This is a genomic window from Flagellimonas nanhaiensis (assembly GCF_003382275.1).
In the GTDB taxonomy this organism is placed as follows: domain Bacteria; phylum Bacteroidota; class Bacteroidia; order Flavobacteriales; family Flavobacteriaceae; genus Flagellimonas; species Flagellimonas nanhaiensis.
Genome location: NZ_QTJX01000001.1, coordinates 1210617 through 1441302, shown reverse-complemented (window position 1 = coordinate 1441302; position 230686 = coordinate 1210617). Strand labels below are relative to the sequence as shown.

Sequence of the window (230686 nt, the reverse complement as noted above, 5' to 3'; positions counted from 1 at the left end):
GAGCGATTACGGTATTCGGAGCCATCCGATTTCCGGAAAGACAAAAAAACATTTTGGAATCGATTTGGCCGCATCCAACGGCAAACCCGTCTACGCATCGGCCTCCGGTATCATTACCGATATTTTCTATTCCGATAAGGGCTATGGAACCCATATCATAATCAAGCACCGATTCGGTTTTCAGACCCTTTATGGGCATCTGGATAAAGTTTTGGCCCATAAGGGCCAAAAGGTCGAACAGCATGAACTCATCGCTACCGTGGGAAGTTCGGGAAGTTCCACTGGCTACCACTTACATTACGAGACCATCAAAAATCAAGTAAAGATCGATCCGAGACCCTCACTTGCCTTAAAGAAGAAGATATATGAACATGTAATCCAAATAAATCCAAATAAAGATGGAGAAGAATAGCATAAAACGTTGGCAGAAGGTACTGCGTTCGGCAAGAAGGCTGTACCATTCCGTAAATAACTATAGGATGAGCGCTAAAGACCCCGATTTCAGGGATTTCAGCCTTCTGGAATACGACAAAGTAACACCTGAAGAGGTAAACGATGCGAAACGATTGGGTTTCATGAAACAACTCCAGCTTGCAAAAAGGGGATATGTAGATAAGAACCTTAAATTACAATTGGTAGCCGCAAAACGGAAAGAACGTTTTATAGAACAAGACCACAAGATTGTTCCCTTCGGAAATCTTCGGGTCATGGAAGGGGAAAAGCTAGTGGCCATGATGCAATTGGGCTTTGACACCCTTAACGAAACTTTCTGCGTAGCCTATCGCAATCATGAAAATATTCCCCTATGGAAACCTTATGACACGGTAAGATTGGAACGGTACTTTGGTGCACTGCATCCGGAAATGGGCAATAAACTTAAATTAAGCCATATTTTTTTCGATATAGGTGCTCTGAAAGTCGGCCAAGATTACAAATTGGCGATTTGTCGGGTCTATAATGATGCCGTTCGGCAAACATTTCATAGCAACACCTATTTTCAAAATAGTATTTCCTCCCCAAAGGAAGACCTATTAGTGAACCCCAAAAACTATTTTGGCCAGCAATTTTATCTGTCCTTGTCGCAAGGGAAGGAAACCATAATGACATTGACCGAGGCGACCGACCTTTATTTTGTTTTTCAGTCATTTATGGAAACGGCACCGAAACAGGAATCCATTTATTTTGAAAAGCAAGAGTTTAAGAAGCGATTTCTCGATAGCGGAATTATAGTATTGGCCCATCTTAAACATGGACTCCGCCTAGGGGTTCAAAATGGAACGTTACAGATAGGGAAACATGACGGGGCAAATGGAAAGGGGCGTTTACGCTGGGAAAATTTTGAAAGCCGGATGCAATCGGGTTCGCTCTCGGCCATTGAAAAGTACTATATATCGAAAGAGGTCATTTCAAAAAAGAACTTTTTGGTCGAAACGGATGCCATTTCCTTGAAATCCGACACCAATGAGGCCAGTCTAAAAAAGCACTATGGCACAGGAAAATGGCATTTTTTGGAAGGGAAACATCATCGGTCAGCAATGAATTCCAGACCGGTTGACGACTCGGTATTGGAACACATCAACCGAACCTATTCCCGAAGTACTAATTTCCAAACTGCGTTGGCAAAACTTCAAAAAAATCAAACCATACAAACTGCACAAATAAAACAACAATAGCATGGATCGGAATATGCTTATACATCAGGGCAACACCTTTGAGAAGGTAATGGAAACCATCGATTTTACCTACTACATGGATTTTAGCGAAGGGGACGATAACGGCAGTGTTATTCTATTCGATAGGGAAACACAAAAGTTGGTTTCGGATAACTATATGGCGAACCGTGATTTGTACGAAAACCTTTTGTACTACAATTACGAATGGATTTGTAAAAGGCTCAGATATGCCAGAAAATGTATGGTCGAAGAACACGGAATCGACCTTGCCAAGGAATATTTTCTCAAACATGAAAAAGAGTTCCAGGGAATTCTTTGCAGGTCTGAAAATATAACGGACAAATGCAATATGGCTTTACAAAAGGACTTGGGTTTTACGCTCTCAAGAAATGATCTGCAAGAAGTTCGCAAGCTTCTGAACAGTAACCAAAACAAAGGATTAATTATGTAACATAACCATCCGATCAAGTTCCTTAACTCACTCACTCAAAATGAAATACTCAAAAAAGAAGTACCTGGATTATTTGGTCAGGACGATTGAAGCACTCCACAGTCCTGAAAATCAATCCCATTTTTTCATCAACAATCCAGGATTCGGAAATATCTTCGACATTCTAAAAAATGATGCCTACCGGGCACAGCTCATTAGGATATTGGAGAAATATTATGGCGAAGAATACACAAACACCATTATCGGTAGCCTAAAAAAAGGATCGCTTAATTCTTTTTACACCCCCGAGCCGATTATCGATGCAATATCCCACTATTTAAAAACCCAAGGGTCCTTTACTCCTAAAACCATTCTTGAGCCAAGCGCCGGTAACGGGCTGTTCATTCGGGAATTGTTGAGGCGCTATCCCTCCGCGAAGTTTACCGCTTTTGAAAAGGAGATACTAACCGTACGAATATTGGAGCACAACTTCAGGTTCCGGCAGCGGGTCAAAATCTTCGGCGTTCCCTTTGAAAACCTTTCCCGGACCGATGCTGCGAAAAGCTATGACCTGGTCATCAGCAATGTGCCCTTTGGGGACAATAAAATATTCGACAGCGGTCTAATGGGCCATCCGTTACAAACCAAGATTTCCAGAAATATCCATTCCTATTTTGTCTACAGAAGTCTTGAATGTCTAAAACCTTCAGGTGTTTCCATTTTGATATGCACCAAGAATTTTATGGACAGGACCAAATACGTTCCAATTCGGGAGCATATCATCAAGCGAAACAATTTTATGGGTGGGGTGCGTCTGCCCGATACTACGTTTTCCAAAGAGAACACGGCTATTGTAACGGATATTCTGGTTTTCCAAAATAACCGGCGTATTGAAACTTCGAACGAACAGAAGAAAATAAACAGCTTGTTTGCCAACAGTTCAGAGCAAACCGTAGGGAAAAATAATGTTCAGATAAACGACTACTATACCGAATATACCTCCCAAATTATTGGAACTATCGAAGAAGGCGGTCTCTACAACAATGCGGACTACACCGTAAAAAGCGATAAAGGCTTGGCGCATATCGCTCTTGAAATCAAAGCGTTGATGGCAGGATTTACCGTGCAACCAAAGGCGCAAAAAAAGGCCACAATTCCGGCCATTGCCCCAAAACCTAAAGAAACCTCGCAGGCGGAAGAAACGGCCATCGGTATTTCCGGTGCTGACGATCCCGAACTTAAACCTGGAAATCTGACCATCAAGCAACAAAAACTCTATAAAGTAGAAGAGGAAAACGGTTTACGGTTATTGAAAGTAAAGCCCCGGGAGTTCGATAGGCTGTCAAAAATAATAGCGCTGCGGGATACCTATTTCAAATTTTTACGGGCACCCGAAGAACAGATCGACAAGGTAAGGGACGAGCTAGACTATCAATACGATGCCTTCAATTTCCAGTACGGGCGGCTCCATGACAAAGCCAACTATCCCTTTGTGACCTTGGATATTCAGGGGCCTTTGATTTTGGGGCTGGAAACACCGAAAGACGGAAACTTTATCAAATCGGAGGTTTTCAATAAATCATTCCGGTCGATTTCAAAAGAAAAGCCGCAAGAGCCGAAGAAAGTGCTCAGCTTGGAAGATGCCATTTATTATTCCCTGAACAAATTCAATCGAATAAAATTGGATTCCCTGGTTTCGAACACGGGCATGGAACAGGACGAAATCATAAAAAAGGCTTTGGATCTGCAACTATTGTTTTTGGACCCGAAGGAGCAGGGATGGGAACTGGCCCCCAAGTTCCTGTTTTTATCGGGAACCATTTACGAAAAACTGAATGCCTATCGCAAAAACGATTTTGGGGAATATCAGTCCTATGTGGACAAATCCTATATCGAACGTACTGTTGTTGCCTTGGAAAAGGTAAAGCCACCGATGACCCCTTACGAGGATCTGGATATCAAACTCCATGAACCGTGGTTTCCCATTGAATATACCCAAGCCTTCATTTTCGACACCTACCGCTCCTTGGTACATATCGCCTATAACGAGAGTACCTCCAAGTACATGGTCAAAATCGAAAAGACGGATTATGAGTATATCAAAAAATTCAGCGTGCGTACGGAACATCGCTATTACAATTTCAAAGAGATATTGGAAGGCGCATTGAACTCCACCATACCCTACGTCACAAAAGGCTCGAAACAATATAAGCGCACGGACAAGGCGAAAATGCAGGAAATACGCATCAAGTTCGACCTTATTTACAAGGAGTTTACCGCATACATCTTGGGCAAGCCTGAAATCAAGGCGCAATTGGAGCGTATTTTTTACAATACCTACGATGCCCAGGTCCATCCGAAATACGACGGTGACTACCTTCATTTTGAAGGGCTGCAATATTTTACCCCGTACAAAAGCCAAATGGATACGGTTGCGGGAATCATCGTAAACCAAGGCCTTTTGGTCAACAAGGAAGTCGGTTTTGGAAAAACCTTGGATATTGCCCTTACGACCCAGAAACTAAAGGAGCTGAACCTCTCGGAAAAGACATTGGTCATCGGTCTTCGCTCCACCGTGGTGCAATTGGAACGGGAGTTGTTAAATGCATTTCCCACGATGAAACTATTGGTGGCCCATGATAAGGTAGTAAACGGGAAGACAAAGCGAGACACCTTTTTTAAGAAAATAAAAAATGGCCGGCATGACGTCGTGCTGATGAGTCATGACACGTTTAAGTTCATACCCCAATCCCCCGAGATCATCCATGAAATCATAAGCGAGGAGCTGGCAAACCTTGAACGCGACCTTAGCGTAATCAACGAAAATAAATACGATGTAGGCAAAAGGGTGCTCAAAGGTCTGGAGAAACGAAAGGAAAACCTGAACGTAACCTTGGAGCAGGTCTATTACCAGATCAAAAGCAAACAGAACGATGCCATCGATTTTGAGCAGATGGGGTTTGAACATATTATGGTAGATGAATCCCACAAGTTCAAGAACCTGATGTACACAACAAGGCACCACAGGGTTGCGGGGCTGAATACCAACAAAGGCTCCGAACGCAGTAAAAACCTTTTGGTGGCCATCCGAACACTGCAGAGGGCAAAGACAAGGGATTTTCAGACCACTTTTCTATCGGGTACGCCCATTTCCAATTCCATTACGGAGGTCTATGTGCTGTTCAAATATCTAATCCCGCATAGAATGGAACAGATGAACATTACATCATTCGACCAATGGGCACAGGTCTTCGCCAACAAATCCTATGAATTTGAACCTACCGTCTCGGGGGATTATAAAGTTCGCGAACGCTTTCGTTCGTTCAAGAAAATGAAACTGTTGTCCTCACTGTACAATGAGATTTCCATAATTGTCAACGGAACCACGCACCAAATCGATAGGCCCAAAATGCAGCTCGATGTGCACACGCTAAAACCCACGGCGGCCCAATTGGAATATTTTGAACAGATCAAGGAATTTCTAAGAACGGGGGACAGCAGCCTATTATATGGGGATAAGGACTATACGGAAGACCAAAAAAGCGCCCTCTCACTGATTGCCTTGCACCACATGAGAAACGCCTCCATAGACCCAAGGATGTTGAACCAGAACCTAGAAGATCCGGGCGATGCCAAACTGCAGAAAATAGCCTCCGAGGTATATGACACCTATAGGAAAACGGACGCTTTTAAAGGTACACAGGCCATTTTTTCGGACCTGGGCGTACCGAAAGACACATTTAATATTTACGATGAACTCAAACGCATTCTGACCGAAGAATTCGATATTCCCAAAGAAGAAGTGGTATTTATCCATGATTTCAAGACCGACAACAAGCGGCTGGAATGCTTTAAGCAAGTGAACGAAGGCACTTATAGGGTCATCATCGGTTCTACTGAAAAGTTGGGGACCGGTACCAATATCCAAGAAAGATTGGTACGCATCCATCACGTGGACATTCCCTATCGTCCGACGGACATCGACCAACGAAACGGTAGGGGAGTCCGTAAAGGCAATATTGGCGCAAAGCAGCATTTTGGGGACAAGGTCGTTGTTTCCTTTTACATTGTCGAAAACTGTACCGATGCCCTCATGCTCAACAACGTCAACATCAAGAAAAATTTTATCGAGCAATTGACCAATGGCACCATACAGTTCAATCGGCTGGATATGGGCGCGGTAAACGATGAGGGCACCATAGATTACAAAACGCTCTTGGCGGTCGCAAAGAACGACCCGTTGTATCTGGAAAAAGAGGAATTGGGCAAAGAATTGGACGAACTGGAACTGGAACGATCCATTTTCAAGAAGAACCGTTTGGAGGCCAAGAACAATATCGCCTTTTATGAAACCGAACTGACAAGAACGACAAAGAATATTGACAAACTTGAAAAAGACCTGTCCTTGTGGACCACGCTGCAAGAAAAGGACGTTTACTATAGTGCATTGGGAAAGGCACTTGATAGCCCCGATACCATGGATGCCAATATGTTGGGCCAAATACTTAATTCGAGGTTACAGGCCAAACGGGAAGAAGTTGGCCAGCATACCATTATGACTATATCCAATGCAAGACTGGTTCTTGACGTAGAAGACAAATTGCACCACCGCTTATTGGTACTTACCCCGAATGCCTCCTATGGTTATGGTTCCAAGAGAATCGTGGCCAACTGGCAAAGCCTGACCGACTATGTTTACAATGCCCTATCCAAAATCCCGAAATCCCTCTTGGCACAAAAGGAACATCTGGCCGAGTACAAAAAATCCATAAAGGCCAACCGGAAAGTATTGGAACTTGAATTCGACAAGACCGAAAAACTGGCATTGGTTCAGAAAAGGCTCGTAGAAATCAATACCGACCTTGATGAAAAGTACGATGCCGAACCGGAGGAAAAAGAAGAGAAATGTAACTCACAAAGTGCACGGTCACAGAATATAAACATGAACCAAGAAATTTCAATGTAAGGTTTAGGGCGTTGCCCGGGCTATCCGCTATATCGCCCTTGCGGGCCCCAAGGTTTCGTAAGCCCAAAAAGAGCTCCGTTGTCGCTTTCTTGGGCAACGAACCCTAACGGCCCGCCGCGTTCGATGCCGCTGCTATCCCTAACGCTTGCTTTTTACTCCTTGACCATTCTCTCCGTAAAACGCCTTATAGGCGATTGATTTTCATTTCGTTCTAACCAATCATTAAATAAATTCAGCTCAGAAGCTCCACAGTTAATTACATATTCAACACCCATAATTACAAGAACGAAATAATATATGCCCGGTTCGATGATTAAGAAATCCAATTCGTGAAGTACTTCGTAGGGTTTAGGATTGAATATAGGGTCTACAAACCGCGCCTCTTCGGAATAAATTCTACGCTGACTATAAATCCATTGTTCTCCTTTTCCAAACCGGGCATATTCACGTAATGGGTCTAATTCGGACATATCAATAACTTCATTCAGATTTGACTGGTTATGACCTGCTTTTAAAGCAAATAACTCCAGAGCGGTCTTTGCAAGAAAACGGGACATTTGGTAGTTTTTGTTTTCAGGCATATCCACCACTTCAAACATTAATTTATTGACCTTCTTGTTGCGTATTAAGTTTATTACTTTAGTATCATCGCCTCTAAAACCCAAACTATCCCCATCCATATACATATCAAACCAGCCACCATCTTTATGCGGAAATAGGGTTTTGTATGGGATGTTACGCTCTTTTTTAGATTTGATATTGTTTCTAAATCTTACATTTTGGAAATACTTCATCTCCAATAATGGTTTCTCAATTTTCACGGCAAAATATTGGTTACATTCATCACATACCACACCAGGTCGAAGAATCAATTCTTTATTGCCTAACGATTCTGGAATGATATGCTGAATACTTGAAGACCTGCCGGACGATTTCTTGCAGAAAATACAACGCATAATTCAAAAAATTAAAATAAGCTAGTTTGTATTTCAATACCCGGTGTGAAAGTTCCAATTATCATAAATGGATTTTTAGAACGATAATGAAATGCCTTGGTTGTGCCCAAATACAAATGCAAATCTTTTTTCAAAGCAAAATAGTCGAAGTATTTCTGCCTGACTTTCTCAACGGCAACCGCTTCATTTCCTTCTGCTGCCGCAAGTGTGTTTCTAAATAGTGCTCCAATTTCCCAATCTTCAATCATCATTGTACTTGACACCCCGTTTTCATCTTCAATTACATAAGAGAATTTATATGGAAGTTTTGCCACAACCTCGAAGGGTTCTTCTTCCATTTCGAATAAATTCCCTTGTTCTTGTAGCGCTTTTTGTTCATCTAATTTTTTCTTATCCCATTCGGCCGAAACTTTCTCGACTTTGAAATCGGTTACCTTAGCAGGTTTAAAGACGGCTAGGGATGTGCAGATGTCCTTATCGTGTGCTTCGGCTATAAGTGCCTTGATATCCGTATAAACTTTTCCAAGAACAATTTGTTTGCGTTTATACCAATTGCCTTTGGTATCAATTGTATTCAGAAGTGTAATCGGTGTGTCAATAGTGGCCGGTCGAAAACTTTCAGGTCTAAAGTCCTTGTCGTTATTTACAATATCTAATTCAATCCATTGGTATTTTGTATACTTCTCGTCCTTTTTTAGCTTCCTAAATGGTATAGGATATAGTCTTATCCAAGAACCGTCTTCTAGAAAACCTGCCGTACACACAAGTTCTCCGTATTTCGCCGAAAGGGAAGGGTAGGTTTTTACAGTGATAAGTACTTTTGTAAGCGCCATTTTTTTAAATATGCTTCAAATCGTATTTAAAATTAGGAGACTTCTTCAAATTTTCAGCTAGGTGGGTTCTATGGCATTGACAGGTATCGGCCTCAAAACAAGTAAGGGCAATACGCCTGTGTTTTTCCAACAAACTGAGTATAAAATTTTGACTTTCAATGGCCTCTTTTAGTACGGTCGCCTTATATTCATCGAAAAGCAAATCATAGTCTTCTTGCGTATTTAATTCTCGCCTTTTACTAGAATCAATGCCTACATCCGGAATATGGATGTACTCAATTCCCAATCGACTACAAAAACTACTTAAAGACTTTTTGCTAAAACCGTATTTCTGGCTCAAGGGGTTTCTTCTGACGTCTACAAGAAGATGGACATTGTTTTTTAGTAACCTGTTTAAGTATTCCTCTAGCGAAATACCTTCATACCCAATAGTAAATAAAACTGTAGATTCATCATTATGACGTGCAGTTACAACTCTTTCAAAAAACTTTTCTGGAAGAATTCTCTCTGCTATAATGCTATTGGTGGCATAATACGGAAAATTGATATATGTATGTTTTGTAATGACATCCGTTTTCATGCTTCCGTAAAGCTCGAAAGTTTCGTTGACAAGTTGCTTATCTACTGGGGTAAGTTCTTTATAATATTTCTTCTTTACATTAAGACTATAGGTTTTCTCTGATTCAACTAACCAATCATGTTTTACCATAGCCGCCAAATCCGCCTTCAGAGAATACGAATAGCACCCATATCGATAAGGAACGAAATCATAGTTGGGTTCTTTCTGCATTTGGGTCAACAAAAACATAAGTTTTTGAAGACGAGTGCTTTCCAATCCATCTTCAAACTTTTCCAGTAAAGCAAAAACCAACTTTCTTCGATAAAACATGATGTAAAATTACTTATTAATAAACAAACAGAAATATCAAGGTAATTCCTTAATGAAAAAGAACTACATGAATGCAAACGTAGAATAAGCGTTTTGATTGTTATTTCGGATGTAGAATCCAGCGCCCTATCGGGCGCTTTTTTGTGGACAGGGAGAAGGAAGAAAAGGGTGGATTTTAGCCTGTTTTTACGAGGATTCCCACGGGTATGGGCGTATCTTGAAAGAGAGTTAAGGAAGGAGCGGGGCAAATTAATACGGTGCAAACCAAGCCCCGCTTTTAACTAAATTTTTTTAAGAACTATAAATACCGTTACTATGACAGACTTCTTTTCAACATTACGGCAAACGGGTATAGAACAATATGGCATAAGTGTCTCTTTTGATGGGGATTCGGTCAGCGTGTCCGTTTTGCCCAAATCGAGTGCCAAGGACAAGGCCCTCCAATCCATAAAACCGCTTACCCTACGGGGAAACGTAACGGAAGTGGACGAGAAATTCTTTCAAGTTCTTCAAAAACCATTGGAGCAGACCAAGGCACTTTTCAGAAACACCGTTGCTTTTGAAAAAGCCTTGGCGGAAACCGAACAAAAGACCCAACAGGCCAAGAAGAAAAAAGAATCGACTACCAAAAAGGTCACCGAGTTAAAGCAACTTCTAAAAGAGAAGGACTTTAACCCCATGAGCGACCATAAGAAGGCAACGGACATTGCCAACGAAATCTTGAAGATAGACCCGAACCACAAGGAAGCGCAAAAGGTCATCAAGGATATGAAAGCATACGAATCCCCAAAACTTTTTCAATGATGGAAATCGCAACGATAGAACGCAAGTACATCTACCAAGACGGCAACAACAATGCCATTGAGTTGGATGATTTGGATAGCCAATTGACCCATCAGCAAGTGATGGAACACTATTCGCAGATCTATGCCGAACTGACCAACGCCAATATCATGGACAAGGGCATAGTCAATGGCCATCATGAAATCCATTTCAAGACCTTGGCAGGAACAAAGGGATAGACCGATGAACGTAGACGAATTTCTAAATCACGAAAGATGCACCCACAAACCGACACCCCTTTTATCGAAAGAACTCAAAGAGTTCCACGCCCGATTGTTCAAGGCGGTTCAACAATCCCATTACAGGTACGGAACGCAAAGACCGAAAGTCTTGCAACCAAAGGTTTTTCCCTTTCTGACCTGAGCGTTCTGCCTATTCTTTCCAAGCCGATAATCGAGGACGGATCATCGGTTGATATAAAGGCACTTGCCAGTTTAATGGTGGATGCCACCCGTAACTTTTCGGGAAATATTGACGACTGGCGGTTTTCGGCATCCGATAGCTTGGATGATTTGATATTGCGATGTGCCAATCGGCTGAAAGAAAGGGCAAGAATTGACCATATCGAAGTTTTACGGGAAGATGCCGACCTGCGCTTGGTCTTGAAACGCCATATCGGGAATCGTAGCACGGTCTATTGCATTCCGTTGCGACCCGTTATGCCCCTTCGATGGAAAAACCCTATGCTTTTTGATATACTAATGTCCTTTATCAAAAGCCTACCCTATATCAATCTTTTCCATACGGGAGAGGATAGGGTGGACTGGCTTTGGGAATATCTATTTGAGGAAGAAGCCTACCATAGGAAAAACGGGAGTGTTTTTGGTAATTGTAACTCGGTCAGGTTCTTTGGTCGCTACCAAAAGCTGTTCGACGAATACGAACCACAGGATTGGAAATTCCTTTTACTAAAATACCGTCCTCGAAAACCCCTGCACAAGGGAATCAAGGAACTGTTATCAAAAGCCGATACCATTGATTTTCGGGTGCCGTTCCGTATCGGAACAAGGGATGCCTATGAAAGTATGTTCGAGCATTGGGAATCTTTCCTGATAGTTGACGATGCGGACAGTGAATTTACCCGTTCCTATATCGAAATGCTCAACGAATGTTCCAACGAATATGACATTATTTCTGCCTATGAACTAACTACGGTCGAAAAAGGTAACCTACAGCCCTTTGAGGAAGGGTCGACCTACAAACTTAATCGATTGGAAGAATTTCTTACCGATCTCAACGAACTTTTAAGACTGCTTTGAACATGGAACAGATTGCCAATTTACGGCCCGATGAACACTTTCTTCCAAAATTTGCCATTATCGGTTATTCCCAAGAAGAAGATTATTACAACAGGGGGCACTACTTTTCATATCACAACATCGTAGGGGCAAAGCTTACGGCAGGGATGCCGCTGACCAAGGATACCGCCCGAAACCTCTTTAGGTGTTTGGAAGGGGATTTGATAAAGTTCAGGTTTAAGGGAATGTTGCCCAAGAACCTTATTCATTTTGATTTCAAAGGAAATCTCCAACTGGTATGGTACGTCCATCCAAAACAGCACACCCTGTATTTCGATACACGAACGGGTATCGCTTCGGGAAATTATCCCTTGCCAAAACTGATCTTCAAGCTTGAAGGGAACACCCTTAAAGTCTTTGCCCTCCATCGAAAGGATACATTGACCGACACCGTTTCATTGTACCACGCACCGTTATTGAACGTAGGGAGGCAAGGAAATGTATGTATGGGCAATGCCTCGATGGATTATGACGGCTTTGACTATTACGAGGACATCATGGGGTTTGTCGAGCAGCAATTCTTTCGTTCCGTTTTTACGGCTACCCATCACAACAACATTGCGAAAGGGAACATTGTGGATGTAATGAAACGGAATTTCAGGAAAACATTCTTTGATGACGCTCTACTGAAAAAAAACAAATTGACCTTAAAGGATTTATATGAAAACTAGAATTCATTTCGCTCCCAACTACTTTTACAATCCAACACATCCCATAACCATTGCATTGATCGGGGTAGGGGGTACAGGTTCCCTGATGCTGGCACGGTTGGCACGGATGGATTTTGCCCTGCGCCAAATCGGACACCCAGGTTTGCACATAATCGCCTATGATTCGGATATGGTTGAAAACAACAATGTTGGCAGACAACTCTATGCCCTTAGTGATGTAGGGGAGTATAAAGTGGTCAATGCCGTCAATAAGGTAAATATTGCCTTTGGTCTGCAATGGGAAGGAATTCCCATGGATGCACTTCCCGATGGCGAGGATATTCGGGCGAACATCATCATCACTTGTGTCGATAATGCCCGATTTAGAACGCTGTTATCAAAATCGCTTGCATTTCCCTTCAAGGGGTCTGAATATCAAAGCATGTTCTATTGGCTGGACATTGGCAACTGTAGGGATAGTGGGCAATTCGTGTTAGGAACTTTGTTCGAGGAAGAACGAAATATGGAACGGGAAGATTTTGAAATGGTGGACAAACTCAAAAACATCATCGATTTTTTTCCCGATTTGGATGCCCATGACATTCCCCGTCTTCAAGGTGCGGGATGTGCCTATTCCGATAAGCTGAACGAGCAATCACTTTTCATCAACGATGTACTGGTCGCCCATGCTTCCGATTGCCTATTTCGGTTATTGTACCACAAGCAGATTCAAAAGCATGGGGCATTTGTGAATTTGGAGAGTGGGAAGGTCAATTCGATTTTGGTCTAATTGAGAATTAAAATATTGACGCTAAAAAATATCAGACATGGAAACGTTGCATTATAAAGGATATGAAATCAAAATCGAGCGGGATGATTTTCCCCAAAATCCACTTAGGGATTGGGATGGGCATGTACTTTTTTGTCTAAACCACAAACGATATGATTTGCATAATAACACCGATTTTGATACCAATGAATTTGAGAGTTGGGAAGCTATAAGAGAAGCTATTGAAGATGAATATTGCCCCTTGGCCATATTGTCAGTTTTCATGTACGACCACGGTGGCATTACTATTAAGACTAGCCCTTTTATTTGCTGTTGGGATAGCAGCCAAATCGGTTTTGCCTTTATAGATATTCCTACGTTGAAGCAATGGGGTTTACGGGCAGGGGATAAAACTGCCAAGGAATTGGAAGAAATGATTAGGGACAATGTTCGGTTGTACGATGATTATTTGACGGGTAATGTATTCGGTTACTCCATTGCCGATTCCAGTGGAAATACTTTGGACAGTTGTTATGGCTATTATGGGGATTTGGGAAAGGAAGATATGATCGGGGAAGCAAAATCAAATGATGAGCATTACTTAAGGCAAAAGATCGTTAAACACGCTATTAAAGTGAAAAGATGGATCAGGTCACAAGTTCCATTAATATATAGGCAATCAATTGGCCAAATTCATTTTTACTCTAAATAACAAAAATGAAAACAAATAAAAAGAACAGATCTAACATCAAAGAACAGCATTACGGGACAATTCACAATTTCGTCTACCACAACGAAAGGACAGGATTATATGGTAAAAAGTTGGAAGCCTTGTACCGATTGGTGCAATGGAAGGGAAAACCTCTTGATTTTCCGACTGACCATAAATTCTATAATGTCAAGGTTATAGAATATGCCGATAGGGATTTCATAGGTTTTATCAGAACGGGGTTTTCAAAAAAAGCTTTCTTTCCGTGTAAATTGCAGACCGTTGCGCTTCGGCTTTTGGGTAATACTGGCAAATCAAAAGCACCATTGCAATGACCATGTATGCACATTTAATCACGATTTTTAGAAAAATCGACCCAGAAAAACTGTATTGGGAGTTTACCTATTTTGAGGAAAGGTCTTTTCAATCCGCAGCATTTGGGGCAAGAAAAAAAGAATTATTCAAAATTGATGGCAAATTCTACCGTGTGGATATAGTCGAAAAAATTAGCCCTTTGAAACAGCTTCCGAATTTGGTGGTCAAGCACGGTAGGCACACTATTTTTAGAGACTATGTGGAATGATAAGGAAAAACCAAAAATGTTGTACATATGTTGTACAGAACAAAAAAACCCAAGATTTTCGTCTTGGGTTTTTTATCATCAAAAAGTAGCGAGAGGGGGACTTGAACCCCCGACCTCTGGGTTATGAATCCAACGCTCTAACCACCTGAGCTACCTCGCCATTTACTACAATATTTCAATTTTGTCTCCGGGTTATGAATCCTGCGCTCTAACCACCTGAGCTACCTCGCCGTGGTTTGTTTAAGCGGGTGCAAATATAAAGTTTAATTTTTCCCGAATCAAAATTCAGTATTAATTTATTATTTGATATTTATTTTTTTATCTTCCCGAATTATATCAAATTAGAAAAGGATAAACACGGCGCATATGAGCGATAAGATAAAATTTGAAATAGAATTCGTAATACAAGCATCTCCACAGTTGCTTTACCAATATATTTCCACGCCTTCTGGACTATCAGAATGGTACGCAGATAATGTTAACTCGCGAAGTGAGATTTTCAGTTTCATTTGGGATGGGGCAGAGGAGAAGGCCAAGATGCTAAAACGGAAAAGCGATGAGTTTGTAAAATTTGCATGGGAAGAGAATGATGATGATACCTATTTTGAAATGAAGATCATTGTGGACGAAATCACAAAAGATGTTTCTCTCTTCATAACAGATTTTGCGGAAGAGGATGAATTGGATGAGGCAAAAATGCTATGGGAAAACCAGGTCGCTGACCTGAAACATGTTCTTGGTTCCAAGTAGATCAGTTCTTAAGTAAAACGTATATTTGGCCTTGATTTTTCAAGGCTTTTTTTATGGTCAATCTAAATGGGAAGCTAACTTCTTCCGATACCGCCCTTTTCAACAACAAGAACAGAGGTTTAAAATATGGAGATGCCCTTTTTGAAACGGTACGTTGTGTAAATGGTGTACTTTTCTTTTGGGAAGACCACTATTTCAGACTGATGTCATCCATGCGCATTCTTAGAATGGAAATTCCAATGGAATTCACCTTGGAATACCTGGAAGAAGAGATAAAAAAAACAGTGCAGCAAAATGGCTTTGAGAACCATGCGGCCAGGGTAAGACTGACTGTTTTTAGAAATGATGGAGGGCTATATGGCCCGGAAACCAACAATGTATCTTTTATTATTGAGGTCAGTGCACTGGAATCGCCTTTTTACGTTATTGATGATAATCCCTATGAAGTAGAACTGTTTAAGGACTACTATGTAAACAAGGACATGCTTTCCAACTTAAAGACCAATAACAAGATTCTAAATGTGGTGGCCAGTGTTTACGCCAAAGAAAATGGCTATGCTAATTGCCTTCTAATCAATACCGATAAGCAGGTAGTGGAAACTATAAACGGGAACTTGTTTCTAGTTGTGGGAAATCAAGTAAAGACCCCTCCCTTGAGCGATGGCTGTTTGGATGGTATTGTTAGAAAAAAACTTGTAGAGATTATTTCCGCAACGGAGGATTTTCAACTTTTGGAAGAATCCATTTCACCATTTGAACTACAAAAGGCGGATGAACTTTTCTTTACCAATAGCATTGTAGGAATTCAACCTATACGGAAATACAGGAAAAAAGAATTTACAGATAAGGTCAGTAGGGAACTGGTGGGTAAACTTAATGCAAAAGCCAGAATAGGCTAATTTAGTTCAGGGAAGGGTTCTCTGGAGAATTGGACCACAATACATAATTGCCACCTAGCTCCATCATTTTTTCCTTCCAGAAAGCCGTAGAAGCTTTTTTTAGGATATTACTTTCATATTCATTTTGAACCACCACCCAGGATTTGGAAGAAAGCTCTTGGTCCAATTGCTGAGACCCCCAGCCAGAATACCCCAGGAAAAAACGGATATCCTGCTCGGTAATGGTTCCATCATTGATGAGGTTAACCGTTTTCTCAAAGTTACCTCCCCAGAAGATACCGTCAGAAATTTCCACGCTATCATCAATAAGGTGAGGAACTTTGTGGATGAAGTAAAGATTATCCTGTTCCACCGGTCCCCCATTGAATACTTTGAAAGGAATTGTTATTTCTGAAATAAGATCACAAATGGTGTAGTCCAATGGCTTATTGAGTATAAAACCCACGGATCCCTCTTGGTTATGTTCGGCAAGGAGCACTACGGACCTGTTGAAAGAGACATCTCCGGACAGGGTAGGTTCCGCAACCAATAGCTTTCCTTTTTTGGGTTCGTAGCTCACCATTTATACTGGAATCTTATTATTAAATGTAATATAATATACGAAAATTACAAAAAGCCGGAATTTGCTGTAAACAAAAAAGCACCTTTAAAAGGTGCTTTCATATATTATAAAAACCTTGAATTAGTTTACTGCACCACTCAATTCTGCTCCAGCTTTGAACTTTACTACATTCTTAGCTGCTATCTTGATGGTTTGACCAGTCTGTGGATTTCTACCTTCTCTGGCATTTCTCCTGGATACGGACCAAGAACCAAAACCAACTAAAGAAACCCTGTTTCCTTTTTTAAGAGATCCTTCTACATTTCCCAAGAAAGATTCCAATGCCTTTTTGGCTGCTGCCTTAGTGATGCCTGCATCAGCTGCCATTGCATCGATTAACTCTGTTTTGTTCATAATGGAATTAAATTAATTGTTGTTAATATAATTTTAATGCTGAACAAATTTATACGGATTTGCCTTTAACGCAAGTAAAACCAAGGGAAATCAAGGTTTTTGTTGATAACTTGAAACGTTTGTTGATAAAGTCGCAACAAAATGGCCGATTTTTGCCAGCCTAGGCGCAGCAAGGGTTTAGCGAAGATGTGCTTTTTCTTCAAGATCTAGACCATTTAAAACTTCCGAGATTTTCATTTTTCGCTTGCCGGGCAATTGAATTTCCAGCAGATGAAGATACCCTCCTTCAACAGCAACTTTTAACGTCTTTTTATCCATAAATAATGTTCCGTAAGAATGGTTGTGCTGATCGGCTTCCATTTTGGTTTCATAGATCTTGACATTGATTTCTTTTCCCTTGTTTACCAAAAATGTCCACGCCGTAGGATAGGGGCTGAGTCCTCTAATATGGTCGTGAATTTTTTCCAGCGGTCTTGTCCAATCCACTTTACAGGTCTCTTTATGGAGTTTATGTGCCGGTTTAAGTTTTTCTTCTGTTGTTTGCACTGAGCTTTCAGCCTTTCCACTTTCAATTAGCCTACAGGTTTCAACAACCAATTCTGCACCCAAGTCCATCAATCGATCATGTAATGTGCCTACATTGTCATCCGGAAGGATTTTTTCTGGTCGTTGTAGTATAATATTACCGGTATCAATCTTGTCATCAATAAAAAAAGTGGTGACCCCGGTCAAGGTCTCCCCGTTCATGATGGCCCAATTGATTGGGGCTGCTCCTCTATATTGGGGCAATAGGGAGGCATGAAGATTAAAGGTGCCGAATTTGGGCATGTCCCAAACTTGTTTGGGAAGCATCCTGAATGCAACTACAACTTGTAGATTGGCCTTGAGACCTTTTAATTCGTCCAAAAATTCTTCATCCTTTAAGTTGGTGGGCTGAAGTACTTTTAGATCTTGTTGCTTTGCATACTGTTTTACGGCAGACTCCTGGATTTTTCTTCCTCTGCCCGCAGGTCTGTCCGGAGCGGTTATAGCACCGACCACTCTTAGTCCCGCATCAATAATACCTTTAAGGCTTGCCACGGCAAATTCCGGAGTGCCCATAAATACAATTCGTAAAGATTCAGTTTCCAAGGGTGTATTCATTTTTATAGTTTAACACGACCACTTCATCTTCAAGCAGTTGGCGTAATATTTTTAAAAGAGTTTTTTCGCTTGCCCCAGTGGCCTGTTCCAATTTTCTGGAAGAACAGGGGCCTATTTTTAAAAGGGCCATGACTTTTTCCTCCAATTTGGGGGTGGGAGCTTCTTTGTCTTTCTTGGTGCAAATATCGCAAGTACCACAATTTGTGGTAGTTTTTTCACCAAAATACTTAAGTAAATAAGTGCTACGACAAAGCTTGGTATTTTCAACGTAACCGAGCATGGACTTTAGGTTGCTTAGCTTAATCGTATTGAAATCCTTAATTTTTTTTGCAAACCGATTAATGGTGCGATCATCTTCCCGGGGAACCAGAAAAGTGATTTCAAGATCACTGGATGTATTTTTATATTCGGCTATGCCATCTTTATGAAGTTGCTTTAATATCTTTTTGAGTCGCTTTTCGGTCTTCCCTGTTTTTTTTGAAAGTAGAAACAGGTCAATTTTGGTCTCAAATTCTGTGATACCGCCATAAGTCCTAAGTATGGTTTGAACAACTGAAGCGGTTTTACGGTTCCTTTCAAAGTAATTGAAGATTCCCGCCCTTGAGGCAATAAATTTAAGAACATTCTTTTCCCTGAAATTTTCAGATAGCGCTAGTACCGAATTCTGGTCCAATATCCTGAACGCATTGTACGCCATGTTGGCTTTAAAGTTATATCGCTTACAAAATGCATTGAACTTAAAGGCCAGGGGCTCCGTGACTGATTCTCCAAAGGAAATTTGAAAATAATTGTTCAATTGAACATAAAGTTCCTTCACGAAGGATACCTTGGGAAGTGAAGAAAGAAATTGTTGTTGGGCAATATCAAAATCCTCTTTGGTTGTAACAAGTACCGCATGGGAAGTATTTCCATCCCTTCCAGCTCTTCCGGCTTCTTGAAAATAACTTTCCAAACTATCAGGAATTTGGTAATGTACCACTAAACGTACATCAGGCTTGTCCACACCCATGCCAAAAGCATTTGTGGCAACCATCACACGGGTTCGATTTTCTAGCCAGAGGTCCAGTTTTTCCCTTTTCTCTTCTTTTGACATTCCGCCGTGAAAGAAATCCGAAGGAAAACCACTCTGGTTCAAAAATTCAGCTAGGGTCACGGACATTTTTCGGGAACGGACATACACAATGGAACTCCCTGGAATTTTGTTTAAATACTTTTTTAGCTGATATAGCTTATCCTGCGTATGCTTTACCTTAAATACTATGTTGGACCTGGAAAAAGAATCTTTGAAAACTCTGGGCTGCTCCAATTGAAGATTACCTAGGATATCTTCTACTACCCGTGGCGTTGCGGTCGCAGTCAATGCAATAATCGGAGCTTTAGGAGCTAGTTCCCTTAAAACGGCACAATCCAGGTATGCCGGTCTAAAATCGTTTCCCCATTGTGAGATACAATGGGCTTCATCAATAGCGATAAGATTTACATCCATCTCGCGAATACGTTCTTGCACTACGGATTGTTGCAGCCTCTCTGGGGACAGGTATAAAAACTTGTAATTTCCATAGAGGCAGTTGTCCAGGGTATTCATCAGGTCCTCAAAAGAGAGCCCACCTGTAAGCATGGCAGCTTTTATTCCTTTATTTTTTAGCTGTCCTACTTGATCTTGGATAAGGGCCACCAAAGGTGAGACCACAATGCAAATACCTTCCATGGCCAGTGCGGGTACTTGATAGCATATAGATTTGCCGCCTCCAGTAGGCATAAGGGCCAGAACATCCTTCTTGGACAGAACGGCATCAATTATTTTTTCCTGGGACCCTCTAAAATCAGAATGGCCCCAGAATTCTTTTAAAATGGCTTTAGTTTCGTTTTGCACTAAACTTGGTTAAGGGTTTCCAAAATGAACGCTACGCGCTCAGGAACCACATCTTTTGGCACTATAATGGGGTTATAGCCAAATTGTGTATAGGTGTTCATAAGGGCATCATGGATTTTTTCGGCCTCATTGAAGGTTTCCAAGCGCTCATTGTCCGAAACGTAGATTTCCTTCCAAGGGGGAACAATGAAGACCGCATCATATCTATGGTTTTCACAAGCCTCAACAAACTCTTTTCCATAGGTCTGATCAAAAAAGTCCATATACGCCAGCACATCGGGAACACCTCTATCAAAAAAGCAAAGGGGCGCATCAATGTCCTTGGATTGCCTGTGATGTTGAGCCCTTCCATGCAATAAATCCTTATTGAACTGCATGGCATCATCAACAAAGACCAGCGGGTTGGAAATATGTTCTTTGTCACCTTCTTCCATTCTTGCCTTGAAGGTCATGTCCCTGATAATCTCATGGAAACAATGAAACCCTTTACTCTCCAAACCGTTTACAATAGATGTCTTTCCCGTCCCCGGAGCACCGGTGATTACAACTTTACTTTTGCCCAAATACAATTGTTTATTAGCACAAAGTAATGAAATCGGCAGAAGGAAAAAAAATTGGGGGTTAAGCTATATATTTGTAAAAAAATAACAGAATGGAGAAGGAAAATACGGATGAATTCTATGCAAGGCTCAAAGAGCAATTGTTGGAAACTACATCATGGCCATCCAACTACCTTTATAAATTCATTGTTCCTACGGATGAGGAACGTATTGCGCAGATCACCCAAATTTTTGATAATGCTGGAGCGGTGATAGAATCCAAGAAATCCAAAAAAGGAACCTACACCAGTATTTCCATTACTGTAAAGCTCCAAAATCCGGATGAGGTCATAGCCAAGTACAAGGAGGTGTCTCAAGTGGAGGGAGTAATTTCCCTTTAGCGCAGTAGATTGCCATAATTTTATTAATTTGCAGGCATTATTCGTAGGACTTCCGGATAATTTAATTTCAATAAATCTTTTAGTTTGAACGTAGTAGAGAATTTAGAATACAATACAGAGCGTCCAAAGCTCTATATCCCTGAGTATGGACGTCATTTTCAGAAGATGGTGGATCATGCCGTATCTATAGAGGATAGGGAAGAGCGAAATAAGGTGGCTAAAGCCATTATTAGTGTAATGGGTAACCTTCAGCCACACCTAAGGGACGTACCTGATTTTCAACATAAACTTTGGGACCAATTGTTCATCATGTCTGATTTTAAGTTGGATGTTGACTCCCCATTTCCTATTACTTCACAGGAAGTTTTGCAGCAACGTCCAGAACCGTTGGAATATCCGCAGAACCACCCAAAGTACCGATTCTATGGCAACAATATCAAGAGAATGATCGATGTGGCCGTAAAATGGGAAAAAGGAGATATGCGTTCCGGGTTGGAATATGCCATCGCCAACCATATGAAAAAGTGCTACCTAAATTGGAACAAGGATACCGTTGAGGACATGGTGATCTTTGAGCACCTGAAGGAATTGAGCAGCGGTGAGATTGATCTGTCCGATAGCGGAGAGAATTTGACCGAAAGCGGCCAGTTCCTGAAAAACAGACAAGGTAAGTCCAACAGGAGCAACAACGGTAAAAAGGGACAGCGAAACAGAAAGAAAAGGTATTAAATTCTAAAGGAGTCCATGGGTACATTTCGAATAGAGGGCGGTCATCAACTACATGGTGAGATCACGCCCCAGGGAGCAAAGAATGAAGCACTACAAATTCTATGCGCCGTATTGCTCTCGGAAGAAAAGATTACCATTAATAATATTCCCGATATCATTGATGTCAATAAACTGATTTTCCTTTTGGAAGACCTAGGTGTCAAAATTCAAAAAAAGGGAAAAGGGTCCTATACATTTAAGGCAGATGACATCAATTTAGAGTATCTACAATCATCAAAATTTAAGGAAGACGGACGGGGCCTACGTGGGTCCATTATGTTGGTTGGCCCTTTATTGGCTCGATTTGGAAAAGGATATATCCCTAAACCTGGAGGAGATAAGATAGGCCGGAGACGTTTGGATACCCATTTTGAAGGATTTATCAAATTGGGAGCAAAGTTTAGGTATAATCGCGAAGAATATTTTTATGGTGTTGAAGCTGAAAAGCTCAAAGGCACCTATATTCTTTTAGATGAGGCCTCGGTAACAGGAACGGCTAACATTGTGATGGCTGCCGTCTTGGCCGAAGGTACCACCACCATTTACAACGCCGCTTGCGAACCCTACCTGCAACAACTCTGCAAAATGTTGAACAGAATGGGAGCAAAGATTACTGGAATTGGCTCCAATCTTTTGACCATTGAAGGAGTTGAAGCCCTTGGAGGCACGGAGCATACCATGCTTCCGGATATGATTGAGATTGGAAGCTGGATAGGCTTGGCTGCAATGACCAGGAGCGAACTTACGATTAAAGATGTAAGTTGGGACGATTTAGGGCAAATACCATCAGTTTTTGAAAAACTGGGCATTAAGGTTGAGCGTAGGGGAGATGATATTTTTATTCCTAAGCATGAAAAGGGCTACCAAATCCAGAATTTCATAGATGGCTCAATACTTACCATAGCAGATGCCCCATGGCCTGGATTAACACCAGACCTTTTGAGTATTATTTTGGTAGTTGCCACCCAGGCTCGAGGTGAGGTTCTTGTCCATCAAAAAATGTTTGAAAGTCGACTTTTCTTCGTAGATAAATTGATTGATATGGGCGCAAAGATTATTTTATGCGATCCCCACCGAGCTACGGTCATAGGTCATGATTTTAAATCCACTTTGAAGGCGACAACCATGGTCTCCCCAGATATTAGGGCAGGGGTGAGTCTGTTGATTGCCGCTCTTTCAGCTAAAGGCACCTCAACAATCCATAATATTGAGCAGATTGACCGCGGCTACGAAAACATTGATGATCGTTTACGTGCAATAGGGGCCAATATTGTACGGGTGTAACTTTTTAAAGGTATTTTCTAAAAGTTCTTTTTCCTGGATGTGAAGTTGGACATTGCTCAATGTGCTATGTTTATTTTTCCTTTGGAATCAAAATAACAACCCTTGTACCAGTTTCGGGGCCGCCGTTCAATTGCTCAATTTTCAACAGCTTTTCTTTTGAAAATTTTTTCAAAGCATCAATCCGCTTAGCGGTAATAGACATCCCCCTAGATGGACCCAAAGATTTTTTGGGTTTTGTCTCCTTGTTAAACCCTATGCCATTATCCTCAATGATGCACTCAATGTAACCTTTAAGGTCGTTGAAAGAAATGGATAATTGTTTTGGGCCTTCTTTGGGAATCAGTCCATGAATAATAGCATTTTCAATATAGGGTTGTACTAAAAGCATCGGAACCTCATGTTCGTAAACCTCTAGGTTTTTATCAATGTGAAAGTCATATTCAAAAGAATCGTCAAATCGGAGTGATTCCAATTCCACATATATTTTGAGCAATTCGATTTCTTCGTGCAAGACCAGATTGACATCCATGGAACTTTCAAGCACCTGTCGAAGTAATTTTGAAAATTTGTTGAGATAACTAAGTGCCGCCAGTTTATCACCTGAATTTATAAGGTGTTGAATAGAGTTCAAGGAATTGAAAATAAAATGAGGGTTCATTTGAGCCCTTAACATCCGCTTTTCCAACTCCTCGTTCATAGCTTCAATGGACAATTTTTGCTGAGATATGATTTCATTTTTCTCGGAGAGCATTTTGTTGGATTTGTTCTTATTTCTATAGCGGAAATAGAGCAAAACCGAAGAAAGCAATAGCAGGGCAATAATAATGGCTTGATAAGCCAAACGCCTATTGTTTTGTACCATACGGGTATTGAGGAGTTCCAATTGTAGGTCGTTCTGCTCGATTTCTTTATCCTTAATAAATACATCATGTTGAATTTGAAGGTTTTGGATTTCCTTGATCTTGGTTTCGTTGAGTAGACTGTCCTTATAGGCCATTGTCTGATTGAGATGGTGGATGGCCTTTGGAAGCTGGTTCATGGCCTCATAAATCTCATAGGCCATTTTGTGGGCTTCACGTTTTTGATCGTACCCTCCAATAACGTCCAAGACCTCAAGGTTTTTTGTGGAATACTCAATTGCTTCCTTATATCTTTTTTGTTGAAACATAAGATCAGCCAGGCCATAGTATCCTGCGACGATCTGTTGTTGAAGGGAGAGTTGGTCGGCCAGCTCCAAGGATTTCATCAAATAATCATAAGCCAGATTCCATTGTCCTAAATTGAGATAGCAATTGCCAATGTTTGAATAACTGGTACATAAGGCAACATTGTCTTTTTGTTTTTCCAAATAGGCATGCCTTTTACGAAACTTTTCAAGTGCAGCCTCATAGTTTCCATTATTGAAATCTATCACTGCCAAATTGGCCATGACCATGCTTTCCTTGGATTCAAGGTCCGGTCCGGTATATACCTCAAGTGCTTTCTTATAACTTTCTATGGCCTTCTCCTGCTGGTCCATCAAATCATAAAGTATACCTAGGTTGATATATTCGTACGAGGCATCCCGATTCAGCTGTAATGAATCAATCAGTTTAATGTTTTTGAGATAATAGGCTTGACTGGTAGGGTAGTCCCCAATACGTTTGTAGACAATTCCAAAAGAACTATAGACATCTACCATAACGTCAAGGTCATTGTGTTTTATGGCCAAATCAAGACATCTGTTAAAAAAGTCAAGAGACTCGGCATAGCTGGCTGTCATACCATGGGTAAGCCCCATGTCGTATAGTGCTTTTATTTCACCTTTTACAAATCCAATTTGTTTGGACAGTTCCATACTTTGGGAGCTATATTCAAGGGCTTCTTCCTTGTCATGACCCCTTAATTGCATTCCTAGGGACCTCAATATTTTAACCTTTGTGGTATCGCTGGTCTTTTTCAGTAAATTTTGGAGGCTATCGATTTTTTGGGTTTGGGAAAAGCTCAAGTGAAGGCACATTACGCTAATGAACAGTACTTGAATCAATAGTCGAATCCGTTTCATTTTCTTTCTGTTATCTTATGATAAGATAAGACAATTTATCGCAAGTTCATCTTCTATGGTAATTAAACTGCTCGCCTAAACTTCTTGGATGAAACCCGAATAACCACTTTTAAAAACGTTCGGGATGCTCAGTTTTTTTCTACCAAAGTCCCATCAGGATACTTTGCAAAGCGGCCCTTGTCTGCTCCATGTACGTTATCGGCATGTGGCCAGGGCCAACCCCCAAATTGTGTGAGCCGATATTCTTCCATGGCTTGTTGGATTTCTTGTTCGGTGTTCATCACAAAGGGACCATATTTTGCAACAGGCTCATCAATAGGTTTACCCTGAAGCATCAAAAGATGTGCTTTTTCTCCTCCAACCTTTAGGACTGTATCTTGGGAAGGGTCAAGCGCTATTCCAAAATTTGGGTTTACTTTTCTTTCTCCAAAAAAGATTTCGGAACCTTCATAAAAATATAGGGTTCTCGCAACTTCGGCAGTTGCTTTTGGTAGGGTAAATTCAGTATTTGGGTCAACCTGAATGTTCCAAATGGCTACCTCATTTTCCTCAGATGCGGCCCAAGAATCGGGAGTAGGCTTGTTTGCCTGGGTACCCTTGTAATTTCCTGCTATTACTTTGATACTTGCATTCTCTTCCTTGATTACGGGAATGTCCTCGTACCACAGCATTTTAAAATGTGGTTCAACAAACTTACTGGCTTTAGGAAGGTTCAACCAAATTTGGAACAGTTCCAAAGGGTTGTCCTTATCCGTATGAAGCAAAGGGAACATTTCTGAATGTTGCACCCCTCTACCAGCTGTCATCCATTGCACATCTCCTTCACCAAAACGTCCAGCGGCCCCAAGAGAATCAGAATGATCGCAAAAGCCCTTGTTCACAATGGTTATGGTCTCAAATCCACGATGAGGGTGGTAAGGGAACCCAGGAATGGTCTGACCGTGGTACATGCGCCATTTTTGTGTGGGGTCAAAATCATTTCCCAAGTTTCTGCCTTCCAATAAGGCAGGGTCTGGCCCAAAATTCCCATCACCTTTAGGATAGTGGTCCCAGTGGTATACACAGAACAAAAATGGATCTTGTGTCTGCCATGGAACACCCAGCGGAAAAGTCTGAAGAATTGGATTGCCCATATTTAATGTTTTGCAGTATTGATTTCAACCCAGTATCCTTCGGGATCTTGGATGTATATTTGTTTTACTCCGTCTGAACGATCAGTAATCGAATTTTTGTTTCCTGGCCAATCATAAAAATCGATGTTGTTCGACTTCAAATGTTCAATAAAGCTTTGAAGGTTCTGTGTGGACACACACAAATGAACACTCTTGTTTCGTGTAAAATCAGCTACTTCCTTTTGGATTAGATGCAGTTGTGAATTACCTCGTATTTGAAACCATCTAAAACCAGGAGCTCTGTCCGGGTGCGGAATCTCTGTCAATCCAAATATTTTCTGATAGAAGTCTCCGGTTTCCCCAAGTTTGGTAACCGTTAAGGAATAGTGGTCAAAATGGAAATCGAAATTGTTTTTCTCGGCTTTGAACTGTGTGGTAATATAGGTTTGCTTCCACTCTCCATCTTCGTAGCTTCCTACAGTAAAATCATAGGTATGATCATCAACATAGGCCCAATAATCGGTAACTACAGATTCGCCATAAGAGTAGGTGTAAATAATATCCTTGCCCTTGCTTTTAACCGTTCCTTCGGTAGTTCCTCCAAAAATGTCGAATTCCCAAAATTTGATACTGTTGGTCCTGGAATCATACTTTCGTATGCCATGGTTTCTAGGGCCGTAGATAGTTTGCTCTCTGTCCGTAAATCCTTTCGATTTGGCTGTGACCAACATGCTGTCAAGCCCAAATTGAAAAGTGATTTCTTGCTTAAACTGAGAGCCATCTCCCCATTTTCCCTCAGCCTTCCATGTTTTTCCGACGAGGTTATCAAAAATGGCAAGTTTATCTCGTTGAGCCTGTATACTTCCAGCAATAATCAAGGCCAACAGTATCAAATATACCTTCATAACTAGTAATGTTCTTAGGTGTTTTTAAGATGGTTGTTTGGTCGTAGAAACCCGCTACTAATTACCTCCAATTGGTGGCGGGCCATCAATCATGGCCTCATACTTTTCATCACCTTTACGGGTCTTGAACTCTTCTTTTACTTTTTCTACAACCTTGGGACTTTCAAATAAATCCAACATAGTCATTCCCATGGCTTTTGCAGCATAGACCATTCCTTTGTGTCCAATGCTCATACCACCACAGGCCACAACTGCCCAGGAATGCCAAGGCGTATCTTTTGGTGCCACGGTAACACTTAGGTTAATGTTGGGTACGTTCCAGCTGACATCACCTACGTCCGTAGATCCTCCACCGGGAAGCTCTTCGGTTTCTCGTAATGGCTCAATCTTACTATCCATTCCAACTTCCGGCTTTCCGGTAGCTTTTTGAATTCCCTTACCAAAGGCAACTTCTTCATCGGTATAGGTGATTGGCCCTAAAAGCTCTAGGTTTTTTTGCATGATTTCTCCTCCCGAGCGATTGACAAGAGTTTCATAGATTCCAGAAACCAATGATATTTTATAGTCAACATTGGCCATGATTGCTGCTCCTTCTGCCATTTTTTTCACTTGCTCGTATGTGGGAAGCATTACTTTTCTTTTGGGATCGCGAACCCTGACCCAAATTTTGGAATAGTCCGGTACTACATTGACCACCTGACCTCCATCTTGAATATGATAGTGGATACGGGAAGATGGCTTAATGTGTTCACGGTAATAGTTGATTCCAGTGGTATACAATTCAAGAGCATCGGAAGCACTACGCCCGTTCCAAGGGTCTGCGGAAGCATGTGCCGCTTGCCCATAAAATTCTACGATGAAATCGATAAGAGAAAGTCCACTTTGCACATCAGCTTCAATATTTGCTCCAGGATGCCAGCTAACGTTTACATCAACATCATCCCAAAGACCAGCTTGAACCATCCATACTTTTGCAAAGTACTTTTCTTCAGCTGGAGTTCCCAAAAACTTAACGGTACCTTTAATTTTACCGGCTTCAATTTGTTCTTTTATGGCTATTGCTGCACCTAAACTGGCTGCTCCGAACATGTTGTGTCCACATCCATGGCCTGGAGCTCCATCTATCCTTGGGTCTTTTGTCGGGACTGTATTTTGGGACAGTCCTGGGAGTGCATCAAACTCACCAAGAACACTGATTACTGGTTTCCCAGAACCGTAAGTAGCTGTAAAGGCGGTAGGGATATCGGCTACACCGCGAGTCACTGTTAAACCATTTTTTTCGGCATATGCCGCCAAGACTTCAGCAGATTTGGACTCATTGAAGGCGGTTTCCGCGTAAGCCCAAATGGAATCACTGATCTTGATCAGATTTTCCTTGTGGTTTTCAACAGATGCGATTACCGCTTTTTTGTTAGAACTTAATTTTTGTGCTGCCAGATTCATGGAAACAAGGCAGAGTAGGAGTAAGAGGAAAGGTTTTCTCATTATTAGGATATTTGAATTAGTCGTTTGCGAATCAAATGCCTATTTAAAATCTTCTGGACAATTTCCCATGTAAAAATTTCAAACGGATTCTAAAAATACTGAAAAAGCGTTAACCCACAGCTTCTCTGTACACTTTTAAACAACGCTCTCTGGCGAATTTATGGTCTACCATTTTGGTAGGGTAGGAGAGTTCTTGGAGCTCAGGGACCCATTTGCTGATATATTCATGCTGTTTATCAAATTTGTCAACTTGTGTTAATGGGTTAAAAATCCTAAAATATGGAGCTGCGTCCACGCCACTGCCCGCAGCCCATTGCCAATTACCAACATTACTGGCCAGTTCGTAGTCCAACAACTTTTGGGCGAAATAGGCTTCGCCCCAACGCCAATCTATGAGAAGATGTTTACAGAGAAAACTGGCCACCAGCATTCGGACCCTATTGTGCATGTATCCAGTCGAATTTAATTCCCGCATTCCAGCATCTACAAGGGCGTATCCTGTAGTTCCTTTTTTCCAACGTTCAAATTCCTCTTTGTTATTGCGCCATGCAATACGGTCATATTTAGGTTTAAAAGCCGTATGGACGGTATGCGGATAGTGCCAAAGTATCTGCATGAAGAACTCCCTCCATATCAGTTCGTTCCAGAAAACCTTATTTTGCTCTGCCACCGCCTTTTTTATCATCTTTCGAACGGATACTGTTCCAAACCTTAAATGCGGTCCCAACCTGGAGGTACCATATTCAATTGCTGGGTAATCCCTAGTGTCCCCATAGCTTTGGATTAAGCTTGAAGTGACTTTATATTCTGGAATTTTGATGGTTGAGGTTTCAAAACCTAAATCTTCCAATTTGAGGTTGGGGAGACTTTTATTTTGATACAGGTTGCCAAAACTCTCCGAAGCATCATAGTCCAATAGATTTATGGAGGGATTGAATTTCTCTTTCCACCGCTTCATGTATGGAGTATAGACCACATAAGGAGAACCATCGGCTTTTACAATGTCATCTTTTTCAAAAATGACCTGATCTTTGAAGGTCTTGAAGCTGATACCCTTTTCTATCAAGAAGTTTTTTATGCTCGAATCTCTTTGAATGGCATAGGGTTCGTAATCATGATTGGTGTATACTGTTTTTAGACTATAATCCTTGGCAAGTTTCTCGAAAATGGATAAAGGAGAGCCATGAAAAAGGGCTATGTTACTGTTGAATTCTGAGCTTAGTTGCTTACGTAATCTTTGGAGTTGTTCGTATATAAAAGATACCCTGGCATCATTTCTTGGCAGTTTTTCTAGAATTTCGGAATCAAAGATGAATATGGGCAATATTGGATAATCTCCCTTTAGGGAGTGATACAGCCCAACGTTATCTTCCAAGCGCAGATCACGTCGGAACCAAAAAATGGAAATTGGGTCTGGCATTTTATATTGACTCTATTACTAGGTAGTTTTTGGTGTTTGGTATTGTTCCAAATAGCTCCATTAGTTTTTGCTCTCGGTACTTGAATATCTTTTTCAATTGTTTTTTAACCAAAATGGGGTGCATCCACTGCCCAATAATCCCAAAGGGAATTTTGTAGTCGATAATGTCTTGCATTTCCACACCTTGCTCAGTTTCTTTGAGAAAGTGTTTATGATGCCATAGGGCATAGGGACCAAACCGTTGTTCATCCACAAAATATTCACCTTCCTTCACATGGGTGATTTCGGTCACCCATCTTGTTGTTACAAGAGGAAAAGGACTCACCTTATACTGGATTATTTGTCCTGGAAACATTGATTTTTCAGAACCCGAAAGAATATGGAACCCCATGTGCTCCGGGGTTATTGTTTTAAGGTTTCTAGGATCGGATAGAAAACCCCAGGCTTCCTCCTTGGAGATGGGCAGAATTTGTTTTGAACGTAGTTGATAAAGTTTCATTCATAGAATTTTGATAAAGATACGATTATTTTGTTTAATTATATTTATAAAATATTAAACAAAATATATTGAGCTCTTGTTCTTTTAAGGCTTTGTTAACAATACCTCGATACCTTAATAAGTAGATTTGTTCCACTAACAAAACTAAAACACTGTTCCAATGAAGAAATTAGTATTATTTGTATTTGTCGCATTACTTTCCATTTCTATGGAAGCTCAATTGCAGACACCGCAACCGAGCCCACCATCCAAAATAAAGCAGACGGTAGGTCTAACCGAGGTTGTTGTTGAATATGCCAGACCTTCCATGAGAGGTAGGACCATTTTTGGCAACTTGGTTCCCTACGATGCCTTGTGGAGAACGGGTGCCAATAAGAACACCACCGTCACTTTTAGTGATGATGTTGTGGTTCAGGGAAAAGAATTGAAAGCAGGTTCCTACGCTATTTTCACCAAGCCAGGTGAAGCAGTTTGGGAGGTTATCTTTTATTCTGACACCAACAATTGGGGTACACCAAGAAATTGGGACGCCTCCAAAGTGGCGGCTACAGTAAAGACGGAAGTTTACCCAATTCCAATGCCTATTGAGACATTTACCATAACCATTGATGATATGCATAATAATGGTGCTACATTAGGGATTATGTGGGAAAAAGTTTATGTGGGTGTGAAATTTGATGTTCCTACTTCGGCTAAAGCTACCAAGAGTATTGAATCTGTAATGGCCGGACCAAGTGCCAACGATTATTATGCCGCAGCTTCTTATTTTATGGATGAAGGTAAGGACTTGAACAAAGCAAAAGAATGGATTGACAAAGCAGTTTCCATGAATGAAAAGGGATTCTGGATGATGAGAAAGCAATCTCTTATCTATGCTAAACTTGGTGACAAAAAAGGAGCTATTGAGGCTGCTAAAAGATCTATGGCAGTAGCTGAAGAAGCAGGTAACGCTGATTACGTGAAGCTCAATAAAGATTCTTTGAAAGAGTGGGGAGCACTATAAAATTTCTCCATTCAAAATAACATAAAAGCCCACTTTAAAGTGGGCTTTTTTTATGTTTCAATTGGCGGCTTGTCCAGGAAATTATCAAAAGCCTGAACGAGAAGAGCGAGTAAGATTACCAAGCCACACCCAAAGGCATTCAACCATAAATAAGACATCCAGTCCAGATACCAACCAATAATTACAATTACCTGCGTTACTATGGCCGAGACAAAAACTGCATTTCCGCGAATAAATTTAAAGAAGAAGGCCAAAAGGAAAATACCCAGTACGTTCCCATAAAAAATGGAACCGATAATATTCACCAGTTGTATGAGGTTATCAAAAAGATTTGCCACACAAGCAATCACAATGGCTAAAATACCCCATAGCAATGTAAACCCTTTTGCTGCAAACACATAGTGTTTTTCATCCCGTTCTTCTTTTTGGTTTCTTTTATACAGATCTAGAGCGGTAATGGTTCCCAAGGCGTTCAATTCTGAAGCAGTGGAAGACATGGCAGCCGAAAGAATTACAGCAAGCAATAGCCCAATGAGCCCTACCGGAAGGTTTTCCAAGATAAAGTGAATAAAGACATAGTCTTTGTCATTGGTCTCCACCGAATCGTCAGCTTGAGCGATCAATGTTCTAGCAGCATCCCTATTGGCTCGCTCTCTTTGATTGATTTTAAGGATATCCTGCTTGGCTTGTTCAATAGCATTATATTCTTTTAGTTCCAGTGCCGCCGAAAAAGCTTCTTGGGCCATTCGTTTTTCTTTTTCAAGCTCCAAATGCCCTTCCTGCAATGACTCGTAATTTTCTGCGTATGATGATTGGGTTACCGCTTCGGTTGCAGCTGGATTGAAATTCAGCGGAGAGGAATTATACTGATAAAAGACAAAGACCATAGCACCCACCAGAAGAATGAAAAACTGCATTGGAATCTTTAAGATTCCATTGAAAATGAGTCCTAATTGACTTTCCCGCACGGATTTTCCAGAAAGATACCGCTGCACCTGACTTTGATCGGTCCCAAAATAGGCCAGAGCCAAAAAGAAACCTCCCGTAATCCCGCTCCAGAATGTATAGCGATTGTTGGTGTCCAATGTAAAATCAAGAATTTCAAGCTTATTGTTGGCACCAGCAATTTTTAGAGCTTCAGCAAAAGATACTCCGGTAGGAAGTGAACCAAGAATAAAAAAGAATGCAAAGAACATTCCCACCATTATAATGAACATCTGTTGTTTTTGGGTTACGCTAACCGCCTTGGTCCCACCAGAAACCGTATAGACTATTACCAATATACCTATGATGATGTTCAAGGTCCTAAGGTCCCAACCCAATACTGCAGAAAGTATAATTGAAGGTGCAAAAATGGTAATACCGGCTGCCAATCCACGCTGTATCAAGAATAGTATGGCAGTAAGTGTCCTTGTCTTTAGGTCGAACCTACCTTCCAACATTTCATATGCGGTAAAAACCTTCAGTTTTTTATATATGGGAATGAATACCAAACAGATTACGATCATGGCCAAAGGAAGTCCAAAGTAGAACTGCACAAATCCCATTCCATCGTGAAATGCTTGTCCAGGCGTGGATAGAAACGTAATGGCGCTGGCCTGCGTAGCCATTACTGATAGTCCAATGGTCCACCATTTGGCATCATTGCCTCCCCTCACATAGTCATCAACGTTTTTACTGCCTCGGGTTTTCCAAACCCCAAATCCCACAATAAATAATAGCGTACCGCCAAGAACTATCCAATCTAATACGTTCATTAAGGTTTAGTTATTTGATGTCATGATAAAGTAAAAAACCAAAATATAGATGATGTTCAGAAGGATAACAATGGAATATTCTTTTTTCCACTGCGAATCCCTTGTTTCACTATCCTTTGACATTGCTCTCAGTTTTTACCTCGTTTTTTCCTATGGAAAGCATATTTGCGAAAAGTTTATAAGCTCCAGACACTCCTGCAGGAAGTTCCCTGAAAAAGCTTAGACCAGTATAAATATAATACCCTTTTCCATGAGGTGCCACAAGAAGACTACCTTCTGTTGGGGCTTCATCTTCGTCGCTCATTGAAAGAACCGGGGTGAACTCTGGAGCCCATTCTTTCGGAAAATACAGGCCTCTTTCCTGTACCCACCCATCAAAATCACTTTCCTTCACCGCATTTGGAAAGTTCACCAGTGAGTGTGAATTCGCGATGATACTTACTTTTGCGGTTTCATCGGTTACCCGATCTCTGGACAAGGTTAGGTCGTATGGTGCTATATTTTCAAATTGCTTTGCCCATCTTCCGGCCGTATTGTACTGTACAATCATGTTACCTCCGTTTTTAACATAGTCGAATAAAACGGGCTGCTTAAATTTTAGGGACTCCACAACATTGTAAGCTCTGATTCCTACCACAACGGCGTCGTACTTGTCAAGGGAGCCTTTTTCAATGTCGTTGGGATCGATCGTGTGGACTTGATAACCAATTTGCTCCAAGCTTTCAGGAACCTTATCACCAGCTCCCATAATATAGCCTATGTGCTCTCCTGATCTTTGGATATCCATTCGTACTACCTTGGCTTCGGAAGGCAAAAGGATGGATTGTTTGGGAACATGGTCGTAGTTGATTTCTACCAACTCCTTATCAAAAGTTTTCCCTCCACTAGTGACTACTGGAGAAATCTTCCCCTCACTTTCATAATTGGGTGGGGTTACGTTAAAGGTTACCGATTGTTCCTGTCCTTTTTGAGGCACAAAAAATGTAATTTGTCTTGGCGAGACTTCCCACCCTTCGGGATGGTTGAGCACTACCGTTCCGGACAAGCTGTCTTTTTCAGCACGAATCTTTACATGGATATCTTTGCTGTCTCCATTAGAAAAGATAAGAACCTTCTCATCTATTTTTGAAGTAGCTTCGGGTAATACTGCAAAGGGTTCATATAACTCACCCTTATCTGGCTTGGAAAACCTGTGTACAATAGGTTTTTCGAATTCAATTTCGGTTCCCTCAAAATCCAGCGTGAACATGGCATTGAAGACACTTGGAGTTTCTGGTTTTCCAATCATTTGCTGGTCATCAACGGTGTACATACCCAGTGTCCCAGGACTATTCAACCAATATGGACTTGAGAAGCTAGTGTTGATAGGAACGGTAAAATCCAGCTCATAATTTTTCTTGAGATTGTTGCCCAAAGGGTCATTTGGATGAATTTTGGCTGTAGTTCCAGGTAGTTGAATGTCTTTTAAAGTAATGTTCTGCGAACTTCTGTTCAACACTTCCACATTGATTTTTGAAGTACTCTCAGGGGTTGTTGAGCCAGATTGGGCACTCGCTTCGAGATAGAGTCCAGAACAGGCCAAAATCAATGACTTAAGCTCTTCGGACTTTAAAGTTTTCCAATGCTCATCCTCTACTTTTTGTAACAACCCATAGGCCTTGACCAATTGTGGCACGTGTTTGGAGGGGTCCCTGAAATCAAAATTAGCCTCAATGTCATACAATATATCACCTACTACTTTACCACCGGTTACACGGGTCCAGGTTGTGTTGATACCTTCAAATAGGTTGTTGGAAGTAGGTAAATCTCCCTTCAACAACTCTACATATTCGTCTTGTGTTCCTCTTGTGGTAAGTCTTCCAAATCCTTGACAAAGGTGTTGACTACTGGCAATGGAGGCAATTTCGTTATTGGAAAGTCCAAGTTCTGGATAGTAGGTTCCTATATCTAGTTTCACCAAATTGGATTTATCTGCTTTTTCAAAGTTTTCACGACTACCATAGAACCACCAGCTAGTGTTAAAAAATGCTCTTTTGGGTTGCCATGTGGAAGTAAATTCCAACTGTTCTGGATAAGCATCCGACTTATTTGACAAATCAAAAGCTTCCACGCTCAGCATAGCTGAGGAGGTATGGTGTCCATGTGTTGTACCAGGAGTGCGATGGTCAAATCGGTTTATGATGATATCTGGTTTCAAGTTTCGAATGGCCCACACCACATCTCCCAAAACCTTTTCTTTGTCCCAGATTTTAAGTGTTTCCTTTGGATGTTTGGAGTAACCAAAATCATTGGCCCTTGTAAATCGTTGTTCACCTCCATCAGTTCTTCGGGCAGCCAAAAGTTCTTGTGTTCGAAGCACTCCAAGAAGTTCCCGCAATTCAGAACCTATTAAATTTTGTCCGCCATCTCCGCGTGTTAGGGATAGATAAATCGTTCTTGCTTTATCGTGGTTGGACAAATAGGAAATCAATCTCGTGTTTTCATCGTCAGGATGCGCGGCAATGTACAAAGCCGTACCCAAGAAATTTAATTTTTGAAGGCTGTGATAGATTTCCGCCGAAGAAGGTTTTTGGGGTTTTTGCCCCCATGAATATGGAGAGAACATTACGGCGGCCAAGATGCTGGCCCATAAATATCGCATAGATGGTTCTTTAGTGGTTGCACCAAATATAGAAAGATTCAATACAGACCAAATGGAATTTAGAACATCTTTAACAGGGTATATTTTTGCCAAAAATGGTTTTTATTACAGTCCCAGGCTATCCCTTAAAACAACATCATTTACGCTGTTTTGCCCCCAATAGGGTGTTTTTAGGGATTTCAACTTTGTTGCTGTGGTTGTCAATATTTTTGCCTTGGGCCCGAATCCGCTTTTAAAATCTTCGGTCCAACTTTCAATACTATGTGGGAATTGAGAAGTAAAGTTTATGCTCAAAGTTCTCTCTAGTTCCGGATAGTGGATTGAGTAACTACTGATTCCTTCGGAGGTTGTCAGAGTAGCTATGGCATTATAGGCCTTTAATTCTTTGTGTCTTAATCGGACAAACTCAAGTGAGGGTATCATTTTCAGATTGCCTTTAGGCAAGTCTGCTGGATTGATTCGGATTTTGGTCCAGATTTCATTTTCCAAAAGGTCTTTATCCAAAGAAATATTTTGGTCGGCTTCACTTTCAAAATACGAATGCGAAGTAAACTCAAAGTTGTCCCTGTTATTGATTTGCGAATAAACATGCCCGCACCATTCTTGTACAGATAAACTGGTCTTAATGGCATGTTGGTTATCATGAACAGGATAAAAAGTGCTGCTCATAACGGAATAAGGATATATTCCGGTCAGATAATTTTTGGTGGCATTCAATTTCAAAACAGAAACATTATCTTTTCCTCCGCGGTCGGCTTTCACCTGTTTTTCTGGTAAAAAGGGTTCAGTTACAAAAATGAGTACGGAATTACCATCTCTTAACTCTCCATATCGAGCCTGTTGTAATTTATATGAGGTAATTTCTGCGGAACCTGCATACCAGTATTCCTTGAAATCTGTAGATAAGGACTTCTTTGGACTTTCTTTGATAGGAGCAGCCATATCATTTAAGGCCAAATCCATATTTTTTGAATCAGCCGTTTGCTCTTTGCATCCCAAAATAATAACGCCAAACAAGAGGAAAAATAGGGGTAAGCCCTTGGAAACCTGATTTTTCATAATACACTTTTTGCTAAAGGTAGTACGGTTATTAGGAATTACAATACACCTTAACATTTTGTAAAGCAAGCTAAAAGCGTAGTTTTGCAAAAAATAACCTTGAAGCTAAAAGTTAGGTATGCAGCGAATAGAGTTAATGGCCCCTGCGGGAAATTTTGAATCCCTGCAGGCAGCTTTGGACAATGGAGCAGATTCCATCTACTTTGGAGTGGAACAATTAAACATGAGGGCAAGGGCTTCCATGAACTTTACTTTGGAGGACCTTCCGGAAATTGCACAAAGGTGCAATGCCAAGGGAGTAAGAACTTATCTCACCCTAAATACGATAATTTATGACCACGATCTTTCTGTGGTCAAAACGTTATTGAAGAAAGCCAAAGAGGTTGAGCTTTCCGCAATCATTGCCATGGATCAGGCCGTAATTGCGGCTGCCCGGGAATTGGGATTAGAGGTTCACATCTCAACCCAAATCAACGTTACCAATATTGAGACGGTGAAATTCTATGCCATGTTTGCCGATACCATGGTGTTAAGTCGTGAACTTAGCTTAAGGCAGGTAAAGAAGATCACTGAACAGATTGAAAAAGAACAGGTCAAGGGGCCTTCAGGACGCTTGGTGGAAATTGAAGTGTTTGGGCATGGGGCTTTGTGCATGGCCGTATCTGGAAAGTGCTATATGAGTCTACATTCGTACAATTCTTCGGCCAACAGGGGAGCGTGCAAACAAAACTGTAGAAAAAAGTATACCGTTATTGATCAGGAGACTGGTTTTGAAATGGAACTGGATAATGAGTACATCATGTCCCCAAAGGATTTATGTACTATTGACTTTTTGGACCAAGTAGCCGATGCAGGAATTAAAGTGCTCAAAATTGAAGGTAGGGGACGAGCACCTGAATATGTAGCCAAGGTCATCAAATGTTACAGACAAGCATTGGACAGTCTTTATGAAGGCAATTATGACAAGGAAAAGGTGATTACTTGGATGCAGGAATTGGAAAAGGTCTATAATCGTGGTTTTTGGAGCGGATACTATTTGGGGCAGAAATTGGGAGAATGGAGTGCTGTTTCAGGATCTGCAGCAACACAAAAGAAGGTTTACATTGGTAAAGGAGTGCATTATTTCCCGAAATCCAACATAGGAGAGTTCAAAATTGAGGCATACGACCTTTCCATAGGCGATACCATACTAATTACTGGGCCAACCACTGGGGCTCAGGAAATGAAGGTTACTGAAATGTTGGTAAACGATGATAAACTGTCCAAGGGGCAAAAAGGTGACTCGGTGACGATTCCAGTCGAATTTAGAATCAGACCTTCGGACAAACTCTACAAAATCGTTGAAAACAAGGTAGAGGCTTAATGGTAGTGATTACCTTACAGCGCGAAAAGTGCATTGGGTGCAATTATTGTGTGGAAATGGCGCCAGAACAATTTGCCATGTCCAAAAAAGATGGTAAGTCCGTTCTGTTGCGTTCACAGAATAAAAAGGGTTTCCACACCATTAAATCCCATGATGATATCATTTTTGATAGTTGCGATAAGGCAGCCAAAGCTTGCCCTGTCAAGATTATCGATGTAAAACAGATTTAATCCTCAGAATTAAAATTCCATCAAGGTTTTGTACACCAAATGAGTAGGAAGGCCAACTACATTGGTGTAAGGCCCCTTGATTTCAGAAATCCCGATCATTCCGATCCATTCTTGGATTCCATAGGCTCCTGCCTTGTCAAAAGGCTGATACTGCTCAATGTAGTAATTGATTTCATCATCGGAAAAATCCTTGAATTTTACCCAGGTAGTGGCGCTGACCGTTTTTTGAAGGTCGGTAGAGGTAAAACAAACTGAAGTAATGACTTCATGCCAATCGCCGGACATGGTGCGAAGCATCTCATAGGCTTCTTTTTTGTCTCCCGCTTTGGCCAAAGAAGCATTGTTGTACCATACCACCGTATCCGAAGTAATTACAATTTCATTGGCATTGAGCTCTTCCTGAAACGGTTCAGCTTTTAGCTGGGCAAGATATTCCGATATTTCCTTTCCTTTTAAATGTTCTGGATATACTTCTTCAACCGATTTTGGACGGACTTCAAAATCCAATCCCATTTCTTCCAAGAACATTTTTCTACGTGGCGAACCTGAACCTAGAATGATTTTATGGCCCTTAAGTTTCTTTTGGATGGGATTTTCAGTCATTTTTTGCGTTGAAATTATCGTTCCAATCACCTCTGACTTTCAACACCTGTTCAATGATATCTCGGACACATCCGTCTCCACCATTTTTATGTGAGACATAGTCCGAAATAGCCTTTACTTCCTGAACGGCATTCTGCGGGGAAGTTGCTAGGGCCACCATTCTCATAGGAGGGATATCCGGAAGGTCATCTCCCATATACACTACTGTTTTGGGGTCAATGTTATAGATGTCAAGGTATTCTTCAAGGGGTTCTACTTTATGGTGGGCACCCAGATAAATATCCGTTACCCCAAGACCTTTTAACCGCTCTTTTACCCCTTCATTGGTGCCTCCGGAAATAATACAGACGTTATATCCTTTTTGTATGGCGGTTTTAAGTGCATAACCATCTTTAACACTCATTTTTCGTAGCATTTCTCCCTGAGTTGTAATTAATACTGATCCATCGGTAAAAACACCATCCACATCAAATACAAAAGTGGTAATGTCGCTTAAGAGTTCTTTATAATTTTTTTTCATAAACTTCTTTTATGGCTTTGCTGCACAGTGTATAAAGTTCTATTTGTTTTTGATCTTTTAAAAGCGTCAAGTGCTTTTCCATGCTGATTGTATCGTTTCTTCGGGCCGGGCCGGTCTGCGCCTTGGCAGGGCTCATGGACTGGACTTTTTCGGCAGTTTCACGAATTAAGGGCTTTAACAGGTCAAAAGACAGGCCAGCTGAAGCACAGATTTCTTCTCCAATAAGATAAAAATGGTTGGTAAAATTATTTACAAAAACCGCTGCAAGATGCAACTTTTTTCTTTGCTCGGAGTCAATTTTATGAACCTTGTCGGAAATTGAATCTGCTAATTCCTGAAGGATGGAAAGGGATTCTTTTTTTCTGGCTTCAATACAAATCGGAATACTTCTAAAATTGGCAGATCTTTCTTCGCTGAATGTTTGCAAGGGATAAAAAACTCCTCGGTTCTCAGTTTGGATTGCGTCCATTTCAGTAGCCCCAGAAGTATGGACCACTAGGCCCTTTTTGTTTTTAAGAAACCTGGAAACATCCCCAATGGCCCGATCACTAACAGCTATAATGTAAACATCTGCATCTTTGACCGTGTCAAAATCAGTGGAAATATGCGTGCTGTCAAAATATTGGACTAATCGCCTTTCATTTCTGCCCACAACTTGGACCACATCCACATTTTCGGTTTTGGAGAATACCCCGAACAAGTGCCTGGCAAGATTTCCTGTGCCCAAAATAACAGCTGAGAGCATGTACAAAACTACAAATTTGAAGACAGATTTAAGTCAAAGCAATTAACATTTAGATCGGACTTTTCTTTGACCGGCAAACACTGAAATGGTAAAAACGCCGTATTTTTGCAAGCTGAAAAGTACATCTCGTTTTAATGATCGATATTCTCAAAAAGACTCTGTTTTCCACCAGGCTCATGGCAGTTCTACTTTTGGTTTTTGCAGCAGCAATGGCCATCGGTACCCTTGTGGAAACTAAATACAGTACTGAAACAGCCCGAATATACATTTACAATGCAACTTGGTTTGAGGCTATCATGGCCCTCTTGATGATCAATTTTATCGGAAATGTTTCCAGATATAAGTTGTTGAGATGGAAGAAATGGCCAGTACTATTGCTTCACCTTTCTTGGGTTTTGATCATTTTAGGAGCTTTTGTTACCCGTTACATAAGCTTTGAGGGTGTAATGCCCATTCGTGAAGGAGCTTCTGAAAATCGATTTTATTCCGATAAAACCTATTTGACTGCATTTGTTGATGGCGATATCAACGGCGAGACCAAAAGAAAGGTATTGGAAGATGATTTGATTGTGACCCCAGAGGGAATGCGCTCAAGCCTTCCATGGAAATCCGACTTCAATGGTGTGCCCTTTACCATTTCTTATGTTGATTTTATAGACGGAGCTGAAGAAGGACTTATTCCAGATGAAAACGGAAAAGAGTACCTGAAAATAGTAGAGGCAGGGGATGGCCAACGGCATGAACACTATCTTGAAAACGGACAGATTGCCAGCATTCACAACGTGTTGTTTGCACTGAACAAAGAGACGGAAGGAGCTATTAATATCTATACCAAGGAAGGCAGTTATGAAGTGAAATCCCCATTTGCTGGAAGTTTTATGCGGATGGCGGATCAGTTCCAAGGTGAGGTAATCAACGACAGTATTCAATCGTTACAGCTGCGGTCCCTTTATAACATGGCGGGTATGCAATTTGTTATTCCCGAACCTATGGTAAAGGGAAGTTATGGAGTGGTCAAGGTACCGGAGGAAGAAGTGACCGAGAGCACACAAGATGCTTTGGTGGTTTCTGTAACCGCCAATGGAGCCAGTCAAGAAATAAAATTACTGGGAGGACAGGGTACTTCAAATTTTTCAGATAAGATCAATGTTGGAGGATTAGATTTTTCACTTAGCTATGGCTCCAAGGTCCATGAGCTTCCTTTTTCCATTCAATTGAATGATTTTATCGCCGAAAAATATCCAGGAACCGAAATGGGGTATTCTTCTTTCATGAGTAGAATCACCGTTCATGATGACCGCCCTTTTGATTATGATATTTTCATGAACCATGTGCTAGATCATCGAGGTTATCGATTTTTCCAGTCCAGCTTCCACCCAGATGAAAAGGGCACTGTTTTGTCCGTAAACCACGATATGTGGGGTACATGGATTACCTATATTGGGTATTTTCTATTATATATTGGTCTAATGGGAATCATGTTTTTTGGTAAGACCAGATTTAGGGATTTGCAGAAAGCCTTAGAAAAAGTCAAAGCTAAAAAAGCTGCTCTGACCATTGGGTTACTTTTGATGGGAATTCCTTTGGCCGTAGCCCAGGAAGATAGCACGGACCATCAACATAATATGTTGCCCACAAAAGCCCAGGTAGATTCTGTGATCAAATCAACCGTAGTAACAGAGGAACATGCCGAAAAATTTGGTGCTTTGGTGATTCAGGATGAAGGCGGTAGAATGAAGCCCATTCATACTTTTGCATCAGAAGTACTTAGAAAATTAAGCGGTAAGAATACCTATGAAGGTTTGTCCGCGAATCAAGTTTTCCTTTCTATGATGATGAACCCTGGTGTGTGGTACAATGTTGAGTTCATTGCACTGGCGAAAAAGGAGAATGATAGCACTAGAAAAATCATTGGAGTTCCTAAAGGAACAAAATTGGTAAAGGCCACCGACTTTTTTGATGAAAAGGGTAGATACAAACTGCAACCTTATCTGGAAAAAGCGACTTCCACCAACAACCCTTCAAGCTTTGAAATGGACTTTAAGAAAGTAGGGGAGCGGCTCAGCCTGTTGAACATAGCATTGAGTGGGCAGATAGTGAAGATATTTCCATTGCTGAATAACGAGAACAACAAATGGATCTCCGCAGTAGAGTACCGTTCTGGGCAATATCAAATTCAAGATTCCCTGTATTCAAATTTTGTTCGTAATTCGGTGCCCTTTTACTTAGGAACACTTAAAAATGCCATTTCAACAGGGGACTATTCGCAATCGGACAAACTTCTGGAAGCCTTCAAGCAGAATCAAGTTAACCACGGAAAAGAAGTACTGCCCAGTGACAAAAAAATCCAAACGGAAATCATCTATAATAAGCTGGACATATTTAACAGGTTGTACAGGTACTATGCTTTGGTTGGATTGTTATTGTTCATTACGTTGGTGGTGAGGATATTCAAGGATAGGGAAATTCTTAAAGCAGTAGCTTACCTTCTAAAAGGAACAATCATTCTGTTTTTTATATGGCATACGGTTGGATTGGTTTTACGGTGGTATATTTCGGGACATGCACCCTGGAGTGATGCTTACGAAAGTATCCTTTATGTAGCTTGGGCCACAATGGGTATTGGTTTGGCACTGGGAAGAAAAAGTGAATTGACCATTGCGGCCAGTGCCTTTGTAACATCAATGTTATTATGGATTGCCCACCAAAGCTGGGTGGACCCGGCCATAGCCAATTTACAACCCGTACTGGACAGTTATTGGCTCATGATTCATGTTGCCGTAATTGTGGGTAGTTATGGTCCGCTCACCATTGGAATGATCTTGGGTGTAGTATGTCTTTTGCTCATGGTTTTGACTACCAAGGAGAATAAAAAGAAAATGGAACTCAGCATTAAGGAGTTGACCATAATTAATGAGTTGGCTTTGACAGCCGGTTTGGTTATGCTTACCATAGGTAATTTTCTGGGAGGACAATGGGCCAATGAAAGTTGGGGAAGATATTGGGGCTGGGATCCAAAAGAAACCTGGGCTTTAATATCAATTATGATCTATGCTTTTGTAGTGCACATGCGTTTGGTTCCGGGATTACGGGGGACATGGTCTTTTAACTTTGCGAGCATTTTGGCCTTTTCCAGTATTATGATGACCTATTTTGGGGTAAACTTTTACCTAGTGGGCCTTCATAGCTATGCCAGTGGTGACCAAGTAATTACCCCAAGTTTTGTTTGGTATACCGTGATAGGTGTTCTAATACTTGGCGCGGTAAGTATTTGGAGATACAGGGTGCACTATGCCAAATAACTACTCTTCTTGAGATAAAAGAAGTTTCATGATTTCTTCCGCGGCTACCTGCCCTTTCAATTTTAGGAAATCACGTGAGGTATTGTCCCCAAGTTCAAAAACAATGGAGGGCATATCATGATTTACATAAAAATAGGTCCTGGACACCATTGTGGGATCAATATTGGTAGAAGCGGCAACATTGGTCTTTTTCTGAGGTAGCCTTTGGCTGATATTGTCTATCCAATCAAAGATAATCTTACCTTTTTTTCCGGTTACGGTGGTGTCTATTGGATAATAAATATCGTCCCAAGTGGAATGAAAATCGGCTCCAAAGACAAAATCATAATCCTTGTCCTTTTCTCTTAGAAAATCGCGTACATTTTTGGTTTCAGGTTGATTGAAATTCTGCCAATCCCTATTTAGATCAATTCCTCCCATGTTATGGCGCCAATGACCGTTGTCCACACCATCAGGATTCATTAATGGAACCACAAAAACAGTATGTTCCTTTCTAAAATTGACAGCTAGCTCCGAATCCCCTGATATAGTTTCAATAAAGGATTTCATGGCCAGAAAACCGGTAACCTCTGGGGGGTGTTGCCTGGAAATGATCATCAGGGCCTTTTTGGACTCCTCATTTTCATTGATTTCCATGAGGTGCATGGTTCTTCCCTCCTTGGAGAGTCCAACCGGATAATTTTTCACAAAAGGTTTTACGCTTAAGGAATCTATCCAAGTTTTCACCACAGTTGAGGTATAGAGTTCCTGGGCAGATACCCATGTTGGATTTTCACTTACGGAAATAGTAATTTCAGCAGATTCCGGAGCAGCTTTTATTCCAAAATCACCTTCACCTGGGTTAATGGGTTTAAAGGATATACTGTCCAAAGATTTAAAAATCTTACCATCAGTACTGATTTTTGGATAGTACCTGTTTCTGGAATCTTGGTAAGTGAGCTGAATGGTAATATCCCGCTCGGTAGTGGACCAAACTTTGAACGCATACCAAGGACTAACGTTGATCGGCGTATTTTCTGCAGTGATCCAAATAGTATAGTGATCGTTCCCATCATAGGCGACACCGTTCAATCTTGCACCATCAAAATCGTTGGAAAAGAAAGTAGTACTATCCGTTAACGCCCAAGTGCCTTTCCATTGTTTTTGTATGGGTTTGTCCACTGTTGGCACTACAGAACTGGGAGCTTGACCAGTATAACCTGTTTTTTCTTTGTCCGATGAATCATTATTTTTTTTACATGAAGTAGTGCATGAAATAAGAAGTATCATGCAGAAAAACAAACACTTGTGGTACATAAAGTTTTCTGTTAGTTGTGGATGGAGTTCCAAATATAAGAACATCGGATTCATCAAAAAACAAAAAAAATCAGCAACTTTTAATTTTTTTTTCTAAACTTTGTGCCATCATGAAGTTATAAGAATTATGTCCACTATAGATGTCAATATGGCCAAAGGGCCAAAAAAGTAACCGAAAGACTTTTCGGACTGATTGACATTGCACTTCTTTTTTTACACATAATTCTTTTTAAATGACAAATTCAAATACATATTCTTTCAAAAAATTGATTAACTATTTCTGGATTGCAGTATCTGGCAAAGAGACTGAATTTACATCTGGAAGTATACGAAAGGCCATTTTCATGCTTTCCATTCCAATGATTTTGGAAATGCTTATGGAATCCATTTTTGCACTTGTGGACATTGCCTATGTTTCTCAGGTAAGTGTAAATGCCGTGGCCACAATTGGACTCACTGAGTCTGTAATTACGTTGATCTATGCCCTTGCCATAGGTTTAAGTATGGCAGCTACGGCAGTTGTTGCACGGCGGATAGGCGAAAAAAATGTTCAAGCGGCAAGAATAGCAGCGGTACAGGCTATTGGTCTGGGGATAGTAATATCCATTGTTCTGGGAATCGTAGGTATTCTTTATGCCAAAGAGATTCTTGCATTAATGGGAGGAGAACCTGACTTGATCGAAGAGGGTTATGGGTATACAAAATTTCTGATAGGTGGAAATATTACCATAATGTTGCTGTTCCTGATCAATGCTATTTTCAGGGGCGCTGGTGATGCTTCCATAGCCATGTGGACCTTGGTCCTGTCCAACGGTCTCAATATTATATTGGATCCAATTTTTATATTCGGTCTGGGACCAATTCCAGAGTATGGGGTAATGGGAGCCGGCATTGCTACAAATATTGGACGAGGGTCTGCTGTTCTTTTTCAGTTGGGTATTTTGTTCTTTGGATGGGGTAAGATCAAACTGGCAGTGAGCGATTTGGTGTTGAACCTTACCGTAATGGTCAATTTGATCAAAGTTTCCTTGGGAGGCATTGCACAATTCTTGATCGGGACTTCAAGCTGGGTGTTCCTTATGCGTATCATGTCAGAATTTGGAAGCGAAGTACTGGCGGGTTACACCATAGCCATTAGGGTAATGATGTTCACTTTAATGCCTTCATGGGGTATGAGCAATGCTGCGGCCACTTTGGTAGGCCAGAACCTTGGAGCAAAAAAACCAGATAGGGCAGAGGTGTCCGTTTGGAAAACCGGAAAGTACAATGCCTATTTCATGGGGTTGGTCTCAGTGATTTACCTTGTTTTTGCCAAATCCATTATTTCTTGGTTCAATGCAACCCCACAGGTAGTGGAAAATGGAGCACTTTGCCTTCAGATTATTGCGTTGGGTTATGTGTTTTACGCTTACGGAATGGTAGTTACACAAGCATTCAATGGAGCAGGGGATACCAAGACGCCTACCAAGATAAATTTCTTCTCCTTTTGGCTGTTCCAACTTCCGTTGGCCTATTTGGCCGCGTTGGTGTTTGGAATGGGAGCAAAAGGTGTTTTTATAGCCATAACTGCCGCTGAGGTATTGCTTGCGGTAATGGCAATGGTATGGTTTAAAAAAGGAAATTGGAAGCGGGTTGAAGTATAAGCGGTTTCCGTATCTTTAGGTTAAATTTTTTCCACATGGATAATGTAAAAAAAGGTGTAAATACCATTTGCACGCATACTGGGGAATTGGAGGATAAGACGTTTAAGGGAGCGGTATCCCCTTTGTACATGAGTACCTCGTATGCCTTTGAAGATGTAGATGTAAAAAGATACCCTAGATATTTCAATACCCCAAATCAAGAAGCACTCTGCAAAAAACTGGCGGCCTTGGAGCATACCGAGGCTGCTTTGATTTTTGGAAGTGGAATGGCAGCTATCAGTACAGCTTTGATGTCCTTTTTGCAAGCAGGGGACCATATCGTGCTTCAGCAAACACTTTATGGAGGCACATATAATTTTGTGGTGACCCAACTCGAGAAATATGGGATTCAATATTCATTCACTGAAGGATGGACCGTTGCTGATTTTCAAAGGGAGATTCGACCCAACACAAAGGTGGTTTATCTTGAGACACCTTCCAATCCATTGTTGACGATTACTGATATGACAGGAGTTGTAGAATTGAGCAGAAAGAATAAAATTCTCTCAATAATTGACAACACTTTTGCCAGTCCAATAAATCAGAATCCACATGATTTTGGTGTTGATGTAGTTCTTCATAGTGCCACAAAATATATGGGAGGTCACTCGGATATTTGTGCAGGTGTAGTTACAGGTTCCCAGGAGATTATGGACCAGGTCTTTCAGACCGCAATTTGTTTTGGAGGAAGTTTAAGCGACTATACCGTATGGCTTTTGGAAAGAAGCATCAAAACAATGGGAATCAGGGTAAGGGCACAAAACGAAAATGCCATGAAAATGGCCACCTATTTGGATAATAAAAGTGAGGTTGAGAAAGTCTACTATCCAGGACTTGAGACCCATCCAGATCATGAATTGGCCAAATCACAAATGAATGGTTTTGGAGGGATGCTTTCTTTTGAACTCAATCCAGATATTGATGTGTCTCTATTCTTTCAGCATTTAAAATTGATAAAACCTTCAATGAGTTTGGCAGGAATTGAGAGTACGATGCTCTCCCCAACAAAGACCTCTCACGCACTGATGAGCCCAGAGGACAGAAAGAAACAAGGAATAAAGGATTCTTTGATCAGATTTTCATTGGGCATTGAGGAAATGGATGATTTGACCAAAGACATTGAGCAAGCTTTAGAGCAGGTAAAAAACCTTACCGTACACGCCTAACCTTAACAAATGAAATTAGATATTTTAGTTTTCGGAGCCCATCCGGATGATGCAGAACTTGGAGCTGGAGCAACAATTGCAAAGGAAGTTTCCAAAGGAAAAAAAGTGGGAATCATTGATTTGACCCGTGGTGAATTGGGAACTCGAGGGTCAGCCGAGATAAGAGATCAGGAATCGGCAGCAGCGGCAAAAGTTTTGGGAATCTCGGTTCGGGAAAATATGGAATTTGCCGACGGATTCTTTACCAATGATAAGGCACATCAACTGGAAATTATTAAGGTCATAAGAAAGTACCGCCCGGAAACCGTGCTATGTAATGCAATCGATGATAGACATATTGACCATGCGAAGGGTAGCAAATTGGTAAGCGATGCTTGCTTTTTAAGTGGACTGATCAAAATAGATACCAAAATGGAAGGGGATGATGAATGGCAAGAACCATGGCGCCCAAAAGCAGTCTATCATTATATTCAATGGAAAAACCTTGAACCTGATTTTGTAGTGGACGTATCTGGTTTTATGGAAAAGAAAAAGGAAGCAATCTTGGCTTATGGCTCCCAATTTTACGATCCCAAAACAAATGCTCCTGAAACTCCGATCAGCAGTAAAAATTTTCTGGATAGTGTCACCTATAGGGCAAGGGACTTAGGTAGACTGGTAGGAGTGGAATACGCCGAAGGGTTTACAGCAGAACGTTTTGTAGCTGTGGATAATTTAGGCGATTTAATTTAGTGCTTAACTGGCCCACTGGTATTTTTTCTCGGACTTAGGAACGGTAAAGTAGAAAGTTGTGCCTTTCCTTAGAATACTTTCCACCCAAATTTCACCCTTGTTTTTCAGCACCATTTCTTTACAAAGGGATAACCCCAGACCAGTACCTCTTTCATTGTTGGTTCCGTAGGTGGTTACGTTGGTATCCTCAAAGATTTTTTTCTGCATTTCTTCGTCCATTCCAACCCCGGTATCCCGGACCATAATCTGCCACATATCCGATTTCTCTTTGGCCTCAATGGAGATTAGACCGTTTTCTTGGGTAAATTTGATAGCATTGCTGAGCAAATTTCTAATTACAATGTCAATTTGGTTTTGATCGGCCCAGATCATAGTGTTTTCTGGAAGCTGATTAATAATCTTAATCGATTTCCCTGCAGCTATCTCTGACAAGAGATTGACGTTGTTGGATACAATTTTCTCAAGAGAAATACTTTTTGCCTTGGTAACTACTCCATTAAGTTGTGACTGTCCCCAGGACAGGAGATTGTTCAATGTAAACGAAATGTTTTCAACATCCGATTTAAGTTTTGGAATAAAGGAAAGGAATTCATCTTTGCTTACTTCCCCTTCGGTGAAAAGTTTGAGCATACCCTGAAGAGCCCCGATGGGTCCTCTAAGATCATGGCCAATAATGGAGAACAGCTTGGTCTTGGTCTTGTTGATTTCATGCAATTGGGATTCCCGCTCAATTACCGCCTCAGATTTTTCATGAAGTTCCTTGTTCAGTTTCTTTTGAATGCTCTCGCTTCGCCTTACTACAAAAATGATAATACTGAGTATGATCAGTATAATAACGGAGAAGTAGATATAGTTCCGTTGTTTGGCCAAGGCCAATTTATTTGCTTTGATAAGTTCATGCTTTTCCTGCTCATGCTCCAGTTTGGTCTCTAAAAGAGAAAGACTTTGTTTGTTCTTGTCCCTGAACAACGAATCCGATAGCGTTTTAAAAGTTTCCATGTAGGCCAAGGAAGTAACGTGATCTTCATTGCTTTTGTAGAGTTTGTATAAAGTTTCCGAACAATCTATCTGTCCTTGAAGGGATTTTATCTTTTTGGATAACTCTAATCCTTCCAGGGCATATTTCATGGACAGTTCGTTCTTGCCAAGCCCCAAGTAGACTTTGGACAAGCCATTGAGCAGTTGAATTTTTTCGCGATCGTCATCAACATGCTGGTCATGGATCATGTTACTTTGATCGTACCAGTATAGTGCCCATTGATATTTTTCTTGTTCAAGGTAGATACTTCCTTTTACTTCATAAGCGTAGGCAAGCCAATCATAAATCTTGTTTTTTTCAAATGTATTTATGCTCTTGTTGATGTTGAACATGGCATACTTGAAATTTTTAGCATCCATATAGAGCGAAGCCATATTACTCTGAGTCTCAGCATGTACAATGTCATCGTTCAACTCTCGATTAATTTTTTGAACGGTATCATAAAATATCAGAGCATTTTTAAAGTCCCTTTGGTTTGCATAAAGACTCGCAATGTTCTCGTTAAGAATAGAGAGCATTTTTTTACTGCCTATTTGTTTGGCGACGTCTATACCCTTCAAATACAGATTTAGTGATTCTGCGTAATTTCCCTCATAACTATAGTTCTGTCCTAAAGCGTTTATAATATCCAGTTGGCTCTTTTTGCTATCTGCTTCATTGGCCAATTGTAGTGCCTTGTTGAGCGCAGCCATGGATTTTTTCCGATTTCCATTCTCAGAATAAAAACCACCAAGAGCGTACAATGCTTCTATCTCGCCTTGTTTGTAGTTAACGGCCTTACTATATTTTAAAGCCCGGTCAGAGATAGAGTATATACTATCATTATCAATAAACCTGTATGCAGAGGCCAGGTCAATCAACAATTTAATATGAATAGTATCCTTGGGATTGAAACGTTTAGTGGTTTCCAACCTTTTGAGTCGGTAGGACAAACTATCTTTTCTAGAGATTTGACCAGATAGGGGTACTGCTATGAGATACACACAAAAAGACAGCACTACTTTAAGGAGTAGTCCATTGGAGAACTTGGAAGCGGTCTTTAGGGGCATAGGATTACACAATCTACAGTAACCAAAATTAGTTTCAGACTACTTTTTTAGGAATTAAATGTTGTGAAACGCAAAAAAATGTGTGTTTTATCTGACAAAACGGGTATTTCGTCGATTTTTTGACTGATTTGAATGAATTCCAGAAAGGTAAAATCTATTGATTTTCAGTAGGGATAAAACTGTCCTTTTCCTTTTTAAAAAATGTAAAGACGTAAATTTCGATTTCTTTTGGTTGAGTCAATACAATGAAGTATTTTTGCCTCCGCTTTATGGTGGTTGTAGCTCAGCTGGTTAGAGCGCTGGATTGTGGTTCCAGAGGTCGCCGGTTCGAACCCGGTCTTCCACCCAAAAAAAGCCCACCTTTAGGTGGGCTTTTTTGTTTTATGAATTCTTCTTACTTGGCCGGTTTATCAACAATTACTTTGTCATCGCGGTTGGCCACTTCCCAAGCCGTGTGGAAAATGAGCCGCGTGCGGTTTTCCAAGAGATCATAGTTTATTTTGTCTGGGGTATCTCCAGGTCTATGGTAATCATCATGCGTACCATTAAAGTAAAAGATTATAGGAATATTGTTCTTGGCAAAGTTGTAATGATCGCTTCGGTAATAAAATCTATTGGGATCATTTTCATCATTGTATTTGTAATCAAGCTCCAGATTTGCATATTTCTGGTTGATTTCTTCGGAAAGATTATGCAGCTCCGTACTCAATTTGTCAGAACCAATGAGGTATACATAATTTCTGTCCCCATCTCGTTTGGGGTCAATTCTTCCAATCATATCAATATTAAGATTGGCCACTGTTTGAGACAGCGGAAAAATGGGGTCAACATCCGTATAATATCTTGAGCCCAGAAGTCCTTTTTCCTCTCCGGTCACATGAAGGAAAACTAGAGAACGTTTAGGGCCATGTCCATTCTCGGCAGCCTTTTTAAAGGCTTCGGCAATCTCCAAAAGAGCTACCGTACCAGAGCCGTCATCATCTGCGCCATTATTTATTTCTCCGCTTGCAGTTACTCCAATATGATCTAGGTGAGAGGAGACCACAACGTATTCATCAGGTTTTTCGGAACCTAGAAGAACGGCCACAACATTTTCGGAATCTATTTTATCATTTCCGCTTACTACATTGAGGTTGACCTTAGCACTCCAAGCTTTGGAAACATGGTCTTGTTGAATGTCCTCTTTTAGTGCCGTTGCAGACTTTTCATTTAACAATACAATGAAATTGTCACTGCTGTCTTCGGCCAGCTCCATTTTGCCACTGTTGTTGGTCTTCATATAGTCGAAGTACCTCTTGTATCTTGGGAAATTGGTTGAGTCAAAATAGAGAATACCCTTAGCTCCTTTTTCCGTAGCGACCTGCATTTTTTTCTCCATGGCCTCGGACATATTGCTCCAAACCGATTTTTTCTTAGTTCCCGAAACTATATAATTCCCATTGTTGTCCTTGGGTTCACCGGCTTTTATAAGCACCAACTTACCGTTTACATCTAAACTTCCGTAATCAGAATAACCGCCTTCTTCGACACCATAACCGGCATAAACAACTTCATTGAAATCACCAGTTGCTGTACTGAAGGTCAGGATATCTTCGCCAACCTCAAATGCAGAGCTATTTAGGCTGATGGTTCCGCTGGGTACTTTGGCCACTTCTAAAGGTACCTTTTGAAAGTAATTGCCGTCTTTTTTTGCTGCTTTTATACCCATAGCTTCATACTGGGCCTTAAGGTAATCTGCAGCTTTCTTTTGCCCAGGAGCTCCAGTTTCCCTTCCTTCAAACTCGTCTGAAGCATAGATGTAAAGGTGTTCCTTAAGCTCATCTTCAGTAATTGTCTGTGCATAAGTCACGGGATCTATGGGTTCTTGGGATTTGGAAGTTTCCGAGACCGTTTTTTGAGAAGAGTTACAGGAAAGTACCAATCCGAAGGCAACTAAAAAGAGATTTTTCATATATCCTTGTTTATCTGATAATTGCTCAAAAATAGGCAAACAAAATGGACTGAATACTGGTTTTGTAGATTGTTTTAGGAGATTTGGGAGAGGTATTTTAAAGGATTTACTCCTTTTATTTCCTTGAATTTTTTATTGAAGTTTGAGATAGACTGAAAACCGGACAAATGCGCTGCCTCTGCTATAGATAAATCCCTATTGTTAATCAACAACTGGCAAGCATGTTCAATTCTTACCTCAATCAAGAATTTAAAAAAAGTCTTGTTGGTCCGTTGTTTAAAAAACCTGCAGAATGAGTTTGGAGTCATATGCACCAGTCTGGCCACCGTTTCCAAATCAACCTTATGTTGAAAATTTTCAATCACATAATCAAAAACAACTCTTAGTCGCTCTCCTTGATCTTTTGAAATTTCCTTTTTGGGAACAAACTCTGATAGGATGGTCTTCTCTGCATCGTTCAATTTTTTTAGAAGATTCAAGAAGGCAATAAACCTGGAAAGGTGCCCCATGCCAAAAAAATTCTCAAATTCCTCGGACAACTCATCTGGATTTAACAGCACTTTGAACCCAAGCTCAGAATTTTGGAAGAAAAATTTTAATTCTTCAAATTCCATTTGATCAAAAAAAGAGGGACCAAAGGAATTCTTGGCAAAAAATAGGGAGATCATATGGGATTCGATATCGCTTTTTGAGCTTTTGAAAAGGTGAGGAATCTCACTACCTATTACAAAGCAATCTCCATCTTCATAAGAGTGAACACTATCACCAACAATCAGTTTACCATGTCCGGTAATAATTTGGGTAATCTGTATTTCACTATGCTGATGAAGTTTGTCAAAAAAGGCAATACCTCTATCTCGTTGCAAGACAATGTGCTGCCCCGGCTTTTTTGGTATCTTAAAATCGTAAACCTTCAATTGCTTAAAAATTACCTTAAACTTGTCGCTTATAGAAGTTATTTGGATAAAATAAAGGAATTTTCAGCTAATTTTCAGGAATTCAGGAAAAGGAAATCAAATTACTTTTGTTGGAAAGCAAGTTATCATGACAAAATTTGAATGGAAAGGAGTGATGCCAGCAGTAACTACCAAGTTTACCGCGGATGACCAACTGGATTTGGAAATGTTTTCGGTGAACATTAATGCCCAAAAAGAAGCAGGAGTACATGCCATTATTTTGGGAGGAACCCTGGGGGAGGCAAGTACACTTTCTGTTGATGAAAAACGAGAATTGGTAGAGCATACTGTAGCATTGATTAATGGAGAGATTCCTGTTATAATCAATATTGCAGAACAAACTACAAGAGATGCGGTGAAGGCAGCAGAAAATGCTGAGAAACAAGGGGCTTCAGGCCTTATGATGTTACCACCAATGCGGTACAATGCCACAGATTATGAAACGGTGGCCTATTTTGAAGCAGTTGCAAAGTCTACTTCCTTACCAATTATGATCTATAACAATCCTGTGGATTACAAAATAGAGGTTACCTTGGATATGTTTGAAAAATTGTTGCGGTATAACAATATTCAAGCGGTAAAAGAATCTACTCGGGATATTACTAACATTACCAGAATAAAGAACAGGTTTGGAGACAGGCTTAACATTCTTTGCGGGGTGGATACTTTGGCCATGGAGAGCCTCATCATGGGAGCTGATGGATGGGTGGCCGGACTGGTATGTGCCTTTCCTCGTGAGACCGTAGCCATTTATGAGTTGGTAAAAGCAGGAAGAATTAAGGAGGCCACGGATATTTATAGATGGTTTATGCCATTGTTGGAGCTGGATATCAATCCGCAACTGGTGCAGAACATTAAATTAGCCGAAGTTGCAACCGGTATTGGCACTGAAAATGTTAGATTGCCCAGAATGCCCTTGCAAGGGGAAGAACGGGACCGTGTCTTGTCAATTATTGCGGAAGGTGTAAAAACCAGGCCAGAAATACCAGAGTTTTAATGAGCGCGCACAGTTTTACATGTATTGATGCCCATACCTGTGGAAACCCAGTTCGACTTGTTGTGGAAGGAGGCCCCAATTTACAGGGCGGTTCCATGGAAGAGAAAAGACAGCATTTCCTAAAGGAATTTGATTGGATAAGAAAAGGGTTGATGTTTGAACCAAGGGGGCATGACATGATGAGCGGAAGTATTCTGTACCCTCCGCATGACCCTCAAAACGACATTGCCATACTCTTTATTGAAACAAGTGGATGCCTGCCCATGTGCGGACATGGAACTATAGGAATGATTACCATTGCTTTAGAAGAGGGTCTCATTGAACCTAAAGTACCGGGAAAAATCAAAATGGAAGCCCCAGCGGGTTTGGTCGAAATCGAATACCATAAGCCAAATAAGAAAGTGGAGTGGGTACGCTTTACCAATGTGAAAAGTTACTTGGCGGCAGAAAACTATACCGTCCACTCTTCATTTTTAGGAGAATTGACCTTTGATGTTGCCTATGGTGGAAATTTTTATGCCATTGTCGATGCACAGGAAAATTTCTCGGGAATTCAAGATTACTCTGCATCAGACTTGATAAATTTTTCGCAAGAAATCAGAAAGGCCATAAACGAGAAATATCCGAAGCACTTTATTCATCCAGAAAATTCCAACATCAACCATGTTTCCCACATTTTGTGGACCGGAACTCCTTTGGATGAGAATTCATCGGGAAGAAATGCCGTGTTCTATGGCGATAAGGCCATAGATCGTTCTCCCTGTGGCACAGGGACTTCGGCACGTATGGCGCAACTATATGCCAAAGGTGCTTTAAAAAAGGGAGAGCCCTATGTTCATGAAAGCTATATAGGGTCCAAGTTTGTTGGTAAGGTGGAGGCAGAAACCTCAATAGGGGGTAAGAAGGCCATAATCCCAAGTATTCAGGGATGGGCAAAAGTATATGGTAGGAATACAATAACTATTGATGAGACGGACGATCCATATGCGCATGGATTTCAAGTAATCTGATATGGAAAAGAACAAAAAAGTACTGGTAATCGGGGGAGGAATTATTGGATTGTCCTGCGCTTATTTCCTTCAAAAAGAAGGTTATGAGGTTACAGTACTGGATAAGTCCAATATTGACTCTGGGGCATCTTTTGTAAATGCGGGCTATCTAACACCCAGTCATATAGTTCCCCTAGCTTCTCCGGGTATGATATCCAAAGGAATTCGGTATATGTTCAATTCCTCAAGTCCATTTTACATGAAACCCAGATTGGACCTTGAGTTTCTAAAATGGTCATGGTATTTCAAAAAATCCTCTACAAAGGCTAAAGTAGAAAAGGCCATGCCCATCATCAGGGATATCAACCTATTTAGTAAGGAGCTCTACGAAGGAATAAAATCATCCGGTGACCTTGGAGAGTTTCAACTTGAGAACAAAGGCTTGTTGATGGTTTATCAGACTGAAAAGGAAAGAGATCATGAAATGGAGGTTGCCAAAAAAGCTAGTGAACTTGGGTTGGAAGTGTATCATTTGGACAAAGAAGGTTTACGAAAGGCCGAACCTCAGATAGAGTTCAATGCCAAAGGCGCCATCCATTATTTCTGCGATTGGCATACAACCCCTGGTCAATTTATGGAGTTTATGATGGGCCATCTCTTGAAAAAAGGTGTAAAAATCAATAGAAATGAAGCGGTTGTGGATATTGAAACAAATGGAGACAGACTTTTGAGAGTGGTCACGGACCAATCCAGTTATCAAGCTGATGAGGTAATCTTGGCCGCTGGATCATGGACCTCACAACTTGCCAAAAGCCTTGGGCTGAAGTTACCGATGCAGGCCGGAAAAGGTTATCGAATCAATGTAGAAGCTCCTACCAATATTTCTACACCAGCTATTTTACTGGAAGCCAAAATGGCCGTAACTCCAATGCACGGATTCACCCGTTTTGCGGGTACCATGGAATTTTCAGGAATCAACAATACGATCAGAAAAGAACGGGTGGCAGCCATTGCTGCTGGAGCGGAACGTTTTTACCAAGGCCTAAAAATTTCTGAAGAAGATAAATCCAAAGCCCAATGTGGACTTCGGCCTGTAACTCCGGACGGACTTCCTTATATAGGCAAGACAAGCAAATTTGACAACCTGACCATCGCAACTGGCCATGCCATGATGGGGTGGAGCCTGGGCCCAGCAACAGGAAAGTTGGTAACCGAAATAATCTCCGGGAAGAATCCTTCGATGGATTTAGAAGCATTTCATCCGCAGCGTAGTTTTTAAACCATGTTTTCTTTTGGTTAATTTAGGCACGGTGTGTGCAATAGATTTTCCAGTTGATCTATTTAGAAGTAATTTTACACTATGACAAAAAACTACACTGCATTATTATTCTTGGCTCTTTTCCTTGTTTCTACGTTACGGTCGCAAGAGGTGCAGATATTCAAGGTGGAGGATTTTGATCTCAAGGGAAAAGTCAAATCATGTTTGGTGATTACAGACTATGGCAAGGAGTTGTTCGAATTCAATACCGAAGGTATATTGACCAAAACTGTGACCCAGTATAATGATTCCGACCAGGATATTACCTATTACAAATACAATCAAGGAGAGCTGGTGGAAAAAAGAATGGAGAGCTACAAAAACAAGATTTTGGATGAAACCACCTCCATGGCTAACTTTTATACCATTGACACGGTTCCCAGCAGAAGGGTGTTGGAAAAGATCATTTCGTACGACAAGGAATTTTTGGAGCAGCAGGAATATATTTATGATGAAGAGGAAAAGTTGGTTAAAATAATAACTTCCAATGCTGAGGGTGTAGATGAGATGACTTGCGAATACGTACCTTATAAAAATGAGCTTACAAAGAGTATTTTCTCCAATGGAATTTTGGAAAAATCAACGAGAACTTCGGAGCAAAAAAGCTCAAAAGGACCAAGACAGGTAATCTTGACCAAGGAGTATGTTGATGGTGAGGCCAATACTGCCGTTGAGAAAATAATTGATGTTGACGGCAAGCTGGTTTCTGAAGAAGTCTTCGCCTTTGATCCAAGCACAAAGAAGTTTGTTTCAGATAAAAAAATGATGTACTCTTATGCCGATGGGGTATTGGAAAGGGTGATTACAAGAACTGCAAACACAGAATCTGTTCAGGATTTTATTTTTCAATTCGATAACAATCCCGCAAAGAATTGGGTAAGAAAGATAATTACTCCGGGTAACACCTACACTTCAAGAGTCATTACATACTATCCTGAAGAAAAAGCTGAGGAGCCCCAATAGTTATTTCAATTGCAATAAATCCCAAAGATTTCCGTACAGATCTTTGAAAACCACTACAGTGCCGTATGCTTCCTCTCTAGGTTCCTCGGTAAAAACAACACCTTTTTGCTTCATGGCATTGTAGTCTGACCAAAAATCGCTGGTATGCAAAAAAAGAAATACCCGCCCTCCGGTTTGGTTTCCGATAGCACTTTGCTGTTTCTCGCTATCAGCCTTCCCCAGCACCAACTTGCAATCTGAATCTTTAGGTGAGACCAAGACCCATCTTTTTCCATCGCCCAGGTCAATATCCTGTATTAGTTCAAATCCCAGTTTTTGGGTGTAATATTCAATGGCTTCATTATATTCCCGGACAACCAAGGTTACATGGGCAATGGATCTTTTACTGTTCTTCATTAAGTAAGGATTGTATTATTTCAGGTTTTACTTCGTGACCACCTTCAAAAGTAATGATCTCTGCACGCCCGCTGAATAACTTTTCAGTTTTGGTCTGCTCAATTTTCAAGCGCTCAGGGGTCAAATAGATATCAGTATCTCCATAGATCATTGTTATGGATGTTTGACCCCAATCCACAAAATCAAAATCTTCCTTTTTCAGCTCATTTGGTATTCCGCCCGCATAAAGGACCAATGCTTTGCATTTCACTTTTCTATGGGCCATCCATCGGGTGGCAATGGATACTCCTTGGGAGAATCCAAAAATCACTAGATTCAAATGGGAAGGAATCTGCTCCGCCTCAAAAACAGCGTCAATATAATGCATTACATTTTGGATTTCCATAGCAGTATTCTCCTTTGTCAACCAACTGGCACCCACATGTTTGAATTCATCTTTTAGATAATATTTTGATGGAGCCTGAGGAACAATGATGTAGTTTTCATCTGCATTCAAAGTATTAAAATACTTTATGAAGTATCTGCTTAAATAACCCATGCCGTGAAGCACCAACCATACATTTTTGGTCTTTTCCGTAATTGAATTTTGGGTGAGATATGTGTTCTCTGCAGTATATGTTACTGTCTTTTCTTTTTGGGACATAAAATCATGGGTACTTAAAAGGTTTGCAATAGCTTTGTGTAATTTTACGAAAAATAGAACTATGGAAGCCCATAAAGAGAAAATTCTGTCCGTATGCAATGAAATTTGCAAAGGGACATTGATGGAGACTTTGGATATAACCTACATTGATGTAGGGGAGAATTTTTTACTGGCCCGTATGCCCGTAACTCCTAGAGTACATCAGCCGGATGGGGTCCTCCATGGAGGTGCTTCTGTGGCCTTGGCCGAAAGCGTGGGCAGTGCGGCCTCCTATGTTTTTTTGGACGGAAAGGAATTCTATGTACGTGGCATTGAGATAGCTGCCAACCATGTAAAGTCCATAAAAGAAGGTTATGTATATGCACGGGCCTCTATTTTGCACAAAGGGCGTACCACCCAGCTTTGGGAAATAAAGATTACTGATGAAGAGGGAAATTTAATTTCAAACTGTAAACTGACCACTATTGCCTTACCCAGAAAATAAGGAATTCCAAGAGCTTCTTACCAAAATTGATACGCACTTAAAGCGGAAACTCCCTATTGCCGTATTCAGAAAACCGAAGGAAAGTCAGCTTACCGCTGTTTTTCAATTTGGTGAGGACCTTTTCAGAACCGCAGATTTTCAAGAAAAAGGGTTTGTATTTGCTCCTTTTCATTCAGAAGAAAACGCAGTCCTAATCAAACCGGATGAGTTACACAAGGTGCAAGTGCCCTCAATTTTACCCACGCAAAAAGGAGAGTTGAAAATCAATGATATTGACAAGGAGGTCCATATCAACTTGGTCAAAAAGGGTATTGAAGAAATTAGTACTGGAAATTTAAAAAAAGTAATCCTCTCTAGAAGGGTGGACTATAGTTCCTCAAAAAAACCTGTTGAGGTTTTACAAAAATTACTTGCCAATTATCCCAATGCTTATTGTTACCTGTTCTATCATCCAAAAGTGGGGATGTGGTGCGGAGCTACACCTGAGACACTGGTTCATATAAAAAACGGAAATTTGAGTACCATGTCCTTGGCAGCTACATTGCCCTATACTGCTAATACAAAACCAGAATGGGGACCAAAGGAAATAGAGGAGCAGAAAATGGTGTCCGACTATATCAGAGAGAAATTGGAGCATACCGTAGCTAATTTTGAAATAGGAAAGACAGAATCGGTAAGGGCAGGAAATCTATGGCATTTGAAATCTGAGGTAAAGGGAAATCTTCCTGCCAATGCGGATATCAAGAAAATAATAATGGCCTTGCATCCCACTCCTGCTGTATGCGGCATTCCAACACAAAAAGCCAAGGAGTTCATCAAAAAAAATGAAGGCTATGACCGAAGTTTTTATACTGGATTTTTAGGCGAAATTAACCTGAATTCTCCTGGTGAGATTTCCCTGTTTGTTAACCTTAGGTGTATGGAACTTTCTGAAGGAACCGCTTCCATTTATGTTGGGGGAGGAATTACCGCTGAGTCCAATCCTGAAAGTGAATGGATTGAGATTCAGAACAAAAGCTTGACCATGCTCAATATTCTGTAATTTGAAGCTTTCCAATTTGGGCGAATATGTTAAAGGGACGTATTTTTGTAGGTGATGACGTATTCAGATATTCCTTCGGCACAAACACTTGTGCTATACTTCAAATCCAAAGGAGTTAAAAACATAGTGATCTCGCCAGGTTCTAGGAATGCCCCTTTGACCATAAGCTTCACCAAAAACCCTTTTTTCAATTGTTATAGCATTGTTGATGAACGTTGCGCGGCATTTTTTGCCCTGGGGATGAGCCAACAGCTCAAGGAACCCGTAGCGGTGGTTTGTACATCAGGGAGTGCGCTCTTGAATTATTATCCCGCTGTGGCCGAAGCGTTTTACAGCAACATCCCATTACTGGTAATCTCTGCGGATAGACCACATTACAGAATTGATATAGGAGATGGGCAAACCATCAGACAAAAGAATGTTCTTAAAGAACATATTGGATATTCGGCTAACCTAAGACAAGATGTGGTACATGCCGCTGGGGAAGTAAAAAAATATGGTAAGGACCTACTTGAATTTTCTCAAGAAGAGATTCAAACATTCAATGAAGCAGAGTTAAAAAAGGCCATTCATGTAGCTGTCAATGAGAGTTTTCCGGTACACATTAACATTCCTTTTGAAGAACCTTTGTACGGAACCACGGACGCTCCAATTATCAATACTCCCAATGAATCAGAAGAAGTTGGAATTACCTCCAATATCGAAACTTGGGAAGATTTGAGCAAAATTTGGACTAATAGCGAAAGGAAAATGGTTTTGGTAGGGGTGAACCCCCCGGATTCAATTAGCGATGAAACTTTAAAAGTTCTAGCACATGATGCCAATACTTTGGTGTTTACGGAAACAACATCCAATGTGCACCATCCAGATTTTTTCCCCAGCATTGATAGCATTATTGCGCCGATTGAGAAGTCAGGTAACAAGGAAGAACTTTTCCGAGCATTGCAACCAGAGGTTCTTGTGACCTTTGGCGGAATGATAGTTTCAAAAAAAATCAAAGCTTTTTTAAGGGAATTCAAACCAAAATATCATTGGCACATTGACCCTAAAAAGGCATACGATACTTTTTTCTGTCTTTCGAGACATCTTAAAGCTGACCCAAATGATTTTTTTCTGTCGATGGATTCTTTGGAAAAACCCCAAAGCGATTATAAATCTAAATGGAGCAAGGTCAAGAGCGACTATGAAACTAAAAGGGAAACCTATTTAAAGCAAATCCCATTTTCAGATTTTATGGTCTACGACCAAATAATCCGATCTATACCTTCGGATTACCAAGTACATCTGTCCAATAGTTCCACGGTAAGATACACACAACTATTCCCAATGCAAGAATCGCTAAAGGTGTTTTGTAATAGGGGCACAAGTGGTATAGATGGTAGTGTTTCCACAGCGGTGGGAGCATCGGTACACCATCAATCGCCAACACTTTTGATTACGGGAGACCTGAGCTTTTTTTATGATAGCAATGGACTTTGGAGCTCGCACATCCGAAAAGATTTTAGAATTATTTTAGTGAACAATTCAGGCGGTGGAATTTTCAGGATTTTACCAGGCAATGAGGATACCAAAGAATTTGCCACCTTTTTTGAGACCAAGCACAATTTCGCTGCAGAGCATTTGGCAAAAATGTATGGGTTTGAATATCATCAAGCGAATAATTTAGAAGGGCTCAAGGGATGTTTAAAGGATTTCTATCAAGAATCCCAACAACCAAAAATCTTGGAAATAACAACACCAAGAGAGCAGAACGATACGATTTTGCTTGACTACTTCAATTTTATATCTTAGGCAATAAGTATAAAACCTAAAAGACCAGCATCCATTATGAACAAAAGAGAAGAACAGATTGAAAAGTACGTGGCCGATATCAAGGAAAAATTTGGAGAAGCTCCGGATATGAACCTCTTGACCAAGGTAACCGTAGGATTGGGACCTGCTATTTACAATTTGGACTCTTCGCGAGTTTCCGGTTCTGACGAAAAGGAACTGGAAACTGTAAAAAACAACTTTTTAATCAAAAAGTTGGGTCTCTCGGACAGTCCGGACCTATTGGATGCCATAAATGGTGTAATAGACAAATACGGCAGATCGGACAAGAACAAATATCGAGCTGTGATTTACTATATGCTGACAAAGCATTTTGGAAAAGAATCGATCTACAATTAAAAACTCCAAAGGAAAGCTGCTCTTTTAAGCAGCTTTTTTTGTACCCCATTATTTCGTCTACCTTTACCGCATGATAGAATTGGGAAATTACAATACTTTAAAAGTATTGCGAAGTACAAGCATAGGGCTTTTCTTGGGTGATGATGAAGGAACTGAGGTTCTATTGCCAAACAAATATGTTCCCGAGAACTGCGAGATCGATATGGAGCTGCAGGTCTTTTGTTATTTGGACAACAGCGAGCGCCCAATTGCTACAACGATAAACCCAAAGATTGTCCGAAATGGTTTTGCATTTTTGGAAGTAGTTGAGGTAGGGGAGTATGGAGCCTTTTTAGATTGGGGATTAGAAAAGCATTTGTTGGTGCCCTTTAGGGAACAAGCAATTAGAATGCAGGAAGGGAACAAGTATGTGGTTCATTGCTTTATGGATGAAAAAACCTTTAGATTGACCGGCTCCAGCAGAATTGATAGGTTTTTGTCCAATAAGGAAGCCATGTATGAAGTGAACGAAGAGGTTGAGCTACTCGTATCCAGAAAAACTCCTCTAGGTTGGGAAGTAATAATTGACAACAAACACAAAGGGTTGGTTTTTGAGAGTGATGTTTTCAAACCAATTGAGATTGGAAATCAGTTGAAGGGTTACATCAAAAACATGAGACTGGATTCTAAAATAGATGTTTCATTACAACCGATTGGAGCTAAAATGCTCGAGCCAACAGCTCAATTGATATTTGAACAGCTGGAGCGGAACAACGGGTTCTTGCCATTGCATGATAAATCTTCTCCCGAGGAGATAAAGAATAAACTTCAGATCAGTAAAAAAGCTTTCAAAAAAGGAGTAGGTGCCTTGTACAAACAAAGAAAAATTGAAATCAGGGAAGATGGTATCCACTTATTGTAATCTTCACTTGAAGCATTGAGGTCCAAATTGTTGATATTCCTTGGGCAAATTGCCATTTACTGGTTTTTTTCTTTCAACAAATAGTTTACATTTGTGTAACCTTACATTAACTATTTGAAAGCTACGACCTTAGATGTAGTTTTGAACATAATACCACTTTAATATGCCTTTTATTGAAGAAAGTGATCTACTGGACCTTCACAAGGATATTGACAAGGCCCAGATAATCAACGAAAGACTGTTAGACCAGATTAAATTTAAAAATAAGGACCTCCGCAAAATAAGACTACAACGCAATATACTTTTAGGGATTACTGGCTTATTTTTGGTAGGTACGTTGGCAATAACATCTTTTACGGCCGGTCTCAGCAGTAAAAACTCGTTTGAAAAACAGAGCAATCTCTTGGTCTCCATTGATAGCTTGGATGCCATTAAATCTCGAATTGATAATTTAAAGTCTCAAAACGAAGAACTCAGTTTGGTAAGGGAATTTTATCTGGCAAAAGAATTTTTGGACAAGGAGAAAATATACTCGGTCCAAGTCAAGTCCTTTGTGGACAATAACGTAACTCTCGCCTCTGAAGCTTTGACCAACACACTTTTTGTAAAAACCAATCCATTTTATGCCTATTCCCTGGGTAATTTTGAAACCCTTACGGAAGCCCAGACCTTTAGACAGCAGTTGGTGCAAATGGGATTTGACGATGCATTCGTTGCTTCATATAAAGACGGAAAAAGGATTAAAATAGAAGACCCGTATTAGTTTGGGAAACGTTAAGGCCTGGATTCAGGCAGCTCGATTAAGAACATTACCACTTTCATTATCAGGTATCATTGTTGGTACAGCTCTTGCCCAGAAAGAGGGAGCATTTGAGCTGGGAGTTTTTGTTTTGGCATTATTGACAACCGTGGGCTTTCAAGTCACCTCCAACTTCGCCAATGACTATGGAGATGGAGTAAAGGGAACGGACAATGAAGATAGAGTTGGCCCTGCTAGGGCATTGCAAAGCGGATTGTTGAGTCAGTCTGCACTCAAAAAAGGTATTTGGGTCTCTATAATCATTTCGTTGATTCTTGCTGTGTGGTTGTTGCTTAAGGCTTTTGGAAGTGAAAACATCTTGTATTTACTCATCTTTTTTGTTCTGGGAATACTCAGCATATGGGCAGCAGTAAAATATACTATGGGCTCCAATCCATATGGATACAAGGGATTGGGAGATGTTTTTGTCTTTTTGTTTTTTGGATTGTTGGGTGTATTGGGCAGCATGTTCCTGTATACCAAAAGTTGGAGTTGGAGCGCGATGCTTCCGGCAATTACAATTGGGCTTTTGTGTGTTGGAGTTCTGAACTTGAACAATTTAAGGGATATCATTTCCGACGAAAAACACGGCAAACATACGTTGGTGGTAAAAATGGGATTCCAGAATGGAAAGCGATATCATTTTTCACTTTTGATAATTGCTTTTGGCTGTCTTTTAGGTTTTACATGGATTGAAAAAATACCCCTTAGAAATTCTTATTACTTTTTGGCATTTTTACCCATTGCCATTCATTTTAGAAAAGTAATGGTTACACAAGTTCCCAAAGAGCTTGATGGGGAGTTGAAAAAATTGGCCCTTAGTACCTTTTTGCTGGCCGTTCTCTTCTATATCGCTGTTAATAATTTTTTGTAATTTTGATTAACAACCCATTAACATAAATTAATTTGGAACATCCCATTAAAATATTAATTGTCGAGGACAATGTGATCATAGCAGATGATATGCAATCCATGTTGGAGGAGATTGGCTATGAAATTGTCGACAATGTAATTGTGTATGAACAAGCCGTTGACGTATTGAAAAACAATCACGTTGACTTGGTGTTGATAGATATAATACTGGCATCGGATAAGACGGGGATAGATCTCGGCAAGCACATCAGGGACGCCTACAATATTCCTTTCATCTTTGTAACCTCCAACTCTGATAGGGCTACAGTTGAAAATGCAAAAACGGTAAAACCTGATGGTTATCTGGTTAAACCATTTGAACAGCAGGACCTTTACACTTCAATAGAGATTGCACTCTCTAATTTTAATTACAGCAAGAAACAGAAAGGCCAGGAAGTTTTAGGAAATGACGAAGACACGATTACTTCCAATTCTGTACTGAAGGACTCAATCTTTGTAAAGAAGCAACACCTCTATTACAGAATTCAGTTTAGTGATATCCAGTTTATAAAAGCGGACAATGTTTACCTTGAGGTAAATACTGCGGATAAGAAGTTCTTGGTTCGCTCTCCACTAAAGGACTATCTGGAAAAACTGCCAAAGAATAAATTTTACAGGGCGCACAAATCTTACATTGTAAATGTGGATCATATTGATGCAATCAATTCAAAGGATATTATGATCAACAATAACCTCATTCCCATTTCAAAAGATTTCAAGGAATTCATTATTTCTTCAATGAATAGTTAAGGTTTATTCTGAAAAAGATTTTGAAAGGAGCCCAATTGGGCTCCTTTTTTATTGTTACTCATCATTAAATGGCAATGACCACATTTTTGGACACCTTCACAACAATATTTTTCAATTGGCCAGTGCTCGCTATACTTTAGCAGTGTAATTAATTAAGAAAGTAATTTTTTTCATTTTCATATAGTGTTCTCGTAAAAGGGTCTTGTTGGTAAAACAAGGCCTTTTTTGTTTTTGTCATTTTGTCCGCTGTAGGAAGATTCCATGAAATGCACAAAACATCGACAAAATGTATTTTGGCATACGTGGGTGCTCTTTTCACAACAGAAATTCATGGTTTCACAACAATAGCCAACAAGTCTTCCTTATTGGATTTAATTTTGATGCTAATCTAACGTTCTTTATAAACCCCATACATTGACTTAAAGACCTAAAAGTTCAGGATATAAATTATCCGAACTCAAATTAAATTCAATAGTAGGGGCTTTTGATATATAAAGGGCACATTACATATAGCATTTCAATTTTTTGTTGAAAGTACTATTGAATAAATTAATGGAACGTTACGTCAGACTACTTTTTATTATACTCTATCTTGGGATTTTCCCCGTTGCTTCTGCTCAATCAACGGAAGATGAGGAACAAAACCCTCTAAGAGAATTTCAGGACACCCAATTGGCCTCCGATAGGTTCGATATGTTTTTTGGTTCCATCAATAGATATACGATCAATTCCGCTTATGATTGGTTGGACACGGTGAAAGTATACCTTTCCAATGCGCAAAAGACAAACGACTCTACGGCTTCAAGACTTTACAGGGTAATGCAGGCCCAATTGTACAATGATCTTGGAGAGTTTGACAAGAGTACGGCCTTGGCCAAGGAACTTCATGTAATATTGGATTCACTGGACATCAATTCTAGAAAAATTGTACTTGAAGTTCTGGACGATAACTACGCAAACCTTCAATTGTTCGATAAACAAATTGAGGTAAGAAAACAGAAACGAGAGTTGGGTTTCACCCAAAATGTTGCATTCTATGATATCTATAGCAATCTGGGATTGTATAGAAAAGCGCGTAATCAGTACATCATGGAGGTCAAGCCTACTATCGCTGACAACGATTCATACGGATTGGCCAGGTACCATAGCAAAGTGGGTAACTATCTAAGATTGGACAATTCTGCACCCACTGCTCTAAGTGAGTTAAAAAAGGCAAAGGCCTATCTAGATGTTTTCATCAATGACATATCTACAGAAAAAACAGAAGCACAGCTTTTTGAAAGCGACTTGTTAAAGGCTGAGATAGAAGGAAATATTGCCAAGTGCCATGTAATGCTAGGTGAGTACGAAACTGCCATTCCCTTACTTGAAAATAGTATTGAAGTGTTGGATACCTCCTCCAAAAATGGACACAAAAGCGAAGTAGTGGAGAACACACTTTATTTGGCAGATGCCAATTTGCAACTTGAAAGATTCACTACGGCCAAAACCAATCTTGATATTGAATTTGAGAACATCAGCATTCTACAGAACATTAAGCGTAATAGCCTATTGGCGGCCTATTATGATAGGGTAGAAAACTTTAGGAATGCGGCAACCTATTACAAACGTAACGAACGCATAAAGGATTCGTTGGCCCAAAAACAATCAGCAATCATAAAGCAACAGTTGGTCACTATCGTTGCCAATGAGGATTTGGAAAATTCTCAGCGTCTTATCGATGAGCAGAAAAGAATCAATGAGTTGGCTCGTAGCGAGATGAAGGCCAAGGATGAGCGAATAAATCTTGTTTTCATTTCACTCATATTTACCTTACTGGGATTTGCCGGTTTGGTCTACGCTTACCTAAAAAGTATAAAGAACCAGCGTCTTATTGCGGAGCAAAAACATATTATTGAAAATGCGTTGGTAGAAAAGGATTCTTTATTGAAAGAAATTCACCATAGGGTGAAGAACAATCTCCAGATGGTATCCAGCCTTTTGAGTCTACAAACCAAGAACACTCGAAGTAAGGCAGCAATTGTGGCTCTGGAAGAGGGAAAGAGTAGGGTAAAGGCCATGGCTCTTATCCACCAAAAACTCTATCAAAATGATGACTTATCCGTTATCGAAATGCAGGGTTATATAGAAAGTTTGATCAATAGTGTACAATCCGTTTATAAAAAAGGCGGGCATAACATAAGTATCACCATTGACGCCGAAGGAACAGAACTGGATATTGATCGTGCTATTCCTTTTGGTTTGATTTTGAATGAATTGGTGTCCAACTCTTTCAAATATGCCTTTCCAGAAAATGACGAAAACGGAAAAATCTATATTCACTTGAGCAAAAATGGTGACCAAGGATTTTTTGAATACACAGATAATGGTGTAGGCCTTCCTGAAGATGCAGATGAAAGAGCGCACTCATCTATGGGAATCCGATTGATGAACAGATTGGTGAATCAACTTCAGTCCAAACTCAACATAGATAAACAGCAAGAGGGAGTTCGGTTTTGGTTCAACTTTAATTGATTACCTAACCTGACTTTTTAAGACCACTTTGTGCAATAGCTTAGGGAAAAACCGCTTCAAATAGATTCCCTTAATTTCACCTCTACCAACATAAGCCTCAAACTTCTCCTTTTCAATGGCCTTGATTATTTTTTTGGCCGCGACTTCGGGTAGAAGACCATTTTGGGTGGCAATATCGTCTTCCATTTGTGGCGCTCCGTCAGCAGTCAGGGCATTTCTGGCAACGTTGGTCTGAACAAAACCTGGGCACACCATGGTCACTTTTACACCATCTTTTTCATGTTCCATTCGCATCACATCAAAAAAACCGTGCAGGGCGTGTTTAGCTGCGCAGTACCCTGACCGATAAGGAGAACCAAACTTGCCCATTAAACTGGTTACCGTTACAAAATGTCCACTTTTATTTTCAATAAAATAAGGAAGTATGGCCTTGGACAATGCCACTGTACCTAGGTAATTGATGTCCATCAAATCTTTATAGACAGAAAAGTCAGTCTGGTTGATTAAGGACCGCTGACTAACTCCCGCGTTGTTGATTAAAATATCTATAGGGCCAAAGGCCTCATGTGCTTGTTGAACCAGTTCCTTCATGCCATCATGATTTTTAAGGTCCAAAGGCAAAACAAAAATACTTTGCGGATTGCTACATCCCTTTTTGACTGCATGAAGTTCTTCCTCCTTCCTGGATGAGATAATGAGATTACAGGAATGCCTGCTAAGTTCTTCGGCTAGTTTACGGCCAATTCCGGAGGAAGCTCCCGTGACCCAGACCGTTTTTCTGCTTATACTGCCCATGGTAACACTTTTAGATGCAAAATATAATTAAATTTGGAAGCACTGAATGAAAGCTACCTATAAAAAGTACATTCTCAATTTTAAAATCCCGAGTGGAACCTCACGCGGGGTTCTGACCACAAAAGAGACCTGGTTTATAATCCTACGGGAGAACAACAATTATGGCATTGGTGAATGCGGCATTTTAAGAGGACTTAGTGCAGATGATGTTCCCGAATATGAAGAAAAGCTGGCTTGGGCCTGCGATAACATCCATTTAGGCAAAACCCGAATTTTAGCAGAGTTGAGCAGGTTCCCTTCAATTCAATTCGGGGTGGAACAGGCGTTTTTGTCGCTTAAATCAAGCAATCCTTTTGAGCTTTTCCCTTCTGAGTTTACCAAAGACGAATCTCCAATACCGATTAATGGATTAATATGGATGGGAGACGAAGCATTCATGCTTTCACAATTGGAGCAAAAACTAAAAGATGGTTTCCAATGCATCAAAATGAAGATTGGGGCTATTGATTTTAAAAAGGAATTAACCATCCTCGAAGCTATCCGAAAAAAATTTTCGGTAGATGAAATTGAATTACGGGTCGATGCCAACGGAGCCTTTTCAGCAGAAGAAGCAATGGCAAAGCTCCAGGAACTATCAGAATATGATATTCATTCCATTGAGCAGCCCATAAAGCCCAAACAATGGGAAGAAATGGCAGAACTCTGTAGGAGCGCCCCGTTGCCCATTGCTCTGGATGAAGAGCTGATTGGCGTCCTTGATGTAACAGAAAAGAAAAACATGTTACAAACAATACAACCGCAATACATCATACTAAAACCAAGTTTGATTGGCGGATTTCAAGGTAGCACAGAATGGATTAATTTGGCAGAGGAACTGGGAATTGGTTGGTGGGTCACAAGCGCATTGGAAAGCAATGTTGGACTGAACGCCATAGCGCAATGGACGTATACACTAAAGAATAAAATGCCCCAGGGTTTAGGTACAGGTAGTTTGTTTACCAATAATTTTGAAAGTCCCTTGGAAGTTAACTTGGGAAAGTTATACTATAGCCCAAATAAAAACTGGAAAACAGATTTAATAGAAGAATTATGTACATAGAACAAGGATACAAGGGAGATATAGGAATTTGGAAATACTTTGTAATTCCCTTGCTGTTTATAGCTTTTATGGGGTTAAATTATATTGCCACCGTAACCTCACCGGTAAGTGTAGAGGACGCTATGCAACAGGTAATAGAACAATGGGGCTCCAATTTGGTGTTAATTTTTCTTTTGGCTCCTTTGGCAGCAGGGTTAATATTTGTTTTGGGCTGGACCTTTTTGGTACACCGCCAATCCATTGCGTCCTTGACCACTTCTAGAAAAAAAATAGACTGGAAACGGGTCTTTTTTGCCTTTGGTTTCTGGGGTTTGATCACCATTTTGCTGACCGGCATAGACATTTACCTTTCTCCAGATAACTATGTTTTTAATTTGGAATGGTCCAAGTTTATTCCATTGGCAATAATTGCCATTATATTAATCCCCATGCAGACCAGTTTTGAAGAATACCTTTTTAGAGGGCATATGATGCAGGGACTGGGGATTTTGGCAAAAAACAGATGGGTTCCGTTAGTGGTTACATCCGTCCTGTTTGGCATTATGCACATAGCGAATCCTGAAGTTGAAAAATTGGGTTACGGAATTTTGGTGTATTACATCGGCACAGGTTTTTTCCTTGGAATTTTAACTTTAATGGACGAAGGTCTGGAACTGGCCCTTGGCTTTCATGCTGCCAATAACCTGATTACGGCCTTATTGGTTACCGCTGACTGGACAGCTTTTCAAACGCATTCTATCTACAAGGACATTTCAGAACCAGCAATGGGGTGGGATGTATTGATTCCGGTATTTGTGGTCTATCCTATTTTACTACTTATTTTCTCTAGAAAATATGGATGGAAAAATTGGAAGGACAGATTGTTTGGCAAGGTCTTGACTCGAGAGGAATTTACAGCATTAGGTAATGACGAAACCACCGTGGCATAATATCCATCCTGACTTTAAGCTCAATAACCACCATTACTCTGTTGAGGATTTATTGGAAGTAGGTTATAGTTTGATTAAGGAAGGTGCTTCTTACGAAGTGCCAATGGGTGATTTTTTGTTGGACTGGTTATCCGAAAAGCCCAGTTTAGAGGTCTATACCTCCGGTTCCACAGGTAAGCCAAAGAAAATTGAACTAAAAAAGGTTCACATGATGAGTTCCGCTGGGGCCACAGGGACTTACTTTGATTTAAGACCGAAAAATAAGGCACTACTATGCCTACCTGGCACAACCATCGCTGGGAAAATGATGTTGGTTAGGAGTATGATGCTAGGTCTACATTTAGATTACATAGAACCTTCCTCTTCACCATTGAATGCAAATAGTAATGAGTATGATTTTGCTGCGATGGTACCCCTACAGGCTCAAAACTCACTGGCTCATCTTGAAAAAATTAAAACTTTGATCATCGGTGGAGCCCAAGTGGACAATATGCTCCGGACCAAATTATCTGAGCTTTCGGTTAATGCCTTTGAAACTTATGGTATGACGGAGACCATAACCCACATAGCAGTGCGTAGTATTAACAAAGAAAATACTCTTGAAACCACCTTTGAAGTATTACCGAACATCTCAATATTTCAGGATGAAAGAAATTGTCTGGTCATAGAGGCTCCCAAAATTTCTGATACGAAGATTGTGACCAATGATATTGTTGAGCTGATTGACAAAAAACACTTCAAGTGGTTGGGTAGGTATGATACCATTATCAATTCAGGTGGAATAAAGCTAGTTCCGGAACAGATTGAGCATAAACTTTCACATATCATTCCGACCCGTTTTTTTGTGGCCGGACTCCCAGATGATGCCTTGGGGGAACGTTTAGTTTTGGTTGTGGAAGATTCAAAATGCGACCATGATAAATTACTTCAGGAAATCAAAACACTAAAGTCTCTTTCCAAGTTTGAGGTTCCCAAAGAGATTTTTTGCGTAAAATCTTTCGTTGAGACAGAAACTAAAAAAATCCAAAGGATAAAAACACTAAAGTTACAGGTTGACAGACTTGGTGATTCTAACTAAAATAAGACCCAGTTACAAACTTGCAGCAAGTTTTGGTTTATAGAGATTTTAATGCAAAAGGGCCTCATAAGATAAGACCCTTTCACTGTTGCTAATCAGTTTATGGTTATTTTTTGAAAATATACGCCGAACCACTGTTCTGCCCTTGGTCATCATCGTTCATCGCTCCGATTATTGCATAATCACCATCCAAGGCTACAGCTGTTCCAAATGCGTCACCTTCTTGGCTATCATTTGGAGAAACCTTACTGATTTGATTCCATGATCCTTCATTCACCTTGAAGGCATAAAAAACTCCACTGTTGTTTCCTAGCTCGTCCTTTTTCGGAGCGCCGACGATAATATAACTCCCTGAAATTGCTACCGCTGATCCAAACTCGTCATTGGAAACCCCATCTTGTGCGGTCAACTTATTGATTTGAAACCAATTACCTCCTTGGTTCTCGAAAACATAAGCGGCACCATCATTAACTAGCATATCACCATGATCATGCCCTGGTGCACCAACAATAACGTAAGTCCCATCAATGGCAACAGCGGTTCCGAAAAAGTCTGTATTTGTTCCATCATTGGCGGCTAACTTTTTGATTTCAGCCCAATTTTGATTTCGATCAAATATAAAAGCGACTCCACTATTGAATCCGTTTTCATCGTCAAGTTGAGCACCGACCACGGCATAATCTCCATCAATGGCTACGGAATACCCAAATAGATCGGTTTCATTGAGATTACCATAGAGCTTTTTAATTTGACTCCAGTTTCCGCCATTTTCTTCAAAGATATAGGCCGAGCCCTCGTTTGAACCAAAAACATCATCCCTCATGGCTCCTGTGATGATATAGTTCCCTGAAATGTCCACGGAATAACCAAAAAAATCATCGATTTCTTTGTCATTGGCAGTCAGCTTTTGTACTTGACTCCAATTTTGGGTTCCATCAAAGACATAAATCGCACCGGTGTTTGCGTCGACTCCTGGCGCACCCACCACGGCATAATCTCCATCAATTGCCACAGAAGAACCAAACCCGTCATCTGGAATAACTTCATCTACAGTAAGTTTCTTATGGACAGACCAAGACTCACCATTTCTTTTAAAAATAAGCACTGTTCCAATATTGCTGCCTTCTTCGCTTGGCCCACCTACTATAGCATAGTCTCCATCTATATCCACGGAATGCCCAAATATATCCCCGGCAATTCCACCTTCAGCCAGTAATTTGTCCAATTCAGTCTTAAAAGGATAGGTCACGGTAAAATCAACATCGCTTTCGGCAATTTGACCGTTCACTTCAACGGTAACCTTCCCGGTGGTTGCTCCCTCAGGAACTGCGGTTGTGATCACATTGCCATCGACTGCATCCACTTTGGCCAAAACACCATTGAAACGAACCTCATTGTCCTCTGGGTTGATTCCGGCATTTTCCATTGTGATATTGACGACATCTCCTACTATACCTTGATTTGGACTCACTTGGATAATGTTTGGAGAACCGATTACCGTAAAGTTGTCGGTACTTTCTGCGGTAAGTTCGTTCACAGTAACACTGATTTTTCCAGTAACGGCCATTTCAGGAACTTTTACTACCAGTTTTGTGGTACTGGTAGTAATAAATTCTGTTACAAGAATGTTTCCAAACCGAACCTTATTATCTCCTGTTACTTCAGAGAAATTTTGTCCCTGAATAGTAACTTCTGTTCCCGTTAACCCTGAATCAGGGCTAAAAGAGGAAATAATTGGAGGATGTATAACCATAAAATCTGTGTCACTGGTAACCAATGGGAATTGACCTACTTTTAGTGTTATGGGGCCAGTAGTGGCTCCTTCGGGTACATTGACTTTGAGTTGGGTAGCGCTGGCACTGGTTAATGTTGCGGTGGTACCATTGAATTTTACGGTATTTTCAATAACTGTTGTTGCAAAGTTTTTTCCATTTATGGTCACTTCCGTATCCTTTGTCCCTTTTTGGGGAGTAAATCCTGTTATTTCTACTATGGTATTGGAGTCTGGATTGTTGACAGGGTCATCCTTATCCTTGCTGCAGGAATATAGAAATAGCAAAAACAAGGACACTAAAATGAAATTGATTTTTTCTGAAGAAGACATAATTGACATTGTTTTTAAGAGTTAGTACTCTAAAAAACAATATTACATTTTGAAAGAAGGGTACGAATTGATGTATAGGTCTTTTGAGTTGATGGATGAAAAAAAATGTTTACGGTCTTATATATTGAGCTTTCAAAAAGACGAGATTCCTTTATTGGAGATTCTTTTAAAGAAACGGAAAAATCCAACGAAAGAAAACCATAGGGCAATTAGGCTAAGTTTCGTAAATTCCGAGGAAAATAAATTATATGAGACTTTTTTCCTTTCTTTTCTTTACTATTCTGACTTTTTCTACACATGCCCAGCAAATTTTACCAGAGCATCAACGGGCCCGAGTGGTAGATGAAATTTTGGAAGAACGTTTCAACACGCTTCTTCCCAAGATGATGGATGATACGGATATTGACATGTGGATTCTAATTTCTAGGGAATACAATGAAGACCCTGTTCTTAAAACAATGTTGCCGGCCACTTGGTTAAATGCCAGACGCCGTACCATTTTGCTTTTCTATCGGAACAAGGAAAAAAACACCATTGACAAGTTGGCCGTAGCTCGTTACAATGTTGGAAAAAGTATTATTTCTGCTTGGGACAAGGACAAAGAACCCAATCAGTGGAATAGGCTTATGCAGTTGATCAACGAAAGAAACCCGAAGAGAATTGGACTTAATTTTTCCAAGGACCACAATATTGCTGATGGACTTGACAAAACGGACTATGATGGGTTCATGGAAAACTTGCCTAAAAAATATCACTCAAGAGTGGTTTCCGCGGAACAACTTGCAGTAAGGTGGATAGAAACGCGCACAGATCGCGAGATGACCATCTTTAATCAATTGGTGGACATTACCCATGATATCATCTCCGAAGCTTTTTCAGAAAAGGTAATCACTCCAGGAATCACAACGACCACTGAAGTGGAATGGTGGATGAGACAAAAAGTAACAGATCTTGGATTGGAGACCTGGTTCCATCCAACGGTAGATATCCAGAGAACCAGTGAGGAGCTGGTGAGTCATCTCTATTCTTTTTCTGGTAGGCCAGATGATATGGTAATCCAACAGGGCGATCTTTTGCACTGCGATTTTGGAATTACGTACCTACGACTCAATACCGATTGCCAGGAATTGGCCTATGTTCTAAAACCTAATGAAACCCAGGCACCAGATTTTTTGGTTGAGGCCTTGAAGGATGGCAACCGGGTACAGGACTTTCTGACCACCAACATGATAAAAGGAAGGACAGGAAACGAGATTTTAGCAAAATCCTTACAGGAAGCCCGGGATGCTGGTCTAAAGCCGGCTATTTATACTCATCCTCTGGGAACTTATGGACATTCTGCGGGCACCACCATCGGTATGTGGGATGCACAAGGAGGGGTAATGAAGGACGATGGTGAAAACTATCCACTAAATCCGAATACGGTCTATGCCATAGAATTGAACACCACGGTCAACATACCAGAATGGAAGCGTGATATTAGAATTATGCTGGAAGAAGCAGGGTTTTATGGAGAGGATGGTTTCAGGTATGTAAATGGCAGACAAACCCAATTAATGTTGATTCCCAGGCCCAAGCTTCACCTTGGTGAATAGATAGTGAGAGAGAAAAAGACCACATTATTCTGGGATTAGTTCAAAAAAAAAGTCCTAAATTTAAGAGGAACGATATTTACTCCTTAAAATTCAGGAGGTTACGACACCTTTTTTGATTTAATTTGAATAACATGGACTACAAGTTTTTTCTCGTATTGTTTATGGCACTTTCCTCCATACAAGTGTCGTTTTCCCAAGCCCAAATAAAAAAGGTCAAGGGTACTGTTACCGATGGGGTGGCTCCACTTCAGAATGTGAATGTCAGAATCAAGGAAAATGGAACAGGGGTAAGGACCAATTCCGATGGCCAATATGAAATTAGAGTTGAAGAAGGCCAAACACTGGTCTACAGTCATGTTGGGAAAATTTCTATTGAAATCAAGGTGGAAGATGTAACTAGGTTTCTGAACGTTGAAATGTTCGATAAAATTGAGCAATTGGATGGGGTGACCGTAACTAAAAGAAAAAGAAAATCGCAGAAGGAATTATTGGAAGAGTTTCCTACCAACAAAAATCTCGTGAAAACTTCTTTTGGAGTTTTGGACAAGGAACGCTCTGGACATAGAATGAGAATTATCGAGGGGAAAGATTTGAGCAACACCGGACAGGATTTTGTAGATGGTTTGCAATCATGGATTCCGGGTATGCAGGTCTTTAGACCTAGTAGTCTGCGGCCAGGTGGGGGGGCATTGCAAAAGAAACTTAGAAGACCTACGGATTTGACCATGCCGGTAGTCTATTTGCCTAGAGCCCTACAGTCCATAAATGTAGTACCTGCCGTCTTTGATGTGGATGGTATTATCTATACCGAAGCTCCGGTATTTATCAGTTCTACCAACATAGAAAGAATAGCTGTCATTGAATCTTTGGCCGGGGTGGCCAAATATGGTTCTTTGGGCGCTGGCGGAGTAATTGTCATCAATACAAAGTCTGTGGGCACGTTTAATAAAGAGCCGGGAACCCAAAAACCTTTTGACCAAGCCAAATTAAGGAACAATTTTATTCAGGACGGAGATGTTTCCCCTTCATCTTTGGTGCCGGAATATCTTTTGAAATTGAATAAGTCCCAGGAAAAGAGTACAGCTAAGGAAACTTTCTACGAACTCGAGAAGCGTTACTCAAGTTCACCCTATTTTTATTTGGATGCCTTTTCTTTCTTTAGCAATACCATAGAGGATAATGACATGTCCGGGAAAATCAGGGATAAGATTGTCCAGAGGTATTCCACCGATCCAACTGTGCTCAAGGCGCTTTCTTTTATGCTGGAAGAATCTGGGGATTATGAGAGGGCCATTGATATTTATAAAGAAGTATTTGTTTTACGCCCGCATTATGCGCAATCCTATTTTAATTTGGCCAAAAGCTACCAATATGCCGGCAAGATAGAGAATGCAGCAACGCTATTTGCCCGTTACAACTATTTGATCCAAGAATCTTTTTTCGAGGAATCGGATACGTTTACACCTATTTTGGCCAAAGAATTTGACAACCTCTTAGCACTGAATGGGGCAATAATTGGAAAAAACAGTACTACGGTTAAATTGAATCAAGATGATTTTAAAGGAACCCGTTTGGTTTTTGAATGGAATGATGGAGAGGCAGAATTTGAGCTTCAATTTGTAAATCCTGAAAAGCAATACTATACTTGGAAACATACCCTACGGGACAACCCAGAACGGATAAAAGAGGAGAAGGAGCATGGTTTTTCATGTGAGGAATATCTACTCTATGAACCACAGGATGGGACATGGAGTATCAATGTGAAATATATGGGAAACAAAAGCCTGACACCGGCTTATTTAAAAGTTACCGCTTATCATAATTTCAATACCAAAAATCAAAAAAAGACTATTAAAGTGTTCAGATTGGGGAATAAAAACCAAAACCGACCTTTATTGTCAATCAATAGTTCAAACCTTCTTTCCATTAATTAAAATGAAACGTTACACACTATCGATTTTTTTACTTCTAGCCGGGATAGTTTTTTCCCAAGAAAAGAAAGAAATAACAATTTGTTGGGATGTTTCCCTTTCCATGATGGATAGGGATTTGGATAAGGAATTCTATTTTTTGGATGCCTATTTCAAGACTGTTCAGAATGCAGATGTTGCGTTGTTGACCTTTAGCGATCAGGTACTGTCCAAAGATGATTTTTTGGTTGATGATGGAAATTGGTCTTCAATCAAACAAAAACTTGAGGGATTGTCCCATGACGGAGCTACCTCATTTGATGCATTGGGGAATTACGTAGGAGAAGGAGAAGTACTAATGTTTACTGATGGATTGCAAAACATGGGCACAGGTGTTCCAAATTTCAGCGGAGAACTTTATGTTGTTAATAGTAAAAAAGACTTTGATCGGGCCACGCTCAATTTACTGACCATAATGAACAACGGAAATTTGGTGAACCTCTTGGAAGAAAAAGACAGAAACTTTTCCAACACTGTGGTGAATGAGTATTCTGGCAGAATCTATAGTGGTACGGAAGGTCTTGCCAATGCACAGATTTACTTAAAGGGAATGGACGAGAATGCCACCAAATCAAGTTCTGATGGTAATTTCTCGATACAAGGAGCTACTGGTGATACGTTGGTGGTTCTTTTTGGCTCCAGAAAAAAAGAAGTTGCGCTTGGTGAGAATTTATCCCTGAACTTATCTTTTGCGGATAGTGGAATTGCGCTGGACGAAGTTGTGTTGGAAGGAGAAAAGGGTATTGAAAAGGTTGAGACGGTTACCACTGCTTATGGTGAAGAGAACAAGGATAAAATTGGCTATGCCGTACAGTCCATAACTGAAGAGGACATTGCAGATGTGTCAACAACTGCTAACAATGCTGTCCAGGGAAAATTTTCAGGTATGCGCTTGGGGCAAAATGATGACTTGAGTCAAGTAACGATGCGGCCCAGTAATTCAATTCTTGGCAATAATTATGGTTTAATTGTCATAGATGGTGTCCCTATGAGTAGAACCAAATCAGCAAGTTCTGTCAGCGATCAAATACCTGATGGCCAAATTGGTATGCCAATAACAGTGGTGAATAATGCACAATTTATTGACCCGAAGAACATAGCAAAGATTACAGTGCTCAAAGGATTGGCGGCTACCAATAGATTTGGTAGTTTGGGAGCTAATGGAGTACTGTTGATTACCACTAAGACGGCAACAGTAGATGGCCCAAAAGGGGAGAAGCCAGACTTGGCCCGCCTCAAGAACAATATTTACGACGGTAAGGTAAAGGTCAATGCAAAGACTCTGGTAACACCTTATCTACGAGAATTAAAAAACGGTAAGAACTTACAAGAGACTTACGGTATATATCTTGATCAAAGAAAGTCGTACAATGATACTCCGGAATATCTTTTGGATCTTTTCGAGTTTTTCTACAATTCAAGCCCAGAAATAGCAAATCGAATTATATCCAATATATTGGAAAAAGAAGATGCTAGCTATGAGGAACTTCGTGGAATGTATTTAAAATGCTCGGAAAAAGGAAACCATGAACTGGCATTTTTGGCCGCCAATAGGATTGCGGAAAAGTTTCCGGATAAAATACAGTCCTATCTGGATTTGGCCATGGCGCATAAGAACAAGGGAAATTACCAGCAAGCTTTGGATATCCTAAATTCAATGCTTGAGGGCACGGCCAATCCTTCATTAAATTTGAACGGATTGGAAAAAATTGTGGGTACCGAGATTAGGAATTTGATTAATTCGCACAAGGCCCAGCTGAATATATCCAAAGTTGCTCCAAAATATCATAACAATTTAACCTATGATGCAAGATTGGTATTGGAATGGAACAATCCTGATGCTGATTTCACCGTACAATTTGTGAATCCCCAGAAACGGTTCTTTAACTGGGAGCACACAGATTTTGGTGACAGAAAAAGGATTTTGGATGAATTGAAACAAGGATATTCCAGTGAACAGTTCGAGATTTTTGGAGCTGAGACCAAAGGAAATTGGTTGTTAAATGTTTCATACAAAGGCAATCGCACTTCAGGTAACCAAATGCCAACATTTTTGAAATGTACTGTACAGCGGAATTTTGGCCGACTCAATCAGACCGAAGAAGAGTTTATTATACGCTTACATGATGTAAATGAAGACCAACAACTGGCAAAGTTTACCGTACAGTAACTAGACCTGTAACACTCCCATGTTGAATTTCTTTTCCGTTGGAGCGTGGTTGGCGGCCTCAATCCCCATTGAAATCCATTTTCGGGTCTCCAAAGGATTTATGATGGCATCTGTCCATAAGTGGGCAGCAGCATAATAGGGCGAAATTTGATGATCGTAGCGTTGCTTGATTTTATCAAACAGCGCTTTTTCTTTTTCTGGATTTAAGGGCTTGCCATTTTTTTCCAGAGAGGCTTTTTCAATCTGTAAAAGTACTTTAGCGGCAGAATTTCCGCTCATTACGGCCAGTTCTGCACTGGGCCAGGCCACAATCAATCTTGGGTCATAAGCTTTTCCACACATGGCATAATTGCCTGCTCCATAACTGTTTCCTATTATAACAGTGAACTTGGGAACCACCGAATTGCTCACTGCGTTCACCATTTTGGCTCCATCTTTAATGATACCGCCATGCTCACTTTTACTCCCTACCATAAAACCGGTAACATCCTGAAGAAACACCAGAGGAATTTTCTTTTGGTTGCAGTTGGCAATAAATCTTGTGGCTTTATCTGCGGAGTCGGAATAAATAACCCCGCCAAACTGCATTTCTCCTTTTTTGGTCTTGACCACTTTTCTTTGATTGGCCACAATGCCCACTGCCCAGCCATCAATACGGGCATAACCTGTTAGAATGGTTTTTCCGTAGCCCTCCTTGTATTGTTCAAATTCGGAGTTATCCACCAATCTTTTGATGATTTCAAGCATATCGTATTGATCCCCTCTTGAAACAGGTAGAATCCCATAAATATCCTCAGGGTTTTCCGTAGGACTTTTAGCTTCAACACGACTGAATCCTGCCTTATCAAAATCTCCAATTTTATGGACAATGTTCCTGATTTTATCCAGAGCGTCCTTGTCATCTTTAGCTTTATAATCTGTGACACCACTGATTTCAGAATGGGTTGTGGCCCCACCAAGGGTTTCATTATCAATGGTTTCACCAATGGCGGCTTTCACCAAGTAACTTCCAGCCAAAAAGATGCTACCGGTTTTGTCCACAATAAGTGCCTCATCACTCATAATGGGCAAATAGGCCCCGCCAGCAACGCAGCTGCCCATTACGGCTGAAATTTGGGTGATGCCCTTACTGCTCATTATGGCGTTGTTTCTAAAAATCCTTCCAAAGTGTTCCTTATCCGGAAATATTTCATCCTGCATGGGAAGGTACACCCCGGCACTATCCACTAAATAAATAATGGGAAGATTGTTTTCAATGGAGATTTCTTGTGCCCTTAAGTTTTTCTTGCCAGTAATGGGAAACCAGGCACCAGCCTTTACTGTGGCGTCATTGGCCACAACAACACATTGCTTTCCATGGATATATCCAATTTTTACCACAACACCACCTGAAGGGCATCCTCCATGCTCTTCGTACATCCCTTCTCCGGCAAAAGCACCAATTTCAATGGTTTCAGAGTCGTTGTCCAAAAGGTAGTCAATACGCTCACGAGCAGTCATCTTGCCTTTGGCATGGTGTTTTTCAATACGTTTTTTTCCACCCCCTAGTTTTACCAAGGTCAGTTTCTTTCTTAATTCAGAGAGTTTCAGTTTATTGTGGTCTTCGTTTTTATTGAAGTTCAAATCCATGTGCAATCAATCAATTTCTTAGGGTTCGCTAAAGATAAGGAGTTATAATCATTACTTTTGATTTGGTATGGAACGAAAAATAAAATGGGGAATTATCGGGCCTGGAAGAATAGCCCATAAGTTTGTTTCCGACTTAATACGTGTTGAGGATGCTGAAGTCACTGGAGTAGCTTCTAGATCCTTACGGAAGGCCAAACAATTTGCTGATGAATTCAATATTGAGCATGCGTTTGGGAATTATGAGGAGCTATTTGCCTTTGATGAGGTGGATATTCTGTATGTCGCTACACCCCATAATTTCCATAAAGATTTGGCCATAAAAGCTATGGAGGCCAGGAAGCATGTCCTCTGCGAAAAACCTCTTGGAATCAATCGGAAGGAAGTACTTGAACTTACCGAATCTGCCAAAGAAAATAAGGTGTTTTTAATGGAAGGACTCTGGTCCAGGTTCAATCCTTCCATCGAGAAAGCAAAGGCTTTAATAGACAATGGGGAGATTGGAGATGTGTCATACCTCCAAGCTGATTTTGCATTTTATGCGCTTGACCGTGATGAGGAATCGCGATTACTGAACCCACACCTAGCCTCTGGCTCTCTTTTAGATATCGGAATCTATCCTATTTTTCTTGCTTATTTACTGTTGGGAATGCCTCAGAAAATACAGGCGACATCAAAATTTCATCCAAACGGAACCGAAATACAGACCTCGATGATTTTTGAGTATGATACTGCCCAGGCTATGTTATATAGCGGATTTATGGGAAATTCCAGAATGGAAGCTGAAATTTCCGGAACCGTGGGTGAGGTATTCATTCAACCGAGGTGGCATGCAGCCAATAGTTGTTCCGTAGTAAAAAATGGCACTACAGAAGTCTTTGAACTTCCTATTGAAGGAAATGGTTTTGTATATGAGATTTTGGAAGTACATAATTGTCTTAAAAACAATAAACTACAAAGTAGTTTGTGGTCTCATCAGAACAGTTTGGATTTAGCGGAGCTACTGGATAGTGTCCGGGATAGGTGTGGTATTCACTTTCCCTTTGAAACATAAATTGAAGACCATTATTAAGATTAGTTCATTTTTTACGATATTTGAATTTCTACACATTTATCTATGGGAATGAACAAAAACACAGTACTTGCATGGGCCACCTGGATTATGATCTTTGTGGGATTGGGGATGATTGCATTAGGAGCTTTCAAATATGATGAGGTCGCTGGATATGGCTTTGGTGCAGTAGGTATTGGTTTTTTTGCAATAGCTTGGGTTTTTAACGCTCTGAAAGGTAGAGTGTAGTTTAGCTTTCCTCTTTTAACCAAAAAACAATTCAATGTCAGACGATAAAAAAGTCATTTTTTCAATGTCTGGGGTTACCAAGACCTTTAAAACGGCCAATACCCCGGTTCTTAAGAATATTTATCTCAGCTTTTTTTATGGAGCAAAGATTGGAATTTTGGGTCTCAATGGCTCAGGAAAATCCACATTATTAAAAATAATTGCTGGGGTTGACAAGAATTATCAGGGGGATGTAGTTTTCTCTCCAGGATATACTGTGGGCTATCTTGAACAAGAACCACAACTAGATGAAGAAAAAACCGTGCTCGAAGTGGTCAAGGAAGGTGTGGCCGAGACCGTTGCCGTTTTGGACGAATACAATAAGATCAACGATATGTTTGGTCTTCCCGAGGTCTATGAAGATGCGGATAAGATGCAGAAGCTTATGGACAAGCAAGCCGCACTACAGGATAAGATTGATGCTTCAAACGCATGGGAACTGGATACCAAGTTGGAGATTGCCATGGATGCGCTTCGCACACCTGAATCTGATAAGAAAATCGGGGTGCTTTCAGGAGGAGAGCGCAGAAGAGTTGCTCTGTGCAGATTATTGTTACAAGAACCCGATGTGTTGCTGTTGGATGAGCCAACAAACCACTTGGATGCCGAATCTGTGCATTGGTTGGAACATCATTTAGCTCAATATAAAGGAACAGTTATTGCTGTTACGCACGACCGTTATTTTCTGGATAATGTAGCTGGATGGATTCTGGAATTGGATAGAGGAGAGGGAATTCCGTGGAAAGGCAATTACTCAGGATGGCTGGATCAAAAGGCCAAGCGTTTGGCCCAAGAAAGCAAACAGGCCTCCAAAAGACAAAAAACCTTGGAACGCGAGCTGGATTGGGTTCGACAAGGAGCCAAGGGAAGACAGGCCAAACAAAAAGCCCGTTTAAAGAACTACGATAAGCTTCTTAGCCAAGATCAAAAGCAGTTGGAGGAAAAATTGGAGATCTATATTCCCAATGGCCCGCGTTTGGGCACCAATGTGATTGAAGCCAAAGGAATAAGCAAAGCTTATGGGGACAAATTGTTGTACGAAGATTTGAACTTCAATTTGCCTCAAGCTGGAATCGTAGGCATTATTGGACCTAACGGTGCTGGGAAAACTACAATTTTCAGAATGATCATGGAAGAGGAAACCCCAGACAAAGGTGAATTTGTAGTGGGGGACACGGCAAAAATTGCATACGTTGACCAAAGTCACTCTAACATAGACCCCAATAAGTCCATTTGGGAGAATTTTAGTGATGGACAAGAATTGGTGATGATGGGAGGGAAGCAGGTGAACTCCAGGGCTTACCTGAGTCGTTTTAACTTTTCCGGAAGTGAGCAGAACAAGAAGGTAAGCATGCTTTCCGGTGGTGAACGAAACCGTCTTCACCTGGCCATGACCCTAAAAGAAGAAGGGAATGTACTGCTCTTGGACGAGCCTACCAATGATTTGGATGTAAATACCTTGAGAGCTTTGGAAGAAGGTCTTGAGAATTTTGCCGGTTGTGCGGTGGTGATTTCACACGATAGATGGTTCCTGGATAGAATCTGTACACATATCCTAGCCTTTGAAGGAGATTCTCAAGTGTACTTTTTTGAAGGTTCCTTCTCGGATTATGAGGAAAACAAAAAGAAACGCTTGGGAGCTGACATTATGCCCAAGCGTATTAAGTACAAAAAGCTTATAAGATAAATTTAATAGCTTTAATCTTCTTCATTAAGTTTTTGAAGCCCTTCCTCCAAAAGTTTTTTGGCTTGTTCCAGGTATGCTTTTTTGTGCGCTTTTAAACTGTTTGGCATATTTTCCTGTTCTGACGGATTGTCTCCTATAGTTTTGGAAAGCGCAATCATTTCTTCAATGGCCTTCTGTGTACTGTTCAATTTGGTTTGGGCGTGTTTTTGAAAAACAGCGACCATTTCTTTTTCAACAGCACTTTGGTCCACTTCGTTTTCTGCAGGATAGGCCTCATGTTCCAATGTGGTATCTCCGCTGTCCTCAATAGTTGTTGAAGTACCTAGGGTACATTCATCCAGAAGGGTGATCAATTCATTGATGATTCCAATTGATTTTTTGGTGAAGTACCTGCCTGCATCCCAATCTACAGGTTCAATGGCCTTGTTTAAACTCTCAATGGCATCAAGGGTCTTGTCCTCAGATTTAGCACAATCACAATCTCCCAAAAAGGTTTTTGATTTTTCCAGAGCGGTCATCGCTCTTTCGGAATAATACATTTGATGCTCAAAATTGGTCGCAGTCATGGCCTTTTTAGAATGGCTTAAGGCATACGTGACTTTGGCATAATAGTTATCGCACTGGTTGGAAAAAGAAAGATGGATTCCAAGAACTAGTGTTATGGCCCATAAGGCATAAGTTTTAGGATTCATTGGTTAAGTATTGATTTGGTCTATTTCCTAAACGATAATATGGGGTCAATATTTTATGTAATCAAAAATCATCGTTCGGATACCAGTCCAGCTGTACCACCTTTATTTCCGAATTTCCCTCATTTATGAGGGTTTTAAACTTTTTCACATCACTGACCTCAGGCCGACCCCTAAAATGGTAGGGATAAACTTCCTTGGGCTGAAATTCTAGAACTGCACTAGCGGCACTTTCCACGGTCATGGTATAAGGAAGGTTCATACAAACAAAGGCCTTATCAATATTCTCAAGTGCCCTCATCTCAGGAATATCCTCGGTATCTCCTGAAAAATAGATTCTCATACCTTCCATATTCAGTACGTAACCGTTTCCTCTCCCTTTTTCATGAAACTTGAGTGCTTCCTCTCTTAAATTGTACATGGGTATTGCTTCAACCGTTATTCCATAACGTTCTTTGGAAGCTCCATTATCCAATACATCGATTTGGGGCGTAAATACCTCGGGAATCTTGTCGGCAACTGCTTGGGGTACCATAATCTTTGCCTTTTCCGTATTGAGTTCCTGTAGGGTTTCCAAACTAAAATGATCTCCATGGATATCGGTGATCAGGATTAAATCCGGGTTTTTCTGACCTGAAAATGCAGTTTTACCACCAACAGGGTCTATATATATGGTGATATCATTCCACTCAAGAACCGCAGTGGCATGTTCTATAGGTATGATTTTTAGAGATGAAATCTCTTCATTCTCCTTTTGTTCAGATTTTTGTGCTTGAGTTTCCTTACAACCAGCACTAACAATCAGGGAAAGAAATAGTAAACTGACGATTTTTTTCATAAAACTATGCTTTATGGTTTCCTTTAAAATTAAGAGTTTCAGGACATAAGAAATATTTTTTTTGAGATTATTTAGGCCTATATGATCCAAACCAAAAGTAAGTCCGTATATAAACCATACACAATTGATCAATAAAACTTAAACGAGAATCAATTAATTTAAGAAGTTATGAGTGAAACAAAGAATAACAACGGATTGAAGGTGATTGCCGGTTTGCTTGGGGTGGTTCTTTTAGGGACTATTATCTATACTGTAAGCCTTTACCAAGATAAGAAAAAGACGACCGATGCCCTTACTCAAGAAAAGGAAATCGTAGTTAATGATTTGAACAACCTTAAGGCTGAGTACGACAAAGCCATTTTGGAAAGCAATGCTACCAATGAAGAATTGGTTGCCGCTAGAGACAATATTGCAAAATACATAGATTCTGTACAAGCTATGAAAGCTGACATTGCAACACTTTCAAGATACAGAAGACAAGTAAGTGTTCTTAAAGCTGAAAGAGAAAAGCTTATGAAGCAGGTGGATTCTTTAACGCAGTCCAACTCTTTGTTGGCCATGCAAAGGGACAGTACATTTGTTGAGTTGGAGAAACAAACTGTTTTTAACGATTCTTTGATCGTTCAAAATACACAATTGGCAGACGCTGTTGAAAGAGGATCTGCACTAAGTCTCTCTAGTTTCTCTGTTGATGCAGTAAGAGAAAGAAACAGCGGAAAATTGGTTTCTACCTCTAGAGCTAAGGCCACTGACAAATTCAAAGTATGTTTTACAATTACTGACAATGTGATAGCTGAAGCAGGTGATAGAGAATTTTTCATCGAAGTTCTTGACCCACAAGGAAATGTTTTGGGAGACAGCTTTTCTAAGTCTACAGAAGAAGGTGCATCAATTACTTATAGTAAAGGTACCAACTTCTATTATGAGAACAGCTCTTTGGATGTTTGTGATTACATCAATAAACCAGCCAGCGATTTCCAAAAAGGGAACTACATGGTAAACGTTTATGATAACAAGTTGAAGCTACTGGGAACTTCCAAGTTCACCTTGAAATAATATACACTATCCATATAACTTAAAAGCCCGGTTCTTTTTTAAAGAACTCGGGCTTTTTCTATTTTCGGAAGGTACCTAAAACTTATTTCAGACTGCCAACCATATCCTCAGGTTTCACCCATTCGTCATATTCTTCGGGTGTTACATATCCTAAATTAATGGCCTCCTCTCGGAGCGTAGTCCCATTTTTATGGGCGGTATTTGCAATTTCAGCTGCTTTGTAATACCCTATTTTGGTGTTCAAGGCAGTAACAAGCATTAAGGAATTGTTCAAAAGGGTCTTGATTACTTCATGGTTGGGTTCAATTCCTACCGCACAGTTTACATCAAAACTTACACAAGCATCTCCCAAAAGTTGGGCGGACTCCAGAATATTTGCAGCCATCATAGGCTTGAATACATTAAGTTCATAATGGCCCTGAGTTCCACCTACGCCAATGGCAACATCATTGCCCATAACCTGTGCACAGACCATGGTCATGGCCTCACATTGGGTAGGATTGACCTTTCCGGGCATAATGGAGCTTCCAGGTTCATTGGCAGGAATTATAATTTCACCAATACCAGAGCGAGGGCCAGACGCCATCATTCTAACATCATTGGCAATCTTGTTCAAGGAAACGGCCAACTGCTTCAATGCTCCATGACTTTCCACTATGGCATCATGAGAGGCCAAGGCTTCAAATTTGTTTTCTGCAGTTTTAAAAGGAAGACCGGTAAACTCGGCAATGTACTTAGCTACTACAACATCATATCCTTTCGGAGTATTGAGCCCAGTCCCCACAGCCGTACCACCAAGTGCAAGTTCGCTCAAATGGTCCAGGGTATTCCGGAGTGCCTTTAGGCCGTGGTCCAATTGTGAAACATAACCTGAAAATTCCTGCCCCAGGGTTAGGGGGGTAGCATCCATTAAGTGAGTTCTACCAATTTTCACTACATCTTTGAAATCCTTGGACTTTTTGGCCAAGGTATCACGCAATTGTTTTACACCTGGAATAGTGACCTCCACAATTTTTTTGTAGGCCGCAATATGCATTCCAGTAGGGAAGGTGTCATTTGAGGACTGACTTTTGTTGACATCATCGTTGGGTTGAATAGTCTTCTCGCCCTCACCGATTTTTTTTCCGGCTATTTCATGTGCTCTGTTAGCGACCACCTCGTTCACGTTCATGTTGCTCTGGGTACCGGAACCGGTCTGCCAAATGACCAAAGGAAACTGGTCATCGTGCTTTTCCGCCAATATTTCATCACATACCTGGGCTATAAGATCTCTTTTTTCCGAAGAAAGAACTCCAAGCTCATGATTGGCATATGCGGCAGCCTTTTTAAGGTAGGCAAAGCCGTAGACCACATCCAAAGGCATAGAGGCAGGCGCCCCTATTTTAAAGTTGTTTCTGGACCGCTCGGTTTGCGCGCCCCAATACTTGTCAGAGGGTACTTTAACCTCTCCCATGGTATCTTTTTCTATTCTGAAGCTCATTGTCAAGTTTTTATATGAATACGCAAATTTAGGGGTTCGTGCACATAATCTAACATGACATTTGTTCTATTGAACATTTTTTGATCACAGATTTGTTTTTTTTGATAAGATCAAGGTATCTTTGTGGAACAAAAGAGAAAATAATGTTTGAATTTGACCAATACCTAGGTTTTCTAGCTTTTTTAACCATTTTGACAATTGGATTCTGGTTGATGATATTTTTGTTGACTTTTGTTGTCCCTTACTGGTTGGTTGGCAACCTTAGGGAAATGCTTAAAGAAAGACGCGAGGCTAGACGAGCTGAGCAAGAGATATAAAAAAAGAGGCTTTAAGCCTCTTTTTATTTTTTTGATTTCTTCTTTTTTTCCTTCTTTCCTTTTTTCTTCTTTTTGGTTTTGAATTTGTTTTCTTGAAGTTCTTGGAAAGCTTGGTACTTATCTTCCGGTAGTCCGGTTTTTAGTTCCTCATCTTGGCGATTCTTGATTTTTTCCACTGCCTCTTGCAAAGACGCTCCCTCAAGTTCCAATATCTGAACCTCAATACGTTGTTGAACGGATTTTACCAAAGTGGTTCTCACCACAGCTTCTTCAAAGGGGTCAAGTGCCAAAGCTTCTGTTATTGATGGCATTTGCTGATCAACAATCTCCTCTGCGGTCAAATTTTCCGGTTCCTTGGGCGCATCTGGCGTATTGGGAACTATACTACGTTGTCTTCCATACCTGCTGCCGTATCCGTACGGATTCCCGTACCCATATTGGGCAGATAGCTCTGAAATGCCCAAAAGCCCCAACAAAAGTACCAACGTAAAAATGGTTTGTGTTTTTTTCATAATCATTAAAAGTTATGTCCTGATGAACTGGTTCATAGCTTTCAAAATGTGTACCACAATGTACAAAACTTCAAAAACCCAGCATAATTTAGGAATTATTGGATAGCAAGTCGGAAATCTTTTCAGCTGGTCTTCCAATAACCGCCTTACCGTCTTTTATTACTATGGGTCGTTCAATGAGCTTTGGATTTTCACTCATCGCTGCAATGATTTCATCGTCAGAAAGTTGTTTTCCCTTATAGTTTTCCTTCCAGATGGCTTCATTTTTTCGGACCAATGCTTCCGGTTCAATGCCCAGATACTGTATTACATTTTTCAACTCTTCTACAGAAGGAACGTTATCCAAATACTTGATTATCTCGAACTCTTGCCCAGATTTTTCCAAAAGTTCAAGTCCTTCTCTGGACTTTCTACATCTTGGATTATGATATATTTTGATCATACTTTAATGAATTTATTCTTCTTTTTGCCCCATCATCATTAGATAAGCCTTTAAAAATGGATTGATTTCGCCGTCCATTACCGCATCAACATTTCCAGTTTCTTTGGCGGTTCTAACATCCTTGACCAATTTATACGGATGCATCACATAGTTACGTATTTGCGAACCCCATTCAATTTTCATTTTTGAAGACTCTATTTCCGCGCGGGCTTCCTGCTTCTTCCGTAATTCGATTTCATACAACTGGGATTTAAGCATTTTCATTGCCGTGGCCCTATTGTCATGCTGCGACCTTGAATCGGAACAAGATATTTGAATTCCCGTAGGTTTGTGGACCAATTGTACCTTGGTTTCTACCTTGTTCACATTTTGTCCGCCGGCTCCGCTGGAACGTGCCGTAGTAATTTCAATATCTGATGGGTTGACATCAATTTCAATGGTATCATCAACCAACGGATAAACATAGACCGAGGCAAAGGAGGTGTGGCGTTTAGCATTACTGTCAAAAGGAGATATTCGTACCAATCTATGCACACCGTTTTCCCCTTTTAGCCAACCAAAAGCGTATTCTCCCTCAATTTCCAAGGTTACGGTTTTAATACCAGCTACATCTCCCTCTTGGTAATTGAGCTCTTTGACCTTATATCCGTTCTTCTCGCTCCACATGATGTACATCCGCATCAGCATGGAGGCCCAATCACAACTTTCCGTTCCTCCCGCTCCCGCGGTAATCTGAAGAACCGCCGTGAGTTCATCTCCCTCATCGGAGAGCATGTTCTTAAATTCAAGATTTTCAATGGTCTCCAGAGCCTTGTCAAATTGCTGTTGGACTTCTGTCTCGTCCACTTCACCAGCTTGTTGGAATTCGATGAGAACCTCAAGGTCGGCCGTTAAAGTTTCCGCAGTGTTGAAGTCCTCTACCCATTTTTTCTTGGATTTTATGGATTGCATCTGTTTCTGCGCTTCCTGGGGATTGTCCCAAAATCCTGGTGCTAGGGTCTTTTCCTCTTCATTCTCTATTTCAATGAGTTTGGCATCAATGTCAAAGATACCTCCTTAACGCTCCAAGGCGTTCAATAAGATCTTTCTGCTGATCTGTAGTAATCATACAATCAAAATTTCAAGCAAAAATAGTATTTCAATACGGTGAAGCAACGAAATTTCTCTAAATTTAGCATCCACGAAACACCGATATGAAAAATCAACTTATTTACACGCTACCGATTCTATTTTTTACCTTTTTCTTGAACGCACAAAGTTTTGATAAGACCAAGGATTATCAGAAGTTCAGTGGGTATTTCAATTTTTATTATGACGATTCCTCGGACAAGATTTTCCTTGAGGTAAATGAGTTGGAGAAAGAGTTTTTGTATGTGTATTCCCTAAGTAGTGGAATAGGAAGTAATGATATTGGCCTGGACAGAGGACAATTGGGCAACGAACAGGTGGTTTATTTTAAGAAGGCTGGTCAAAAATTATTGCTCGTTCAGCCGAATCAACGATTTAGGGCCTTAACTGATAATAATTTGGAGAAGAAATCGGTAGAACAGGCTTTTGCAAAGTCGGTTTTGCATGGTTTCAAAATTGAAGAAGAATCAAGGGGAAGTTATCTTATTGACATTACGGATTTTTTAATGCGTGATGCACATGGGGTTTCCCAAAGGTTGAAGAGAACCAAACAGGGGTCATACTCGCTCGATGCTTCCAAAAGTGCGCTGGCCTTTGAGCGGACCAAAGCATTTCCAAAAAACGTTGAATTTGATGTTACCCTTACCTTTAAAGGTAGTCCAACCGGAGATTGGATTCGTTCTGTGACTCCAAATCCAAATCTGGTAACGGTTGCGCAGCACCATTCGTTGATCGCACTGCCAGATGACAATTACAAAAAAAGGGAATTTGACCCACGATGCGGCTCATATCCGTTTTCTTACTATGATTATGCAACTCCAGTGCAAGAACCCATCTTAAAAAGGTTTGTGACTCGACATCGATTAGAAAAGAAAAATCCAAATGCCTCTATGAGCGAAGCAGTGGAGCCCATTGTTTATTATTTGGATAATGGAACTCCAGAACCAGTACGCTCGGCTCTGTTGGAAGGAGGACGTTGGTGGAACCAGGCGTTTGAATCCATCGGTTACAAAGATGCATTTCAATTGAAGATTTTACCAGACGATGCCGATCCCTTGGATGTACGTTATAATGTAATCCAATGGGTACACCGATCTACCCGTGGGTGGAGCTATGGAAGTAGCATAACCGACCCAAGAACAGGGGAAATCATCAAAGGACATGTTAGTTTGGGAAGTCTTCGTATACGCCAAGACTTTTTAATAGCCCAAGCCCTGATGAGCAAGCCCTTTGCGGAGAATGATGACAATTATGGACCAATGTTGGAAATGGCTTTGGCAAGAATCCGTCAACTATCTGCCCACGAAATTGGGCACACCTTGGGGTTTGCGCACAACTTTGCGGCCAGTACCAATAATAGGGCCTCAGTTATGGATTACCCACACCCACAATTTGAATTGGATGGAAACACCATAAACTTCAGTAATGCTTACGATACGGGAATTGGCGAATGGGATAAGGTCACTGTAGCGTATTCTTATTCTGATTTTACTGGAGGAACCAATGAAAAGGAAGCGTTGAACGCTATTCTGGAAAAAGCACAGAATGATGGGCTTCGTTATATTTCCGATCAAGATGCCAGACCTAGGGGAGGAGCCCATGCATTGGCCCATTTATGGGATAACGGCAAAAATGCGAGTCAGGAATTGGATAAGGTCCTTCAAATACGAAAAGTGGCCATAGACAATTTTTCGATGGATAATATAAGGTCAGGCGAACCAAACTCAGTTTTGGAAGATGTTTTTGCGCCCCTGTACTTCTTTCACAGATATCAAACCGAAGCAACTTCAAAATTGATTGGAGGATTGGATTACAACTACGCAACCAAGGGAGATGGACAGCGTACTGTATACTCCATAAGCGCCAGTTCACAGGAAAATGCGCTCAAGACCATTCTAAAAACACTTGATGCCGAAGTAATTGCCATTCCAAAGGAAAAGCTGGAGCTCTTTCCACCGCGAGCCATAGGTTATGGAAGAAGTCGAGAGTCCTTTAAGGGTAGGACGGGAGTAAGTTTTGATGCCCTTTCTGCCGCAGAGACAGCAACGGACATGACACTTGGATTGTTACTTCATCCTGAACGCGCTTCTCGTTTAATCCAACAAAAAAGCTTGGACGAAGACCAACTGGGACTTACTGAAGTCTTGGAAGAAACTCTTAGAAGAACCATCAAAAGATCCCATAAAGATTCATACTTGGCTGCAACCCAGCATACAATTAATTTTAAGGTATTGCACCATATCATGAACCTTGCCGCCCATACGGGAGTTCATCCTCAGGTGAATGCTATCGCTAATCAGACTTTAAAAGAAACAAAGACCCATCTATTGGGCAATGGAAAAAATAGTATTTCGGTGGAAATGGTTCGAAGAATAGATGCATTCTTGGATAAACCTGAGAAATTTAAGACCATTCCAGCACCAAAAATCCCTGATGGATCTCCTATTGGGATGGGCTGTATGCATTAATCCGCGGAATTTATGAAAATCAATTTAATAAGTGATACGGTGACAAAGCCCACCGAAGGAATGCTGCAAGCCATGATGAGTGCTCCTGTGGGTGACGATGTGTTCAAAAATGACCCCAGCGTTAATGCTTTGGAGGAAAAAGTAGCGGACTATTTTGGTCGAGAAGCTGCATTGTTCTTCCCAAGTGGGACAATGACCAATCAAACTGCGATAAAATTGCATACCCAACCAGGAGAACAGCTGATCTGCGACAAGTATGCCCATGTATACAATTATGAAGGGGGAGGGGTAAGTTTTAATAGCGGGGTATCCTGCAAATTAGTAGATGGCCATAGAGGTATGATGACCGCGGAACAAGTTGAAGAGTCCATCAACCCACCTGATTTTTACCATAGCCCCTTGACTTCACTGGTCTGTATTGAAAACACGACAAATAAAGGCGGTGGAGCTTGTTGGGACTTTGCAGAATTGGAACGCATTAAAAATGTATGTGATCAAAACAACCTAAAGTATCATTTGGACGGAGCACGGCTTTGGAATGCCTTAGTAGCCAAAAAGGAAAATCCAAAGGATTACGGGAGTCTTTTTGATTCTATTAGTGTTTGTTTGAGCAAAGGTTTGGGTTGTCCAGTAGGCTCGGTCTTGGTGGGCGATCAAAAATTGATTGATGATGCGCTTCGAATTCGGAAGGTGCTTGGAGGAGGCATGCGTCAATCAGGATATTTGGCCGCTGCGGGGATATATGCATTGGACCACCACGTGGAAAGATTGGCGGAAGATCACAAAAAAGCTACAGAAATAGGAAAATCTCTGAAGAGTTTGGACTATATAAAGAAAGTTGAGCCTATTGAGACCAACATCATAATTTTTGAATTGGATGAATCAAAAATGATGGCCCCATCATTTTTAAAGAAGCTCGAGGAAAATAAGATTTCCATAATTGGAATGGGCCAGGGCAAGTTGCGCATAGTGACCCATTTGGACTATACGGATACAATGCACAAGCATTTTCTCAATGTGCTTAGTACATTGGGATGATTATTTAAAGAAAGAATCCATTCCAGGAATATTGGGCATTCCTTCCTTGGCAACAGCTGCCAATTCGGCTTCGTTTACACTGGTAGCCTTCTCTATGGCCTTATTTAGGGTGAGAATCAAGTAATCTTCCAGTTGTTCCTTGTCCTGAAGCAGGGAATCATCAATTTCAATGGATTTAATTTCCCTATTGGCAGTAAGGGTAACCCTAACCAACCCATCGGCCGATGTTTCATCTACCATTACAGAGTTCAACCTTTCTTTGGTTGCCTTCACCTTTTCCTGGGTTTCCTTTAGCTTACCCATCATACCCATAAAATCTCCAAACATAATGCGAATGTATTTGCGTCAAAAGTAATAAATTGGCACAAACCATTATCTATGAAACATTACATCTCCAACACACATCTTCTTTTATTATGCCTTATTTTTGCGGGCTCTTGTAAAAACAAAAAAGACAAATCCATGGATATACAACCTCCAATTGCCAAAAAAAATCCAACAAATCTAGAGAAGCACGGTGATGTACGGGTAGATAACTATTATTGGATGAACAATAGGGAAGATCAGGAGGTCATTGATTATTTGAATGCTGAAAATTCGTATTACGCTGCCATGACGGCACATACCAAAGAGTTCCAGGATCAGCTGTTCACCGAAATGAAGTCCCGAATAAAAGAGGATGATTCTTCAGTTCCCTATAAATTGGATGGATATTGGTACATATCTAGATATGAACAGGGAATGGAATACCCCATACATGCTAGAAAAAAGGAAAGTTTGGAGGCCCAGGAGGAGATAATGTTCGATTGCAATGAAATGGCCAAAGAGCATGAATATTTCAAACTAAGAGGGATTTCAGTAAGTCCGGACAACACTTTGGCTTCTTTTGCTACCGATACAGTTTCTAGAAGACAGTATACAATCCAAATAAAGAATTTGGAGACAGGTGAGATTTATCCCGATAAAATTGAAAATACCACTGGAAGCTCTGCATGGGCAAATGATGGTAAGACTCTTTTCTATACTAAAAAGGACCCTGTTACCCTAAGGGCCGATAAAATTTATAGACATAAGCTGGGAACTCCTTCAGAGGAAGATGTATTGGTCTTCCATGAGCAGGATGATACCTATAATACTTTTGTTTATAAGACAAAGTCAAGAAAGTATATTGTGATTGGTTCTGTAAGCACCTTAACATCGGAATATCAAATCTTAAAAGCGGATGACCCTGAAGGGGACTTTGCAATATTTTCCCCACGCGAAAGGGGTGTTGAGTATTCCATATCTCATTATAATGGTAGTTTTTACATCCTTACGAACAAGGATAAAGCCACTAATTTTAAATTGATGAGAGCTTTTGAGGAGAAAACAGACTCCGGTTCTTGGGAGGAGTTTATTCCGCATCGTGAAGATGTATTGTTGGAGGATGTAGAGATTTTCAAGGATTACTATGTCCTATCAGAAAGAGAAAATGGTCTAAATAGGCTTAAAATCTCTCGTTGGGACGGCAAAGACAGCTATTATCTTCCGTTTGAGAGCGAAACCTATGTGGCCGGAGCTTCGGTTAATCTTGATTTCAACACCAAGGTTTTCCGATACTATTATAATGAAATGGGCGCCCCTTATGCCGTGATTGATTTTGATATGGAGGAAAAGACCAAAAAAATCCTGAAAGAACAAGAGGTTTTGGGAGGAACTTTCGATAAGGCCAACTATCGCACCAAGAGGGTATGGGCAACAGCGGCTGATGGTGTTAAAATACCCATTTCCATGGTATTCCATAAAAATACCAAGTTCGATGGCACAAGTCCGTTGCTACAATACGCTTATGGTTCGTACGGACACACCATTGACCCCTATTTTTCTTCAGTGAGGCTAAGTCTATTGGACAGAGGTTTCATCTTTGCCATAGCACATGTGCGGGGAGGTGAGTATTTGGGAAGGCCATGGTACGAAGACGGCAAGCTTTTGAACAAAAAGAACACCTTCACTGATTTTATAGACTGTTCCAAATATTTAATTGAGGAAAAGTATACCAGCGCCCAGCATTTATATGCAAGCGGAGGTTCTGCCGGAGGTTTATTGATGGGGGCGGTCGTAAATATAGCTCCAGAGCTATATAAAGGTGTAATTGCCTCCGTACCCTTTGTAGATGTAGTAACAACCATGTTGGATGATAGCATACCCTTGACCACCGGAGAATATGACGAGTGGGGAAATCCCAACGATAAAGAATATTACGCGTATATGAAGTCTTATTCACCATACGATAACGTTGGGGCCAAGGAGTATCCTAATCTTTATGTATCCACTGGGTTGCACGATTCTCAGGTACAGTACTGGGAGCCTGCCAAATGGGTGGCAAAGCTACGGGAATACAAAACAGATGACAATCAATTGTTTTTAGATACCAACATGGATGCGGGGCATGGCGGCTCTTCAGGGCGTTTTGAAGCTTTAAAGGAGACTGCCAAGGAATATACATTCATTCTTAACCTTGAGAATAAGGTGCCTTAAAATAAAAAGTGCTATTTTTGTGCCGGATAAATTTTACGTTAGTAGGATTTATTCCTTACCTAATCCCAGTTATGAGAAAACAGATAAATGCGTACAGCAATATCCTTGACTTAATTGGAAATACCCCTTTAATAGAGCTAAACAAAATTGCAGCCCCCCTCACCGGAAATTTCTATGCAAAAGTAGAAGCTTTTAACCCAGGGCATTCGGCAAAGGACCGAATAGCTGTATATATTATTGAGGAAGCAGAGCGCAGGGGTATCCTTAAACCAGGAAGCACAATCATTGAGACCACATCGGGCAATACAGGCTTTAGCCTTGCCATGGTCAGTATTGTTAAGGGATACAAGTGTATTTTGTCCGTAAGTTCAAAATCGTCCCCTGATAAAATCGACATGTTGCGTTCCATGGGCGCCAAGGTATATATATGCCCGGCCCACGTAAGCGCGGATGACCCTCGATCTTATTATGAGGTGGCCAAACGTTTGCATCAAGAAACCAAGGATTCCATTTATATCAACCAATATTTTAATGAACTCAATATTGAGGCACATTATAACACCACCGGACGTGAAATTTGGGAACAAACCAACGGCGAAATCACGCATTTGGTTGCTTGCAGTGGAACCGGAGGGACTATTTCTGGTATAGCTCGATACCTAAAGGAACAAAACCCCAATGTTAAGGTGTTGGGTGTAGATGCTTATGGTTCAGTACTCAAAAAGTACCATGAAACCGGAGAATTCGACCACAATGAGATTTATCCTTACAGAATTGAAGGCTTAGGGAAAAACTTGATTCCAGCAGCAACGGATTTCAACTGTATAGACCGCTATATTAAGGTTACAGATGGAGAGAGTGCCCATATGGCCAGAAAAATAGCCTTTACCGAAGGCCTTTTCGTGGGATATACTAGTGGAGCGGCCATGCAAGCGCTATATCAATTGAATACAGAAGGTGAATTCACAAAAGATAGTAACGTAGTAGTGGTATTCCCTGATCATGGTTCTAGATACATGAGTAAGATTTATAGCAATGAGTGGATGGAAAACCAGGGTTTCTTTGATATTGAGAATGCAGAAATGCCTGAAAAGGTAGAATATATAAAGTAAACGACTCAAAAAGTTAATCAACTGAACGACAATGACTTTCATTGTCGTTTTTTTGTATCTAAATTTCGTTATGCGCGCTAGGGAAAAATCTATATTTTTGCAGTTGAACCAAATTCAGGGTAGATGAGAGATTTATTTGATAGAATCATTGAGAATAAGGGGCCTTTGGGAAAATGGGCTTCACAGGCGGAAGGTTATTTTGTGTTCCCAAAATTGGAAGGTCCTATTTCCAATAGGATGAAATTCCAGGGAAAGGATGTAATCACATGGAGTATCAATGATTATTTAGGTCTTGCAAATCTACCGGAAATCAAAAAGGTGGATGGGGAAGCTGCACTAGAGCATGGAGCCGCATATCCTATGGGTGCTAGAATGATGAGCGGTCATACTGATTATCATGAGCAATTGGAGCAGGAGTTGGCTGAATTTGTGAACAAAGAGGCTTCTTACCTTTTGAATTTCGGTTATCAAGGATTCATGTCCGTAATTGATGCTTTGGTATCCAAAGACGATATCATTGTTTATGATGTGGATTGTCATGCTTGCATCATCGATGGTGTTCGTTTGCATATGGGAAAACGCTTCACCTTTAAGCACAATGATGTAGAGAGCCTAGAGAAAAACTTGGAACGTGCCACAAAATTGGCCCAAGAAACTGGAGGAGGAATCTTGGTGATTTCCGAAGGGGTTTTTGGAATGCGTGGAGAGCAGGGAATTTTGAAGGAAATAGTTGGCTTAAAGAACAAATTTAAGTTTAGACTTTTGGTTGATGATGCGCATGGGTTTGGAACTTTGGGTAAAACTGGCGCAGGAGCAGGAGAGGAGCAAGGTATACAGGACCAAATTGATGTGTACTTGGCCACTTTCGCAAAATCCATGGCCGGAATCGGAGCTTTTGTAGCAGCAGATAAAGAAATTATAGAATACCTTAAATATAATTTAAGGTCCCAGATGTTTGCCAAGTCTTTACCTATGGTATACGTAAAGGGAGCATTAAAGCGTTTGCATATGCTCCGCACCATGCCTGAGCTTAAAGCAAAACTTTGGGAAAATGTAAATGCCTTACAAAATGGCTTAAAAGAAAGAGGGTTCGATATTGGAACCACCTCTAGTTGTGTTACTCCGGTATATCTTAACGGTAGCATTCCTGAAGCTATGGCCTTGGTGAAAGACCTTCGTGAGAATTATGGTATTTTCTGTTCCATCGTAGTATATCCGGTGATTCCAAAAGGGTTGATATTGCTTAGAATGATACCAACAGCGACACATACTATGCAGGACATAGCTGAAACTTTGGATGCGTTTTCGGCAATTCGTGATCGCCTTCAGAACGGTACTTACAAAAGGCTTTCAGCGGCTGTGGCAGCTGCTATGGGAGAGTAGTCCCCACGTATTTCCCGAGATTACTTCTCTTTAACAAATTCAACTATAATTGGAACTAATTCCTCTTTGAGTGGGAGTTTTGGGTCTCCATAAGTGCCCAAGTTCTCCATTTTATTATCACTAGCAGGTTTTAGGATATGGTTCATCCCTTCAAGAATGGTTTTTTGGGTGTTTTTACCTGATATGGCCAATTTTTCAGCATGCTTAAGGTCAATTTGGATATCTGTGGTTCCTTGCACTATCAAAATTGGGCAATCCAATCTTGAAATTTCTTTTGCAGGGTCGTATTGGAACCATGAAATCAAATACGGTTGTACGCTTGGCCTAAATAGGGCGAATAGTTCTTGGGGAACTTCTTCAACCAATTCCCCTTGTTGAAGTTGCTCCAGAATAGGAATGGCTTTTTCTCTCACAAATGAGGGCTGCTCCCGCAATTGATCATAAATAAGTTGATTTGCCGGAAAACCGGCTCCAGCCAATGAGATGAAGCGAGACACACCTTCTTCTCTGGAAGCTATCATTCCGATTAAAGAACCTTCACTATGTCCTATTAGGATTATATCACCAAATCTGGAATCGCCCCTTAGCAGTTTTACCCAGGCTTTTACATCATTAACATAATGTTCAAAGGTTATTTCGGTTTCAGAGAACCCAGAAAGCCTACTTTCTCCTATACCTCGTTTGTCAAACCGTACCGAAGCTATTCCATGAGCTTGAAGCCCTTCTGCTAGCATTTTCAAGGAATTATTGGACATCATGGGAAAGTTACCATCTCTATCCGTAGGGCCAGATCCGGAAATTATTAAGGCTACTGTTGGAGTGCTGGTAGAATCGGGGAGAAGTAGTGTTCCAGAAATATCTCCCGTATCAGTATGCAATAGAATGGGCTTATTTGTTTTTTGTCCTTGAGACATATGACTTATTAAAAGTGATAAAAAAATAAAAAATCTGAATAGCATTGGTGACTTTGGATATTACTTTAGTTTATTCTTGATCCTATTTCAACATATTTCCAAATTCCTGGGTCCTTGGGGTCTCCGTATTTGTTTTCACCCGTCCAGATGTATGATTTGAAACTTTCGTCAAATACAATCTCCCCAAATCTTTCATGATATTCTTCAGAATCACCATCAGGACCATTTTTAATTGTAAGCTTTCTTTCCGCTGGGTCCCAGCTCAAAATATCAAATTGAATTTTATGCCAATTTCCAAACATGGAGGCCATTTCGTACTGTTGCTCTTTTGAATTGTAATGGATATACCATCGATAAGTCCGTTTTTTGCCCGTTGAAGAAACAGCCCTGGAAGTCAGCTGAATGTAAGTGCTATCCAGAGCATAGACCCCAATACGCGTAGTCTTTTCCCACCAGTCCCTCTCCTTATTGTCTTCCCTAACTTCCCATGTTCCCAGTAAAAAATCCAAATCTTGGATACTTTTTTCCTGTCCGAAAGATGTTGTTGTGATGAGCAACGTAAATACAAAAAAGAATAGTTTTTTCATGATTGATTGTGGTATTCGTTCTCTACGGCCTTAGTTTTTCGAACACTTCTGTACTTATCCAATAAAGACCTCTTTCCGGTTCTTTCGATTTTTTGAAGAAAAGAAACTTGGCATCGGGGGACAGGGTTGGTGCCCCGGCACCTGCGGTTGTGTTAATTTCTGGCCCTAAGCTTACCGCCTTTGTCCAAATATTATCTCCCACTTGAAACGAGATATAAATCTGTTGGATATTATTGCTTTCAGGTCTTGAGCTACAGAAAAGGATATAACTTTCATCAGGCGCTATCACAGAATTACTTTCTCCATAAATTGAATTTATGTTCGGCCCAAGATTTCTAACATTGATAAAGTTTCCATTCACCCATTCAGCTCTATAGATATCATCATCACCATATCCTCCTGGTCTGGAGGAACGGAAAAAGAGGTTCTTTTTTTGGGAAATAGATGGATATACTTCTCCTGCATCAGTATTGATTTTTGTACCCGCATAAATAGGCTCGGACCACCCATTGCTGGTTTTTAAACAATAATATATGTCTAACCCTTTTGAATTTGGCTGTGGCCTATCCGAAGCAAAGAAGATATAATTTCCATCAGGGGTATAATTAATGTCCACGTCGGAGTGGTACCCTGAAAAGGCAGCTGTTTTAGGACCGATGCATTCATTATCGACCAGTTTAAAGGTCTTTATCTCATAGGTGGGATTAGGTTTTTCCTGTGTTGCCTTGTAATAAGAAAAAAACATTTCTTTCCCATCTGGCGAGAAGGAAATATTAAAACTCCTTTTCTCTCCATTGGGATGTTTTACCAAAGCACCTCCATGAAACAATTCTGCCTTTAGTCCGGGAGGTTCCTGTCCAAAATATCCCAGTTCATGCATCTGTGCTTGAGCACCTGTAAGTAGCAAAAACCCAATTAAGATGTGAAAGAGTTGTTTCATAACATTAAAAACCTGTTGCAGTCTAAAGATAACTGAATGATAGCTCTTAATGCAATTAAGCCTATCTATTACTATGTTAAGTTCTTATTAAAAGAAAAAACGCAGTTCTTTAGAACTGCGCTCAACTTAACTTTTAGTAAACTATACTATATTCAGAAGGATAGCTTTCTAATTCCTGCCGGCCATTACCCCACCATCTATATCCCAGATTGCTCCTGTTACCCAAGAACTTTGATCTGTGAGTAGGAAATGGATGGTCTTTGCAATATCATTAGCCCTGCCCACTCGACCAATCGGGTGAAAGTCGTTGAATCCTTGAAGGGTCTCCTCAATTTTGTCTTTGTCGATAAAAGCTCCGTAAATAGGAGTTACCACCACTGCTGGGGAAACGGCATTGACACGAATATTGTGCTCTGCCAACTCCATGGCAAGATGCTGGGTAAGAGAGTGCAGACCCGCCTTGGCCATAGAGTAGGCGGATGAGGGAGTGGCTTTTATGGCTTGCTTTGCCCACATGGAACCAATATTTACTATGGAGCCGCCTCCGTTTTTGATAAGCACCTTTGATGCGGCTTGATTGATAAAGAAAAATGCACGGTTGAAATTATGGTACGTGTCATAATCTGATTCAGAATGCTCTAAGAATGATTTCGGGCTGAAATATCCTGCAGCATTCAAAACATATTTTAGGTTAGGTGCAATTTTCTCTACTGAGGATGCAAACAGTTTTACAGCTTCGGAATTATTCAAATCCAAATTGAAGGTTTTCACTGAACCCAGTACGGATAACTCTTCGCTTGCTTTTGACAGATTGACATCATTCCTACCAACAATAAGTACTTCAACATCATCTTTTAATAAAAGTTCTGCCGTAGCTTTTCCCATTCCCGTGGTTCCACCTAGTATTAATGCTTGTGTATTCATTTTTTTGTTTTTAGAATTTATACAAGCACAAAATTCTATAGAATACCTTGCTTAAAATGGTAATCCGCAAACTGAACATGGTAATTTAGAGATGCTCCTTTTGAAACTGTTTAGGTGTAAATCCCGTTCCTTTTTTGAAATATTTGGTAAAGTAAGTAGGTTCATCAAAACCAAGGGAGAAGGCTATTTCCTTAATGGAAATAGAGCGGTTGGAAAGCATGCGCTTTGCTTCCAGAATCCTGCTCTGCTTTATAATATTTGCAGGAGTATCCAGCAGAACTGACTTAGAGATCTCAGTTAGTTTTTTTGAATTGGTGTTCAGTTTTTCCGCGAAGTAATCCACACCATGAAAGTGTTGAATTTCCTCAAAAACAAGTTTTTTAAAACCTGCCGCAAGTTTGTGGTCCGGATTTGACTCAATATCAATGCTACCTTCAGTTTTTCTCAAACGCTCTATCAGGAAAAGTATATTTTGAAAATAGTGATAAACCTGCTCTCTATAAAAGCTTTCCTTTGTCTGAATTTCCTTTTCTATGAAAGAGGCCAGTAGACCAATTTTTTCAGCGTCCTCATCAGATAGTACCAGGCAGCTACTTCCAATCTCACTAAAAATAGATAGGGAGAACCTATCCATGAATCCTTGCTTGCTTCTATTGATAAAATAGTCGTTGAAATGAAATAGATACCCTTCGTTTGCGGAATCTAAACAGAAATGGTGTACTTGATTTCGATTTATAAAAAAAATGGTATTTGCATCGTGGTCTACCGTATTGTAGTCAATATAATGCCTTCCTGCCTGTTTGAACCAAATTATTTGGTAAAAGCTGTGCCTATGGGGAATGGAAGCCAATGTTCTATTATGCTCAAAATAGGTCTTGGCGTCATTTATGACAAAATGCAGCTTGGTGTAGTCATTTTTATGTAGATCGTATCTTTGGATAGGTTACAATGTTGAAATATTAGCACTTACATATAAGTATGGAACCATGGTCGGATTGCATTCTTTCTGTTTAATTCGCGTAAAGACTGAAAAATTGGTCGGTATCCTTAATATTCTCAATATCTAGAATCCAACAAACTTCAGAAAGGTCGGAGAAATCCAATCCGCCTGCTTCAATTGCTTCATTGAGATAACGCCCATCTTTGCCGTTATAGGTGTTCCCTAAATCCACGGCCAATTTCCAGATACTGATTAACTCCGGATTGGTTAGTTCTGCTTCCCATGCCGTAAATTCGGGGGAACGGAAACCTGGGGTGCCATTTCCAACACTATTTCCATCAGGTATTTTTATGTAATCAATATTTTGCTTTACAAATTTGAGGCTTTCTGGAGATGTAACTTCTTCGTTCCAATCACTATGTTGAACAATATGTATTCTTTCAGCTAAGTCCATTTCGGAAAGTTCGGGTTGGACCGCCCTTATGAGGTGTGCCGAAAAATCGGATTGTCCTGCATCCGCAATCCAAATATTTCCTCCTTGTGATAGCGCTGATTTTACCAAAGGTTTCACTTTTTCTACTGCTGCTTCTACATTGTTGTGGGCGTCTGTCCAGTTATTTCCAAATGAAAGCTGAAAAAGGTCATTGGGAGGCACGTATAGTCCTTTTTGTGTACCGTAAGTGCCTGCAACAGCATGGTAGTTTATTTTTGAATAATCGGGATTGGATAGTAGTGTGGCAAAAGCCGCAACCGAATGAAGGTCGTCCACATCTGTCTTGCAGTCATATTGCACCAACAGCAAATCCTTTTCAATGTTGAATCTTGTTTCGGATGAAGTGGGTTCAACTTCCTTGGATTTGTTTTTGCAACTCGTAAAGATTACAATAATCACTAAAGCTAGGACTGTACTTGGTTTCATTGTTGTGCTATTTGGTCTAGTTAGATTTTTAGGTACGCAAATCCCCAGGAAGAGATGTGAGGTACATCTTTTAGATTATTGCCAACTAAGTTAGCAAAAAGGCAGTTGAATCTCACCAAATAGGATGTAGGCTAATTTCCTAACATAGGTCAATTCTATTGGTTGTCATTGTTTTTTTCTTTGGACCAGAAAAAGAGAAAGAAATGAACAGAATTGTTGTTACCGGTGCAAATGGCTTTGCAGGAAGCCATGTATTGGAAAGTTTTGTTGAAAATCCTTTGGAAGATTGTGAGGTTGTAGCCGCCTGCAGGAATGAAAACAAACTACCACAATGGTTTGAGGGCAAAAAAAATATTGGAGACCTTTTGGACAGTGCTTATTTGGAAAAATTGACTAATGAGGCCGATGTGATATGCCACACCGCAGCTTTTGCCGAGATGAATGGAACGGTTTCAAATTCTAACAAGTATTTTTTTGAGCCTACAAAGGAACTCATTGAAGCTTCGGTCAGAAATGGAGTAAAAAGATTTGTTTTTTTATCATCCACTACTTCCAATCCCATTGCAAATAGAAGGCTTCACTCAAAAAGGGCGCTAAAGAAAATTTGGCCTCATTATTACAATGTAATCAGAATTGAAAATCTCTTGAATAATTTAAAAGCCAAAGGAATGGAAGTTGTAATTCTAAGGGTAGGCTTTTTTACCGGAAAAAATTATTCCCTGGGTATTTTGCCCATTCTTTTACCTAGACTAAAAACACATTTGGCACCCTGGGTAAATCATGGCAATACATCACTGCCTCTGACCAATGGAAAGGATATTGGAGAGGCCTTCAGGTTATCTTCTTTGGTTGAGCTAAAAGAACCTCTCAACATCTTTGATGTTGTTGGAAAGGAAGTACCAACGGTTAAAGAAGTATTTGGTTACTTGAATGAGATTTACGGCTACCCATTGCCACATTTTAATGTGTCGTTCAAGTTTGCGTACACCTTTGCTCGATTCATGCAAATATTGCATAAACTAATTCCAGGTGACCCACTGATTGTTCCTGCCATTGTGCTTTTGTTGGAAGAAACAAGCGCAAGCAACAAGCGGGCGAAGGAAATCCTGGGGTATGAACCTATGGTTCATTGGAAAGAAAGCATTGATATCCAAATTAAAGAGATGCAGGTGAGGCAGAAATCCAATATGAAAATGAACACAATCTCTTGATATAATTTGAAGACAAGAAACTAGGAATGTGTATGCCAGAATCGTTTTAAGAATGTTGTTTGAACCTACTTTAAATACTCTGGCTTCAGCGTTTCAATAATTTTTGCACTGATCCAATAAATATCCGCTTTTCCTCTTCTTCTTGAAGTAAAAAAAAGATAATCACCATTTAATGAAACGCTTGGACAAATTTCGTCATTGGTTGAGTTGATCCTTGGTCCCATATTGATGGCATTTGTCCAGTTTCCATTGTTATTCTTATAGGAGATATAGAGATCTTGCATCCCCACGGTATCCTCCCTGTTCTGGGAACTAAATATGATGTAACTCCCATCTGGGGCAACAAAAGAATCCCAGTCATGTTTATCACTATTGATGGCGTTGCTCAGCAACTCAGGAGTTTGGTAAGTACCGGAAACAAATCTCGAGATGTATATTTCGCAACCACCGTTGCCTTCGTCTCGGCATGAAAAGAAGTACAAATTTCCTTTAAGGTCAACAGAAGGGTAATTCTCAGTACGATTAGAGTTTATGATATTCCCCATATTTTTTGGCTCACTCCACTTGCCCGATGCTAGCTTTTCCGACACATAAATATCCAAGTTGTTTGACTTTCCATTCTCTTGTGGTTTTGGACGATTAGATCCAAAATAAAGTTTGTTCCCATCAGGGGAAATTGTAAAATCGCGATCAGTATAACCATTGGAGAAATCAATGGGCTTAGGTCTTAGCCATTGTCTATCGACCAATTTCGTTTCAAATATGGTCCAGACACCATTATGAAGGGCATTATAATAAAATTTGGTGCCTTCATCGGTGAAAACTCCACACATCTCGGGCTCATTTTCCTTTGAAATGACTTCATCTATAAACACCTCCGAAAACATGTCTGGAACTTCTCCTCCAAAATAAGGACCTTTTAAGATTGGAAAATCTAAAGGGTTTTCCTCTATATTCTGAGCAATGATACACTTGGTTCCAACCAATAAGAGAAAAAAGAGTGGTAGATAAATTTTCATAATTTATGTATTGAACGACCACCAGATAGTCGCCATAAAGGTGAATTGCGAGTACTTCCTCACTAAATTAGTGAAAATGAGAGGTTCTTGGCTTCTTTCGTTTGGCTGTTGAACACTATTTTCATTTTATAAAATAGCAAAAGCGGTCCAAATTTATTGTTGAACCGCTTTGCGCCATTTTAGTATTATACTTTTCACATTTTCTGGGCAAACCATGTGCTGGCTTGCAAAACAGATTCATGTACTTCAGCATCTTGGTCGTAAAAGCTAAATTGGTGGTATGGAGACTCCATTTTTGTGTCGATCCAATGCAGTTTTTTGTCATCGGAGGAAATATCACCAAAGAATTTTTTTGTGTAATCTGGTAGAACAGCTCCATCGGAATGCACCATTAACACAGGCTTTTTAAGGTCTTTTGCGTATGGCATAGGATTAACCGTCAACCAATCTTCCCAACTGGCAACAGCAAATTTATCGTTGCTCCATTCTTTGATTGCCCCACGCTTTTCATTTAGATAATAATCATAAGGACCGAACATGGCAGCTGATTCATCGGTTTCTGATATGGCAGGAATATAAGCGACCGCTCCCGTTTTTGCATATTCTTTTTTTGCTTCTTGTGCTGCTTTGATTTTTTCTTCAACTCCTTCTTCGCCACCATAAAATAGTTTAACGGCCTCATGATCATGTAACCAGGAGGCAACAGTTACCACCGATTGAATCCTATCATCTTCTGCTGATGCCATTAAGGTATACATTGCTCCAGCACATACCCCGAAGGCGCCAATTTTTTCCTTGTTTACTTCTTCAAGTCCTTCCAAGTAACTTACCGCGTTTTTAATGTCATCTTTTTTAAGCATCGGACTTTCATAAAAACGTGGTTCGCCTTCACTCTCTCCAAAGTTTCTGAAATCGAATGCTAGGGTAATGAACCCCTGTTCTGCTAATTTTTTGGCATATAGCCCCGCCATTTGCTCCTTTACGGTCGTCCAACTACCTGATACGATGATGGCGGAATATTGTTTGCCAACAGTGTAGTTATTAGGATAGTAAAGATTCCCGATTAGGCTAATACCTTCACTTTTAAAGTTTACTTTTTTCATTTTTCCCTTGTTTGTTGTTGATACCTTATTGATTTTGTTTTCAGTTGAATTCTTTGTTTTTGGATTACAGCTAAAGAACAGTATTAATCCAAATATTCCGATGATTGTTTTCTTCATTGTTTTACAATTTTTTCAATTAGTCCAAAACTTTTGGCAGCTTTAATAGGATTGAAAATTTCTTCATACTCTAAAATCTTACCTTCTTTATCGAATTTGAAAATGGCGTAGTAGTCGTTTTTGTAGTCCCCTTGATTGTTTTTCAGTTTAATACTGCCCTTGAATTTTACAAATACCCTATTTAGCTCCATGGAGTAGATTTCTTCAATGGGAAATTGCATTCCATCAAAGCTTGGAAACACCGGGGTCCAATAGGCACGAATTTCTTCCTTTCCCGTTGCACCTTCTGGAAATAGGTCAGAATGATATGGATTTAAATGTTTTCCGTCTTTTGCGAAGAGATCAACCAAAATATCCAAGTCCTCATCTTCCAAAGCCTTTAAAAAGGCTCTGGCGTTGGTTTTATTTCGTTCCGCTGCATTTTGAAAATTTTGTTTGCCCTGTACTGTATTTATTGCTTTTTGGGGTAAAGCTGTATTTCCATCTTGATATTTGAAGTTGAATTTCATTTTGCTGATTTTCCATTGGTTGTCCTCTCTGGTCAAATCAAAATCATAACTGCCAACTACAGTCCAGATATTCCCATTTTCATCTTCCAAATAATGTGTAGCGGTACCATAGGCAAAAACATGCGCTTTGTTTTTGGTTATTTTTTCTTGAATGTTACCAATCTGGTGATGTGTATGGGAGAACCCCGGTAAAATAGTTTTCCAAGAGTCTATGATTTGTTTGGGTTTTAAGGTTGCTGATGGGTTGCCCATGGAGGAATAGTCCAACAGTACGGAATTGCTAAAACAGTTTTCCACTTTGTCCCAATCTCTTTGGTCTGTGGCCGTGAACAATTGAATGACTATATCTTTTGGCTTTTGCTGTTCCATATTCTGCGCTTTTAAGGCTGATAATGTGATTATTGCTAGTGCAGCAAGAAGTGATTTCATGGTGTTTAAATTTTGAACACCACAAAGTTGCGCATGACACGAGGCTTGCAGTTTATAGAATCAAAGCAAGAAGTATAAAAATCAAAGAATGGCCTCTTTACGGTAGGAATTTGGAGTTTTTGAGGTCATTTTCTTGAAGAAACTGCTGAAATTATTGGGTGAATCAAAGTAGAGTGAATAGGCAATTTCCTTAACACTATCTTGGGTTTGTATGAGACGGGCTTTCGCAAGGCCTAGAATGTGATTTTGAATATGCTGTTTGGCGGTTTGCCCAGTTATCTGTTTGGATACGGCATTCAAATGGTTGGGATGAATGCTGAGCTTTTGGGCGTAGTATGAAGTGGAGTGTAGTGCAGAATCATTGTCCAGTTTGGTATTGTCGTAAAAACTGATTTCTATTAAGGTTTGAAAGCGGGAAAGTATTTTCAAGTCTGTCTTTCGAATTTCGTCCTTGGCATCATTGGGAGCAATGTTTTTAAGAAAATATCTTTTTACAATGTTCAACAACAGGAGGACGTAGGATTCTATCAATTGAAACTTATCTGGATGTTCGCTTTGATATTCCAGCTGTATGGACTCGTATATGGAGAGGATTGGATTAATGTCTTCGGGCTCTACCTCAAAAGGAATATCTTTCTCAATCTTTAGAAAGGGAAAGTGTTCCAAAATATCTTGTAGAAAATGTGATTTTGCTACGAAATCTTGAGAAAACATAATGTAAAACCCCTCCCAATCCGGTACAATATCCCAGGATAAAATCTGAAATGGAGAATTGAAAAAGATAGTGGAGCCTTCCGGAAAGTCAGTATGGTGTCCGGAAATTACTTTCCCTCCGCCCGTAGCTTTTAGAGCAATAGCATAGAATTCATGTCGAAAAGGACGCATAGCATGTACCACAGTGGGCATATTATCCTTAAAACTCCGGATATCAAAATTCGGATGTTTGGGCTTCGAAATATTGATTGCCCTACAATAGCTTTCTATGGTTTTGAAATGGTCCAAGGTTTTAATTGATATACCAGATTTTTATAATGGAAGTCATCCAAATAAAACTTGGTAGTTATAACTCTAAAGTTAATCAGAAAGATGTAGTGAACCGTGAAGAGCGTTTTATTTCCCTACCATTCTGTAAAAATCTAGTAGTTCCTTCTTTTTTTCTTTGTCAAGGCCATGCCATCTTATTCCTTGTATCGCACCTTCCAAAGCGTAAAGCATGTTGATGCAAGCTCCACTGTTTTCCAAAGTTGCAATTTTGACAATTGCATTTTTACTGCCCACTTCTTTTAATTCCAACTCAGTTTTAATTCCCACCGTGTTTAACTTCTCTGCAAGTGTTTGTCCAATATTGGGTAAATCGGTCAGTTGTGGCATATCTTAATTTTGAAAGTGAAGTATTAAAAAAGCGAATTGTATTCCGTCATAAAGTGCATGTGATATTACCAAAGGTAATAATCTGCGGTATTTGTAAAAGTAGAAGCATACAATTACACTTTTTAATCCTATGGAAAGAGCTCCGGCTGTTCCTTGGTATATGTGTGTTGCCCCAATCAATATTGAGGTCAAAAATATTACCGTGATATGCCAATAAGAGTTCTCATTGATATTCCAGAGACATTTTAATAAGAATACTCTGGACAGCTCTTCAAAAAGGGCAACGCCAATCCATAAAACAGGGATAAACCAAATGACCAATAATAGGGGATTGGTCGCCATGTCCCTTATGGTGTCCAATAATTCGGTGTTGGGTGGGTTATGATTTGGAATCCATTGATATAAAGTGGCCCTCTCAATAAAGAACAGGATAAAATAGATAACCGTTATTCCCAGGCCAATTAATACATCTTGATACCAAGTTCCTTTACCCGAATTAAAAGTTTCTTTAAAAGAATTCCGTACTAGGTATTTGTTCAGAAGTAAAATAAGTATACATGATCCACCGCCGAAGACCAACGGATAGACAATCATATCACTTGTCGAGAAATTTTCGGTTTGGGTCAACCTGTACCAGATCATTATCAAGTTGATTGGCAAGATTGCTATAAAAACGGCAAGAATATTTCGGAATGTCTTACTCATAATTGCCCCGTTTTACCAAATGTTGTGAAGTCACTCTTTTTTCGTTAAAAGTGAATCTTCATGCCTTCATGGGAAGCTTTAAACCCTAAATCTTCATAGAATTTAATTGCCTGAGGTCTTTTTTTGTCCGTTGTTAATTGTAATAAATGGGCGTTACGTTCTTTTGCTCTTTCGATGGCCCATTGGAACATCAATTTACCAATTCCAAGCCCTCTTTTATCCTTTCTGATTCGTACGGCTTCAATTTGGGCCCGTATTCCTCCTCGATAGGTTAGATATTGGATAAAGGATAATTGTAAAGTTCCTATGATTTCGGAATTTTCGTTTTCTAGAACGATCAATTCTTGATTTTGGTCGGTGTTTATGTTATCAAAAGCGTCCAGGTATTCATTTGGCAGTGGAGTTTGAAAGTTTTCCCTGGTTTTTCCAAGTTCATCATCAGCAATCATTTCCACAATTTTTGCTACGTCATTTTTGGTCGCTTTTCTAAATATCATTTTTTTCCTTTCTTGATTATTTTCAATGCCCAATCATAATGACTAGAAGTAGCTGAAATTAAATAGGCGCCCAGGGATGTTGTTCCCGTCCATTTATATCGCTTCTTCTCAAAAAGTTCATCATTTGAATGTTTTTCAATAAAAGCCCTTACTTTTTCATGAGATTCTTGCAAAAGTTTGCGGACTTCCTGTAGATCCGCTTGGTTGTATTTTTCCCAAATCAATCTATTCAGTTCAGGAGTAGTTTTCCAGGTATATCCTTTTGCGGGAATATCAGGTTTACCCCCTGACATTCCAACTGCACACCAATCCAAGACCATTAAATGCCAATGGTGCAAATGGGCCAGGACGTCCCTAATGTTTCGGTTCATTGTGTTGGAAGAGAATTCAGCAAGTTGTTCTTCCAATGGGTATTGGTCTACAAAATCATTGAGCTTTTTGTAATTCTTTTGACCCAAAGTCAACAATTCATCTTTTGTTTTTGGTCTTGGCATATCATTCGTTCTATTTGTTGCGAATGGACTTGGCAACGATTTTTGTTGATTTGCACTTTACGTGTTGGTACAAAACCTAGCTTTATTTCAGATAATCAAAGGTATTGACCATTTCATATTTTTCGTCTCTCTCCATAAACTCTCTTAAGAAAGCAGTATGACTTCCTCCTGTCAAAATAAATAGTCTGTCATTTTCCCCAAGTTGAAGTCTATTAAGGTTTGAATAGATTCTTAGGTTCCTTTGATAGTATTTAGCGGCTTCATCGGCACCTTCAAAACCATTTTCGGTCCCAGCATAGGTTAGAATATCAGCATTGGCTGTAATCAAAAAATCCAACATTTTCGGATGATTGATTCTCTTAAGTCTCTCCATTAAGGGAAGTCCCTCTTCAAATAGACTCAGGTGGGGAATAGACTTAAATGGATCTGCTTGGAAATTGTTAATTGTGAGCGAATCAATTGAATTGACTATTTCCGACCCAATGTTGTAGTTGTACTCCATTTTATGGTCCACACCATAAATCCGTTTGGTGCCTGCCAATCTTCCCACTTCAAATGCCAAAAGCTCAATTTCGTCAGGATTTTCAAAAACAGCGTCTTGATCCTTTAAATAAGTAGCGTAGTTGCCTTGCAAGGTTCCATTGTACTCGGGAGTGGCTTCTACAATTATAACCGTTGGCTTAAAGGCAGCAAGCATTGCGGCCACTTGATGAATGGTATCTTTGTTTTTCTTGTTGTTTTCATCAAATTCCACGGTGTGGGCATCACTGGAGTAACCCATATGAAAGGTTGCAAAGTTCAGCACTTTTATACCCGAACTTTCAGGTTCCACTGCTGTGGGTTCATTAGTTTTTTCTTCAGGTTTTTGGGTGTTTGTACAAGAAAAAAAGATAGATAAGATAAGAAGGCTTAAGATTGGTTTTAGTGTATTCATTTAAGTTTTTTTTGGTTGTAACGGTCTTGAAATACCGTTAATTTAAGTTTAAAGTTATTGTTTTCAGGGCTATGACTGCTATTTAAAATTCATAAGGGATTGGTTTGCATTCCCAAATCGAAATCGAAGATTCAGAATTGTAGCTTGGAATACTTTTGAGGTTAGAAGATTAAAATATCTGAGCATTTTAAAACGTACATTATAAAAACTGTACCTACCAAACTAACAAATACAGAGCTTTGCCAGAAATAAAGTTTGTTCCCAAAAAGCTTCCACATTCTTTTACCGAATTCCTTTTTTACATAACCGTTAAGGTTCACATAAAAAAGAAAGTTCAGCAATAGAAAGATGGACACCGCTATTGCTATTATCCAAATTTTTTCCACGCTTCAAATTTTAATAATTATGCTTACAAATTGTTGTCCGTTGATTTTTCTACAGAATCCAATGTAAAATTAATGACGCTTTCTACATGGATTTTGGTTGTATCGAACACTGGAATTTTAAAATCTTTTTGATTGATCAACATTGGTATTTCCGTGCATCCCAATATAATTCCCTCGGCACCCCTCTCAATCAAAGCATTTGCATATTGGATGAATTTTTTCTTCGATTCTTTGGTCACAAGCCCTTTCCCAAGCTCATTTTTTACGATATTTTGAATGTCCTCTATATCTTTTTTATCCGACGGAACAATGGTCTCAATATCGTACTCTTTTAGTTTCTTTCGGTAAAAATCCATTTCCATGGTAAATTTTGTACCCAATAAACCAATCTTGTGGAGTTTTTCCTTTTTTATCTCTATCGCAGTGGCTTCGGCAATATGAATAATTGGAATGTCAATCTTTGATTGAATTTCATCAGCAAACAAATGTGCTGTATTGGCACACAACACTATGGCATCTACATTGTGGGAAACAAGGTTCTTGCAAGCATCAAAAATCAGGTCAAAGGAATTGGTCCATCCTCTTTCCTGAATATCGGAAAAATTTAATGAATGGATTATACATTCGGGAGAGCTTAGGCCACCAAGTTTTTCATTGACCCCCTGATTAAAATATTTGTAATAATCCAGAGTGGATGTCCAACTAATTCCTCCTACAAATCCAATTTTCTTCATGGTCAATTTTAGGCGATATTAGATTAGAGGAATTTCATGACTAGAGTTCTCTGCGATATGTCCGCCTCCTTTTGTGCGTTACTGGACCAAAGTGTTTCCACATTTGTCGTATGGCCACATTGTCTTCTAGTTCAGGAGTTCGTATGCAGTTGACCACCCCTTTTTCTGTGAAAGTTTTGTGGTATTCATTAAAAATAATGGCGGTTACGCCTTTACTTTGGTAATCCGGTCTGATTCCGATTAGGTAAAAGATAACGTCCTTGCTCTCTTTTCTTGCCTTCAATAAGTGAAAGATGCCTGTTGGGAACAACCTTCCGTTGGCTTTTTGCAACGCTTTGGAGAATGAGGGCATAACAATTGCAAAGGCCACCATATCATCATTGCTGTCCACCACAAATTTGATGTACTCAGGGTTAATAAAACTGATGTATTTCTTTTTGAAATATTCTTTTTGTACATCGGTGATCTTCACAAAAGAGGATAGCTTGGAATAGGTACCATTAAAAAGGTCGAACATTTTGTCCACCCAAGGCATGATATCCTTGCTATTTTCAAAGTTCATTTCCCTAAGCCCATATCTCTTTTTCACCAAAAGATTGGCCTTGTGGAACATTTTTGGGTCAGCATTGGCGGCTGGAAATTTATTTTCCAGATATTCCTTTTCCTTGACAAACCCATGTTTTTCATAATGGGACTGGTAGTAGGAATGATTGTACCAAGTAATCATGGTGCCAATATGATCAAATCCTTCTATTAGGACACCCACTTTGTCCAAATTGGAAAAGCCAACCGGCCCTTCCATATAATCGAGCTTGTTTTGTTTGCCGATTTCCTCGACTTTATCCAGCAGAGCTTTAGAGACTTCCAAATCGTCCACAAAATCGAACCAGCCGAACCTCATTTTCTTAAGGTTTTGCTCCTTGACCTCTATCCAATTGATTATTGCTGCGACCCTGCCCACAACTTTACCATCTTTATAAGCAAGAAAGAAGGTTGCCTCAGCATTTTGGAAAACCGGGTTTTTGGCTTGGTCAAAGGAAGCCATCTCATCCTTTATAATGGGAGGTACCCAGTATGGGGAATTTTTGTACAGTGCAAAGGGAAACTTTACAAACGTTTTTAAATCAGCTTTGGAACTGACCTTTTTTATATTGACCATACAACATTTTTTGGATGACCAATATTAGGAATATTCCCAACAGTAGCAAAAATGATAGGTTGAAAACTTAGAAATCCAGACTGTCTTTCTTTTTCTTCTTGTTCTTTTTTCGTTTTTTCTTAAACGACTTCTTTTTGATCTTTGGTTTTTGGGAAGGACTTTGTCGGTCTATAGGTACCAATTCATCTTTGTGAAAGTCCAAACGGTAAGACAATCCACCTACAGCGAACATTCGAGAGGGAGAGTTTTTGAAATTGGAACCCAAATGGAAATCCACTTGAAAGTTCTCATTGAACAGATAGGCCAATCCGGTACGTACAAGAATATCAGAATACCGATCGCTTTTGATACCCTGGTTTTCAAAAAAAACGCTCCATTTAGGATTTCTGAAGGCATGGGTAACGGAAATGGCGTAGCTCCATTCCGGGAAATCGGTGCCTATACGGTCATAAGCAATGTTGGAAATCAATACAAACCTTGGAGACAGCCTGCTTTGGGTCGCTACAGCACCCCGGTACGAGATATTTGGGTCACCCACATAAAATGGATTATCGCCCAAAGTAAAGGTTGCACCTCCGTACAAAGAAACTGCAGGGATTAGATTTTTCCATTGGAAGACATTGTTGGCTCTCCAGCTGTAAAGATTGGGTTTGTTGTTCTCCGGGTTTTTAAAGGGGTCAAAAATCAAATATTTTGCTCCAATGCGGTTTCTTGTGAAATCGGTTCTAGTCTCATCCGGGTTTAAGTTGGAGTAGGAGAGACTTTGCGTAACAAAGGAACCCTCATAAACAATTTCCAATTGTTCAAAAAAGAAACCGTATCGCAATGCAATGTCAGACCCAATAATACTTGAATCAAAATTAAGATCGGAATTGTCCTGTTGTTCATAAAACAAACCAACTTCAGCCTGTACCACATTTTTACCCACTGCATAGGCGCTTACTGCTCTTCCGGGCCTATTGGAGTTGATGACATCCGTATACTGAGCCATCATAAAAGATGGAGCTAGGATGAAAAAAAGCAATGTTTTTTGAAAAGTGGAAGAAGCCATATAACCCATTTTAATACTATTTTATGAAACGTTTTTGTTCAATAAAGGACTTACAGTGTAATTTTGATGCAATAGCTATTGTTATATGGTTGTACTACAAACGATTTTAATCCTCATATTAGTATACTACGGGGTCAAATTGCTAGCAAAATGGTTACTGCCCAAGTTACTGAACTATGCAGTGGCAAAGACACAAGAGCGTTTTGGACAGCAATTTGGAAATTATGGGGAAGCTGGAAATGAAAAGAATAGGGAAGGCGAGACCTCTGTTTTCAAAAAACCAAACCTGAGATCTAATCCTTCAAAAAAAGTTGGAGAATACATAGATTTTGAAGAAATTGACTAATATTTGTCTTTTCAAAATCTACCCATGAATCTTTCTCCAAAGGCCATTATCACCCACATTTGTGTAGTAGTTCTTTTTGCGGTTGCTGCTTTGGTCTATTTCTATCCTGTGATGCAGGGCAAGGCTATTTTTCAATCAGATATAGCCCAGTACAAAGGAATGTCCAAGGAACGAAACGACTACAAGGAGTTGAGTGGAGAGGAATCTTACTGGACCAATAGTGCCTTTGGAGGTATGCCCACCTATCAGCTTGGAGCAAATTACCCGCATGATTACGTGAAGAAACTGGACAGACTAATTCGCTTTCTTCCAAGACCAGCGGATTATCTTTTTCTGTATTTGGTAGGGTTCTATATCCTAATGCTTTGTCTGAAAGTTGAATACAGATTGGCCATATTGGGTGCACTTGCTTTTGGTTTTTCTACCTATTTGATCATTATATTGGGAGTAGGGCACAATGCAAAAGCCCACGCCCTTGGCTATATTCCCATGGTGCTCGGAGGTATTGTATTGGTGTTCCGAAAGAAATATATCTGGGGATTCATTTTAACGGCTTTGGCCATGGCCCTGGAAATTAGTGCCAATCACTACCAAATGACCTATTATTTTATGTTGTTGGTATTGTTGTTGGGACTTGTTCAACTGATCTATGCCATAAAAGAAAAGAAATTGAAGCACTTTTTTGCTTCAGTGGGTATTTTGATTCTAGCGGTAACGCTTTCCATTGCCACCAATGCAACCGGATTATTGGCTACCAAAGAATATGCAGATTGGAGTACCCGGGGCAAATCTGAGCTGACCATTGATCCAGATGGTAGCCCCAAAGAAGTTTCCAACGGATTGGATTACGACTATATCACCCAGTATAGCTACGGAATAGCCGAATCCTTAAACTTGTTTGCTCCCCGTTTATTCGGTGGGTCCGGAAATGAGGATTTGGGCAAGAACTCCAAAGCCTATGAATATTTAACGGGTCAGGGACTTTCTCCTACCAAAGCATTGGAACTGTCTTCCGGCTTGCCCTTGTATTGGGGCAATCAACCCATTGTGGCTGCACCTGCCTATGTGGGGGCCATTGTGTTCTTCTTGTTTGTTTTAGGGCTTTTCCTGGTGCAGGGTAAAAAGAAATGGTGGTTTTTAACAGGAGCTATTCTTGCACTGCTTTTGTCCTGGGGAAAGAATTTTCCGGGATTGACCAATTTTATGATAGATTATTTCCCGTTGTACAACAAGTTTAGGGCCGTATCTTCTGTTCAGGTGGTATTGGAGCTTTGTCTTCCGGCTTTGGGAATTTTGGGTCTGCGGGAGGTCTTTAGGTCTTCTATAAAGAAAAAGGAGAAATTGAAGGCGCTCAAATGGAGTTTCTTCATTACCCTGGGATTGGGAGTTTTTATTTTCCTATTGAAAGGATTTTTGGATTTCGAGGGGCTTAGGGATGAAACCTATCGTGGTTATTTTGGTGATGAACTTATGATCATGATTCAACGTGATCGAGAAGCGGTTTACATTAATGATACCATTCGTTCATTGATATTTGTGGCTCTTGCCGCGGTTGCCCTTTGGTTTTTTATCAAGGAAAAAATCAGCAAAAACATTTTGGCAGTAGTGCTGGGCGTACTGATTTTGTTTGATTTGGTCGGAGTGGCCCTACGTTATGTAAACGAGGACGATTTTGTACGTCAACGCCAGGTGAACACCCCGTTTCAGGCCAGCCAAATAGACCAGCTGATTCAACAAGATGATGCTGTGTTCAGGGTTTTTGACCCCCAAGAGGGGCTGAATGGTGCCCGAACCTCTTATTTCCATAAATCCATTGGAGGATATCATGCGGCAAAGCCTAGAAGACTTCAAGAGCTTTTTGAATATCATCTGTTTCAAAATAACCTACAGGTGCTGAACATGTTGAATGTTAAGTACGTCATTCAGCAGGACAATGAAGGAAATTCGTTTCCAGCGGTGAACGATGATGCCAATGGCAATGCCTGGTATGTGGAGCGGTTGGTACCGGTCAATTCTTCCAATTCTGAAATTCAGGCCTTACAGGATTTTGACTCCAAGCAAGAAGCGGTAATCAATACCGAGGAGTACCCAAGGGTAGTTAAACTCAGTTATACGGTTGATTCACTTGCGTCGGTCAACTTAGTGGATTATCGACCCGATTACCTAAAATACCAATCTTCCAATTCTGATGAAGGATTTGTGGTCTTTTCGGAGATGCATTATCCTCATGGTTGGAATGCTTCAATTGATGGAAAACCTGAACCGTTTTACAAAGTAAACTATGCTTTGAGGGGTATAAAGGTCCCAGCGGGTAAACACACCATTGAATTCAAGTTTGAACCCGAGGTAATCCAAACAGGGAGTCAGGTGGCACTTGCCGGTTGCTTGGTTTTGGGTCTCGTAATTTTAGGTGGAATAGGATATTCATTCCGGCCCAAAAAGTCCAAAAAAGCGTAAATGCAAAAGGTATTGGTCATAGCATATTATTGGCCTCCTGCTGGCGGACCTGGGGTACAACGTTGGCTAAAATTTACAAAGTATCTCCCTGAAATGGGCTTTGAGCCCATAGTATACGTTCCTGAAAACCCAAGTTATCCCATTGTGGATGAAAAGCTTTTGGAGGAGGTTCCCGAGGGCATAAAAATAATCAAACAGCGGATTCAAGAACCTTATGCTTGGGCTTCGCTCTTTTCAAAAAGTAAGACCAAGACGATCAGTTCGGGAATCATTTCAGAAAAGAATCCCTCTTTTTTGGAAAAACTCCTGTTATGGATACGAGGAAACCTTTTTATTCCAGATGCGCGTAAGTTTTGGGTAAAGCCTTCTGTTAGAACGCTATCTAAAATCATTCAAGACGAAGAAATAAAGATTGTAATTACTACAGGACCGCCACATAGTTTGCACTTAATAGGATTGGAACTCAAAAAAAGCCACCAATTGGATTGGATTGCAGATTTTAGGGATCCATGGACCTCTATAGGGTATCATAAAAAACTTAGGCTGTCCAAGTCGGCCCAAAAAAAGCACAAGAGACTTGAAAAACTGGTGCTTTCTTCAGCAGATAAAATTTTGGTTACCAGCAATACCACAAAAAAGGAGTTTGAAGCGATTACCACCACACCTATACAGGTAATTACCAACGGTTATGACAATGAATGGGAGCCTACGGAGTTGGATAAGGATTTTACCATTAGTCATATTGGTTCCTTGCTGACGGGTAGAAATCCGAAGGCATTGTGGAAAGCCTTGAGTGAATTGGTCTTAGAAAACGAGGAGTTTAAAAAAGTGCTCAAAATTCAATTGGCCGGCGTAGTAGGGGAGGAAGTGTTGAAATCTTTGGAAGGCTTGGGCTTAACTCCTTATTTGAAACACTTGGGATATCTGTCCCATAATAAAGTTTTAGAACTTCAACGGAAATCCCAAATACTTCTGCTACTGGAAATAGATACCGAAGAGACCAGGGGCATTATACCCGGAAAGCTTTTTGAATATTTCAGTGCAAAAAGACCTATTTTGGCCATTGGCCCTACCGATTGGGAGGCCGGGAATATGATAAAAACTGCCAACGCTGGTATCGTAGGTTCGCATAGCGATACGGATACGGTAAAAAGTGTACTTTTAGATTGGTTTGATAAATACAGGGTTCAGGAACTGAATTGCATGTCTAAAGACATTGAGAAATACCACAGAAGAGAGCTAACCAGGGCCCTGGCAAATTATATTCAATGGGAATTGTCCTAAAACAGTCCATAAAAAATGTTGTTGTTACCTACTCCGGATTTCTCTTTGGGGCAATCAACACTTTGTTTTTGTATACCCATATATTACCGGATGAATATTTCGGCCTCGTAACTTTTATTCTAGCTTCTGGAGCAATATTGATGCCGTTGATGGCTTTTGGGGCACACAATACCATGGTTAGGTTTTATAGTAGTTGTGAGGAGAAGGACAAGGATGGTTTTCTGAATTTGATGTTGTTGATTCCCTTATTGGGAATTCTTCCACTTGTTTTATTGTTTTTTTTCTTCTACGAACCCCTTGGCGACTTTGTCTCACAAATCAATCCCATGGTGAAGGATTATTTGTGGTATGTAGTTTTGGTCGGTTTTGCCATGGCCTATTTTGAGGTGTTCTATGCATGGTGCAAGGTGCAACTGAAATCGGTTTTTGGAAATTTCATGAAGGAAGTCTTTGGTAGGATAGGAGTTTCTGTACTGTTATTGCTCCTTTATTTTGATGTGATTTCTTTGGATACGTTTTTCATCTGTTTGGTGGGGCTGTACTTGTTGCGGACCATAATCATGAAGATTTATGCGTATAGTCTGCGATGGCCTAAGTTAAAATTCAAATTTACCCCAAATACCAGGGAGGTTCTGTATTATTCCATGCTGATTATCCTAGGAGGTTCGGCTGCGCTGATTCTACTTGAAATTGATAAGGTGATGCTCAATCAATTCATCAAAATTGAGAATGTGGCCTATTATGGCGTGGCCGTATATATTGCTACGGTCATTATAGTTCCCTCTAGGTCCATGCACCAGATTACCTACCCTTTAACGGCCGAGCTTCTGAACTCAGGCAATTATTCTGAATTGAAAACCCTTTATCAAAAAACGTCATTGACATTGTTCATTGCCTCTGGGATTCTTTTTGTTTTAATCATTTTAAACCTTAATGACCTGTATGATTTGCTTCCCGAGGCATATAGGAATGGGTTCTATATTGTTTTATTGATAGGACTGGCGAAGGTGCTGGATTCCCTTTTGGGCAACAACAATTCCATTCTCTTTAATTCTAAGTACTATAAGACGGTTTTGTTGTTTGGAATTTGTTTGGCGGTACTGACTATAGTTCTCAATTACCTGTTGATTCCAAAACTAGGGTTGGAAGGAGCTGCCCTGGCCAGTTTTATTTCAATTTTTGTTTTCAATTTGACCAAAGTGGTCTTTGTGAAGTTAAAATTTGGGTTTTTACCATTTTCCAAGGCTACCTTCAAGGTTCTGGGGACATTGATTTTTCTCTATGTTCTTTTCAATTTGTTGCAACTTCCCTTTCATCCTATAGCAAATATTGCTTTAAAATCTGCAATGATCGTGGTAACGTATTTGGGAATTCTTTTTCGATTCAATATTTCCGAAGATGTATCTGGAGTGCTCTCCAAATGGTTAAAAAGAAAAACCCCGTAGCGGATAAATCCAACTACGGGGTAAACAACTAACCAACCTAAAAACTATCTTTATTGCCTTCTGGAAGTACTTCTTGTTCGAGTTCCAGAATTTCCACTTCTTCTATAATTTGTATTTCCAGAGTTTCTTTTAACAGTACTTTTTGTACTTCTGGAAACAGACCTTTTGGGAGTATTTCCCCTGGTAACAACAGCCCTACTTGATTTGCCTCTTGTTTGTGGCTTTTTGTAGGTACTGGTTCTACTACTTCTTGTAACTGTTTTACGGTTTGGAGTAGAGGTTACCTGTCTTCTAGTAACCGTTTTCTTTTGAGGTGATCGGGTCACCTGTCTCTGGGTTACGGTTCTATTTCCACGGGATACTGCATCTCCTTTTCTATAATTGTTGTTACGTTTTACCGTTCTTTTAGTTCCTGCATCTCTCCTGACCGTATTGTTGCTTCGGGAAACTGTATTTCCCTTTTTGTAATAGTTTTGTCGTCCAACTGTACGGTTGTTTCTTCCATAGTCACCTTGGTCTCTTCTGACCCTATTGTTTCTTACAGCAACCCTTTTATCATTTCTATAGATGTTATCCCTTCTATGGCGATAATCATTTCTATATGTCTTGCCAATTCTGGTATAAGCCCTTCTATGGTTATACCTATATGGTCTATAGTAGGTATATCTTACAGGGGAGTAATACCTTCTATATGGTCTGTAGTATACATTACAGAATCCAACAGCAGGTCTGGCAAAATACCTATGAAATGGTCTGTAAACATAATGTCTGTTATAAATGTTTATGAACCCTGTATAATGGCTGAATACTCCACCATTGTAATAAACATGCAATCCACCTAAACGTCTTACCCTACCATTTCTGTACCAGATATCCACTCCACCAATTTGATTTACACGACCGTAATAATCATAATAGATGGGAATGTTTTCCACTTGGATCACAGCACCATAATCATCGTACTGTACATAGGGATTGTAGTTATACCCTGAATTGAAAGTAATGCCTACATTTCCAATACGGGCACCAACACCAACATTGACCCTGTTATCCATGTAGAAATCAAACTCGCCGTCGGGGTACACTGAAAAAGTTACCCCATTTTCTACAAAAATGAATGAGTTTCCATATCGATACGCACTGGTTATGAAAGCGGTATCTTCTTTGGCCGCTTGGATATTTGGAACACCCAAGAGCACTGCTGCTATAATGAGTACTAACTTTTTCATACTATAAGGTTTTAAGTTCCAGATGTAATTATTTACATCCAACCAAATAATATCAAGCAGCGTGCCAAAAAAATCAAGAAAAGAATAACTATTTGTTATTCAGGTAATTATTGAATTAATTTTGAATAATGAACATTGACCTTCTATTTAACTGATGCTGATTATCTGAGCATCTTACCCCGTTTGAGCACTCGTTCAACAATTGGGTTTCTCCATACCCTTTTGCAGAAAGGCGGTTTCTTGATATACCTTTAGCTACTAACCACTCTAAGGTTGCAGTTGCCCGTTTTTCAGATAACCGTAAGTTAAAGTCGGCACTTGATCTTGAATCTGTATGAGACTCGATATGGATGGTTAGCTCCGGATATTGTTTCATGGCCTCCAGGATTTTAGCAAGTTCCACCTCGGCATCGGCTCTTATGAAGTGTTTGCCGTAATCAAAATAGATGGGTTGCAGGTTCAATCTACATCCAAGATCATCTATAGGACAATCAGGTGGTATTAACTCCAGATCAATCTGAAGAACTGCAGTTCCCCTTGGGGTTGTTACACTTCTTTCATTGGGAAGATAATCTTTGTATTCCGCTTTTACAATGTATTCCTTATCACAATCTATTGGTGCATTGAAGTTATAATTCCCGCCGGCATCCGTTGAAACCGTATTCAAAACCACACTATTCCTATCCATTAATACGACACGAGAATTTTCAAGAGGTTTTCCTGTGCTGGCATCTGAAATGATACCTTGAATGTTGATTTTACCACAACTTTGCACAACTTTGTAGATATCATCGGAACTACTTCCTTTGATTCCTCCTCTATTTGAGGAAAGATAACCTAATTGCGTATCTTCTTTGAAGATAAAGCCAAAGTCGTCCTTATTTGAGTTTATAGGTTTTTTTAAATTGGTTACCTCCTCAAACTCACCATTTTTATTTAACGAAATTGCAAAAATATCAAGCCCACCTAGTCCTAAATGCCCATCACTTGCAAAATACAGGTTGTTATTTTTACTGATGAATGGAAAAGTCTCTCGAGCTTCTGTGTTGATTTCTGGTCCTAGGTTTACCGGGTCTCCATAGAGCATATGGTTTAGGACATCAACATACCAAATGTCAGATTGCCCATGTGTCCCCGGCATGTCTGATGAGAAATAAAGTTTTTTTTCGTCCGGGCTTAAAGCTGGATGCGCAACGGAATATGAGTCACTATTGAATGGAAGTTCTTCGACATCACCCCAAGAACCATTTTTCTTTTTCACGGCCTTATAGATTTTTAGGCTCATAAGTTTCTCCTTGTTTCTTTTTTTCTTTCCGTTTATGTAGTTGTTTCTGGTAAAATAGATTGTGCCACCATCTTTAGTAAAAGCTGCGGAGGATTCATGAAAAGGAGTATTGATTTCTCCTTTAAGTGGTTCTGGATTTGCTAGTTCTCCATCTTTTCTTATTTCAGCTTCGTATAGATCTAAATAGGGGAGACCGTTCCACTGATGAATTTTGTTGCCTTTGGTATTGCTGGATGATGAAGCGTAAACGATTTTATCCATATAAAAGGAAGGTCCAAAATCTGAACTGGATAAAAGCTTTGTTGCATTGACCACATCAAACTTTTCAGACTCAAAATCGATTAAACTGTCCAGCGACGGGTAGTTGGCCATGAAGTTTTGGGCTATGACAGAATTGGCCGACTTGCTTGCAAATTCTCCCATCATTTTTTTTGATTTCTGATACTCTCCAATACTTTTTAGACTTTGGGCAACCCTATAGTAATATATGGATTCTATGTTATTGGGGTATTTCCTTATTAACCACTCATACCATTTCACCGCTTCCGTGTATTCACTATTGAAGTAATAAGTATCTCCCAATTTCTTGTATACTTGCGGTGAATCATATCCTTCTTTTACTATGTTTAAGTAAATCTCACGGGCATCGATATAAGCGAACGTATCGAATTCCTCATCGGCTTTTTTTAGGGTTGACTTTTGAGCGTTTAGAATGTAAAAATTTAAAAATGTAATCAGTAGTACTAACAAAGTGTTTTTTGACATTGGGAGGTATTTTAGAAAAATCGTGGTGTAAGTATCCTATCCGATTTATTGAAAATATCGAATCTTAGAAAAGCTTCATAGGATCCATTGCTATAGTCCTTGATGGCCGTTGACTGGTAATCATAGGCCAGACCCACGAAAATAGATCTATTGACCTGAAAACCCACCAACCCACTCAGGGAAGAGTTCCAACGGTAGGAACCTCCGAGAGCCAGTTTTTCACTAATTAAAAAATTGGCGGACATATCCCATTGTAATGGAGCGCCGCTAACAAATTTTACAAGCGTGGCCGGTTTAAACTTTAAGCTGGGTGACAAATCAAAAACATAACCCATGATATAGAAATAATGCAATCGTTCCACTGCAATATTTTCCAAATCTTGATTGTTTAGGGAAGCCTCGTCAAAATGTTTTGAATTCAGAAAATTTGGAACAGAAAAACCTGCATAGAATTTTTGGGTATGAAAGTAAATACCAGCTCCAACCTGAAGTTGAAGTTCATTGTCCACAGTAGTTTGAAAGAATGGATCATTGGGATCGAAGATGTTCAATTTTGAATAATCCACGTCCAACATGTCAGCCCCAGCTTTCAATCCAAAGGACAACTTGCTAATGTTCCTTCTTGCCAGTTGAATGGAGTAGGAATAGTCCACAACTACGTTTGATTCCATTGCTGGTCCAATTTGATCATATACAATAGATAACCCGAGCCCCATATTTTTATATAAACCAATTGGAGTATTAACGGAAAGTGTTCCAGTTTGTGGAGAACCATCCAGGTTGATCCATTGTGTTCGTCCTAGCATACCAAAACTTAACACCTCCCTTGACCCAGTGTATGCAGGGTTTACAATTTGTGTATTGTACATGTATTGGGTGTATTGAGGATCTTGTTGAGCTTTAATAATATTGGAAATGACTAGAAACAAGAGCACAACCAATTGATTGATTATGCTTGAATGGATTTTGTTTTTTTGAAAAAGTCTGATTTTTACTTTCATCAAGATGTTATTTGGATGTATTAATCCCGGTTGATATAGATATAGCCAGAGTAATTTTCCTGTCCAGGATTTTCATTGGGAAACGTCAATATGTAGAAATAGGTTCCACTAGGAAGCGTCCTTTCCTTTAAAATGGTTGCCCTCCCTTCAGAAAATCCTTTGAAAAGATTGTTTTCAAGACCATATCCTTCAGTTTCATAGATCAGAACACCCCATCTATTGAATATTCTCAAGGTATTATTGGGATAGCTTTCTATACCATCTATTCTGAAGTAATCGTTGATGCCATCCCCATTTGGGGTGATTCCTGTGTAAATCTCAAAATTCGGATCATCATCATCGGTGCTACAGGCGTCCATTGGTACTATGGTAATGGTGGGCTGGTCTTCGTCAAGGCTGTTATCATCTGATAAATCCAAAACTTGGGCATCCAGTCCCACGGGCTGGGCGGATACCCTAGCTTGGTTCTCGACCTTTCCTTGATCAATGTCCAATTGGATAATGGCGTAAAGACTGCTATAGGTCCAACTTTCTCCTACCGAAAGTATCCCATCGTTGCCCTGATCACTTGATGTGTCCAAAGAAATCACTCCACTCAACATTTCATCAATTATTTCCACTGAATCCAGGTCCAAGCTGCCATTATTGGTCAAAGTAAAGGTGTATAAGATGCTTTCTGGACACTCATCCGAGTCCGTATCCGTAAGCACTCCTTCCTTTATTAATCCCAGACGGGCGGAACCATAATTGCAGGCATCACCGGGCACGATTGTATTGGCCATAGCGTCCTGTGTAATGGTGGCGTCACTGCCCACAGGCTGGGCGGTCGCGGTAGCTTCATTATCCACAGAACCCTTATTGATATCCTGTTGGATCAAAGCATATAGGGCCTCGTAGGTCCAGCTCTCTCCTTGGGAAAGTATCCCATCGTTCCCCACATCACTGGATGAATCTGGAGTCAGCTCTCCACCGAGAATCCCATCTTCCACCTTTACCTCTTCCAAATCCACACTGCCAATATTGGTCAAGGTGAATGTGTAGAATATACTATCGTCACATCCATCTTGATTGACATCGATGAGGGTACCTACCTTGATCAGATCGAGGCCCGCAGCACCATCGGTACAGGCATCATTGGGAACAAGGGTGTTGGCCGCGGTATTTTGCGAAATGGTGGCATCAAATCCCACAGGTTGGGCAGATACAGTAGCTTGGTTATCCACGGAACCGTCATCGATATTTTGTTGGGTCAAGGCGTAGAGGGCTTCGTAGGTCCAGCTTTCTCCCACGGAAAGTATGCCGTCATCACCATTATCACTTCCCGGGACAGGGCCTGAAAGTTCTCCCCCCAAAAGTTCATCTTCCAAGGTAACTGAATCCAAGTCCACACCTCCGGTGTTGGTGACCGTAAAGGTGTATCCGATGGTTTCAAAACAGTCATCTTGGTCAATATCCACCAGTGTTCCTTCCTTGAGCAGTTCCAAATCAGCCGCACCGTCTGTACAGGCATTATTGGGAACAATGGTATTGGTGGGGTCATTCTCAGCAAGGCTATTATCATCGGAATCATCCTGCACCTGGGTATTCCCGCCCAGTGTTTCTGCGGTAACAGAAGCTTGGTTCATTACAAAACCATCATCAATATCTTGTTGGGTCAGGGCATACAGTGCGAAATAACTCCAACTTTCACCCACGGATAATAGGTCATCGTTTCCTTCGTCGGTGTTTGGATCAGGGCCGGGAACTTCTCCCCCCAAAAGTTCATCATCTTTCAGTATGATCGGTTTCAAATCTGCATCCCCGGTATTGGTCAGGGTAAACTCATATAGTATGCTTTCTGGACAGCCATCTTGGTCAATGTCCACAAGACTACTTTCTTTGATCAGACCAATGGATGGGGTCTGGCAGCTTGAAAGATCAACGGTGGTATCACCATCTTCGTTTACATCGAAATCATGGGATAGATCTTCCACCGATAAACCTGGAACCCCTATAACGTCAGCGGTAACACGGGCTAGATTATCAACAAAACCGAGATTAATATCCTGGATTTTAACGGGGTAGGTGGCCGTATAGGTCCAGGTTTCATCCAAATCCAAAAAGGTATCATCGTTGAGATCCCCTTCGGGACCTTCTATAGTGAGGGGAATATCTAGATCTTCAAGTAGAACATTTTCCAGTACTTGATCATTGCTGCTTTCATTGGTGACGGTAAACGTATAGGTAATGGAGGTACAGTCTTCATTGAGCACACCTGTTTTTATCAATCCGATGATAGGCATACATTGGGAGAGATCAGTCACTGTTGGGCGATCTTCTTGCAAATTCTCGTAATCCGAAAGATCTTCTACAGTTATAAGTACGGGCCCTTGTAAATTAGCGGTAACATAAGCTCGGTTCTGCACCTCACCGCTGGTGATATCGTCTGCGGTAATAATATAGGTAGCTGTATAGGTCCAGGTTTCCCCGGAACCCATAAGGCCATCATCACCAAGATCCCCTTCTGGACCCACAAAAGCAAGGGGTAAATCAAGACTTGACAACGTCACATCTCCAAGGGTTTGATCAACCCCACTTAGATTGGTTACTGATGCCCTATATTCAATAAGGGCACAACCCCCATCTTCCCCGAAACCGTCTTTGGTCTTTGCGGTCAACAGGAGTCCTATTCTTGGAACACATTCTGGAATGTCAATAATGGTAGGCCGATCTTCAGAATAATCTTCAAAATCTGAGATATCAGAACCAATTATATTGGTATCCAATGAGGAGCTAGCTGTTACATAGGCTTGCCCTTCTACTTGCCCTTCCAAAAGATCCTCTGCGGTAAGGGGATAGCTGACCTTGTATACCCACTCTTCATTTGGGTCCAAGGACCCAAAATTGATAATATCCCCTTCAATAGGTCCTCCTGCAATGAATCCCCCTATGTTAGTGTCATATACTTCCACTGACTCAAAGCCTTCGGCTGGGTCACCATTGTGGGTCACCAGAAAAGTATATTCAATAAAGGCGCATCCACCGTCTTCTCCTAAAACATTTTTGCTTTTCCCCGTTTTTATAAGTGCCAATCCATATGTACAGGAGGATAAATTTGTTCTTGTGGGAAAATTGTCGTTTATATCAAACCCATGGGAAAAATCCTTTACGGTAACCCCAGGCTGTCCCACCACTTCTGCTTCCACATAAGCGGAGTCCTCCGCTTGATCAATGGCTTTTTCGCTGTCCAAGATCTTCCTTGTGGCATAGAACGACCAGGTTTCATTGGTTTCTAGGATGTCATTCCCGTTGTCATCACCTGTAAAGGAATCTATGGTTATGTCCGGTCCAAGATCTATCGTAGTAATGTTCAAGGATTCACCATTGGTGCTGGTATTGTAAACATCAACTTTTATATTTATATAAGAACAGCCAGGTGAGCCTCCAAAAAAGTCGGTTGAGGTTGTAGTAAGAATGGCCGCAATTCCTGGGGCGTAGTAGCTGTTGCTTTCCAGGAATTCTTTTGATGTGATCTGAACAGCCCGATTTGCCCAATGACCAGCGTTGTCCAAAGAAACAGTTTTGATGTTATTATGTATTGTAGTGTTCCCTGCACTGGTAAAAGTGATCAAGAGTAAAAGAAACACTAGGGTATAATTTATATGGTTTCTTTTGTTTTGGTGCGAATACGATTTGGAGAGTTGCATAGCTTGAATGTTTGCTGAGGCTATAGTTTTTATGAAATAGGGCGAAACGATAAAACCAATTTTTATTGAACTGGACCTTCAATGGAAATGCCCTGTAATTAACATTTCAATGTTTCTTTTTTTTTCCAATCAGTATGTGAAAAGAAAATCAAGGATTTCAGTCAATTCCAATATTCTTTAATCAGCAATATTATGCCCATGATTGGTTTTTGGGCTTTCTGGATTTATGAATAGCACTGGTAAATTGATGGAAAGGGGATTTGGATTGATGGAGAATCAACCTTTTTGTGAATTCTTAAGGTACTTTTTGTGTGGAAAATATGTACTAAAAAATCAATTTTAGAGGGGGGGGGAGTTAAGTGATTTTATCTTTAAGATATTTTGCCGTATGTGAATTTTTATTTTGAACAATTTCCTCTGGAGTGCCCTCTGCAACCAAATGCCCGCCATTTTCCCCTCCTTCAGGTCCAAGGTCAATTAAATAATCGGCACACTTGATGAGTTCAATGTTATGTTCTATGACAATTATAGAGTGTCCTTTACTAATTAATTCATCAAAAGATTTGAGCAGTTTTTTAATATCGTGAAAATGAAGCCCCGTAGTTGGTTCATCAAAGATGAACAGCGCTTTTTCTTTGGTATTCCCCTTAACAAGGAAAGATGCCAGTTTAATTCGTTGTGCCTCTCCACCAGAAAGGGTAGAGGAGGACTGACCTAAGGTAACATAACCTAAACCAACATCCTGTAAGGGCTGTAGTTTGTTTACAATCTTGTCCTGTTTGTAGGTTTTAAAGTGAGCAATGGCATCATCAATGGTCAAATTAAGGATATCATCAATGTTTTTTCCTTCAAACTGGACTTCGAGAATTTCTTTTTTAAAGCGTTTGCCATTACAGACATCGCATTCTAGGTGAACATCGGCCATGAATTGCATCTCCACCGTGATTTCACCTTCCCCCTTACATTTTTCACATCGACCTCCATCTACATTGAAAGAAAAGTGCTTGGCTTGATAAGCACGTAGTTTGCTCAGTTTTTGAGATGCAAATAGCGCTCTGATATCATCATAAGCCTTTATATAGGTTACCGGATTAGAACGCGAGGAGCGACCAATGGGATTCTGATCTACAAATTCAACATGTTTTATATGTGAATATTTGCCCTCAATAGCGGTAAACTGACCTGCCTTTTCCCCATACCCTCCAACTTCTTTGAGAATTGCGGGGTAAAGTATTTTCTTGACCAAAGTGCTTTTTCCACTCCCGGATACCCCAGTCACCACGGTCAACACATTCAAAGGAAATACAACATCAATATTTTTAAGGTTGTTCTCCCTGGCTCCGTTGATTTGTATATAATGCTTGGAGTTTCTACGTTCAGAAGGAACCTCTATTGCCTTGGTCCCGTTGAGGTAATCGGCGGTAAGAGAGTTGGCCTTTAAAATGGCATCGAGGGTTCCTGTAGCTACCACTTCTCCTCCAAGTGTTCCCGCTTCCGGGCCTATATCGATTACCTCATCTGCCGCTTTCATGATATCTTCATCGTGTTCCACCACAATTACGGTATTACCCAAATCCCGAAGGGATTTCAAGACTTCAATCAGATTTTCGGTATCCTTTGGATGCAATCCAATGCTTGGCTCGTCCAGAATATACATGGAGCCAACTAAACTACTTCCCAGCGATGTGGCCAAATTAATGCGCTGACTTTCACCTCCAGAAAGCGTGTTGGACTTTCGGTTGAGCGTCAAGTAACTTAATCCGACTTTACTCAAAAAATCAAGTCGGGTAGTGATTTCTTTAAGCAACCTATTGGCAATCTTGGAGTCATGACCTGAAAGTTTGAGCTCATTGAAAAAGGGAATCAGCTTTTTTATGGGCAGTTCGATCAAATCGGAAATGGAATATCCTCCTACCTTTACATAATTGGCTTCTTTACGGAGACGTTTTCCCTTGCAGACAGTACATTTGGTCTTTCCACGATATCTGGAAAGCATTACCCTATTTTGGATTTTATAGCTTTTTTCCTCTAAGAGACCAAAGAACCGATGAATCCCAGTAAAGTGTTGGTTGCCGTCCCATACCAGTTGTTTTTGCTCCTCACTTAGTTCATACCAAGGCTTGTGAATAGGAAAATCAAATTTATAGGCGGAATTCACCAACTGATCTCTATACCATGACATACTTTCACCACGCCAAGGAAATATGGCATTTTCGTAAACGGAAAGGGCAGTGTTGGGTACAACCAAATCTTCGTCAATACCTATTACATCTCCGTAGCCTTCACATTTTGGGCATGCACCGTATGGGTTGTTGAAACTGAAAAGATGTACATTGGGTTCCAAGAACTTCATGCCATCCATCTCAAACTGGTTACTGAAGGTTTTAACTTCCTGGTTTTCTAGATTCTCAATGGTACATTGTCCCTTTCCTTCAAAAAAGGCATTGTCCACTGCGTTGGCCAATCGGTTATAAAAATCTTCATCATCTTTAATGATGATCCTGTCCACTACAAGATCAAAAACCCGCCCAATATCCTCGGGGACGTTATCAATTCTAAGTACTTCTCCTTTATACTTTATACGCGCATATCCCTGCTTAGAAAAAAGCTGCAAAGATTTTAGGGGGTCTCGGTCTTCTTTTAAATGAATGGGAGCGAGCAATAATAGTTTGGTACTTTCCTTAAATTGTTTTACGTAGTCAATAACATCAGTGACCGTATGTTTTTTTACTTCGTTTCCAGAAACTGGAGAAATGGTCTTCCCGATTCTGGCGTATAACAACTTTAAATAATCATAGATTTCGGTGGTGGTCCCAACAGTTGATCTAGGGTTGGTGGAATTAACTTTCTGTTCTATGGCAATAGCAGGAGCTATACCTTTTATATAATCTACCTTAGGTTTGTCCAATTTTCCCAAAAACTGCCTCGCATAGGACGATAGGCTTTCTACATACCGTCTTTGTCCCTCGGCATAAAGGGTGTCAAAAGCCAAACTTGACTTTCCAGAACCGGACAACCCTGTTATTACCACAAGCTTGTTTCTTGGGATAACAACATCTATATTCTTAAGGTTGTGCAACTTGGCACCTTTTATGATAATATTCTGCTTTGGATCTATGTTGGTAAGGGTGGACATTTGTTAAAATTAGGGTATCAAAGATACAATACCCCACACTTAATACGTATATTGTATCAGTTAACATCTAAAAATGCCCAAATCACAACATAGTTTTTTTACGGGCACACTGTTTTTCTATCTTTGAGTTGTAATTAAAAAGCTGATAGGCCTATACAGAAATAATTACTTTTTTAAAATTAAACTAATAACCCAAAGTCTTTCCTGAAAGGGAGGGGCACAGTGATTTTAACCAAAAAAAGTAATTTGTATGGAACTACAGATTGACGACTCGATACTCGTAAAAAACTACATTGCCGGAGATGAAAAGGCTCTAGAAACCCTCATCAACAGGCATAACCAAAGAATTTCCAGCTTTATTTATTCTAAAGTACTTGACAGAGATGTAGCAGAAGACATCTTTCAAGATACCTTTATTAAAGTGATCAAGACCCTAAAAAGAGGTTCTTACAGTGAAGAAGGAAAGTTCTTGCCTTGGGTAATGAGAATTGCCCATAACCTGATCATTGACCATTTTAGGAAGAACAAGAGAATGCCAAAATTTGAAGGAAGTGATGATTTCAACATATTCTCCGTAATCAAGGATGAAAAGTTGAACGCTGAAAAGCAAATCATCAAGAATCAAATTGAAAGCGATCTTACACTTTTGATCGAAGAATTGCCTGAAGATCAAAAAGAAGTGTTAATGATGCGAATCTATAGGGATATGAGTTTCAAGGAAATATCCGAAAACACTGGGGTTAGCATCAATACCGCTTTAGGTAGAATGAGGTACGCACTGATTAACTTGCGAAAAATAGTTGCGCGGAACAATATCGTTTTAACGAATTAATCTGCATTCTGTCGAACATTGCAATATTTCCCATCTAGCGCCGTTATCTATTTGAAACATTAATGCTAGAATATGGAAAATATTTACTCTGAAGAACAAAAGACCGTAAAAACGGCAAAAGCTTCCCAAGAAACCATAGATTTCTTGTTGAGCTACTCGAGATCGATTCATGTAGTTGACAGCAAAAAACACGCTTTTGAAGTTTCTTTGAACTAAGAATTTCAAAAACTACAACAAAAAGGGCCGCAATTAGCGGCCCTTTTTGTTTTTCCAATACTCTGAGATGACCGATTTTCGACCAATGGTCGTAGTTATGATATCTTTGTCCAGATCCCAACCCCTTGCAGGGGAATATTCCCTACCGTACCAGATAATCTGTAAATGTAGTCTGTTCCAAATTTCCTTTGGAAAAAGTCGTTTAGCATCCTTTTCTGTCTGCACCACATTTTTGCCATTACTAAAACCCCAACGGTACATAAGCCTGTGAATATGAGTATCCACAGGAAAAGCGGGAATACCAAATGCTTGGGATACCACAACACTGGCCGTTTTATGTCCAACTCCAGGAAGCTCCTCCAATAGCTCAATATCTTTTGGCACTTCACCATCATATTTCTCCACCAGAATTTGGGAAAGCCCATGAATACCTTTGGATTTCATCGGGGAAAGCCCTACGGGCTTGATGATTTCCCTGATTTCATCCACAGAAAGTCTTTGCATGGCATAAGGATTGTCCGCCTTGGCGAAAAGGAGAGGAGTAATCTGGTTTACCCTTACGTCTGTGCTTTGGGCAGATAAAAGTACCGCCACCAGCAAAGTATAGGGGTCTTTATGGTCTAAAGGAATTGGAATGGTTGGATATAACTCGTCCAAAGTTTTTATTGTGAAGGCAACCTTTTCTTGTTTTGTCATTTTTGTTTAACTTTGATAAAATTTAGTTAAACAATATATTAAATCGAAAGACATATGAATATGCTAAAAGTGGGGGATAAAGTACCTGATTTTTCTGCAAAAGACCAAGACGGAAACACTATTAATCTAAGCGATTATCAGGGTAAAAAATTAGTGGTCTTCTTTTATCCAAGGGCAAACACACCTGGATGCACCATAGAAGCATGCAATTTAAGGGATAATTATTCACTATTGCAGGAAAGGGGATTTGAACTTTTAGGTGTGAGTGCGGACTCACAGAAAAAACAGGCCAACTTTAAAAATAAATTTAACTTTCCTTTCCCACTTTTAGCGGATGAGGACCATACAGTTATTGAGACTTTTGGAGTCTGGGGGCCTAAAAAATTCATGGGACGAGTTTTTGATGGAATCCATAGAACCACTTTTGTAATTGATGGGGACGGAGTAGTGGAAAAGGTCATAGAGAAAGTAAAGACCAAAGACCACGCAGCGCAGTTACTCGATTAATAAGAAATAAAAAGGGCGCTTGATCAAGCGCCCTTTTTATTTTATGCTTTTTCCTTTTCTATTTCTTTTTGAGGCAGTGCTTTTCTTATGAAAAGCTTCTTTTCCTTGATTATTTCTGCAATACCCTCTGGTAAAAGGTCTTCCCAACCTTCTTCACTATTGGTAATTTTCTTGAGCACATCCCTGGAGAAGATGTTCATAACATCCGGATCATAATCAATAATGTCCATAACTTTTCCATTATACTTGAAGAACTTGTAAAGCTCCTTCATCCTTGGATGTACCTTTACATTGTTGCTTGTCATAATTTGTCCAGTTTCCGGGTCTTTCATCGGGTACAGATAGACCTTCAGATCCTTAAAGAACAATTTTCCGAAGGCTTCCAGAATACCACCACTTAAATCACGATAATATTTTTCGTCAAATACATCAACCAAATTGTTGACACCCATGGTCAATCCAATTTTTGCCTTAGTATAATTGTTGAAATATTCCACTAGTTTGTAGTACTCTTGGAAATTGGAAATCAGTACTGTGTGGCCCAAAGAGCATAGGAGTTCGGCCCGGTCCATAAAGTCCTGTTCATCAATTTCACCGGATGCCTTCAGATTGGAAAGGGTTATTTCAAATACCACAATGGTATTTTCATATTCCACGGTCTGCTCCCGAATAAAAATATCATAAGATTTCTGGAACATATCCATATTGACCTTTGTTACCGGTCTAAAACTACCCCTGAGAGCCAAAATATTCTTTTTATACAGCACAGCGGCAGGTAAAAGATTATTTCCATCAGGTCCAAACATGACCGCATCGGTCATATCGTTTCTAATCAACTGGAGGCTCATCAACCTATTGTCTACCTTACTGAAATTGGGCCCGGTGAAATTCACCATATCAATTTCAAGAGTGTCCTTGTCAATATGGTCATACAGATATTTGAGCAACTTTTTGGGCTTGTCATATTTAAAGAAAGCCCCATAAATCAAGTTTACACCAAGTGTTCCTAACGTCTCTTGCTGTAGTCTGGCCTCGTTTTGCTTAAAGCGGACATGGAGAATGATTTCATCAAACTCTTTTTGCTTTGGATCTAATTGAAACCGGATTCCAACCCACCCATGACCTTTATATCTCTTGGAAAAATCTATAGTGGCCACCGTATTGGCATAAGAGAAAAACAGATAGTTGGGATTATTTTCCCGACTGATCCGCTCCTCTACCAAACGTACCTCATGCTCCAACATGCGTTTGAGCCGCGCTTGAGTAACATATCTTCCATCATCTTCTGAGCCATAGATGGCATCGCTAAAAGATTTGTCATAAGCACTCATGGCCTTTGCTATGGTTCCAGAGGCACCACCTGCCCTAAAAAATTGTCGTGCCGTTTCCTGTCCGGCACCAATCTCGGCAAAAGTTCCGTAAATATTAGGGTTTAGATTTATTCTAAGGGTTTTTGCCTTAATGGACGGTATATTTTCAAAAGCATTTTTGTTGCTCGTTACGGTAGGCATATCCGATATTTTGTATAAAAACAAAGTTACACTCTTCATTAGATTAATTAAATAAATAAGTCATAATTTTGGTTTTAATGGACCAAATGATGACCATTACATTTTTGGGAACCGGAACCTCCCAGGGAATACCGGTAATTGGTAGCAAACATCCGGTTTGTTTGAGTGATGACCCCCGGGACAAAAGATTGCGGGTATCCGTGTTGATTTCTTGGAATAGCCATAATTATGTAATTGACTGTGGTCCGGACTTTCGGCAACAAATGTTGACCAACCCTATTGACCATTTGGATGGTATTCTTTTCACCCATGAACATGCAGACCATACCGTAGGTATGGATGACATTCGTCCCTTTTTCTTTAGACAGGGAGATATTCCGATCTATGCCCATGATAGGGTAGCCGCCTCATTAAAAAGAAGGTTCGACTATATTTTTGCAGATGAAAACCGATATCCTGGGGCCCCGGCAGTAAAAGTGGTTCAGGTTGAAAAAGACATCCCGATTGTCCTCCATGATTTAGAGGTGATGCCCATAGAGGCATATCACAACCGACTTCAAGTTTTTGGATATAGATTTGGAGATTTTGTGTATTTGACAGACGTAAAACGTGTGGAGGAAGAAGAGATTCAAAAAATAAAGGGCGCTAAAGTATTGGTGGTGAACGCTCTGCGTGAAGAAGCCCATCATTCCCATTTCAATCTGGAAGAAGCCCTTGAGTTTTCAGAAAGAGTAGGGGCGGACCGCACATATTTTACCCATATTAGCCATTTATTGGGATTTCATGCCGAGGTGGAAAACAAACTTCCAAAAAATGTGTTCTTAGCTTATGATAATCTTTCAATTGAAGTACCATTACCATGAAAAATAAAATATTTCTATACCTATTTGTATTTGCAGCTTTGTTGGCCTTGTATCAATTTGTAAGCGCAAGCAATTTACACAAAGCCCTAAATTCTGATATCGATAACCTTAAAGGTCAAGTTCAATCACTAAAGGATTCCCTTCAAGAATCCCAATTGAAAATTTTGGATATTCAATATTTTTCATTGGAGAACAATGACGATGCCTTGGCCTATTACGAACATTTAAATTTAGAAGACCCTGTCAGGTATATTGAAGATAAATTATTGGAAACCAATGAGAAAAAGGGAAACAATCCCTTGGTGCCCTATGATGGAATGGAAGGTGATTTCAAAATCAACAAAATCAAGGTATTGAACCATAAATGGATTTTAACTGATTTTTCTGATGGGAAATACTGGGGAGATTTGGTCCTGAAGTATGAATTAAAAGATGACCTAAGTGTTGATTTTACTTTAGTTGATCATTTACTCTACACCCGAAGCAATTAAATGCAATGGATTGTTGGGCATAATCGTTGTATATAGTTGAAATAATGGCGGCGTACTTCTTATCCAGATATTTTGATGTGTTTTGTGCAAAAACATTCATCAATCGATATTACATATCCATTAATTAGGTCTGGATTTTTTATGAGAAATTTCCGAACTTCACTTATCGGTTGCTAAAGAATCATTAAAACGATTTTTAGCTTTGACGTTGTAACATATTTTGAGAAAAATCCTGAACATATTATTAATCGTACTCGGAATTGGAGGTTTAGCATTAATCGGAATAACGATTTTTATCGGAACTTCAATGGGAAAAAGAGCGGAAAATATTGAAGGAATAAAGAGTACGGAATATCGGACTCGAACTGAATTACGTAATTTAATAGTTTATGAATTTGATTCAATCAAGAAGCAAATGCCTTACGAACTAATCATTAGAGAAAAGGACAGCGTTTTAATTTATGACTATAAGAACAAAACTGACTCGACAAAGAATATGAGCTTCCGTTATTTAAAACACAATGGAAATTTATATTTCGGACCAGATGAATTTGGAATAAGTATTAAAAATGAATTTCAAACTGATTTTAAATTTGACCAATACAATTTGACTGAAGAAATGATTGACGGAATGGGAGCATTACTTTTCAATCGGTTATATGGAGTTTTGGGATTTGACAATGGTTGGGAAAAACATTTTTACTATCTGACTGAACAAAATATTAATGAAATTAAACTACCTATTTTATATCGGGAAACTGAATAAAAACGTGTTACAACATTGTGTATAATTCATTGCTAGTAAAGGCTTACTTACGAAAATCCTTGCAGATTTTCTATTCAGTTTGTATTTGCTAAATTAGTTACTGAAACACGCATCGAAATCATACACCTTACCGATAAGTGCACCAAAACAAAAAGTACTCTCCCCTAAATTCGCTCAATCAGCCATTCCCTAAACGAATAAAAGTTTTGTTGGGACACACCATGGCCAATGGGAAATTCCTCATAGGTATGCTCAACACCTAAGTTTTTAAGGAAATCTGGAGTTCTTTGCGCCCATTCCACCGGGATTACCTGGTCCACTTGTCCGTGTGAAGCATATATTCGAAGATTATGATGGTTCTTTTCGGCATAGCCTTCCACCAGAATATTTTCATTGATATATCCGCTCAACGCAACCACATTTTTTATTTTTTCAGGGAAGGACAACGCTACTGCATAGCTGAGAATAGTACCTTGACTAAATCCTAATAGCGTAATGTTTTCCTCATCCAAATTGTGAGCCTCAATGGCCTCATCAATAAAGGAAACAATTTTCTCCCTGGATTGAATTGCTTGATCGTCATCACTCCATTTTCCATATTCAGCATCAAAATTTATGGAGTACCATGCATGGCCAAAAGGTTCCAAATTATAAGGTGCCCTCACTGAAATGACATGTAATTCTTCAGGAAGTTCGGAAGCAAAAGAAAAAAGGTCTTCCTCATTACTGCCATAGCCATGAAACATAAAAATAGCGGGTAATTTCCCAGAAGTTAGGGAAGAAGGTCTCAGTAGGTATTGTAAAGACAGTTGGGTAGGGGACATTTACTAAAAATTAAGGGATAAAGGTAAACCATTTTTGAAAATGCTCTCCCAAAACAGGCAACGGTTTGGTTTTTCCGTTCAGGGCCTGAAGGAAGCCATACCCCCAAAGAACAAGATAGAATAGATATAGCGGTAAGGACATATAGACCACCTCGGTAAAGGTCATAACAATGGCCAAAGCATGAAATACCAAGTGAATACCAAAAGCCTGACGGATATGAAATCTGGCGAAGGTATTTTTGGGTTCCATATTCATGGTAATGGCAATTAGGCAGCCTACAATGGTAAGGTAGGCTATAATTGCAGTAGTCTTTCCTGAATTGGTCTCGCTCAAAATATTAGATTGTAATTTGATCATTATTAACTACACCATACACCTTCCCTTGAAGTTGCGAACCTAAAAACATGCTGTTCTTGGAAGTGGATAGAATATCCTTCAATTCAAAGTCCCAGTTCAATGTGGGGTCAAATAGGGTAAGTGTAGCTTTTGCTCCTTCTTTAATAGTGGGCTCTTCCGACCCAAAACGTTCACGTCCTTGGGTCATAAGTTTTATGGTATCCTCCAGCCCAAAAAGAGGGATGAGCGCGCCAAAGGCAGATTCCAAACCAAGACTTCCGTCTACGGCATTGTCAAATTCCACCCTTTTTTCTTCAACATCTATGGCGATGTGGTCCGAGGTGACAAAGTCAATGGTACCATCCTTGAGTCCTTTGATAAGGGCTTTGCAATCTTTTTGTTCCCTCAAAGGTGGAGAAACTTTAAAGTTGGTGTCAAACTCGGTCAGGGATTCATCGGTAAAGACAAGGTTATGAACGGCAACGCTGCAGGTTACATCCAAACCTTTCTTTTTAGCATTTGCGATTAATTTTACCGAACCCGCAGTGGAAATCGTAGGGATGTGCAATTTCCCCCCAGTGTATTCAAGAATAAAAAGGTCCCTTGCAATTTGCAGCTCTTCTGCCATGGATGGAATACCTTTTAGACCGAGCATAGTGGTTGCTTTGCCTTCATGAACTATTCCTTTGCCTTTTATTTGTTCGTCTTGCGGAAAAGAAAGTACGAGTCCATCAAAATTTTGAGCATATAGGAGCGCAATCTTTAAAAGATTGGGGTTGGTAAGTTGGTTTTTAAAATCATAAAAACCGATAGCTCCCGCATTTTTCATGTCAAACAGTTCCGCAAGGTCTTTTCCGTCCGAGTTTTTGGTCAGTGTTCCCAAAGGGAACAAGTTGGTGGTTTTGCCCAATCCCCTTTCCCTTAAAAAAACGATATCTGAACTGGTATCGGGAACCGGTTTTGTGTTTGGGTTGAGCACAATATCTGTAAAACCGCTTTTGGCGGCAACATGCAGACCGTTGGCTATGCTTTCCCTTTCCTCTAGGCCTGGCTCCCCAAAACTCACGCTACTATCAAACCATCCCACCGAAACATGGAGGTTTTTCAATTCTATCGATTTGGTATTCGAGGGAGCTTCAATGGAAGAGGCAATTTTTTCTATAAATCCTTTTTTAATGAGAATATCCCGCTTTTTCAAGTGAAGTTCCTTGTTGTTCGGACACACTATTTTTGCAGACTTCAGCAGTATGTTCATGTAATGAATTTTTGGATGATTACCTCAATGAGCGCCAGAAACAATGCTAAAATAACAAACCATTTCCAATAAGTTGCAATATTGTTTTCAGCTTCAAAATATTCAAAAAGAGATGCGATGGAATCATACGTTTCCACATTTTCCAATTGTTCTATATTCAGATAGTTGAGTTTGCTTTCAGACCTTGGGTAATTAAAACTTATTTTTTGAAGAGTTCTATCACCATGATCAATGGTGAAAACTCCTCCTTCAGTTGGTGTGCCGTCAAATGTTAGTCTTACTTTATTTGAAAAGACCTGTTGAAGCGGGATAAATTGGTAATCATCTTTTGAAACGTTTATGATTTGGTCTTGATCCAAGCCGATGGAAAGGTCAACAATGTTTGCTTTTCCCAGAACGTGATAGATGTCGGAAGCTTTTAGACCCGACATCGCCATGTTGTAAAGGGTAGGGACAATCAAAGGAGAGTTCTTGAAATTTGAATTCTCGATTTCCATGGAAGCGGAAAAGAAATACAGTCCGTCCTGTCCATACAAAAAGGCATCGTTTCCTTCAAAGGAAAGGATTTTAGGTGCTGTGGAGCGAATTTTATAATATTGATTGACTGTTGGATATTGAAAATTGGTCACTTCTTTTTCAAAAACATTCCTAAATAGAGGATGTTGAAAGGAAATGGAAGTTATTCTCTGGGGAGCATTGGCATTTTCAACCCATTGGGTACTGCCAAAGTTCCTGAAGAACTGATTGTAAGAATCCAGGTCAATATTCGTTGAGGGCACCACAACCAATGTTCCACCATCATCCCGAAATGTCTTAAGGACTTTTTGCAGACTAGCGGGAATGGACCTCAGATTGTTCAGCACCACTACCTTTTGCTGGTCCAAAGTACTATAGTCCAAGTTTCTTAGGACATAAGAGCTTAAAATAAACTCGTCGTCCGTGAACAGGCGTTCTAAATAGTTATCGTCGGATTCATTGATTGCAAGGACCTTCACTTTTTCTTTTTCATTGATATTGAAGAAGAATCGGTTATCATAGGCAAGACCATTGTCCGATATCTCCAGCAGGCCATGAATTTCTTCCCCGGAAGGAACAGAAAACTCTACGGAAGCCTTGCCGTTGGCACTAAAATTTGCAGCAGTTTTTGCAATCAGCATGTCCCCATTAAAGAGGGAAATGGGTATGTTCTCTTCCGCTGACCCTCCTGAAAGCAAGGCCGTTATTGTCGCTTGCTCGGTTAGTCCGTTCTGAAAAACGACCGAATCGATAGATACATTTTTAGTGGAATTGGGCCTTGTGGGTACCAAGTTTTGGGTAATGTCAGAATCAAACGAATCTCCGATGCTTGCAATACGTTGTTGAAAATCGGAAATAAGCACTAGGTTTTTTGAAACCGCATTGGATGTTGAAAATAGGGTGTTTGCCTTTAACTGAATTTCACCAAGATCCAATTGTTTGGGAGAAAAGCTCAGGGATAACAGATTGTTCTGTATACTTTTTAACGTAACGTTCTTATATGTTTTTTCATTGGTAAATAGGCTGATGGGAGTTTCAGGGTCTAAATCTTTGAACAGGTCCTGCACTGATTTTTCCAAAAGGGTAAGCCCATTGTTTTTGGCCTGCATGCTGAAGGAATCATCTAGGTATATAACCACTTCCTTAGTCTTCAAGGCCGTTTCACTAGCAGAAAAGGGCTGAGCAAAAGCTAGAATCAGCGCGCTGATTAACAGGCATCTCGTCAATAGCAGCAGCCATTTTTTTAAGGTGTTGCTCTTTCGCGATTCCGAAACCACTTTTTGCAACATGGCAACGTTGGTAAAAGGAGTTTTCTTATACCTTCTGAGTTGAAAAAGATGGATAAAAATGGGAATGAGGAGAAGAAAAAGGGCCCAAAGAATTTCCGGATGTTTGAACTGCATTCCCAACTAAGATTGGACAAATATAGGGATTAAAAGCATCTTGATATGAAAAAAGGGCTGTTAAGAGTTTGGTAATTTTCCGATTCAACAGAAAAAGAAAAAGTCGGTCATGGGCAATTGCCCTAAGCTGGAAAAATAGTTCCGGATTTCTTCTTGGGCCGATTCATTGGCCACGGTTACTATACTTTGAGGTCTATCCAGGGTTTTTAGCGTTTCAAAATGGACCATGGGCTGGTCATATATTTTTTTGCCGATTTTATTGGGGTTATCACACAGCCAAGTAAAATCAATGGATTTTTCAAGCAGTTGTTTGGCTATGGTCTTTCCTTTAAAGCCTGCGCCCCAAATTACCAAGGGTCTATTTGAATCATAATGGAGTTTTAGAAAATAGTGCAGTTTGATATCCAAAAAGTAATTCTGGGCATAATGTTCATGGGTTCTGGAAGTTCTGCTATCATAATCCCTCCATAGATGAAGTATCTTTTCACATGGAATGATTTTTAAGTGATGTTCGTAGAACCGGAAAGTTAGGTCATAGTCTTCAGGATAGCGATTGGGCCCAAAACCATCGCAGTTATCAAAGTCTTCCCGATAGACCATCCAACATGGTGAAGGTATCACACATTCCTTATAAATTTCATCATAGTTGCTTCCTGTGGCCGTCAAATTGTTGAGCCATGTTTCATATCTTTCGTAGCCATTGCTAATACCTCGATCAGAAAAATATTGAACCTGCCCCACGGCTACATGCCCCTTTCCATGAATCTGTAGGGATTGAACCATGGTTTTTAACCTGTCCAATTTCATAATGTCATCAGAATCCATTCGGGTTATAAAATCCCCGGTACTTTTGGCATACGCAGTTCGCAAAGCTGGAATAATTCCAGAACCTTCATTAGAAAATACATTTATCCTTGAATCCTTTTTGGCATAGGTGCTGACCAGTTCATGACTAGTGTCATCGGAACTATCATCGATAGCTAAAACCTCCCAATTGTTATAGGTTTGGTTTAGAATTGAATCGAGGCAATCGGAAAGGAAGTGCGCAGTATTCTTAAATGGTATGAGGATACTTACTTTGGGATTTTGCATTGTACAAAATAACAAAATCCCAAGGCAAGTAATATAGAATCATGAAAAAGGAACCAAGTCTGGGAGAACATATATTGTCTTGGCTTTTTCATCAGAGAGTACATTAAATCCGTAATGCTGGTCCAATAACTCTTTAAAAGAAGTCTTTAAGCGGGGGAACTCACCAATAAAGGCCTTAAAGCTTGAGGAGCTAGATTTTTTGATGAAATGATTTACCGCTTTTACCGAGGCAACCGTAAGGGTAACATGAAACTTATTTCCATCGCCATGCGTTCGATCAAATCTTTTTATGTCTTCACATATTTTTTGAATGGCGATAGCTTCACCATATTTTTTAATGTACACCCAAGCTAATCTAACATGGGCCTCATGATTAAAAAGACTCGGCTCAAGGCTACAATCCTCAAATTTCTTTTCAAAATCTGAATCGCTCAATTGATAGTGATCATTCATAGTTGGAGTTTTACAAATGTGGATATTAAAAGATAGAATTATCCTGCATTTTTAGGCTTGTGCACATCTTTGAATGTCAGCATGTCCCAAACCCTAGTTGATGCTCCGTGGTAAAACCCGGTATCGTGCTCATATTTGGATGGGTTTTTAAACGTTCCAAAAATGATATCGAACAAAGGAATATCAGAATAATTATAGGCATGAACTCCTTTAGCATGATGAACCGTGTGGGATTCCGGTCTTTGGATGATATAACCTATCCAAGTTGGCGTTTTGATGTTGCTGTGCTGAAAAATGCTCAGGAAAGTGGTTATCAGGATGAACAAGGTTGCTGCTTCAGCAGTAAATCCTGCAACTACCACCAAACAAAGACTTCCTAAAAAAGTAAACCCGATCATATCCATCGGGCTAAAATAAAAGGCCCCGTAGGTATCCATGCGTTCCGCACTGTGGTGCATTTGGTGGAAAACTTTCCATAGGCCATCATTTTTGTGCATGGCCCAGTGCCAAATGTAAAGAGCAAATTCATAGATCATAACACTGACAAATGCTCCCCAACCCGCACCCAGCGAAGTAAGGTCAAAAATTTGGTAATCTGCCAAATAGGTGTCCCAGATAAGTGGAAAATAGGTGGAGAGATAAAAGAAAACGGCAAAAGAGGCCATTCCTCTTATTTTCCAGAATTTCATTTTTGGCAATTTCCTTGCAGGAAAAAGTCCTTCCCAAATCATTAAAACCGCGTACATCCCCAATACGATTAATGAGATTGGGTCTATAAGTACTTCCCAAGGGTTCGGTAAATTTTGTAAAATAGTTTCCATTGTTTTGCTTTAAATGTTCTCGATTGTGTTGTTAATACACACTTTAATGCAAAAGTTTTGACCTTACATTGTAAGGAAGTGCCGTAAGTTTATATGGTCCACTCGTGGGGAGACTCGGGAACATAGCTACAAAAAGTGCCAGTTTTAATAGAATTGGCCAGGTGTTTGGCGAGTTTTGGTTGGACCTCTCCAATTTTCTTAATGGCATTACGAATACGCCATGTTACGGCTGATCTGGCCTTTTCCAGAGATGAACCTATTTTTCTTGTTTTGTTGGACATCCCGGTGATTTGGGAAAGATGGTCTATTAGTGCCTCGTATTCTTCTCTTAGGTCTTCCACTTTAGAAGTGTGTCCCATTTCTTCGGCTTCTGATATATCAGTTTGAAGAGATCGTATTCTTTTTTTATAGTCGTTCATGGCCTGATCATCAACAACATCTGTTCCCTTGCTATCCAAAACGGTCCCCATTAATTGGGTGCAATGGAATTGCTTTTCGGGCTGTTCCAGCAGTTTTGCAATATCATGCAATCCCTTACAATCCTTGATTCCCGTTGATTCTCCGGCATACTCAATTTCCCAGATATCCCCGTTTTGCACAAAACTACCCTTGGGAGTTCCAGAAATAGTAGTGGTTTTTGAAGTGTAATTGGCGCTGGATTTTTTACTTCCCATATGCTCCCAGAACGGCTCCAAATTGGATTTTACTTTATATGGATTCACCATATGTTGCCACTCAAGGGCATCTTTGAGGGAAACTTCCTTTCCTTTGGCTATGTTTTTTTTGTACGCTGCTATGTACATATCCCAATAGAAATTCACTTTTTCGTGGTCTGAGAGATAGTAATACGCAGCGGCAGCATACGCTGAAAAATCTGTCCAGCAAGTAGTATTCTTTACTTTTTCAACGTACTCAATGGACTTTTTATAATCACCAAGCTCAAAATAGATAAATGAACCGTGAGGAAAATACACGTCTGGGTGTAATGGATTCAACTCTTTTGCCTTGTGGAATAATTGCTCGGCCTCCTTGGCATAGCCAAGATAAACCATGCAAAAAGCAATAAGAATTAGGTTGTCGGCATCATTGGGATTCATCCTGAGGGACTTTCTCAGGAAATGTTCTGATTTTTCGTAATCACCCAAATACAGAAAAGTCCTTCCTAAAACCGCAAGTGAGATATAATCGTTTTCATCCAATTCGATAGCCTTAAGGGCATATTCATGGGCCCCTTTCTGACTGATATCCCATCTATCCCAGAGCTGACAGCTCCATTCATTGAAATAGGAGAGTGAAATTCCGGTATAAGCTCGAGCAAATTGAGGGTCAATTTTAAGGGCAGCCTTAAAATGTTCCCTAGCTTTTAGGTCACTCTCGATGGTACCTTTCTTTAATAGGTTCATCCCCAAGAGCCAATTTTCGTAAGCGGCTAAATCCAAAGATTCCTTTTTATAGGAATAGGAGAGAAGATCGTGGTTGATTTGTTGCTGTAGAACGCTTACAACTTGTTCGGTAACAGTATTTTGGGTGCTTAAGATGGATTCCAGGGTTACATCATGATTTCCGGCAAACACAACCTTATTATCCCTTGTACGTATAAGTTTAACGGCTATTCTATATAATTCTCCATGCGCCCTAAAACTTCCAGTAACAATGTAATCCGTGCCCAATAAAGAAATAGTTGGGCTGTCATTAATACTGGAAATACCTAAGGAAGAATCCTGGGAAATAACCGAAAGTCCAATAAATTTTGAAAAATTGACAATAAGGTCTTCCGTAAATCCGATAATGACCGGACTCATGCTTTCAACATCTCCCAATATCTGAAAAGGCAAAACGGCAACAGTGGTTTCCTTTGCGCTTGTAAGCTCCATCTTGTAAAGGTTGAATATTTAAATATACAAAATGATCACCAGTGTTCTTTAAAAAACACGTTTCTTAAATCTTTTTCGGTGTTTATCGAGGGAAGGCGCAAATATAGCGTATCAATTTTTTACTGCTTCTTCCAAAGCTTTCCCGACCAATTTCTCCATTTCTTGATACCCTTTTTTGGTAAGATGCACCTCGTCTGTCGTATACTCTTTTGGTAAACCGTTTCTATGGTCTGCCATTTTGGAGAAATAATCCAAGTAGGGCACTTCGTTTTCCGTGGCCATTTGTTTCAGAAGCTGGTTCAACTTTGGAATCTTTATATTGGGATTTAGACCTGGCCTCCATGGATAATCGTATGCTGGGAGAACGGAGCAAACAATAGGAACAATGTTGTGTGCTTTGGCCAGTTGTACCATAGAAAGAATGTTGTCCCGTATTTGTTCCAATGTTATTGGACCCGTATTTCCAGCAATATCGTTGGTGCCAGCAAGAATGACCACAATTCTGGGCTTTAATTCAATTACATCTTGACGGAAGCGCAATAACATCTGGGGCGTCGTCTGCCCTCCGATACCGCGGTTCACATAAGGATTTTTGGTGAAAAAACTTGGATTCTCATTGGCCCAACCTTCCGTAATGGAGTTTCCCATAAATACAACCCTGTTGGTATCAAACTCTCCCTTCAATAGGGTTGAATTGGCTGATTGATATTTTTTTAAGTTGGGCCAGTCTTGTGCGGTTACTTTTTTAAGCCCAAAAAGGCCAAGTAGTGAAATCATTGCCAAAATAAAAGTTCTATTTTTAAACATAGTTGTAGTTAAAAGTCCAAATATTTTTTAGGATAAAGAAAAAGTTCTTGCACCTTTTCAAAATACATACCCATATGCCTTCCGTCCACTAAAGCATGGTGTGCTTGAACCGAAAGTGGCATCATCGTTTTGTTTTCCTGTTCAAAAAATTTGCCCCAGCTTATTCGGGGAACAGAATCATGCGGATGAAAATGCATAGCATGTTGAATACTGGTGAAACTTATCCATGGTATGGCCGACATGAAGAAGAAATCATCACGCTCAGGCTCATCTTCCATAGATGGGCTTTTCATCATTTCTGTTTTCACTTTGTGGGCTTCAACAATAAAATCCTGCAAATTGTTCCGAAAGTCAACAGTACAAAAACTGAACACGTCGGTATTCTCTGTAGGTACCGTAAAAGAGGGGTGGGCCACTTCGTGTTCCACCACCTCGTTGTTTCGTATTCGCCATCGAAATTCTTTGACACTATTTGCAGCATCGGAGAGCAGGTAGACCAAAGAATAGGTGAGGGGAAGTTGGTTTGTTCTGATGAAATCCAATAATAAAGTTACCTCCACTTGGGCAGTAATACTAAAGTGGGGATGATTCATATGGTTGAAAAAAGCAAAATGCTTCTTTCTGTGTGGATCATCAAAAACAACTTTCTTCATGCCATACCCTCAATTCTTGGGAGGAGTTATCATAATGTGCGCCCTGTGCGTTCCGGGATCCATTAACCAGGCATGCCCTGGAGGGGTCGGAGTAGTAGGTAATCCAGTAGACTCGCCTGTGGCATATGGCATATAGAATACATACCGAACATAAGGATTAAGAATCTCTTTGGTTTCCGAATCAACTTCTCCAGTAAACACACATAACGTTGCCTTATCAGGCATTTTTAACTTTCCCGATTTGACTTCTTCTTCCCTGATATCAAAAATTTCCTTGAATTCCTTGCCCTCAGCCTTGAGCTGTCTTCCCCGGGCCATAAAAGGGTCTAGACTTTTATGATAAGCTGCAGTGGAAAACTTTTCATTTGATGGGTCGTCCGCCAGTGCTATGTAGTCGTTACTCCCTTCACGAAGGGTTACAAATTCTCCAGATTGATTATAACCGTAGACTTTTGCTCCCTCCTTATAATCTGATGGAACTGCCATCAACGCTGTTTTTATCTGCCACTCCTTTGAAGGGATTTCCTGACTGAACCCTATTTGATAGGTAAGGATGGCAACAAATGCAACAAGACTGAATTTATACATAGTCATTAATATTTTGCGCTTTTCCCGTTGGCTTTTGTTCTTAAAATAAAAGCTCTTAAATCATCATTGGACTTTTTTAAATCTTCTCTTCTCAAGTACATCATATGTCCAGAACGATAACCCTTGAACTCAAAACGATCTTGCATACGGCCACTTGGGTCGATTTGCCACATGGTGTATTTGGCATTAAAATATGTTGTGGCTCCATCATAGTAACCAGATTGCACCAATACATTTAAGTATGGGTTTTGTGCCATGGCTTGACGAAGGTTGTCCCGGGTATTGTCATCTTCATTATTCCAGGGATGTACAGGTCCAAACATGTTGTACTTGATATCTGTTTTAAATTTCAGTTCCTCTTGAAGGTAATAATTTATGGCAGGGGTAAAGCTATGCAACCAAGACGTAAGCTCAGCAGAATAATCCGGACTGTCCCCAAATAGCTGACGGTCTATACCTAAATATCTACTATCAAGTCTACCAACATTGTAACCTCCACGTTCTTTTAACAAGTTCTTCCAGAAAAATTGGGTAGGAACATCAAGATTATGGTCAAGAATATCCTTTTCCTTCAAACCAGAATAGAAAGCCATTTTTTTAGCCACTGCAGCACGTTCTTCATTTGAAATAAAGCCCCCTTTTGCAATGGCCGGAATCAATGTGTTTACCGTATAATCTTCAGATTCTGGTAAAACTTCCAATAGGTCTTTGTTTTGAAGTTCCGAAGGAAGCATTCTATGGTGCCATGCAGCCGCAGTATAGTAGGGCAAGTTTAGAGCACTGGAAACCGGTCCACCGACTCGAATAACCTTGTAATCTGCCGGAGATACCATGATTACACCATTAAGGTACATCCACTGCTGGTTCTGTAGTGCCAATGAAAGCCCCATTACACGGGTTCCTCCATAGCTCTCACCAATAATATATTTGGGTGAGCTCCATCTATTGTTTCGGGTGACAAAAGTGTTCAGCCATTCTGCCAAATATTCCACATCAGCATTGATTCCAAAAAACTTGTCGCGGTCCACTTTTTCCCCTTGTTCAGGTATAGTACGGGAGTATCCTGTGTTGGCAGGGTTTACGTAGACAATATCTGTAACATCCAAAACAGAGAATGGATTTTCCTTCACTCCATATGGCTGAACAGGATAACCTTCATCATCAATTTTAAGTACTCTGGGGCCTGTGTAGGCCAAATGCATCCAAACTGAACCAGAACCAGGTCCACCATTAAAAGATATCAATAGAGGACGTTCAGCTCTGTTTCTAACATTATTCCTGGTATAATAGGTATAGTGAAGCGAGGCAATAGGTTCGCCCATCTCATCCCAAACGGGTTGTGTTCCAGTAGTTGCTGTGTAGTTTATGGTGCTCCCATTGATAACAACACTATGTTGCGTAGTTATCGTGGTATCAATTGGAAGTTTTCTGTTTTGGGCAAAAGCAAAGCTCGCGCATAATAGCATGCAAAAGAAGATGTAATTTTTTTTCATTTTAGAATTGAATTAGTCGTATGCTAAAAATAGGTATTTTGAACTAGATTCTTCCCAATCCTTCTAAAAATGGGATGTTAACATTAAGTTCAAGTTCACGGAACAATTAGCTGTCCTAAAATTTACAAACTAACCTTTTCTTAAAACTCAGATAAACCAATGAATATATTGGGCTAACCCGGCTGTAAAGTGAGGTGGATAGTTTTGGGGATCATTGTAACCTTAAAAACTAAAACTTTATGAATTTGAAAAAATTATTCTTTGGACTGATGGTCTCATCCCTTGTAGGATTTGGACTGACCAGCTGCGAAGGAGAGGACGGAAAAGATGGAATTAATGGTGTTGACGGCGTTAACGGTGTTGATGGACAAGATGGTGAGGATGGAGATGACCTTACTGTTGCGGAACTAACTCCACTGACCAGCTCCGTAACTCCCAACTCTGTTTTTGAGCTTAAAGGAGAGTTCGCTGGATCTGCTGAATTGCAGATGATCATGTCCTCTGCTGATATCCTTCCTTCCGATTCCACTTTTGTATATGGGTCGTATATGGATGGTGCAGCTCTTTATCCTTATGAAGATGGCACTTTTGCCTTCATCAACAACCTTGAGGCAGATTATTCCATTGCAAGAATCAGAATGAATTCTGACCTACAACCGTTGGAAGGTGATTACATTGTAAATGCCACGGCGACTGCATTTACTGCACAGTGCTCCGGTTCATCAATTACTGTAGAAGAGCATGGATTTGGACCTCTTTATCTTTCTGGTGGAGAATGGGGAGGAAATGCCAAAGGAGTGTACAAGGTAAACCCATTCCGTTCTACCGATGATAGAGTGGAAGCAGAAAGACTTTATGCACTTGGTGAATGGTCTACAGAAAATGCTGTGGTCATTGGAAAAGATGCCTATCCAACACAAACCGTTGTTTTCATGGGAGATGACGATAGTAACAACGAATACCCAGAGGGTCACTTTGCCATGTATGTTGGTGGAAGAGGTGATCTTTACAGCGGAAAACTTTATGTGTTGAGAGGAAAAAACACTACCGAAACTGCTATTGGCGGTGGCGGACTTAAGTTTGAAATGGGAATGGCTGAAGATGTTACCTATGATGTAGAATGGGTAGAAATGACCGAAAGAACCATCAGTGAATTGAATCAAGAAGCAATTGACTCTGTGGCTATTGGCTTCCAAAGGATTGAAGATATCGATTGGAGAAGAGGTTCCGCAACCAACAATCAAACAGTTTTCTTCAATGCTACTGGAAGGATAAGATCTGACAACCCTGATTTGGCTAATAGAGGTACCTCATTTGGGCGAGTCTATAAATTGGAGCTTAATCCAGACGACCCAATCGGTGATGCCAAAATTACATGTGTGGTTGATGGTGACCTTGAAGGTGGAAAAGGAGACGGTATGCACTCCCCAGATAACCTTTTCGCTACAGAAAACTATGTGTATGTTCAAGAAGATCCTAACGGATACCAAGATAACAACGCAGATATTCAAGGATTTGCCAAATTGTGGCAGTATGATATTGCTAACGGTACATTCAAAGAAGTAATGGAATGTAACCAAACCGTAGCTTCTGGTCTTGGAATAGGAACAACTGACAGATACTGGGAAATAACGGGTATGATCGATGTTACCGACATTATCGGAGCTTCAGAACCTACTTTTATGGGAGGTGCCCAAGTACATGGATGGAGATACAGCGACCAACCTGATACAGCCGTTAGAGCTGATGGGTTAAAGTTTGTTGATCCTACTGCTATTGATGAGGATGCTGCCAGGTTGGAAGGTTCCTTCTTGTTTAAGATAACTGGTTTACCTAGATAATTTTTCGTCCATCAAATCTTTAAGACGTTGAGGTTCCCTTTTAAAAAGGGAACCTTTTCGTTTCATTTTCTAAATACCATTTCATGAAGCTTTCAACAATCACGCTCAGTTTTATAATGATTGCTTTGGTACAGCTTTCTTGCAAGCAAGAAGTAAAACCAAAGCGCACAACATCCATGGATAAGGAGTCCGTGTTCAATGAGGACATCAGAAACCTGTATTTCCTTACTTTGGATAGTGCTGCATTCTACATCAAACAAATGGATACGTCCAAGTTGCTAGAAGAAAATAAGGCAAACTTCTTGAAGAGCAGGAAATGGTATAAGCATGCAGAACCTATGATCATTGCTTACGACAATGAAAATTATCTGTCCATGAACGCTCCCAACCTTCTAAAGGTTGAAATAGATGATTACATGGATATTAAAACCCTTAAGCCAAAGAGCTATCAGGTGTTGGAAGAGCTGCTTTATGGAGAAGAAACCATATCTAACAAAGAATTGGACATCGTTCTGAAATATCTCCAAGCACGCATTCCATATATCCGAAAAAATCATATTCTTTACTCCCAGCGAGACCGGCACCATCTTAAGATGATCAGAGATGCCATCGTTAACATTGCCACCAAAGGAATCACAGGGTTTGATTCTCCTATGTTGTCCAATTCCCTGAATGAGGCCATTTATAATTATGAAAGTATAGAAAAGGTCCTCGCCATCTATGAAGAAGCTTTTGCCGACCCATCACTTTTCTCCGCATGGATAATGGAGATTGAAAGTACCATTGAAGACTTAAAAGCTGAGGAGTTTGATACGTTTGACCGTTATGAGTTTATCAAAAAACATACCCACACCCAGTTGACGTTAATTAACGAAACCGCTACCGATTGGAAAATTCAACTCAATACCTCAAGGCCATTGGATCCCACGGCAGAGAATATCTTTTCAAAGAAATTTTTTAACATGAAGATGTTTTCCTTGAAGGGGTCTCCAGAAATCACTGAAGAAAGAATTGCCCTCGGGAAAAAATTGTTCAATGATAACTCTCTGAGCAAAGGAAGCATGAGCTGTGCTACCTGCCATGTTAAAGAAAAAGCTTTTACGGACGGATATAAAAAGGCCATTGGACAAAATGGTGTGGAACTTCAGCGAAATTCGCCGACTTTGACCTATGCCGTTTATCAAAAATCCTTTTTTTATGATGGTAGGGCAGATGGACTTGAAGATCAAATTGTTAAGGTGGTCAATAATGAGAATGAATTTCATCTGGATTTGAACACCATTGAAAAAAGGATAAAGGAAAATCCATATTACAAAACGGCTTTTGACAGTTTGTACAATGGAGCAATGACCAACCGAAATGTGCGGCATGCTATTGCAACCTACATTAGAAGTCTTGCACCTTTTGACTCCAAGTTCGATCGGAACATGCAAGGAATTGAAAATTCTTTGACCCATGAGGAAAAACTGGGTTTTAACCTCTTCATGGGTAAGGCAGCTTGTGCCACTTGCCATTTTCCACCGGCGTTTAACGGTACGGTTCCTCCCAAGTATGTAGAGACAGAGTTTGAGAATTTGGGAGTTCCTAAGAATGCCAGTTTTTCAAATCCGATTTTGGATGATGACCCAGGAATGTATTATCCGTACAAAGTAGAAGAAAAACGAAACTTCTTTAAAACGGCAACAGTAAGAAATATTGAACTAACAGGTCCTTATATGCATAATGGGGTTTATGAAACCTTGGAGGAAGTGGTTGAATTCTATAATGTAGGCGGAGGTCAAGGTATGGGCTTGGATGTGCCTTTTCAAACATTGCCCCCAGATTCCTTGAATTTAACTGAAACAGAATCAAAAGCCATAATAGCCTTTATGAAAACGCTTACAGACAGGGAATTGGAACAGGGAAGCGACTAGAATTTTTCAAAAACACCCAAACCAAACAATGCAAAATCGTATTTGACTGGGTCCAACGGGTCCAGTTTTCTCAAATTGATGTCAAGTTCCTCAAGAGCTTTGGCATCGTTTTGTTTACGTGTTAAAAGTCCCAGTTTTCTGGCCACATTCCCAGAATGCACATCCAAGGGGCATGAAAGTTGGGCAGGGGAGAGGCTGTTCCAAATACCAAAGTCAACCCCAGTGCTATTATCCCTCACCATCCATCGTAAAAACATGTTTATACGTTTGGCAGCAGAACCTTTATTTGGATCAGAAACATGTTTTTTAGTTCTTTTTGGGTGGGGCAATTCAAAAAAAACAGATTTAAAGTTTGAAATGGCAGGTTGCAGGGTCTGCTTTAGCTGATATTTACTGAAAACAGATTCCAACCCTTTGTGGTGGAGATAAATATTCCGAAGACTCTTTACAAAATATTGAAGGTCCGTTCCGTTAAAGGTCCTATGCACAAAAGATGATAATTTTTCGAGCTCCTCATCGGAATGGTTTAGAACGAAGTCATGGGGAGCGTGGTTCATTAAATCCATCAACCTAGAGGCATTGTTGATAATGCTCTTGCGATTTCCCCATGCAATGGTGGCTGTTAAAAAACCACTAATTTCAATATCTTCCTTTTTTGTGAACCTATGCGGGATTTGGATAGGGTCATCTTCAAGAAATTTGGGATGATTGTATTGAACCACTTTTTGGTCCAGGAAATCTTTTAACTCGTCGGAACTCATAGAGGTGTTAACTAAACAATGAGGCCATCAACCATGGTCAGTTTTCTATCCGCCATTTCCGCAAGCTCCAGATTGTGGGTCACTATAACAAAAGTCTGTCCAAATTGATCACGAAGTTCAAAAAATAGTTTGTGCAGGTTGTCCGCACTCTCAGAATCCAGATTTCCACTGGGCTCATCCGCCAAAACAACGGACGGGTTGTTCATAAGAGATCGTGCAACGGCAACACGCTGTTGCTCGCCTCCAGAGAGCGCATTGGGCTTGTGGTGATAACGGTCCGCTAGACCAAGAAAGTCCAAAAGCTCCTTAGCGCGTGCTTCTGCTGTTTCCCTTGGCGTTTTTTTGATATAGGCCGGGATGCAGACATTTTCCAAAGCGGTGAACTCCGGCAACAATTGATGGAACTGAAAAATAAAACCAATGTGGTCGTTCCTAAATCGGGCCAACTTCTTATCATTTAATTGAGTGATGTCAATCCCATTGATAATTAAGGAACTCTCGTTAGGGTTTGATGGGATATCCAACGTTCCCAAAATCTGCAAAAGTGTAGTTTTTCCGGCTCCGGATGCCCCTACAATGGAAACCACTTCTCCTTTTTCGATTTCAAGATTAAGACCTTTTAAAACCTCAAGGTTTCCATATTTTTTTTTGATGTTTGTAGCTTTTATCATAAAAACTGCTTCGTTGGGTGAAAGTAAGGATAACTTATGAGCAGACAAAGATTGGTTTTTTAAATAAGTTTTTGGTGTGTTGAACGACAGTTTAAAGCGTGATTTTTAGAATACGGTTGCTTTACCAGTAATAATGTTTAACTTTGCAGCAGAATGAATAAACAAAACTCACAGCCTCTCGAGACCGCAATTTTTGCAGGCGGTTGCTTTTGGTGTACCGAAGCTGTCTTCCAAAGACTAGAAGGTGTACATGAAGTGGTATCTGGATATACCGGGGGAACCATAAAAAATCCTGCGTACCGAGAAATTTGCACCGGACGTACCGGACATGCTGAGGCAATTAAGATTAGTTTTGACCCTTCCAAAGTTTCTTATTTGGATTTATTGGAGGTTTTTTTCGCCACTCATGATCCAACAACTTTGAATAGGCAGGGCAACGATGTGGGAACCCAATATCGCAGCGAAATATTCTATACTACGCCTGAACAGAAGCGTAGTGCTACGGATTTGATAGCGATGTTGGACAAAAAGAAGGTTTTCGCCTCTCCAATTGTTACTGCTGTTTCTGAGGAGCAACCATTCTATGTGGCCGAAGAAGAACATCAAAACTATTTCAACGACCATAGGCAACAGCCTTATTGTCAATTTATTATTGACCCAAAGATTAAAAAATTGAAAACTTATTTTTCAAAGAAGCTAAATACCGAGAACTGAATCTATGGCACCATATCAGAATTTAGAAGAGTACAATATTGAAATTACCAATGAGGTAAAAGATCATTTTGCAAAGATTGTGGACGACATTGGGGAAGATGTCAATCGTGAAGGGTTGGTAAAAACTCCAGAAAGGGCGGCGAAGGCTATGCTGTTCTTAACCCAGGGGTATAAGCAAAACGCCGTTGAAATACTGAAAAGTGCCATGTTTGCTGAAAGCTATGATGACATGGTGATTATTAAGGATATCGAGGTATATTCACTTTGTGAACATCATATGTTGCCCTTTTTTGGCAAGGCGCATATAGCTTACATTCCGGATGGGCATATTGTTGGTCTAAGTAAGATTCCACGAGTTGTGGATGTTTTTGCCAGACGTTTACAGGTGCAAGAACGATTGACCCATGATATTTTGGAGTGCATCAACAATACCTTGAAGCCCAAGGGAGTGGCGGTTGTTATAGAAGCGGCACATATGTGCATGATGATGCGTGGGGTACAAAAGCAGAATTCAGTCACTACTACCTCTGGATTCAGGGGTCAGTTTGAAAAAATTGAGACCAGAAACGAGTTTTTAAAGCTTATCAGCTCAGATTTATCGTAGACATAATTTCTTCAATTCGTTGCTATTTCCTATTTTTCGTCAATGACAAAAGACAAGGACAATAAGTACCGCAACTTACTTTTAGGACTTCTATTTGATGGCATTGGAATGCTCTCATTTGTAATCCCTGGAATAGGAGAGTTTTCCGATGTTATTTGGGCACCCATGGCCGGATGGCTCATGACCCGTCTCTATAAAGGCAAAGTTGGTCAAGCTGCAGGTGTTATTGCCTTTGTTGAGGAGCTTGTACCGGGTTGGGACATAATTCCCACTTTTACGATAATGTGGATCTACACTTACCTCCTGTCCGGAAAAAAACTCAAGCAATAGTTATTCTATCAAAATTGAATTTAATGGTCGGCCTAACGATGCCTTTTGAGATTTAATTTTTTTCTTTAAGAAAAGATTCTAAAACTTTATTGAACCTATTGGCATCTTCCCAAAACATAGCGTGACTACTTATCTTTTCAATCTTAGCTGTTGGGACATTTTTTCCAATCCAATCAAAGGCACTATCATTCCATGAATCCCTGAGCAGAAAGAGCAAGGGCAACTTTCCGTCGATATTTTTCAATACATCACTGTAATCACTTACCAGACCGTCTAAATACAAACTTACGGCAACATCATTTGGTGTCATCAGCATTTGGTTTACCATCCATTTTGTTTCAACACTGTCTGTATTTTTTTTAAGCATCCATTTAACCGTACCCTCAGCAGTACCGTGCCGATCTGAAATCAAATCCTTTAAACTTCCGCGGTAATCATCAAAACTTCCATAAACCCACTCTGTTTTAGTATCTCCTACCCATTTAGGTGGTTCGTCTATAAAAATCAGCCGATTGAGGTTGCCCAATCCATACAGTTTCACATATTCATATATTGTGGCACAACCACTGGACCATCCTACAAGAACAACATTGGTAAGTTCCAACTTTTGGATAAGTTGGTTCAGGTCCTTGGCATGGGTCAAATAAGTGTTGCCTTTAGGTGTCTTTGTTGATTGCCCATGACTGCGCGGATCATAGGTTATGCATCTATAGTTTTCTTTGAAATGCTCCTTTTGCTTTGAGAAAAACTGTGAGGTCATGGTCCATCCAGGAATGAAAATAATAGGTTGGCCCTTTCCTTCATCCTCGTAGTATAATGAAACTTTGCCCTGATCAACCGTGATATGTTTTCCCTGGGCATGAACATGAATACCCAAAAATAGCATCAGAACATAGATAGCCCGTTTAAATAAAGTCATCAGAAACAATTTTTGGTATGGATTCTTTATAATTGATTTGAAGATAGTTATGCCCATTTATGGATTTAGCAAAGCCTTCAGGGGTGATTTCGTCACGATCCGGCCCTATTAAAGTTGCCACGGCACCTACATCAATAAGCTTTTTGGTACCTACACAGACGTTACAATGACTGGCGTTAACATTCACCACAGGAAACAGCTTGTCGCCAATAAGCACTTTGGCTCCATTTTCTGCACCGCTATTGTAACCGTCTGCCCATCCAATGGAAATGGTGGCTATCCATTCGTCTTGGGGAAGTTCATAGAATCTGGAAAAACCAATGGTATCTCCTTTTCTGAGCTTTTCCATTCGAATTACCCTTGCTCTTAACCGAAAAGTGGGCTGTAGTGGGTAGTTTTTTGATTCTGACATGGCCGCAATGGGAAAGCTGCCATGCAGTAATATCCCAGGCCGAACCAAATCCAAATGCGAATCTTGAAGCTGCAACATGGAAAGAGAGGGAGCTATGTGGGTGTTTTTGATTACTACCCCCAAATTCTGAAGTTCATCCTTAAGCTCTTTGAACCTTTGAAGTTGTTCGATCGCAAAATCTTCAGGCGTGGTTAGGGTAGAAAACATACCATCAATCTCTATATTTTCCATGGAAAGCAATTCCTTTGCCCAGTCCAATGGCTCATGATGCGGCATTCCCATTCTTCCCAATCCAGTATCAAAATATAGTTGAACTCTGATTGTATGACTGGTTTTTACAGATAAGGACAGTATTTTTTCAACAGATTCCCTTGAGAAGATGCTTAATGTGATATTTGACGCTATAAGTTCCTCGCCAAGGCTTTCTGAAAAATCACCCATGAGCAAAATAGGTTTTTTTACGCCGGATTTTCTCAAACTTAGACACCTACTGTCTTTTACCATGGCAAAGCCGTGAATATGAGGGCTTGTATCTAAAATTTTGGCAACCTCTACATCGCCCAGCCCATAGGCGTTGTTTTTTAGAACGGCCATGATTTGATTTCCTTTGGCCATCTTTGAAATGGTCTCGGCGTTTTTCAAGTAAGCTTCTTTTGATAATTCAATCCAAGGATTGATAGATCCACTTTCGGATTGATCAAAAGTAAAGTTGTGTGAAAATGGAAATACACTCGTGACACTCATTCCAGCCACTCCAGCAGTGACCTTTTTTATAAATTTTCTTCTTGGAGTATTCATCTTATGGATTTGTAGAATGGTTAGAATTGCTTCAATAAGGTTATTTTGCTAATGAACTGGGTTCTTTTTTGTATGGGATCAAAAATGTCCGTTTGCTCATCATTGAACACGATATAGAGGAAGGACAAAGGCATATATTCCCAACTGAACCGTACGTTCCATCTACCCTGTTCATTAAAACTGTTGTATTGGTAGAATGTGGATAACTGGACTCTGGGATTAAGGGCCAATCGAAGATTGGCGGAATACAGATTAGTACTTAAATTGTCGATATTGGCACCAACTCCTTTTAAGGCGTTGTGCTCATAATCCAATGTCAGCGCTGTATGAGGCATTGGAGCAAATCTAGCCGAAGCGTTAACCGTATTTCTTGTACCGTTGTAAAAATCACCAAAGCTATAGCCAATATCCCCGGACCATTTTTTTGATAGATCCGTGTTGTACTGAACCACATACCGGGTATAATAATAGCGATCCTGCGCAATGGGTAATCCCAAGGGACTGAAGTCAAAATTTATGTTCTGCCAAGTAGGGGTAAATGAGGCTTCAATAAAACTGTTGTCCTTGAACCATGCAAAAACAGGGAAAATGTAAAGACTCGCCTGCTGAAATTGGGTAGGATCGGAAGCATCATGATTGTAATTTACGAACATCCCGGGGTCCCATCTACGTATCCAACTGATGTTCTTGGGTCTCCAAACATAATATCCACCAGGATTGTGTCTTATGACATTATTCTGTCGAACAAATCCCATTCTGGGATTGTAATTGGCATCAGTATATTCGGTGACCCACCCATAATAGTATTTATTGGAATCATTGCCGGCAAAAAAACGTCCCGCAAATCCCGTTTCACCTGTCATCTCATCAATTGATGTGGAAAAAATGTACTGAATATCCCATTGACTTGTGGGCCGTATTTGTCCGTCCAGTGTAATGGTAGTATTGTTGTTACTCTCCAATCCTAGACCATTGTGATCATTATCGCCACGGTAGGTAACCATCACACCGATATTATTTTCCCGACCATAGTTCTTTAAATATCGTAGAACCCCAAAATTGGCCGCAGCAGAATTGTCAGTTTCCCTCTGACGTACAAATAGTGCCGCCAAGGCATCTTTTTCAGTACGCTGTGTAAATCGCCCACCTATATCGATTGGTGCAGGAACCGCGTTGAATTCTCCTTGGAGACCAATACGTCTGCTAAAAAACGGACGTATGGATTGTTGTAATCCACCAGCCCAAATACCGGAATTCTCCAAAAAGAACTGACGGCGTTCAGGGAAGAAAATGTTAAAGCGCTCCAGGTTGTTTACGGCACGGTCCACATCTGCTTGGGCAAAATCGGTATTTACCGTTAAATCAACTACAGTTTTTGGGTTGATGGCCCACTTGGCATCGAGGCCCACCTTAAGGTCACTGTCCTTGTTGGTTATATCCGCTCCCTCTTTGTTTTGGTCAAATTGATAAAGACTATATGGCTCAATACGAATATTGGCCGATGGAGGAGGCACTTCAATCCCAGTAAGTTTGGCTGCATAGGTCATTCGATAAGGCGTGAATGATTGCGGAATAGCCGGAAAAGTGGAAACTTCTACGTCCCTACGGGCGTACCTCACTAACGTTATTCCCCATTCTATGGTGTTGCCTTCCGCAGGCAGATTGTATCGTAGCGATTTGAAAGGGATGGCCATTTCCACGGTATATCCCTCAGCCGTTCTTTGGGTTCTTACCCTCCATAAGGTATTCCATCCTGTATCAAAATTGTTTCCGTTGAAATTCTGAAAATCACGCTGGTTTCCATACGGTGTGGTTTGAAAACCCTGGGCATATTGTTTCAAGTTTTGTGGGTCAAGAGCAATACCAAAAATGTCATTTTCCCCCCAACTGAAATCACGTCTAAGATCCTGAATCCGTATTCCGTTTATTCCTATGGAATCCTTGCAGAATGCTGCTACATATAGGTTTTTGTCATCATAAAGAAATCGCACCTCAGTGGCATAATTAATTTTACCTCCTTGCCGAGGTTCTCGTTTAAAAAAATCATTCACAACCTGAAGGTTTTCCCAATCAGGTTCATCCAAAACTCCATCTACCTGAATTTTACCTTTGGATTTAGAGACCTGTATCTCTACAGGATTTTCAGGTGGTGGAAAATTATCATTGTTTGTTTGGGCAATAGTTTTCGAGGATGCAAGGCTCAATAATAGTAGCCCAACACATTTTATTAGTTGATTCTGCATGTTTTTTGATTGTTGGTGATTGTTTTTTGATTAGGGTGTATACGGATTTGGTATTTTACTATTGAACTGACGGATCAAGCCCAAATAGTGATTAAACCGCACACACCCTATATTTTTAATTCATTGCCATAGAAGCTTTTTTACCTTTTATGACATGACTAATTCCAAAAGTCAACCCCAAAATCAGTGAAATGACAAACAACAGTAACAGATTTGCCTTAACTGAGGTCTTTTTGGACTTGTATTGAAAGCTGGGGAGGTCTTTATAATCAGCTTCACTGAATTTCTGATTATTGTACAACAAGGGCATAAAGTGATTCCGCCAGATATCTGCAAATTCACTTACCTGTTTTCTATAGCTTTCATAGTCTGAAGTTGATGTCCCGGCAATGTGATTCATTGATTCTTGTACCAAAATTGCAGGAGATAACCACTTGAATTGATTTAACCACTGTTGCTGTCTTTTAAGTTGGTCCTCGAATTCGGAAACAGCAGGTTCCAGCTCTTTTTTCACCAGCATTTGAGAAGCCATATACCTGTGGTAAAAAGAACGATTCTCAGTGGTATCGTTAATTGCATATTCTGGATGATCGCGCAGGTAGTTGTCCAAAATCTCATCTTGTTTTTGGCTCACATCTACCTTGATTTGTCTCATATCATTGATCATCAAGGTTCTTGAAGGCATGGGATATATGGAGTTCCCCAATTGGTTCAGGATTGAAGGAACCAAAAGCACAAGGCCTACCCATAGTCCAAGTAGAACAATGGCATTTTTGGCTGAACTTCCTGAAGAAATATTGATAATGAAAGCCAAAACAAACCAAAAGAGGACATATCCCAGCATTACTAGGACAAGGGAAAGAAACTCTCCAAAATTTGAAAAAAGGTCAAAACCTTTGATTAAGAAAATTCCACCTAGCACCAATATGCTCACCAGGGCGACAAAGAGAAAACGAAAAGCAAGTTTTTGGATAACCCATTTCTGCAAGGAAATAGAGTTAGAGGCCAAAAGACGCAGTGAACCATTTTCTCTCTCGGAAGATAGAATATTATAGGAGAATGCAACAATGATAAGTGGTAACAGATAAATGATTACGAAACTTATATCAAAGCTTCCGAAAAGCAGCTGTATTGGACTGGTCATTTCTGTATAGTTCAACGTATGATCATCGCCGGCAACCGTAGGTTTCACATAATGCGTAAATAGGTCACTTTGCCCCGTAGCAATAAAGGCCCAAGGTTCTGGGTCCATTGCCGCAACCCTTGGATGATAGTTTCCTACGGCCATTGGACTTGTTGGTATGGTCCAGTAGGGGGCACTCACTTCCATGCCCCTTTCCACAGAATCGATCAACATCAACATTTCTTGATCAGCATCTTTTACTTCTTGTTTGGCCGCATTAATATCCAGTGCTCGTTTTTCTACTTTTTGATGTCCGTTGAATGTCGCAAAACTGAAAAAGACCAAAATGATAATTCCCAAAAAGAGCATCCATCTATTTCGGGTCAGCGTTTTTAATTCGTGGATAAAATTGTGTTTCAACATGGCTAGATTCTTTTTGCGGTTACAAACAAAACTCCAAATGAAAGGACGGTCCAAATACCCAGAATAAGAAAATGGGTAGCATTTTGTGAAAGAACAGCCTTGAGTTTGGACGGCTGATATTCAAATGGGGGGAGGGTGGCCCACTTTGAAGCATCGGCTCTATAACTCCAATCCCCATATGAGGAGTTTTTGGCAAAATCATCATTCAGGAATTTTTGGGTAGCAACCCTGTATTTTTCAGCTGCATCAGAAAAATCCCAGTGTGTCCCATAATCGGTATGGGCAATGGCCATGCTCAAAAACCGAGTTGGAAGAAACGGTGAGATTACTGCTAAATTCTGGTAAACAAGCGATTGGTTGTTGTACTGTTCCTTAAGGAACTTGTAGTGTTTAAAATAGACTTCTGCCTCATGTTCTTCTCCCTTTTGCATGCGATAAGCATCAAAATTAAAGGGCAATTGATGCAGGCTGTCAACTTTGTATTCGGCCAAAACTTTTTGTTCCAACAATTTGGCTTCTTTGCTCCATGGATTGTGACCATCCAAGCCACTTTTTTTATCCTGCAGCACTTCGGCTTCAAATACTTGCCTGGTTGGGTAGGGGTATTTTTGTTCCGCCACGGTGCTGGCTATTTTTGGAACGGCCAAACAGGTCAAGATCCATATGGACAATGATGTCACCAAGGAAATCCCTGAGCGTTTTGATAGGAACGAAATGACCATCACCAGATTTATAAAGATGACGTAATACAGTAAATAAACCAATAACATCATAAACAGGGAACTCCATTCAAAAACTCCATAATCTTTTAAGCTTGAAAGAATAGCACCAGCCAATCCAAAGAGAATCAAGGATATGATCAAAACTGGAATAAACAGGGCCATCCATTTACCTAGAACCAGTTTCCATGTGGGCACTGTTGAACTTCTAAGCAATGCCAACGTACCCAACTCGCCCTCTTTGGTAAATGTATTGAACCCCAAGAGTACTATTAAAAGTGGAACAAGAAAAAGTAGTATAAAATCTGGGGTAAGGTCACCAAACCGTGCCAACCCTGTTTGATCAGTGGCAGCACTAAATTGGGCTTCATTACGATTGTGTGCCTCTAAAAAGATGGAGACACCGGCATATTTATCCACTCCCTGATCCAACAGGGATAAGGGATACTTTGGCTTGAAGGCATAGGTGCCAAAATGTGCAGCAGAATGCGGATTTTTATCACTTTGGCCATCCCAAATACCACGTTCGGTCTGTTTGGCAATTTCATATTGTGCATTGGTGTTTTCATATTGCCGTGCACTTATCCAAACGGCTACCAACAATAAAAGTCCCACAATTATCAAAGCTATTCGCGGACGACCATCTCGCAATAGTTCCTTGATTTCTTTTAAAAATGTTTGTCGTATCATGGCACCAGCTGTTTGTAATCCATTGTATTCAAGTAGACTTCTTCCAACTGTTGTAGTGTGATATCTTTTGCGGTAAACTCTTGTTTTAATTTACCTTCTTTCATGATTCCGATGGTAGTGGCAACTTCTTTTGCTCGGAAAAGATCGTGAGTTGCCATTAAAATGGCCACCCCTTTATTTTTCAATGTTTGTAGAAGCTGTCCAAATTCATTGCTGGCCTTGGGGTCCAACCCAGATGTTGGTTCATCCAATAATAGAACCTTGGCGTCCTTGGCCAGGGCAATGGCTATACCCACTTTTTGGCGCATTCCTTTTGAAAATGAAGCTATACGTTTATGATGAGCCTCTTTTTGAAGTCCAGCCTCAGTTAGGAATCCTTCCAATTCATCGATGGAAAATTCCTTGCCTCCAATTCCGGAGAAATATCGCAGGTTTTCTACAGCGCTGAGCGTAGGGTAGAGCATCAGATTTTCTGGAATATAGGCTAGGAAACGTTTGCTCTTCTTTTGATTTTCCTGAACATTTAGTTGATTGATGAAGGCAGAACCTGAGGTAGGTTGTATAAATCCAAGCAACAGATTAATGGTTGTTGTTTTCCCGGCCCCGTTGGCCCCAAGTAAACAATAAATTTCCCCTTGTTCAATATTCAGATTTAATCGGTCCAATGCAATATGATCCCCATATTGCTTGGTAAGGTTATTTGTGTTGATCACAATAGTGGTTTTTAGATTAGGTATAAGGAATCACCTCAAATCTAGTTTGAGTTAAAAAAACACTGATTTTCAGCCTAATATGATTTAGGTGAAACAGAAAAGATATGTGAACAAATTATTGGGGAGGACCTCTTTGAAAATTCTTGGAGGCAAATAGGAAAGGTAGGTTGTTTTCCTTTAGATAAGGAGCAAAAAAGAAAGGGGTAAAAAGAAAAAGTATGATTGCGTAGAGACTAAGATCGGCCGCTTTGGTAATGAAGTGTGTGCACAAGTCGCAACTTGAGCCGGCTTCCTTAATTCCATTAGCCTCAACACTTAACTCTACACCCTCAGTGCTGTCTGTGTGCGTGGTAAGGATATGATAGACATATAAAGAGAGTTGCGACAGCCAGATGACTGTCAGCAACACTCTTATATTTATATCCTTAGTTTTTTGAATCACGTTTATTCGATTCGGTTTCCACTCACATAGAAAACAATTGGTTCTTATTCAACAGTAAGGTTGAAAGTTTCGGTAAAATCTGTTTCACCACCTGCATCGCTTAAAGTACCATCATTGGGTTTTTTAGGCTCATGCCTAAGCGTAATTGCCAATGTTGCATTTCCAGCGTCTCCTGTGGTTAAATCAAAAGTCAAACCAACGGGATTGTTATCTCCGTCTTGGTCGGTATAGTCGACACTTGCAATATTACCTGTGGTCACGAAGAAAAATTGGTGTTCTTCATCTTCAGCCTCTACTTCTTCGGTAATATCCTCAGCTGGAGTCTCAGTTTCGTTTAGAAGGACAATGCTTCCGCTATAAGTGGTACTGGCTGCTAAGTTTCCAGAAACTGTAACTACGGGAGCATTGGGTCCGTCCCCATCCAAATCTCTAGATTGTAGGGTAATTGCAGTACCGCCTGTAGGTTGCAATGTTACCGTCATGGTTGTAATGGTCTCCTCTTCATTGACTGGTTCCGGAGAACTATCATCATCTGAGCAGGATACAAAAACCAAGTTGGCTAGTAAAAATGCGGCTAATAATTTAATTGTTTTCATGATTTAATGGATTTGATATTCAATATTTAAGGTTAATAATTCAATTTTAATTGTAGTATGATGTTTCTTCCCAGATTATCGGCGAAGTAACGTTGTCTATTGAGATAATCTCTATACCTGATGTCTAAAATGTTATCTACTCTTAGAGCTGTGGTCAATACTGTGGACTTTCCTAAAGGAAATTTCATTTGAGAATCAAGCCCTAAGAGATGATAGGCATCTGGTGGGGTGTTTATCTCCAAAAGCACTTCTTCTTGTTGCTCTGGAGAAAAGACCATAATGTTGTCTGGAACTTCGTTTTGTCTGAACACATAGTTACTGACCAAAGACACTTCAAAATCGTTCCATTGCGGCTTCGTAAAAGTCAATTTGTTTCTAAAGTTGGCAGCTGGAATATTGATCAAAGCACCGTTATTTTCTGTGTCCGTTCCTTTTACCAATGAGAATTGGTGTTCTGAGTTCAAATTGGAAAGCCAATCTGCCTCAACGTTGACATCCACCCCTAATAGTCGGGCATCGGTTTGACGGTACTCCCATACAGGGAATGCTCCTCGAATGGTAAACTCGACATCCGCAGGCTCCAATAGAATAAAATCCGAGATCCAATTGGCAAAAGGTTCGATATTGAATCCCCAATGGTCAAACTTTTTGTGGTAGGAAGCGGAAAACTTATGGGAAGTTTCGCTATCTATGCGCAAATCACCAAGCTCGATACGTGCAGCGGAATGGTGCAATCCATCACTGAATAATTCTGAGGGGTTTGGAGCTCTCTGTGCCAGGGCATAGTTAAACTTAAGATTAGAGCCATCCTGAAAATAATTACTTAGACCAAAACTTGCTGAAACATTGTGGTAGTCAAAAACTGGGTTCACCAAAAGGTCTGTTCCCAAGTCTTGAACAACCAAATCCTGAAATTCTTGATCGTAGCCCCGCTCTTCCCATCGGGAGGTCCTATAAAACTTATCGGCATCAATTTGACTAAAGTCATACCGAAGTCCGGCTTCCAAAAGTAATTGGTCATTGACCCTATATTCTCCGGTGACAAAAGCACCCAGATCATATTTATTGTAGTCCGGGATCAATCTTCTTACACCAGTAGAAGGGTTTGCAAAATTATCCTGATACCTTCCCAATAAACCAACCTGCAATTTATAATCTTCTTTGGCATCCCATTTAAAGTCAGTGGATATGGTATGAGTGGTAAGTTCTAGATCGATAGAAGCCCTATCATCTTCTTCACCACGTCTTACATCAAATTCAAACCTTCGGTTGTTTTGAAAATCGTATTGGACGTTCAATTTTCCTAAACCTTCAAAACGTTTATAAAACCGTAGTTTTCCAAGATGATGCTTGACCTCTTGTCTAGGATTTTGCAAATCATAGGTAAAAGATCGGATGATTTCCGGTTCTCCATTATTAATGCTTCTTATTAAATCGTCCACATTTCCAATATGTGAGGCCCTTAGAATGGCAATCTCGGTGGTGTAGTACGAATAACGGGCATCCCAACCCCAGGTAAACAGGTTTTTTCCAAATTGAAGCGAAGCACCTATTTCTTGAACTCCCGTGTTGGACAGTATGTAATCGGGGGCTTCGTGATCGCCAAGACGTTTATAAGACCCCTGGCCTTTTATAAACCAACCTCCTCCAAAGGCACGGGTTAACTCAGAAGTAATGTTTCCACCTCTTCCATTTGAAACACCACTCAACAACGTTTTTCCATAAAGGGTATCCTTAACCGGAATTTTGGCCTGTTCCATAACTATGACCCCACCTATGGCATCTCCGCCATATTGAAGGGCCGAAGCTCCTTTGATCAATGAAATGGAACCAGCTGAGTTGATATCGATGTTGGGAGCGTGCTCGTCTCCCCATTCCATATCCTGCATACGGACCCCATCATTTAAAATGAGAACCCGACTGCCATTAAGACCGTGAATGGTAGGTTTTACGATGTTAGCTCCAGTGTTCAGGGAAGAAACCCCACCCAATTCCTTTAGGGCATCTCCTAAATTCCCGGCGCTATATAGTTCTAGGGTCTTAAGTTTAAGTTTTTCTTCCTGGGCGCTTTTGGTCTTGTTCCTAATGGCATCGCCCACTACATCCACCTCATCCAATTCCTCAAGGTGGTGCTCTAGTTTAATATCAATGTTGGTAGTGCCCTGCACTTGTACATCCACTATTATGGTGGTGCATTCGGGATGGGAAACTTCAATTTGGTAGGTTCCGGAACATAGGTCATCAAACCTAAACTTACCATTCTTGTTTGTTTTGGTCTCTCTGTTATTTTCAATGATGAAAATGGTTGCATCGTCCAATTCCAATTTACTATGGTAATCGGTTACTTGACCTTTTAGAACATTATTACATTCTTGGGCGGCCACAAAAAAATGTGACATTGCTACAAGAGCTATGAAAAACAGTGTTTTCATTATCAAATCAATAAATTTAATTGCAATAGGTGTGTTTCCTTACGAAACTAGAAGATGTTGGGCGAACAGTTAGACCACTGGAGTGGGAGGGGGCCTCGAAGAGAGATAATAATCAAATGATTGTTCTTTGAGCTGTTCGTCCTTGAGTGTTTTTTGGTATTTTATTGAAAACTCTGTGTCATCCAGCACATAGGAGTTGTCAGATGTTTGAAAATCCAAGGTTTGATTTTCAAGGGCTAAATCACAGATGTTACAGTTTTCTATTGTTTCAGAATCGCCATCTTGATGGGCGTACACATGAAAGCTGGAAACCTTGATGACCATCAAGGAAGTAAATAAAAGAAGGCCAATAAATTTCCTCATAACCGACATGACGGCACAAATCTAGACAATTTGGGTGCAAGCATTATGTTAACAAAAACATAAACTATGGGATTAGGAAACCCAAACCCATACGTTTGAGCATCTTTTTTTCAAAATTCCAAAAGAAACCATACTGACCAAAGATCCAACCAAAGCCTACCAAAAGTATTTGATATAGAGGAAAAATAAGAAGAATACGAACTGGCCAATAAATCCATCCGGACATTGATTCTTTATAAAAACCTATCCATTCGGCCACGGGGCCTGCCAATTTTCCAGACACACTTCCCGTAACCGCAAAAACGATAAAAATGGCAATCATTTCCCATTTCTGGTCCACTTTCCATTTTCCTTCAAGTTTTTTAAAACACCATAGAAAAAAGCGAACCATCAAAAAATACAAACCAATGGAAATACCTATGGTAAATGGCCATTCAAAATAAGTATTGTTGAGATTGAAAAGGTGCAAAAACCTCCTGGAAATCATATAGGCCGTAAGCATTACCAAAACGGCGCCAAGAATAGGGAATAGTAGTTGCCAGTTTTTATCAATTTCCCATCGACGCTTAATTTTTCCCATCTACCTGTTATTTGAAGAGATGGTAAAAATAGCACATTAAATTCGAGGGATAAAGGGCCCCAGTCGTTGCCTGTATTTCCTTTGGAAATAAATAAAATAATTATAGAGTTTATAATTCACCTCGTAGCCATAGTCTATCCCTGGCTCATAGTTAATTTGAAGCTCATAAAGATTGGGATTGAATTGTCGGGGTTGAATGACCCTTCTATTCCATTCCATCACCATAAGAGCATTACGGTTTTCTAGAAAAGATTGGGAGTAATAGCCTTCTGGACGTGCTATGCTCTGTAACCAAGTAAAAAAACCGGGTTCAATAATGATGATTTCGTATTCGGTGTTCTCATCTTTGATCTCTACTTGTTCCTCATCCGTGGAATCAAATACGGCTTGTTCTTCGGTAGAGATTTCCAGGGCTTCTTTTTGAGCTGTGCAGGAAGTCAACAAGCCGAACGTTAAAAATCCAATCAGTACGTGGGTTAAAGCTTTCTTTTTCATAACCTTAAGGTACAAAAAAAGCCATTTGAAAACTCAAATGGCCTTGTTAAATAAAGTTAAGACGATGGTTACTTGCCAAAAAGACCGCCCAATAGACCGCCCAATCCGCTTTTCTTTTGACCACCTCCACTCAGAACCATACCAGCAAGGTCATCAATGACGCTGCCGTCTCCGTCCGAATCCAAGAAGGTTTCTATTAGGGACTGTTGTTTGTTTGCAGTACTTCCACCTCCCATGAGGCCACCTAAAAGTCCGGTCAGCGCATCTGGACTGCTCACCTTTTGTTGTCTGGTCTGTTTTCCCAAATATCCCAATAATATGGGAGCAGCTATTTTAAGAATTTGAGCAATGGAACCTGAGTCTATTCCTGACTTGTTGCTCAATGCACTTTCTACTTGAGTCTGTTTGGATCCAAAAATATGTCCAAGAATTCCGGCACCATCATCCATTACACTTTGATCTACGCCACCACCAAAAAGACCTCCTAAGTCGTCCAAAATGCTTCCATCGTGTTTAGAAGAGAGGGCGTTCATCAAACCTTCGGCTCCATTTGCATTGGAGGCATTTCTTTTCATGGCACCCATTAAAAGCGGCATTGCCATTCCCAAGACATCGGCTGTTTTGCTTTCTGATTGTCCTGTTTGACCAGCAACTCCGCTGATAAGTTGTTTGCCCATAGGGCTATTCAATAATTCTAATAATCCTGACATTGTTAATAGTGTTTAGTTTAGCGGACAATGTACAAAAAAGGGAGTTCCTGAGGATTTTTTGTAACAAAAAATTATTGCAACAATTCAATAATCTGTCCGGCAAGTTCTGAACCAATGCGTTGTTGTGCTTCTTTTGTGGACGCTCCAATATGCGGCGTTAGGGAAATCCCTGGGTGCATCAGAATCTTAATTTCAGGTTTGGGTTCTGATTCATACACATCTAGACCAGCAAAAGCAATCTTTCCGCTTTCCAAAGCAGCTACAAGAGCTACCTCATCCAGCACACCTCCACGGGCGGCATTGACAATGCCAGCGCCGTCCTTCATTATCTTAAACTCTTTTTCTCCAATCACATATCCATTTTGAGCCGGCACATGTAGGCTTATGTAATCTGAATTTTGGAGAACATCTTCAAAATCAGTGTTTTTAAGTGTGAATCCTACGGATTGTCCATCAAAAAAGTCAAGATTCAAAGTGGTTTCTTCCCTGTGATGGTCATTGTAAAGAACTTTCATGCCCAACCCAAGTGCCACCTTTGCGGTTGCCTGGCCTATTCTTCCAAAACCGATAATACCCAACGTTTTTCCCTTGAGCTCAGAACCTCCAGCATAACTCTTTTTTAATTGTTTGAATTTGCTATCGCCCTCCAGGGGCATATTTCTATTGGAATCGTGTAAAAACCTGACCCCATTGAACAAATGCGCAAAAACAAGCTCTGCAACAGAATCTGAAGAGGCTGCTGGGGTGTTGATTACATGGATGCCTTTATCCTTGGCATATTGAACATCGATATTATCCATGCCAACACCACCTCTGCCGATCAATTTTAAATCTGGGCAAGCATCGATCAGAGATTTTCTTACTTCGGTTGCACTTCGCACCAAAAGGGCATTTACACCTTTTTCATTTATGAAGTTTGCCAACTGTTCTTGGGCAACTTTTGTGGTAATAACCTCAAAACCTGCTTTTTCCAACGCGTCTTGTCCTGTTTGGGACAGACCATCGTTTGCTAAAACCTTAACCATGCGTTATCCCTTCTTTTCCAATTCGCTCATAATATCTACGAGCACTCCAACACTTTCCAAGGATAGGGCATTGTACATTGATGCGCGATATCCTCCCACTGAACGATGCCCGTTTATTCCACTTATTCCAGCTTCTTTGCATTTTTCATCAAAGATATCTTTCAAGGTTTCATCGGTGATGTTGAAAGTGGCGTTCATGACAGATCTGTCCTCTTTGGCTGCAAATCCTGAGAATACCGGATTCAATTCTATTTCGGAATAGATAAGATTGGCTTTTTTCTCATTGATTTCTTCAATAGCTGGGATACCTCCCATATCTTTTAGCCACTGCATGGTCAACATAGATACATAAACTGCAAAAACTGGTGGGGTATTGAACATGCTGTCCTTACCGGCATGAACCGAATAATCCAACATGGATGGAATTTTCCTGGAGACCTTGCCCAAAATATCTTCTTTGACCACAACTAAAGTGGTACCAGCGGGCCCCATGTTTTTCTGTGCTCCGGCATAAATGAGATCAAACTTTGAGAAATCGAGTTGCCTTGAGAAAATATCCGAACTCATATCGCATACCAAGGGCACGTTGGTTTTTGGAAACTCTTTGATCTGTGTTCCAAAAATGGTGTTGTTGGAGGTAAGGTGCAAGTAATCCAAGTCGTTTGGAACCGTATACCCTTTGGGTATATAGTTGAAGTTTTGGTCCTGAGATGATGCAACTTCCATGATTTCCCCAAACAGCCTTGCTTCCTTAATGGCTTTAAGGCTCCATGTTCCTGTATTTACGTATCCAGCTTTTTTCTCCAAGAGGTTATAAGCTGCCATTAAAAATTGGGTGCTGGCACCGCCTTGAAGAAATAGTGCTTGATATCCTTTTCCTTCCAACCCAAGCAATTCAAGGGCAAGGGAGCGGGCCTTTTCCATTATGGCCACAAATTCTTTACTACGGTGGGAAATCTCAATGAGCGAAAGTCCGATACCATCAAGTTCCACTACGGCTTCTGAGGCTTTTTGCATTACCTCCTGGGGCAGAATACAAGGTCCTGCACTGAAGTTATGTTTTTTCATTTTCTTGAATTACCTGGCAAAGGTCTTAAAAAAACTTTGATCTATGAACGATACAAATGGAGAGTTTTGCATCAAAGTTTTAAAAGAAAATCCATGGTGTCCACCCCATCTGCATAATCATCCAATTTTGGCTTCTGGGTATTTCCAAAGGGAATCTCTTCACCTTCATTTCCTTTGGAAACAACACATTGAATCATAGAAGATTCCTCCTTGAGTTGTGCCCTTAGTTCCGCTTCTGAATCATAGTAGGAATAAAAGAGTACTGCAATAGGAGAGGAGTATCCTTCATCTTCTTTAAGAATCAAGAAACCATTGTCCAGTATTTTGAGTTCGCTCATGAGATATACGGCTTTGTTGTAGTCGTAATTGTTGGCGTACTTATGATGGTCAATGATGTCTTTTGAATCAAAAACTGCATTGAAAAAAGGTTCAAAGTCGTATCCCCTGGGTACGAATAGTTTGGAAACATTACGGCAGCCCAACCCAAAATATTGGAAAATATCTGCGGACAGGGCCTTCAATTGCTCTTGGGTTTCTGTTCCTTGGAGAATGGCAACTGAACTCCTGTTCTTTCTGATGATATGCGGGCCTTTTGAGAAATAATATTCAAAATAACGGCTAGTATTGTTACTTCCGGTTGCAATGATGGCATCAAAATCCTCAAACTTGCCCTCTACAAATGTTATTTTTTCACTAAGTGATGGTTCTTGCTCAATTAAATACTTTGCTAAGAAAGGAAGCAGTATCTTATCGTTAGAGGAGAGCTTCACCAAGACTTTGTTCCCAGATAACAGTACACACAATAAATCATGGAATCCCACCAAGGGAATGTTTCCGGCCATAACAATACCTACTGTCTTTGGATCATTGTCTTTTTCTAGATCATAATTGTTCAACCATTGAAGCAAATTCTCTTCAGTCAACAAGTGTGCCCATTCCCTTAAGGCAAAAAGAATGTTATCTTGAGTAAACCATCCATTGTGTTGCCCAGCATTAACTATTGCGTCATCAATATTGGATTCAGCTTTGCTTTGGGTGTTATCATTTTCACAATAATTACGGAGATAAGTTCCGAGGTTTACAAAAGCTTTAACTATGGGAAGTTGCACCTTCATTATATTTGTACACTTATTAAGTAGGGTTTATTTTTGTCAAAAGTAAGCATGCTGAAATGATTCAGCGCAAAGGAAAAGAAAATTATGGCTATTATAATAACAGACGAGTGCATCAATTGTGGTGCGTGCGAACCAGAATGCCCCAACACTGCTATTTATGAGGGCGCGGATGAATGGAGATACAGTGATGGCACTTCATTGAAGGGAGATATCGTACTTCCTGATGGAAAAGAAGTCAATGCCGATGAGGTGCAGGACCCCATTAGCGATGAAGTCTATTATATTGCCCCGGATAAATGCACGGAGTGCATGGGTTTCCATGAAGAACCCCAATGTGCCGCCGTTTGTCCTGTGGATTGTTGCGTTCCTGATGAAGACCGTGTTGAAAGCGAAGATGAACTTTTGGGCAAGCAACGGTTCATGCACCCAGATGGGTAAATGCTAAAGCATTTTAGCAGCTATTTCCCTGAATATTTTTGCGCAGACCATGGCGGTCATGTCGTTGATGTCCCTTGTAGGATTGTATTCAACTATATCTGCACCTAATATTGGAACTTCAATCTTTTGAATGATATCGATTACTTGCCTAGTATTCAACCCTCCAGGCTCGTGATGAGAAACCCCTGGTGCAAATGCTGGGTCCAGTGCGTCCATATCAAAAGAAAGATATAAAGGGTTTTTAAAAGTTGGCATTTTGAAAGATGCGAAGTCCCTCATCTCATTGATTTTTACTCCGAATTTTTTAGCATTGGCCCGTTGCGAATCATTCAAGGTACGAATGCCGACTTGATACAAATTTTCCGCAAGTCCATTTTTCATAATATTATAAAAGGGACATGCATGTGAATGGGGGTCGCCTTCAAAACTTTCATAGAGGTCTCCGTGGGCATCAATGTGCAAAATGTCCATTTTTCCATGGACGGAGCGAAATGCCTGGATTATGGGATAGGTAATGGAATGGTCACCGCCCAAGGTAATCATGGGATTCCCAATTTCCAGATGTTTTGCTGTCTTAACCGAGATATCAAAATACTCCTTGATTTTATGGTCCCCGGTATCTAAGAACAACTCAGGGGTTATGAAACTGCCATCTTCTGCATAATAGTTTGCTGATTCACTGTGATAAGCCTTCCGAATCAATGGCGGGGCCAAACTAGGTCCTTTTAAAAAAGAGGACTTTTCATCATATAGAATTCCCTGAATTGTGATTTTACCCATGTGCCAAATTTAAGAATTGAGAGGAGAATTGCGCAGAGAAATGCTTTATTCAACTAAATAACCGTCGTGGTTTTTCTTATTACTTTTGCGTGGTCTTGTAAAATGAACGCATGGAAAAAAAGGAGAAAGAATATAGAGGTTTCTGGAAACAATTGGGCTGTATCCTTTCATTGGTGGTCATATTGGCCATTCTGGCCATTTTTGTAATCGGGTTCTATCTTTTGATCAAAGGATACTAGGATAAGACCGAGCGTTCATAAACAAAAACTTCAACTTATATTTGCAGCCTTGATTCATTAGCAGTTATCAATTAACACTTACCAGATATCAGTAGTTACTCCCTGAAATCTTATGTTACCTGAAGGCTGTTTTCTGAAATCTCATGTCTAATATCTGAAATCTAATTAATGAAAGCCGGTATCGTAGGATTGCCCAATGTTGGTAAATCAACCCTGTTCAATTGTTTGTCCAATGCAAAGGCACAAAGTGCCAATTTTCCTTTTTGTACCATTGAACCCAATATTGGGGTGGTGAATGTTCCTGACGCCCGATTGGAAAAATTGGAAGAGCTTGTAGAGCCGGAACGTGTGATTCCTGCTACTGTGGAAATCGTAGACATTGCAGGTTTGGTAAAAGGAGCTAGCAAGGGAGAGGGACTTGGGAACCAGTTTTTGGGGAATATTCGTGAAACCGACGCCATTCTTCATGTCCTTCGTTGTTTTGACAATGACAATGTAGTCCATGTAGATGGTTCCGTAGATCCTATTCGTGATAAAGAAACCATTGACATGGAGCTTCAACTAAAGGATTTGGAAAGTGTTGAGAAAAAGCTGGACAAAGTAAAACGTGCCGCTAAAACTGGTAACAAGGAAGCTCAGAAAGAAGAGGCCGTTTTAACAAAGTTAAAAGAAGGCTTGGAAGCAGGGATGTCCATCAGGGCCATTGAGGTTGGAGAAGATGACAGATTGGAGTATGTAAAGCCGTTACAGTTGATTACGGACAAACCTGTAATGTATGTTTGTAATGTTGATGAAGAATCTGCTGTTGACGGAAATGCTTATGTTGAGAAAGTAAAGCAAGCCGTGACAAATGAAAATGCGGAGGTCATCTTTTTAGCCGTAGGCACCGAAGCAGATATAACGGAATTGGAAACCTACGAGGAGCGACAAATGTTTTTGGAGGATTTGGGGCTTTCAGAACCAGGTTCGGCAAAACTTATCCGTGGAGCATATAAACTATTAGACCTAGAAACCTATTTCACTGCGGGAAAGAAGGAAGTTAGGGCTTGGACCATTCCGGTTGGGGCCACAGCTCCTCAAGCGGCTGGGGTCATCCATACAGATTTTGAAAAAGGATTCATCCGCGCCGAGGTCATTTCCTATGATGATTATGTAAAACATGGCAGCGAGGCCAAAGTAAAAGAAGCTGGCCGCATGCGAGTGGAGGGGAAGGAATACATTGTGCAAGATGGGGATGTGATGCATTTTAGGTTTAATGTGTGATTGCCTCATCAGATTTTAGATTTCAGACATCAGATACCAGAATTCTCAAATCCCATATCTCAAGTCTAGTTTAGGGTTAGATTCCGGGGCGAAGGGTAAAGGTTTTTTTGGTGAAGGGTACTGAAAGTAGAGTGTAGCGTTTAGATTTCTCACATCTCACATCTCACATCTCACATCTATTCTCCCATCCATCAATTCAAAATGGGCATCCGTCCATTGGCAGGGCAAAACCATGGTCAAAATCTAGAATTTAGGGGTTTAAGACAATTTTTGAACCCTAAATCAATTGACGATGAAAAAAAAGATACTGTTCGGCCTATCGTTATTGGCCCTAATTTTTTATGTTTCCTGTGGAAAGGATGACGACTCCACAACAACCCCGGAACAAGAGGAAGTGGAAATCACAAGTTTTTCCCCGGGGTCAGGGGAACCCGGTACCGAGGTGACCTTAATTGGTAAAAATTTTGGCAAAACGGCCAGTGGTAATACGGTGAAGTTCAACGGCACCACGGCCACGGTGACCAGTGCCACGGCCACACAGCTCAAGACCACTGTACCAAATGGTGCCACCACGGGCAAGATCACGGTAACGGTGGGCAGCAGTACCGCCACCAGTAGTTCTGACTTTACTGTATTGGAACCACAACCTGCTCTTCAGATAACCGGTTTCCAGCCCATGGAAGGAGAACGTGGCAGTAGCGTAATTTTAACGGGAACAAATTTCAGCACCACAGCAGGTGAAAATGTGGTCAAGTTCGGTACCGTAGAGGCTGAAGTGGTCACGGCGAAGGCCGATGAGCTGACAGTGACTGTACCTGACAATGCTGTCTCTGCAAAAATTAGCGTGACCACGGACGGGACGACAGTGACAAGCACAGAGGAGTTTGAAGTATTTTCGCCTGCAAAATGGACGCAGGTCGAAAGTTACCCCAATGAGGAAGGAAGGGTTTTTGGGGTGAGTTTTGTTATTGATGGCATAATCTACTCAGGCCTTGGTTCAACTTCGGATCATTTAACGGATCATGAGTTATGGGGCTATGACACAACTTCGGATAGCTGGAGCAAAAAAACAAATTTTCCTATGGCTATGGATGACAAGTTAACAACGTCTACATCGTTTGTAATAAATAAAAAGGCATACATTGTTGGAGGTAATTCTTTGCAAAATGGGGATTCCTCCGAAGTTTGGGAGTATGACCCCAACAATGGAGATGGAGGTTCTTGGACCTTGATGGATGCTCCATTTCCAGGTGCCGGTAAGCAAAAGGCGACAGGTTTTAGCATAAATGGACTTGGCTATATCGTGGGTGGTGGATTTGATACAGGGGAAGGAACAGAGAGTGTTGCTGAAGTATGGGAATATGACCCAACAGATGATAGCTGGACATCTAAGCAGGATTTCATTGGCTCTCCATTTGAACTGGGTACTAGTTTTGTGATAAACAACAAAGCTTACATTCATTTAGGGATGACCGGAGGAAGTGAAGGCTCCTCCGAATTCTGGCAATATGAACCAGCGGAAGATAGTTGGGGCCAATTAGCATCAATTCCCAATGAAAGACTCTATGCATTTGCTTTTTCAGTGGGCAGTAAAGGATACATCGGTTATGGTTCTACGTATGTGAACAACCAAGCCTCCTATTATGAAGACTTTTGGGAATATGATGCGGAAGGCAATGGTGGTTGGAACGAATTGATGACTCCACAAGGAATATCAGAATGGGTTAGCCCAATTGCTCATGGAGTTGATGGGAAAGGATTTGTTGGGCTAGGTTTGGCAAATGCTCAATTCACTTCAGAATTATGGATATTTGAACCACGCAAAAAATTGTAGTGATAGCTAACTTCTGATATGAATAATATTTAGCGCGCCCTTCGGGGCGCTTTTTTCTTTTCAGGACCTCTCATATCCCAAATCTCACATCTCACATCTCACATCTCAAGTCTCAAGTCTCAAGTCTCAAGTCTCATATCTAGCATCTAGCATCTCACATCTAACATCCATGACCTAATCCATCAATTCAAATCGGGCATTCGTCCATTGGCAGGGCAAAACCACGGTCAAAATCCAGAATTTAGGGGTTTAAGACAATTTTTGAACCCAAAAAATCAATTGACCATGAAAAAAAAGATACTGTTCGGCCTATCGCTCTTGGCCCTAATTTTTTATGTCTCCTGCGGAAAGGATGATGACCCGACGCCCGACCCGGAAGTGTCCATTTCGAGTTTTAGCCCAGAAATGGGAGAACCCGATGCCGAGGTGTCCATCATTGGAAAAAACTTCAACACCAAGGCCAGTGCCAACACGGTGAAGTTCAACGGCACCACGGCCACGGTGACCAGTGCCACGGCCACACAGCTCAAGACCACTGTACCAAATGGTGCCACCACGGGCAAGATCACGGTAACGGTGGGCAGCAGTACCGCCACCAGTAGTTCTGACTTTACAGTATTGGAACCACAGCCTGCTCCTCAGATAACGGGCTTTTCACCACCTATCGTGACCAAAGGGGACTTTGTGACCATTGAAGGCTCCAATTTTGGGTCAGATAACCAACAGATATCCGTATATATCAATGAGGTGCAAGCTTCTATAGATTGGTTTAATACAGCCCAAATTAAGATTCAAGTGCCAGCAGATGCCACTACCGGAAAGATCAAAGTGGTTGTAGGAGACCAAACAGCAACAAGTTCGGAGAACCTAATAATAGTTTTCTCCCCATCCATTAATGGTTTTAGTCCCAAAGAAGGTGAATGGGGAACCAAGGTGGTTATAGACGGGGCAAACTTCAGCGATACGGGGAACACCGTTACCATTAATGGGGTAGAGGCGGAGATTGTCAACGAAAGCAGCAGCCAGATAGAGGTCAATGTACCTGAAAATTCCAGGACAGGCCCCATTGTGGTATCAACGTCTTATGGCAACAGTATCGATAGCGATGAAGACTTTACCGTTTTCCATGGCAGCTGGACCCAAATTGCAGATTTTGGGGGAGGAATCCGTAGGGATGCCACTGCATTTGTATTAGATGGGGTGCCATATGTTGGTTTAGGCACAGGAGGAACGCTAATACCTGATATGGATTTTTGGACCTATAACCATGAGAGCGATGAATGGATAGATTTGAATTTGGATTTTTCCGGATATGGGCATATAGGTAATTCTAGTTTTGTAATAGGCCAGAAAGCATACATTACCCCGGGATTTCTTATGAATACTGGATACGGCTCCGATTTTTGGTCATTTGAACCATTGGAGTTTACCTCGATCATTGATATTTTTGAGGGTATCGCAAGATATAATGCAGTTGCATTTAGTATTGGGACCAAAGGGTATTATGGGACAGGTAATGGCGAAGGGGGAGTTTCTCTCAAAGACTTTTGGGAGTATAATCCCGGCACCGGAGATTGGATCCAAAAAGCGGATATGGGTGGTGAAACTGATCTGCCAAGGTATGCAGCTATTGGGGTGGCACTTGAAGAGGAAGGAAAAGGTTATGTTGGCGGAGGATATTCCGTTAACCAAAATGACGATCATGTTCCAGTCAAGGATTTTTGGGAATATGATCCAAACATGGATAGTTGGACCCGCAAAGCAGATATTGGAGGCCTGGAAGCACCAGTCAGAGCTTCCCCAACTGCATTTACCATTGGGAATAAGATTTATGTGGGATTAGGGTATGATGACAATGACAACAATTTATATGATTTCTGGGAATATGATTCCACTACAGATACTTGGGTAAAAGTTGCCAACTTCCCAGGTGCACCTAGAGAAAAGGCAGTTGCATTCGTACTTGATGGCAAGGCCTATGTGGGATTGGGTTATGATGGAGATCAACTTTCTGATTTCTGGGTCTTTGATCCCGGTAATTGATTATAAAATATAATGATGGTAGTTTTTTAAGTTTTTGGGCGCCCTTCGGGGCGCTTTTTTCTTTTTAGACCCTAGAACAATGAACAATGAACAATGAACAATGGACAATGGACAATGAACAATGGACTTCAGCTATCTTAGTACTCACATCTCACATCTCACATCTCACATCTCATATCTCATATCTCATATCTCATATCTCATATCTCATATCTAGCATCTAGCATCTAACATCTAACATCTAGCATCTAGCATCCATGTCTAGTATCTATTCTCCCAGTATCAACACCCCCTGTTGATTACTTTCTATTGGGATTCCTTTTATTTTTGCCCCTAAATTTTATATTAGCAAGGATTAACCCTTAACTAATGGCACAGACCCAATATACCGAGGATAATATTCGTTCGCTGGATTGGAAGGAGCATATTCGTATGCGTCCCGGAATGTACATTGGAAAGCTGGGGGATGGTTCTTCCGCAGATGATGGTATTTATATTTTGCTCAAGGAAGTCATTGATAACTGTATTGATGAGTTCGTGATGGGGGCTGGTAAAACCATTGAAATCAACATCAAGGAAAATACGGTCCATGTTCGGGATTATGGCCGGGGAATTCCTTTAGGAAAGGTGGTGGATGTGGTTTCCAAAATGAATACTGGAGGAAAGTACGACACCCGAGCCTTTAAGAAATCCGTTGGATTAAATGGGGTAGGGACCAAGGCGGTAAATGCGTTGTCCACCTACTTCAAGGTAGAATCCACTAGGGAAGGAAAATCCAAATCCGCAGAATTTGAAACAGGTAACCTGGTTAATGAAGAGCTCTTGGAAGAGACTTCAAGACGCAGGGGTACCAAAGTAAGTTTTGTTCCGGACGAATCCATTTTCAAAAAATATAAATATCGGAATGAGTATGTGGAACGCATGCTCAAAAACTATGTTTATCTAAATCCTGGTCTGACTATTGTTTTCAATGGAGAAAAATTCCATTCAGAGAACGGATTGAAGGACTTGTTGGAGGATAACAACAATACAGAGGATTTTCTATACCCTATCATCCATCTGAAAGGAGACGATATAGAAGTGGCCATAACCCATAGCAAGACACAATATAGTGAAGAGTACCACTCTTTTGTAAATGGTCAGCATACCACCCAAGGAGGTACGCATCAAGCTGCTTTCCGGGAAGCTATTGTAAAAACGGTCCGGGATTTTTACGGCAAGAATTATGATGCTTCCGATGTAAGGAAATCAATAATTTCTGCCGTGTCCATAAAGGTTATGGAGCCGGTTTTTGAAAGTCAGACCAAAACTAAATTGGGTTCTACGGACATGGGAGGGAATTTACCCACCGTCCGTACCTATATCAACGATTTCATTGGAAAATACCTCGACAACTACCTACATAAAAATCAGGAAACGGCTGATGCATTGCAACGAAAGATTGTACAGGCCGAAAAAGAACGTAAGGAGTTGTCCGGTATCCGAAAGTTGGCAAGGGAACGTGCCAAAAAAGCTAGTCTCCACAACAAGAAACTTCGAGATTGCCGTATCCATCTCCAAGACATGAAAAAAGACCGTAGGTTGGAGACCACTCTTTTTATTACGGAAGGGGATTCTGCTTCAGGTTCCATTACTAAATCCAGGGATGTTAATACCCAGGCGGTGTTCAGTCTACGAGGAAAACCACTGAATTCCTATGGAATGTCCAAGAAGATTGTTTACGAAAATGAAGAATTCAATCTTTTGCAAGCTGCCTTGAACATTGAGGAGTCCATGGAAGACTTGAGGTATAACAATATTGTGATTGCCACAGATGCTGATGTAGATGGAATGCATATTAGATTGCTACTGATTACATTTTTTCTACAGTTTTTTCCAGAACTGATTAAAGAGAACCACCTTTACATTCTCCAAACGCCGTTGTTTAGGGTGAGGAACAAAAAGGAGACCATTTATTGTTATAGTGATGAAGAGAAGAGGGATGCCATTCAAAAGCTTTCTGGAAAACCTGAAATAACCCGCTTCAAGGGGTTGGGTGAGATTTCTCCTGATGAGTTCCAACATTTTATTGGAGATGACATAAGGTTGGAGCCTGTAATGCTGGACAAGGCGATGAGCATAGATAGTCTATTGAAATTTTACATGGGAAAAAATACACCGGACCGTCAGGAGTTCATCATCAACAATCTTAAAGTAGAGCTTGATTTAATAGAAGAAAACCAACTATAAACCAAATAAATAGAGCCCCTTCTGAATGGAAGAGAATGAAGAACTGAACGAAGAAGGTTTAGAAAGCCAGGACACCCTTACCAAGGTAACGGGAATGTACAAAGACTGGTTTTTGGACTATGCCTCCTATGTAATCTTGGAACGTGCTGTGCCGGCCATTGAAGATGGATTTAAGCCCGTGCAACGCAGGATTATGCATGCACTGAAGGAATTGGACGATGGTCGTTACAACAAGGTGGCCAATGTTGTGGGGCACACCATGCAGTACCATCCTCACGGAGATGCCAGTATTGCTGATGCCATGGTACAGATTGGCCAAAAGGACCTATTAATTGACACCCAAGGAAACTGGGGGAACATTTTAACGGGAGATGGTGCAGCGGCCCCTAGGTATATAGAAGCTCGACTGTCGAAGTTCGCGCTAGATGTGGTTTTTAGCCCAAAAATTACTGAATGGCAGTTGTCTTACGATGGGCGAAAAAAGGAGCCCATAAACCTTCCGGTAAAGTTTCCATTATTGTTGGCACAAGGTGCGGAAGGTATTGCTGTTGGACTTTCCACAAAAATTCTCCCGCACAATTTTAATGAGCTTATCGATGCTTCCATTAAACACCTAAAAGGCCAACGTTTTAAATTGTTTCCTGATTTTCCCACGGCAGGCATCATAGATGTAACCAACTATAACGAAGGTATGCGGGGCGGTAAGATCAGGGTCAGGGCCAAGATTTCCACCTTGGATAAAAATACCCTGGTAATCAATGAAATTCCCTATGGTACCAATACCTCTAGTTTGATTGATTCTATCCTTAAGGCCAACGACAAAGGAAAAATCAAAATCAAAAAAATAGAAGACAATACCGCTGCTGAAGTAGAGATTTTGGTACACCTGCCAAGTGGTATTTCTCCGGATAAAACCATTGATGCCCTATATGCTTTTACATCCTGCGAATCTTCAATTTCTCCCTTGGGGTGCATCATTGAGGATAACAAACCTTTATTTATCGGAGTAAGGGAAATGTTGGAGCGCTCCACTGAAAACACAGTGGAATTGCTTAAAGCAGAATTGGAAATTCAACTGAACGAATTAGAGGAGCAATGGCATTTTGCTTCCTTGGAACGCATCTTCATTGAAAACAGAATCTATCGGGATATTGAAGAGGAAGAGACTTGGGAAGGGGTCATAGCAGCTATAGACAAAGGTCTTAAACCGCACACCAAGAATCTGAAAAGGGCAGTTACAGAGGACGATATCGTACGTTTGACGGAGATTCGCATCAAACGTATATCCAAGTTTGATTTGGAAAAAGCCCAACAGCTTATTGAAAGTTTGGATGAGCGGATAGCTCAAACCAAACATCATTTGGAGCATTTGGTGGATTATGCCATTGATTATTTCAAGGAACTCAAAAAGAAATATGGCAAAGGGCGTGAGCGAAAATCTGAAATCAAGATTTTTGATGATATCGAGGCCACCAAGGTGGTCATTCGTAACACCAAACTGTATGTAAATAGGGAAGAAGGTTTTATTGGAACATCGCTGCGTAGAGATGAGTATGTTACCGACTGCAGTGACATAGACGACATCATAGTCTTTACCAAAAAGGGAGAAATGATGGTCACCAAAGTGGATTCCAAAACCTTTATTGGAAAGAACATTATCCATGTGGCTGTTTTCAAGAAGAAGGACAACCGCACCACTTATAATATGGTGTACAAAGATGGTAAGGGTGGGCCTAGTTATATAAAAAGGTTCAATGTTTCTGGGGTAACCCGTGATAAAATGTACAACCTTGCTGGAGGTAAAGCTAGTGCAGACGTACTATATTTTTCAGCTAATCCCAATGGTGAGGCTGAGACAATCACAGTGCTCTTACGCCAGTCCGGAAGTATCAAAAAATTGAAATGGGACCTGGATTTTGCAGACGTGCTGATCAAAGGAAGAGCGTCTAAAGGGAATCTGGTTACCAAATATGCCGTAAAACGTATTGAACTCAAAGAAAAAGGTGTATCCACATTGAAGCCCAGAAAAATCTGGTTCGATGATGTGGTAAGCCGCTTGAATGTGGATGGCAGGGGAGAACTGCTTGGTGACTTCAAAGGAGACGACCTGTTATTGATCGTTGAGCAAAATGGAAAGGTAAAAACAGTGCCCCCGGATTTGTTGATGCGATTCAATGAGGATATGATCGTCTTGGAAAAATGGAATCCGAAGAAAGCACTTTCCGTAGTCCATTATGATGGTGAAAAAGAACGCTATTACCTTAAACGGTTTTTAATTGAGAACCCAAATAGGGAGGAGCTGGTCATTTCGGAACATCCAAAATCTTTCTTGGAGTTGGTTTCTACCGACTGGAGGCCAGTAATTGAAATAGAATTTTCGAAACCCAGAGGAAAGGATGCCAAACCGAATCAGCAAGTCGATATTGAAAATTTCATAGCCATTAAGGGAATTAAGGCAATGGGAAATCAATTGACCGCAGATAAAGTGAAGAATATTAATGCATTAGAACCTTTACCTTTTGAAGAACCCAAAGAACAGGTTCCGGAAGAGATTGAGGTGGTTGGAGAAGAGCCCGTGGACGCCCCTTCAGATAATTCTGACAACACGGAGTCTGCAGATGGAAATACTGATCAGCCTACTTTGTTTTAATGCTTATTATGGTTAGCTTAGGCCCAACAAAATTCTAACCATCACTGTATAACCCCCACTTTATGGATTTTACCAACCCGTTGATTTACGGCGTGCCGGTCTTTATAATTTTTATTCTTGTTGAACTTGCGTACAGTAAAACACATGGGGATGATAAACTGTACAATTGGAAAGACTTGGCGGCAAGCGGTTTTATGGGAGTAGGTTCCGCACTATTGGGCCCGTTGTTCAAGGTTATTTTCGCTATAGTTCTTTTTGAATCGGTTTACGAGCTCTGTAATCCTATGGTAGATGGAGCTAGACAAAACCTTCTAGGTTACGCTTCATTCGGATATGCGTGGTATGTTTGGTTATTATGTCAATTGGCTGATGACTTTACCTATTATTGGTTCCATAGGGCAAATCATGAAATTCGAATACTTTGGGCAGCGCATATCGTACATCATTCCTCGGACAACTATAATTTAGGAACTGCCGTTCGTAACGGATGGTTTACAATTTTGTACAAACCGCTCTTTTATATGTGGATGCCGGCGATAGGCTTCCCTCCAGAGATGGTTTTGATTTGTTTGGGCGTAGAGGCCTTGTGGCAATTTCAGTTGCATTCGGTCTACATACCCAAGTTGGGATTTTTGGAAAGGATTTTCAATACGCACACTATGCACCAGGTGCACCATGCACAAAATGTGGAGTATCTAGATAAAAATCACGGTGGATTTCTGAACATCTTTGATAAGATGTTTGGGACATGGAAAGAGTTTGATGATAAAATAGATGTGAAATACGGAGTGATTCATTCTCCGAACTCATACAATCCAGTTGTCATTCTCACCCATGAATTCAAGGATATTTGGAACGATGTCAAAAAATCCAACAAAATCTCCGACAAACTCATGTACATTTTTGGCCCTCCAGGCTGGAGTCATGATGGAAGTACCTTGACCGTAAAACAGCAGCAAAAACTTTTCAAGGAACACAAAAAGCTAAACCCTGAGCTTGAATATGAAAGACCTAACTAGTTAGGGTTTTTCTACAATATCCTCTTCATGACGTTTTTTGTTCTTCTTCATCCGTAGGTCTAAAAACTCTACCATTAAAGAGAATGCAATGGCAAAATAGAGGTACCCTTTTGGAATTGCACCTACTTCGTTATCAAACACCACCAAGTGAGATAGATGTGCTGCTTCTGCAATAAGCATAAACCCGATGAGAATCAAGAAAGACAGTCCCAATACTTGGATTGAAGGGTGTCTGTTGACAAAATTGCCGACAGGGTTTGCAAAAAGCATCATGATGATGACAGATACTACAACCGCTGTAATCATTAAAATGAGGGCATCATTTGGGTTGGGAGATATACCATTGGTCATACCTATGGCGGTCAAAATGGAATCAAATGAAAAAACAATATTGATTACCGTAATTTGAATAATAGCATTTGTTAGAGAGGACGAGCGGGATTTGGTTACCTCGCGTTCATCGTGACCCCGGTCTTCCACCTTCTCATGAATTTCCTTGGTGCTTTTGTACAACAAGAAGAGTCCGCCAGCAAATAAAATAACTGCTTGCCAGCTGATACCACCAGTAATCCAGGATTGATCAATGACCAAAAAAGGCTTTTTCATGCTGGTCAGCCAGGTAATACCGAACAGCAAAACAATACGCATGGCCATAGCTAGCGCCAGTCCTAGATTTGTAGCTCTGGCTCTGTCTTTCTTTTCCAGCTTTCCTGCTGCAATGGAGATGAATATAATATTGTCTATCCCAAGGATAATTTCCAAAAAGGTCAAGGTCAACAGTGCCATCCAGGCATCTGGACTAGAAAAAATTTCAAACATGGTCAGTGTGTTTTAAATGCGGTTCCTTTAAACTTCCTTTTATCGCCGATGGCATTATATTCAAAAGTATATGAAGAATCGGAAGTAGTCAATATTTTAATATGGATGGATTTTTCCTCTGCCATACTCTTAGGATTGATGTTCCTTAGAATATATTCACAATCATTGATCCACCGTATGGAAGAGGTATCTTGTTTTCCTTCAAAATAGTCAATCTCTATGTCCTCGGTTCTATGAAAGATGGTCGTTTTTTCTTCACCGTCGATAACGGTGGTAAATGAAAAATCTCCAGTTTTAAAATCAGAACAATTACGTTGAGGAGGCTGTTGACATCCAAATAAGAAAATGAAAACAGCGCCAATAAGTAGAAATCTTGCCATGGGACGCAAGGTAAGAGGAAAGAAACAAATTTAGAAAGTTGATTACTTAATTTTTTTCACTGAAAGATTCAAATGTACCATCCGTATAAAAAATCATGACACGGAGCACCTTTTTGTCCAACGGCTCTAATATTTTTTTTTCAGGAGCTTTTTTGTTTTCATTCTTTGGAGTTGATAAGTCTTCGTAGAATTCCAAAGTGGGGGAGGTGTCTTTTGGCGCTGTACTTGGAAACTCACCTTTGCCATGCAGCAACCAGTACAAATCTATTTCGGGATAGGTATTGGTCAATTTCATTACAAAATCCAGACTGGGTTTATTTCTTCCGCTTAGAAGATGGGAGATGCTTGATCGCTGCACGCCAATCTTGTCAGCAAAGGAAGAAATGGTCAGCCCATAGTGCTCCATAACGACTTTAACCCTATCTAAAATTGACTTGTCCACAAATGTAATCGAATTGAATGTAAAGTTACTAAAGTGTAGTTTGATCTACAAACAAATCGTTTTCGTAATTGGTATAATACATAAACTATCACATTATATAAAGTATTATAATTAACTCTTAACATGATGTTTAAATAAAATCAATAGAATTATTTTATGTTACACTTGCTCATGATTACAATTGTATCGCAAACCAATAACTAAAGACGATACAATTGTAACAAGACTTTAAAAATTGATGTTACATTTGTGACGCTTCTTTAATTTACTTTTGTAACCATCTTTAAAGACGGTTTTAGATTGGGATATTCAAAATTCAAGGAGCACTCGGTTAACGGAAGATATGTAACGCTTGAAAATCTTCAAGAGACATGGCTCAATTCGCTACCCTCAACACTAATATCTGAGGTTGGGAAATCTGTAGAAGGTAGACCCATTTATTCTATCCAAATTGGAAAGGGCACCAAAAAGATTTTGATGTGGTCGCAGATGCATGGAAATGAATCGACCACTACCAAAGCAGTTTTGGACTTGATGAACTTCTTAAAAGATGAGAAAGCTTCAAAGTTGCTTAGGGAAGAATGTACACTTTTGATTATTCCGATACTAAATCCCGACGGGGCAAAAGCATATACCAGGGTCAATGCCAACCAAATCGATTTAAATCGTGATGCTAAAAACCTCACCCAGCCAGAAAGTGTAGCCCTTAGACAGGTTTTTGAGGCATTCAGTCCGGATTACTGCCTTAACCTCCACGATCAACGAACCCTTTTTAGCGCCGGTAATACAGATAAGCCCGCCTCGGTGTCTTTTTTATCTCCCGCTGCCAATGCAGAACGTGAAATTACTCCATCTAGGGAGATGGCGATGCGATTGATAGTGGCCATGAATACCATTTTGCAGCAAAAGATTCCTAATCGGGTGGGGCGATATGATGATTCATTTAATGATAATTGCGTAGGCGATGCATTTCAGATGAGAGGGGTGCCCACGATTTTGTTTGAGGCTGGACATAGTCCAAAGGACTACAATCGAGAGAAAACCCGGGAATACATTTTTATTGCCTTGATGGAATGCCTTAAAAGCATTGCCTCAGATACTATTCTGGAATACGATGTTGAGGATTATTTTACCATTCCAGAAAACAAGAAACTCTTTTATGACATTTTGGTGGAAAACCCTAGAGTTTTAAACTTGAATCTTAATGACAAGGATAAAATAGGTATTCGTTATAAAGAGGTTTTGAATGAAAATACCGTAGAATTTATCCCGGAAATCATCGAAATTGGCTCATTAGAAGGTTATTACGGTCATGAAGAATATGATTGTATTGATTCTGAGCAACTTAAAACCTTGTCGGCCATGAAGGAGGTTCTTAAACTTATTCAAGAAGCGAAATAGAAACAGTGATTTTGACTTTTTCTTGCATTTTATTTAAAAAAAAAGCAATTCTGTTACGTTTATTTTCTTAATTCACTAATTTTGCTGAAAATACTAACACCATGAGCAAAGTAAAATTAGACGAAATTGACCACCAGATTCTGGATATGTTGATTGACAACACCAGGACTCCTTTTACAGATATAGCCAAAAAATTATTGATTTCTGCCGGAACCGTCCATGTTAGGGTAAAGAAAATGGAAGAGGCAGGTATCATCAAAGGCTCGTCGTTGACATTGGATTATGTTAAGCTGGGATATTCGTTTATAGCTTATGTTGGAATATTTTTGGAAAAGACCCATCAGACCAAGTTTGTATTGGAGCGCCTAAATCAAATTCCTTATGTTACTGTGGCACATATCACCACAGGGAAATTCAATATTTTCTGTAAGATCAGGGCAAAAGATACCACCCATGCCAAAAACATCATCTTCAAGATAGATGACATTGATGGTATTAGCAGAACTGAGACCATGATTTCATTGGAGGAGAGCATCAACGATAAAAAACGTTTGATGCACACCATTTTCAATGAACTGTAACCACAAGATTTTTTATTGCTTATGAAACCCTCGGATTTAAACCCCGAAGAGTATAACCCTTATTACCATAACTATATCCTTTCAGTAGGAGAGGTAGAACTATTGCACGAGTTGGTTGTGGGGAAAAAACTTTTTCATGAACTGATCAATAACATTCCTGAAGTTAAGTTGGGTTTTGCATATGCTGAAGGAAAATGGACTCTGGCCGAGCTGCTGATGCATATTATTGATGCAGAAAGGGTTTTTCAATACCGGGCATTACGTTTTGGGAGAAATGACAAAACCCCGTTGGCAGGATTTGACCAGGATGATTATATTCCGGAATGCAATGCCGGAGGCAGGTCCAAAAAGGATTTGTTGGAAGAGTACGCAGCGGTGAGGGAATCCACCATCAAACTATTTCAATCTTTTGATGATGAAATGCTCAAGCGAGTTGGCAATGCCAGTGGTTCGGATATGAGTGCTCGCGCAATGGGATTCATCATTTGCGGTCACCAGGCCCACCACTTGAAAATCATCAAAGAAAGATACCTTTAGCGTAAAAATTTACAATAAGCCTTCGTTTTCATTGTCCGTTTCAGACTCAAAGTCTGAATCATTCATTTGGTTGTCATCGTCGCTAAGAACAGCTTCCTTATCTGTGCCCTTATCAAGTTCTTTTACTATAGCTTCTTCAAAGTTTGAAATAAAGTTTGAAAGACTTTTACTGATTTTTACCAAATAGATGGCTTCGCTGGTTTTCACTTCAACCGCTTCAATAATTTCACCACTGGGTTTTTTAAGTGTGATGATATCATCGTCACCATATCCGTAGGGATAAGAATCTATTAGGGCCGCTGCAGTTTTGTGGTCTAATTTTTTGTAATCTATCAATACTCGTTTCATAGTTGATGGCTTTTGTTGTTTCTTAACCTAAACTATGAATTTTTGGATTTGACGGATTCAATTAGTTGTAAACGCCGAGATTTAGTATATGTAGTCGCTATTCTTTGTAGTAAGCAAATGCTTTAAGGAAAAGTTCTTCAGGTACTTTAACATCCGTAACTGCCTTGCCAATAGACTGTAACAATACAAAGTTGATATCCCCATGGGAGTTTTTCTTGTCGTATTTCAAGAGCTTCAAAACAGCATCTATATCGTCACTATCGAACTCCACCTTATCAAATTGTCGAAGAAAAGTGTCCTTTATTTCCTGTAACGATAATCTTGGGAGTCCTTTCAGTTCATGTGATAAATAACCTTCCAGAATCATCCCGATAGCGATGGCTTCGCCATGTAAAAGGGTTTGCTTCGAGGGGTTTTCTAAAAAATAGGATTCTATGGCATGCCCTAAAGTATGGCCGAAATTTAAAATTTTACGAAGCCCTTGTTCCGTAGGATCTTGCAACACAACTTCATTTTTGAGTGCAATGGATTTTTGAATGTAATGGGATGCCGAAAAATCGTCCTCCTCTTTCAGCACGGACCAATAATTTGAATCCATGATAAGCCCATGCTTTAGCATTTCAGCAAAACCACTTCTTATTTGTCTTTCCTCCACGGTTTTCAAAAACTCAGGAAAGATCAAAACCATTTGTGGTTGGTTGATGACTCCGATCTGATTTTTCAACGGACCGAGGTCGATTCCGGTCTTTCCTCCAATTGAAGCGTCTACCATAGAGAGCAGAGTAGTAGGAATATTGATGAAGTCAATACCTCTTTTAAAGGTTGAGGCTACAAAACCACCCAAATCGGTCAGCACACCGCCCCCTAGGTTGATCAACAAACTTTTTCTGTCCCCATTGTTATCAGAAAGAGACTGCCATACCTTTTGGCAAGTGTCTATGTTTTTGTTCTCTTCCCCAGACCTAATTTCCAAAATGGTATCGATTCGATACTTGTATTTGTTTTCAAAAACCGGCAGACAGTGAGCCCTGGTATTTTCATCTACCAATAGGAAAATCCTGGAGTAGTTGATTTTTTCAACATGCTGGTTGAGGGCCGCTTCTGCAAGCTCTTCCAGGTGTACCTCGTATGAGTGGGACTTAATGGATTCCATAAAACAAATTACAGTGCTAAATAAGGTTATTTTTATGGATAATTTTCTAGAATACCTACTTATATTTGGTTTGTTAAAAGATTCACAATAATGCATCCAAATTTTGAGAATACAGCAATAGCATTCCAACTAAAAACAGACTCTGAATTAGAACGTGCCTACTTTTTATTCAAACTTATTGCCAATGAGCCCTTGGTACGGATTGGTACTGCGGTAACCAATTTTGCCATTAAGGCACACTTGCCCATAGAAGGGTTGATTAGGGCCACAGTATTTGATCATTTTTGTGGTGGGGTCAATGAAGAGGATTGTATTCCAAGCATTGATAAAATGTTTGACAAAGGAGTGTCCTCTATCCTTGATTATTCTGTAGAAGGAAAAGAAGTCGATAATCAATTTGATTTTGCCTTGAACAAGACACTGGAAGTTTTGGATTTTGTAAAGGAGAAGGATGCCATGCCATTTGCAGTTTTTAAACCAACGGGATTTGGAAGGTTAAAGCTGTATGAGAAAATCAGTTCCAAGGAAAGTTTAAGTGATGAGGAGTCGGCAGAGTGGCAGCGAGTGGTAAACAGATATGATCAGGTATGCAAAAAAGCCCACGACCTTGATGTGTCCTTGCTAATTGATGCCGAAGAGAGTTGGATGCAAGATGCCGCGGATGATCTTGTTCTTGAGATGATGCGCAAATACAACAAACAAAAACCGGTGGTTTTCAATACTGTTCAAATGTATCGATGGGATAGGATGGAGTATCTCAAAAAATTACACCAAATAGCGGAATCGGAAAACTTTAAAGTAGGTTTAAAGGTGGTTCGTGGAGCATATATGGAAAAAGAAAATGAACGGGCCGATGAGCAAGGGTACACCAGTCCAATTTGTAAATCGAAGAAAGAAACCGATGAAAATTTTGATGCTGCGGTGGAGTATATTATGGACCATTTGGATCGGTTTTCAATTTTTGCGGGGACCCATAATGAGAAAAGTTCCTATAAACTCATAGACCAAATGGAAGCTATGAACCTGGAAGTCTCCAATACCCACATCTGGTTTGGCCAGCTATACGGAATGAGCGACCATATTACTTTTAACCTGGCGGAAGCAGGATATAATGTGGCAAAATATGTACCTTATGGTCCGGTCAAGGATGTTATGCCCTACTTGATACGAAGGGCAGAGGAAAATACTTCGGTAGCTGGACAGACTACAAGGGAGCTTACACTTTTGAAGAAAGAAAAAAAACGAAGGGAGCAGGAGTAGAGGAACTAGTTTTGTTCTATCAACTCGATTACCACAACATCCTCACAATTTTTAGCCGTCATCAACAGATTTTTTCCATCAACAGAATTGGCAATGGAGTAGGTTTTGCATGGAGTTGATTTGGTATCACTGCTGCCAAAATCTATATCTCCATCCGTAAAAAAGGATTTGACCAAAACGGTATCCCTAAAGGATAAGGAAAGCTCTTCACCAAATTGTAAAGGTTTAGATCTCATATCCTTCAATACCCGGCAATTTGGAAAATAGCAGAATTCTATACCATTTTCACCGGATTTCTTTTTAAGAAAGAATACTAAGAACACTACACCAATGGACAGTCCAACCAAATACCATCCCAATCGTCGCAAAAATGCCATCTACATCAAAAAATAAGAAAGTTAATATCGTTATAAGTTAGTCCAAACCAATCGCCCACAGATTTGTTCGTTAAAATACCATGGTACATGTATAGGCCGTTCCTCAGTCCTTTGTCAAAACGTAGGGAGTGTTCTAGTCCGCCATCTTCCCCAATCTTAAGAAGATAAGGAGTAAATATATTGCTTATGGAAATGGAAGATGTTCTTGGGTACCTGGATGGGATATTGGGAACACCATAATGAATGACCCCATACTTCTCAATTGTCGGTTTGTTGTGAGTAGTCACTTCGGAGGTTTCAAAACAACCTCCCATGTCAATACTCACATCAATAATCACGGCTCCCTTTTTCATATTTTCCACCATGGAACTGGAGACCACTACGGGTGAGCGGTCCTTTCCCCGGGTAGCACCAATGGCAACATCGCAACGTTTTAGTGCTTTCAAAAGATTTTTGGGTTGAATTGTGGAAGTATAAATGGTCCTGTTAAGACTTGTCTGTAGGTTCCTTAGTTTGGTGATAGAATTATCAAAGACCTTTATATTGGCACCTAGGCCCAAAGCGGAACGTGATGCAAATTCGCCCACCGTCCCAGCTCCAATTATAACCACTTCTATAGGGGGTACTCCGCTGATATTCCCAAACATTAAACCGTTCCCCTTGTTTGTTGTGGCCAGAAGCTCGGAGGCAATCAATATAGAGGAGATGCCGGCGATTTCGCTTAAGGATCTAACGGCCGGGTAGCTTCCACCTTCATCCCTTATGTATTCAAAAGCAACCGCGGTCAATCTTTTTTTGGCCATGGCCTCAAAATACTCTTTGCTCTGTGTCTTTATCTGTAAAGCAGAAATGATGATGGTCTGAGGATTCAACAAGTCAATCTCAGAAAGAGTAGGGGGTTCGACCTTGAGAATGAGCGGACAGGAAAAAACCTTTTTTGTATCCCTGGTTATCTCTGCTCCAGCAGTGATATAGTCATCATCAGAAAAATTTGCACCTTCTCCAGCTTCAGATTCTATAAGTACCCTATGTCCATGTGCAGTAATGGCATTTACAGCATCGGGGGTTAGGCAAATACGTTTTTCCTGATATTGGTTTTCTTTAGGGATACCTATGAACAGTTCGCCCTTCTGCTTAAGAATCTCCAATGTTTCTTCTTGGGGTAAAAGCTGTTGCTTGCTAAATGGAGAGGACGGTCGGTTCATACAATGTAAAAATGAAGGCTCCCTTTAGGGATAAAACAAATTTACATTTTTTTTGAAAGGGTCTGTTGGCGTTGCTCCAGTTTCTCTCTTTCCTTTCGCAGTTCTTCCTTTTCCTTTAAAATCTGCAGTTCGGTATCCATGGCATCCAGATCTATTCCGTGCACGTGCTTGTCAATGAGTTTAACACGGATGAAATATACCACAGGCACTACTACCATGGTGACAGCAATGACATAGAACACTTCGTTTTCGTCAACCTTTTGGGAGCTGTTGGTAAAAACACTGTACAGCTGGAAGCTGTACATGGAAATGGGAATCAGGATTGCATGGTACCACCATTGTTTATTGGTTACGAACCACAAAATCAAAAGTATCAGGGGAATAATTTTGAGCAAATAAAACCAAACCGCGGTACGGGCATCGGCAAATCCGTTTGAAGAAATTTCAAAAAGAATAAAATCCAACGTCTCCGTATCGTTGGGCATGTATTTGTAGCTATAAAATAATACAGGGGACAAGGCTATTACTAGGGTGATAAATCCCTCAATAACAAACCTTTTTCTTATTTTCTTTTGGCCGCGCATACACATATAACTACGGATGCATGGTTTTATTGTATAAAAAAACCCCTCATAAAGAGGGGCTCAAAAGAAATGATCTTTTAATTCTTCTTACTGCTTGCCGATTTTCTTCTTATCTACTTGCACTGTTTGATCTTGATCAACGTCGATAACGTTGGTAGAAACAGCAGTCATCGCCAAAAAAGCAACAGCTAGTAATCCAAAAAATAGTCTTTTAGTGTTCATCGTAAAAGAGTTTTTGGTTAATAAATGAATTCATTTCAATGGCTAATGTAGGAAAAATTCCCGACCCACAATGCATTTTACCGATAAAAATTGCATTTTAACTTATTTTTTCTGCTTTTTATCGACTATTTGCGTACCAGTTGAAACTATTGAAGAAGATATGTGGAATTGCTTTCAATTTTGATTAAACTCGATGGAACGTTTGTTTTCATCGATGAAATGTAAGTAAATACCTACGTTTGATTCTGGAAGCAAAGAAGCAATTTTTTCTGGCCACTCAATAAATATCCAAGACCTCTTATTCAAATAATCTTCAAGTCCCATATCCAAAGCTTCAGTTTCATCCTCTATTCTATAAAAATCGAAGTGATAAGCAAGTACATCACCTTCTTTATTTTGGTATTCGTTCACCAAACCAAAGGTTGGACTGTTAGCATTATCCGCAACACCGAGTTCTTGGGCCAGGGCTTTTATCAATGTGGTCTTACCCACACCCATATCACCATAAAAGCACAATGTTTTGTTTGGAACGGTTTCCAATAAAACCTTGGCAATATCTCTAATTTCCGAGAGCTCAAACTCTGTCTTCACGTCAATTTATTTTGCCTCCAAAACTACAAAAGGAACAATCATTTCTTCCAATGAAACTCCTCCATGTTGATAAGTATTGCGATAATAACCCACATAGTGGTTGTAATTGTTGGGGTAGGCAAAGAACAAATCATTCTTTGCGAAAATATAGCTGCTGCTCAAATTTATATTGGGCAGATGGATTTCCTGTGGTTTTTTGGTGAAAAGGACATCCTTGGATTCAAAAGTCAAACTTCTCCCTGTTTTATATCGCAAGTTTAGACTGGTCTCCCGATCTCCGATGACCTTTGAGGGTTGCTTCACGTTAATGGTGCCATGATCTGTGGTCAAAATCAATTTCATCCCCAAGTTTTGCGCTTGCTGAATAATTTCCAAGAGCGGAGAATTTTTAAACCAACTCAGTGTTAGAGACCTGTATGCTTTGTCGTTTGAGGCGAGCTCCTTGACCACTTCCATTTCGGTTTTGGAATGGGACAACATGTCAACAAAATTGTAGACTACAACAGTAAGGTCGTTTTCTTTTTGGCCCCTGAAATTTTGTGCAAGCTGTTTTCCCTGTTTTAGATTGTTGATCTTATGGTATTCCCATTTTAGGTCAAGCCCCAGACGTTTTAATTGTGCTCCTAGAAACTCCGCTTCAAAAAGGTTCTTTCCACCTTCATCGGTATCATTTTTCCACCAATTCGGATATTTCTTTTCCATATCCAAGGGCATCAAGCCCGAGAAAATTGCGTTTCTGGCATATTGGGTTGCCGTTGGAAGAATACTGAAATAGGAGGCTTCTTGTTTCTTTTTATAATGTACACCCAGAGTTTCTTCAAAGGCCAGCCACTGGTCATACCTTAGATTGTCTATGACCACTAACAATGTTTTGGAGTCCTCCAGTTCTGGCCGAATCCTTTTTCTAAACAAGGTGTGTGACATGATAGGGCCTTCGCCATCCTGAAACCAAGATGTATAGTTTTTGTCAACGAACTTGCTGAACTGTGTATTGGCTTCTACTTTTTGGGATTCCAAGATTTCAAACATTCCCGTGTCCTCAATCTCTTCCAGTTGCAGCTCCCAATAAATGAGTTTTTTATATAGTTCGGTCCATTCCTCACAGGAGTTTACCATGGAGAGGTCCATGGCAATCTGTCTAAATTCTTGCTGATAGTTTGCTGTTGTCTTTTCAGAAACCAACCGAGAGTTGTCCAAACTCTTCTTGAGTGAAAGCAATATTTGGTTTGGATTGACCGGTTTGATGAGATAGTCGGCTATTTTGGAGCCTATGGCTTCATCCATGATGTATTCCTCTTCGCTCTTGGTAATCATTACCACAGGTATGGAGGCGTCATATTTTTTGATTTCGTTCAAGGTCTCCAGACCAGATAGCCCGGGCATGTTCTCATCAAGGAAAACAATATCAAAAAATGACTTTTTTATTTCATCAAGGGCATCTTGCCCGCTTTGACTGGTAACTACTTTGTAGTCTTTACCTTCAAGGAAAAGTATATGGGGTTTCAACAGGTCGATTTCATCATCTACCCATAGGATTGTGATCTTGTTCATATAGTGGTTATCTTTGCGTAATTAAATACAACGCCCTTGGCACAAACCAATAAGCTCAAAGTCTTTAACGATCCAATTTACGGTTTTATTGGAACTCCGAATGAACTTATTTTTAACCTGATAGCTCATCCTTATTTTCAGAGATTACGAAGGATATCACAAATGGGAATGTCATTCCTTGTGTATCCAGGTGCGCATCATACCAGGTTCCATCATGCCTTGGGAAGTATGCATTTAATGACCAGGGCCATCCAAATTCTTAGATGGAAGAATGTGGAGATTTCGCAAGAAGAAGAAACAGGACTTTTATGCGCCATTCTTTTACATGATATTGGACACGGACCTTTTTCGCATGCCTTGGAAGGTTTTGTGGTAAATGGATGGAGCCATGAAAAGCTTTCTTTGGAATTTATGATGGAATTGAACCGCGAGTTCGACGGACAACTGGAAACCGCTATTTCCATATTCAAAGGGGAATATCCACGTCCCTTCATGAACCAGTTGGTATCCAGTCAGTTGGATATGGATCGTTTGGATTATCTGAAAAGAGATAGTTTTTATGCCGGGGTCACAGAAGGAAATATAAATTCTGAAAGACTCATATCCATGCTCAATGTTGTAGATGGCAATCTTGTGGTGGAGGAAAAAGGAATCTATGCCGTTGAAAAGTTTTTGATGGCTAGAAGATTTATGTATTGGCAGGCCTATCTGCACAAAACAGGATTGGTGGCCGAACAATTACTGATCAGAATTATGCAGCGTGCCAGACAACTTTTATCCAAAGGAGAAAAGTTGGAAGGAAGCGCTCTAATTTTGTTTTTCCTTAATCAGAGTGAACAGGTTTCCATTGATTCCACATTTCTGAAAAAATTTGCTCTACTGGATGATGTCGACATTTTGGGAGCTATCAAAGCCTGGCAATTTCATGAGGATTTTGTCTTGTCGAAAATGTGTCAGATGCTATTGGACAGAAAACTACTCAATATAAAGTTCAAGAAGAAACCCATAGACGCCAATAAGATTGAGGAAAAAATGGCGCAAGTCGAGAGCAATTATAACCTAGACACTGACCAGGCTTCTTATTTCGTGTTTCATGGCAAAGTGCAAAATAAGGCCTACGATGAAAATAAACAGCCCATCAGCATTCTCAAAAAGAATGGAAAGGTTACGGATGTCCTTAAAGAATCCGATCAGTTGAGCCTTAAAGCGCTCTCTGCAACAGTCACCAAATTCTATTGGTGTTACCCCAAAGAAGCCGTTTAACAAATTTTGTTACTTTTGCACAAATGAAATTTACAGCTACCCAAATTGCAGGAATCCTAGAGGGAGAAGTTGAGGGAAATCCTCAGATAGCTGTCCATAAACTATCCAAGATCGAGGAAGGGGAGAAAGGCTCCCTGACCTTTCTGGCCAACCCCAAATATACTTCGTATATCTATTCCACTAGGGCTTCCATTACCATTGTCAACAAGGACTTTATTCCTGAACAGGCATTATCCACTACTTTGATCAAGGTCGATGATGCTTACAAATCTTTTTCCAAGTTGTTGGAATATTACAATCAGGTCAAAAACAATAAAGTAGGTATAGAAAGTCCATCTTTTGTGTCTCAGAGCGCAGTTTATGGCGAAGGATTTTACCTAGGAGCTTTTTCCTATTTAGGAGAGAATGTGAAGATTGGGAAAAATGCAAAAATATATCCCAACGTATACATTGGCGATAATGTGGTCATAGGTGATGACGTATTGGTATTTGCCGGGGCCAAGATCTATTCCGAATCCATTATTGGAAATGGTTGTGTTATTCATAGCGGAGCAATAATTGGAGCTGATGGATTTGGATTCACACCAAATGCCAATGGTGAATACAGTAAAGTGCCACAGACCGGGAATGTTATCTTAGAGGATAATGTAGATGTAGGGGCAGGTACTACTATTGATCGCGCGACATTGGGGTCCACTATACTTCGAAAAGGGGTGAAGTTGGACAATCAGATTCAAATTGCCCATAATGTTGAAATTGGCGAACACACTGCCATTGCAGCCCAAACAGGAATTGCAGGTTCCACCAAAATAGGAAAGAACTGCCTAATTGGGGGGCAAGTGGGTATTGTAGGACATATAACTATAGGAGATAGGGTTAAAATACAAGCACAGTCAGGAATTGGACGCAATGTCAAGGACGATGAAGTGCTTCAAGGGTCTCCTGCACTTAACTACGGAGACTACAACAAATCTTATGTACACTTTAAAAATTTACCAAAGCTGGTAAATAAAATCACCAACATAGAAAAAAATATTGAAGGTGGGCAAAACGAGCAATAAGCAACGCACCATAAATGAAAAAGTAACGCTACAAGGAGTAGGGTTGCACACTGGGGAAAATGTGACCATGAACTTTGTTCCGGCAAAGGAAAACCATGGCTTTGCATTTAAAAGAGTAGACCTTGAGGGAGAGCCTATAATAGAGGCAGATGCCAATTATGTAGTAAACACCCAAAGAGGGACCAACCTTGAAAAAAATGGGGTCAAAATCCAAACTTCCGAGCATGTGCTGGCAGCTTTGGTAGGACTTGATATTGATAATGTGCTAATTGAGCTTGATGCCCCGGAGCCACCAATTATGGATGGGTCGTCCAAGTTTTTTGTGGAAGCTTTGGAAAAAGCCGGGATTGTTGAGCAAGAGCAAAGTCGAGAAGAATATGTGGTAAAGGATGTCATTTCCTATAAAGATGAAGCTACTGGCAGTGAGATCACCGTTATTCCGGCGGATCACTATCAGATAACTACTATGGTTGACTTTGGCACTAAGGTTCTGGGAACCCAGAATGCCACCTTGTCCAAAATTTCTGATTTCAAAACCGAAATCGCTGATGCGCGTACTTTCAGTTTTTTGCATGAATTGGAAATGCTTTTAGAGCATGGACTTATAAAAGGTGGAGACCTAAATAACGCCATTGTTTATGTGGATAAGGAAATATCCCAATCCACAATGAAAAAATTGGAAAAGGCATTCAACAAGAAAAAACTTTCGGTTAAGCCTAACGGTATCCTTGATAATCTAACGCTACATCACCCTAATGAGGCGGCAAGACATAAACTGCTTGATGTGGTTGGGGATTTGGCATTGACAGGCACCAGAATACGTGGTAAAGTGATAGCCAATAAGCCCGGACATTTTGTGAACACCCAATTTGCCAAAAAGCTTCAAAAAATTATTAAACAGGAACGAAGGAACTATGTGCCCGAAGTTGATTTGCATGCTACTCCGGTTAAAGATATTAACCAAATTATGCAAATGCTTCCGCATAGACCACCATTTCTATTAGTGGACAGAATCTTGGAATTGTCCGATGAACATGTTATCGGAATAAAGAATGTGACCATGAACGAGCCTTTCTTTGTGGGGCACTTCCCTGGATCACCTGTAATGCCGGGTGTCTTGCAACTTGAAGCAATGGCACAAACAGGAGGGATTTTGGTTTTGAGTACCGTTCCAGACCCCGAAAATTATTTGACCTATCTCTTAAAAATCGATAATGTTCGCTACAAACAGCAAGTTGTTCCTGGAGACACATTGATTTTTAAATTGGATTTAATGACACCTATCCGTCGAGGAATTTGTCAAATGCAGGCAAGGGCTTATGCCAATGGAAGACTTGTCTCCGAAGCAGAAATAATGGCACAAATTGTAAAAGTAAAAGGAGATTAGTATGAACCAACCTCTAGCATATGTACACCCTGGGGCCAAGATTGCCAAAAATGTGGTTATTGAGCCCTTTACCACCATTCATAATAACGTTACGATCGGTGAGGGTACATGGATAGGTTCCAATGTTACCATAATGGAGGGGGCCCGAATAGGAAAAAATTGTAACATTTTTCCCGGAGCAGTCATATCTGCTATGCCTCAAGATTTAAAATACCAGGGAGAAGAGACTACGGTACATATTGGGGATAATACTACCATACGGGAATGTGCCACCATAAATAAAGGTACTTCAGACCGTATGAAAACCGTTATCGGGAACAATTGCTTGATTATGGCCTATTGTCATATTGCGCACGACTGTTTGGTAGATGATGGCTGTATCTTCAGTAATAATTCTACTTTGGCAGGTCACGTTACCATAGGTAAAAATGTGGTTTTGGCGGGAATGGTGGCAGTACATCAATTTGTTTCCATAGGAAACCATGCTTTTGTTACCGGAGGTTCTTTGGTAAGAAAAGATGTCCCTCCTTACGTCAAAGCGGCAAGAGAACCACTTTCTTATGTTGGGATAAATTCCGTAGGATTGAGAAGGAGAGGTTTTGAGGCCCATAAAATCAGAGAGATTCAAAATATTTATAGAATACTATATCAAAAAAACTATAACAACTCCCAGGCTGCATCCATTATCGAGGCCGAAATGGAAGCTACACCGGAAAGGGATGAGATTCTTCAGTTCATTAGAGATTCGCAGCGAGGAATTATGAAAGGTTATTTTAGTTCAAATTAAGCATATGGCAAGTACATCAGACATACGTAAAGGATTGTGCATCAAGTACAACAATGATATTTATAAAATTGTGGAGTTCCTCCATGTTAAGCCAGGTAAAGGTCCAGCTTTTGTTAGGACCAAACTAAAAAGTGTCACTTCTGGAAAAGTAATAGACAATACCTTTTCGGCAGGTCACAAGATTGAGGACGTACGGGTAGAAACAAGGTCTTACCAGTATCTATATCCAGAGGGAGATACTTTCCATTTTATGAATACGGACGACTACAATCAGATTTCCTTGCAAAAAGATTCCCTGGACTCTCCGGATTTGTTGAAAGAAGGAGAAGTGGTAACTATTATCTTCAACACAGAGGATAGTATGCCCCTTTCTGTGGAAATGCCCGCAAGTGTTATTTTGGAGGTGACCCATACAGAGCCTGGGGTAAAGGGAAACACTGCTACCAACGCTACCAAACCTGCTACGGTAGAAACTGGAGCCAGAATAAATGTTCCGCTTTTCATCAATGAAGGTGATAAAATAAAGGTGGATACAGAAAAAGGAGCTTACATAGAACGTGCTAAAGAGTAGAGGAAGTGAAGTTTCCTAAAATCTACACCCTCAAGGAGATTTCCCAAATAATAGATGCTGAATTTGTTGGGGATGAAAGTTTCCCTGTTTTGGGCATGAACGAGATTCATGTGGTAGAAGAGGGCGACATTGTTTTTGTAGATCATCCCAAATACTATGACAAAGCACTCGAATCAAAGGCCACGGTAGTCTTGATCAACAAAAAGGTGGACTGCCCGGAAGGCAAAGCATTGTTGATTTCCGATGACCCCTTTAGGGATTTCAATAAATTGACCCGGTTTTTTCATCCGTTTGAATCTTCAAACACTTCAATTGCCAAAACTGCACAAATAGGTGAAGGCACTACCATTCAGCCCAATGTTTTTATTGGAAACCAGGTGGAAATTGGCAAGAATTGTGTCATTCATCCCAATGTATCCATATACGATAGGTGCGTGATCGGTGACAATGTAACCATTCATAGTGGTACGGTATTGGGAGCTGATGCCTTTTATTATAAAAATAGACCAGAAGGATTTGATAAATTACTTTCTGGAGGTCGAGTTGTCATCGAGAACAATGTAGATATTGGAGCATCCTGTACCATAGATAGGGGTGTCACCGGTGATACCACGATAAAAGAAGGTTCCAAACTGGATAATCAAATTCAAGTTGGCCATGATACCGTGATTGGTAAAAAATGTTTGATTGCCTCCCATGTAGGTATTGCTGGATGTGTGGTAATTGAAGATGAAGTGACCCTTTGGGGTCAAGTTGGTGTTATTAGCGGAATTACCATTGGTAAAAAAGCGGTAATTCTGGCCCAATCAGGAATCTCCAAATCCCTGGAAGGCGGAAAAACCTATTTCGGTAGTCCGGCTGAAGAAGCTCGGGAAAAGCTCAAACAATTGGCGCACGTAAAAAAGATTCCAGAGATATTTCAAAAATTGAAAAAGAATTAAAAAATCAATAGACAAAACCCGGGGCAAAGTATATTTTTGCACTTAATTAAGTTTAACATATGAGCGTCTTAGTAAACAAAGATTCAAAAATAATAGTACAAGGTTTTACTGGAAGTGAAGGTACTTTCCATGCAGAACAGATGATTGAATACGGAACTAATGTTGTAGGTGGTGTAACCCCAGGAAAAGGGGGGCAAGAACATCTTGGGAAACCTGTTTTCAATACTGTGGAAGCTGCTGTAAAAGAAGTTGGTGCAGATACTTCAATCATTTTTGTGCCACCAGCGTTCGCCGCAGATGCAATTATGGAAGCCGCAAGTGCCGGAATAAAAGTTATTATTACCATTACCGAGGGAATTCCTGTTGCGGATATGGTCAAGGCAAATGACTACATCAAGGATTTGGATTGTACGCTAGTTGGACCTAATTGCCCAGGTGTTATAACTCCAGGAGAGGCCAAAGTTGGTATCATGCCCGGTTTTGTATTTAAAAAAGGTAATGTGGGAATTGTGTCCAAATCTGGAACACTTACCTACGAAGCTGCCGATCAGGTGGTAAGACAAGGACTTGGAATTACTACCGCTATCGGAATTGGGGGAGACCCTATAATCGGAACTACTACCAAAGAAGCAGTTGAGCTGTTGATCAATGACCCAGAAACTGAATGTGTGGTGATGATTGGTGAGATTGGTGGTCAACTTGAAGGTGATGCAGCAAGATGGTACAAAGAAAGCGGAAGTAAAAAGCCTATTGTAGGTTTCATTGCCGGAGAAACTGCTCCAGCAGGTAGAACTATGGGACATGCAGGTGCAATAGTTGGCGGTAGTGATGATACTGCTCAGGCCAAAAAGAGAATTATGAGCGAATGCGGTATCCACGTAGTTGATTCTCCTGCAGAAATAGGCGCTAAAGTAAAAGAAGTGGTTGGATAGCCAACCGTTAAAACTATTCTAAATCCCGTGTAAAAACGGGATTTTTTTTACGTAGAACATAAACAACAACTATATTTGATTGATAACCACTCAAACAATACCGACCTATGAAATTATTAGAAGGAAAGAATGTAATCATAACCGGAGCAAGTAGAGGAATTGGAAAAGGGATAGCCCAAATATTTGGAAAACATGGTGCCAATGTGGCCTTTACCTACAGCTCCAGCGAAGGTCCGGCTTTGGAACTTGAGAAGGAAATTTCGGATATGGGTGTAAAAGCCAAGGCCTATAAAAGTAACGCTGCCAGCTTTGCTGAATCAGAAGAATTGGTAAAACAGGTGCTTGAGGATTTTGATGGCACCATCGATGTTCTCATCAATAATGCCGGAATTACCAAAGATAAGTTGCTCATGCGTATGGGTGAGGAGGACTTTGATAAAGTAATTGAAATCAATTTGAAATCGGTATTTAACATGACCAAGGCCGTGCAACGTACCATGCTTAAACAACGCCAAGGTTCAATAATTAATATGAGTAGTGTTGTTGGAGTTAAAGGAAATGCTGGACAAACGAACTATGCTGCTTCCAAAGCAGGTATGATCGGATTTACAAAGTCTGTTGCCTTGGAATTGGGCTCTAGGAATATACGCTGCAATGCCATTGCTCCTGGTTTTATTGAAACCGAAATGACAGATAAGCTGGATGAAAAGACGGTACAAGGATGGAGGGACGCCATTCCACTTAAAAGAGGAGGTAGCCCTGAGGATGTTGCAAACGCATGCCTGTTCCTAGCATCTGATCTTTCTGCCTATGTTACTGGACAGGTCCTGAATGTGGACGGAGGTATGCTAACATAAAATGAATGGAAATAAGCACGGTACTCCTTATTGTTCTTGCTGCGATTGCCGCGCTCATTATTGTTTTTTATCAATATTTCTATAAAAATCCTCGGAAAGGCCGTCAAAGAATATTTCTGGCATTTTTTAGGTTTGTAGCTCTTTTTGGAGGGTTGTTATTATTGGTCAATCCCAAATTTGTAAAAAAGGACTTTACCATTGAGAAGTCCAACCTCATTGTTCTTGTGGATGATTCTGAATCGATGCAAGAAGCGATAACGGGCATATCTACTCCTGAAATTTCGGATAGAATCATTGGGGACCAAGGACTAAAGGATAGGTACAACGTACAATCCTATGCTTTTGGGACGGCTATCCAATCTTTGGACACCATCAAATTCGACCAAAAGAACACAAATATTTCCAATGCGCTCGAGACCATTGATGAAATCTATGTAGGAGATAACAGTGCCGTGGTACTGTTAACAGATGGCAATCAAACCTTGGGAAGGGAATATAATTATTCCAATTTAAGCAAAAATACCGCAGTGTACCCAGTAGTGATTGGAGATACCACAGCTTTTGAAGATATTTCAATTGGTTTGTTGAACACCAATTCCTATGCCTTTTTACGAAATAAGTTCCCTATAGAAACAACCATTTTATATCGCGGTTCCAATTCTATTTCAAAAACGGTAACGATTAATTTGGATGGCCGAACGGTTCACCGGGAGCGCTTGACTTTTGATGCTGTGCAAAATAGTAGAACATTGGAAGTGCTGGCCGAGGCCAATACGGTAGGAGTAAAATCCGTAAGGATTATTGTAGAGTCGTTGGATAATGAAAAAAACACGTTCAATAATCAGAAGGAAACAGCCATTGAGGTCATTGATGAAAAAACGAACATTGCTCTTATTTCAGATATGTTGCATCCTGACCTTGGGGCAATAAAAAAATCAATTGAAAGTAATGAGCAACGTTCGGTTACTATCTTAAATCCAAGTACGGTAGATCAATTGGAAGACTTTCAAATCTTTATTCTTTATCAGCCCAATCAGAGTTTCAGAGAAGTTTTCAATTATTTGGAAAATGTCAATGCCAATAAATTCACCATTGCGGGTAGGATGACTTCTTGGAACTTTCTAAACCGGGCTCAGAACAGCTATTTTAAGGAGGACATCAACCAAACGGAAGAGATGATTCCGGTTATCAACAATGCCTTTGGAACCTTTGGTTTGGGAGAGTTCAATGTTGATGAATTCCCACCCTTGACAGGTAATTTGGGCGATATCGAAATCAAAAAGAGCTCAAACACCCTAATGTTTCAACAGATTCGTGGCATAACCTTGGAATCTCCGCTATTTTCAATCATAACTGAAGGAAATCAGAAGGAGGCGGTTTTATTTGGAGAAGATATTTGGAAATGGCGTGCGCAAACCTTTCGGAACACCCAGAGTTTTCAACTTTTTGATGATTTTATGGGAAGGCTGATGGTATACTTGTCTAGTGATGGTCAAAAAAGTAGGTTGGATTTGGATTATGAGCGTGTCTTTGATAATGCAGCCGTAGCAAAAATCAGGGCGTATTATGTGGACCAGAGTTTCCAGTTTGATGACAACGCCAACTTGACTATTAAAGTCGAAGGTAAAGACCAAGATTTTGTCAGAGACGCCCCAATGCTTTTAAAAGGAGGCTATTATGAAGTGGACTTAAGTGATTTGGAAGCAGGAGAATACTCGTTCACTGTTACTGTGGAAGAGGAAAATTTAAAGCGGTCTGGGTCGTTTAAGATTTTAGATTTCAATCAAGAAAAACAATTGTTGGCTGCAGATTATGGCAAACTTCAAAAGTTGGCCGAAAATACCAAGGGAAAAGTTTATATGCCGGATCAAGTTGAAACTTTAGTGGATAGCCTTTTGACCTTGGAGCAATACCGTCCTGTCCAAAAAAGCACACAAAATGTCGTATCTTTAATTGATTTTCGAATACTACTCGGATTGATCGTTTTAGCGCTTTCACTAGAGTGGTTCATCAGAAAATATAACGGACTAATTTAAAAAATAGAACACTTATGGATAGATTACCAAAAGTTGCACTGCCAACAATAGCAGTCATTATTTTCCTCATCATAATTTTTGCAAAATCGGCCGTCACTATTGGCTCCGGTGAGGCAGGAGTACTGTATAGGACCTTTGGAGGTGGGGTAGTGACGGACAAACCACCATTAGATGAAGGATTTCACTTGGTTGCTCCTTGGAACCGCGTTTATGTTTATGAGGTAAGACGTCAAGAGATTTTCGAGAAAATGAAAGTGTTGTCCTCCAACGGACTGGACATTCAACTGGATGCATCCGCTTGGTACCAACCAAACTATAACGACTTGGGAAAACTGCACCAGGAAATTGGGGAAAACTATCTACAGCGAATTATTCTACCTACAATTAGATCAGCGGCACGTAGTGTGGTTGGTAGATATACCCCGGAACAGTTGTACTCTAGTAAACGGGATGCAATTCAACAGGAGATTTTTGAAGAAACCAAGAAAATTGTTGATGATCAGTATATTGTTTTGGATGAAATCTTGGTAAGGGATGTCACCTTGCCACCTACCATTAAGGAGGCCATTGAGCGAAAACTAAAACAAGAGCAGGAGTCCTTGGAATATGAGTTTAGATTGGTCACCGCCCAAAAAGAAGCGGAAAGACAGCGTATTGAAGCTCAAGGTAAGGCTGATGCGAACAGAATTTTAAGTGCGTCTTTGACAGATAAAATTTTGCAGGACAAAGGAATTGAAGCCACACTTAAATTGGCACAATCGCCAAATTCTAAAGTAGTTGTTGTGGGATCGGGAGATGATGGTTTGCCCTTGATTTTGGGAAATAACTAAATAAGACTTTTTTGATATAAAAATATATTCTACATTTGAACCATAATGAGAAATAAGAACACGCATCATCATTTTTATACTTGCCCTCAAGCGAGATAGAAATGTATTGTTGTTTGTAAAATATATTTTAACCCGTTTGAGAAATCAAACGGGTTTTGTTTTTGATGCCAGTTTGATTTTCAGACAAAACTTGATAACAACATGACAAAAATTAGGATTGCAGTTCAGAAAAGTGGAAGATTGAACGAAGACTCCCTGAAAATTTTAAAGGACTGCGGAATTTCAATTGACAATGGTAAGGACCAGCTGAAGGCTACGGCAAGAAACTTTCCTTTGGAAGTCTTTTATCTGAGAAATGGGGATATCCCCCAATACTTAAAAGATGGGGTAGTGGATATTGCTATTATTGGAGAAAATGTTTTGATTGAAAAAGGCCATCAAATCTCCATTGTCGAAAAATTGAACTTTTCTAAATGCCGGGTTTCCTTAGCAGTGCCTAAAACTATGGCATATAGTTCCCTCAAGGATTTTGAGGGAAAGAGAATAGCCACTTCATACCCCAACACGGTAAAGAACTATTTAGAAGCTAACGGAGTTAAAGCGGAGTTGCATATCATCAATGGATCAGTAGAAATCGCTCCCAACATAGGTTTGGCAGATGGTATTTGCGATATAGTCTCGAGCGGTAGCACACTCTTTAAAAATAACCTGCAAGAGGTTGAAGTCATTTTAAAAAGTGAGGCAGTATTGGCCGTTTCTCCAAAAATATCAGAGGAAGGAAAAGAAATCCTAAAGCGGATACAGTTCAGGATACAGTCTGTTCTTGAAGGAAGACAGAGCAAATATGTGCTGTTGAATGCTCCCAACAATAAATTAGAGGATATTATTTCCATTTTACCGGGAATGCGAAGCCCCACGGTACTGCCTCTAGCAGAAGAAGGATGGAGTTCTGTGCATTCGGTAATTAAAAGTAACTCCTTTTGGGAGGTCATTGATAAGTTAAAAGCTGCCGGGGCCGAAGGCATATTGGTATGTCCAATTGAAAAAATGGTGTTGTAATGCAGCGAGTCAATTATCCAAAACCAGAAGATTGGGAGAAACTCTTGGAAAGGCCCACGCAGTCAGTAGATGATATTGAAGGAATCGTTGATTCCATCTTTACTGAAGTAAAGACAGAGGGCGACCCAATACTCAGGAAATACACCAAACAATTCGATGGAGCGGAGCTAGATGCCTTTTTGGTTTCTGAAGAGGAAATCAATCAAGCTGAGCAATACGTATCAGCTGAATTGAAGGAAGCCATTGCCATAGCAAAATCCAATATTGAGAAATTCCACTCCGCTCAAAAAACATCAAAAGTTAAAGTAGAGACCATGCCAGGGGTGGTATGTTGGCAAGAGAAAAGACCCATCCAAAAAGTGGGGTTGTACATTCCTGGAGGCACTGCGCCTTTATTCTCCACCATATTAATGTTGGCTGTTCCAGCCCAAATAGCTGGCTGTAAAGAAGTGATTCTGTGTACGCCTCCCAATGAAAAAGGGGAAGTCAATTCAGCTATTTTGTACACCGCAAAACTATGCAGGATTTCTAAAATCTTTAAGGTTGGGGGGATTCAAGCTATAGCTTCAATGACATTTGGAACTCAATCCATCCCTAAGGTCTATAAGATTTTTGGTCCCGGAAATCAATATGTAACAGTTGCCAAACAGTTGGCCACCAAATATGGAGTGGCCATTGATATGCCCGCAGGGCCCAGTGAATTGCTGGTAGTGGCAGATGACACTGCTAATCCTGCTTTTGTGGCTTCGGATTTACTGAGTCAGGCAGAACATGGTGTGGACAGCCAGGTAATTTTGGTTTCTACTTCGGAAACATTGATCAATGCTGTGGAGAAAGAAGTCGCAGCACAGATTAAGGTTTTGCCCAGAGCTGAAATCGCTGAAAAATCCATCAATAATAGCAAGCTTATATTGGTTGAGGATGATAAAACGGCGATAGATTTGATCAACGAATATGGCCCTGAACACTATATTGTTTGTGTTTCCAACGAAGAATACTATTTAGAAAATATTGAGAATGCCGGTTCCGTGTTTATCGGAAATTATACCCCGGAGAGTGCAGGGGATTATGCTTCGGGTACAAACCACACCTTGCCCACCAATGGTTACGCCAAACAGTACAGTGGCGTAAATTTGGATAGTTTTATGAAGAGCATGACGTTTCAAAAGATAACCAAAGAAGGTATCCAAGGAATAGGAAAGGCCGTTGAAATTATGGCTGAAGCCGAAGGACTACAGGCCCACAAAAATGCCATGACACTAAGATTAAACAGCAAAGAATGACCAGGGTGTTCAAAATAAATACGATTGTTAGGGAATCTGTAAAAGGGCTGAAACCTTATTCCTCGGCGCGGGATGAATATGTCTCGGATGGTTCGGAGATGATTTTTTTGGACGCCAATGAAAATCCATTTGAAAATGGGGTCAATCGCTATCCCGACCCCCAACAACGCAGTCTAAAAAACAGTCTTGCAAAGCAAAAAGGTGTTTCGGAAAGTAAAATGCTATTGGGAAATGGGAGCGATGAAGTACTGGATCTCATTTTTAGGGCTTTTTGTGAACCCAATCAGGATAATATCCTCACCTTACCGCCTACCTATGGCATGTACAAGGTGTTAGCGGGAATCAATGCTATTGAAAACCGGGAAGTTTTGTTGACTTCGGAATTTGGATTGGACGTACCCAAAATTTTAGCTACGATTGATGAAAAAACCAAACTCATCTTTGTGTGCTCTCCCAATAATCCGACCGGGAATGTTTTTGATAGACAAAACATTCAAAAAATACTGGAATCCTTCAATGGATTAGTGGTGATTGATGAAGCCTATATTGATTTTTCAAGCGAAGAAAGCTGGTTGAACAAATTGGAGGAATACCCAAACTTGATTGTAACCCAAACTTTGTCCAAAGCATACGGTATGGCTGGAATCAGGTTGGGAATTTGTTACGCTTCAGAAGAGATTATTACCGTGTTGAACAAGATAAAACCGCCTTACAATGTCAATCAGCTCACTCAAGAGCGAGCTTTGGAGCGAATAGACCAGAAAATGGTACAAAACGAGGTTCAAAACATATTGCAAGAAAGAGCATTGTTGATCCAAGCCTTGCAAGGAATGAACTTTGTTCACAAAATATATCCCACAGAGGCAAACTTTGTTCTGGTTCAAGTGGACAGTGCCGACCAGCGTTATGAACAGCTTTTGGAACAAGGTATTGTGGTTAGAAATAGGAGCAGTCAGCCTTTATGCGCAAATACCTTACGATTTACCGTAGGGACTCCGGAAGAAAACAAAAAACTAATTCGAGTCTTAAATGAGATTACGTCACCCTGAATACATTTCAGGGTCTCACTAAAAAGATGCTGAAACAAGTTCAGCATGACAAACAGTTATGAAAAAAGTACTTTTTATTGATCGGGATGGAACCATCATCAAAGAAACGTCGGATGAACAGATAGATGCTTTTGAGAAGGTATCATTCTATCCCAAGGCATTCACCTTTTTGGGAAAAATTGCGAAGGAATTGGATTATGAACTCGTCATGATCACCAATCAAGATGGGCTTGGTACCGAGGTTTTTCCTGAAGATATGTTTTGGCCCGTCCATAACTTCATCCTAAAAAGTTTTGAAAACGAAGGGATCACTTTTGATCAGGTCTTTATTGATCGTACATTCCCAAAAGATAATGCAGATACCCGAAAACCTGGCACGGGTATGCTTACCAACTACTTTTCTGAAGAATATGATTTGGAAAACTCCTTTGTGATTGGTGACCGATTAACCGATATGGAATTGGCCAAAAACTTGGGCTCCAAAGGAATTTTCATCAATGATGAAACCCACTTGGGAACAGGTGAAATCACTGTCAAGAGAGAAGAATTAGATGGTTTTATTGCGTTGGAAAGCAATGATTGGGAGAAAATTTATGAATTCTTAAAGTTGGAAAATCGGGTTGCGGAAATCTCTCGAAAGACCAACGAGACAGATATTCAGATTAAATTGAACTTGGACGGGACAGGGAAAAGTTCCATAAATACTGGTTTAGCCTTTTTTGACCATATGCTGGACCAATTGGCTCGACACGGTCAAATGGATCTGGAAATTAAGGTGGACGGAGATCTTGAGGTTGATGAGCACCATACCATAGAGGACACTGCCATTGCTCTGGGTGAGGTATTTTCCAAAGCATTGGGCAACAAATTAGGTATTGAACGCTATGGATTTTGTCTGCCCATGGATGATTGTTTGGCCCAGGTTGCGTTGGATTTCGGTGGAAGGAACTGGTTGGTTTGGGATGCCGATTTTAAAAGGGAAAAAGTTGGGGATATGCCCACAGAAATGTTTCTTCACTTCTTTAAGTCGTTTTCAGACGGAGCTAAGGCTAACTTGAACATCAAGGCAGAAGGAACCAACGAGCATCATAAAATTGAAGCCATCTTCAAAGCATTTGCCAAATCAATCAAGATGGCCGTTAAGCGTGATACTGAAAAAATGGTATTGCCTTCAACTAAAGGAATGTTATAAATAAATCATTATGAATGTCATATTGAGCGCAGTCGAAATAGACATGTGAAATCTAGATTTCTCACTTCGTTCTAAATGACAAATGGAATTAAAATGAATATTGTAATAATCGACTACGGGGCCGGTAACATCCAAAGTATCAAATTCGCAATAAGGCGGTTGGGTTTTGAGGCTGTCTTGAGTCATGATGTAGAAGAGATAAAGAATGCGGATAGGGTCATCTTCCCGGGGGTGGGAGAGGCAAGTTCGGCCATGGAAAAATTGAGAGCTTCGGGGTTAGACCAATTGATTCCCAATTTAAAACAGCCCGTTTTGGGCATTTGTTTGGGAATGCAGCTTATGTGCAATTCTTCTGAAGAAGGCAAAACCAAGGGCTTGGCCATTTTTGATTTGGACGTGGTTAAATTCCCAAAATCAGAAAAGGTGCCTCAAATTGGGTGGAATCAAATTTCTGGTTTGGGTTCCAAGCTGTTCAACAAAATTCCAGACAGGTCCCACATCTATTTGGTGCACAGTTTTTATGCTCCTTTGGGGAAAGAAACCATTGCCATTTCGGAGTATGCAGTAAGCTACAGTGCAGCACTGCGAAAAGATAATTTTTATGGGGTACAGTTTCACCCAGAAAAGAGTAGCGATGTGGGCAGCGAAATATTAAAGAATTTTTTAAGCCTTTGTTGATATGGATTTTGATATTTCAACAGATAAAAGCAAACTGGATGTTCCCAAGATTCACCAAGAAATCAAGAATAGTTACTGGGGAGGCTACAGAACAGAGGAGATGACCACAACGACCATTGAAAACTCTATGTGTTTTGGTATGTATTCCAGGACTGGAGAACAACTGGGATTTGCACGGGTGTTGACAGACAAAGTAGTCTTTGCCTATCTTATGGATGTTATAATCTTTGAACCTCATCAAGGAAAAGGTCTTGGGAAAATATTAGTAAAACATATAATAAACCACTCTGAAATCAAAGAGGTACATACCATTGCGCTAAAGACAAAAGATGCGCATGGATTGTATAAACCCTTTGGGTTTAACAGAGTTGGCGATTCTGATATGTGGATGGCTTTGGACAAAGCAAAATACGAGTAACCATGAGAGTGATTCCTGCTATTGATATTATTGAAGGAAAATGTGTAAGACTTTCCAAGGGAGATTACAGTACCAAGAAAGTATACAATGAAGACCCCCTAGAGGTGGCCAAAGAATTTGAAGCGCATGGAATCCAATACTTGCATTTGGTGGATTTAGATGGAGCGAAATCCAAACACATTGTCAACCATAAAGTATTGGAAAACATAGCTTCCAAAACCAACTTAAAAATTGATTTTGGTGGAGGATTGAAAACCAATGAAGATTTGCATATTGCTTTTGAAAGTGGTGCACAACAAATAACGGGAGGAAGTATTGCCGTGAAGGACAAAGAAACCTTTTTAGGGTGGTTGGAAACGTACGGCCCTGAAAAAATAATACTGGGAGCAGATGCCAACAATGAAAAAGTGGCGGTTTCCGGATGGCAGGAAGAATCGGATAAAGACCTTGTTCCATTTGTTCAGGCCTATCAGAAAAAAGGAATAAAATATGTCATTTGCACTGATATCAGCAAAGATGGAATGTTGGAGGGGCCTTCGTTTGAGCTTTACCGAAAAATCCTTTCAAAGACCATGACATGGAAAACCTTGGTGTCAGGCAGTGGAGTTGAGGACAAACAAGTGATTGGAATTAATCTAATTGCGAGTGGTGGAATCTCAACTTTTGATGAGCTTCCAAAATTGGCTGAAATTGGTTGTGAAGGGGTAATCATTGGAAAGGCCATCTATGAGAACAGAATCAGTTTAAAGCAACTAGAAAACTATATGCTGGAAAATGGATAAGCAGGAGCAACTTTTAAAGGAATTGACTTGGAATGCAAGCTATCGCATGGATGAAAGCCTTCGGATGATCAAGATATGCCTGGATAAACTTCCAGAAAAAGTAATTTGGCAAAAACCCAACAAATCAACCAACAGTATTGGAAACTTGATCCTGCACCTGTGCGGAAATATTACCCAATATGGTATTGCTTCCCTTCGAAATTTAGAAGATCAGAGAAAAAGGGATGAGGAATTTTCCATGACCTCCGGATACAGTAAACATGAACTGCTCCAAAAATTAAGGGACACGATTTCAGAAGCAAAAAAGGCATTTACGGAAACCCCATTGGAAGAATTACTTCGTAAAAGGTCGGTTCAGGGGTTTGAATTCTCTGGTATTGGAAACATTATCCATGTGACGGAGCATTTGTCTTATCATACTGGACAGATTGCCCTTTGGACCAAAATATTAAACAATTCGGATTTAGGTTTTTATGATGGGATTGATCTCACTGTTAAAAATAAATAGACCTCCTGAATTTGTTTTGGAGTGCATACAAATGAAGCAAAGTTTTGTTTACATAATGACCAACAAATATAGAACCACGTTTTATATTGGCGTCACGTCTGATTTGTCAAAAAGAATTGTGGAACATCATGAAGGTAACGGTGCAAAATTCACCAAAAAATATAATTTAAAGGATTTGGTCTATTTTGAAGTGTTTTCAGATATCAAACAAGCAATTGCACGTGAAAAACAATTGAAAAATTGGCATCGTGAATGGAAAATAAATTTAATCAAAGAGCAAAATCCAACACTAAGAACATTGGATTGTTCGACGTCACCCTGAACTAGTTTCAGGGTCGCACTATGAAAATTGAATAACTCAAATGAGACTCCGAAACAAGTTCGGAGTGACAAAAATTATGCTTACAAAACGAATCATACCCTGTTTAGATATTAAGGACGGAAGGACCGTAAAGGGTGTAAACTTTGTAGATCTTCGTGATGCTGGTGATCCTGTAGAACTGGCTTCGGTTTATGCCAAAGAAGGAGCAGATGAGTTGGTCTTTTTGGATATTTCTGCTACTGAGGAAAAAAGAAAGACCTTGGCCGAATTGGTATATCATGTGGCCGAGAATATCAACATTCCATTTACAGTTGGCGGTGGAATCTCCTCTGTGGAAGATGTGGCCGTTTTATTAAAAAATGGAGCTGATAAAGTATCCATTAACTCATCCGCAGTAAAAAGACCTGAATTGATCAACGAGCTTGTTGCCAAATTCGGTTCCCAGTGTATTGTAGTGGCAATAGATGCCAAACAAGTTAACGGTCATTGGAAAGTACATTTGGTAGGTGGAAAGGTCCCAACTGAAATAGATTTGTTTGAATGGGCCCTGGAGGTAGAAAGGCGGGGTGCGGGTGAAATATTGTTCACTTCCATGAATCATGATGGTACCAAAAATGGCTTTGCCAATAGTGCTTTGGCCCAGTTGTCAGAGTTGGTCAATATTCCCATAATTGCCTCTGGAGGGGCCGGTAAGGTGAAGCATTTTACCGACACGTTCAAGGATGGAAAGGCGGATGCTGCTTTGGCGGCCAGCGTGTTTCACTTTAAGGAAATAGAAATAAATTATCTTAAAGAACAATTGAAAAAGGAAGGAATTCCGGTAAGATTATAAACAAATTTGTCATTTCGAGCGCAGTCGAGAAATCATGACCTTTCGACTCCGCTCAAGGTGACCCAAGATTTCAGACATGGAAGTAGATTTTTCAAAAAATGTAGATGGACTTGTTCCAGCAATCATTCAGGATGCGAAGACCAAAAACGTTTTAATGTTGGGCTATATGAATCAGGAGGCACTTGAGGCAACCCAACAGACCAAAAGAGTAACTTTTTTTAGTAGGACCAAGAACCGTCTATGGACGAAAGGAGAGGAAAGCGGCAACTTTTTGGAATTGGTTGGTATAAAAAATGATTGCGATAGTGATACACTGTTGATTTTTGTTAAACCTATCGGACCTACTTGTCATAAAGGGACCGATACTTGTTGGGGAGAAGCCAATAAACAAGAATATGGTTTTCTATCCCAATTGGAAGAAGTCATAACTTCAAGAAAAAATGATAAGGAGAACCAAAACAGCTACGTGGCTTCTCTGTTTAGAAAAGGCATCAATAAAATTGCCCAAAAAGTAGGAGAGGAGGCCGTGGAAACCGTGATAGAGGCAAAGGACAATGATGATGAGCTTTTTTTGAACGAAAGTGCCGATCTATTGTTTCATTATTTGATTTTGTTGCAGGCCAAGGGATTCAAATTAGAGGATATTGTACAAACACTTCAAAAAAGACATAAGTAGCGCAAGCTTAAACAAGAGCGTTAAGTTTATTTTAAATACCAAGCCTTTACAGGGAAATACCTTAATTTTATGTAATGGCTATGAACACAAGAAAAGGGTTTCGGTTTACTACCTACGAAGCTCCTGACCAAACTCCATTTGAAAAGCTCTTTGAGATTTTTCAAGAACTTATTACGCATACTTCCGGAGATGTGGAGGAAGCCTTGGATTGGCTTCGCGAGTTGGACAAGGAATATGAGCTTACCGACGAGGATTATACCATTGACGATTTTATTGAAGATTTAAAGGCAAAAGGCTTCATTCGAGAGGAATTTGATATGGACGATGGGGAGCTTGGCGAGGGCGAAGAAGGAGATGGCGATGAGGATGGCAGTGGTAACGGAACACTTTCCATGACAGTCAAACTGGAGAGGATGTTACGCCAACGGGCTCTAGATCAAATCTTCGGAAAAATAAAAAGAAGCGGTTCCGGGAACCACAGGACCGGAAAATCCGGTAGAGGAGATGAACATACCGGGGAATTCAGGGAGTATCGGTTTGGAGACGCTCTGGAGCATATTTCCATGACGGAAAGCCTCAAAAATGCTCAGATCAATCATGGTTTGGATGGATTTTCATTGAATGAAGATGATTTGGTGGTTGAAGATACCCAGCACAAGGCCCAAATGAGCACCGTGCTCATGATTGACATCAGCCATAGCATGATTCTATATGGCGAGGACCGAATTACGCCCGCAAAAAAAGTCGCTATGGCCTTGGCCGAACTGATCACCACCCGATACCCTAAGGACACGCTGGATATTTTGGTCTTTGGCAATGATGCCTGGCCCATTCCAATAAAAGATTTGCCCTACCTAAAGGTAGGACCCTACCATACCAATACGGTCGCAGGGTTGCAACTGGCTATGGACATGCTTCGGAGAAAACGGAATACCAACAAGCAGATTTTTATGATTACCGATGGTAAACCTTCCTGTTTAAGGCTTCCCAATGGAGAGTACTATAAAAACAGTGTGGGGTTGGATGATTATATTGTGGAGAAATGTTATGCTATGGCACAACAGGCTAGAAAACTACATATCCCCATTACCACTTTCATGATTGCGGAAGATCCATATCTGATGCAATTTGTGAGGGAATTTACCCAAGCCAACAAAGGAAAAGCGCTGTATACTGGTTTAAAGGGATTGGGCGAAATGATTTTTGAAGACTACGAGCAGAACAGAAAAAAACGAATCAAAGGATAGCATATATAGGCATGAAATTGAATCATAACAAAATAAAGACCCTTGGAGATTTAAAGGCAGCTGGATACCAGAGCAAAAGTATAAAGGATGAGTTACGCGAAAATCTATTGGGAAAGATTGCAAGCGGAGAAGAAACATTTCATGGGGTTTGGGGTTATGAAAACTCGGTCATCCCAGAGCTTGAAAGAGCCATATTATCCCGACATAACATTAATCTATTGGGATTGCGCGGACAGGCCAAAACTCGATTGGCAAGATTGATGGTGCAACTGTTGGATGAGTGGATGCCTATTATTGAAGGTTCTGAAGTCCATGACGACCCACTAAATCCCATCTCCAGGTTTGCTACAGAATTGATAAAGGAAAAGGGAGATAAAACCCCAATTAGTTGGATTCATAGAGATGAACGGTTTTATGAAAAACTGGCCACACCCGATGTAACCGTAGCAGACTTAATTGGTGATGTCGACCCTATAAAGGCGGCCAATTTAAAACTTTCCTATGCGGATGATCGTGTCATTCATTTTGGAATGATTCCTCGTGCTAATCGTTGCATTTTTGTAATCAATGAGCTTCCTGACCTTCAAGCAAGGATTCAAGTTGCACTTTTCAATATTCTTCAGGAAGGGGATATTCAAATCCGTGGGTTTAAATTGAGATTACCATTGGACCTTCAGTTTGTATTCACTGCCAATCCGGAAGATTACACCAATCGGGGGAGCATTGTAACCCCACTCAAGGATAGGATTGGCTCACAGATTCTCACCCACTATCCGGAAAGTATTGAAATTGCCAAGAGAATAACCCAACAAGAGGCCCAATTGGACCAAAGACAATCGGATTCTGTTTATGTGCCCGATGTTGCCATGGATTTGTTGGAGCAAATCAGTTTTGAAGCTCGAAACAGCGAATATGTGGATGCAAAAAGTGGAGTAAGTGCTCGGATGAGTATCACAGCCTTTGAAAATTTGCTCAGTACCGCAGAGAGAAGGGCCATGCTGGCAGGTGATACCAAAACTACATTACGTTTAAGTGATTTTATGGGAGTTATTCCCTCAATCACTGGGAAAATAGAGCTGGTATATGAGGGAGAGCAGGAGGGAGCCGGTTTTGTGGCACAAACACTTGTTGAAGATGCTATCAAATCTATGTTTCCTAACTATTTTCCTAAGATTGACAAATTACAGCGCAAAGATGCTGAAACGGCCTACGATGATTTGATCAGTTGGTTTTTCAACGGTGAAGGATTTGAACTTCTCGATGAAGATACCGATGCGGAATACAAATCAAAATTGGATTCAATTCGCCCGCTAAAAGATTTATTGGACCAGCATCAACCAGAACTTACCGAGGAAGATTCCTATTTCTTGAAAGAATTGCTTCTTTGGGGATTGGTAGCCCATAAAAAACTAAGCAAACAGCGCTTTGTACAGGGATTTCAATTCAAAGACCTCTATGGTAGTTATATCAGTGGGCTATAACCGTAATGATTATTGCCAAATATTCAGGTTGTCGTTATAATTTTCAAAATTATAAACCCCTACATATCGCTTTCTTTGCCAAAATGAAAATAAGGTAAGCAAGGCCAGTAAGCAATAAAGCACAATGGTTAAAGTGGCGACAGGTATAAATGAGGCTGGGATAACATGTTCCTCATATTCTGAAAATGAGCTGATTACCAGAAAACTATCGTAAATTTTGTAAAGATAGACCACTACCACGGCGTACATAGCATATTCTAGATTTCTCATTTTTGGGTCGGGCGGTTCGTGCTCTGTAATCTTGAACCAAACCACATAGAGATACACAAAATGAATAATACTTAGTAGCGGAAAAATGTAGTTATCTGGCTTAAAGAAATAGAATTTATTGGTGTAGATTCCATAGAAGTTCAATACCACCAATGCCAAAAGGGTTATCAGGATAATGATGCCATTTGTTTTCCAGGGAAGTATTTTGGAAAGTAGGTTCATACGTTACTGTTTGATTTGGGATGTACTCATATTACAGCAAATAAAGTAACTTTTTCTTACACAATATTTAACTATTCGATAAAACAGCAACTATGTTGGATAAGCAGAAAATTGAATTCCTGCTGGTTCGTATTTACCTCTTTCTCATAGGGAAAGTCTTGAAGAAGGTTGCACTGCGCCACAACCATTCTAGGGGGCCATATTGGAATTTTTTTAACCACCACTTGCTCAATACCATTTGTACAATGACCACAAGGATTGCAAGTCCAAAGGTGTAGATATTCCTTAGTTCTCCGATAAGACCCAATCCCCAGCCAAATAAGAGGAATGTCCCAACAATACTTTGAAAAACGTAGTTGGTGAGGGCCATTCTGCCATATGGGGCAAATTTGGAAAGCCACTTCTGGGGTTTCATTCTTTTATAAAGAATTACAAATACACTTAGTAAGATGAAGGTCATGGCCACATTGTTAAGGTCAAAAGCCGTAAGTCCTAGCATAGCTTGCCAATTATCAAATGAAACATTTTCTCCCATGCTTCCAAAAATAACGGCCATAAGTGCTCCGGAAACCAGAAAGACTACCAATGACCAAATCCAAGTCCGTTTCACCAACTTTTTGCTCTCTTTATATTTTTTGAAGAATCCTGTTCTACCAACATACAGCCCAAGAAGAAAGAAACCAAAAGTTAGATAGCCCCTACCAAAAACACCATACTGAAAATCCAATTTGTTTAGATGGCTATAGTAACCGTTAGTAGAGAGTACATCGGTGAAAGAACCCTCTTTTAGAACAGTATAATATTTCAGAACATTTGGATCGTTGCCCATCGGGTTCAAATTGCCAAACATGTTGTCGCCTTGGGTAAAATAGAATACAATGTACCTTCCCAAACCAAGAAATAGTAGCGCTGCACAACCCAATACCCATTTACTTTCTATTTTATAAAAAGGTATGAGGAGCACTCCCAACATAGCATAAATGGTGAGAATATCTCCGGCATAGAACAAACTGTGTACATAACCTATTGCAAATAGCAATATCAATCTCCATAGAAAACGGCCTCCAAAATATTCGTTTTTCTGGGCAGCATTATCCATCTGAATGAAAAAACTTAGGCCAAAAAGAAATGAAAAGAGTGCAAAAAACTTACCTCGAAGCAAAAAGCCAATAAACCCATCCACAATATAATCGGGAATACCTTGATGGACGGCATTATTGAAAACTTCTGGAGTAGGGGCTCCAATGTAGTTTTCAACCATATGTACAATAACTATACCTGCAAGGGAAAAACCCCTTAATGCATCAATAATCTCAATTCTACTTTTGGATTCGGATGTGGTTACGGTGGTCATGACGTTTTTTGATTGATGATTATAGTCATAAGACAACAAGTTGCAGAATCTGTTACAATATCGATCCAAATATTTGATTTATAAGATCATAACCATGGGTATTTGGAATTTTTGTATTTTGGGTGAAATGACCAATGTATGCAATACTGGCTCTTCATTTTAGTGGTTGTGCTGGGGGTTTACCTACTAATCAGCGTTTTGCTTTATTTCCTTCAGGATTATTTTCTGTTCAAACCAGAAAAACTCCCTAAGGATTTTGAATTTTTTTATAACAATCAGGAAATAGAAGAACATAATTTTGAAACCCGTGATGGAGCTACGATCAATGGGCTTCGGTTTAAGTCCCAAAACCCCAAAGGGGTGGTTTTTTATCTAAAGGGTAACTCCAAAAGCATAAAAGGTTGGGGGAAGTTTGCGGTTGATTTTACCAGACATGGTTATGATGTGATCATGGTAGATTATAGAGGTTTTGGAAAAAGCACAGGAAGAAGATCTCAAAAAGCTATTAAGCGAGACATGCAGGTGGTCTACAACAAAATAAGGGAAAAGGTTTCCGAAAAGTACATTATTCTGTATGGGCGTTCCATGGGGTCTGGCTTTGCGGCCAAACTTGCGTCCATGAACAATCCCAGGATGCTTATTTTAGATGCTCCCTATTATAGTTTGAGCAAAGTTGCAAAGAAATACATCCCTTTCATGCCTTTGTCATTACTCATTAAATTTCCCATGCCCACATACAAATGGTTAAAGTATGTCAATTGCCCCATACATATCATTCATGGCACGGATGATCGGCTGATTCCTTATAAAACCAGTGTGAAACTTTCCAAGATAAAACCTGAACTCACCAAACTTTATACGGTAATAGGAGGGGGGCATAAGAATCTGAACAATTTTGAATCGTACCATAAAATGCTGGAGGAAATTGTTACAAGTAGACCTAAAAAAGTAAATTTAGAAGGTTCAAGTATCAATGTGAAACATTCCTCAAAACGTGCCAATGCAAAAGCTTAAACGTTTGGTCCTTTATGGCCTAATTCTTTTAGCCCTTATCACTACTATGCTCTATTTATTACAGGAACGACTAATTTTTTTGCCCACAAAACTACCCCAAGATTATGCTTATACTTTCAACGTTGAGTTTGAAGAACTGTTCCTTGAAACTTCTGATGGGGCACGGTTAAATGCGCTTCACTTTTATGCAGATAACCCTAAAGGGTTAATCTTATATTTTCATGGCAATGCTGGAGATCTTTCACGATGGGGTGAAATTGTGTCCCGTTTTACGGACTTCAATTATGATGTTCTGGTGATGGACTATCGCACCTATGGCAAAAGCACAGGGAAAATCAGTGAAAAAGTACTTTATGATGACGCAAAATTGTTCTATGAGCATGCACTTAAAAACTATGACGAAAGTGAATTAATTATTTATGGCCGCTCCCTAGGTACAGGAATCGCAACAAATTTGGCTTCGACCTCAAGTCCAAAAATGTTGGTATTGGAAACCCCGTTCTATAGTTTGATGGATGTGGCCAGCGAACGTTTTCCGTATTTGCCCACAAAGCATTTTTTAAAGTATAAAATTCCTTCATTTGAGCATGTTCAGGATGTTGAAGTGCCAATTTATATTTTCCATGGTACGGAAGACGAGGTGGTCTCCTATGAATCTGGAAGAAAATTATTTGAAGCCATTCCCCATAGTAATAAAAGAATGTTCACCATTGAAAATGGGGCCCACAACAATCTCAGTGAGTTTGATGAATATTGGGATAAGCTGAAGATTGTCCTAGATTGATCTAGTCGAACAAATCGGAGGACAAATAACGATCTCCTCGGTCACAAACAATGGAAACAATGATACCGCTATCAAGGGATTCGGCCAATTTTAATGCCATTGCTGCCGCACCGCCGCTACTTACACCGGCAAAAATACCTTCCTCCTTGGCCAATCGTCTTGCCATAATCTCAGCCTCTTGTTGACTCACTTCCATAACGGTATCCACTTTTTTTGGATTAAAAATTTTGGGCAAATAGGCTTCTGGCCATTTTCGGATTCCCGGTATTCTTGAATTGTCCGTGGGCTGTACCCCAACAATTTGGACATCGAAATTTTGTTCCTTCAAAAAAGTAGAGGTTCCCATAATAGTTCCCGTGGTTCCCATACTGGAAACAAAATGGGTGATTTTGCCTTGAGTGTCTTGCCAAATTTCTGGTCCGGTAGTTTTGTAGTGGGCCTTCCAGTTGTCGTCATTGGCAAATTGGTTGATCATCTGATAACCTTCATTCTTCACCTTTGCTTCGGCGTAGTCCCGGGCGCCCTCAATTCCAACATCGGAAGAAGTCAATGTGACTTTGGCACCATAAGCCCTCATAGTCAGTACCCGTTCCTTGGTGGAGTTTTCGGGCATAACCAATTCTATATCCAATCCATAAATACCAGCAATCATTGCTAAAGCAATGCCGGTGTTACCGCTGGTGGCTTCAATTAACTTGGATTGCTTGGAAATATCTCCTCGCTCCAGACCACTTTTGATCATATTCAGGGCCGGTCTGTCCTTAACACTACCTCCAGGGTTTTGACCTTCAAGCTTAAAGAGGAGTTGTACGTTTGGATTTTTGTTCAATATTTTGGACTCCACCAAAGGAGTATTGCCTATTAGGTCTAGAATGGTTTTAGACATTGGTTGGAGCAGTTTTTATTTTTATCTCGGGTTTGTGGAACACAGTAGAATTTGGAGGGACGGATGCAGTAATCCAGGCATTACCACCAATTACCGAGTTCTCACCAATTACGGTTTCCCCTCCCAAAATAGTGGCATTGGCATAGATGGTGACATTGGACATGATCGTAGGATGCCGTTTGGTCTTCTCAAGATTTTTGGCCACATAAAGGGCTCCCAAGGTAACTCCTTGGTAGATCTTGACATTGTCATGGATAACTGCGGTTTCTCCTATGACCACACCTGTAGCATGATCTATAAAAAAGGATTTACCTATTTGCGCTCCTGGGTTGATGTCCACTCCGGTTTGTCTATGTGCATATTCCGTCATCAATCTTGGAACCAATGGAAAGCCTTGAACATGCAGTTCATGGGCCAACCTGAATATTGCAATGGCATAAAACCCTGGATAGGCCATATAAATTTCCTGAATAGATAAAGAAGCGGGGTCACAACTTAGAATAGCTTCGGCATCCAAGTTCAATTTTTCAAGGATTTCGGGCAATTTGGCCAAATAGTTTTCCCAAACTTTGGTACAGGGACTCTCCAGTTCCCAACAGGCCATATTGACCAGCTTGTTGAATTTTTCCTCCAGAACATCCACGTTTTTGGCAACTGGAGTATTTACATCAAACAATGTATAGAAAAGAAGATTTGTAAAACTTTCAGTTTCTTCTTTTAATCTATAGTCTAAATAGGGTTGTTTTTTGTGCCTTTGCAGCTCTTCGATTATTTGTTGCTTGTCCATATTGAGAAATAATAGTCTAAAATTAGCCAAATCCTTACCACACGGTCATATAAATAGCTAACTTTAGCTTAAAAATAACACATCAACTTAGAGCCGTGAGCAATTCAACAATTTCCAAAAGTGCCATAGATTTTCTGAAAGAACTGGCAAAAAACAATAACAAGGATTGGTTTCAAGAGAACAAGACCACCTTCAAGAGTCACGAAGCTGACCTTAAATCTTTTTTTGAAGAGGTCAAGGAGCATTTAAACCAACATGATGAAATTGAAAAAATGAAAATGTTCAGGATTTATAGGGATGTTCGGTTTTCCAAAGACAAAACTCCTTACAAGACCCATTTGGCTGCTTCTTTTTCAAGGTTGGGAGCCCATTTAAGGGGAGGGTACTACGTCCACATTAAACCGGGAGAATCTTTTTTGGCAACTGGATTTTGGGAACCCAACAAAGAAGACCTGTTCAGAATACGTAAGGAACTTGAAATGGATGCCTCTGATTTTCGCAAGGTCATCAACGAACCATCATTTAAAAAGATATGGGGTGATATAGAAGGAGATGGAGTGAAAACAGCGCCGAAAGGTTTTGACAAGGATCACCCAGATATTGACTTGATCAAAATGAAGCAGTTTATTTTTGTTAGAAAATTTTCCGACAAAGAAGTGCTTTCCAAGTCTTTCATTTCAGAAGTAGACCAATCATTCAAGGCCATTAGGCCCTATTTTGATCTAATGAGTGATATATTGACTACAAATCTTAACGGAGAGTCCATTTTAGACTAGTACACCGTTCTCCAAAAGTTGTACTTGATCTTTTAATCTCTCAATGACCATGTTCATCATACGTTTGTTGAGTGCCGAACTGTTTAAAATATAAGTTCTGTATTCTTCAACGATGAACTGACCAATGACCATACCCTTAAGGGAGTTTCGAAATTTGATGTCCTTCTGAATAGCGCGCTCAATATATTCAAGACGTTTTATCAGGGGAAGCTCAAAAAAAACACCTTTATGTTTGTTTGCGTAATTCTTGAAAGCCTCAAGTAACAAAAGGTTTTGCAACTTGATAATAGGTCGTAAGGTTTCATTTTGAAAACGCTCACCCTCACTCATATCATCATGTACTATTGCTTGTTTGAGTTCTGGCCGGATGTCCAGAAGACTCTTGGACCGTGCATCCATGGTTGTAAGTTTTAATAAAATTACTTAATACAATTTTTGGGTGCTGACCTTTACAGATTACTTTTCAACTGCGTTATAAACAAAGAACCACCCTGAAATAGGGTGGTTCTTTTGCTGATTTCAAAGAGATTTAATCTTTCAAAAAGTCCTCAAAGCTTTTTAGCTCTACGGTCTGTTTTTTCAAGTATTTGTTCTTGATTTTTGTGAAATCTTCCCTTGCCTGCGAAAATCTTTCTGAAATAACCATAAGGTTTTGAAGGTCATCAGGAGTAGGAGCATCGTAGCTAGCAGCTACCTTGCTGTACAGATTTGCCATTTTTTCCCTGAGTTGTGGCTCCGCACTGCCCACATAGTTGTCCCCAGTGGTAATGACCAAGGTTTCTTTTAGCTCATTAAGCTTGGCCAATGTTTTCTTATCTCTATTTTCTTCGGCACTTGCAAGCAGTTGGTCAACCTCATACACAAGAAAAGCAAGGTCTTGGGTCATGTCATAGAGCTTCATGGTGGTCCCGTTCTTATCATCTCTGTCTTTTACACTTAGTTTAGACTTTGAATCATAGACCAGCTCAAAATTGTGCTCGAAGGTTTGCTTACCTTTGGTCATTACCGCCGTATAAGTGCCTGCTGGTACTTGTGGGGCAGTAAACCCTCCAAAGCTAAAGGTTTTCCCTGTTGCAATTTTAGGTTGCTTTAGTTTGTAGTTCCATTCAACAATATTGACTCCCTTGGATTTTCCTGGCGGAATTGTAGCAACCACCTTTCCTTGGTCGTTTTTAATTTCCATACCCATTTTTCCAAAAGTATGACGCTTTTTCAGGAAGTAGGTAAGGCGTACATTGTTTGATCTACTTGAGCCTTTAAATTCTGTCTCTGTTCCAAAATTTCCAGAAAATGTACTGGTTTCGTCAATTACCGTAGGCTGCGTATCAAAGAAATGTAGGGTGGTGTTCAATACTTCTTCGTTAATTTCTCGAAGTGGTGAAATATCATCTAAGATGATTACGCCCCTTCCATGTGTTCCCATGACCAAATCGTTGGTTCCTTTATGCAGGTCAATAAAATGCACAGCAACCGAAGGCATATTGTTGGTGAACTTTTTCCAATTCTTGCCTCCATCCATGGTTATATACAGCCCAAATTCTGTCCCAAGGAACAATAGGTCTGGGTTAACATAGTCCTCTTGAATGTTTCTTGCAAAACCATACACATCATCAGTGATGATATTGGTCCATGTTTTGCCATAGTCAGTGGTTTTGTAGGCATATGGAGTTTTATCGTTTTGGGTATGCCCATCAAATACAGCGTAGGCCGTGCCACTATCAAAAGTACTGGCCTCAATATGGTAGCACCAGGTATTTTGAGGTAAACCTTGGATATTGGCAATGGTATTTGTCCAGGTCTTTCCTCCATCTTGGGTTACTTGAACGTTACCATCATCAGTTCCAACCCAAATCACGTTTTCATTCAACGGTGACTCGGCGATAGTAAAAATAGTGGTGTGGTTCTCTGCACCAGAGTTGTCTGTGGAAAGTCCTCCCGAATCTTCCTGGTTTTGTTTAGCAGGATCATTGGTTGTCAGGTCAGGAGAGATTATCTCCCAAGTTTCTCCCATATCCTCGGATTTGTGCAGGAACTGACTACCCATATAGAATCTGTCCGGCTGATTTTTACTTACGGCCATGGGAGCATTCCAATTGAATCTGAGTTTCTGCTTTTCCTCAGTTGGAAGGGGTTGAATTGTTTTTACCAGGTTCTTTTCGGTATCAATACGCCACACATTTTGTGCTCCCTGCATTTCCGAATACACAATACTTTTGGTAGGATGTTTTAGTACCCTAAAACCATCTCCGAACCCTAAAGAGTTCCAATCCCGAGCTTCAACACCGCCAGGGGAGGAGGAAGGTCCCCACCAAGAACCGTTGTCCTGCAATCCGCCATATACATTATAAGGTTCTGCATCATCAATACTGATATGATAGAACTGACTTAGAGGCATATTTTGTACAATTTCCATGGTATTGCCGCCATCCCAGCTTCGGTAGACACCTCCATCTGTACCAACGTACATGATGTCGGAGTCTTTAATGCTGAAAACAATATCATGAATATCGGCATGCATGTTGCCCAGGTTTTTGAAAGTCTTACCGCCGTCTCTTGAAATTGAACCAAAAAGACCTCCTTTTACCACAACATCCTCATCGCGAGGGTCAACAACAATCCTAGAGAAATAGAATGGACGAACCGTAATTCCGAAATCGTTATTCAGTTGCTTCCAAGATTCTCCGGCATCATCACTTCGATAAAGCCCTTTGCGCTCATCTTTTTCAGCTTCAATCACAGTATATAAAACATTGGAATTGGATGGAGCAATGGCAATGGCCAAACGTCCTAATTTGCCTTCTGGAAAACCATTATGGATTTTGTTCCAGGTTTTACCTCCATCTGTTGTTTTATAAAGTGCACTGTTTTCTCCTCCTGAATCAAAAGACCACCCAGTGCGTCTGAACTCCCACATAGATGCGTACATCACATTTGGATTCTTCGGGTCCATAGCCAGGTCGGCACATCCTGTTTTAGCGTTGATGTACAGTAGTTTTTCCCAGGTTTCCCCACCATCAGTGGTTTTGAATACACCACGCTCTTCACTGTCCCCCCAAAGAGCTCCAAGAACTCCAACATAGATTTCTTTGGAATTTTCCGGGTTTACAATGATATTGGCAATGCGCTCTGAATTTTCAAATCCGATTTTGGCCCAATTGGCA

The 230686-nt window shown here is 40.3% G+C and carries 215 protein-coding genes and 2 tRNA genes (2 of these 217 only partly in view); 107 read left to right on the top strand and 110 right to left on the bottom strand.

What is annotated here, in order from left to right; genetic code table 11:
- The 4 genes in view from DX873_RS06570 to DX873_RS06555 are tightly spaced (at most 40 nt apart) and all read left to right on the top strand, a layout consistent with a single transcriptional unit that may run on beyond the window.
- Positions 1 to 412, top strand: partial view of a M23 family metallopeptidase gene (locus tag DX873_RS06570; RefSeq protein WP_067030381.1) — the final stretch only. 428 nt of this gene lie to the left of the window's left edge; only the last 412 of its 840 coding nucleotides appear in the window; its start codon lies beyond the left edge, outside the window; its stop codon occupies positions 410 to 412.
- The gene (locus tag DX873_RS06565; RefSeq protein WP_116183684.1) at positions 399 to 1673 is read left to right on the top strand and encodes a hypothetical protein; all 1275 of its coding nucleotides are present in this window, start codon (positions 399 to 401) and stop codon (positions 1671 to 1673) included. The genes DX873_RS06570 and DX873_RS06565 overlap by 14 nt, the downstream gene beginning before the upstream one ends.
- Position 1674: 1 nt before the next feature.
- Entirely contained in the window at positions 1675 to 2124 is a 450-nt protein-coding gene (locus tag DX873_RS06560; protein WP_141673213.1) for a hypothetical protein, read from the top strand.
- Between the two features lie 40 nt (positions 2125 to 2164).
- On the top strand, positions 2165 to 7069 hold the full coding sequence (locus tag DX873_RS06555) for a helicase-related protein (protein ID WP_067030391.1): 4905 nt from the start codon (positions 2165 to 2167) through the stop codon (positions 7067 to 7069).
- Between the two features lie 152 nt (positions 7070 to 7221).
- Here DX873_RS06555 and DX873_RS06550 read toward each other — a convergent pair whose 3' ends face one another.
- The 3 genes from DX873_RS06550 to DX873_RS06540 are packed head-to-tail and all read right to left on the bottom strand — an operon-like array spanning position 7222 to position 9747.
- Entirely contained in the window at positions 7222 to 8025 is an 804-nt protein-coding gene (locus DX873_RS06550; RefSeq protein WP_116183683.1) for an HNH endonuclease, read from the bottom strand.
- Between the two features lie 11 nt (positions 8026 to 8036).
- Positions 8037 to 8858: a hypothetical protein gene (locus DX873_RS06545; protein WP_067030397.1), complete on the bottom strand. Its 822-nt coding sequence runs from the start codon at positions 8856 to 8858 to the stop codon at positions 8037 to 8039.
- Between the two features lie 4 nt (positions 8859 to 8862).
- On the bottom strand, positions 8863 to 9747 hold the full coding sequence (locus DX873_RS06540; protein ID WP_116183682.1) for a DUF488 domain-containing protein: 885 nt from the start codon (positions 9745 to 9747) through the stop codon (positions 8863 to 8865).
- Between the two features lie 315 nt (positions 9748 to 10062).
- Here DX873_RS06540 and DX873_RS06535 point away from each other — a divergent pair, with 315 nt between their 5' ends.
- The 8 genes from DX873_RS06535 to DX873_RS06500 are packed head-to-tail and all read left to right on the top strand — an operon-like array spanning position 10063 to position 14599.
- Entirely contained in the window at positions 10063 to 10551 is a 489-nt protein-coding gene (locus DX873_RS06535) for a PRTRC system protein E (RefSeq protein ID WP_116183681.1), read from the top strand.
- Positions 10548 to 10769, top strand: coding sequence for a PRTRC system protein C (locus DX873_RS06530; RefSeq protein ID WP_116183680.1), 222 nt, complete (start codon positions 10548 to 10550; stop codon positions 10767 to 10769). Before DX873_RS06535 ends, DX873_RS06530 begins: the two co-directional genes overlap by 4 nt.
- A 36-nt stretch (positions 10770 to 10805) precedes the next feature.
- Positions 10806 to 11849 (top strand): hypothetical protein, encoded by a 1044-nt coding sequence (locus DX873_RS06525; RefSeq protein ID WP_116183679.1) that lies wholly within the window; start codon positions 10806 to 10808, stop codon positions 11847 to 11849.
- Positions 11850 to 11851: 2 nt separating this feature from the next.
- Positions 11852 to 12559: a hypothetical protein gene (locus DX873_RS06520; RefSeq protein WP_116183678.1), complete on the top strand. Its 708-nt coding sequence runs from the start codon at positions 11852 to 11854 to the stop codon at positions 12557 to 12559.
- A complete protein-coding gene (locus DX873_RS06515; RefSeq protein ID WP_116183677.1) occupies positions 12549 to 13328 on the top strand; it encodes a PRTRC system ThiF family protein in 780 nt (259 codons plus the stop codon). Before DX873_RS06520 ends, DX873_RS06515 begins: the two co-directional genes overlap by 11 nt.
- A 37-nt stretch (positions 13329 to 13365) precedes the next feature.
- Positions 13366 to 14019 carry a hypothetical protein gene (locus DX873_RS06510; RefSeq protein WP_116183676.1) on the top strand — a complete coding sequence of 218 codons (654 nt, stop codon included), beginning with the start codon at positions 13366 to 13368 and terminating at the stop codon, positions 14017 to 14019.
- Between the two features lie 5 nt (positions 14020 to 14024).
- Positions 14025 to 14351, top strand: a complete 327-nt coding sequence (locus DX873_RS06505; protein WP_116183675.1) for a hypothetical protein — start codon at positions 14025 to 14027, stop codon at positions 14349 to 14351.
- Entirely contained in the window at positions 14348 to 14599 is a 252-nt protein-coding gene (locus DX873_RS06500) for a hypothetical protein (protein WP_116183674.1), read from the top strand. Before DX873_RS06505 ends, DX873_RS06500 begins: the two co-directional genes overlap by 4 nt.
- Positions 14600 to 14685: 86 nt before the next feature.
- Here DX873_RS06500 and DX873_RS06495 read toward each other — a convergent pair.
- Positions 14686 to 14759: transfer RNA gene (locus tag DX873_RS06495), tRNA-Met, on the bottom strand.
- 206 nt (positions 14760 to 14965) lie between these two features.
- Here DX873_RS06495 and DX873_RS06490 point away from each other — a divergent pair.
- Together DX873_RS06490 and DX873_RS06485 are read left to right on the top strand one after the other, a co-directional pair.
- Positions 14966 to 15349: an START-like domain-containing protein gene (locus DX873_RS06490; protein WP_116183673.1), complete on the top strand. Its 384-nt coding sequence runs from the start codon at positions 14966 to 14968 to the stop codon at positions 15347 to 15349.
- 53 nt (positions 15350 to 15402) lie between these two features.
- Positions 15403 to 16248: an aminotransferase class IV gene (locus DX873_RS06485; protein WP_116183672.1), complete on the top strand. Its 846-nt coding sequence runs from the start codon at positions 15403 to 15405 to the stop codon at positions 16246 to 16248.
- A 1-nt stretch (position 16249) separates the two neighbouring features.
- Here DX873_RS06485 and DX873_RS06480 read toward each other — a convergent pair whose 3' ends face one another.
- The 5 genes from DX873_RS06480 to DX873_RS06460 all read right to left on the bottom strand — a co-directional run bounded on the left by DX873_RS06480 (position 16250) and on the right by DX873_RS06460 (position 20782).
- The gene (locus DX873_RS06480) at positions 16250 to 16810 is read right to left on the bottom strand and encodes a YqgE/AlgH family protein (protein ID WP_116183671.1); all 561 of its coding nucleotides are present in this window, start codon (positions 16808 to 16810) and stop codon (positions 16250 to 16252) included.
- 120 nt (positions 16811 to 16930) lie between these two features.
- Positions 16931 to 17203, bottom strand: coding sequence for an HU family DNA-binding protein (locus tag DX873_RS06475; RefSeq protein ID WP_116183670.1), 273 nt, complete (start codon positions 17201 to 17203; stop codon positions 16931 to 16933).
- A gap of 177 nt (positions 17204 to 17380) precedes the next feature.
- Positions 17381 to 18346, bottom strand: a complete 966-nt coding sequence (gene fmt / locus DX873_RS06470; protein WP_116183669.1) for a methionyl-tRNA formyltransferase — start codon at positions 18344 to 18346, stop codon at positions 17381 to 17383.
- Positions 18324 to 20219: a RecQ family ATP-dependent DNA helicase gene (locus DX873_RS06465; protein WP_116183668.1), complete on the bottom strand. Its 1896-nt coding sequence runs from the start codon at positions 20217 to 20219 to the stop codon at positions 18324 to 18326. The genes fmt and DX873_RS06465 overlap by 23 nt, the downstream gene beginning before the upstream one ends.
- The gene (locus DX873_RS06460; RefSeq protein ID WP_116183667.1) at positions 20219 to 20782 is read right to left on the bottom strand and encodes an AAA family ATPase; all 564 of its coding nucleotides are present in this window, start codon (positions 20780 to 20782) and stop codon (positions 20219 to 20221) included. The genes DX873_RS06465 and DX873_RS06460 overlap by 1 nt, the downstream gene beginning before the upstream one ends.
- Positions 20783 to 20871: 89 nt before the next feature.
- Between DX873_RS06460 and DX873_RS06455 the strand changes: the two genes are divergently transcribed.
- The 3 genes from DX873_RS06455 to murA all read left to right on the top strand — a co-directional run bounded on the left by DX873_RS06455 (position 20872) and on the right by murA (position 23211).
- A complete protein-coding gene (locus DX873_RS06455; protein WP_116183666.1) occupies positions 20872 to 21159 on the top strand; it encodes a DUF493 family protein in 288 nt (95 codons plus the stop codon).
- An 84-nt stretch (positions 21160 to 21243) separates the two neighbouring features.
- Entirely contained in the window at positions 21244 to 21888 is a 645-nt protein-coding gene (locus DX873_RS06450; RefSeq protein ID WP_116183665.1) for a DUF4290 domain-containing protein, read from the top strand.
- Positions 21889 to 21903: 15 nt separating this feature from the next.
- The gene (gene murA, locus DX873_RS06445; RefSeq protein ID WP_116183664.1) at positions 21904 to 23211 is read left to right on the top strand and encodes a UDP-N-acetylglucosamine 1-carboxyvinyltransferase; all 1308 of its coding nucleotides are present in this window, start codon (positions 21904 to 21906) and stop codon (positions 23209 to 23211) included.
- A gap of 70 nt (positions 23212 to 23281) precedes the next feature.
- Here the strand turns inward: murA and DX873_RS06440 are convergent, their stop codons facing one another.
- The 6 genes from DX873_RS06440 to DX873_RS06415 form a co-directional block, all read right to left on the bottom strand.
- The gene (locus DX873_RS06440) at positions 23282 to 25255 is read right to left on the bottom strand and encodes a tetratricopeptide repeat-containing sensor histidine kinase (protein WP_116183663.1); all 1974 of its coding nucleotides are present in this window, start codon (positions 25253 to 25255) and stop codon (positions 23282 to 23284) included.
- A 128-nt stretch (positions 25256 to 25383) separates the two neighbouring features.
- Positions 25384 to 26388: a pirin family protein gene (locus DX873_RS06435; RefSeq protein WP_116183662.1), complete on the bottom strand. Its 1005-nt coding sequence runs from the start codon at positions 26386 to 26388 to the stop codon at positions 25384 to 25386.
- Positions 26389 to 26390: 2 nt separating this feature from the next.
- Positions 26391 to 27272 (bottom strand): VOC family protein, encoded by an 882-nt coding sequence (locus DX873_RS06430; RefSeq protein WP_232520872.1) that lies wholly within the window; start codon positions 27270 to 27272, stop codon positions 26391 to 26393.
- Between the two features lie 57 nt (positions 27273 to 27329).
- On the bottom strand, positions 27330 to 28757 hold the full coding sequence (locus DX873_RS06425; RefSeq protein ID WP_116183661.1) for an amidohydrolase: 1428 nt from the start codon (positions 28755 to 28757) through the stop codon (positions 27330 to 27332).
- Between the two features lie 109 nt (positions 28758 to 28866).
- Positions 28867 to 30177: a cryptochrome/photolyase family protein gene (locus DX873_RS06420; RefSeq protein ID WP_116183660.1), complete on the bottom strand. Its 1311-nt coding sequence runs from the start codon at positions 30175 to 30177 to the stop codon at positions 28867 to 28869.
- A gap of 1 nt (position 30178) precedes the next feature.
- Positions 30179 to 30676 carry an SRPBCC family protein gene (locus DX873_RS06415; RefSeq protein WP_116183659.1) on the bottom strand — a complete coding sequence of 166 codons (498 nt, stop codon included), beginning with the start codon at positions 30674 to 30676 and terminating at the stop codon, positions 30179 to 30181.
- Between the two features lie 160 nt (positions 30677 to 30836).
- On the opposite strand from DX873_RS06415, the gene DX873_RS06410 reads away from it, so the two are divergent.
- Complete coding sequence (locus DX873_RS06410) at positions 30837 to 31679, top strand: DUF2911 domain-containing protein (RefSeq protein WP_116183658.1); 843 nt, start codon at positions 30837 to 30839, stop codon at positions 31677 to 31679.
- A 50-nt stretch (positions 31680 to 31729) separates the two neighbouring features.
- On the opposite strand, the gene DX873_RS06405 is transcribed toward DX873_RS06410, so the two are convergent.
- The 3 genes from DX873_RS06405 to DX873_RS06395 form a co-directional block, all read right to left on the bottom strand.
- On the bottom strand, positions 31730 to 33436 hold the full coding sequence (locus DX873_RS06405) for a sodium:solute symporter family protein (protein WP_116183657.1): 1707 nt from the start codon (positions 33434 to 33436) through the stop codon (positions 31730 to 31732).
- Between the two features lie 109 nt (positions 33437 to 33545).
- Positions 33546 to 36077 carry a PIG-L family deacetylase gene (locus tag DX873_RS06400; protein WP_116183656.1) on the bottom strand — a complete coding sequence of 844 codons (2532 nt, stop codon included), beginning with the start codon at positions 36075 to 36077 and terminating at the stop codon, positions 33546 to 33548.
- Positions 36078 to 36182: 105 nt separating this feature from the next.
- Complete coding sequence (locus DX873_RS06395) at positions 36183 to 37136, bottom strand: septum formation inhibitor Maf (protein ID WP_116183655.1); 954 nt, start codon at positions 37134 to 37136, stop codon at positions 36183 to 36185.
- Between the two features lie 118 nt (positions 37137 to 37254).
- Here DX873_RS06395 and DX873_RS06390 point away from each other — a divergent pair, with 118 nt between their 5' ends.
- Together DX873_RS06390 and DX873_RS06385 are read left to right on the top strand one after the other, a co-directional pair.
- Complete coding sequence (locus DX873_RS06390; protein ID WP_116183654.1) at positions 37255 to 38499, top strand: peptidase U32 family protein; 1245 nt, start codon at positions 37255 to 37257, stop codon at positions 38497 to 38499.
- The gene (locus DX873_RS06385) at positions 38499 to 38729 is read left to right on the top strand and encodes a ferredoxin (protein WP_116183653.1); all 231 of its coding nucleotides are present in this window, start codon (positions 38499 to 38501) and stop codon (positions 38727 to 38729) included. Before DX873_RS06390 ends, DX873_RS06385 begins: the two co-directional genes overlap by 1 nt.
- A 9-nt stretch (positions 38730 to 38738) precedes the next feature.
- Here DX873_RS06385 and DX873_RS06380 read toward each other — a convergent pair whose 3' ends face one another.
- From DX873_RS06380 to DX873_RS06370, 3 genes are read right to left on the bottom strand one after another with little or no spacing between them, the layout of a single operon-like run.
- Entirely contained in the window at positions 38739 to 39332 is a 594-nt protein-coding gene (locus tag DX873_RS06380; RefSeq protein WP_116183652.1) for a Maf family nucleotide pyrophosphatase, read from the bottom strand.
- Positions 39325 to 39852: a KdsC family phosphatase gene (locus DX873_RS06375; RefSeq protein ID WP_116183651.1), complete on the bottom strand. Its 528-nt coding sequence runs from the start codon at positions 39850 to 39852 to the stop codon at positions 39325 to 39327. The genes DX873_RS06380 and DX873_RS06375 overlap by 8 nt, the downstream gene beginning before the upstream one ends.
- Positions 39836 to 40597, bottom strand: a complete 762-nt coding sequence (locus DX873_RS06370) for a Rossmann-like and DUF2520 domain-containing protein (protein WP_116183650.1) — start codon at positions 40595 to 40597, stop codon at positions 39836 to 39838. The genes DX873_RS06375 and DX873_RS06370 overlap by 17 nt, the downstream gene beginning before the upstream one ends.
- Before the next feature lie 134 nt (positions 40598 to 40731).
- Between DX873_RS06370 and DX873_RS06365 the strand changes: the two genes are divergently transcribed.
- The gene (locus DX873_RS06365) at positions 40732 to 43899 is read left to right on the top strand and encodes a cytochrome c biogenesis protein CcsA (RefSeq protein ID WP_116183649.1); all 3168 of its coding nucleotides are present in this window, start codon (positions 40732 to 40734) and stop codon (positions 43897 to 43899) included.
- Here DX873_RS06365 and DX873_RS06360 read toward each other — a convergent pair whose 3' ends face one another.
- Entirely contained in the window at positions 43900 to 45168 is a 1269-nt protein-coding gene (locus DX873_RS06360) for a M14 family metallopeptidase (protein WP_116183648.1), read from the bottom strand.
- Positions 45169 to 45428: 260 nt separating this feature from the next.
- Between DX873_RS06360 and DX873_RS06355 the strand changes: the two genes are divergently transcribed.
- Genes DX873_RS06355 through bshB1 form a run of 3 tightly spaced genes read left to right on the top strand, consistent with a single transcriptional unit; the run spans position 45429 to position 48775 of the window.
- Complete coding sequence (locus DX873_RS06355; RefSeq protein WP_116183647.1) at positions 45429 to 46838, top strand: MATE family efflux transporter; 1410 nt, start codon at positions 45429 to 45431, stop codon at positions 46836 to 46838.
- Between the two features lie 35 nt (positions 46839 to 46873).
- Positions 46874 to 48043: a trans-sulfuration enzyme family protein gene (locus DX873_RS06350; RefSeq protein ID WP_116183646.1), complete on the top strand. Its 1170-nt coding sequence runs from the start codon at positions 46874 to 46876 to the stop codon at positions 48041 to 48043.
- 9 nt (positions 48044 to 48052) lie between these two features.
- Positions 48053 to 48775, top strand: coding sequence for a bacillithiol biosynthesis deacetylase BshB1 (gene bshB1 / locus DX873_RS06345; RefSeq protein WP_116183645.1), 723 nt, complete (start codon positions 48053 to 48055; stop codon positions 48773 to 48775).
- 3 nt (positions 48776 to 48778) lie between these two features.
- Here the strand turns inward: bshB1 and DX873_RS06340 are convergent, their stop codons facing one another.
- Positions 48779 to 50863 (bottom strand): tetratricopeptide repeat-containing sensor histidine kinase, encoded by a 2085-nt coding sequence (locus DX873_RS06340; protein ID WP_116183644.1) that lies wholly within the window; start codon positions 50861 to 50863, stop codon positions 48779 to 48781.
- 271 nt (positions 50864 to 51134) lie between these two features.
- Here DX873_RS06340 and DX873_RS06335 point away from each other — a divergent pair.
- Positions 51135 to 51210, top strand: a tRNA-His gene (locus DX873_RS06335).
- 47 nt (positions 51211 to 51257) lie between these two features.
- Here the strand turns inward: DX873_RS06335 and DX873_RS06330 are convergent.
- Together DX873_RS06330 and DX873_RS06325 are read right to left on the bottom strand one after the other, a co-directional pair.
- On the bottom strand, positions 51258 to 52814 hold the full coding sequence (locus DX873_RS06330) for a M28 family peptidase (RefSeq protein ID WP_116183643.1): 1557 nt from the start codon (positions 52812 to 52814) through the stop codon (positions 51258 to 51260).
- 74 nt (positions 52815 to 52888) lie between these two features.
- Positions 52889 to 53731, bottom strand: coding sequence for an AraC family transcriptional regulator (locus DX873_RS06325; RefSeq protein WP_116183642.1), 843 nt, complete (start codon positions 53729 to 53731; stop codon positions 52889 to 52891).
- 127 nt (positions 53732 to 53858) lie between these two features.
- Between DX873_RS06325 and DX873_RS06320 the strand changes: the two genes are divergently transcribed.
- From DX873_RS06320 to DX873_RS06305, 4 genes are all read left to right on the top strand, one after another.
- Complete coding sequence (locus DX873_RS06320) at positions 53859 to 54767, top strand: dihydrodipicolinate synthase family protein (protein ID WP_116183641.1); 909 nt, start codon at positions 53859 to 53861, stop codon at positions 54765 to 54767.
- Positions 54767 to 55777, top strand: a complete 1011-nt coding sequence (locus DX873_RS06315) for a 4-hydroxyproline epimerase (protein ID WP_116183640.1) — start codon at positions 54767 to 54769, stop codon at positions 55775 to 55777. Before DX873_RS06320 ends, DX873_RS06315 begins: the two co-directional genes overlap by 1 nt.
- Position 55778: 1 nt before the next feature.
- Positions 55779 to 57035: an NAD(P)/FAD-dependent oxidoreductase gene (locus DX873_RS06310; RefSeq protein ID WP_116183639.1), complete on the top strand. Its 1257-nt coding sequence runs from the start codon at positions 55779 to 55781 to the stop codon at positions 57033 to 57035.
- An 81-nt stretch (positions 57036 to 57116) separates the two neighbouring features.
- A complete protein-coding gene (locus tag DX873_RS06305) occupies positions 57117 to 58037 on the top strand; it encodes a hypothetical protein (protein WP_116183638.1) in 921 nt (306 codons plus the stop codon).
- On the opposite strand, the gene DX873_RS06300 is transcribed toward DX873_RS06305, so the two are convergent.
- A complete protein-coding gene (locus DX873_RS06300) occupies positions 58038 to 58433 on the bottom strand; it encodes a VOC family protein (protein WP_116183637.1) in 396 nt (131 codons plus the stop codon).
- Positions 58420 to 59076, bottom strand: a complete 657-nt coding sequence (locus DX873_RS06295) for an alpha/beta hydrolase (protein ID WP_116183636.1) — start codon at positions 59074 to 59076, stop codon at positions 58420 to 58422. The genes DX873_RS06300 and DX873_RS06295 overlap by 14 nt, the downstream gene beginning before the upstream one ends.
- Positions 59077 to 59137: 61 nt before the next feature.
- Here DX873_RS06295 and DX873_RS06290 point away from each other — a divergent pair, with 61 nt between their 5' ends.
- The 9 genes from DX873_RS06290 (at position 59138) to DX873_RS06250 (ending at position 68647) form a co-directional block, all read left to right on the top strand.
- Complete coding sequence (locus DX873_RS06290; protein ID WP_116183635.1) at positions 59138 to 59560, top strand: PaaI family thioesterase; 423 nt, start codon at positions 59138 to 59140, stop codon at positions 59558 to 59560.
- A complete protein-coding gene (locus DX873_RS06285; RefSeq protein WP_232520871.1) occupies positions 59541 to 60602 on the top strand; it encodes a chorismate-binding protein in 1062 nt (353 codons plus the stop codon). The genes DX873_RS06290 and DX873_RS06285 overlap by 20 nt, the downstream gene beginning before the upstream one ends.
- A 54-nt stretch (positions 60603 to 60656) precedes the next feature.
- Positions 60657 to 62393 (top strand): 2-succinyl-5-enolpyruvyl-6-hydroxy-3-cyclohexene-1-carboxylic-acid synthase, encoded by a 1737-nt coding sequence (gene menD, locus DX873_RS06280; RefSeq protein ID WP_116183634.1) that lies wholly within the window; start codon positions 60657 to 60659, stop codon positions 62391 to 62393.
- A 36-nt stretch (positions 62394 to 62429) separates the two neighbouring features.
- Positions 62430 to 62771, top strand: a complete 342-nt coding sequence (locus tag DX873_RS06275) for a DUF2853 family protein (RefSeq protein ID WP_116183633.1) — start codon at positions 62430 to 62432, stop codon at positions 62769 to 62771.
- 70 nt (positions 62772 to 62841) lie between these two features.
- A complete protein-coding gene (locus DX873_RS06270; protein WP_116183632.1) occupies positions 62842 to 63672 on the top strand; it encodes a CvfB family protein in 831 nt (276 codons plus the stop codon).
- A gap of 163 nt (positions 63673 to 63835) precedes the next feature.
- Positions 63836 to 64435, top strand: a complete 600-nt coding sequence (locus DX873_RS06265; RefSeq protein WP_116183631.1) for an SPOR domain-containing protein — start codon at positions 63836 to 63838, stop codon at positions 64433 to 64435.
- Position 64436: 1 nt separating this feature from the next.
- A complete protein-coding gene (menA, locus tag DX873_RS06260) occupies positions 64437 to 65345 on the top strand; it encodes a 1,4-dihydroxy-2-naphthoate octaprenyltransferase (protein WP_116183630.1) in 909 nt (302 codons plus the stop codon).
- A 32-nt stretch (positions 65346 to 65377) separates the two neighbouring features.
- The gene (locus tag DX873_RS06255) at positions 65378 to 66133 is read left to right on the top strand and encodes a LytR/AlgR family response regulator transcription factor (protein WP_116183629.1); all 756 of its coding nucleotides are present in this window, start codon (positions 65378 to 65380) and stop codon (positions 66131 to 66133) included.
- A gap of 552 nt (positions 66134 to 66685) precedes the next feature.
- Positions 66686 to 68647: a sensor histidine kinase gene (locus tag DX873_RS06250; RefSeq protein WP_116183628.1), complete on the top strand. Its 1962-nt coding sequence runs from the start codon at positions 66686 to 66688 to the stop codon at positions 68645 to 68647.
- Here DX873_RS06250 and DX873_RS06245 read toward each other — a convergent pair whose 3' ends face one another.
- The gene (locus DX873_RS06245) at positions 68648 to 69442 is read right to left on the bottom strand and encodes an SDR family oxidoreductase (protein ID WP_116183627.1); all 795 of its coding nucleotides are present in this window, start codon (positions 69440 to 69442) and stop codon (positions 68648 to 68650) included.
- A 46-nt stretch (positions 69443 to 69488) separates the two neighbouring features.
- Between DX873_RS06245 and menC the strand changes: the two genes are divergently transcribed.
- From menC to DX873_RS06230, 3 genes are read left to right on the top strand one after another with little or no spacing between them, the layout of a single operon-like run.
- A complete protein-coding gene (gene menC / locus DX873_RS06240) occupies positions 69489 to 70541 on the top strand; it encodes an o-succinylbenzoate synthase (RefSeq protein WP_116183626.1) in 1053 nt (350 codons plus the stop codon).
- Positions 70532 to 71470: a CPBP family intramembrane glutamic endopeptidase gene (locus tag DX873_RS06235; RefSeq protein WP_116183625.1), complete on the top strand. Its 939-nt coding sequence runs from the start codon at positions 70532 to 70534 to the stop codon at positions 71468 to 71470. Before menC ends, DX873_RS06235 begins: the two co-directional genes overlap by 10 nt.
- Positions 71448 to 72548, top strand: a complete 1101-nt coding sequence (locus tag DX873_RS06230; protein WP_116183624.1) for an AMP-binding protein — start codon at positions 71448 to 71450, stop codon at positions 72546 to 72548. The genes DX873_RS06235 and DX873_RS06230 overlap by 23 nt, the downstream gene beginning before the upstream one ends.
- Before the next feature lie 106 nt (positions 72549 to 72654).
- Here DX873_RS06230 and DX873_RS06225 read toward each other — a convergent pair whose 3' ends face one another.
- The gene (locus DX873_RS06225; RefSeq protein ID WP_181899446.1) at positions 72655 to 74652 is read right to left on the bottom strand and encodes an IPT/TIG domain-containing protein; all 1998 of its coding nucleotides are present in this window, start codon (positions 74650 to 74652) and stop codon (positions 72655 to 72657) included.
- A gap of 248 nt (positions 74653 to 74900) precedes the next feature.
- Here DX873_RS06225 and DX873_RS06220 point away from each other — a divergent pair, with 248 nt between their 5' ends.
- The 3 genes from DX873_RS06220 (at position 74901) to DX873_RS06210 (ending at position 80387) form a co-directional block, all read left to right on the top strand.
- Entirely contained in the window at positions 74901 to 76247 is a 1347-nt protein-coding gene (locus DX873_RS06220; RefSeq protein ID WP_116183622.1) for a M24 family metallopeptidase, read from the top strand.
- 131 nt (positions 76248 to 76378) lie between these two features.
- Positions 76379 to 78181, top strand: coding sequence for a carboxypeptidase-like regulatory domain-containing protein (locus DX873_RS06215; protein ID WP_116183621.1), 1803 nt, complete (start codon positions 76379 to 76381; stop codon positions 78179 to 78181).
- Between the two features lies 1 nt (position 78182).
- Positions 78183 to 80387, top strand: a complete 2205-nt coding sequence (locus DX873_RS06210) for a TonB-dependent receptor plug domain-containing protein (RefSeq protein ID WP_116183620.1) — start codon at positions 78183 to 78185, stop codon at positions 80385 to 80387.
- On the opposite strand, the gene DX873_RS06205 is transcribed toward DX873_RS06210, so the two are convergent.
- Entirely contained in the window at positions 80388 to 82016 is a 1629-nt protein-coding gene (locus DX873_RS06205) for an acyl-CoA carboxylase subunit beta (protein ID WP_116183619.1), read from the bottom strand. It abuts the gene before it with no gap.
- A 67-nt stretch (positions 82017 to 82083) separates the two neighbouring features.
- Here DX873_RS06205 and DX873_RS06200 point away from each other — a divergent pair, with 67 nt between their 5' ends.
- The 3 genes from DX873_RS06200 to ettA all read left to right on the top strand — a co-directional run bounded on the left by DX873_RS06200 (position 82084) and on the right by ettA (position 85039).
- The gene (locus DX873_RS06200) at positions 82084 to 83067 is read left to right on the top strand and encodes a Gfo/Idh/MocA family protein (RefSeq protein WP_116183618.1); all 984 of its coding nucleotides are present in this window, start codon (positions 82084 to 82086) and stop codon (positions 83065 to 83067) included.
- A 69-nt stretch (positions 83068 to 83136) separates the two neighbouring features.
- Positions 83137 to 83313: a CAL67264 family membrane protein gene (locus DX873_RS18845; protein ID WP_164731607.1), complete on the top strand. Its 177-nt coding sequence runs from the start codon at positions 83137 to 83139 to the stop codon at positions 83311 to 83313.
- Between the two features lie 34 nt (positions 83314 to 83347).
- Positions 83348 to 85039: an energy-dependent translational throttle protein EttA gene (gene ettA / locus DX873_RS06190; RefSeq protein WP_116183616.1), complete on the top strand. Its 1692-nt coding sequence runs from the start codon at positions 83348 to 83350 to the stop codon at positions 85037 to 85039.
- 11 nt (positions 85040 to 85050) lie between these two features.
- Here the strand turns inward: ettA and DX873_RS06185 are convergent, their stop codons facing one another.
- Together DX873_RS06185 and DX873_RS06180 are read right to left on the bottom strand one after the other, a co-directional pair.
- A complete protein-coding gene (locus DX873_RS06185) occupies positions 85051 to 85731 on the bottom strand; it encodes a hypothetical protein (RefSeq protein WP_116183615.1) in 681 nt (226 codons plus the stop codon).
- A 61-nt stretch (positions 85732 to 85792) separates the two neighbouring features.
- Positions 85793 to 86566, bottom strand: coding sequence for an MBL fold metallo-hydrolase (locus tag DX873_RS06180; protein WP_116183841.1), 774 nt, complete (start codon positions 86564 to 86566; stop codon positions 85793 to 85795).
- Positions 86567 to 86734: 168 nt separating this feature from the next.
- On the opposite strand from DX873_RS06180, the gene DX873_RS06175 reads away from it, so the two are divergent.
- Positions 86735 to 87622, top strand: coding sequence for a hypothetical protein (locus DX873_RS06175; RefSeq protein WP_116183614.1), 888 nt, complete (start codon positions 86735 to 86737; stop codon positions 87620 to 87622).
- A gap of 82 nt (positions 87623 to 87704) precedes the next feature.
- On the opposite strand, the gene fumC is transcribed toward DX873_RS06175, so the two are convergent.
- From fumC to prfB, 4 genes are all read right to left on the bottom strand, one after another.
- A complete protein-coding gene (fumC, locus tag DX873_RS06170) occupies positions 87705 to 89102 on the bottom strand; it encodes a class II fumarate hydratase (protein WP_116183613.1) in 1398 nt (465 codons plus the stop codon).
- 340 nt (positions 89103 to 89442) lie between these two features.
- The gene (locus tag DX873_RS06165) at positions 89443 to 89931 is read right to left on the bottom strand and encodes a hypothetical protein (RefSeq protein ID WP_116183612.1); all 489 of its coding nucleotides are present in this window, start codon (positions 89929 to 89931) and stop codon (positions 89443 to 89445) included.
- Between the two features lie 88 nt (positions 89932 to 90019).
- Positions 90020 to 90373: an arsenate reductase (glutaredoxin) gene (gene arsC / locus DX873_RS06160; protein ID WP_116183611.1), complete on the bottom strand. Its 354-nt coding sequence runs from the start codon at positions 90371 to 90373 to the stop codon at positions 90020 to 90022.
- A 12-nt stretch (positions 90374 to 90385) separates the two neighbouring features.
- Positions 90386 to 91481, bottom strand: a protein-coding gene (gene prfB / locus DX873_RS06155) for a peptide chain release factor 2 (protein WP_116183610.1) whose coding sequence is annotated in 2 segments (ribosomal slippage) — positions 90386 to 91417 and positions 91419 to 91481 — 1095 coding nt in all. Because the reading frame shifts where the segments join, the coding sequence is not laid out codon by codon here.
- An 85-nt stretch (positions 91482 to 91566) separates the two neighbouring features.
- Here prfB and DX873_RS06150 point away from each other — a divergent pair.
- Together DX873_RS06150 and DX873_RS06145 are read left to right on the top strand one after the other, a co-directional pair.
- Complete coding sequence (locus DX873_RS06150; RefSeq protein WP_116183609.1) at positions 91567 to 93969, top strand: zinc-dependent metalloprotease; 2403 nt, start codon at positions 91567 to 91569, stop codon at positions 93967 to 93969.
- A gap of 12 nt (positions 93970 to 93981) precedes the next feature.
- The gene (locus DX873_RS06145) at positions 93982 to 95007 is read left to right on the top strand and encodes a threonine aldolase family protein (RefSeq protein ID WP_116183608.1); all 1026 of its coding nucleotides are present in this window, start codon (positions 93982 to 93984) and stop codon (positions 95005 to 95007) included.
- Here DX873_RS06145 and DX873_RS06140 read toward each other — a convergent pair whose 3' ends face one another.
- A complete protein-coding gene (locus DX873_RS06140; protein ID WP_116183607.1) occupies positions 95008 to 95334 on the bottom strand; it encodes a YbaB/EbfC family nucleoid-associated protein in 327 nt (108 codons plus the stop codon). It abuts the gene before it with no gap.
- 51 nt (positions 95335 to 95385) lie between these two features.
- On the opposite strand from DX873_RS06140, the gene DX873_RS06135 reads away from it, so the two are divergent.
- From DX873_RS06135 to DX873_RS06125, 3 genes are all read left to right on the top strand, one after another.
- A complete protein-coding gene (locus DX873_RS06135; RefSeq protein WP_116183606.1) occupies positions 95386 to 97524 on the top strand; it encodes a S9 family peptidase in 2139 nt (712 codons plus the stop codon).
- 71 nt (positions 97525 to 97595) lie between these two features.
- On the top strand, positions 97596 to 98636 hold the full coding sequence (locus tag DX873_RS06130) for a cysteate synthase (protein WP_116183605.1): 1041 nt from the start codon (positions 97596 to 97598) through the stop codon (positions 98634 to 98636).
- A gap of 123 nt (positions 98637 to 98759) precedes the next feature.
- Entirely contained in the window at positions 98760 to 100019 is a 1260-nt protein-coding gene (locus DX873_RS06125) for a cysteate-C-fatty acyltransferase (RefSeq protein WP_116183604.1), read from the top strand.
- 20 nt (positions 100020 to 100039) lie between these two features.
- Here the strand turns inward: DX873_RS06125 and DX873_RS06120 are convergent, their stop codons facing one another.
- The 6 genes from DX873_RS06120 to DX873_RS06095 form a co-directional block, all read right to left on the bottom strand.
- Positions 100040 to 100933, bottom strand: coding sequence for an alpha/beta hydrolase (locus tag DX873_RS06120; protein ID WP_198412966.1), 894 nt, complete (start codon positions 100931 to 100933; stop codon positions 100040 to 100042).
- A gap of 65 nt (positions 100934 to 100998) precedes the next feature.
- Positions 100999 to 101520, bottom strand: coding sequence for a hypothetical protein (locus DX873_RS06115; RefSeq protein ID WP_147296614.1), 522 nt, complete (start codon positions 101518 to 101520; stop codon positions 100999 to 101001).
- Positions 101521 to 101542: 22 nt separating this feature from the next.
- Positions 101543 to 102460 (bottom strand): TolB family protein, encoded by a 918-nt coding sequence (locus tag DX873_RS06110; RefSeq protein ID WP_116183601.1) that lies wholly within the window; start codon positions 102458 to 102460, stop codon positions 101543 to 101545.
- Between the two features lie 168 nt (positions 102461 to 102628).
- A complete protein-coding gene (locus tag DX873_RS06105) occupies positions 102629 to 103384 on the bottom strand; it encodes an SDR family NAD(P)-dependent oxidoreductase (protein ID WP_116183600.1) in 756 nt (251 codons plus the stop codon).
- Positions 103385 to 103469: 85 nt separating this feature from the next.
- On the bottom strand, positions 103470 to 104234 hold the full coding sequence (locus DX873_RS06100; RefSeq protein WP_116183599.1) for a helix-turn-helix domain-containing protein: 765 nt from the start codon (positions 104232 to 104234) through the stop codon (positions 103470 to 103472).
- Positions 104235 to 104394: 160 nt separating this feature from the next.
- The gene (locus tag DX873_RS06095) at positions 104395 to 105243 is read right to left on the bottom strand and encodes a hypothetical protein (RefSeq protein ID WP_116183598.1); all 849 of its coding nucleotides are present in this window, start codon (positions 105241 to 105243) and stop codon (positions 104395 to 104397) included.
- 203 nt (positions 105244 to 105446) lie between these two features.
- On the opposite strand from DX873_RS06095, the gene DX873_RS06090 reads away from it, so the two are divergent.
- Positions 105447 to 106454, top strand: a complete 1008-nt coding sequence (locus DX873_RS06090) for an NAD-dependent epimerase/dehydratase family protein (RefSeq protein WP_147296613.1) — start codon at positions 105447 to 105449, stop codon at positions 106452 to 106454.
- Between the two features lie 65 nt (positions 106455 to 106519).
- Here DX873_RS06090 and DX873_RS06085 read toward each other — a convergent pair whose 3' ends face one another.
- The 12 genes from DX873_RS06085 to DX873_RS06025 all read right to left on the bottom strand — a co-directional run bounded on the left by DX873_RS06085 (position 106520) and on the right by DX873_RS06025 (position 116971).
- Positions 106520 to 107473 carry a TolB family protein gene (locus tag DX873_RS06085; protein WP_116183596.1) on the bottom strand — a complete coding sequence of 318 codons (954 nt, stop codon included), beginning with the start codon at positions 107471 to 107473 and terminating at the stop codon, positions 106520 to 106522.
- Between the two features lie 194 nt (positions 107474 to 107667).
- Positions 107668 to 108693: an alpha/beta hydrolase gene (locus tag DX873_RS06080; RefSeq protein ID WP_116183595.1), complete on the bottom strand. Its 1026-nt coding sequence runs from the start codon at positions 108691 to 108693 to the stop codon at positions 107668 to 107670.
- Positions 108690 to 109631 carry a nuclear transport factor 2 family protein gene (locus tag DX873_RS06075; RefSeq protein ID WP_116183594.1) on the bottom strand — a complete coding sequence of 314 codons (942 nt, stop codon included), beginning with the start codon at positions 109629 to 109631 and terminating at the stop codon, positions 108690 to 108692. The genes DX873_RS06080 and DX873_RS06075 overlap by 4 nt, the downstream gene beginning before the upstream one ends.
- An 81-nt stretch (positions 109632 to 109712) precedes the next feature.
- Complete coding sequence (locus tag DX873_RS06070) at positions 109713 to 110633, bottom strand: AraC family transcriptional regulator (protein ID WP_116183593.1); 921 nt, start codon at positions 110631 to 110633, stop codon at positions 109713 to 109715.
- A gap of 108 nt (positions 110634 to 110741) precedes the next feature.
- Positions 110742 to 111002, bottom strand: coding sequence for a TfoX/Sxy family protein (locus DX873_RS06065; protein WP_116183592.1), 261 nt, complete (start codon positions 111000 to 111002; stop codon positions 110742 to 110744).
- A 3-nt stretch (positions 111003 to 111005) separates the two neighbouring features.
- Positions 111006 to 111707: a CPBP family intramembrane glutamic endopeptidase gene (locus tag DX873_RS06060; protein ID WP_116183591.1), complete on the bottom strand. Its 702-nt coding sequence runs from the start codon at positions 111705 to 111707 to the stop codon at positions 111006 to 111008.
- Between the two features lie 44 nt (positions 111708 to 111751).
- The gene (locus tag DX873_RS06055; RefSeq protein ID WP_116183840.1) at positions 111752 to 112204 is read right to left on the bottom strand and encodes a GNAT family N-acetyltransferase; all 453 of its coding nucleotides are present in this window, start codon (positions 112202 to 112204) and stop codon (positions 111752 to 111754) included.
- A complete protein-coding gene (locus DX873_RS06050) occupies positions 112201 to 112698 on the bottom strand; it encodes a ClbS/DfsB family four-helix bundle protein (RefSeq protein ID WP_116183590.1) in 498 nt (165 codons plus the stop codon). Before DX873_RS06050 ends, DX873_RS06055 begins: the two co-directional genes overlap by 4 nt.
- Positions 112699 to 112780: 82 nt before the next feature.
- Entirely contained in the window at positions 112781 to 113632 is an 852-nt protein-coding gene (locus tag DX873_RS06045) for a DUF5694 domain-containing protein (RefSeq protein WP_116183589.1), read from the bottom strand.
- Between the two features lie 409 nt (positions 113633 to 114041).
- Entirely contained in the window at positions 114042 to 114752 is a 711-nt protein-coding gene (locus DX873_RS06035) for an aspartate/glutamate racemase family protein (protein ID WP_116183588.1), read from the bottom strand.
- Positions 114753 to 114792: 40 nt separating this feature from the next.
- Entirely contained in the window at positions 114793 to 115911 is a 1119-nt protein-coding gene (locus DX873_RS06030) for a GTP cyclohydrolase (RefSeq protein WP_116183587.1), read from the bottom strand.
- A gap of 67 nt (positions 115912 to 115978) precedes the next feature.
- Positions 115979 to 116971, bottom strand: a complete 993-nt coding sequence (locus DX873_RS06025; RefSeq protein ID WP_313777742.1) for a transporter — start codon at positions 116969 to 116971, stop codon at positions 115979 to 115981.
- Positions 116972 to 117143: 172 nt separating this feature from the next.
- On the opposite strand from DX873_RS06025, the gene DX873_RS19230 reads away from it, so the two are divergent.
- The 4 genes from DX873_RS19230 to DX873_RS06005 are packed head-to-tail and all read left to right on the top strand — an operon-like array spanning position 117144 to position 122494.
- Positions 117144 to 117308, top strand: coding sequence for a hypothetical protein (locus DX873_RS19230; RefSeq protein WP_232520870.1), 165 nt, complete (start codon positions 117144 to 117146; stop codon positions 117306 to 117308).
- A gap of 24 nt (positions 117309 to 117332) precedes the next feature.
- The gene (locus DX873_RS06015; RefSeq protein WP_116183585.1) at positions 117333 to 119765 is read left to right on the top strand and encodes a YfhO family protein; all 2433 of its coding nucleotides are present in this window, start codon (positions 117333 to 117335) and stop codon (positions 119763 to 119765) included.
- Positions 119766 to 121049, top strand: a complete 1284-nt coding sequence (locus tag DX873_RS06010; protein ID WP_116183584.1) for a glycosyltransferase family 4 protein — start codon at positions 119766 to 119768, stop codon at positions 121047 to 121049.
- Positions 121034 to 122494, top strand: a complete 1461-nt coding sequence (locus DX873_RS06005) for an oligosaccharide flippase family protein (protein WP_116183583.1) — start codon at positions 121034 to 121036, stop codon at positions 122492 to 122494. The genes DX873_RS06010 and DX873_RS06005 overlap by 16 nt, the downstream gene beginning before the upstream one ends.
- A 50-nt stretch (positions 122495 to 122544) precedes the next feature.
- On the opposite strand, the gene DX873_RS06000 is transcribed toward DX873_RS06005, so the two are convergent.
- From DX873_RS06000 to uvrA, 5 genes are all read right to left on the bottom strand, one after another.
- Positions 122545 to 123723 (bottom strand): hypothetical protein, encoded by a 1179-nt coding sequence (locus DX873_RS06000; RefSeq protein WP_116183837.1) that lies wholly within the window; start codon positions 123721 to 123723, stop codon positions 122545 to 122547.
- A 115-nt stretch (positions 123724 to 123838) separates the two neighbouring features.
- Positions 123839 to 125773, bottom strand: coding sequence for an OmpA family protein (locus tag DX873_RS05995; RefSeq protein WP_116183582.1), 1935 nt, complete (start codon positions 125771 to 125773; stop codon positions 123839 to 123841).
- Between the two features lie 11 nt (positions 125774 to 125784).
- Entirely contained in the window at positions 125785 to 126774 is a 990-nt protein-coding gene (locus tag DX873_RS05990) for a PorP/SprF family type IX secretion system membrane protein (protein ID WP_116183581.1), read from the bottom strand.
- Positions 126775 to 126794: 20 nt separating this feature from the next.
- Positions 126795 to 130460, bottom strand: coding sequence for a gliding motility-associated C-terminal domain-containing protein (locus DX873_RS05985; RefSeq protein WP_116183580.1), 3666 nt, complete (start codon positions 130458 to 130460; stop codon positions 126795 to 126797).
- 355 nt (positions 130461 to 130815) lie between these two features.
- Positions 130816 to 133596 (bottom strand): excinuclease ABC subunit UvrA, encoded by a 2781-nt coding sequence (gene uvrA, locus DX873_RS05980; protein WP_116183579.1) that lies wholly within the window; start codon positions 133594 to 133596, stop codon positions 130816 to 130818.
- Between the two features lie 250 nt (positions 133597 to 133846).
- Between uvrA and DX873_RS05975 the strand changes: the two genes are divergently transcribed.
- Both DX873_RS05975 and DX873_RS18840 read left to right on the top strand, forming a co-directional pair.
- Positions 133847 to 134428: an RNA polymerase sigma factor gene (locus DX873_RS05975; protein WP_116183578.1), complete on the top strand. Its 582-nt coding sequence runs from the start codon at positions 133847 to 133849 to the stop codon at positions 134426 to 134428.
- Between the two features lie 72 nt (positions 134429 to 134500).
- A complete protein-coding gene (locus DX873_RS18840) occupies positions 134501 to 134644 on the top strand; it encodes a hypothetical protein (protein WP_181899445.1) in 144 nt (47 codons plus the stop codon).
- Between the two features lie 33 nt (positions 134645 to 134677).
- Here DX873_RS18840 and DX873_RS05970 read toward each other — a convergent pair whose 3' ends face one another.
- Positions 134678 to 135340, bottom strand: a complete 663-nt coding sequence (locus DX873_RS05970; protein WP_116183577.1) for an endonuclease III domain-containing protein — start codon at positions 135338 to 135340, stop codon at positions 134678 to 134680.
- A 54-nt stretch (positions 135341 to 135394) separates the two neighbouring features.
- Between DX873_RS05970 and bcp the strand changes: the two genes are divergently transcribed.
- Entirely contained in the window at positions 135395 to 135847 is a 453-nt protein-coding gene (gene bcp, locus DX873_RS05965; protein ID WP_116183576.1) for a thioredoxin-dependent thiol peroxidase, read from the top strand.
- Between the two features lie 41 nt (positions 135848 to 135888).
- Here bcp and DX873_RS05960 read toward each other — a convergent pair whose 3' ends face one another.
- Complete coding sequence (locus tag DX873_RS05960) at positions 135889 to 137358, bottom strand: TonB-dependent receptor (RefSeq protein WP_116183575.1); 1470 nt, start codon at positions 137356 to 137358, stop codon at positions 135889 to 135891.
- A gap of 89 nt (positions 137359 to 137447) precedes the next feature.
- Between DX873_RS05960 and DX873_RS05955 the strand changes: the two genes are divergently transcribed.
- From DX873_RS05955 to DX873_RS05945, 3 genes are all read left to right on the top strand, one after another.
- Positions 137448 to 138221: an MBL fold metallo-hydrolase gene (locus DX873_RS05955; RefSeq protein ID WP_116183836.1), complete on the top strand. Its 774-nt coding sequence runs from the start codon at positions 137448 to 137450 to the stop codon at positions 138219 to 138221.
- A complete protein-coding gene (locus DX873_RS05950; RefSeq protein WP_116183574.1) occupies positions 138218 to 138712 on the top strand; it encodes a hydrolase in 495 nt (164 codons plus the stop codon). The genes DX873_RS05955 and DX873_RS05950 overlap by 4 nt, the downstream gene beginning before the upstream one ends.
- A gap of 220 nt (positions 138713 to 138932) precedes the next feature.
- Positions 138933 to 139478, top strand: a complete 546-nt coding sequence (locus tag DX873_RS05945) for a hypothetical protein (RefSeq protein WP_147296612.1) — start codon at positions 138933 to 138935, stop codon at positions 139476 to 139478.
- Between the two features lie 164 nt (positions 139479 to 139642).
- On the opposite strand, the gene DX873_RS05940 is transcribed toward DX873_RS05945, so the two are convergent.
- From DX873_RS05940 to DX873_RS05885, 12 genes are all read right to left on the bottom strand, one after another.
- Positions 139643 to 140302, bottom strand: coding sequence for an alpha/beta hydrolase (locus tag DX873_RS05940; protein WP_116183572.1), 660 nt, complete (start codon positions 140300 to 140302; stop codon positions 139643 to 139645).
- 10 nt (positions 140303 to 140312) lie between these two features.
- The gene (locus tag DX873_RS05935) at positions 140313 to 140660 is read right to left on the bottom strand and encodes a DUF4870 domain-containing protein (RefSeq protein ID WP_181899444.1); all 348 of its coding nucleotides are present in this window, start codon (positions 140658 to 140660) and stop codon (positions 140313 to 140315) included.
- Positions 140641 to 141894: a dihydroorotase gene (locus tag DX873_RS05930; protein WP_116183571.1), complete on the bottom strand. Its 1254-nt coding sequence runs from the start codon at positions 141892 to 141894 to the stop codon at positions 140641 to 140643. The genes DX873_RS05935 and DX873_RS05930 overlap by 20 nt, the downstream gene beginning before the upstream one ends.
- A complete protein-coding gene (locus DX873_RS05925; protein ID WP_116183570.1) occupies positions 141891 to 143813 on the bottom strand; it encodes a BatA domain-containing protein in 1923 nt (640 codons plus the stop codon). Before DX873_RS05925 ends, DX873_RS05930 begins: the two co-directional genes overlap by 4 nt.
- 84 nt (positions 143814 to 143897) lie before the next feature.
- Positions 143898 to 144905, bottom strand: a complete 1008-nt coding sequence (locus DX873_RS05920) for a glycosyltransferase (protein WP_116183569.1) — start codon at positions 144903 to 144905, stop codon at positions 143898 to 143900.
- Between the two features lie 39 nt (positions 144906 to 144944).
- Entirely contained in the window at positions 144945 to 145358 is a 414-nt protein-coding gene (locus DX873_RS05915; protein WP_116183568.1) for a hypothetical protein, read from the bottom strand.
- 38 nt (positions 145359 to 145396) lie between these two features.
- Complete coding sequence (locus DX873_RS05910) at positions 145397 to 146179, bottom strand: sterol desaturase family protein (RefSeq protein ID WP_198412964.1); 783 nt, start codon at positions 146177 to 146179, stop codon at positions 145397 to 145399.
- 89 nt (positions 146180 to 146268) lie between these two features.
- Positions 146269 to 148053, bottom strand: coding sequence for a tetratricopeptide repeat protein (locus DX873_RS05905; RefSeq protein WP_116183567.1), 1785 nt, complete (start codon positions 148051 to 148053; stop codon positions 146269 to 146271).
- A 111-nt stretch (positions 148054 to 148164) separates the two neighbouring features.
- Positions 148165 to 148860: an SGNH/GDSL hydrolase family protein gene (locus DX873_RS05900; protein WP_116183566.1), complete on the bottom strand. Its 696-nt coding sequence runs from the start codon at positions 148858 to 148860 to the stop codon at positions 148165 to 148167.
- Between the two features lie 8 nt (positions 148861 to 148868).
- Positions 148869 to 149513, bottom strand: coding sequence for a chloramphenicol acetyltransferase (locus DX873_RS05895; RefSeq protein WP_116183565.1), 645 nt, complete (start codon positions 149511 to 149513; stop codon positions 148869 to 148871).
- A gap of 9 nt (positions 149514 to 149522) precedes the next feature.
- Positions 149523 to 150101 carry a hypothetical protein gene (locus DX873_RS05890; RefSeq protein ID WP_116183833.1) on the bottom strand — a complete coding sequence of 193 codons (579 nt, stop codon included), beginning with the start codon at positions 150099 to 150101 and terminating at the stop codon, positions 149523 to 149525.
- A 5-nt stretch (positions 150102 to 150106) separates the two neighbouring features.
- Positions 150107 to 151594, bottom strand: coding sequence for a S10 family peptidase (locus DX873_RS05885; protein ID WP_116183564.1), 1488 nt, complete (start codon positions 151592 to 151594; stop codon positions 150107 to 150109).
- Between the two features lie 239 nt (positions 151595 to 151833).
- Between DX873_RS05885 and DX873_RS05880 the strand changes: the two genes are divergently transcribed.
- Together DX873_RS05880 and DX873_RS05875 are read left to right on the top strand one after the other, a co-directional pair.
- Positions 151834 to 153435: a PhoX family protein gene (locus tag DX873_RS05880; protein WP_116183563.1), complete on the top strand. Its 1602-nt coding sequence runs from the start codon at positions 151834 to 151836 to the stop codon at positions 153433 to 153435.
- Positions 153436 to 153518: 83 nt separating this feature from the next.
- Positions 153519 to 155348, top strand: a complete 1830-nt coding sequence (locus DX873_RS05875; protein WP_116183562.1) for a cytochrome-c peroxidase — start codon at positions 153519 to 153521, stop codon at positions 155346 to 155348.
- Here DX873_RS05875 and DX873_RS05870 read toward each other — a convergent pair.
- Both DX873_RS05870 and DX873_RS05865 read right to left on the bottom strand, forming a co-directional pair.
- Entirely contained in the window at positions 155345 to 156109 is a 765-nt protein-coding gene (locus DX873_RS05870) for a TIGR02757 family protein (protein ID WP_116183561.1), read from the bottom strand. The two genes, DX873_RS05875 and DX873_RS05870, sit on opposite strands and share 4 nt — an antisense overlap.
- Before the next feature lie 11 nt (positions 156110 to 156120).
- Entirely contained in the window at positions 156121 to 156780 is a 660-nt protein-coding gene (locus DX873_RS05865; RefSeq protein ID WP_116183560.1) for an ABC transporter ATP-binding protein, read from the bottom strand.
- Positions 156781 to 156933: 153 nt separating this feature from the next.
- On the opposite strand from DX873_RS05865, the gene msrA reads away from it, so the two are divergent.
- Genes msrA through DX873_RS05850 form a run of 3 tightly spaced genes read left to right on the top strand, consistent with a single transcriptional unit; the run spans position 156934 to position 158428 of the window.
- On the top strand, positions 156934 to 157494 hold the full coding sequence (gene msrA, locus DX873_RS05860) for a peptide-methionine (S)-S-oxide reductase MsrA (RefSeq protein WP_116183559.1): 561 nt from the start codon (positions 156934 to 156936) through the stop codon (positions 157492 to 157494).
- Positions 157495 to 157498: 4 nt separating this feature from the next.
- Complete coding sequence (gene folE, locus DX873_RS05855) at positions 157499 to 158098, top strand: GTP cyclohydrolase I FolE (protein ID WP_116183558.1); 600 nt, start codon at positions 157499 to 157501, stop codon at positions 158096 to 158098.
- Positions 158099 to 158140: 42 nt separating this feature from the next.
- The gene (locus tag DX873_RS05850; RefSeq protein ID WP_116183557.1) at positions 158141 to 158428 is read left to right on the top strand and encodes a hypothetical protein; all 288 of its coding nucleotides are present in this window, start codon (positions 158141 to 158143) and stop codon (positions 158426 to 158428) included.
- Positions 158429 to 158480: 52 nt separating this feature from the next.
- Here the strand turns inward: DX873_RS05850 and DX873_RS05845 are convergent, their stop codons facing one another.
- The 16 genes from DX873_RS05845 to DX873_RS05770 all read right to left on the bottom strand — a co-directional run bounded on the left by DX873_RS05845 (position 158481) and on the right by DX873_RS05770 (position 175294).
- Positions 158481 to 159347 carry an alpha/beta fold hydrolase gene (locus DX873_RS05845; RefSeq protein WP_181899443.1) on the bottom strand — a complete coding sequence of 289 codons (867 nt, stop codon included), beginning with the start codon at positions 159345 to 159347 and terminating at the stop codon, positions 158481 to 158483.
- Complete coding sequence (gene alr, locus DX873_RS05840; protein ID WP_116183555.1) at positions 159334 to 160557, bottom strand: alanine racemase; 1224 nt, start codon at positions 160555 to 160557, stop codon at positions 159334 to 159336. Before alr ends, DX873_RS05845 begins: the two co-directional genes overlap by 14 nt.
- A 20-nt stretch (positions 160558 to 160577) precedes the next feature.
- The gene (locus tag DX873_RS05835) at positions 160578 to 162800 is read right to left on the bottom strand and encodes a DUF5916 domain-containing protein (protein WP_116183554.1); all 2223 of its coding nucleotides are present in this window, start codon (positions 162798 to 162800) and stop codon (positions 160578 to 160580) included.
- 115 nt (positions 162801 to 162915) lie between these two features.
- Positions 162916 to 164346, bottom strand: a complete 1431-nt coding sequence (locus DX873_RS05830) for a DUF3526 domain-containing protein (protein ID WP_116183553.1) — start codon at positions 164344 to 164346, stop codon at positions 162916 to 162918.
- Positions 164347 to 164348: 2 nt separating this feature from the next.
- Positions 164349 to 165755 (bottom strand): ABC transporter permease, encoded by a 1407-nt coding sequence (locus DX873_RS05825; protein ID WP_116183552.1) that lies wholly within the window; start codon positions 165753 to 165755, stop codon positions 164349 to 164351.
- Complete coding sequence (locus tag DX873_RS05820) at positions 165752 to 166468, bottom strand: ABC transporter ATP-binding protein (protein WP_116183551.1); 717 nt, start codon at positions 166466 to 166468, stop codon at positions 165752 to 165754. The genes DX873_RS05825 and DX873_RS05820 overlap by 4 nt, the downstream gene beginning before the upstream one ends.
- Before the next feature lie 115 nt (positions 166469 to 166583).
- On the bottom strand, positions 166584 to 166874 hold the full coding sequence (locus DX873_RS05815) for a hypothetical protein (RefSeq protein WP_147296611.1): 291 nt from the start codon (positions 166872 to 166874) through the stop codon (positions 166584 to 166586).
- Between the two features lie 80 nt (positions 166875 to 166954).
- Positions 166955 to 167506, bottom strand: a complete 552-nt coding sequence (locus DX873_RS05810; protein WP_116183549.1) for a type 1 periplasmic binding fold superfamily protein — start codon at positions 167504 to 167506, stop codon at positions 166955 to 166957.
- A 32-nt stretch (positions 167507 to 167538) separates the two neighbouring features.
- Positions 167539 to 169938, bottom strand: a complete 2400-nt coding sequence (locus DX873_RS05805; protein ID WP_116183548.1) for a TonB-dependent receptor — start codon at positions 169936 to 169938, stop codon at positions 167539 to 167541.
- 69 nt (positions 169939 to 170007) lie between these two features.
- Positions 170008 to 170301 (bottom strand): hypothetical protein, encoded by a 294-nt coding sequence (locus DX873_RS05800; RefSeq protein WP_116183547.1) that lies wholly within the window; start codon positions 170299 to 170301, stop codon positions 170008 to 170010.
- Positions 170302 to 170365: 64 nt separating this feature from the next.
- Positions 170366 to 170881: a DUF6787 family protein gene (locus DX873_RS05795; protein ID WP_116183546.1), complete on the bottom strand. Its 516-nt coding sequence runs from the start codon at positions 170879 to 170881 to the stop codon at positions 170366 to 170368.
- Between the two features lie 36 nt (positions 170882 to 170917).
- Entirely contained in the window at positions 170918 to 171376 is a 459-nt protein-coding gene (locus DX873_RS05790) for a DUF6146 family protein (protein ID WP_116183545.1), read from the bottom strand.
- A gap of 68 nt (positions 171377 to 171444) precedes the next feature.
- A complete protein-coding gene (locus DX873_RS05785; protein WP_116183544.1) occupies positions 171445 to 172086 on the bottom strand; it encodes a DUF937 domain-containing protein in 642 nt (213 codons plus the stop codon).
- A gap of 71 nt (positions 172087 to 172157) precedes the next feature.
- Complete coding sequence (locus tag DX873_RS05780; RefSeq protein WP_116183543.1) at positions 172158 to 173111, bottom strand: D-2-hydroxyacid dehydrogenase; 954 nt, start codon at positions 173109 to 173111, stop codon at positions 172158 to 172160.
- A gap of 3 nt (positions 173112 to 173114) precedes the next feature.
- Positions 173115 to 174179, bottom strand: coding sequence for a 3-phosphoserine/phosphohydroxythreonine transaminase (gene serC / locus DX873_RS05775; protein WP_116183542.1), 1065 nt, complete (start codon positions 174177 to 174179; stop codon positions 173115 to 173117).
- A 71-nt stretch (positions 174180 to 174250) separates the two neighbouring features.
- Positions 174251 to 175294 (bottom strand): acyl-CoA reductase, encoded by a 1044-nt coding sequence (locus tag DX873_RS05770; RefSeq protein WP_116183541.1) that lies wholly within the window; start codon positions 175292 to 175294, stop codon positions 174251 to 174253.
- Positions 175295 to 175378: 84 nt separating this feature from the next.
- Here DX873_RS05770 and DX873_RS05765 point away from each other — a divergent pair, with 84 nt between their 5' ends.
- The gene (locus DX873_RS05765) at positions 175379 to 175732 is read left to right on the top strand and encodes a 4Fe-4S dicluster domain-containing protein (protein WP_116183540.1); all 354 of its coding nucleotides are present in this window, start codon (positions 175379 to 175381) and stop codon (positions 175730 to 175732) included.
- Positions 175733 to 175735: 3 nt separating this feature from the next.
- On the opposite strand, the gene speB is transcribed toward DX873_RS05765, so the two are convergent.
- A complete protein-coding gene (gene speB, locus DX873_RS05760; protein WP_116183539.1) occupies positions 175736 to 176512 on the bottom strand; it encodes an agmatinase in 777 nt (258 codons plus the stop codon).
- Positions 176513 to 176622: 110 nt separating this feature from the next.
- Here speB and DX873_RS19145 point away from each other — a divergent pair, with 110 nt between their 5' ends.
- From DX873_RS19145 to DX873_RS05730, 7 genes are all read left to right on the top strand, one after another.
- Positions 176623 to 176751, top strand: a complete 129-nt coding sequence (locus DX873_RS19145) for a hypothetical protein (protein ID WP_262510994.1) — start codon at positions 176623 to 176625, stop codon at positions 176749 to 176751.
- A 168-nt stretch (positions 176752 to 176919) separates the two neighbouring features.
- The gene (ychF, locus tag DX873_RS05755; protein WP_116183538.1) at positions 176920 to 178014 is read left to right on the top strand and encodes a redox-regulated ATPase YchF; all 1095 of its coding nucleotides are present in this window, start codon (positions 176920 to 176922) and stop codon (positions 178012 to 178014) included.
- A gap of 292 nt (positions 178015 to 178306) precedes the next feature.
- Complete coding sequence (locus DX873_RS05750) at positions 178307 to 179848, top strand: IPT/TIG domain-containing protein (RefSeq protein WP_116183537.1); 1542 nt, start codon at positions 178307 to 178309, stop codon at positions 179846 to 179848.
- Between the two features lie 285 nt (positions 179849 to 180133).
- A complete protein-coding gene (locus DX873_RS05745) occupies positions 180134 to 181891 on the top strand; it encodes an IPT/TIG domain-containing protein (protein ID WP_147296610.1) in 1758 nt (585 codons plus the stop codon).
- Positions 181892 to 182260: 369 nt separating this feature from the next.
- Positions 182261 to 184120 (top strand): DNA topoisomerase IV subunit B, encoded by a 1860-nt coding sequence (locus DX873_RS05740; protein ID WP_116183535.1) that lies wholly within the window; start codon positions 182261 to 182263, stop codon positions 184118 to 184120.
- A 25-nt stretch (positions 184121 to 184145) separates the two neighbouring features.
- Positions 184146 to 186770 (top strand): DNA gyrase/topoisomerase IV subunit A, encoded by a 2625-nt coding sequence (locus DX873_RS05735; RefSeq protein WP_116183534.1) that lies wholly within the window; start codon positions 184146 to 184148, stop codon positions 186768 to 186770.
- Between the two features lie 62 nt (positions 186771 to 186832).
- Positions 186833 to 187789 carry a sterol desaturase family protein gene (locus DX873_RS05730; RefSeq protein WP_116183533.1) on the top strand — a complete coding sequence of 319 codons (957 nt, stop codon included), beginning with the start codon at positions 186833 to 186835 and terminating at the stop codon, positions 187787 to 187789.
- On the opposite strand, the gene DX873_RS05725 is transcribed toward DX873_RS05730, so the two are convergent.
- The 3 genes from DX873_RS05725 to DX873_RS05715 are packed head-to-tail and all read right to left on the bottom strand — an operon-like array spanning position 187790 to position 189430.
- Complete coding sequence (locus tag DX873_RS05725; protein WP_116183532.1) at positions 187790 to 188608, bottom strand: TerC family protein; 819 nt, start codon at positions 188606 to 188608, stop codon at positions 187790 to 187792. It lies immediately after the preceding gene.
- Between the two features lie 2 nt (positions 188609 to 188610).
- Entirely contained in the window at positions 188611 to 188988 is a 378-nt protein-coding gene (locus DX873_RS05720; RefSeq protein ID WP_116183531.1) for a DNA topoisomerase IV, read from the bottom strand.
- A 46-nt stretch (positions 188989 to 189034) separates the two neighbouring features.
- Positions 189035 to 189430 (bottom strand): helix-turn-helix transcriptional regulator, encoded by a 396-nt coding sequence (locus DX873_RS05715; RefSeq protein ID WP_232520869.1) that lies wholly within the window; start codon positions 189428 to 189430, stop codon positions 189035 to 189037.
- A 300-nt stretch (positions 189431 to 189730) separates the two neighbouring features.
- Here DX873_RS05715 and DX873_RS05710 point away from each other — a divergent pair, with 300 nt between their 5' ends.
- The 3 genes from DX873_RS05710 to DX873_RS05700 all read left to right on the top strand — a co-directional run bounded on the left by DX873_RS05710 (position 189731) and on the right by DX873_RS05700 (position 191949).
- A complete protein-coding gene (locus DX873_RS05710; RefSeq protein ID WP_116183529.1) occupies positions 189731 to 190831 on the top strand; it encodes a M14 family metallopeptidase in 1101 nt (366 codons plus the stop codon).
- A 101-nt stretch (positions 190832 to 190932) separates the two neighbouring features.
- Positions 190933 to 191412, top strand: coding sequence for an Lrp/AsnC family transcriptional regulator (locus tag DX873_RS05705; RefSeq protein WP_116183528.1), 480 nt, complete (start codon positions 190933 to 190935; stop codon positions 191410 to 191412).
- A 21-nt stretch (positions 191413 to 191433) separates the two neighbouring features.
- On the top strand, positions 191434 to 191949 hold the full coding sequence (locus tag DX873_RS05700) for a DinB family protein (RefSeq protein ID WP_116183527.1): 516 nt from the start codon (positions 191434 to 191436) through the stop codon (positions 191947 to 191949).
- A gap of 9 nt (positions 191950 to 191958) precedes the next feature.
- Here DX873_RS05700 and DX873_RS05695 read toward each other — a convergent pair whose 3' ends face one another.
- Together DX873_RS05695 and aroB are read right to left on the bottom strand one after the other, a co-directional pair.
- On the bottom strand, positions 191959 to 192297 hold the full coding sequence (locus tag DX873_RS05695) for a hypothetical protein (RefSeq protein WP_116183526.1): 339 nt from the start codon (positions 192295 to 192297) through the stop codon (positions 191959 to 191961).
- Between the two features lie 97 nt (positions 192298 to 192394).
- On the bottom strand, positions 192395 to 193450 hold the full coding sequence (aroB, locus tag DX873_RS05690) for a 3-dehydroquinate synthase (protein ID WP_116183525.1): 1056 nt from the start codon (positions 193448 to 193450) through the stop codon (positions 192395 to 192397).
- 90 nt (positions 193451 to 193540) lie between these two features.
- Here aroB and DX873_RS05685 point away from each other — a divergent pair, with 90 nt between their 5' ends.
- Positions 193541 to 194710, top strand: a complete 1170-nt coding sequence (locus DX873_RS05685) for a proline dehydrogenase family protein (RefSeq protein WP_116183524.1) — start codon at positions 193541 to 193543, stop codon at positions 194708 to 194710.
- Between the two features lie 5 nt (positions 194711 to 194715).
- Here DX873_RS05685 and DX873_RS05680 read toward each other — a convergent pair whose 3' ends face one another.
- The 6 genes from DX873_RS05680 to porX form a co-directional block, all read right to left on the bottom strand.
- Positions 194716 to 195087, bottom strand: coding sequence for a DUF4258 domain-containing protein (locus tag DX873_RS05680; protein WP_116183523.1), 372 nt, complete (start codon positions 195085 to 195087; stop codon positions 194716 to 194718).
- Positions 195088 to 195092: 5 nt separating this feature from the next.
- On the bottom strand, positions 195093 to 196292 hold the full coding sequence (locus tag DX873_RS05675; protein ID WP_116183522.1) for an alanine dehydrogenase: 1200 nt from the start codon (positions 196290 to 196292) through the stop codon (positions 195093 to 195095).
- A 41-nt stretch (positions 196293 to 196333) separates the two neighbouring features.
- Positions 196334 to 196777 (bottom strand): hypothetical protein, encoded by a 444-nt coding sequence (locus tag DX873_RS05670; RefSeq protein ID WP_232520868.1) that lies wholly within the window; start codon positions 196775 to 196777, stop codon positions 196334 to 196336.
- Positions 196778 to 196963: 186 nt separating this feature from the next.
- Positions 196964 to 197098 carry a hypothetical protein gene (locus DX873_RS19140; RefSeq protein ID WP_262510993.1) on the bottom strand — a complete coding sequence of 45 codons (135 nt, stop codon included), beginning with the start codon at positions 197096 to 197098 and terminating at the stop codon, positions 196964 to 196966.
- Between the two features lie 174 nt (positions 197099 to 197272).
- Positions 197273 to 197689 carry a tRNA (adenosine(37)-N6)-threonylcarbamoyltransferase complex ATPase subunit type 1 TsaE gene (tsaE, locus tag DX873_RS05665; RefSeq protein WP_116183520.1) on the bottom strand — a complete coding sequence of 139 codons (417 nt, stop codon included), beginning with the start codon at positions 197687 to 197689 and terminating at the stop codon, positions 197273 to 197275.
- Between the two features lie 6 nt (positions 197690 to 197695).
- A complete protein-coding gene (porX, locus tag DX873_RS05660) occupies positions 197696 to 199240 on the bottom strand; it encodes a T9SS response regulator signal transducer PorX (protein WP_116183519.1) in 1545 nt (514 codons plus the stop codon).
- Between the two features lie 36 nt (positions 199241 to 199276).
- Between porX and DX873_RS05655 the strand changes: the two genes are divergently transcribed.
- From DX873_RS05655 to DX873_RS05545, 23 genes are all read left to right on the top strand, one after another.
- Entirely contained in the window at positions 199277 to 200503 is a 1227-nt protein-coding gene (locus tag DX873_RS05655; protein WP_116183518.1) for an HD domain-containing protein, read from the top strand.
- Positions 200504 to 200526: 23 nt separating this feature from the next.
- Positions 200527 to 201564, top strand: a complete 1038-nt coding sequence (lpxD, locus tag DX873_RS05650; RefSeq protein WP_116183517.1) for a UDP-3-O-(3-hydroxymyristoyl)glucosamine N-acyltransferase — start codon at positions 200527 to 200529, stop codon at positions 201562 to 201564.
- Complete coding sequence (locus DX873_RS05645; protein WP_116183516.1) at positions 201545 to 202951, top strand: bifunctional UDP-3-O-[3-hydroxymyristoyl] N-acetylglucosamine deacetylase/3-hydroxyacyl-ACP dehydratase; 1407 nt, start codon at positions 201545 to 201547, stop codon at positions 202949 to 202951. Before lpxD ends, DX873_RS05645 begins: the two co-directional genes overlap by 20 nt.
- A gap of 1 nt (position 202952) precedes the next feature.
- Positions 202953 to 203738 (top strand): acyl-ACP--UDP-N-acetylglucosamine O-acyltransferase, encoded by a 786-nt coding sequence (lpxA, locus tag DX873_RS05640; RefSeq protein WP_116183515.1) that lies wholly within the window; start codon positions 202953 to 202955, stop codon positions 203736 to 203738.
- Between the two features lie 4 nt (positions 203739 to 203742).
- Positions 203743 to 204309 (top strand): elongation factor P, encoded by a 567-nt coding sequence (gene efp, locus DX873_RS05635; RefSeq protein ID WP_116183514.1) that lies wholly within the window; start codon positions 203743 to 203745, stop codon positions 204307 to 204309.
- Positions 204310 to 204314: 5 nt separating this feature from the next.
- Positions 204315 to 205250: a UDP-3-O-(3-hydroxymyristoyl)glucosamine N-acyltransferase gene (locus tag DX873_RS05630; RefSeq protein ID WP_116183513.1), complete on the top strand. Its 936-nt coding sequence runs from the start codon at positions 204315 to 204317 to the stop codon at positions 205248 to 205250.
- A 59-nt stretch (positions 205251 to 205309) separates the two neighbouring features.
- Entirely contained in the window at positions 205310 to 206182 is an 873-nt protein-coding gene (gene sucD, locus DX873_RS05625) for a succinate--CoA ligase subunit alpha (protein WP_116183512.1), read from the top strand.
- A 107-nt stretch (positions 206183 to 206289) separates the two neighbouring features.
- The gene (gene fabG / locus DX873_RS05620) at positions 206290 to 207039 is read left to right on the top strand and encodes a 3-oxoacyl-[acyl-carrier-protein] reductase (protein ID WP_116183511.1); all 750 of its coding nucleotides are present in this window, start codon (positions 206290 to 206292) and stop codon (positions 207037 to 207039) included.
- Between the two features lie 5 nt (positions 207040 to 207044).
- Positions 207045 to 209075 carry a VWA domain-containing protein gene (locus tag DX873_RS05615; RefSeq protein ID WP_116183510.1) on the top strand — a complete coding sequence of 677 codons (2031 nt, stop codon included), beginning with the start codon at positions 207045 to 207047 and terminating at the stop codon, positions 209073 to 209075.
- Positions 209076 to 209089: 14 nt separating this feature from the next.
- Positions 209090 to 209905: a prohibitin family protein gene (locus DX873_RS05610; protein WP_116183509.1), complete on the top strand. Its 816-nt coding sequence runs from the start codon at positions 209090 to 209092 to the stop codon at positions 209903 to 209905.
- Between the two features lie 201 nt (positions 209906 to 210106).
- A complete protein-coding gene (gene hisG, locus DX873_RS05605) occupies positions 210107 to 210964 on the top strand; it encodes an ATP phosphoribosyltransferase (RefSeq protein WP_116183508.1) in 858 nt (285 codons plus the stop codon).
- The gene (gene hisD / locus DX873_RS05600) at positions 210964 to 212247 is read left to right on the top strand and encodes a histidinol dehydrogenase (protein WP_116183507.1); all 1284 of its coding nucleotides are present in this window, start codon (positions 210964 to 210966) and stop codon (positions 212245 to 212247) included. The genes hisG and hisD overlap by 1 nt, the downstream gene beginning before the upstream one ends.
- A complete protein-coding gene (gene hisC / locus DX873_RS05595) occupies positions 212244 to 213296 on the top strand; it encodes a histidinol-phosphate transaminase (RefSeq protein ID WP_116183506.1) in 1053 nt (350 codons plus the stop codon). The genes hisD and hisC overlap by 4 nt, the downstream gene beginning before the upstream one ends.
- A gap of 58 nt (positions 213297 to 213354) precedes the next feature.
- Positions 213355 to 214488, top strand: a complete 1134-nt coding sequence (gene hisB / locus DX873_RS05590; protein ID WP_116183505.1) for a bifunctional histidinol-phosphatase/imidazoleglycerol-phosphate dehydratase HisB — start codon at positions 213355 to 213357, stop codon at positions 214486 to 214488.
- A gap of 93 nt (positions 214489 to 214581) precedes the next feature.
- Complete coding sequence (gene hisH, locus DX873_RS05585) at positions 214582 to 215166, top strand: imidazole glycerol phosphate synthase subunit HisH (RefSeq protein WP_116183832.1); 585 nt, start codon at positions 214582 to 214584, stop codon at positions 215164 to 215166.
- A gap of 1 nt (position 215167) precedes the next feature.
- Entirely contained in the window at positions 215168 to 215584 is a 417-nt protein-coding gene (locus DX873_RS05580; RefSeq protein WP_116183504.1) for a GNAT family N-acetyltransferase, read from the top strand.
- Between the two features lie 2 nt (positions 215585 to 215586).
- Positions 215587 to 216366, top strand: a complete 780-nt coding sequence (locus DX873_RS05575; RefSeq protein WP_116183503.1) for a 1-(5-phosphoribosyl)-5-[(5-phosphoribosylamino)methylideneamino]imidazole-4-carboxamide isomerase — start codon at positions 215587 to 215589, stop codon at positions 216364 to 216366.
- The gene (locus DX873_RS05570) at positions 216359 to 216874 is read left to right on the top strand and encodes a DinB family protein (protein WP_116183502.1); all 516 of its coding nucleotides are present in this window, start codon (positions 216359 to 216361) and stop codon (positions 216872 to 216874) included. Before DX873_RS05575 ends, DX873_RS05570 begins: the two co-directional genes overlap by 8 nt.
- Before the next feature lie 31 nt (positions 216875 to 216905).
- A complete protein-coding gene (locus DX873_RS05565) occupies positions 216906 to 217196 on the top strand; it encodes a GIY-YIG nuclease family protein (protein WP_116183831.1) in 291 nt (96 codons plus the stop codon).
- A 76-nt stretch (positions 217197 to 217272) separates the two neighbouring features.
- Positions 217273 to 218028: an imidazole glycerol phosphate synthase subunit HisF gene (hisF, locus tag DX873_RS05560; protein WP_116183830.1), complete on the top strand. Its 756-nt coding sequence runs from the start codon at positions 217273 to 217275 to the stop codon at positions 218026 to 218028.
- A 76-nt stretch (positions 218029 to 218104) separates the two neighbouring features.
- A complete protein-coding gene (hisIE, locus tag DX873_RS05555; protein WP_116183501.1) occupies positions 218105 to 218704 on the top strand; it encodes a bifunctional phosphoribosyl-AMP cyclohydrolase/phosphoribosyl-ATP diphosphatase HisIE in 600 nt (199 codons plus the stop codon).
- A gap of 74 nt (positions 218705 to 218778) precedes the next feature.
- Complete coding sequence (locus DX873_RS05550; RefSeq protein ID WP_116183500.1) at positions 218779 to 219951, top strand: vWA domain-containing protein; 1173 nt, start codon at positions 218779 to 218781, stop codon at positions 219949 to 219951.
- Between the two features lie 11 nt (positions 219952 to 219962).
- Positions 219963 to 221432: a MoxR family ATPase gene (locus DX873_RS05545; protein ID WP_116183499.1), complete on the top strand. Its 1470-nt coding sequence runs from the start codon at positions 219963 to 219965 to the stop codon at positions 221430 to 221432.
- Positions 221433 to 221441: 9 nt separating this feature from the next.
- Here DX873_RS05545 and DX873_RS05540 read toward each other — a convergent pair whose 3' ends face one another.
- Together DX873_RS05540 and DX873_RS05535 are read right to left on the bottom strand one after the other, a co-directional pair.
- Positions 221442 to 221924, bottom strand: a complete 483-nt coding sequence (locus DX873_RS05540; protein WP_232520867.1) for a hypothetical protein — start codon at positions 221922 to 221924, stop codon at positions 221442 to 221444.
- A gap of 133 nt (positions 221925 to 222057) precedes the next feature.
- Positions 222058 to 223278 carry a DUF418 domain-containing protein gene (locus tag DX873_RS05535; RefSeq protein ID WP_147296609.1) on the bottom strand — a complete coding sequence of 407 codons (1221 nt, stop codon included), beginning with the start codon at positions 223276 to 223278 and terminating at the stop codon, positions 222058 to 222060.
- A 138-nt stretch (positions 223279 to 223416) separates the two neighbouring features.
- Between DX873_RS05535 and DX873_RS05530 the strand changes: the two genes are divergently transcribed.
- Both DX873_RS05530 and DX873_RS05525 read left to right on the top strand, forming a co-directional pair.
- Positions 223417 to 224292, top strand: a complete 876-nt coding sequence (locus DX873_RS05530) for an alpha/beta hydrolase (protein WP_116183497.1) — start codon at positions 223417 to 223419, stop codon at positions 224290 to 224292.
- Complete coding sequence (locus tag DX873_RS05525; RefSeq protein WP_116183496.1) at positions 224279 to 225076, top strand: alpha/beta hydrolase; 798 nt, start codon at positions 224279 to 224281, stop codon at positions 225074 to 225076. Before DX873_RS05530 ends, DX873_RS05525 begins: the two co-directional genes overlap by 14 nt.
- 1 nt (position 225077) lies before the next feature.
- Here DX873_RS05525 and cysM read toward each other — a convergent pair whose 3' ends face one another.
- A complete protein-coding gene (gene cysM, locus DX873_RS05520) occupies positions 225078 to 225962 on the bottom strand; it encodes a cysteine synthase CysM (RefSeq protein ID WP_116183495.1) in 885 nt (294 codons plus the stop codon).
- Positions 225955 to 226749 carry a serine O-acetyltransferase EpsC gene (gene epsC / locus DX873_RS05515; protein WP_116183494.1) on the bottom strand — a complete coding sequence of 265 codons (795 nt, stop codon included), beginning with the start codon at positions 226747 to 226749 and terminating at the stop codon, positions 225955 to 225957. Before epsC ends, cysM begins: the two co-directional genes overlap by 8 nt.
- Before the next feature lie 95 nt (positions 226750 to 226844).
- Between epsC and DX873_RS05510 the strand changes: the two genes are divergently transcribed.
- The gene (locus tag DX873_RS05510; protein ID WP_116183493.1) at positions 226845 to 227525 is read left to right on the top strand and encodes a DUF2461 domain-containing protein; all 681 of its coding nucleotides are present in this window, start codon (positions 226845 to 226847) and stop codon (positions 227523 to 227525) included.
- Here the strand turns inward: DX873_RS05510 and DX873_RS05505 are convergent.
- Positions 227517 to 227924: a glyoxalase gene (locus DX873_RS05505; protein ID WP_116183492.1), complete on the bottom strand. Its 408-nt coding sequence runs from the start codon at positions 227922 to 227924 to the stop codon at positions 227517 to 227519. The genes DX873_RS05510 and DX873_RS05505 overlap by 9 nt on opposite strands.
- Before the next feature lie 130 nt (positions 227925 to 228054).
- Positions 228055 to 230686 carry the 3' portion of a WD40/YVTN/BNR-like repeat-containing protein gene (locus DX873_RS05500; protein WP_232520866.1) on the bottom strand. It continues 401 nt past the right edge of the window, so only the last 2632 of its 3033 coding nucleotides appear in the window; its start codon lies beyond the right edge, outside the window — the gene reads right to left on this strand; its stop codon occupies positions 228055 to 228057.

Bases quoted from the DNA above. Each gene is read 5' to 3' on its own strand.
- ettA (WP_116183616.1), top strand. From the start codon at position 83,348: ATGTCAGACGATAAAAAAGTCATTTTTTCAATGTCTGGGGTTACCAAG.
- DX873_RS05770 (WP_116183541.1), bottom strand. From the start codon at position 175,294: ATGAAGGTGCAACTTCCCATAGTTAAAGCTTTTGTAAACCTCGGAACT.
- DX873_RS05685 (WP_116183524.1), top strand. From the start codon at position 193,541: ATGCATCCAAATTTTGAGAATACAGCAATAGCATTCCAACTAAAAACA.
- DX873_RS06425 (WP_116183661.1), bottom strand. From the start codon at position 28,757: ATGAGAAAACCTTTCCTCTTACTCCTACTCTGCCTTGTTTCCATGAAT.
- DX873_RS06215 (WP_116183621.1), top strand. From the start codon at position 76,379: ATGGACTACAAGTTTTTTCTCGTATTGTTTATGGCACTTTCCTCCATA.
- arsC (WP_116183611.1), bottom strand. From the start codon at position 90,373: ATGATCAAAATATATCATAATCCAAGATGTAGAAAGTCCAGAGAAGGA.
- bcp (WP_116183576.1), top strand. From the start codon at position 135,395: ATGAATATGCTAAAAGTGGGGGATAAAGTACCTGATTTTTCTGCAAAA.
- DX873_RS06120 (WP_198412966.1), bottom strand. From the start codon at position 100,933: ATGTCTCAAGGACAAAAAACAAATAAGCCCATTCTATTGCATACTGAT.
- msrA (WP_116183559.1), top strand. From the start codon at position 156,934: ATGAATAAACAAAACTCACAGCCTCTCGAGACCGCAATTTTTGCAGGC.
- DX873_RS06400 (WP_116183656.1), bottom strand. From the start codon at position 36,077: ATGCGATATTTATGGGCCAGCATCTTGGCCGCCGTAATGTTCTCTCCA.
- DX873_RS06380 (WP_116183652.1), bottom strand. From the start codon at position 39,332: ATGACTGAAAATCCCATCCAAAAGAAACTTAAGGGCCATAAAATCATT.
- DX873_RS06050 (WP_116183590.1), bottom strand. From the start codon at position 112,698: ATGCCAAGACCAAAAACAAAAGATGAATTGTTGACTTTGGGTCAAAAG.
- DX873_RS06150 (WP_116183609.1), top strand. From the start codon at position 91,567: ATGAAAAATCAACTTATTTACACGCTACCGATTCTATTTTTTACCTTT.
- DX873_RS06035 (WP_116183588.1), bottom strand. From the start codon at position 114,752: ATGAAGAAAATTGGATTTGTAGGAGGAATTAGTTGGACATCCACTCTG.
- DX873_RS18840 (WP_181899445.1), top strand. From the start codon at position 134,501: ATGGAAAATATTTACTCTGAAGAACAAAAGACCGTAAAAACGGCAAAA.
- DX873_RS06410 (WP_116183658.1), top strand. From the start codon at position 30,837: ATGAAGAAATTAGTATTATTTGTATTTGTCGCATTACTTTCCATTTCT.
- uvrA (WP_116183579.1), bottom strand. From the start codon at position 133,596: ATGTCCACCCTTACCAACATAGATCCAAAGCAGAATATTATCATAAAA.
- DX873_RS05700 (WP_116183527.1), top strand. From the start codon at position 191,434: ATGAAACCCTCGGATTTAAACCCCGAAGAGTATAACCCTTATTACCAT.
- porX (WP_116183519.1), bottom strand. From the start codon at position 199,240: ATGAACAAGATCACAATCCTATGGGTAGATGATGAAATCGACCTGTTG.
- DX873_RS05535 (WP_147296609.1), bottom strand. From the start codon at position 223,278: ATGACCACCGTAACCACATCCGAATCCAAAAGTAGAATTGAGATTATT.
- menD (WP_116183634.1), top strand. From the start codon at position 60,657: ATGACGTATTCAGATATTCCTTCGGCACAAACACTTGTGCTATACTTC.
- DX873_RS05675 (WP_116183522.1), bottom strand. From the start codon at position 196,292: ATGAACCGACCGTCCTCTCCATTTAGCAAGCAACAGCTTTTACCCCAA.
- DX873_RS05835 (WP_116183554.1), bottom strand. From the start codon at position 162,800: ATGCAGAATCAACTAATAAAATGTGTTGGGCTACTATTATTGAGCCTT.
- DX873_RS05550 (WP_116183500.1), top strand. From the start codon at position 218,779: ATGGCTATGAACACAAGAAAAGGGTTTCGGTTTACTACCTACGAAGCT.
- DX873_RS06110 (WP_116183601.1), bottom strand. From the start codon at position 102,460: ATGAAACAACTCTTTCACATCTTAATTGGGTTTTTGCTACTTACAGGT.
- DX873_RS05905 (WP_116183567.1), bottom strand. From the start codon at position 148,053: ATGGAGCTTACAAGCGCAAAGGAAACCACTGTTGCCGTTTTGCCTTTT.
- DX873_RS05720 (WP_116183531.1), bottom strand. From the start codon at position 188,988: ATGGCAAGATTTCTACTTATTGGCGCTGTTTTCATTTTCTTATTTGGA.
- DX873_RS05985 (WP_116183580.1), bottom strand. From the start codon at position 130,460: ATGCAACTCTCCAAATCGTATTCGCACCAAAACAAAAGAAACCATATA.
- DX873_RS06405 (WP_116183657.1), bottom strand. From the start codon at position 33,436: ATGAACGTATTAGATTGGATAGTTCTTGGCGGTACGCTATTATTTATT.
- DX873_RS06180 (WP_116183841.1), bottom strand. From the start codon at position 86,566: ATGAAAAAAATCGTCAGTTTACTATTTCTTTCCCTGATTGTTAGTGCT.
- DX873_RS05750 (WP_116183537.1), top strand. From the start codon at position 178,307: ATGAAAAAAAAGATACTGTTCGGCCTATCGTTATTGGCCCTAATTTTT.
- DX873_RS05795 (WP_116183546.1), bottom strand. From the start codon at position 170,881: ATGGGAAAAATTAAGCGTCGATGGGAAATTGATAAAAACTGGCAACTA.
- DX873_RS06030 (WP_116183587.1), bottom strand. From the start codon at position 115,911: ATGGTCAATATAAAAAAGGTCAGTTCCAAAGCTGATTTAAAAACGTTT.
- DX873_RS06165 (WP_116183612.1), bottom strand. From the start codon at position 89,931: ATGAAAAAAACACAAACCATTTTTACGTTGGTACTTTTGTTGGGGCTT.
- DX873_RS05580 (WP_116183504.1), top strand. From the start codon at position 215,168: ATGGATTTTGATATTTCAACAGATAAAAGCAAACTGGATGTTCCCAAG.
- DX873_RS06025 (WP_313777742.1), bottom strand. From the start codon at position 116,971: ATGGGTTATATGGCTTCTTCCACTTTTCAAAAAACATTGCTTTTTTTC.
- DX873_RS19140 (WP_262510993.1), bottom strand. From the start codon at position 197,098: ATGAACACTAAAAGACTATTTTTTGGATTACTAGCTGTTGCTTTTTTG.
- murA (WP_116183664.1), top strand. From the start codon at position 21,904: ATGGGTACATTTCGAATAGAGGGCGGTCATCAACTACATGGTGAGATC.
- DX873_RS05705 (WP_116183528.1), top strand. From the start codon at position 190,933: ATGAGCAAAGTAAAATTAGACGAAATTGACCACCAGATTCTGGATATG.
- DX873_RS06200 (WP_116183618.1), top strand. From the start codon at position 82,084: ATGGAACGAAAAATAAAATGGGGAATTATCGGGCCTGGAAGAATAGCC.
- DX873_RS06540 (WP_116183682.1), bottom strand. From the start codon at position 9,747: ATGTTTTATCGAAGAAAGTTGGTTTTTGCTTTACTGGAAAAGTTTGAA.
- DX873_RS06355 (WP_116183647.1), top strand. From the start codon at position 45,429: ATGACAAATTCAAATACATATTCTTTCAAAAAATTGATTAACTATTTC.
- DX873_RS06135 (WP_116183606.1), top strand. From the start codon at position 95,386: ATGAAACATTACATCTCCAACACACATCTTCTTTTATTATGCCTTATT.
- DX873_RS06550 (WP_116183683.1), bottom strand. From the start codon at position 8,025: ATGCGTTGTATTTTCTGCAAGAAATCGTCCGGCAGGTCTTCAAGTATT.
- aroB (WP_116183525.1), bottom strand. From the start codon at position 193,450: ATGGAATCCATTAAGTCCCACTCATACGAGGTACACCTGGAAGAGCTT.
- DX873_RS06270 (WP_116183632.1), top strand. From the start codon at position 62,842: ATGATAGAATTGGGAAATTACAATACTTTAAAAGTATTGCGAAGTACA.
- alr (WP_116183555.1), bottom strand. From the start codon at position 160,557: ATGAATACTCCAAGAAGAAAATTTATAAAAAAGGTCACTGCTGGAGTG.
- DX873_RS06205 (WP_116183619.1), bottom strand. From the start codon at position 82,016: ATGGATTTGAACTTCAATAAAAACGAAGACCACAATAAACTGAAACTC.
- DX873_RS06555 (WP_067030391.1), top strand. From the start codon at position 2,165: ATGAAATACTCAAAAAAGAAGTACCTGGATTATTTGGTCAGGACGATT.
- DX873_RS06065 (WP_116183592.1), bottom strand. From the start codon at position 111,002: ATGCCACAACTGACCGATTTACCCAATATTGGACAAACACTTGCAGAG.
- DX873_RS06230 (WP_116183624.1), top strand. From the start codon at position 71,448: ATGACGAAACCACCGTGGCATAATATCCATCCTGACTTTAAGCTCAAT.
- DX873_RS06290 (WP_116183635.1), top strand. From the start codon at position 59,138: ATGGAAGCCCATAAAGAGAAAATTCTGTCCGTATGCAATGAAATTTGC.
- DX873_RS06360 (WP_116183648.1), bottom strand. From the start codon at position 45,168: ATGATACTTCTTATTTCATGCACTACTTCATGTAAAAAAAATAATGAT.
- DX873_RS05800 (WP_116183547.1), bottom strand. From the start codon at position 170,301: ATGAGGAAATTTATTGGCCTTCTTTTATTTACTTCCTTGATGGTCATC.
- DX873_RS06015 (WP_116183585.1), top strand. From the start codon at position 117,333: ATGAATCTTTCTCCAAAGGCCATTATCACCCACATTTGTGTAGTAGTT.
- DX873_RS06330 (WP_116183643.1), bottom strand. From the start codon at position 52,814: ATGAAAAATCTCTTTTTAGTTGCCTTCGGATTGGTACTTTCCTGTAAC.
- DX873_RS06420 (WP_116183660.1), bottom strand. From the start codon at position 30,177: ATGCCAGACCCAATTTCCATTTTTTGGTTCCGACGTGATCTGCGCTTG.
- DX873_RS05925 (WP_116183570.1), bottom strand. From the start codon at position 143,813: ATGCAGTTCAAACATCCGGAAATTCTTTGGGCCCTTTTTCTTCTCCTC.
- DX873_RS06560 (WP_141673213.1), top strand. From the start codon at position 1,675: ATGGATCGGAATATGCTTATACATCAGGGCAACACCTTTGAGAAGGTA.
- DX873_RS05740 (WP_116183535.1), top strand. From the start codon at position 182,261: ATGGCACAGACCCAATATACCGAGGATAATATTCGTTCGCTGGATTGG.
- DX873_RS06075 (WP_116183594.1), bottom strand. From the start codon at position 109,631: ATGAAATCACTTCTTGCTGCACTAGCAATAATCACATTATCAGCCTTA.
- DX873_RS06185 (WP_116183615.1), bottom strand. From the start codon at position 85,731: ATGAATCCTAAAACTTATGCCTTATGGGCCATAACACTAGTTCTTGGA.
- cysM (WP_116183495.1), bottom strand. From the start codon at position 225,962: ATGTCTAAAACCATTCTAGACCTAATAGGCAATACTCCTTTGGTGGAG.
- DX873_RS05865 (WP_116183560.1), bottom strand. From the start codon at position 156,780: ATGATAAAAGCTACAAACATCAAAAAAAAATATGGAAACCTTGAGGTT.
- DX873_RS05525 (WP_116183496.1), top strand. From the start codon at position 224,279: ATGCAAAAGCTTAAACGTTTGGTCCTTTATGGCCTAATTCTTTTAGCC.
- DX873_RS06005 (WP_116183583.1), top strand. From the start codon at position 121,034: ATGGGAATTGTCCTAAAACAGTCCATAAAAAATGTTGTTGTTACCTAC.
- efp (WP_116183514.1), top strand. From the start codon at position 203,743: ATGGCAAGTACATCAGACATACGTAAAGGATTGTGCATCAAGTACAAC.
- DX873_RS06275 (WP_116183633.1), top strand. From the start codon at position 62,430: ATGAACAAAAGAGAAGAACAGATTGAAAAGTACGTGGCCGATATCAAG.
- DX873_RS05780 (WP_116183543.1), bottom strand. From the start codon at position 173,111: ATGGTTAAGGTTTTAGCAAACGATGGTCTGTCCCAAACAGGACAAGAC.
- DX873_RS06505 (WP_116183675.1), top strand. From the start codon at position 14,025: ATGAAAACAAATAAAAAGAACAGATCTAACATCAAAGAACAGCATTAC.
- hisD (WP_116183507.1), top strand. From the start codon at position 210,964: ATGCAGCGAGTCAATTATCCAAAACCAGAAGATTGGGAGAAACTCTTG.
- DX873_RS06385 (WP_116183653.1), top strand. From the start codon at position 38,499: ATGGTAGTGATTACCTTACAGCGCGAAAAGTGCATTGGGTGCAATTAT.
- DX873_RS06490 (WP_116183673.1), top strand. From the start codon at position 14,966: ATGAGCGATAAGATAAAATTTGAAATAGAATTCGTAATACAAGCATCT.
- DX873_RS05910 (WP_198412964.1), bottom strand. From the start codon at position 146,179: ATGGAAACTATTTTACAAAATTTACCGAACCCTTGGGAAGTACTTATA.
- DX873_RS06235 (WP_116183625.1), top strand. From the start codon at position 70,532: ATGTACATAGAACAAGGATACAAGGGAGATATAGGAATTTGGAAATAC.
- DX873_RS06310 (WP_116183639.1), top strand. From the start codon at position 55,779: ATGGAAAAGAACAAAAAAGTACTGGTAATCGGGGGAGGAATTATTGGA.
- DX873_RS05545 (WP_116183499.1), top strand. From the start codon at position 219,963: ATGAAATTGAATCATAACAAAATAAAGACCCTTGGAGATTTAAAGGCA.
- DX873_RS19145 (WP_262510994.1), top strand. From the start codon at position 176,623: ATGGAAAAAAAGGAGAAAGAATATAGAGGTTTCTGGAAACAATTGGGC.
- DX873_RS06535 (WP_116183681.1), top strand. From the start codon at position 10,063: ATGACAGACTTCTTTTCAACATTACGGCAAACGGGTATAGAACAATAT.
- DX873_RS06245 (WP_116183627.1), bottom strand. From the start codon at position 69,442: ATGGGCAGTATAAGCAGAAAAACGGTCTGGGTCACGGGAGCTTCCTCC.
- menC (WP_116183626.1), top strand. From the start codon at position 69,489: ATGAAAGCTACCTATAAAAAGTACATTCTCAATTTTAAAATCCCGAGT.
- DX873_RS06085 (WP_116183596.1), bottom strand. From the start codon at position 107,473: ATGAAAATTTATCTACCACTCTTTTTTCTCTTATTGGTTGGAACCAAG.
- DX873_RS06210 (WP_116183620.1), top strand. From the start codon at position 78,183: ATGAAACGTTACACACTATCGATTTTTTTACTTCTAGCCGGGATAGTT.
- DX873_RS06010 (WP_116183584.1), top strand. From the start codon at position 119,766: ATGCAAAAGGTATTGGTCATAGCATATTATTGGCCTCCTGCTGGCGGA.
- DX873_RS06220 (WP_116183622.1), top strand. From the start codon at position 74,901: ATGAGACTTTTTTCCTTTCTTTTCTTTACTATTCTGACTTTTTCTACA.
- DX873_RS06390 (WP_116183654.1), top strand. From the start codon at position 37,255: ATGCAGCGAATAGAGTTAATGGCCCCTGCGGGAAATTTTGAATCCCTG.
- DX873_RS06565 (WP_116183684.1), top strand. From the start codon at position 399: ATGGAGAAGAATAGCATAAAACGTTGGCAGAAGGTACTGCGTTCGGCA.
- DX873_RS05975 (WP_116183578.1), top strand. From the start codon at position 133,847: ATGGAACTACAGATTGACGACTCGATACTCGTAAAAAACTACATTGCC.
- DX873_RS05575 (WP_116183503.1), top strand. From the start codon at position 215,587: ATGAGAGTGATTCCTGCTATTGATATTATTGAAGGAAAATGTGTAAGA.
- DX873_RS05940 (WP_116183572.1), bottom strand. From the start codon at position 140,302: ATGTCCCCTACCCAACTGTCTTTACAATACCTACTGAGACCTTCTTCC.
- DX873_RS06395 (WP_116183655.1), bottom strand. From the start codon at position 37,136: ATGAAAAATCAGGTTTCCAAGGGCTTACCCCTATTTTTCCTCTTGTTT.
- fabG (WP_116183511.1), top strand. From the start codon at position 206,290: ATGAAATTATTAGAAGGAAAGAATGTAATCATAACCGGAGCAAGTAGA.
- DX873_RS06250 (WP_116183628.1), top strand. From the start codon at position 66,686: ATGGAACGTTACGTCAGACTACTTTTTATTATACTCTATCTTGGGATT.
- DX873_RS05875 (WP_116183562.1), top strand. From the start codon at position 153,519: ATGAAGCTTTCAACAATCACGCTCAGTTTTATAATGATTGCTTTGGTA.
- DX873_RS05570 (WP_116183502.1), top strand. From the start codon at position 216,359: ATGGATAAGCAGGAGCAACTTTTAAAGGAATTGACTTGGAATGCAAGC.
- DX873_RS05725 (WP_116183532.1), bottom strand. From the start codon at position 188,608: ATGTTTGAAATTTTTTCTAGTCCAGATGCCTGGATGGCACTGTTGACC.
- DX873_RS05880 (WP_116183563.1), top strand. From the start codon at position 151,834: ATGAATTTGAAAAAATTATTCTTTGGACTGATGGTCTCATCCCTTGTA.
- DX873_RS06295 (WP_116183636.1), bottom strand. From the start codon at position 59,076: ATGTCCCAAAAAGAAAAGACAGTAACATATACTGCAGAGAACACATAT.
- DX873_RS05920 (WP_116183569.1), bottom strand. From the start codon at position 144,905: ATGCAAAATCCCAAAGTAAGTATCCTCATACCATTTAAGAATACTGCG.
- DX873_RS06500 (WP_116183674.1), top strand. From the start codon at position 14,348: ATGACCATGTATGCACATTTAATCACGATTTTTAGAAAAATCGACCCA.
- bshB1 (WP_116183645.1), top strand. From the start codon at position 48,053: ATGAAATTAGATATTTTAGTTTTCGGAGCCCATCCGGATGATGCAGAA.
- DX873_RS06440 (WP_116183663.1), bottom strand. From the start codon at position 25,255: ATGAAACGGATTCGACTATTGATTCAAGTACTGTTCATTAGCGTAATG.
- DX873_RS05915 (WP_116183568.1), bottom strand. From the start codon at position 145,358: ATGAATGATCACTATCAATTGAGCGATTCAGATTTTGAAAAGAAATTT.
- lpxD (WP_116183517.1), top strand. From the start codon at position 200,527: ATGAAATTTACAGCTACCCAAATTGCAGGAATCCTAGAGGGAGAAGTT.
- DX873_RS06510 (WP_116183676.1), top strand. From the start codon at position 13,366: ATGGAAACGTTGCATTATAAAGGATATGAAATCAAAATCGAGCGGGAT.
- DX873_RS05825 (WP_116183552.1), bottom strand. From the start codon at position 165,755: ATGATACGACAAACATTTTTAAAAGAAATCAAGGAACTATTGCGAGAT.
- DX873_RS05505 (WP_116183492.1), bottom strand. From the start codon at position 227,924: ATGGATGCACGGTCCAAGAGTCTTCTGGACATCCGGCCAGAACTCAAA.
- DX873_RS06305 (WP_116183638.1), top strand. From the start codon at position 57,117: ATGACAAAAAACTACACTGCATTATTATTCTTGGCTCTTTTCCTTGTT.
- DX873_RS06055 (WP_116183840.1), bottom strand. From the start codon at position 112,204: ATGATATTTAGAAAAGCGACCAAAAATGACGTAGCAAAAATTGTGGAA.
- DX873_RS05765 (WP_116183540.1), top strand. From the start codon at position 175,379: ATGGCTATTATAATAACAGACGAGTGCATCAATTGTGGTGCGTGCGAA.
- DX873_RS06140 (WP_116183607.1), bottom strand. From the start codon at position 95,334: ATGTTTGGAGATTTTATGGGTATGATGGGTAAGCTAAAGGAAACCCAG.
- hisF (WP_116183830.1), top strand. From the start codon at position 217,273: ATGCTTACAAAACGAATCATACCCTGTTTAGATATTAAGGACGGAAGG.
- epsC (WP_116183494.1), bottom strand. From the start codon at position 226,749: ATGGACAAGCAACAAATAATCGAAGAGCTGCAAAGGCACAAAAAACAA.
- speB (WP_116183539.1), bottom strand. From the start codon at position 176,512: ATGGGTAAAATCACAATTCAGGGAATTCTATATGATGAAAAGTCCTCT.
- DX873_RS05680 (WP_116183523.1), bottom strand. From the start codon at position 195,087: ATGGCATTTTTGCGACGATTGGGATGGTATTTGGTTGGACTGTCCATT.
- DX873_RS06435 (WP_116183662.1), bottom strand. From the start codon at position 26,388: ATGGGCAATCCAATTCTTCAGACTTTTCCGCTGGGTGTTCCATGGCAG.
- DX873_RS06455 (WP_116183666.1), top strand. From the start codon at position 20,872: ATGGAGAAGGAAAATACGGATGAATTCTATGCAAGGCTCAAAGAGCAA.
- DX873_RS05805 (WP_116183548.1), bottom strand. From the start codon at position 169,938: ATGAAAACACTGTTTTTCATAGCTCTTGTAGCAATGTCACATTTTTTT.
- DX873_RS05730 (WP_116183533.1), top strand. From the start codon at position 186,833: ATGGATTTTACCAACCCGTTGATTTACGGCGTGCCGGTCTTTATAATT.
- DX873_RS05670 (WP_232520868.1), bottom strand. From the start codon at position 196,777: ATGCCCAACGATACGGAGACGTTGGATTTTATTCTTTTTGAAATTTCT.
- DX873_RS06340 (WP_116183644.1), bottom strand. From the start codon at position 50,863: ATGCCCCTAAAGACCGCTTCCAAGTTCTCCAATGGACTACTCCTTAAA.
- fmt (WP_116183669.1), bottom strand. From the start codon at position 18,346: ATGAATACACCCTTGGAAACTGAATCTTTACGAATTGTATTTATGGGC.
- DX873_RS06350 (WP_116183646.1), top strand. From the start codon at position 46,874: ATGGATAATGTAAAAAAAGGTGTAAATACCATTTGCACGCATACTGGG.
- DX873_RS06430 (WP_232520872.1), bottom strand. From the start codon at position 27,272: ATGAAGGTATATTTGATACTGTTGGCCTTGATTATTGCTGGAAGTATA.
- DX873_RS06175 (WP_116183614.1), top strand. From the start codon at position 86,735: ATGAGTGAAACAAAGAATAACAACGGATTGAAGGTGATTGCCGGTTTG.
- DX873_RS06520 (WP_116183678.1), top strand. From the start codon at position 11,852: ATGGAACAGATTGCCAATTTACGGCCCGATGAACACTTTCTTCCAAAA.
- DX873_RS06375 (WP_116183651.1), bottom strand. From the start codon at position 39,852: ATGAAAAAAAATTATAAAGAACTCTTAAGCGACATTACCACTTTTGTA.
- DX873_RS06060 (WP_116183591.1), bottom strand. From the start codon at position 111,707: ATGAGTAAGACATTCCGAAATATTCTTGCCGTTTTTATAGCAATCTTG.
- DX873_RS05930 (WP_116183571.1), bottom strand. From the start codon at position 141,894: ATGAACATACTGCTGAAGTCTGCAAAAATAGTGTGTCCGAACAACAAG.
- DX873_RS05950 (WP_116183574.1), top strand. From the start codon at position 138,218: ATGAAAAATAAAATATTTCTATACCTATTTGTATTTGCAGCTTTGTTG.
- DX873_RS06115 (WP_147296614.1), bottom strand. From the start codon at position 101,520: ATGAAAAAACTATTCTTTTTTGTATTTACGTTGCTCATCACAACAACA.
- DX873_RS06515 (WP_116183677.1), top strand. From the start codon at position 12,549: ATGAAAACTAGAATTCATTTCGCTCCCAACTACTTTTACAATCCAACA.
- serC (WP_116183542.1), bottom strand. From the start codon at position 174,179: ATGAAAAAACATAACTTCAGTGCAGGACCTTGTATTCTGCCCCAGGAG.
- DX873_RS06225 (WP_181899446.1), bottom strand. From the start codon at position 74,652: ATGTCTTCTTCAGAAAAAATCAATTTCATTTTAGTGTCCTTGTTTTTG.
- fumC (WP_116183613.1), bottom strand. From the start codon at position 89,102: ATGAGCTTCAGAATAGAAAAAGATACCATGGGAGAGGTTAAAGTACCC.
- DX873_RS18845 (WP_164731607.1), top strand. From the start codon at position 83,137: ATGAACAAAAACACAGTACTTGCATGGGCCACCTGGATTATGATCTTT.
- DX873_RS05885 (WP_116183564.1), bottom strand. From the start codon at position 151,594: ATGAAAAAAAATTACATCTTCTTTTGCATGCTATTATGCGCGAGCTTT.
- DX873_RS05695 (WP_116183526.1), bottom strand. From the start codon at position 192,297: ATGAAACGAGTATTGATAGATTACAAAAAATTAGACCACAAAACTGCA.
- DX873_RS06095 (WP_116183598.1), bottom strand. From the start codon at position 105,243: ATGAAACCAAGTACAGTCCTAGCTTTAGTGATTATTGTAATCTTTACG.
- DX873_RS05870 (WP_116183561.1), bottom strand. From the start codon at position 156,109: ATGAGTTCCGACGAGTTAAAAGATTTCCTGGACCAAAAAGTGGTTCAA.
- DX873_RS06315 (WP_116183640.1), top strand. From the start codon at position 54,767: ATGAGCGCGCACAGTTTTACATGTATTGATGCCCATACCTGTGGAAAC.
- DX873_RS05900 (WP_116183566.1), bottom strand. From the start codon at position 148,860: ATGTTTAAAAATAGAACTTTTATTTTGGCAATGATTTCACTACTTGGC.
- DX873_RS06000 (WP_116183837.1), bottom strand. From the start codon at position 123,723: ATGAAAAAGTTAGTACTCATTATAGCAGCAGTGCTCTTGGGTGTTCCA.
- DX873_RS05565 (WP_116183831.1), top strand. From the start codon at position 216,906: ATGAAGCAAAGTTTTGTTTACATAATGACCAACAAATATAGAACCACG.
- ychF (WP_116183538.1), top strand. From the start codon at position 176,920: ATGAAAGCCGGTATCGTAGGATTGCCCAATGTTGGTAAATCAACCCTG.
- DX873_RS06045 (WP_116183589.1), bottom strand. From the start codon at position 113,632: ATGAATACACTAAAACCAATCTTAAGCCTTCTTATCTTATCTATCTTT.
- hisC (WP_116183506.1), top strand. From the start codon at position 212,244: ATGACCAGGGTGTTCAAAATAAATACGATTGTTAGGGAATCTGTAAAA.
- DX873_RS05955 (WP_116183836.1), top strand. From the start codon at position 137,448: ATGACCATTACATTTTTGGGAACCGGAACCTCCCAGGGAATACCGGTA.
- DX873_RS05540 (WP_232520867.1), bottom strand. From the start codon at position 221,924: ATGAACCTACTTTCCAAAATACTTCCCTGGAAAACAAATGGCATCATT.
- DX873_RS05960 (WP_116183575.1), bottom strand. From the start codon at position 137,358: ATGCCTACCGTAACGAGCAACAAAAATGCTTTTGAAAATATACCGTCC.
- DX873_RS06080 (WP_116183595.1), bottom strand. From the start codon at position 108,693: ATGAAGAAAACAATCATCGGAATATTTGGATTAATACTGTTCTTTAGC.
- DX873_RS05850 (WP_116183557.1), top strand. From the start codon at position 158,141: ATGACAAAAGACAAGGACAATAAGTACCGCAACTTACTTTTAGGACTT.
- DX873_RS06145 (WP_116183608.1), top strand. From the start codon at position 93,982: ATGAAAATCAATTTAATAAGTGATACGGTGACAAAGCCCACCGAAGGA.
- DX873_RS06365 (WP_116183649.1), top strand. From the start codon at position 40,732: ATGATCGATATTCTCAAAAAGACTCTGTTTTCCACCAGGCTCATGGCA.
- DX873_RS05845 (WP_181899443.1), bottom strand. From the start codon at position 159,347: ATGACTTTATTTAAACGGGCTATCTATGTTCTGATGCTATTTTTGGGT.
- DX873_RS05890 (WP_116183833.1), bottom strand. From the start codon at position 150,101: ATGTATAAATTCAGTCTTGTTGCATTTGTTGCCATCCTTACCTATCAA.
- DX873_RS06480 (WP_116183671.1), bottom strand. From the start codon at position 16,810: ATGGTGAGCTACGAACCCAAAAAAGGAAAGCTATTGGTTGCGGAACCT.
- DX873_RS06300 (WP_116183637.1), bottom strand. From the start codon at position 58,433: ATGAAGAACAGTAAAAGATCCATTGCCCATGTAACCTTGGTTGTCCGG.
- lpxA (WP_116183515.1), top strand. From the start codon at position 202,953: ATGAACCAACCTCTAGCATATGTACACCCTGGGGCCAAGATTGCCAAA.
- DX873_RS05790 (WP_116183545.1), bottom strand. From the start codon at position 171,376: ATGAAAAAGAAAGCTTTAACCCACGTACTGATTGGATTTTTAACGTTC.
- DX873_RS05735 (WP_116183534.1), top strand. From the start codon at position 184,146: ATGGAAGAGAATGAAGAACTGAACGAAGAAGGTTTAGAAAGCCAGGAC.
- sucD (WP_116183512.1), top strand. From the start codon at position 205,310: ATGAGCGTCTTAGTAAACAAAGATTCAAAAATAATAGTACAAGGTTTT.
- DX873_RS05935 (WP_181899444.1), bottom strand. From the start codon at position 140,660: ATGATCAAATTACAATCTAATATTTTGAGCGAGACCAATTCAGGAAAG.
- DX873_RS06125 (WP_116183604.1), top strand. From the start codon at position 98,760: ATGAGAGATTTATTTGATAGAATCATTGAGAATAAGGGGCCTTTGGGA.
- DX873_RS05970 (WP_116183577.1), bottom strand. From the start codon at position 135,340: ATGACAAAACAAGAAAAGGTTGCCTTCACAATAAAAACTTTGGACGAG.
- DX873_RS06090 (WP_147296613.1), top strand. From the start codon at position 105,447: ATGAACAGAATTGTTGTTACCGGTGCAAATGGCTTTGCAGGAAGCCAT.
- DX873_RS06105 (WP_116183600.1), bottom strand. From the start codon at position 103,384: ATGAATACACAAGCATTAATACTAGGTGGAACCACGGGAATGGGAAAA.
- DX873_RS06475 (WP_116183670.1), bottom strand. From the start codon at position 17,203: ATGAACAAAACAGAGTTAATCGATGCAATGGCAGCTGATGCAGGCATC.
- hisH (WP_116183832.1), top strand. From the start codon at position 214,582: ATGAATATTGTAATAATCGACTACGGGGCCGGTAACATCCAAAGTATC.
- hisIE (WP_116183501.1), top strand. From the start codon at position 218,105: ATGGAAGTAGATTTTTCAAAAAATGTAGATGGACTTGTTCCAGCAATC.
- hisG (WP_116183508.1), top strand. From the start codon at position 210,107: ATGACAAAAATTAGGATTGCAGTTCAGAAAAGTGGAAGATTGAACGAA.
- DX873_RS06130 (WP_116183605.1), top strand. From the start codon at position 97,596: ATGAGAAAACAGATAAATGCGTACAGCAATATCCTTGACTTAATTGGA.
- DX873_RS05745 (WP_147296610.1), top strand. From the start codon at position 180,134: ATGAAAAAAAAGATACTGTTCGGCCTATCGCTCTTGGCCCTAATTTTT.
- DX873_RS05830 (WP_116183553.1), bottom strand. From the start codon at position 164,346: ATGTTGAAACACAATTTTATCCACGAATTAAAAACGCTGACCCGAAAT.
- DX873_RS05990 (WP_116183581.1), bottom strand. From the start codon at position 126,774: ATGAAAGTAAAAATCAGACTTTTTCAAAAAAACAAAATCCATTCAAGC.
- hisB (WP_116183505.1), top strand. From the start codon at position 213,355: ATGAAAAAAGTACTTTTTATTGATCGGGATGGAACCATCATCAAAGAA.
- DX873_RS06530 (WP_116183680.1), top strand. From the start codon at position 10,548: ATGATGGAAATCGCAACGATAGAACGCAAGTACATCTACCAAGACGGC.
- folE (WP_116183558.1), top strand. From the start codon at position 157,499: ATGGCACCATATCAGAATTTAGAAGAGTACAATATTGAAATTACCAAT.
- DX873_RS05615 (WP_116183510.1), top strand. From the start codon at position 207,045: ATGGAAATAAGCACGGTACTCCTTATTGTTCTTGCTGCGATTGCCGCG.
- DX873_RS06415 (WP_116183659.1), bottom strand. From the start codon at position 30,676: ATGAAACTTTATCAACTACGTTCAAAACAAATTCTGCCCATCTCCAAG.
- DX873_RS06545 (WP_067030397.1), bottom strand. From the start codon at position 8,858: ATGGCGCTTACAAAAGTACTTATCACTGTAAAAACCTACCCTTCCCTT.
- DX873_RS06265 (WP_116183631.1), top strand. From the start codon at position 63,836: ATGCCTTTTATTGAAGAAAGTGATCTACTGGACCTTCACAAGGATATT.
- DX873_RS05785 (WP_116183544.1), bottom strand. From the start codon at position 172,086: ATGTCAGGATTATTAGAATTATTGAATAGCCCTATGGGCAAACAACTT.
- DX873_RS05995 (WP_116183582.1), bottom strand. From the start codon at position 125,773: ATGTCAAAAAACACTTTGTTAGTACTACTGATTACATTTTTAAATTTT.
- DX873_RS06525 (WP_116183679.1), top strand. From the start codon at position 10,806: ATGCACCCACAAACCGACACCCCTTTTATCGAAAGAACTCAAAGAGTT.
- DX873_RS05610 (WP_116183509.1), top strand. From the start codon at position 209,090: ATGGATAGATTACCAAAAGTTGCACTGCCAACAATAGCAGTCATTATT.
- DX873_RS05530 (WP_116183497.1), top strand. From the start codon at position 223,417: ATGCAATACTGGCTCTTCATTTTAGTGGTTGTGCTGGGGGTTTACCTA.
- DX873_RS06485 (WP_116183672.1), top strand. From the start codon at position 15,403: ATGGTCAATCTAAATGGGAAGCTAACTTCTTCCGATACCGCCCTTTTC.
- DX873_RS06370 (WP_116183650.1), bottom strand. From the start codon at position 40,597: ATGCTCTCAGCTGTTATTTTGGGCACAGGAAATCTTGCCAGGCACTTG.
- DX873_RS06320 (WP_116183641.1), top strand. From the start codon at position 53,859: ATGACAAAATTTGAATGGAAAGGAGTGATGCCAGCAGTAACTACCAAG.
- DX873_RS05810 (WP_116183549.1), bottom strand. From the start codon at position 167,506: ATGAAAACAATTAAATTATTAGCCGCATTTTTACTAGCCAACTTGGTT.
- DX873_RS05895 (WP_116183565.1), bottom strand. From the start codon at position 149,513: ATGAAGAAAGTTGTTTTTGATGATCCACACAGAAAGAAGCATTTTGCT.